Source organism: Paenibacillus apis (assembly GCF_018333295.1).
Taxonomy (GTDB): domain Bacteria; phylum Bacillota; class Bacilli; order Paenibacillales; family Paenibacillaceae; genus Fontibacillus; species Fontibacillus antibioticophila.
In genome coordinates, this window is the sequence record NZ_BORS01000005.1 from 57,672 (window position 1) to 288,357 (window position 230,686).

The window sequence follows — 230,686 nt, forward strand, 5'->3', positions numbered from 1 at the left end:
ATTCCACTCTCACCGCCTGTTCTCCCCGGGAGGCCGGGAAGATTTCCAGCACATCGCCGCGCACGCGGAACGTGCCGCGCACAAAATTGATGTCATTCCGCTGATACTGGATATCCACCAGCCGAGCCAGGATCTCGTTGCGCGGCTTTTCCATTCCGACACGCAGCGACAGCACCAAGTTCCGGTACTCCATCGGAGAACCGAGACCGTAAATACAGGATACACTCGCAACAATGATCACGTCGCGCCGTTCGAACAGCGAGCTGGTCGCAGAGTGTCTCAGTTTATCAATCTCTTCGTTGATGCTGGAGTCTTTTTCAATGTAAGTATCTGAGGATGGAATATAGGCTTCCGGCTGGTAGTAGTCATAGTAGCTGACAAAGTAATCAACGGAGTTATTGGGGAAGAATTCCTTGAACTCACTGGCAAGCTGTGCGGCCAGCGTCTTGTTATGGGCAATGACCAGTGTAGGTCTTCCAAGCTTCGCTATGGTATGAGCAATCGTGAACGTCTTGCCGGTGCCTGTAGCTCCCAGAAGGGTCTGGTGCTTTTTTCCCATTTTTACCCCTTCCACTAATTGGTCTACAGCCCGCGGCTGGTCGCCCTGTGGCGAAAAATCGGAGATTAGCTCGAATTTATTATTACTGAAGACAATTTCACTCATTGTCCAACATCACCCTTATCGTCTAAAATGGAAAAGTGAATTTCTATGTTATGGTTTCTCTATCTATATTAACCCTATTTCATTAGTTTCAACGGAATACTAGACAAGCTGTCTATCTTTGTAAAATAAAAATAAGAATAAGTGTTCCCATTGATTATACCTTCTTTGCATCCGGGATGCAACCAAAGTCAACGAATGGAGCTGTGTGTGAACGAATGGATATATCCACAATTATTGGTATTATTATCGGCTTGGCCGCGCTGATCGGCGGCTTTATCTGGGAGGGCGGAGAGCTCGGCGGGTTGATGCAGTGGGCCGCTGCCTTAATCGTGTTCGGCGGCACCTTTGCCGCAGTCATGATCAGTTTCCCCTTAGCGAAGCTGAAGACGATTCCCAAGGCTCTTTCGTTAGCCTTCACCAAGGGATCGCAGGATATGGAGGAGCTTATTTCAGATTTGGAAGGGATGTCCGTGATTTCCCGGCGGCAGGGCGTTCTTGCGTTGGAAAAAAAATCGGAGGAGCATGCCGATCCTTTTCTGCGCGAGGGCATTCAGCTTGTCGTGGATGGTACGGAGCCGGCCATCGTGCGGCAGGTGCTCGATCTGGAGATTGAGGCGGTTCATCTTAAATATGAGAGCTATGCCAAAATTTTCGATTCTGCCGGCGGCTATGCCCCTACTATGGGCATCATCGGTACGGTTATGGGATTAATCCACGTCCTGGGCAGTCTGACGGAGCCGACTTCGCTCGGGCCCTCCATCGCGCTTGCTTTTACGGCTACCTTATACGGCGTCGCCAGTGCAAACCTGATTTTCCTGCCGATTGCATCGAAGATTCGCGCCCGCGGCGAGGATGAGACATCACGGATGGAACTGATGCTGGAAGGTATGATTTCGCTGCAAAACGGAGATCACCCGATGCTGGTCCGCCGCAAGCTGGAGTCCTTTTTGACAGATCGGGAGCGGAAGCCGCAGCTGTCGGCCTCATCCGAGGAGTCAGAGCTGTGATGCGCGGCAGAGACAGAGATATCCGGTCAGGTACAGGACGCCGTCGTTCTGCAGGACCGAAAGATACCAAAGACCGCTGGATGATTACCTATGCCGACTTGATCACGCTGCTGTTGATCTTTTTCGTGGTCATGTATGCGATGAGCCGGATTGATGTCGAGAAATATGAAGTGGTTACCCAATCTCTTCAACATACCTTCAAGAACGGTAATTCTCTGCTGGATAAAGGCACCGGTGTTCTGGGCAGTGAGGATCAATACGATTACAATCATCCGCCGGACAGACAAGGCGCCGAGAATGGACAGGGACCGGAAAGTACAGGCGGCGAGGGCAGCGGCAATACCTCTCCCCCCTCCACTCAGCAGCCGTTGACCGAGCGGGAGCTGGCGTTTCGCGAGCAGGAACAGGAATTAGCGACATTAATGGGACGGATTGAATCCTATATTAAAGATAATCAACTGGACGATCAGATCAAGGTAACCGATCTTCCGAAAGGAATTTCGATCACATTAAGCGACCGATTTCTGTTCGACACTGGCAGAGCCGATCTGAAATCCGGATCCGAGGTGACTCTTGCGCAGCTCGCCAGCCTGTTTAAAGAGCTCGATACCGTCATCAGCATCGAGGGACACACCGATAACCAGCCTATCGGCCGGGCCTCCTCCTTTGAGGATAACTGGGAGCTGTCCGGCGCCCGGGCACTGTCCGTGCTTCGTTTCTTCCTGGAGAAAGAGCAGCTTGACCCGGAAGTCTTTCAGTATGCCGGTTATGCCGATACCCGGCCCGCCGCCGACAACGCTACTTCAGTCGGGAGGCAAAAGAACCGCCGCGTAGAAATTACCGTATTGCGGCAGCTGCAGCAATAGACAAAAAAGCACCGTTCGCCTTTTTTCACTAAGGCGTGAACGGTGCTTTTTGTAATCCCCCATCAGACAAGCAACTTTTACACCTAAGGGCCCCAATTTTTTTCCTTCGTTTATCTCTTCCTTCTTACACAATCAGTATGCTTTCCAAAAATTCATCTGAAATCCTATAACTTTTAGGCCTTTGGCTAATCAGGATCACATATCCCTCTTCCTCCAAGTTACTCATCATCTGATTTACTTTATATCTTGACTGTTTGGATATTTCCATCAACATGTTCACAGGAAAATCGGCTTCATTTACAAATACATTAAAGCTTGTCATAATACGCAATAAACTGCTTTCTTCACGGCGCCCATCCCATTTATTTGTCTCAAAAAAATCATTTATGCGTTGAAATTTGGATAGATTCAAGTCTAAATCCTCAATGATCCCCTCTTGACCTGATGAAAGTAAAGCCAGCATATCCATCAAATAAAATGTTAATTCCCCTTTATTCAAGGGCGAAGGAATTTCTTCCAGCGCTTTATAATACTTTGATCTGTTCTTATTAATAGCATAAGAAAAAGTGATTGCAGAATATCTATCTAAGTATCTCGATAAGTAACTGCACACGAGTAAACGCCCTGTTCTTCCATTCCCATCATAAAATGGGTGTATATACTCATAATAATAGTGGGCAGCCATAAAGCGGTATAATTCCGGATGTTGCTCATCATTCAGAAACTTTATTAATGTATTTAACATTTCAATAATTTTATTTTCAGAGATAACGCCTATGTGAGTGGTATGGCTGCCATCATTTACTTCTACGTAGCCCTTTCTAAAAAATTTACCATCAGGTTCATCTTCAGGGGAAATTTCATTAGATACCAAATCATCATAAAGCTTTCTAAAATCTTCAACATTAGTGAAGGGCTTTATTTGATCAATGAATAAATAGGTTTTCATTAATCCTATAAACCGTTTATGTTTACTTTCAGACTTCATTAATCCGTTCAATACTTCTTGCAGCTCCCTTTTAGTACTGCGAATTCCTTCAATTTCATTATTGCTTTGCGCTTCATTAATAATCAATTTTCGAAAATAGGGCTCAACGACAAACTTGGGGAGTCTGCTGATTAAAGCGGATATTTTGGAACTATTCATTAGTACTCTATTATTTAAGGTCATTAATTCATGGATATTTACATAAAACAATGAATAGGTTTCTTTAGTGGTTTGACCTTTTCGAAACCCTTTTATGGTGAATGGGGTCAAATAGCTGCCATAACTATTTTTTCGATGATTAATTTCCTGCGTATAGTCGATCTCGCCCACTTTATAAAAAATCTTCGATAATTTTTCATATCCCATCTAATTCCACCCTCCTTGTTTTAAATTATTGCCGTTTTTTCAAATTATATAACTTGAATTATGTTAATTCAATTAAAAAATTTGATATCCTTCCTGAATGTTTTACCCTTCGGGCGGTATTTCCCCCCACAATGGACTCTCACCACATAGTTGGTCGCCATGCGTGGCACACTGCAATAGGCCCCGCCTGTCTACAACGACAAGCGGGGCCCATTATTTTTCTTATTTGATTGCTTAGTCAATCATCCCGCTCTTCTTCAGCATGCGCTGGATAAGTGCGGCAGCTTCCCCTCTGGTTAATACTTGCTTCGGCATCATCATGCCATCCGGCGAGCCTTCCAGAATGCCAAGACTGACAAGCTCTTCGGCTGAAGTCCGTGCCCAGTCCGGCAAGCTGTCCAGATCCTTGAACAGCAAGCCCGAAGCCGTTGACGAGCTTGTTTGTGCCGTGCTCTGGAATTCTTCTTCCGCTATAGACCGAGCAATAATAACAATCGCCTCCTGACGGCTGATTGCTTGACGGGGGCGGAAGTCTCCAACTGCATCTCCCTGGATTAATCCATGCTCTACCGCCAGTGCAAGCGGATCATGGAACCAATCCGTGACGCTGACATCCTTGAAGACCGCGGCCGGAACAGACGAATCGTACAGACCTAGCGCTCTTGCCATCAAAGCTGCAAACGCTGCCCGCTCCATAGGCGCCTCCGGAGAAAACTGCCCCTCCGCTGTTCCCGTGATAATCAGCCTCGAGGCCAAATCATTCACCGCTTCGCCGGACCAATGGGAGACCGCATCCGCAAATGCTGCCGGCTTCGATATCAGGGCAAACGAGCCATTATGCATGCTCTTCAGCACCGCATGGCGAGTGCCGTCTTCCAGAGTCTCGTGCCGAGTCGGCACCGAGATGACGGTCCCATCCTCCCCAATAAAGACGCCGGTCGTTACATTATCAGCTTGCTCCGGAGGAACAGGCAGGCTGCGCTGCACATACCGTCCCCACTTCTCTATCGGATGAATGTGTTCTCCGACCTGTATGGCCGCTTTAAATTGAACGGGAGATAGCAGCGTTACAAAATGCTGCGCTGCCTCCGCCCGGGCAAGCTGCTCCTGCATTTTGCTCGCGCTGCCGCCCAATGTAAAGGTAACTATGGCCTGACCGGCAGATTCTTTATCCGCCTCAGCCCCATAGCGCTCAAAAGCTTCGGCTAGCTCCCCTGCTGCGAGACGGAAGCCGCCAAGGGACGAACGCAGCTCCAGGGAGCCTTCCCTTTCAGCAAACAATTCCACGGCTTGAGCGTCCATACTCAATTCAATAAGCTCAGCCTGCTGCCCAAGAATGAGGAACAGGCTCGAATCACTCCCGGGCATTTCCATTGCGGCTTTTAATTTTGCGGAATCGAGCCTGAGCGATACAACTTGCTTAGCTCCATCGTTACGAAGTACGGCATGAACGATGCTGTCCTGAGGCTGGTGGTTTAAAAGCACCTGGAGATCAAGCTGCTTCGAAGGCGGCTGTGATCCATTGACCCCGGACGACTGTCCTGATCTCCCGGGCTCGCTGCCTCCGCCCGTACCGCCTTCGCCAGGGTTATCCGGACCTTCTCCCGGATTGCCTGGCCCTTCACCTGGTCCACCCGGACCTTCTCCCGGATTGCCCGGCCCTTCTCCCGGGTTGCCCGGTCCTTCACCTGGTTCACCCGGCCCTTCTCCCGGGTTGCCCCCAGGCACGCTGTCCCGAGTCAAGACGATCCGATACTCCTGTTCCTGTCCATCCGGCGTCTTCACGGCAACCAACAGATAGGCCGCTCCTTCTCCCACAGTCAACTCTTCGCTGGGGTCTCCAAACACCAGCGGCACCGGCCCCTGCAGGAGCTGTCCGGTCTCCCCGTAGACGCTTGCCGTCACACTGGCTGCTGTGTCGTAGACGTCCGCCGTGACTGAAAGCCGATCCGTAGCTTCAGCAAGTCTAAGGTTGTAAGTGTATTGGTAGCGGCCGAAGCCGGGATTCAATGCCAAATCGCTCTCTTGCGCCGACTGTACGGATAGTTGCCGCAGGGTCGGATCGTGCAGCGGAGCCAGCGGTCTTGTCTTCACGCTCAGCATCGGATAAGCGCTCTTGTTCCCTGCACTGTCCCTGACAATGACACTGAAATAGTAGGTTTGGTCCGGGACAAACAGCTGCATCGCCGCACTCGTCTGATTTTTTTCATAGGATCCCAGAGCCATCCCGTTTTGTTCTATTTGCTCAACCGTGCTTAAGTTATCCCTGCCCGATAAATACAGCCTGTACTCCAGTTCGTCCGGATCATCAAGATTGTCGGAAGCAGCAGCCCATTGCAGCTCTATGGAATCCGTTGTGACCTCGACAGCCTCGATCAGGCCTCCCGGCACCGGGGCTGTAGTATCCAGAATAGCCTTGCTTAACACGGGAACCATGCTTGTACTCCAGCTTCCGTTACCAAGCTGACCATAACCGTTGTATCCCCAGCCCCAGACGCGCATATCCTCCGTCAGCGCCACGCTGTGAAAGCCGCCGGCTGAGATGTCGATCACAGGCGTCAAATCCTGAATCCGGGCAGGAACTCTATCACTGGAGGTGCCCGAACGTCCGAGCTGGCCGTTGTTCCCCAAGCCCCAACTCCATACGGCACCGTCCGCATCCAAAGCAAGGCTATGGTAGCCACCTCCGACAATATTCACAATATTTTCCAAATTCAAAACCCTCACCGGCAGGTTTCGGTTAGATATCGTTCCATCCCCTAATTGGCCCTGACTGTTGGAGCCCCAGGCCCATACCGTGCCATCCCGCTTGACTGCCAGGGAGTGCGAACCGCCCGCGGCAATCCTGATAACATCGCTAAGACCCGCAACCTGCACCGGCAGGAGCTTGTTTGTGAACGTTCCATCGCCGAGCTCTCCATTCTCGTTGTTCCCCCAAGCCCAGACGGTTCCGTCCTCCTTCAGAGCAAAACTGGAATAGCCGCCGGCGGCAATCGCCGTAACCCCGTCTAACCCGTTAACCTGGACAGGCTCACTTCTCTGGAGCTTTGTTCCGTCCCCCAGCTCGCCGCTGGTATTCGTACCCCACGTCCACACCTTGCCGTCCTCGGCAAGGGCCATGCTATGGTATCCCACCCCGCCCGATATAGCCGTAATTCGAATACCTTCCAAGGCTGTGACCTTTATCGGAACGTTCGTATTGACCAAGGACCCGATCCCGAGCTGCCCGTTCTCGTTCATCCCCCACGTCCAGACCGTTCCGTCGGCCCGAAGCGCCATGGAGCTGCGTACGCCGGAATCGATCTCGATAATCTGATCCAGATCTCTGACCAAGACAGGAGTACTTCGATTACCACTCATCCCGTTGCCCAATTGTCCTTTGTCATTCGCTCCCCAGCTATATACTTGACCTCCGCTGGTCAGAGCTAATGTATGATAGTAGCCGACTACGAGCTTGGGAAGCATTGCCGAGGCCGCAAACACCCTAGGCGAGTTGCCCATCCATTGCAAGTGTACGATAAGCAAGCCTATGCACAGTACGATTTTTCCAATACGCTGTCTCATATTATCCTCCTGAAAATGATCTATCAGAAAGAGGCTAACAAAATAAATGAAGCGAAAGAATTGACATTCGTTAACTTTCCTTAAAATTCTTCGTATAATCTATTCTATAGTCTACTTTATTTGATGAATCTACCTTTTTCGACACTGTCAGCAATGTAATTAATCAGATTTACTTGGATAGAAATCAAAATGAGCGAGGTAAGTCTATGCGCCGAACGTCTAGTCCTTTGTTAAAAACTAAATTGTTCGTTCCCGAATCGAAGGACCGGCTGGTTCAGCGGGAGCGCCTGCTCCATTCGATCTCTAAGGGCTTCCAGCTGGGAAAACGCTTAATCGCTGTCGTGGCTCCGGCGGGCTACGGCAAGTCCACCCTGCTCGCCCAATGGGCCAACCATGCCGGAATGCCTTGCGCCTGGCTATCGGTTGATGCACGGGACAATGATCCTGCACGCTTCTGGAGATACTTTACCGCTTCAATCGCCTCTGCCCTGCCCGAGCAGCATCGCCTTCGGCTTGAAGCCAATTGCCAGTTGCAGGACGGGGTCTCCATCTATACTTTTTTGGACGCCCTCATTAGCGGACTGCCCGAAGAAACGGATCATAAGCATGCTTTTGCGCTTCTACTCGACGATCTTCACGAAATCACCACCCCCTCTATTCTTGAGGGATTGTCTTATCTGTTCGACTATATGCCTGATTCGATGCACGTGCTTCTGTCCTCCCGCTCGGAGCTCATGATCCCCGGTATAAAGCGGCTGGCAAATGGAGAAGCCATGGTGGTCGGCATGGGCCAGCTCCAATTCACAGCGAGCGAGACCGAGAGCCTGTTTCGCATGGTTAACGGGGAGCCGCAGACAGAATGGACGTCCGCCCAGCTGGATGAGCTTCAGCGGAAGACGGAGGGATGGATTACCGGACTGCAGCTTCTCTCCTTATCGCGTCCCTTTGGCAACGACAGTCTCATGCATCTGGCCTCCGACGGAGAGTCATTTATTTCCGATTATTTGTTCCAAGAGGTTTTACATCTGCTTTCTTCCGATTTGCATGATTTCCTTCTTCGGACCTCCGTGCTGTCTAGAATGGACGCGCTGGCCTGCAATGCGTTGACCGGACGGACCGACGGCGGGCAGCAGCTGGATGAGCTTCAGCGATTGAATCTGTTCCTGATCCCGCTTGATGGAACGCGGACCTGGTTCCGTTATCACCACCTATTCGCACAGTTTCTGCAAGGCCAGCTTCGACGCAGGGATGAGAAAGCGTATGCTGCAATGCACCGGGCAGCCGGGCTGCATTTTTCTGAAATCGGTGCTATGGAGGATGCTATTGACCACTTGTTTGAAGCCGGTGAGATTATGCTCGCCATCCAGGCCCTGGAGCGACACCTGCCTGCAGCGCTCAGACAAGGGGATCTATCTACACTGTTGAATTGGTTTCGCAGAATTCCCGAGGCCTGCTCCTTGACACTTGAACTGTCCCTGCTTCACGCCTTCCTGCTTGTGCTGGCCGGTGATCTGGAGCGCTCCGGACGGGTATTGGAGCAGCTGGAGGAGGAAATAGACAGACTGAGCCCTTCCAGCCGGCAGGACCAGCTTCGAAGCAGCTTATTGTTCGTCCGTTCGAATTTGGTCTTTTTAAATGGGGACTTTGCAGGGTGGCTGGCCTCGAGCGAAAAGGTACGAGATCATCTCGCTCCGGACAACCCGGTCTATTACCAATTCGACTATAACCGCCAAGAGCCTTATGTCCGGCGCACCTCGCTGGGCATGAAAGGAAAGCTGTCCGAGGACACTGAAAAAGTCGGAAAATTGTTCATCGAGGTATTGGAAGGCCACGGCTGGAAAAACTCCCTGCTCCACCTGTATGTAAAGCAGTGCCTCGCCGAAGGCTATTACGAGTGGAACCGCCTGGTCGATTGCCGCGAGCTGTTGATGCAGCTGCGCAACTCGGACAGGCTGCGGGAGACGCCAGGTCTGCTTATTCCGGTTCTTCTCACGGAAGCGCGGCTGCATGCTGCCGAAGGCAAGTCCGCCTTGGCTTATCATACCCTGGACGAAGCGGCTGAGGCCGCCGCGGCCTGCATTCCTGACGGGGGACGCTGGGGTTGCTATGTACGAGCCGTACGGAGCAATCTGTACTTACGGGACGGTCGATTGGGCGAGGCGAAAAAGGAACTGGCCCCATTGCATATCGGTTCCGGAAGCAAGCCGGTATACAGCCGGGAGACCGAGTTTCTCGCGTTGGTTCGGCTGCTTGGGAGGCAGCACAAGGAAGCTGAGGCTCTGCCGATGCTCGAGCTGCTCAAGCTGCAAGCGGAGCGGGAACAGCAGATCGCCAGCCGGGTAGAGATTACCTGTCTCCAGGCATTGCTGGAAGCTCAGCGGGGCCAGCGCTTGCTTGCCTTCAGCCTGATCGAGGAAGCGCTCGTTCTGGGTAAAGACAACGACTACCGCAGAACCTTTGTGGACGAAGGAGCCGATATGCAGTTGCTGCTGAAGGCTTACCTTTCTGATCGGTACAATGTGCGCGCTTCTGCTTCTGGCTCCGATCAGGGACTAGAGCAATTGAGCCCTCTCCTTGATTATGTGGAGAAGCTGATTCATGCCTTTCCTGGCACACCGGACATCCCTGCACTTCAGAGGAACCTCCCCGTGCTCGACCTTCTCGAACCCTTGAGCAGCAAAGAGCTTCTCCTCCTGGAGCAGCTCCGGCTCGGAGCGACCAACAAGCAAATGGCCGCAGCGCTTGGATTGACCGAAGGCACCATCCGCGTGTACTTGTCCCGCTTGTACGAGAAGCTGGGCGTATCCACCCGCACCCAGGCGCTGGTTAAAACCCAGAGCCTGCCGTTGTCGGGGATGTAAGTAGAGGGATTGGCTGGATAGAGACTGAAAGGAAGCGGATGGGGAACCGGACTGGGAACCGGACAGGGAACCGGACAGGGAACCGGACAGGGAGCTGGATAGAGAGCTAGATGGGAAGCTGGTAGTGGGGAGCTGGTAGTGGGGAGTGGGTGGTGGGGAACTGGTAATGAGGAGCTTGGTGGGAGGAAGCGGGTTTTAGAGAGCTGGCTTTAGCTGTTAGAGGCACTTGTGGAGCAATTTTAGTTGCGTTTGGGTCTAGATTCCTCGCATAAACTCCCGGCCGGTAATTTTAATGCCTTTTGGCATTAAATTCGTCGCATGAACTCCCAAGCCAGGAATTTTAATGCCTTTTGTCACTAAATTCGTCGCATGAACTCCCACACAAGCAATTTTAATGCTTTTTGTCACTAAATTCGTCGCATGAGCTCCCAAGCCAGGAATTTTAATGCCTTTTGGCACTAAAATCGTCGTGAGAGTATATGAGAGTACAAGGTGTAATTTTATCGGCGAAATGAAGTCAGTGAGTAGGAAATCAGCGCTTTTAGCAGTTATGCCGTCATATGTGCTGGCGAATGAACGCAGAGTGAGCCAGTAAAAGAGCCAGCAAAGAAGCAGCCCCTGAGATCCATATGGAGATCTCAGGGGCTGCGCTAATGCCGCAGCGCGGGTCAACGCGCTGCGTCGCTCGCCTCCGCCGGGGACGACCCGGCAGCGGCAGAGGCGGTTGCACCGCCGTGGCGCACGCCCTGCGCACCGCGGCGCGGGGAAAGCAGCTGCAGCAGCGACAGCGGCTGCAGCTTCACAGCTACCGGCGCCTGCTCGTCCGGCGCCAGGATCACGCCGAGCTGATGATGATCGCCGGCGTATATGGCGCGCTGGAGGAACTTACTCTCGCCTGAGAGATTGCGTACCTCCAGCTTGCAGAATGCAGGCTGCATGCGCAGTGCCGCATGCAGCTCTTCCTTCGTGGGAACGGGCACGCCGTTCACACGCATAACCGTCTCGCCGGCGGCAATGCCGAGCTCGGCCGCCGGACTGCCAGGCAGCACCGCCAGCACCTTGAGCCCGCCCTGCGGGTGCACGAACAAGGGGCTCCTCTGCTGCTCCTCGAAGCGGCTGAGCACGATCAGCCCTTCATGCAGCAGAATCGCGGTCAGTGCTGCCACAAGCAGGACTGGCGTCCACCAGTGCGACGCCAGCGCAAAGGCGATGACGACCGTACCGTAGGCGAGCAGGCGCCCGGAAGTGATCCGGGCTTTCTGCTGCGGCAGCAGGCCGGTCGTCACCTCGGAGAAGCCGATGATCGCCGGCAGCGCGATGAGCGCAAAGCCGCCTTGCCAGGCTTCTCCGCCGAACAGCGGCGTCCAGGGAAGGATACCGCCGCTTGTCTGAGCCGGGATAAGCAGCAGCAGCGGCACCGGCCACAAGCTCTGCATCTGGTATCCGCCGACAAGCTTGCCCCGCTTGCCCTCAAAAAAGAGAGGGCCTGCAAAAGAAGCAGCCTGACTCCGTACCAGCAGCCCTTCAGCCAGATGCAGCAGCCCTACCAGTACGAGCAGCGCCGGGATATTCAACTCGCGCACCACCCGGATTGCCGTTCCAATCCAGCCTTCGCCGGCGTAGCCCGGGAACAAATTCAGGACAAACTGCACGATTCCCAATAAGCCCACGGAATAAGCCAGGCAAAAATAGCGGACACGAATCAGCAGCAGCAGAATCGTGACGATCCAGAGACACAGCACGCCCTCCAGTGTGAGCGTCATTCCCACAAAGGCTGAAATCAAAGAAATACAGGCGCCTGCCGCCAATCCTCCCAGCACGGTCCTCCAGGTTTGACTCACCCAATTGTGCAGTCTTGCATGGAACAATCGGCGCTCAAGCAATACCTGTCTGCGGTAAATCAACATAATAACAAGGATTGAGATATAGTAAAACGGCTGCAGCAAGAGCTGCAAGCCCGTATTCAGCACCTTCCACAATGCTTCCAGTAACAGATCCAAAAGAATTCACACTCCGATCTCCGGGGCTCCGGGCATGTTAAATTCTAACACAAGTTCAACTTGAATTGAGTCATAGACAGAAAAAAAGAAGGCTCTTTGGCCTTCTTATTTCTTCGACACCGCTGCACCGATCTCCTTCCGGATAACCTCGATTGCCCGGTTCATTTGAAGATCGTTCTTCGGATCACGGATGTGCTCGATCAACTGGCGCTCCAGAGCTGCGGCTGTCTTTTCATCAATAATCCCCGTGGCCTCCAGCTTCTGATCGCCCTGGAATTTCTTCACCGCTGCTTCGGTCGCCCGATTAAAGTAACCGTCGCTGCGGCCCGGCTCATAGCCGAGTCCCTTCAACATCACCTGAGCGCTCTTGATATCCTCACCGAGCATATCATACTTATACGTATTCTCCTTATTGATCGGAGCTACCGTGAAATAATCCGGCTGCGATACCGCGACATTCGGTTCGATCCCCTTCTTATGGATCCACTCGCCGCTTGGCGTCAGCCATTTGGCAATCGTCACCTTGAGCAGGCTGCCGTCGCCAAATTCCTTCGTGAAGCTCGTCTGCACGGTTCCCTTACCATAAGTGGCGTCTCCAACCAGCGTTGCACCAGCCGATTCCTTAAGGGCCCCTGCAAGAATTTCGGAAGCACTGGCGCTCCCTTTATTCGTCACGACGGCGATCGGATAGGCTTTGCCTGCACCCGAGGAAAATGTCTTCTGACGTTGCTTGTTCTTATCCTCTACCTGGACAATGACCTTGCCCTTAGGTACGAACAGCTCCGTCATCTCCTCCACGATCTGCAGCACACCGCCCGGGTTATTCCGGACATCGATCACAAGACCCTTCATCCCTTGCTTTTCCAGGGCGTCCAGCTCTGTCTTGAAGCGCTCCGCCGTATTCATGGAGAACTCCGTAATTTCAATCACGCCTACTCCATCTGATTTCATCTCGGCATAGACGGTCTCTAATGCGATATCGTCCCGGATAATGGAATACTCCATCGTCGCGGATGCTCCCGCCCGCTTGACCTTGATCTTTGCTTCGGTTCCCTTCGGACCCCGAATCTTGGCAACGGCCTCATTCAGGCTGAGCCCTTCAAACGACTCTCCGTTCACCGATAACAAGATATCCTTCGGCTGAATCCCGGCCTTCTCTGCTGGAGAACCCTTGATCGGCGAGACGACAACAACATTGCCGTTCTCCATCGACACTTCTGCGCCAATTCCGCTGAAGGAGCCTTCGATCTGTTCCGAAAACTGCTGAGCCGTCTCCGGCCCCATATAGGAGGAGAACGGGTCTCCAACTGCACTCATCATTCCGTCGATAGCTCCGTCAACCAGCTTCTGCCTGTCGACACCTTCGACATAATTATTTTCGACAAGCTTGAGCGCCGTTTCAATTTTTTTAATATCGTCTTTATTGGTGCTTGTCCCGGGGCTGTCGGCAAATAAGCCGCTCTGAAGCGTGCTTGTCCCGGCAAAGCTCCATTGCCCGGTAAGGGTTAATGTAAGCAGGCTGCTGACGATCATCGCACCTACTACAACTATGGCTACTGTTCGTTTCTTATACATTATTTCACCGCCTATGTTAGTCTCCTAAGTATATGTCCAGTTTTCCCACATTATAAGAGGTTGTTCAAAAAAACATCTTTTGATCACGAAGTATTTCAAGTGGTTGATTCGACATCGAATCTTGCGCTCACCCTCGAAGTCCGGTACTCTTGTAGGTTTTGCCTACACTCCGTTCCTCCTTCTTCAGGTTCTCGCAACCTTCTCGGTGCTGAAAAGCTGACTTTTTGAACACGCACTTATATGCCCGACCCTAAAAAAGCAATCACGAGCAAAAAACGGACAAGCCGTCTCTGCAAGACGTTTATCCGTTTCCATCGACTAATCTATTTTATTACAAATACGGCATCGGGTCTACTGGCGTCCCGTTAATCCGAACCTCAAAGTGGCAATGCGGTCCTGTTGAGTTGCCGGTGCTTCCGACCTCGGCGATCTTCTCGCCCTTCTTGACCTGCTGCCCCTTCTCGACCTTGATCCCCCCGTTGCGGATGTGGCCGTATAGAGTCCATACATTATCGCCATGATCGATGATGACTGTATTGCCGTAGCCGCTCCACCATTCGGCAACGATAACGACACCGCCAGCCGCCGCGTGAATGTCCGTTCCCTGCGGTGCGGCAAAGTCAACTCCGGTATGTTTCTTTTTCACACCCGTGATCGGATGAATTCTTGTTCCATAGCCGGAAGACAGGCGTGCTCCATCTACAGGAAGACCCATGGAACCGCCATTTCCTTTAAAGCCGGAGGAGGACTTTTTATAGGTATAGACTTGAGCTGCCTTCAGCTTGTTCTTTTCCTTCTCCAATGCAGCGCGCTTGGTGGCGAGCTCAATGAGCAGCGCTTCCTGCTCCTCACTGATATCGTCGGATTCCTCAATCTCTGCATGATACTTCGCAATCAGTTCCTGCTTTTCCTGTTCCTTCTCTTCCAAAATGCTCTTCCGGTTCTCCGCATCCGCATAGAGCGCCTTGACCTTCGCATAGTCTGCTTCCAGTTGCACCTGCTGCTCATCCAGCAGCTCCTTGTCATGCTTGTGTTCGTCCAGCAAAATATGATCCTGGTTAGCGATCGCCTGCAGCGAATCCGCACGCTCCAGGAAATCCGAGAAGCTGGTCGACGACAGCAGTACATCCAGATAGGAGACGGTTCCATCGGTATACATCAGTCTCACACGGGAATCCAGCAGTTCGGAGCGCTCCGCAATCCGCGCCTTGGTCTCCTCCAGTTGAACCGCAGTATCTCTCAGGCTATGCTCGGTATTTTCAATATCTACAGAAATTTGGGCAAGCTCATTGCTGACCGCGTCCATTTGTGCCAAAACCTGCTTCAAGTATTCCTGGTTTTTATTCACATAATGCTCGGCATTTTGCTTTTTCTCAGCAGCAGCTTCCTGCTGCTTCTCGGCTTCCTTGGCCTGTTGCTGGAGCTGCTTAAGCTCCTTATCGATCTCACTGATCGTCTTCGACTTGGCCAAGCCCTCTGTAGGCTGGATGACAGCAGCGACTAAAGCGACAACGGCAACAACAGTAATCCATTTTCTCAAGTTCGTTTCCCCGTCCTTTTGTTCATCTTCTATAATCTGACCTGAATCTGACCTGCCCGGCAGCCAGAGGCTATACCTTCAGGAACTTTCGAATCGACATGGTGCTTCCCCATATTCCGATCAAAATCCCTAATCCAATCAACAGTCCGGCCAGCTTCAGATCCACTTCCTGCAATGGAACCAGCGTGAAGGCCAGCGTAATATCAGATTGCATCGTCGTAACCAACTGACCATAGCCAACAAACAATAGCGCTACCGTGACGACGGAGCCAGCAATCCCGATAAGTGCGCCTTCCACGAAGAACGGCCACCTTATGAACATATTCGTTGCGCCAACCAGCTTCATAATGCCAATTTCGCGGCGGCGGGCAAGAATCGTGACACGAATCGTATTGGAAATCAGGAACATCGCCATCAGCGTAAGTCCTGCAACAAAAGCAAATCCGATATTGCGCACCATATTGGTGATCTTGAACAGCTTCTCTGTCGTTCCCTGTCCGTAACGAACCTTATAAATCGGCAGCTCGTCCGCATATTTCTCATTCAGGGCTTCAATTTTACCTGCCACATAGGGCACGGTAGTCGGTTCAATCACTTCTACTTGAAACGTATCGGGAATCGGATTGGTTGTCTCGTCGTACCCTTCCAGCAAATCCTTGCCTTCTTCCCCGAGCTTTTCCCTGAAATCCTTCAGACCCTGTGACTTGGGAATCAGTGTCACCTTGCTGACTTCCGCCATCGCTGCAATGTCGCTGTTCACCTTCTGAAGCAATGCTTCATCCACATTCCCAGCCAGGAAAGCCTTGATCTGAACCTGACTGTCCGCCTCATCCGCGAAGGAGTTAACGTTCAGCACCAGGAGAATGAATACACCCAGCATGAATAAGGACACTACAATTGACGTAATAGAGGCCAGGGACATCCAACCGTTACGGATTACGCTCTTCGCACCTTCACGGATGTGTCTGAAAAAGGTGCTAAAACTCATATCCGTATTCCCCTCTCTGCTGGTCTCGCACGATGTTGCCATGCTCAATGGCGATAACGCGTTTGCGCATCGTATTCACAATATCCCGGTTATGCGTCGCCATCACAATGGTCGTCCCCCGGAAATTGATCTCATCCAGCAGTTGCATAATTCCCCAGGATGTCTCGGGGTCAAGGTTCCCTGTAGGCTCATCCGCCACAATGACGGAAGGGTTGTTAACGATCGCTCTGGCAATCGCAACACGTTGCTGCTCTCCTCCGGACAGCTGAGACGGGTCCCGGTTCGCCTTGTTTTTCAGCCCAACGAGCTCCAGCACCTCCATCGTCCGCTTCTTGATGACCTTTTTCGGCGCCTCGATCACCTCAAGGGCAAAGGCGACATTTTCAAAGGCGCTAAGCTTGGGCAATAATCGGAAATCCTGAAAAACCACGCCGATATTTCGGCGGACATACGGAATTTTTCGGGCCTTCAGCTTCCCTATATTAAATCCGTTAACAGAAATTTGGCCTTTGGTGGGCACCTCTTCACGGTAAATCAGCTTCATAAAGGTCGACTTCCCAGCTCCCGAGGGACCGACAAGATATACGAATTCATTGCGGTCGATTTTGACAGAGACTCCCTTCAGGGCATGCGTCCCGTTCGGGTAAGTCTTCCAGATATCCTGCATTTCTATCACTAGATCACGTCCTAAACCTTGATTCCTTACACTTGGCTGTCTGCTTTAACATTCGACATGTTCGCGTCAATTCCTTTTCAAGACGAGTTATTTCTTCGATAGGCGGGGCTTTTCTGCCGCAAACGAGCGCTTTCCTCGAGTGCCGAGTCTTTTCTGCCGCAAACGATTCCTTTCACCAGTCCGATTTATATTGTAACAAATATGTTACCAGTTGAGTACCAGTAGTTTTCCAGAATTGCTATTTTAATATATTTGGAGCGCACATCAGCAGTTATTTCGTTAAATCCTGTATTGATACGTCAACTTTTCATATGATAAGGTAGTCTCATCGCATTTCTCCGACAGAGTACGACTGAATAGGATAATCCTGACAAGCTCGTGACAAGAACATGACCGGCTCCCGCCAAGTGTCTCTGCGGAATATAGAGAGGAATTCATGCCAAATGTCATCTCATGATCCATCATCACAAAGAAACGCCGGTGTACTGACGATAGTAGCCGTGCTATTAACCGCCGCTGTACTTCGTTCTCCATTAACAGGTGTGGGGACGCTGATTACAGAAATTCAAGCCGACACGGCTTTATCCCATACTCTGGCTGGCCTGTTGACGACGCTGCCGCTCGTTGCCTTCGCCGTATTTGCACTAGTGGCGCCGGGCCTGTCCAGCCGCTATGGCATTGAAAGAACGCTGCTCTATTCCACAGTCCTGCTAGGGGCCGGCCTTATCGTCCGCTCGCTGCCATCTATTCAGCTCCTGTTCGCAGGAACCGCCTTAATTGGCGTGGGGATCGCTGTGGCTAATGTACTGATTCCTGCCATGATCAAGCAAAGCTTTCCGCTGCGCATCGGCTTGATGACTGCTTTGTATACCTCATCCATGAATCTCTGGTCAGCAATCGCTTCGGGCATCAGTCTCCCCCTCTCCCGAAGCGGACTGGGATGGCGCGGTTCGTTGGCCTTCTGGGGGCTGTTCGCCGTTGCGACCGTGCTTGTCTGGATCCCGCTCACACGCCGGGTGCCTATGCAAGACTTGCAAACAAAGGGTATGAAACAGCCTGCAGCCGCTGGAGGCGTGCCCACTGCGAGCATCTCCGCTCAAACGGACGGCTCCGGGCTCACTCCATCGCCTAGTCCTGCAATATGGCGCTCACCGAAGGCATGGACGATCACTTTATTTATGGGATTTCAGTCGATTATGTTCTATGTAGGCGTATCCTGGCTTCCGGAAATCCTGCATGAAAAAGGAATGAGCATGGATAGTGCGGGATGGATGCTCTCCCTGATGCAAATCCTGAGCATGGTTGGGTCGTTTTTCATGCCTTTCATCGCAACGCGAGCAGAAAGCCAAAGCTTCCTTACCGCTTTGTCCGGCGCCTTTTTCCTGTTCGGGTTCGGCGGAATCTGGCTGGCTTCCGAAGCATGGTCGATCTTGTTCATTTCTCTGATCGGACTTGGCTGCGGTGCAACCTTCAGCCTGGTTATTCTCTTCTTCAGCCTTCGTACTCACTCAGCCAAGCAGGCCTCTCAATTATCAGCCATGGCTCAGTCTCTGGGCTACTTGCTGGCCGCTGTCGGTCCGACCCTGTTTGGATTCATTCACGACCAGAGCGGCGGCTGGAGTATTCCGCTTGCTACGATTACAGCCCTGTCCGTGATCACGATTCTTCTGGGCTTTATCGCCGGCAAAAAAGGCCGGATTTCCGAGCTTTAATTGCTCAAAATGCAACTATTACGATAAAGTGTGAGCCGATTGGGAGATTAACTGTATTTCCTGCAACTATTACCCTTCATTTAGTGGAGAATGACATCAACATATCAATGTAAATGCCTTTCATACAACTAGATCTACATTTGCAGCCCTTGGTTAGAGCTTTAATTGCAGTTTCTACAACTAAGCAATTAAAGAATTAATCAACATAGATTTTTTGGACGCCCCATGCAAAAATCCCCGGTTCCCTTCGTGAAAGAGGGACCGGGGATTCTTGTTCTACTTGCGCTACTTGTTCTTCTCTTTTTACTTGCTCTTCTCGGCATATTCCTGCGCCCATTGGGCGGTTGCGGCAAGGCGCTCCTCCGCCCGTCCAATCGCGGCGCTTACTTGCGCTGTGGCTGTGCCGCCGTACACATTGCGGGCATTCACCACGGTCTCCGGCTGCAGCACCTCATAGATGCTCTCGTCAAAGAGCGGCGAGAATTGCTTGAATTCCTCCAGCGTGAGATCCAGCAGGAACTTGTTCTGCTGAATGCAGTACAGCACCGTCTTCCCGATGACCTCATGAGCCTGGCGGAACGGAAGGCCTTTGCCGGCAAGGAAGTCGGCGATGTCGGTCGCATTGGAGAAGTCCTTGTTGACCGCCTCGCGCATCTGTCCGCTGTTCACCTTCATGGTGGCAATCATAGGAGCAAACAGTTGCAGCGCGCCGCGCAGCGTCTCCACCGTATCGAACATGCCTTCCTTGTCCTCTTGCATATCCTTGTTGTACGCCAGCGGCAGCGACTTCAGCACGGTCAACAGCCCCATCAGGTTGCCGTATACGCGCCCCGTCTTCCCGCGCACCAGCTCCGGTACGTCCGGATTCTTCTTCTGCGGCATAATGCTGCTGCCTGTGCAGAAGGCATCATCCAGCTCCACGAACCGGAATTCCGTGCTGCTCCACAGAACGAGTTCCTCGCTCAGACGGGAGAGGTGCATCATCAGGATCGAAGCGTCCGCCAGGAACTCCAGGATGAAGTCGCGGTCGCTGACGGCATCGAGACTATTTTCATATACGGCGTCAAAATGCAGCTGCTCCGCCACAAAATGGCGGTCGATCGGGAAGGTCGTGCCTGCCAGCGCCCCTGCTCCGAGCGGCAGCACATTGATCCGCTTATAGCTGTCCTGCAGACGTTCGATATCCCGCTGGAACATCGAGACATAAGCCATCAGATGATGGGCGAACAGAATCGGCTGGGCCCGTTGCAAATGAGTATATCCGGGTACGATGGTCTCCAGATTGTCTTTGGCTTGTCCGATCAAGGATTCCTGCAAATCATGGAGCAGGCCGACGAATTCCACCACCCGCTTGCGCAGGTACAGGTGCATATCCGTAGCCACCTGGTCGTTGCGGCTGCGTCCGGTATGCAGCTTGCCGCCAACCGAGCCTACCTCATCAATCAGGTTCTTCTCGACATTCATGTGAATGTCTTCATCGGAAACCGAATACTCCAGCTCTCCCCGGCGGATTTTGCCGAGCACCGCATGCAGTCCTTCCTTGATCTTCTCCACATCTTCTTCCGGTAAAATCCCGCATTTGCCCAGCATGGTCACATGTGCCAGACTCCCCTGCACATCCTCCTCGGCCAAGGCTTTATCAAATCCGATCGAGGCCGTATACTGCTCCACCAACCGGTTCGTCTGCTTCGTAAAACGTCCGCCCCACAGCTTGCTCACCTGACTCACTCCTTAGTCAATATTCTGTTGATCTACAACAAACAGCCACCCATCCGCATAACCTAAATAGCCCACATTTCCCATGGTTACGTCGTCCCTCTCGACTCGGGCGCTTAACCGATCGCAAGCGCTACACTATTCACACCTTACACTATTCACAAGCGCTGCACTATTCACGACCGCTACTCCAATCGCGGGTGCTAGGCCTGCAGTGAAAAAAGTTACCTTAAATACGCGCAAAATGGTGAAAAGGCGGATATAGTGAATTTTTTTCGCTTAAAGTTCGCTGGATCGGCTCTTAAACCAGTTTTCGGTTATCTAAGGTCATTTTTTTCACTAAAGTTACAATATAGGGTCGGGCGAGATTTCTAAGGTAAATAATTTCACTAAATCAGGCCCATATCATATATTATATCAACTTAAAACGCCCGCCGTCGCGGCAGGCGCATCAAGTTGATACAGCGTAACGCACGCCCTGTTCAGCAGCCTTGTCATTGGCTATATAAGTTCAACTAATGATTGTCCACTGGAGGCAACGTGTAAAGTGTTCTTACAATCACTGTTGTTCGCGGATTTCTTGGATTGAACTAGGCCATAAAGGATGAACTCCGCTCTCAAAGGCGAACGCTGACGCTTCTACAGAACACTTTACACTTATGCCTTTTCTGTGCACTCTTTAGTTGAACTTATATAAACCAGCCATGCAATTGAACGTATGCAACTGAACGGCATCACGCAGCTACTGTCAATTCCTGCGGCCTTGTTCCTGCTCCACACCTGCGCTAACCTTCAAGCGCAAGGCATTCAGGCGGATAAAGCCTGTAGCATCGCCTTGGTCATAGGCCTGGGTCGGATCAGCCTCCATCGTAGCGATCTCCGGATTGTACAGGCTGACCGGGCTTTTCACGCCTGCGGCAATAACGTTGCCCTTGTACAGCTTCAGACGTACTGTGCCGGATACATTGCGCTGGCTTTCGGTTACCAGTGCTTGCAGCGCAAGGCGCTCCGGAGCAAACCAGAAACCATTGTACACCAGGTTGCTGTAACGGCTGATCAGGCTGTCACGCAGACTCATGACCTCGCGGTCCATGGTCAGAGATTCCATTTTCCGGTGAGCGGTGAACAGAATGGTGCCCCCCGGCGTCTCATATACGCCCCGGCTCTTCATGCCGACAAAGCGGTTTTCCACCATATCTACACGTCCGATGCCATGCTTACCGCCCAGCTCATTCAGCTTCTCCATCACACTCAGCGGATCCAGCGATTCACCGTTCAATGCGACGCAGTTGCCTTGTTCAAATTCAAGCTCGATCACCTCCGGCTGGTCCGGCGCATCCTCAGGCGATACGCTGAGCAGGTACATCTCTTTATTCTCCGGTGCCGAGGCGTCAAACCACGGATCCTCCAGCATGCCGCTCTCATAGCTGATATGCAGCAGGTTGCGGTCCATCGAATAAGGCTTCGCTGCCGATGCTGTAACCGGAATGCCATTCGCTTCGGCGTAGGCGATCATTTCAGCACGTCCCGGGAAACGGTCACGGAACTCGCTAAGCCGCCATGGCGCAATCACTTCGATATCCGGCGCAATCGCTGCAGCGTTCAGCTCAAAGCGAACCTGATCATTGCCTTTGCCTGTCGCACCGTGGGCAATTGCTGTTGCCCCTTCCGCGCGTGCGATTTCTACCATCCGCTTGGCGATCAACGGACGGGCAATACTCGTACCGAGCAAATATTGTCCTTCATACAAAGCCCCGGATTGGAACATCGGGTAAATAAAATCCTTGGCGAACTCCTCGCGCAGATCATCGATATAGACCTTCGATGCCCCCGTTGCAAGCGCCTTTTCCTCGAGGCCGTCCAGTTCCTCCTTCTGCCCGATATCCGCCGTAAAGGCGATAATCTCGGCATCATACGTCTCCTTGAGCCATTTTAGAATGACCGATGTATCCAGACCGCCGGAATAGGCCAGTACAATTTTTTCTTTTGCCATAACGATATATTCCTCCTGTAAAAAGATTACCTGCTACAAGCACCGTCTTCTTGTCCCTTCAGGACATGAATGCCAGGGTGTCATGCATCATGCTAGGACATCAATGCAACCATAAGCGCCTTTTGCGCATGCAGCCGGTTCTCGGCCTGGTCAAAAATAATCGAATGCGGCCCGTCAATGACGCCTTCGCTGACTTCCTCGCCGCGGTGGGCCGGAAGACAATGCATGAACACATAGTCCGGCTTGGCATGCGAAGCCAGCTCTTCATCCACCTGATACGAGGCAAATGCCAATTCCCGCGCCTTCTGCTCCTCTTCAAAGCCCATGCTGGCCCAAACGTCGGAGTAGATCGCATCCGCATGCTGGACTGCAGCCTTCGGATCGCGCACGACTTCGATTACCGCGCCCGTCTCCCTGGCAATTGCCTGAGCTGCAGCAACAACCTGAGCATCCGGCTCATAGCCCTCCGGACTGGCAATACTGACATGCACGCCGAGCTTGGCTCCTCCGATCATAAGGGAATGCGCCATATTGTTGCCGTCTCCCACATAAGCCAGCTTCAGACCGGCCAGTTTGCCTTTATGCTCCAGAAGGGTCTGATAGTCTGCCAGCACCTGGCACGGATGCGCCAGATCGCTCAAGCCGTTAATCACGGGGATGCTCGCATAGCGGGCCAAATCCACCACCTTGTCATGCCCGAATGTCCGGATCATAATTCCGTCCAGGTAGCGGGACATAACCCCAGCCGTATCGGCGATCGTCTCGCCGCGGCCGAGCTGGATATCATTCTTGCTCAGAAAGAGCGCATGGCCGCCAAGCTGGAACATGCCGACCTCGAAGGATACCCGGGTACGGGTCGAGGATTTTTCAAATATTAATCCGATCGTCTTGCCCTTTAGCGGCTGATAGACTTCCCCGGCCTTTTGCTTGGCCTTGATATCGATAGCCAAATCCAGCAAATAACGAATTTCTTCTGACGTATAATCATCCAGCTCCAGCAGATCGCGTCCGCTCAAGCTGTTCTTCAATGGTTTATTTTCGGTCAGGCTCATTGGTTCTCCTCCTTTTCCGCCAATGCTGCGGCAGTATGGGTGTTAATCAGCGCGGCAAGGGTATCCACCGCCTGATCGATCTCTTCCTTGGATACCTTCAGGTTCGGCAGCAAGCGAATCACATTCGGGCCGGCGGTAACGAACAACAGCTTGTTCTTCTGCCCCGCCGTCACCAGTTCAGCCACCGGCGCCGCGCATTCGATGCCGATCAGCAGGCCGAGCCCGCGGATTTCCTTCACGAACGGTTGATCCGCAAACGCCTCGCGCAAACGCTGCTGCAAATACTCTCCCATTTCCTTGACCCGTTCCGGAATTTGCTCCTCCAGCATCGTCTCGATCGTTGCCGCAATGGCTGCCGCCGAGACAGGATTGCCGCCAAAGGTAGAGGCATGCGTTCCGGCCGTAAAGGCTTCGCGGAGATAGTCCTTGGCAAGCAGGGCTCCGGCAGGAAGACCGCTGGCAATTCCCTTGGCCGAGGTGAAGATGTCGGGCTCAATGCCGTATTGCTGATGCGCAAACCAGCTGCCAGTCCGGCCCATGCCGGTCTGTACTTCATCAATGATCAGCAGCAGGCCTTCCTGCTTGCACAGGGCCGCAACTTGCTGGACAAATTCCTTGTCCACCGGATATACGCCGCCTTCGGCCAGCACCATTTCCAGCATGACGGCAGCAGTATGCGGACCGATGGCCGCTTTGAGCGCCTCCAGATCATGCAGGGGCACAGTAACGAATCCGGCAGGAAGCGGGAGAAAGCCGTCCTTGACCTTCTGTTGTCCGGTTGCCGTCAGGGTCGCCAAAGTACGTCCATGGAACGACTGCTCAAAGGTAATCACTTCATAACGCTCTTCACCTTTGACCTTCTGGTGATAACGGCGAGCCAGCTTGATCGCCGCCTCATTGGCTTCAGCACCGCTGTTGCAAAAGAACACCGCGTCCGCGCCGGTCACTTGGGTCAGCAGACGAGCGGCCTGCTCCTGCTGAGGAATGCCGAACAGATTGGATACATGCCAGAGGGTATCGAGCTGTGCCTTTACTTTTTCTTTGACTTTTTCAGGAGCATGCCCCAGGTTGGTTACGGCCAGACCGCTCATAAAATCCAGATACCTGTTGCCTTGGTCATCCCATAGCCAGCTTCCATGTCCTCTTACCAGATTCACCGGATAGCGGGCATAGGTCTGCAGCAGGGCGCTGCCTCCTGCCTCCGCCGCCGCATGGGCCGCCTGATCCTTTACCTTGCCTGCCGGCGCTGTCCCGTTTGCAATGGAGTCCGTGCTTGCTGTGCTGTCCTGTAATTTGCTATGTGCCAACCTGCTCATCTCCTTTTTTTGAAAATCACTTTACATCCGGACAATGCGGGTTCCTACAGAATCCCCGTTCAGCACCTTGCCGAGAATGCCAGGTACGCTGCCGTCCACAATAATCACTTCATTTACCTTGCCGCTGATGCAAGCGATCGCCGCGCGCACCTTCGGAATCATCCCGCCGTAGATTTCTCCGGTCTGAATCATATCCTCGATTTCCTGTACGGTGACGGAAGGAAGCACTCTCTTCTCGCCATGGACCATCTTCATGATGCCCGGCACGTCCGTTACTACGATCATTTGCCGCACGCCCAGCATGGAAGCCACGGCTCCAGCCGCTGTATCCGCATTAATATTGTAACGCTGTCCTTCCTTGCTGACACCTACCGGTGCAATGACCGGTAAAAAGCCCAGCTTCACAATGCCCTCGATCAGTTCCTGATTCACACCGGTGACTTCGCCGACCAGACCCACCTCAGCCGCATTGGCAACCGGCCTAGCCTGAATCAGAAGTCCATCGGCCCCGGACAAGCCCACGGCCTTGCCCCCTGCCCCGGTGATCCGGCGCACGATCGATTTATTGATGCTGCCAGCCAGGACCATCTCCACAACATCCAGCACTTCCTCTGACGTATAGCGAAGGCCGTTCACAAAATGTGTCTCAATGCCCAGCTTGCCTAATGTCTCCGAGATTGCCGGTCCGCCGCCGTGCACGATTACCGGCTGAGAGCCGCTCTCCTGAAGGTCCGCCAAATCCTTGAAAAAAGACTCCGGCAGCTCCTGAAGCGTGCTTCCTCCGCATTTCATTACAAATGTACGCCCTGCCGACAGGCTCAGGCCGGCAGCCGATAATTGGCCGCCCTCCAGTACGATTCTCATTGATTTGACGCTCCTCTCTTTGGAAGTCGGGGTGATAAGCTGCCCTAATACCAATACCTATATCGTTGAACTAAAGATTGTACACTGGAGGCAACGTGTGAAGTGTGCTTACGATCGCTGTTGTTCGCGGATTTCTCTAATTGAACTAAGTTATTATAAGGTAGAAATCCACTCACAAAGGCGAACGCTTACGCTTCTTCAGCACACTTCACACTTATGCCCTTTCTGTGTATTTTTCTAGTTCAAACTATATAGATGAAGTAGGGAGAGATTTGTACTATTTTTCGTACAAATCGTTCTCCAAACCCACTCGAATCGGGCATGTTGTACGAAAAACCATATAAAAAGCAAACCCCAGCACCCGTCAATCGAAAAGTTATACGGTTTTTCATATAAAATACCCGTCATTGCCTTGAAATGCCCGTTTTTTGTACGAAACATCGTATAAAACTGGCCCGTCGTCCCTGAGCACGCACCAACAAATATTATCAGGGGCATACCGCGCTAGAATGACCCATTTAAGTGCGGTATGCCGCATTAATTCGTACGTAGTCATAAGTAAGGTCGCAGCCCCACGCGGTGGCTGTGCCGCTCCCGTGATGCAGGTCGACATGGATGTGAACCGTGTCGCCCTGCAGATAGACGAGGGCTTCGTCCTCGTCGAACGGCACCGGGCGTGAACCCTCCAGCACGACGATATCGCCGAGGCGGATATCGACCGTATCCGGGTTCACGGGCTCGCCCGCGCGGCCCACCGCCGCGATGATCCGGCCCCAGTTGGCGTCGGCCCCGAACATGGCCGACTTGACCAGGCTGGAGCCGATCACGGTCTTCGCGATAGCGCGGGCCGAGAGGTCGGTGACGGCGCCCTGCACCGTCACCTCCACCAGGCGCGTGGCGCCTTCACCGTCGCGGGCGATCGCCTGCGCGAGATGCTGGCACACGTGCCGGAAGGCGGCAGCGAAGGCCGCCCAATCGGGATGGCCGGGCTGAAGCGGGCGGTTGCCCGCCAGGCCGCTGGCCATCGCGACGAGCATATCGTTGGTGCTCGTATCTCCATCGACCGTGATCATGTTGAAGGTCACGTCGGTCACTTCACCGAGCAGCTGGCGCAGCGCCTGCGGCTCAACCTCGGCATCCGTCGTCATAAAGGCGAGCATCGTCGCCATATTCGGATGAATCATCCCCGAGCCCTTCGCTGCGCCGGCAATCACCACCTCACGCCCATCCACCGTGAGGGAGACGCAGATCTCCTTCTTCACGAGATCTGTCGTGAGGATCGCCTGGCTGAACTGCTCCGCACCGTTGCCGTCAGCGGAGATTGCCGCCGGCAGGGCGGCAATCCCGCTGTGCACGCGGTCCATCGGCAGAAGCTCGCCGATGACGCCGGTAGAAGCGACGGCCACGTCCTGCTCCGCCAGGCCGAACGCGGCCGCAGTAGCTGCGCGCATGGCGTAGGCATCGGCCTCGCCCTGCTGGCCGGTGCAGGCGTTGGCGTTGCCGCTGTTAACGACCACGGCCCGCAGCCGCCCGTCTGACGCGATACTCTCTCGCGTCACTTTCAGCGGGGCAGCCTGGAACACATTGGTCGTGTACACTCCCGCCGCCACCGCCGGCACTTCGCACAGAATGACGCCCAGGTCATTCCGGCCTGATTTTTTCAGACCGCAGTGCAGTCCGCCTGCCTGGAATCCTTTGGGAACAGTAACCCCGCCCTCTTGCAATATATGAAATACAGCAGCTTCTCCAACTCCCATGACGAGCCGCGCCCCCTTCGCAAATTCATTCTTTTATGGATACACCGGACTCAGCTTGAGCCCGCAATCTTCCTCCCAGCCCATGGCAAGATTCAAATTCTGAATCGCTTGCCCGGCCGCGCCCTTGACGATGTTATCAATGACAGAGATGATGGTGACTCTTCCCGTCCTCGCATCAACAGCAAAGCCGATATCGCAATAGTTGGAACCGAACACCTCTTTGGTTGCCGGCCAGCTCCCCGCCTCACGAATCCGGACAAAAGGACGTCCTTCATAACGCTTGCGGTATAAGCCGATCAAATCCGCTTCAGTGTAGTTCCCTTTCAGTGTCGCATACATCGTACTCATAATCCCGCGTGTCATCGGGGTCAGGTGGGTGGTAAAAGTTACGGTTACATTCTCACCTGCCGCTTCCGACAGAGCCTGTTCTATTTCAGGAATATGCTGATGACGGTTCATTTTATAAACCTTCAGGTTTTCATTAATTTCGGCATAATGGGTCATCAGGCTTGTTCCTCTGCCTGCGCCCGATACCCCGGACTTGGCATCGATGATGATAGACGCCGGGTCAATCCAGCCAGCCTCGACTGCTGGAATTAACCCTAGTAACGTAGCCGTAGGATAGCAGCCGGGATTGGAGATCAACTCTGCTCCCTGCACCTGTTCCCCAGTAATCTCGGCAAGTCCATACACGGCTTGAGCAAGCAAGTCTGCCCGAGGCGCCTCATGCTTATACCAGCTTTCATAGATTTGCCCGTCCTTGATCCGAAAATCTCCGGAAAGGTCTATGACCTTAAGACCGGCATTCAGCAACTCAGGAACAAGCTTGCCGCTAACTCCGGACGGCGTCGCTGTGAATACCACATCCGCCTTCTCCGCAATCAGCTCGGGATCCACGCCATCCAGGTTTTGCACGATAATCTCCGTCAGGTGCGGAAAGCCTTCACTAATCGGAACGCCGCTGCTGGACGATGAAATGACCGAGGTGATCTCAACCAGGGGATGGCCTAATAAAAAACGAATCAGTTCCACGCCGCCGTACCCCGTGGAACCGACAATGGCAACCTTCACTTTTTCTCCGCTCACGATTTAACTCTCCTTTGCTGTATAACACCTATAATCAAATAATCAAAGTCGTTTATCCGAATAGTAATTACGAATTATTATACATTCTTATTAATATATATACAATGCTGTTTCAGAAATATGTTTACTTCATTTGTTATGTATTTCAGAAATGAATGGAAGCATTTGGATTGACTGACTTTCCGATTACAATTATGCTTGGACTGATTGGATTTACAAATGATGGAGGAGGAATGAAATTTAATGATTTGCTTGAAGTGTGGTCACGTTTTTGAAAATGAACAAGGCTCCATTACGGAATGCCCGGTATGCGGTGCGGCTCTGGCTCCTTCCTGGAATGAGAAGACGGGAGAAGCTAGCGCCCGAATCGAATCTGCAGCAACCGGAGAATCTTCATCGGAGATCGGAACTGAGTCTGGCCACTCAGGTGCCCCTGCTCCAGGAGGAAAGGCTTCCGGCGATCTCACATGGAAGCAGGTCAAAGAGAGTCAGGCCTTTCAACAAGGCGCTGAAATCAGCAAGCAGTACGGCGGATTTTTCCTGAATGCGCTGCTTCATCCGTTAGCTTCTTCCAAAAAAATTGATAGGGCGCATTTTTTGAATGGAATCATCACTATGGTAATCATCGCTATACTCCTTCCGCTTGTCCTATATATACCAAGCCTGCGCTCTGCTTTTCCTGATGCGTTCGGTGCCGGTTATCTCCGCCCCTTCATTCTGGTTGTGCTCGCCTTTGCGGTTGCCGTCTTTGCGACCTATGGATTAATGCGGCTTGGAAAGGTTTCAGCGGATCCTCGTAATATCACGGCCAAGCTCGGCACATTGCTGGTACCCTCGACAGCCGCGCTGTTGATCAGTGTTATTTTTCAAATCATCGGCCTTGGGATTGGACTTAGCGGGCTGTTCCTATTCATTACGGTTCTTTCATTCTTCGTAGCCATCACCCTGCTGATTCATCAAGAAATGAGTCAAAGCACTTCTGCCTTGGATCCGCTCTATAGTTCCCTGATTGTCAACGTGCTCTTCGGATATATTCTGTATAGAATTGTTCTTGTAAGTATCAGTTATATGCTCGGCGGATTTTTTAGTCTATAAAATCTAGATAGGCTATCCAATTGCCTTCTAAAAAATTGGACGAGAAAAGGGACCGTCCCCCAATTGTGAGAAAGGGGCGGTCCCGTTTTTCCGTCCAACAGTATCGTTGTCATAATCTAACTACTCGAGGTTGACAAACATTAGCTGGTTTTTTGCTCATTCGCCGCACGAGCTCCTGCACCAGTAATTTTAATGCTTTTTGTCACTAAAATCGTCGCATGAGCACCTACATCAGAAATTTTAATGCCTTACTGCACTATAATCCCCGCAAGAGAGCCCACACTAGTAATTTTAATGCCTTTTGGCACTAAAATCGTCACGCGGGCACTTATACCAGCAATTTTAATGCCTTTTGTCACTATAATCGTCGCATGGGCACCTATACCAGCAATTTTAATGCCTTTTGTCATTAAAATAACCCCACAAGCTCACACGCCAGCCATTTTAATGCCATCCGGCACTTATTTTACTGCACAAGCTCCAACACACATATTTCGCGTGGCGGCAGCTCGTTTTGCTCATTATGATGCACATAAGTACTTATTTCCGCAAAGCATAGCGAAAACCTAACTCCGTTTGAAGCCTTCGCCCAGGACCTCGTGCGCATTCGTAATGATCACGAAGGCTGTTGGCTCCAGCGTCTGTACGAGCGTCTTGAGCCGGGTAACTTCGCTCTGGCCAACCACCACCATCAGGACGGTCCGGTCATCGCCAGTATAACCGCCTTGCGCATTCAGCTTGGTTAATCCCCGATCCAGTTCGCTGAGAACCGCCTTTGAGATGGCCTCGGTATTATCCGCAATAATATAAGCGACTTTCGTATAGCCAAAGCCCAGCTCGATCAGATCGATCAATTTACCGGTGATATATAAGCCGATCAGGGCGTACAGCGCCTTTTCCGGAGATAGAATAAAGCCGGCCAGCCCAATGACCAGGCCATCCATCAGCACTACGCAGACCGAAAGGCTCAGTCCGCTGTACTTCTGAATGATCTGTGCAAGCGTGGATAATCCGCCCGTTGATCCGCGTCCCCGAAAGACGATGCCAAGACCGATCCCTACACCGATCCCGCCATAAAGCGAGGCCAGCAAGGCGTCTGTGGTCGGCACCGGTAAGCTCCGGGTCAGAAAGACAAATAGCGGGAGCACGATGGTTCCCAGCAATGAGCGGATCGCATAATCCCGCCCTAGCAGCAGAAACCCTGCAAAGAATAAAGGAATATTAAGCCCCCATTGGATATAAGCCGGTTCAATCCCGAACTGCGACTGTGTAATGACTGAAATCCCCGATACGCCGCCTGAAGCGATTTCGTTCGGAACCAGAAACAGATTGAATGCCAGCGCCGTAATCAGGGAGCCGATGACTATCATGAATGTATCGATCGTGTGGCGGACAGGGCCGGTGACAGGGATTGCCTGGCTCCATCTGCGTTTGCGAGGTGTAGAAGACACCACGGTTCCTCCTAACTAATCAGAAAGGTGCGCCCGGCAAAGATAACTCGCCTGGCGCACTGTGTCTTGGAATATTATTGGGGGTCGCTCTTGATCTGACTTCGTAGATAGCCGTCGATAAAGGCATCCAGATCGCCGTCCATCACAGCACCGACATTGCCCGTCTCTACAGAGGTCCGATGATCCTTAACCATGCTGTAAGGGTGGAAGACATAGGAGCGGATCTGGCTGCCCCATGCAATGTCCGATTGCTCTCCGCGAATCTCGTCCAGTTCCTTCTGCTGTTCTTCGAGCTTCCGTTCATACAGCTTGGAGCGAAGCATCGTCATCGCACGCTCTCTATTCTTGATCTGGGAGCGTTCGTTCTGGCAGGTCACGACAATTCCGGTTGGAATATGCGTAATCCGCACCGCAGAGTCCGTCGTATTAATATGCTGTCCGCCTGCGCCGCTCGCCCGATACGTATCAATCTTGAGATCCTCAGTACGCACATCGATATCTACATCATCGGTAATCTCCGGAACTACGTCACAGGATACGAAAGAGGTATGTCTCCGGCCAGAGGAATCAAACGGAGAAATACGGACCAGACGGTGAACGCCCTTTTCTGCCTTCAAATAGCCGTAAGCATTAAAGCCCTTGATCGACAGGGTTACACTCTTGATCCCCGCTTCATCCCCTGGCAAGTAGTCGAGCGTCTCTACCTTGAACCCGCGCTTCTCTGCCCAGCGGGTATACATCCGAAGCAACATCTGGCCCCAGTCTTGAGACTCGGTGCCGCCTGCACCAGGGTGAAGCTCGAGAATCGCATTCATTTTATCATAGGGCTGATTCAGCAGAAGCGTTAACTCAAAGTCCTCCAGCTTTTTTACCAGTGCGGATACGGAAGCGCCGATTTCCGCAGCCAGAGCCTCGTCGCCTTCCTCTTCCGCAAGCTCGGCCATCATTTCCGCATCATCATATTCCTGCTGCAGAGCGCCGTATTGGTCCACTGATGACTTGACGGCATTCATCTCTGCAATGATCCCTTGCGCCTTGTCATTATCATCCCAAAAGTCCGGCGCAGCCATTTTCTCTTCAAAGTTCGCAATCAGTTCCTGTTTGTAATCTAAGTCAAAGAGACCCCCTAAGGTTTGATAATTTCTTGGCAATCTCTCGCATGTCTTGCTTAACATTCGGATCCAGCATGCTGTATTCCACCTTTCCAGTTTACATTACAAGTTTGAGAAATCAATTCGTGTTTATTGTGCAGCATTTGTGCGTCTACCACCGATATCCCGGCCCTACGATATATAAGTTGAACTAAAGATTATTCACTAGAGGCAACGTGTGAAGTGTTCTTACGATCGCTGTTGTTCGCGGATTTCTTTGACTGAACTAAGCCCATCATTGAGTAGAAATCTGCTCTCAAAGGCGAATGCTAACCGAGCATATGCTCCCGAAGCAGCTTTCTTGCAGAAAGCTTTCACTTCAGCACACTCCACACTTATGCCTGTTCTGTGTAACTTTCTAGTTCAACATTATATAGTTCTGCAGGTTATAGATAGTTGGACTATTTACAGCTAAACGGGGTCTTACCGGGCCAAGCTATAAGTTTAGTTGTAAAAACAGCACTTCAATCACACAAATTCAAGCCAGTTAATCTTAATTCAGTGATTATAAGTGTACTCTTTGCAACTAGAATAGATGTGCGCCATCTATTTCATAAGTTAAGTGCTGTTTCTGCAATTATTCTCTTGCAGTCGCAACCTTACTCGCACTCCAGGAGGCTTCAGCACTTTTCAAGCGACCATCAAGCCGCTGCATTCCACAGAAAAACGGGGTGCCATCCAAACGGACGGCCCCCGCTGTTATTACGGAGCTTGAGAACAGGAGTCCCCGCCGCTCTTGCTTATGCGTTCTGACCGTGGCAGTGTTTGTACTTCTTACCGCTGCCGCAAGGGCACAGGTCGTTACGGCCAATCTGCTCCCCGCGTTGAACCGGGCGTTTCTCGGCTGGTTCTCCACTGGTCGAGATTTTATCCTCGTCAACAACCGCTTGACGCTCCTGATTGCTCTCCACTTGAGCCTTCATGATGTACATGGAGATCTCTTCCTGGATATTCGCAACCATTTCGTTGAACATCTCGTAGCCTTCGAACTGATATTCGCGCAGTGGATCTGTACCGCCATAAGAGCGAAGGTGAATCCCTTGACGCAATTGATCCATTGCATCAATGTGATCCATCCACTTGCTATCTACAGAACGGAGAGCAATAACCTTCTCGAACTCGCGAACCATTTCGGAGCCAAGAGCCTCTTCACGCGCATTATACTTCGCCATCACCTTTTCGAAGATGAACTCCGTAATTTCAGGCGCTTCTTTGTTCCACAGATCTTCCTTCGTAATCGCTCCTGCATCGAGCATCTTGCTGTTCACATACTCGGCGATATCCTCCAGCCCCCACTCCTCCGGGAGCTCCTCGCTGGTATGGGCTTCCACAATACGCTCAATCGTAGCCTTGAGCATATCCACAACAATCTGCTTAATGTTCTCGGACTCAAGAAGCTCACGGCGCTGCTTGTAAATGATCTCCCGTTGCTGATTCATTACATCATCATACTGCAGGACGACTTTACGGATATCGAAGTTATTCCCTTCCACCCGCTTTTGGGCAGATTCAACGGCACGCGTAATCATCTTGCTCTCAATCGGCTGGTCCTCTTCAAAGCCAAGACGATCCATCATATTCAAGACATTATCCGCACCAAAGCGCTTCATCAATTCATCGCCAAGGGACAGATAGAATTGAGTCGATCCAGGGTCACCCTGACGGCCAGCGCGGCCGCGGAGCTGGTTATCGATCCGGCGGGATTCATGGCGCTCAGTACCAATAATATGCAAGCCTCCGACTTCGGAGACACCTTCGCCGAGCAAAATGTCCGTACCGCGGCCTGCCATGTTCGTGGCAATCGTCACGGCGCCAGGCTCACCTGCACGGGAAATAATCTCAGCCTCTTCGGCATGATATTTGGCATTCAGGACTTTATGCTGTACGCCTTTGCGTTTCAGCATTTCAGATACCCGCTCGGAATTCTCGATAGATACCGTACCAACCAGTATAGGCTGGTTCTTTTTATGACGCTCCACAATCTCGTTGACAACGGCCTTGAACTTGCCGTCTTCACTCTTGTAGACCACATCCGGCATATCCTGGCGCTGGTTCGGACGGTTCGTCGGTACTTGCAGCACTTCCAAACCATAGATTTTCTTGAATTCTTCCTCTTCCGTCTTGGCCGTACCGGTCATTCCCGCGAGCTTGCGGTACATCCGGAAATAGTTCTGGAACGTAATCGTTGCCAGGGTCATGCTCTCATTCTGTACCTCGATGCCTTCCTTCGCTTCAATTGCTTGGTGAAGACCATCGCTGTAGCGCCGGCCCTGCATGATCCGACCAGTAAATTCGTCAACAATCAGTACTTCGTCTTCAGTCACCACATAGTCGACGTCACGACGCATAATCACGTTTGCCTTGAGGGCCTGTACAACGTGATGGTTCAGTGTAATATGTTTAGGATCGTAAAGGTTGTCGATACCGAAAGCCTTCTCTGCTTTGGCTACGCCATTTTCCGTCAGTGCAACTGCCTTAACCTTAATATCAACAGTATAATCCTCTTCCGCTTCCAGGCGCTTCACAAACCGGTCCGCTGCATAATACAGCTCGGTCGATTTCTGAGCTTGTCCGGAAATAATAAGCGGTGTCCGCGCTTCATCAATGAGAATGGAGTCCACTTCGTCAATAATACAGAAATAGAGCGGGCGTTGTACCATTTGTTCTTTGTACAGCACCATGTTGTCCCGAAGGTAATCGAATCCAAATTCGTTATTCGTTCCATAGGTAATATCACAAGCATATGCTTCCTGTTTCTCAGCATGTTCCATGCCGTTCAGGTTCACACCGACGGTCATGCCCAGGAAGTTATATATCTGGCCCATCTGCTCGCTATCCCGTTGAGCTAAATAATCGTTTACTGTAACTACGTGCACGCCTTTTCCAAGCAGCGCATTCAAATAAACCGGCAGGGTCCCAACCAGGGTTTTACCTTCACCGGTTTTCATCTCTGCGATCCGGCCCTCATGCAATGCCATCCCGCCGACCAACTGCACATCAAAGTGACGCATGCCGAGCGTTCTCTTGGAAGCCTCCCTAACGGTTGCAAATGCCTCCGGAAGCAGCTCCTCCAGCGTCTCTCCCTTTTCGATGCGTTCCCGAAACTCTACAGTCTTGGCCTGCAATTGCTCGTCCGACAGGGCCTCGAATTCAGGTTCCAGTTTATTAATATGGTCTACCGTCTTCATCAGACGTTTGACATCACGTTCGTTAACGTCGCCAAAGATCTTTTTCACTAATCCTAGCATGGTTTACCCCTTTCACGCAGAAACAGATGATTTGCCTAAATTGTAACAGTTTGTAACGAATGCCGCAACACAGACGCTTACAGCCGCGGCCAAAATATTCCACCATCTATACGAATAAAGAGCCCCATCCGCATGCGGATAAAGGCTCGTTCCTTGTGCTTCAATTGTAACAATTACCACTCATAATCCAACATTCATGAGATTAACGATTGCGTCGGATCACACTGCGGCTCTCAGGCTTTCTCGATCAAGCCGTATTTACCGTCATTGCGCTTATAGACTACGTTAACTTCCTGGTTGTCGATGTTGGTAAAAACAAAGAAGTTGTGACCGACCATATTCATCTGCAGGATTGCCTCTTCTACATCCATAGGCTTCAGATTGAACCGTTTGGTTCGGACCAATTCAAGCTCCTCATCGCCCTCGTCCAGCGTGGCAACATGACCATTGCCTGCCGTGCTCTCAACGAACAACGACTTCAAGCTGCCTTCTTGGCGGAATTTGCGGTTCACCTTCGTCTTATGCTTACGGATCTGACGCTCCAGCTTGTCCACGACGGCATCCATCGATGCATACATGTCATCACTGCGGTCTTCAGCCCTGAGCATAACGCCGGTCAGAGGAATCGTTACCTCTACCACGTGCAAGCCTCGTACGACACTCAAGGTAACAGTACCATCCGAGGTAAGGGGTGCATCAAAGTACTTGTCAAGCCGGCTGAGCTTCTTGTCCACGTAATCTCTCAAGGCCTCAGTCACTTCAATTTGCTGTCCACGAATACTATAATTCATAGGGCACTCCTCCTTTGCTTTGCACCTTCATTATATCACAACTGTTAACGCAAAGTAAAAATCATCAGCAGGATGTAAAGGGAGGCTGCAATGACTCTGGAGTAGCGCCATCTATCCTATATAAGTTGAACTAATAAATTTTACGTTCTTGGCAACGTGTGAAGTGTTCTTACGATCGCTGTTGTTCGCGGATTTCTCAGATTGAACTAAGCCATCATAAGGTGGAAATCCTCTCACAAAGGCGAACGCTTACGCTTCTACAGCACACCTCACTCTTATGCCCTTTCTACGTAGCTTATTTAGTTCAACTTATATAATAGCCAGGCTTTCCTCGCAGCTTTCTGCTTCGCCAACGAATCAACAATATTGTGAATAACCCTCCACAAATTGCTCCAAACGTATCAAGCAGAACATCTTGCACCAGAGCCGTTCGCCCCGGAGTCAGACTCTGATGCAGCTCATCTGAGCAAGCATATAGAAATGACAACAGAACGGAGTAAAAGAAGAGAGCGCGCAGCTTTTTTCCTGAGAAGCTCCTCTTTTTATCAGCAGGCGCGCTTCCCATCAAGGCAAAGATAAACAGGGCAGCCAATAGCGCATAGCAGAAAAAATGAGCAGCCTTGCGGATGAAAAATTCTATAAAGCTCGCTCCGCCCACACTCTCCACACTGATCTCATGCCCGCCGTAACTAAAGCTAAGCTCGCCGAAAAAGTCAGCGATTGATCGCTCTGAGGTGCTTTTTTCAATATTCGGTACCAGCGTCTGTTCTTGGTAAGACTGCGAAGAAGAAAGGAAAAGGAGCGACATCAGTGTGACCGCCGGCAGCCAGCGAAGCCAAGAATACATATTGCGCAGAAAAATCACCTCATTTGGAAAAGGAGCATAAAACGAGAAAACCCCGGGTTTCCCCGGGGATCTGCTAGCGAATCTTCAATTGTTAACCATCAACCCGTTATATGTAGGTCGGCTGTGCCGGATGATTACAGTTTGATTACGTTAGCTGCTTGCGGTCCGCGAGCGCCTTCAACGATTTCGAACTCAACGGATTGTCCTTCTTCCAAAGTCTTGAAGCCTTCGGACTGGATCGCGGAGAAGTGTACGAAAACGTCGCCGCCTTCTTCAGTTTCGATGAAGCCATAACCCTTCTCAGCATTGAACCATTTTACTTTACCTTGCATGCACTAACATTCCCTTCATTATCAAATAAGAGTGTGATCCTGTAACCAAGCCTCACATTTCTGACTATACCATTCAAGCTTCTCCAGTGTCAATTACCAAGGATTAGGTTTTACTGGAAGAAAAATGTAGAGTCTTGTCGTTTGGGACGACATAAGCATTCTATGCGCAGGTATTTTACAGGATACTTTATTTATTTACCCAGCTTAACTCAAGTTGAAACAGGGAGGTTCGTGCTTACCTTCTTCGATCCATAAGAACACTATCCGAAGCGTAAACCACATCATAGGCATTACGCTGTGCCTTGGCTTGGCCGCGTTGCTGCAGCCAGTTAGCCGCCTCTGTCTTTTGAGCTTCCATACTACGCCGCAGTTTGTCCTCATTCATCTGAATAGATGCGAGTCGGTTTCTATGTTCAGGCGCTAATGGACTTGCTTCTGCCCGTTGAATCAACATATCTACGAGTTGTTGCCTATGATCCATAAAATCCAGCCACTGTTCTGAGGAAGCCTCATCCCTATTCAGAATCATTTGCTTATCCAGTTCCTCTAGCCGGGTTAGCAGTTCATCCATTTGAATTCACTTGCTCCTGACCTGAGATTACGACCTTCGAGGCTTGAATCCAGCTTTCTCTCAGATCAACGAGATAATCTACCGCTTCTGTTGCTTTCGCTGCATCCTTCCGAATGTTGGCTTCAATAAGCAAGTAATTAATATATTCGTATAGCTTATCTAGTTGTGCAGATATCTCATAGCTATGATTCAAGGTTGCTCTCAACTCACTCACAATCGCTTGCGCCTTGCCAATAAGCTCATTTTTCTTCTGAATATCTTCCGCATTAATCGCTTCTACTGCTCCACGTATAAACCGAATTGCACCATCATAGAGCATAATTAGCAACTGAGCCGGCGTAGATGTCTGTACAGAAGACTGCTTGTATTTCTCATAAGGGGATGTGATCATGATTGTTCACTCCTTGTTACTATTCTCATTGTGATAAAAGATTCGTGATGCTGGCAGATTGAGAGTTCAGCTTGTTGATTGCCGTTTCCATAGCCGTAAATTTATTGTAGTAATTTGTCTCTAATGTTACCATCTTTTTGGTTAATTCACTGATGCGCGTATTTAGAGTTCTAAGTTCCTTCCCCATTGTACTTTCTTCATTAAGTGCTTGGGTAATATCACTGCTATATTTAGATGTGCCTGATTTATCCGAGATTTTCCCCAATGTAGTTAAGGTTGAATCATAAAGTTTATCAAATATTCCTGGAGTGCTTCCATCAGCAGAACCTATGAAAAGCTCCATGATCTTATCAGGATCTTCTGATATAGCTTTCTGCAGTTTTTCCTCATCTAAGTAAAGCTTGCCGTTTTCAGTGTAAGTCCCTGTTGTAATTCCGATATCGGGTAAAGAAATGGATCGGTTATCAAGCTTGACAGAAGAACTAATGAGGATGTTGCGCATATCCATGAGTCCTTCACTAATAATTGTATCTCCACGCAATAGCCCGCTTTGCGCCTTTTCTGTCCAAAGCTTGATGTCGTCCTCATTCATTTCCTTCTTTTGCTCTGATGTTAGTGGAGTATAATCTGAATATCTTTTTTCGCTAATTTTGGAATTCAGGCTTTTGATTAGTGAATTATATTCCTCAATGAATGATTTAATCGTCTCAATGGCTTTCTTACCATCTGCCTTGGTTGTAATATTGGAAGTAGCGTTTTCTGCACTCTTTTGCAGCAGAGTGATTTCAACGCCGTTAATAACCGTCATATTCCCAAAAAACTTAACTTTCGTACCATTAATCGTAACATCTGCTTCTTCTTCGGCAACACTTTTCAAACCATAGTTCAGACTGCCGCTCATTGTAACATTACTACCGAATGTTTTCGATTTAATTACAATCTGCCTTGACACTTCATCAAATGTTGCTGTGACATTGGCCTCCTTATCACCATTAAGCTTATCAAGAACATTCTTAATCGTATCAGTGCCAGAGAATGTATAGGATTTCCCTGAAATATTAAGCGTATAGTTGCCAGTAGCCGTGGTTTGATCCGCAGTGGTGCCATCTTCTTGTGTTGCACTCACCGAAAGTCCGCCTAATGTGGAAGAAATAGTTGTCCCCTCTGCGAAGCTTGCTGATTTGAGCATAGCAGGTGAAGCAAGACGATTCACCTTTACATTCATTTGTGTCAAGTTAGCTGTATTTGTTGCTCTAACACTTATTGCCTCTTTGTCACCTGTAACCTCTGAGGAATACATGCTCATAGATGCTGCTTTCCGATATTCACTTAGCTTATTCTGACGAAAATCAACAAGGCTGCTATTGACTTGCTTGTAGTTATCCCGGCGCCACTCTAAGATTTGCTTATTTTGACTCAATTTATCCAGAGGGGCACGTTGTGTTAACATATACTGCTTAACAATACTATCAATATCCATCCCTGTTGCTAAACCAGATACTCTCATTCCTTAATCCTCCTTATAAACGCTCATCAATGATGAGACCTGCAAATTCCATCATCTTCGCTACAATTTCCAATGTTTTTTCCGGTGGAATTTCACGGATCAGATCCCCGGTGTCCTTATTCAAAACCTTAATCATAATTGCATTTGTTTTCTCGTGCACACTGATTTCTACTGTCGTCTCCGGGCCTTGCAGCGCCTTCACTGCCTTATCAATGGAACGGATCAGTTCCTCTTCTCCCAAAGAAACAGAACGTCCTTGCAGTTCCGCATTTTGCAGCTCTCGTCCATTTCTAAGCGGTAATGTATCTTGTATAGCAGTCTTAGGTGGTTGAGGATAACTCCCTGAACTCATACCTTGAGTTCCTGAAAATGAAATTTGCAGATTCATCATTACACCTTCTCTCAAATGATCCTACTATTTGTTATATCGGATGATGGGGTGAATTGGTTTAGCAAAACACAAAAAAAGAGATTCCGAAAACTCGGAATCTCTGTAAGGCAAATACAAATGGATCTTAACGAAGCAATTGCAGTACGCCTTGTGGTTGTTGGTTTGCTTGTGCCAACATTGCTTGAGCAGCTTGAGTAAGAATGTTGTTCTTTGTGAAGGACATCATTTCTTTCGCCATATCCACATCACGGATACGGGATTCAGCAGCTGTCAGGTTCTCGGAAGTAGCACCCAGGTTGTTGATGGTGTGTTCCAAACGGTTTTGGTTCGCACCCAACTTAGAGCGTTCTTCGGAAACTGCGTTCAAAGCGTTGTTGATTGTAGTGATTGCCGCATCTGCTGATTTTTGAGTAGAGATATTAACCCCTAGCTCATCACTTTCAACACCTGCATCAATAGCACCCGCTGTAGCATCCATAGCCGCTGCAGCATCTGTACCATCCACACCATCAGCAAATTTCACATCAATACCAGCAGCTTGTAATGCTTTGAGAACATCATCTTTAGTAGCAGCATTTTCAAACACTGCTGGATCTGCTGCTGTTGGTTTATTTGCAAGAGTTACAGTCACATTTCCATCATCGTCAATTGCTGCAGTTGTTTTTGCAACAGCTGCAGTTGTATCAACTGCCTCAATAACAACAGCAAAGCCAGCGCTTGATCTGTTTGTAACTACGAAGTCACCCGCAGTAGTTTCCGATTTGTATCCGTTAACGCCCAATTCCTTATTGCTCATATCCCCAATGGACAATCTAATGCTTTGACCGGAGTTAGCACCGATATGGAATACTTTATCGTTAAAGTCGCCATTCAGCACCTTTTGGTTATTGAACTCCGTGTCTGTAGAAATACGCTTGATTTCTTTGGACAATTCGTCAACTTCGGATTGAAGCTTTTGACGGTCAACGCCTTCGTTGGTATCGGAAGAAGCTTGAACTGCCAGCTCACGCATACGTTGAAGAATGCTGTGTGTTTCAGTCAATGCGCCTTCAGCGGTTTGAATCAAGGAAATACCGTCTTGAGCGTTCTTTTGAGCCATGTCCAAGCCGCGGATTTGTCCACGCATTTTCTCGGAAATAGCCAAGCCGGCAGCATCGTCACCAGCACGGTTGATGCGAAGACCGGAAGACAATTTCTCCAGGTTCTTGGAAGATGCGCCAGTGTTAGCGCCCAGTTGACGGTGAGTATTCAGTGCAGCAATATTGTGGTTGATAATCATTGTAAATTTCCTCCCTGAAATTAAATTATTCCACATCCTTGTGGTTGTTTGCCGTGACAAACTTGCTGTAACTCTTTGTCACGGCACGTTAACGATTAGATACCATTTCTTAACGAAGCAATTGCAGTACGCCTTGTGGCTGTTGGTTAGCTTGTGCCAACATCGCTTGAGCAGCTTGAGTCAAAATGTTGTTCTTCGTGAAGGACATCATTTCTTTCGCCATATCGACATCGCGGATACGGGATTCAGCAGCTGTCAGGTTCTCGGAAGTAGCCCCCAGGTTATTAATGGTGTGTTCCAAACGGTTTTGGTTCGCACCCAGCTTAGAGCGTTCTTCGGAAACTTTGTTCAGTGCATTGTTGATTGTAGTGATTGCAGCATCAGCCGTTACTTGAGAAGAGATGTTAACACCTACTTCATCACTTGCTGCGCTTGCAGCTGCAAAAGTAATAGTTCCTGCTGCTGCTGCAGCTTCACCAGAAGTTCCAGTTGCAAATTTCACGTCCAGACCGGCAGATTTCAAAGCATCTAACAAATCAGAGTTCTTAGCTGTAGTTGCCGTACCATCTTCAGAAGCTAAGGTGACAATAATCGCATTAGGATTAGATGCATCAACTGTAGTTTTTTCAGTATTTGCAGCTCCCATGTTTACAGTCACAGTAATATCTGCGCTAGTTCTGTTGACTCCTTCAAAGCCTCCAGAAGTTGTCTTGTTATAAAATCCATTAACACCAAGTTCAGTATTACTCATATCCCCAATGGACAATCTAATGCTTTGACCGGAGTTAGCACCGATATGGAATACTTTATCGTTAAAGTCCCCATTCAGCACCTTTTGGTTATTGAACTCCGTGTCTGTAGAAATACGCTTGATTTCTTTGGACAATTCGTCAACTTCGGATTGAAGCTTTTGACGGTCAACGCCTTCGTTGGTATCGGAAGAAGCTTGAACTGCCAGCTCACGCATGCGTTGAAGAATGCTGTGCGTTTCAGTCAACGCGCCTTCAGCGGTTTGAATCAAGGAAATACCGTCTTGAGCGTTCTTCTGAGCCATATCCAAACCGCGAATTTGTCCACGCATTTTCTCGGAAATCGCCAAGCCGGCAGCATCGTCACCAGCACGGTTGATACGAAGACCGGAAGACAATTTCTCAAGGTTCTTGGAAGATGCGCCAGTATTAGCGCCCAGTTGACGGTGAGTATTCAGTGCAGCAATGTTGTGGTTGATAATCATTGTAAATTTCCTCCCTGAAATTAAATTATTCCACATCCTTGTGGTTGTTTGCCGTGACAAGTTGCTGTAACTCTTGTCACGGCACGTTAACGATTAGATACCATTTCTTAACGAAGCAATTGCAGTACGCCTTGTGGCTGTTGGTTAGCTTGTGCCAACATCGCTTGGGCAGCTTGAGTCAAAATGTTGTTCTTCGTGAAGGACATCATTTCTTTCGCCATATCCACATCACGGATACGGGATTCAGCAGCTGTCAGGTTCTCGGAAGTAGCACCCAGGTTGTTGATGGTGTGTTCCAAACGGTTTTGGTTCGCACCCAACTTAGAGCGTTCTTCGGAAACTGCGTTCAAAGCATTGTTGATTGTAGTGATTGCCTTGTCAGCAGAAGATTGAGTTGCTATACGAAGACCTGCAGCATCATCAGTAACTGTTGGATCTGCATCGTTAATTGTAATATTTCCTGCTGTTGCTGTAATCGCCTCTGCCGTAGTGTTATCAGCATCTTTGGTAATAGTAATATCTGCACCAGCTTTAGAAACTGCTTTTTGCAAAGCGCTCAATATTTCATCTTTAGTAGTATTGACAACACCATCAGCACCTGCATCTTGTCTCAACTTCAACGTAAACGTTTTAGTATCTTTATCATAAGTAGCCGTTGTTTCTTCAACACCAGTATGAGTTGTACCCGTTGCAGCTGCATCTGTTTCAATAGTGAACTCTGCTGTTTCGTAGCTACTAAAACTTAATCCATAGTGAGTAGTAGCATCTTCATCTGCTCCTTTGGATACTTCAGCTTTGTAACCATTAACACCAAGTTCAGTATTACTCATATCCCCAATGGACAATCTAATGCTTTGACCGGAGTTAGCACCGATATGGAATACTTTGTCGTTAAAGTCGCCATTCAGCACCTTTTGGTTATTGAACTCCGTGTCTGTAGAAATACGCTTGATTTCTTTGGACAATTCGTCAACTTCGGATTGAAGCTTTTGACGGTCAACGCCTTCGTTGGTATCGGAAGAAGCTTGAACTGCCAATTCACGCATACGTTGAAGAATGCTGTGTGTTTCAGTCAATGCGCCTTCAGCGGTTTGAATCAAGGAAATACCGTCTTGAGCGTTCTTCTGAGCCATATCCAAACCGCGGATTTGTCCACGCATTTTCTCGGAAATAGCCAAGCCGGCAGCATCGTCACCAGCGCGGTTGATGCGAAGACCGGAAGACAATTTCTCCAGGTTCTTGGAAGATGCGCCAGTATTAGCGCCCAGTTGACGGTGAGTATTCAGTGCAGCAATGTTGTGGTTGATAATCATTGAAAATTTCCTCCTTGAAATAAATTTATTCCACATCCTTGTGGTCCCGCTTGCTTTCGTTAAGGTCGGCCGCCCCTCCGAAATAGCGTCTTATACATATATCGACATGAATAATTCGGAAATTTAGAGCAAATGGACTATTTCCCCTAAAAAACAATCAAGATTCAGAGGACTGACTAAATCTCTCCATCAGCTTCGCAATATCCGCCTGTCCATGTGCGATAGATTGTCTGTTCAACTCCTGGATCGACAAATAAATTTCTTTGCGGAACACTTCGACTTGTCTAGGGGCTTTAATGCCTATGCGAACATTGTCCCCCTCAATACCCAGGATGGTTATCTCGATGTTATCCTGAATAACGATAGACTCACCTTTTCTGCGAGATAGTACAAGCATATTATTCGGCCCCCTTCTCCGGCGCAGAACTCCCCCACAACAAATGACGCGAGGTGTAGGGACTGTCATGCAGAATGACTTGTCTGGCTACGTTGCTTGCTGTATTGAAGACCAGCGGCGCAAGCAAATTCAGGGTGGATTGCTGCATCTCACCCTGCAGGGTGACAATATTGCGAATCTGAATCTCTGTACCCAGTTCTAGTTCTTCAATCACCGAGACGGGCAATTCAAATTCATAATCTTTATAGAACACAAAAGGATCGGTAATCAGAAGTGATATCTCACGCTGGACTAAAGACTGCAAGTATGAAAAAGGGGTGCCTTCTATGTCAATAATCGCGAACCGGTCGTGTTCTTCGAATCCGGGAATTCCTTTTGGAAAACTATAAATTTGCGAATCCGCTATACCTATTCTTCCAAATTGCGCTGTTTCAATTTCCATCGTAATCAACTCCATCGCTTGAACTTGTATTGAAATAGAAATAGCTATAGCCGGACTGCAAACCGCTATAGCTATCTTTCACACATGTGATAATCTATTATACCACTACATCCAGTTCAGGAGGGATGATCTCTACTGAGGCATACTGCTTCACTTGAACATCAAGCTTCCCTGGATGGTAATTAATATCCGGTATATAAGCCTGCGCACTAATCTGTGGCGGATTCGCCTGAGCCTGTATGACGGGGTTATTGCGCTGTACATGTATATCCACATTATCATAGGAGGCAGGCGCACGATATTCAACGAAGGGATCCCGCTTCCAATCTCCTCCATATACCTCTGCAATAGAACCGCCGGGCTGATGGAACTGTGCCAGTTGATTGCCTTGCTCTACCCTTTTTGCCAGACCTTGCAGGAACAGGCTGGGCAGGTTGGAATAAATCTGCTGATTCATCTCCAACGGATGACCGCCTGTATAGGCGCGCCACGCTTCGTGCTGATCGATCTCCATTGCAGGTCTGGGTTGTTCTATATGCAGGTCGGCTCTTCGGGTTTCAATACTAAAGTCAGGTCGCTGTTGGTGTATTGATAGCGAAGCGTTCGTAGATTCAATGGACAACAGCGCAGGTTGCTGGCGAATTTGAAGTTGAGGGATCATAGAACCTTCACCGCCTACCTCAGGAAATCAGCTAATGAGTTAGAGATTATTTTGGCTCCGGTAGATAAGGAGGCATTATAGATGCTTTCTTGAATCTTTGCATTTAAAATAGCCTTCTCATAGTCTACATCCTCAACACTTGCCTGCATATCGTTCAGGTTAACTTCAAGATCAGTTAGCCTGCTTTGCATCAGCTCGACTCGATTCGTTTTTGCTCCCACTTGCGATCCGGCAGTTAACACCTTGTCCAGTCTCGTATTGATGAGATCTAACTGATCAGAAATAGTATCAAAGTCACTTGCTTCAAGCGCCACACTGAGTCTATCCAGCATCGTAAAGATATGATCGCCGTCCGCATCAGCGGGACTACCGAAGATATCATTACCAGTAACATTCACGCTTAATTGAATGTTGTCTCCAATAAAATAATTAATCTCGCTTGCATCTGTTGCCAGATCTCCTGCAGCGGAGGTATCGGATAAATTATCTGCTCCTTTAGGAAAGTCGTATGGCTTCTTGTCATAGGTCTGACCATTAAAAATATATTTCCCATTTATTTTACTGTTTCCGATATCCAGCAATTGCTCCTTGAGCTGCTTGATCTCCGTATTGATGCTATCCAGTGCAGAGTCTGGATTCGTTGAGTTAGATGCCTGAACGGTTAATTCCTTCACGCGGTGCAGTATGCTCCCTACTTGATCAATTGCTGTGTCCGTAGCCTCAAGCCAGGATTGGGCGCTATCCACGTTCTTCTGATACTGCTCATTCGAGGACAGCTCCGCCCGATAGCGCATAGAGTACGTAATGCCGACAGGGTCATCCGAAGGCTTGTTAATTTTGCGGCCTGTAGCTAGCTGGGTCTGTAATTTATTTAAATTCACGCCATTGCGATTCAAGTTAAGCAGCATTTGATTATTCAGCATATTGGAGGTTACACGAATCATCTATTTCACTCTCCTTATCTACCTACTATACCAGTAGAGTTAATTAATTTATCCAGCAACTGATCGAAGGTGGTCATGAAACGCGCAGCAGATGTATAGGCATGCTGGAATTTCATCATGTTAGAGAGTTCTTCATCCAGAGAGACCCCGCTAATGGACTGACGGTGTGACTCAACCTGTGTCACTAATATGTCTGAGTTCTCGGCCTGCCGCTGAGCTTCTTCCGCCTTGACACCGAGTATTCCCACCATCGCTGCATACTGCGAATTTACTGTCGATTGTGTTCCATCAGCAGCTGTGAACTTGGCTTCATTCAAGCTAGACATAAGCAATGCCAAGGTGTTATTTCCCTTAACTACCGCGCCAGTCCCCGCTCCCTCCGTACGAAGTGAGGTCGCAAGCAGATTAGAATTGCTAAGAATAGCCGGGTTAATCCTCAAACTGCCTGCATCTGTTCCCACAAAGAACGGCAAACCGCGATCCGTGGTTCCATTCAAAGTAAAACCAAGCTGATGCAGGCCATTAAATCCATTCACATCAATTGTGGTCGCGCTCTTCAAAACGCTATTAGCCGGCAGAGGGCTTCCGGCCGTAACAAGCTGATCTGCACCATTAACGGTTACAGTTGTATCCTGTTTTACGACAGTGCCTTCTGGCAGCATAGAGCCTGCAGGAATAGGTATATTCTCAATCCGGCCATTCATAATTGTATTTACCAGATTGTTCAATTGAGCCTTGCTGTCCACAACATAACTGTCACGGGAATAGATAATGCCATAAGCTTCACCGCCCTGCAAAGTCCCTGCCGCATAGCCTTGCATCAGGAAGGACGCGGAAGGATCCCCAGCCGGCGCTTGTTGCACCTGCACCGCATTTCCCTGCAGAAGCGGGGTAGTGCCCATCATAATGTTGTAACCTGTCTCTTCTTCAGTAACTGTAATATTCACAATTTTGGACAGCTTGTCTGTGAGCAGATCGCGTTGATCCCGGAGATCGTTAGCATCGTCACCAAGTCCCTCCAGCCTTGCAATGGAAGCGTTCAGGTCTGCAATAGAGCTTAAATAGCCGATCGCTTCCTGATCCTTCATTCCTATGCTTGTTGTCAAATCAGCTGACAGATTATCCAACTGTCGATTCATATAATTAATAGCATCTGTCATCGCCACACCGGTCTCCAGCACGATCTTGCGGGCCGTCGAATTCTCCGGATCCTTGCTTAGATCAGACCATGCCTGCCAGAACTTGTCCAGCACGGCCCTGAGTCCGGAATCAGAGGGCTCATTCATAATACCTTCCAGCTTGGACAGATTCTCCGCCTGAATAGTCCATCTGCCGTTGCTGCTGTTTTCCCCACGGAACTGCCCGTCCAAAAAAACATTGCGAATCCGTGTAATCGAGTCAAATTCAACCCCTGTCCCCAGCTGACCAGGAGAAATCGAGCGATTCACGCCGTAGGCCTCCATCGACAAAGAAGCCTTCATATTCACAACCTGTCGTGAGTAGCCCTGTGTATTGGCATTTGCCACGTTATGACCTGTTGTATTTAACGCCGCGGTTTGAGTAAGTATACTGCGTTTTGCCGTTTCAATCGAATGAAATGTAGATGCCATAATTCCCCTCCTCCATGTTAAGCCCGTGCATCGAAAAATCCCGTTTTTTGTTGCGTTGCATTTTTTGATGCGGGATTCTGGTATGTTGCTTCCTGCTCCCCGTTGTTCCCTAGCAAATTTAATGAGTAATCCACGAAGGCCAATGATTGCTCTATTAACTGTTGGTTCAAATCATTAATGCGCTTTAACTCTTCCAACGTCCATGACAACCCGGATTGAGCTTGCTTCAGCGCTACCTTCTCTTCTGGATCGAACACAAGTCTTGTCAGTTCCGTTAGGTTCAGATTAAGCAGCGATTTAATGCCTTTTTCCTGAAGAAAAACCTGGCACGCTGCAAGTCGTTGCTCATCCAATGCAGAGATCTTCTTCACTAACCGGGATTCCTGATTCATGATTCCGATCAGTGTATCAATGTCGTTGGCCACAATTGCGGTACGTTTTGCTTCTCCTAATGTCAACATGTTCTGATGAGCTTCGTTAAGCTCATTAAGCGAGTCAATTAATTGCCAGATCGCCATTGCAGCCTCCTAATTATCTGTAGATGACTTGAAGTAAGGCAGAAGCTTGTCAACGAGCTTGCTGGTCTCCACCTGATAAGTACCCGTAGATACCAATGTCTTCAGTTCCTCAATCCGCGAACTTCGTTCGGCTCCTTGAACTCCTTCTTGTGCCTTCAACAGCTCCATCGCTTCGCTCGAAATGGACACCTCATCCTTTCGGCGAGTCTTGTTTTCCATATCTTTGCGCTGCGACTCAATATGGCGTTGATAACTATTTATGGCTCCCAGCCGTCCGGTCTCATTAATTTTCATGGGGTTCACCCTTTCTTCCAAAATAAAAACGCCGATAATCTTTACTAAGTTTATCGGCGTGTAATGAATCATATTTAATAGCGAAGCATTGGATGTTCATGAATATTATGCCAAGATAGCTCGTTTTTTAGCGTGAAGGCCCACGGAATTTGTCGACAACTCCGTATGCTCCTCCACCCCGGTTGTCATTCGAGCCCCTGGAAGACTCCTCTTCTTTTGCAACTGCAGATAAATCACGCGCTAATCTTGACCGGCAGGAGTCGCACATATTGCCCTCCCGAATCAGAACCCCGCAAACCTCGCAAGGATACATCATATTCGGATTGTTGGCAATTGAAATACGGCCCTCTCGGATAAACTTGGTAATCTGCTTGATCGAAACCCCCGTCGCTTCTGAAACCTCCTGAATCGTCGCCGTCTTCTCCGCGCGCAAATATTCCAGGCAAAGCTCATATTCCCGCTCTATATCCTTTGAACATGCAGGGCAAATATCTCTGAAGTTTTTGGCAAACAGCTTTCCACAGCGTGGACAATTTCCCAAATTCATATCCATACGATGCTCGTCCTTTCAATTACATCTATTGCTGATAGATTACATGATTTATACATTTTCGTCCATGCCTATTATTTCTTAAACCTCTCTCAGGAGCGGGCCCATGTTAGACTATAGATTTCAGTCTTAACATCTGTTGTCATGAACAACTCCTGCAAAGCGTGTGCGCAAGCATCCACGGTGCTCCCTGTAGTGTATACATCGTCAATAAGCAGTATCTTTAACTCTTTTTTGCGAAGGACATTCACCCTTAACGATTTTACCTGCTCCTCAGCGTCATCTGATGGAATGAAAATACCGTACAGGTCCTGTATCCGCTGTTTGCGGCTTTTACTGCTCTGCTTGTCCGTGTGCCGGGAACGCTGAAGCAGTTCAAGCAGAGGAACCCGCCCAACCCTGGCAGCTTCGACGGCCAGAAGCCTTGCTTGATTAAACCCCCGTTCCAACATCCGTTCACTGCTTATAGGCACATACGTCACGATATCAAAGAATGACGTTTTTTTTCGGCTGCAGCTCAACCTTAATTCACACTCCAGCCGTTTCATGCCGTCACCTACCATTCGAGCGAGGATCCCTCCAAGCGCTTCATCTCCTCTGAATTTAAAACGAGCTAACCAGTCCCGCATCAGCGGAGTATAGGAGACAACACTGCGATTGAGCACAAAATGTCTGGGCTCCAGCGTCTCCCGCGTGCAATCCGGGCAGCCTGCAGCTCTTCCGCAAATGCTGCATTTAATGTGACGGATCCAGGGAATTGAACTATAACAAGCACTGCAAATCTCCGGGTATCCCTTGGCACTGTCAGAAATGATCTTGCCGCAGGCAAGACAAGGATATGCGGGCGGAGCCAATAATTTATGTAACGGGATTAGAGCAGATTCGAGGGCCGAACCCCAATCTATATAAGTATAAGGTACTCGCGAATATTCATGGATCGAGACTTGTTGATCCAGATGGTCCTCAGATTCCTTCTGTCCAGGGGCAGATTCAGTCATAAGCGGTTCGCTCTGTTTTGAAGCGTCGTAGCTGGAAGGGTGCTGATACGTATACAGATTGGAAAATTTATGGAGACCGCCGTTTTTAAAAAGAGCTTGTCTATAATTATTCGATGGGTGCACGTTCTTATTTGAAGCATTCGACATATGACTACGCCCCCTCCCGAATCAGATATCCTTGCTTAAGGGCAATTTTGTTCATGGTGCGAATCTGGCGAATCGCCCCGCGCTGTGATTGGGTCCACTCCGGAGAAGCGAAGAGCACCTTTCCCTCGGGGTCCCCCTGGGAACGGCCCGCCCGGCCGGCCATCTGGACCAGTGAGGCTTCATCGAACAGTTCACTATGTGCATCTAATATGTATACGTCACTTTTAGGTATGGTGACTCCTCTTTCCAGTATCGTAGTTGTTACCAATAGACGAATCCTGGAAGCACGAAATTCCTCCACCTTGCTGCCTCTCTCCGCATCTTGCGAGGAGGTGCCGCCGATCGGATAATCCGGAAAACAACTCTGCAGCAGCAGCACTAAAGGAGCAATATGCCGGATTCTGGACACAAAGCAAAACACCTGGGCTCCACGTTCCAGCGAGCTCCGCATTTTTCCTGCCAAAGCAGAAGGGATTGCCTGCTTAGTCAGGCAATGATTAACCGGCCGCATAGAGATGCGCCCTGGAACCGGGAGCGGGTAGCGATGATAACGAACAGGCACTCTGGCGTAAGGCAAATGTCCGGATCGGGCTTCCCGCTGTAGCCCGGCAGGTGGAGTTGCCGAGAGATAAATAAAGCTCCCTTCCAGCTTGCAGCTTGCCTCTGCCGCATAAGCCAGCATAGGGTCGTTATGATACGGAAAAGCGTCCAGCTCATCAATAACAACCAAATCAAAGGCCTGATGAAACCGCATAAGCTGATGAGTCGTGGCCAGATAGAGCTTGCCTTCCCCCCAGCGGTTCGGACTTCCTCCGTATAACACCACCGGCTGCGTCTCCGGGAAAGCCTTGGCCATTCTCGGAGCCAATTCCAGTACTACATCCCGTCGGGGTGTTGCTACTAGAGCCTTTCCTCCGCGAGCCAGTGTATATTGAAGCAGAGGGAAAATCATCTCCGTCTTGCCTGCTCCGGTAACGGCCCACAGCAGAAAGCGCCGCTGGTGCTGTGCCAGGGAATGCAGCGCGGCGGACGCCGCAACGCGCTGCGCCGGGCTTAGCCCCCATCGGTCCAGCATGGACCCGGTGGGGCTTCCCGCCGCCGCGGGCCCTTCGGGCGCCCGCGGCGACCAGGCGCTGCTGCCGCGCAGCAGCAGCGCACAAGAGCGGCTGCGCCCCATTGCGAGGCAGGCCTCGCAGTAGGCGCAGCCGCTAAGGCCGCACGACCCGCAGGGCGTGCGGCGATTCACCCCGCTGCCGCAACGCCGGCAGCGGAGGCCCTTGCCCCGCCGGAGCAGGCGGCGGGGCCGGCCGTGGGCGTCGCCAGCTTGCGCGACGCCCGGGCCGAGCAGCACGCGCCCTTGCAGGTATGCGTGCTGCAGCGCGGAGCGCCATGCCGGTGCCAGATCCGGCATGCGCTCCGCAAGAAGCTGCTGGAGCTCGCCTTCCAGCAGCGACCGACCGGTCAGCGCGTCTGCCAGGCGCGACGCCTGCTCCTCCAGCGCTGCCCAATGATTTCTGCCTGCCCCTCCCCTTTCCTTCTTGTCTTCCTCCCTCCGCGCTTTGCTGGCCTCTATTTCTTGAATATGTATCATCTTTTCTAACAACGTGCTACTTGCTTCCCTATGACCTAACCTTTGCTCCATAGCAAGCTCGGCATGCAATTCCTTAACTATGTATTCCTTCCACTGTTTAAATGCCCATCTGTCATACATTACGGACGGCTTAAAGCGATCGCGAAGCCGCACAGCCCATCCTAAGGGCATCGACTCTGACAACAGAATAATCCGGTTAGTCAGCCCTCCCCTATACCCTTTGTTATTACCCGAACCCTTCCTCCTGCCGATTGAGCTGTATTGCTGCATGTGCCCCTTCTCTGTCCACCACAGGACGTCAACTCCCAAGTCCAGACTAATTTCCATCTCCCATCCCGCCTTGATTCTGACCACATACAAGCTGACTCTCATAAATTCCCTCCTCAGTTTGTTTACTAGTCTAGCTACTAGAATAAGAAAGCTCTATTCTGCCTGACTCCTGTTTCTCAGCATTCTAGCTAATGTTTTTCCGGCTTATGTCCTAATCCTGTCCTCCCAACACCTACATTCGCTTATTATCTTTTCTACCACCTTTCAACTATATTCTAGTTCTTAAGTCATTATAATCCATAATATACCACAATATTACATGACATATATATCAAAATGGGATTTTTTAATTTAATTTATTGGGCTATACAGGAAAGTTTCAGAATAGACACAAAAAGGCACACTCTCAGCATTGAACTGCTCAAGAGTGTGCTTCACGTCCTGCATGTAGCTATTTTAATTATTTCGTTATATTCGGGAATGGACATAAGGGATTTTAGCCGCCTCCTGCGGCACGCGCAGATCAACGTGCACTCTGTTCTCCCTGTCCGCAGATTCTGGACTCTTGTTGAGTACTTTGTCAGCCGTATCAGACATATCGATGACATTTAAGCGAATTCCCGACTCATGATAAAGCCGCCTAAGAATCGCAAGTGTGTCATCCTCCGAGGCCTGATCCAACACCGTAACACGGATACATTCTCCACGAATTCTCGCATACCAGGATAGTGCCCGGATATACCATTCCAATTGAAGCTCGTGATTACGAGTCACCAGGATATAATGCGTTTCCAAGACATCCTTTTGTGTCCTCCGAAGAAAACGTCTATGCAAAAGATGTACCAACAATGCGGCAAGTCCATAACCGACCACAATCCAGCTCATGTAGGTGAACATGGACACCCCTCCTTTAAAAGGGCTGTTCAGAGATTACTGCAGTGCAGCACACTAAACAAATCCTCTATAGCGACAATATATGCCGCAGTCGGCAGGTCGGTTCATGGTCAAGAGCTTCAGAATCTGTATGTATACCATCGAGCATTCAATCAGCTCAACTTTTACATAAATTCAATCTATTCCATACAATCCTACAGGGTTACCCAGCCAAATTTAATGGCATTGATTACCGCTTGCGTACGATCGTCCACATCCATCTTCTGTAAAATACTGCTAACATGGTTCTTCACAGTCTTCTCACTGATAAACAAATGCTCGCCAATCATTTTGTTACTGCGCCCCTCGGCCATCAATCGTAATACCTCGGCTTCCCGGCGAGTAAGCGGATTGTCTTCGCTCGGTACGAATTTGACGCCAGCCTCACGGATTCTATTATCCTCGGCAATCGCACCCGTTTCGCTTAAATACTCCATTCGGCGAAGCTGCTGAATCAATTTACCTGTTACCTTCGGATGAATAAAGGCGTTGCCCTCTGCCACCGTGCGAATCGCATTAATTAATGATTCGGCCTCCATATCCTTGAGCAAATAACCTGTTGCACCTTTTCTAAGGGTCTCAAATACATAGCTCTCGTCATCATGAATCGATAAGATGATCACCTTAATGTCGGGATGCAGCTCGCGAAGCTCAGCGGTAGCATCCACCCCGTTCAATAATGGCATGTTGATATCCATTAATACAATCTCAGGGGGCTGCACTTGGCAGAACTCAAGCACCTGGGTGCCGTCTCCACATTCACCTACGACCTCAATATCCTCCTCCATATTCAAAATCCGTTTCAGACCTTCTCTGAACAGCTGATGGTCATCCGCTAGAAGAACCCTGATTTTGTACTTGCCTTCAGTAATAAGGTTGTCCATTCCGGTTACTCCCTTCTTTTTTCTGTCTTTGTCGGAATGTGAATAATGATCTTGGTCCCTTCGTTCGCTGTTGATTCGATATCCATTCTACCCTCAAGCAGCTCTACCCGTTCCCTCATTCCGATAAGCCCAAAGTGCGTGTGTCCCTTGTTCCGCTCCTCCAGTTGATCCACTTTGAAGCCAAGACCGTTGTCTTGTATGACAATGCGAAGCATCTCGCCCTGATAGTTGATATCCACACCGACAAACGTGGGAAATGCGTGCTTTGCGGCATTGTTTAGGGCCTCCTGAACCAGCCTGAAAATAGCCGCCTCCATCGGAGAGGACATGCGATGCTCTTTGCCTCGGGTCTCAAAGGTCGTACGAATTTTAGTCTTTTCCTCAAAGTCATGGACATACTTTCGGAGTGTCGGAATTAATCCGAGGTCATCCAGCGCCATCGGACGCAAATTAAAGATCACCTTACGCATTTCTTCCAGACTTGAGCGTACTTGGCTCTTTAAGTCTATTATTTCGTCTTGCACCAGCTTGAAATCCTGCTTGGAGATCATTCTTTCGACAATTTCCGTCCTAAGAACTAGATTTGCCAGCAGTTGGGCAGGACCATCGTGAATCTCTCTCGAGATCCGTTTACGTTCTTCCTCTTGCGCCAGAATAATCTTCAATCCAATCATTTGGCGGTTTTTGGCCGACTCAAGAATCCGACTGACCTGACCAAGCTCTCCAGATAAGTACTCCAGAACTACTGCCATTTGCGAGCTCACCGTTTCCGCACGTTCAACGGACTTCTCGACATTTTTTGCCCGCTTCTGCAATTCATCCCGTCTGGCTTTAAGATACATTTCCTTCTCCCGATAGATCATCAGATCCAATTGAAGCTGGGTTGCTCTCTCATAGGCTTGCTTGATGTCCTCTTCCTTATAGCGCACAAAATCCCGGCTGACTTCTGTCAGCCGGATCCGGGACCTTCTAAAATTTATCTCAAGTTGATCAACCTTCTCAACCGTCTCAGCGGTTTCCTTGATCACCTGCTGCAGCTCATTATTGAGCGTATTCAGCTCGCTTCTGGCTGCCTCCAGAATTTCAAGGATCTGCAGCTTGCTGTTTTCCATGACGCCAACAGCATTTTTAATGACGCGGTCAATTGCATCAGCTTGGTACTCTGCCACTTCATCCTTCTCCATTCCCATGCTTAAGTGTCCGTGCACTAAGAACTATCATATCATGATTGCAGTGTGATAGACTTGGTTTTCTGTTCCCAATTTACGGTAATACCAAGCTGCTCGGAAACCATGCGCAATGGGACTAAAGTCCTTCCATTTGTGATTAACGGTGTTACTGTTCCTTGTTTGGCAGCGCCATTCAGCAAAAATTCCTTCTTGCCTACAGTCAGCTCCAATACTGTTAATCCCCGTGTGACCGTGATTTTCTTCGAAGCGGCTGTCCAGGTTGCCTGTCCGCCAAAAGCATCTACTACATATCGAATCGGCACATAGGTGACTCCATCCTTAATGAGAGGAACAGCATCCATCGTTACTTTTTTCCCGTCAACCGTCATCGTCTTCGATCCGGCCACCATTACAGCCGTTGCGCTTGGCAGTCCAGTATCTCCGCCCGTGACGGGTGCAGTAAAGCGAATGTTATCAAAGGATATGCTGCCCGTAAGAGCCCGTTCATCCTGGCCATCCTCCAGATTCACAACGTACAAGCGCTTCAGCTTGACCGGGTGCTTCAATGCGCTTGCTGTTAAATCAGCCGTTAGCGTTCTCCAGCCTGTGAAGTCAAGCGGACGAATCAAGTCGGCATAAACCGCCTTTCCATCGGCGTCCTCAAACTCTGCCCGCAGCCAGTTCAGGCTGGCATCGCCTAGCACATCTACCGACATAGAGGTCGCTCCCTCCGGTATCGTTCTGCCTGTCGTACCGTTCAGTTGGGCATAAGCAAACTTGTTGCCGGTACCTAAGGTAAGATCATAATCCAGTTGAAGGACCTTCGATTTTTCACGTTCCCCAGTACCTTGAACAACCGATACTTTACCTGTCGCCTCTGCCGGCAATCCGGTAAAGCTAACAGGGTAACTAATATTTTCAAAGGTCTCCCATACTTGTTCTGCAGATACCGAGAACACGATCGGCGTTCCGCTAAAGCCGTCATAGCTTGGCGTCGCATAGGCCACCTTGGCTCCATTATTAATGGACTGTATCGTCAAGACACCATTTTGCACTGCGGCTTTCATGCCGCTGAATGTCCATTTCAGCGACTCATCCGGAATATTGACCGTACTTCCGCTCTTCAGCTTCGCTGTAACCGGTACGGAGACGCTTGTTCCCGCTTCTAACGGTGCATAAGTAGTAACAGGAGTGAGTGTGTCAAGGTCTGTTCCTCCAAGCACAGTCACATCCATACTGCTTGTTGCGGACCCGCTGGCAGCTGTAATTTTAGCCGTTCCTGCCTTCACTCCCTTGAAGCCGTCCCCCGTCCAGCTTACATTGCTGTTGCTGGCGCTCCAGGTCGCTTGGATGCCTGAAGTATCAATCGGGTTGTAGTAATTATCGTAGCCTTTCAACGTATAAGGAACCGTCTGCCCAATAAGCAGTGTCTTGCTGCCGCTTACCTTCAGCCCCTGCAAGGTCCCGACAGGCGCAGTGGAATAAACCCCCAACCCATTCACAACGGCGCGCTGTCCTGCGGAGCCATTCGAGGTGGTGAAGGTCAATTGTGCGGTATTCTCCGCCAGAGGACGGGTAACCAATGTCGTTGATCCGCCGCCATCGAGGTTCATTCCTTTCCAAACGCCGATGGATGTCATGAATTTCTGCAATTCAGCCAACGTTAAGCCACTGCTTGCAGAATTTTTCTCTGCCGTAATAAGATAAACCTTCGTTCCATCCTTTGAGTAGCCCACAGCCGTACGAGCTACTGCACTGCTCCCGCTGATCGAGTTCGTTGAGCGGGTGAAGGAAGAGGCAGCGCCTTGGTCCACCAGCAAGGTATGTCCTCCGATAACCATCTTCAGATCTGAAGGGTTATATTCAATTCCACTGCTCCGAGAGACAAGTCGGTAATTCGTATCTACCCGCTGTCCGATCTGCATATGGGATGCAATGAAGTCCGCTGCCAACCCATGGGCGCGCAAAATATACCCATCCGCCGGCACTGTGCCAGGAATGGCAGATTTATAGCTTATTTGCTGAATGACTCCGCCCTGAACCAATACCTCCGTTGGGGTCGTTCCGCTTGCCTTCGGTCTTTCCTCGGATTTCCAGTCACTAGTATAAATAAACATGTTATTAACGTGGCTGTATCCATTATCCGGCTCTGTTCGATAGGACTCCTGATTCATCCCGGTTAGCGGGAATACTGAGCCATCTTCAGTAATCACAGATCCATTAAAGCTGAATTGATCAATCATCGGCGTATTATCGCTCTTCACCGCAAAGGCAAACATCCCTGTCAATTGTGCGGGACTCGTGACAAGCACTCCTTGGGAGACTGCTGCTCCCATCGCAACACCTTGCCCGCTGGTTGCAAAGAAGTCGCCATTGATACCGGCAACTGCCCCTGTCTCTTGGGCCATCCCCTCTACGGACTGCCGAGTAGTCACCTGGCCATTTTTGCCGGTCATTACGTCTAATTGGACATAAGGATTGCTCAGATCCACCTCGACCACATCAGCCAGTACCTTGACCGATTTGCCGGAGCGGGTTGTTGTGTATTGATATTTAACCAGCTTCGCACCAGAAGTAATCATCTCGCTGCTGAGCTGTACGGTCTGACTATCCGCCGCATACGCTGTCGATGTTGTTCCTGTGAAAGACTCCAGCACTGAGAAAGGCTGAATCCAGATCATTCCTGCCAAAGACACCAGCACCAGCTTCTTACCGTGCACCGCCGCCAAACGCGCTATTTTCTTCGTCATCTTACCGTCGTGCTTCTTGTGTGCTACCATTTTTGTGCGCTACTCTCCCATCATATGCAGTCTATCTCAGAGAACTCTCAGTTCAGTTCCCCGGAATCTAGTATACAATTAATAGACTACAATAGAACGGAAAAGTTACGAAAAAAAGCAAATTTCATGGAAAATGGTAGGGGATTGGGTAAAGTAAAATCGCAGAGGGCGGCAGCATGTCTATCATATTGATGTTGATATTCCATATTGATGTATGCAGTACAGCTATTTCTGCATGTTAATGCGGCCGAGTTGCTTATAATTGCTAAATGTACACTTATATCCATCATATTCATTCCTGCAGTCCTTATATTAGACAGATAGTTGTACTCGCTACAACTAATACTCCAATCTATTCCCCAAAGCTGCGTTTTAGTTGTATTGGCTGCAATTATCCAATTGAGCAATTAGAAGTTTCCCTTCCCCCTTATCTATCACCATTGCTCTCCCCTTTTGCCCGGGATTAGCTCGTAATAACGGATTCTTTTTCCTTCCCCTGTAATCACTGGGCGTAGCCAGCCTTTTCCACAAAGAGAGCGCACGATTCTTAGCACAGTTCGATAGTTCATCTGCATATGAATCGCTGCCTGCTTGGGTGAGAACGGTCGGGATGTCTTCATGGCAAGACGAATAATCTCATTCTCTGCGAGTTGATCCCAACTGACAGGCTGTTCGCTTGCCCGGTATCGCTGTAATAGGGAGTCCAGTAAATTCCTGCACAGTTCCGGCCTACGCTCCACATCATCGTAAGCAAAGGAGGCTACCCGGTAGCCCAATGTCTGTAAATAAAGCTCCCGGTTTAATTCCTTCGAATAACCTTGACGGTCCATTTCATGAACATGTGCCCCGAACCCTTTGATCTCAATGAGCAACCTGAGCTGTCCACCTAAAAATGCAAAATCTCCGTAATATGGACGCCCGCGCCAATCTATGATTTCATACTCTGGATGAAGCTGGTCAAAGTTATTGTATAGCGGCCACCAGACATTGCGAAGAAACATGGTCTCTGCATGCCTGTTCCCCCTTAGCAAGCGTCCCCTTCTCTCTCCAGTTCGTCGTGCCGCATGCAGCTTCATAAATGCCTCATGAGCAATATCAAACTTATCGGTCTTACTCACATCAATACACTCCTATCTGAACTAATTAATGCAAAAAAGCCCTGACCCTCTGATGATTCATCAGAATGCCAGGACGTACCTCGTCACTGTATAAATAACACATAATTTACTATCCAGAATATATCAAATCTTTCAGATTTCGTCAAATTCCTCTACATACATCAAAAAACTATATAGAGCGTCTCTACTATACGAAGTGCACTAAACTACCCAGCGCACATCTACTATCAACGTGCACTAGCCTACATAGAGCCATATCAAGTATACAACGTGCACTAAACTACCCAGACTACAAACAAATAGCTACTTCTAGCTGCACTTCTACACTTATCCCGCCAGTAAGGTCTATCGCTTCGAGGATTAATTGCTTTTTCTGCAACTAGAGCTACTGACTAGGAGTGGAAAATGGGATTTTCTCCGATTTACGTGTACATTTTACAACTAGAGCTTACTGTTCGGGAGGTCTACGTCGGAATAGTTGTATTCCCTACAATTATCCCGCAACTCCTCTCTTATAACCAGCCAACACCAGCTAGAATTCGACTCTTTAGAAGCGTGCTGAACATTAGAGAGCCTGAGTCCAGTATGGGCCTATACTCGTTATTAAACCCGGATCATTGATTCAGTTGGACCTTATAGGGTTAACATCTGGGTTTAAAGGTGATCTCTACCATATCACTAGGATTGCTGACATAGTCATGGATATCTGAATCACGAATAACGTTTCGGCCCACACACACCAGCCCTCAGGCTACTTATTCACCACTCTTTTAGCTCAGGCCCGGCTCTTGCCCTTGCCTTTCTCCCTCTTCCTACTGTGTCAGCTTATCCAATACCCGCTTCAGCATAACCGCTGCTTCTGCACGGCTGGCATTTCCGGCAGGCTGGAACTGGAACCCGGTGCCGACATTCACGCCTTGAATAATCCCTTCATTCACAGCCTTTGCAACCGTGTCCTTGGATTGGATCTTCGCCGCATCCTTGAACCGGGACAGCGTTGTTGACGCACCGTCGCCTGTGTTCATCTTATAGCCCGTATACTCCATCGCACGGACCATCATCAGAGCCATCTGCTCGCGAGTAATATTATTGTTCGGCTTGAACGTCCCATCCGTATTACCGTTGATAATACCCGCTGCCGTAGCCGCGCGTATATATTCGGCTGACGGATCCGATGAGGAGACGTCCGGGAAGCTAAGCGTTCCTGACGAACCAGCGTTGTCAGCGCTAAGTCCCAAGCCCTTCGCAATGAACGTCGCAAATTCAGCTCGGGTGATGTTCCGATTCGGCTCGAATTTATAGCTTGTTCCGCCGCCTGTTGATTCAATAACCATTTTACCCGCAAGGTCAAGGATGTCATCCTTCGCCCAATGGCGAGACGTGTCCTCGAAATATCCGTATCCAAGCGCAGGCCCTACAATCGAGTTCCCGCTCACTGTGCCGGAGAATACACTGCCTGTTCCACTGCTCTTCATCCCCGACAGAATATAATTTACCTTGCGATTAGCGGTATTGTATTTAAGCAGCATTCCACTGACAGAGGAGGATTGTCCGGCCTCCCGAATGTAGATTTTCCCCTTATGACTGGTATCGTGTAATAAACCGCCGCTCGTGCTCGCTCCAACAAATACCTCCAAAGGATCGTTCACGGCACTGACCGTAGCTGTCCCGCTTGAAGGAAGTGATGGCACACTATCACGCGGTATATTTTCCAGCCGCACAAGCAAGTATACTCCATCCAGCGTACTGTTTCCCGTAATGCTTGATATTCCCGAGAAGGAGATGTCCTTAATCTGCTGCACATACATATTATCACCAAACTTCACGCCAATGGACGCGGTTTTCCCGCTGGTAAAGGCATCCTTCAACGGGCCGAGCGGTATGGCTACCGATCCGGCCTTCTCCGTATTAGGAACCTCAAACACCATGATCTTATCCCCTGATGCAGAACTGGAACTATTCGTCAGAAAATCAAGGGCTCCCTTTACCTGATCCGTAGCCAGGGTGTATCTATTCACCGACTTTCCGTAACGCGAGTTGTCGGCGGTCTTCGTAGCAGCACTCTGATCCAGCACATAGCTTCCGTTAATGCCAAAGGTTGTTCCATTCATTAATGTCAGATACGAAGGCTGAGTAGTAGCAGTTCCCGTGCTCGTTCCAGTTGAGGCTCCTGATGTCAGATTCGTTACCGCCAGCCCGCTAAAGCTCTTCATCGCATTGCCCGAAGTATCATATAGCAACACAGAACCCGTCATATACGAAACCTCAACCGCTTGTGAAGCTGCAACCGCACTGGCGAGCTTGAGGGTTACTGTGTCCCCGCTCACACTCACAGACTGGATGGATCGAGGATCCTTGTTCACCGATACATAGAACTGGCTTGCAGGGAACGTCGAAACCGAGCGCAGCGGGGAGCTATACGTAATTGTGAGTGTATCCCCACGGACAACTGCAGATCGAATTCCCTCTATAACTACCGCATAATTGATCGGCTGAAGATCAATGTATCCCGCGAGGTTGCCATTCAGATCCGCAATCCCTCCCGGCCCGGATACATAGGAAATCGTCACATTTTGATCCTTTGTAAAAGAAGAAGCCAATGTCAGAAGCACCCGATCCCCTGAAATTTCCACCTTCGTTACATAGATTGGGGCGTTGTTGACCAGCACCGAGAACTGGCTTTTCATCGGAACACTGGTAGTGCGAAGCGCCTCGTCATAGGTCAAAATAATGCTCGTGCCAGAGCCCTCCACACTTGTGAGCTTCGGCGGAACTGTATCATACGAATTGCGGACATAGTAATCGGCAAATCCTGCAATATTTTGGCCTCTCAGATCCTGAAGCGGATAAGAGCCGGGGGAATAAGAAACTCTGACTACTTCCCCATTGCCAACAGAACTGGACAGATACAATGTAACTGTTGAGCCGCTCTGGGAAATTCGATCAATTCCTTTAGAGTAGCCGTCAGCCGTTATTGTAAACTGTTCATAAGCGTAGGTAGACACACTTTTCATAGAGTCGCTGAAATACAATGTTAGTATACTTCCGGAGACATAGCCGTCCTTCGGCTTCGGCATGACCGAATCGATACCGTTCGTCACGTCCTTGCTTGAAATACCGCCAGCCAAGTTGCCAGCCAGATCCCGAATGGGACGCAGGCTGCCCTGGCTATAGCTAACCCGAATGTTCTGACCGACAGCTACTCCAGTCTCCAGAACCACGTATGCACTATTTCCCGAAATATAGGCGTTGCTGAGTTTTCTCGTCTCTCCATTCACCGTCACAGTGAAGCTGGATGTCAGCAGAGTAACCGTAGAATCCAGTGACTCATCATAGGTCAGACGAATCGTTCTGTTCCCTTCCATTGTGGCCGTTTGCAGCACAGGAGGCGTCTTGTCTATAGACACGGTCTGGAAGGCCCAACTGGAGGCTCCGTTCAAGGCCGTGTTGAGCGTGCCCGTTGCAGTATCCTTCACTGCACCAGCCGCAATATCAATGTAATAGGTGGAGCCTTCCTGCAAAGCACTGGAGGGAACGATGTTTAATCTAGCTCCCGAGGCAGTGATGCTTGCCGGAATCGCCGTAGTCGTTCCTTGCTTGCGCAGCGTCACTTTACTGGCATCCTCCAACGTAATAGGTTTGCTGAACGTTGCATAGATGCTGCTTGTCAGACTAATTCCTGAGCTATTATTAGCTGGAAATACGGAAGAAATACGAAATGTGCCAGAAGCTGAGCTGCTTCCCGTTGTGAAAGTCCAATTACGAGCCTCCGTCGAATTTCCATCCGTATCCTTGAATGCCCCCACAGGAATATCCACGCTGTATGCTGTGGAATAGCTTAGAGCAGGCAGGGTGATCGTAATATTTGAAGTTCCTCCGCCCTTTACATCCGCCGAAGTAACTGATATATCGCGCACCTTCGTGCCATTAGCATTCAAGGACAGAGTGATTACTCCACGATCTGGATAGACCGGACGAGAAAAGTTCAATTTCAGAGTCTCTTTAATCCCAACTCCTGTAGCACGATCAGCTGGCTGTGTTGAACTCCAGGCTACGGCGTTCCCTCTCACATTGACGAACCATTCCTGGGCACTGGAGATCCCTGCAAAGGCCTGACCATCACTATCTACAAATGCCCCTTGATCAACCAATACATAGTAGCGCTCCCCTCTAGCCAAGCCAGTCACTGTCCAGGAGGCTGTTCTGTCTGCGATCATGGCTGCCGTAGCAGCGGCACTGAACACAGTTGCATTTGTAGAAGCGCTCTTAACAGTCACACTGCCTGTTCCCGCCAATACGGGCTTATCAAACGTGAGACTGAACGTAGTGGACGTCCCAGCCAGGTCTACTATAGCACCCGCTGCCGGCAAGAAGGGATTCTCCTCAGCTTTCACTGGCGGCCGGCTGTTTGGATCGCTTAAGCTTGTGAATGAGAATTCGAAGGCAGCACTTAGAAGCGATGGGTCTGCAGCATCAACAAATGCCCCCTCACTACCGATCACATGGTACACTTGACCTTCTGTCAAACGCTTTCCCGCTGGAATATCAATTTCCATACTTAAAGTAGTAAATACCGGTGAAGGCGTCACACCAACTTCATGGAACAAGGTTCCACCTTCAACAATCTGTATGGTTCCATTTCCCGGTTTAACCGGTCGATTAAAATTCAGTACGATCTTATCCGTATCTAGCGATACTCCCTTAGCCCCGTTCGCCGGAACCATACTCTCGATCAACTCGAACGGGTCTCCTGGAGCCGCACTCGCCCCTCCTACACCAACTAGTAGATTCAGCAACAAGCATACCGCCAACAGCAGCGATACCTTTCCTCTTGAGCTCTTCATCCATGTCATTTTGTTCATTTCATCTGGCTCCTCTCACAGGCTTTCAGAATCTGTTAGCATAATCAGTTCTATGTATTTCAGCATAAATAGCCGTTAAGCACATACCTACTTTTATTAACGGCATAATCGGGGTGGTTTTTTAGTGTTTTTCCTGAATCATCCAATTTTAACCTTATCAGGTTCACATTGTTCAGAAAAATACGGGGTTAAAAAATGAGCCACATATTTCAATTACTTTCATTTCGCAAAAAAGCAGACCCCTCTGCCAAGGCAGCGAGTCTGCTTGTTATCAATTATTGCTGTGGCGTCGTGTTTAAGCACGACTTGTCATTCATCAAATACAACACACGCTTCATTTCCTTGCTTACAGTCCAGCCTGCTCTTTCAGCACCCCAGCCTTGTCCACACGCTCCCAAGGAAGATCGAGATCTGTACGGCCAAAGTGACCATAGGCAGCGGTCTGGCGGTAAATTGGACGGCGCAGATCAAGCATGCGAATAATACCGGCAGGACGAAGATCGAAGTTCTCACGAACCAGCTCAACCAGCTTCTCCTCTGGAACCTTTCCTGTTCCATACGTGTCGACATTGATCGATACCGGATTAGCCACACCGATTGCATAAGCTAACTGGATCTCTACCTTATCAGCAAGGCCAGCTGCAACGAGGTTTTTCGCTACATAGCGAGCCGCATAAGCTGCAGAACGGTCCACCTTTGTCGGATCCTTACCCGAAAAGGCGCCCCCGCCGTGACGGGCATATCCACCATATGTATCAACAATGATTTTCCGTCCGGTCAGCCCAGCGTCCCCTTGAGGGCCCCCAATGACAAAACGCCCTGTCGGATTTATGAAATACTTGGTTTCAGCATCCAATAGCTCAGCAGGAACGATCGGCAGGATGACCTGCTCCTTGATGTCCCTCTGGATCTGCTCCAGGGTGATCTCCTCGGCATGCTGTGTCGATACCACAATCGTATCCACCCGCTTCGGTTTGCCATCCACATACTCAATCGTGACCTGAGTTTTCCCATCCGGACGAAGATAGTCCAGCGTTCCATCCTTACGAACCTCCGACAATCGACGAGCAATACGATGTGACAGTGAAATCGGAAGCGGCATCAGCTCCTCCGTCTCATTTGTGGCAAATCCGAACATCAAGCCCTGGTCGCCTGCACCAATATTCTCCGTCTCCTGATTCATCTTCTCCGGATCCCGGTTCTCAAGCGCTGCATTTACTCCCTGAGCAATGTCTGCGGATTGTTCATTCAATGAGGTCAATACCGCGCATGTATTATAGTCAAACCCGTACTTGGCACGGGTATATCCGATCTCCTTCACAGTCTTACGAACAATGGCTGGAATATCTACATACTCTGACTTTGTACTGATTTCCCCAATGACAAGCACCAAGCCCGTGGCTACGGATACTTCACATGCAACACGTGCATAAGGATCATTCTCTAGAAAAGCGTCGAGCACCGCATCGGAAATCTGGTCGCAGATCTTGTCCGGGTGTCCCTCTGTAACAGACTCGGATGTAAATAAATGTCGTCCTTGAATGGACATGAAATTCAACCTCCCCTATACCTAATATGGCGGCAAACGACAATTCCATACAATACAATAATTAGGATATACTTTAGCCGTCCATGAAAAAGGCTAATCAAAAAATGAACCTTCTCCTTGTCGGAAAAGGTTGCATCTACAGTCCTTAACTGTCATATTAACTTATTTGCAAGATGATGTCAAAAATTAGTGCAATAAAAAGTCTTGCTGTGCCTTGGCTACAAGCCTTTTTGTAATCTCTCCGCCAACGGATCCATTCTCTCTGGATGTCAGATGTCCCCAACTGCCTCCATAGCTACTGCTTGCTCCCATGGCTCCAAGCTCTCCTGCAAACTCAGTGTCGGTTGAGCCGCTAATAGCCCCTCCGCCTACAGGAAGTCCAAATTCCGCTGCAATCTCATATTTCCACTGCTTCAGAACCTCACGGCATTCCGGTATGACCTTACTTTTATTCCTTGCCACGGCATTTCCACCTCCATTTATTCTTTCAGGTGTAGTATGCCTGACTAGTAATTGAAATAAGCTGATGAATGTTTGCTACTGGAGGTAAAATGTGTATTCTAACGTATCGAGTACGATCCGCGTACCATTACAGTCAAGCTATATTTATTCCCTTCCAATACCTGAATGCCCCGGCCTTCACGCGGAAAAGAAAGCAGATGGTTATTCGCCACTGTTCCACCATTTTTGATATCAACGCCATCGGTCAGATCCGCTACCCCGTTTGAATCTGAACTATAAATTACAGCCTTGCCTGCTCTGACCACAAACTCTGCTCCAGCTCCGGCAATCAAAGTCTCGCCCGGCTTCACAGTAACAATCTCAACTGCCTCAGCCGAGCCGCTTGTGCTTCCTTCCGTAGATGGTGTTGATGGTGTAGAAGGCGTGGTCGATACTCCGCCGCCTTTCAGCGCTTGTTGGATCGCTTGATCCACATAGCTCTTCGTAACAACTGGATCATCGCTGCTCCCTGGCTGAGAAGCCACACTAGCCCCCTCTGCCGTCAAATTCAACAGCGAGCCTGCCCAAAGGCTTCCGCCGATCACTACAGCGGCCGCTGTATATTTCCATATTGTTTTCATTCATGATCCTCCTCAATAAAATCCTTAAACGTTGATGAATAATAATATTGTAATGTAGGAAAGAATAAGTAGAAATCCCCCCAAAGGAGGGATTTCTACCAATGTGTTAATTATAAAGGTCTGTGTTTACATAAGGGACTGCTTGTGTTGCAATCTTTGTCTTAACTCCTTGATGAGAGTCATAGATTGAGAATTGGAAGGCTCCTGATCTGGATGTAGCGAAGATCAGATCATTGACTACGAATGAGAAATTCAAGTTAGATCCGACTAACATATCCTTTTCAATTTCAACTTCCTTCTCAAATCTTGCACCGCTTGAATCTACGACTTCCAGTACGAACTTATGCTGGAATTCTCCTATTTCAAAGGCCAAGTCACGCTTCAAGTCATACTTCATCTTCACTTCAAGTCCTGACGAGTTCGTGCGTCCTTCTATTTCTCTTACATCTAGCGTGTATGGGAATAATTCTACACCCTTTAACGTGCTCTTAATATCACGGCTTTCCAGGTTTAGTTCCATTGCATTTGCATTTACGTAGCCTGTAGGCTTGCCTTCTGCATCCGTAAATTTGTTTTCCGTAATGCTCTCTCCCACTACAAGATTCCAATTAGAGACAACCGTTCCTTTTGGTACCTTGGCCGAGAATGATACAACGCTAGCCGCCTTTGGACCCACCGTGGTCTTCACTTGGCTTACATCTGCTTTGTAATAATGTCCTTCATCCGTTTGGAAATATCCGGATAACTGAGACAGCTTGTTCTGTTTGTCCTCCAAATTTCTCATAACCAATTCAGTATAGATGATATCATTGGTGCTACCTTTATAAAGGTATGTTTTCCGAGTCATAAGATCTGCCTTTTTACCTGCAGTATCCAAATTATTGTAAGTACCATCAGCTACAACCTTGAAATCCGTTGTTTTTCCATAATTCGAGAACATAATCCAATTACTTGTTTTATCCGTTCCCGTTTTCTGTAGCAGCTGAACTTGCAATTGAGAGAATTTAACACTTTCCGGAACAGTTGCAACTACATACACACTGGCCTTTTCCCCTGGACCCAAGATTTGAGTAGTGTTCGTATTGACCAATTGAACCGAACTATTTAAAGAGGTAAGATCCATCTTGTATGTTCCAACGAATTCAGGAAGCTTGGCCGCTTTGACTCCCTTGTTCGTGATTGTAATTTTGGTTGAAAGCAGATTTCCATCATCCCATGGAAGTTTCTGTATGCTATCAAGTGTTACGCCATAGGTACCGTCATTATTCTTAACCGTTTTCTCTTCCCCTACTGCATATTGCATTTCTGTATACTCCGGAAGTTTATATGCAGCTATAGGATAAGAATTAGTCTCAACTGCTGGTTGCTCTGGAGACGTGGAGTCAGACTCAGTTGGTGCCTTTAGAATTAATTCCATCTCTTCAACATTAGAGACAACCGGAATTGACCCATCAACAGAAATAATTTGTTCGCTGCCTGGTTGAAGTGTCATTCCTTCTAGTCCGCTTGCAGATAGAGGGTACGACTTATTACCTATTTGAATATCAAATGCATAAGCCGGGACTGTTACAACTTTATCTCCCTTATTTCTAAGCGCAAATTGTATAGAAAGCGCACTTTCCCCAAAGCTCTGATTTCTGGAAATACTCTCAATGCTCGTAGCGATACTACTATTGTTAATATTCAGAATTTTTTCTTTAGCAACTTCTGTTGAAGAATTCTTGTTGCTCTTAATTCCTAAATTCATAGATGCTAAACCAACATCGCTCTTAAGACTCTCTTCATTCTGAACTATCATGAGGAGCATATTATTCAGATTAACTATTCTAGGAACTTTTGCAATCAAATTGAGCGTTTTACTTTCTTGAGGCAAAATTTGAACTTTAGAGCTCAGGGAATCAGGATTCAATGCAAAGGGTGTACCGCTTGCCGTTTGAACAATAAACTTCAAATTGGAGCTATCAAGGGTTTTGAACCCGGCATTTTGCATATATAATGATACATTCACATAATTCTCATCACCAAGGCCTAATACACTAACAGAGGTTACCTTTGCATTAACCGTGTTTTCATTAATTGTGAGCTTTTGAGTTGTATTTGCAGGAGCTGCTATCGAGTAACTGGAAGGAACATTAATGCTGCCTAAATGCTGCTCGTATCCTGGCAAACTAAAGTTCCACTTTATTACAATAAAATTCAAATCACTGTATTTTAAGCCTTTTGCTATTTTTGTTGTGTAGGTCACGCTAAGCGAAGAACCTGGCACTACTTTCTTTTTGTCTTTGTCTGTCCCTATAGCCTGTACACTATAAATCGTACCCGATTTAGTCTTAACCTTTGTCCAATAATCAACTAAATTTAAAGCCTTTTTGTCGTTGTTTTGATAAGTCAAGGTATAGGTCAGGACATTCTCGTTCTCCTGGGCTAAAATATTTACGTTGCTTAATTTCACTGTGCTATTGTTAGTAATCTTAACAGCACTTAAATTACTCAGCGTCTTTACTGCAGATTGATTCTGAGTTTTCGTATTCGTTGCATTTGTCTTCGCAGCAGCATCCACTATGTAGCTTCCACTTTGAGCAACCAAAGCAGCAACAGTCAAAGATGCAACAACCAGTTTAGCTTTACTCAAGGTCAAACCTCCTATTAATAAAAGTCGTATATATTATATACGCACAAACTTAAAAAAAGTTTAAAAAAAGATTATGAACTGAGGATGAACTTAGTAAGAAGCATTAGAAAACACTTTATTTCCATCATTAGCGTGAGTTTTTTAATAAGCTTCGTCGTCTTTACTTTATAGTTGTTGGTTTAACGCAGATTATAGGGGGGGTATCCATCCACTCGAGTTTATCTTATAAGGCATGATACTTTTTCGAGGTGACCGGCATATAGCGAGGCATAAAGTCCGTTCAAGAATTTTTTTTCGAAAGTCATATATCATTATGACTTGCCATTAACCACCTTCTCCCATTCTTATACCATAGTAGTTCGAGCACTCCCACTCATCATGAACGTACTAGGTATTTGTAGATATAATCTAAACTACACAACCGCTATGTGGTTATTTTTTGTATCGCTTGCTTCGCAAGCTCTTAAACTGCTAAAAAAAAGAAGCCCCGAAGGGCCTCTTTTCAAGGAAATTAGTTGATGTAATCGTAAAGCTCGTTGACTTCAAATTTCGACAAGGTTTTGCGAGCATTTGAAATGTCGGTAATTGCCTTACTGTAATCAGCAGTGTACTTGAACAATACTTGATCAGTAAGAGCAATTGTGTTGTTGTTATCTGCATGCAGAGCAAATACTACTTTCAATTGATTTGCACCCAGCGTGCTGTCATCAGCAGCAGAGTAAACATTACTAATCGTTGCAGCTTTATCTTTTACTTTTACTTCAAACAGACCTTCCAAACCATAAGCATAGTTACCAGCATTCGATACATCGATGGCTTCAGTGAAAGTCAAAGTAGCTTCATACACAGCAGTTGTAGCTGATGGCTTAATTACAAGACCATTCTCGATAAGTTCAGGTGCAACATCATCTACAACGTTGATGTTTGGTGTTTGAGGAACATTATTCGCAGGATCAGCTACAACCAATTTAACTGCGTTTCCATAAACATCCTGTGTAGTGTGTCTTACAGTAGTTACTTTAAGACCTTTAGTTTCAGCATCAGCCGGAAGCTCTCTGCCGGATCCCTCAAATTTCAGGTACAATGTTTTGTAATCCGAACTAACTGTGTAACTCGTCGGAGTGTAAGTTCCTACTCTGAAGTCAGTGTAGTCAATGTAGTTCAGTTTACCGTCAAATTCCAGTTTCACTTCTTTAGTACTTGTAGCAGTTGCCTTGCTCAAAGCAATAGCCTGATCCTTGACCACTGTTTCCAAAACATAACCGCCGGTCGTAGATACAAAGTAGTTACCGTCAGCGTTTGCTACATAGTTTGCTCTGATTGTCGAGCCCGTTCCAACTGATTTTTTCGTAAAGATACGAACTGTATCAGAAGAAATAATCGTTACATCACCAGACTCTGCAGCTAATCTTTCTTCAGAAGTACCATTAACCAAGAAATACTTAGCATAATCAGATGCATCGCCAACACCCGAAGTTGCTACAGGTTTATTAAACTCAATGTAAACATAACGGCCATCGCTATAAGGCTCAACCCATGCGCGACTAATTGCCCCTACTTGAGCCTTAGCTGCATCAAGATCGATAGTGTAAGGCAGCATGGAGTTAGGTACATAAGCCGTATCCTGCAAACCAGAAATGGTGAGTGTGTACGACTTGTTGTCCAAGTCATTACCCAAGTTGATAGTTACAGTATTGTTCTTAACATCAAAACTTGGTTTTTCAATTGGATTACCTTTAGCATCAGTTCCAGCTTTATCAGCAACCTTACCCTCGGAATCCTTCAACACATAGTTAGTACGGTCTTCAACAGTCGAAGTTTTGAGAGCTTCGCTAAATTTAACTTTTGCAATGTAGTTGCCGTTCTCGTTTTTAAGCTCGTAGCTCAACACTTCTGGGCGAACTGTATCAAGGGTAGGGTTAACCTTAACTTCACGATCAGCACTGTTATCGCTGTAATCGCGAACGCCTTTCAGATAAATCGTGTTTTCGCTGTAGTTCAGAGCTTTTTTATCATCAGTGAATTTAACAGTTACTTTGTTATCGTTAATTTCGATGATACCAGTATTTCCGCTAACATTGGCATAAGCGCTGTTAACAGCTTTAATTGGCTCATTGAACTCAACAGTAACTTCTCTCAAATCTTTGGAAGTTGCGCCAACAACTTCAGGTGCAGCTGTATCAACTGTAGCTGTGAAATCATAATCTACAGGGACTATTTTCAGACCAGAAGCATCGGCAACATTACTTACAGAAATCTTATGATCTCCTTCAGTAAGGTTAGTAGACAAGATTACAGTATCTGGATAGCTATATACGATAGAAGCTCCGATAGCCTTACCATCGATTTTATAGTTAGCAGATTTAACAGCTTCAGCACGCTGTACCGGTTCGCTGAATTTGATTTTTACAGCTTTCGTTCCAAGACCAACTACTTCTTTCACAGTTGGAGTTGTAACGTCAACAGGAGTGAATTTCACTTTTTGAGTGAAAGTCTTTGTGCTGTCAGTGTTCTTAACATTGTTGATTGAAAGTTCAAATTCTTTTTGATTTGTCAAAGAATGAGCTTCATCGAACAACAATGTAACAGAAGTGTTATCTTCAGAGACAGTTGCGCTCTTGAAGGTTCTGTCAGCAACGCTGTAGTTGCTTTCCAGTCCAGCAGATACAGGATCCACAGTTCCATCAAAAGTAACAACGATTTGCTTCAGGTTGTCAGCTTTAACGGATTGAACTGTTTGAGCCACAGTAGTAACATAAGTTACTTTGTGAGTGTACTCACGGTCTTGGTAAGTGAATTTAACTTCAGTTTCTTTGTTAGCTTCGAGAGCTGTTTCCAAAGCAACCTTCACTACTTCACTGTCGGACATCGTGAACTCAACATTCTTAGGATCCACTACTTTGTAAGAAGCTACAGTAGGAACTTGGTTAGCTTCGTAGATTGCATAAGCTGCAACGATCGCTTGGGAGCGAGTAGCGTTAGCTTGGTAGTTGATGCCTTCAGGCAAGAAGCCTTCCTTCACTGCTGCTGCAACATAACCTTTAGCCCATTCGCTAGCACTGTTGTTAGCTTCGGCAGGAACATCCAGTTTCAGAGCAGCTACCAGAACCTTAGCAAGTTCTTGTACAGTCACATTGCCGCTAGGATCAAACAGTTGCTTAGCTTCGTCCTTACCATTCAGGATACCTGCTTGGGTAGCAGCTTCAATGAAAGGAGCAGCCCAATGATTAACTGTGTAGTTCTTATCTTTGTAAGTAGCTACGCCAGTAATTGGTTCCAAACCAATAGATTTAACGATGATCTTAGCAAGTTCTGCACGAGTCAGAGTCTTCTCAAGAGCAGAAGAGCCGTCTGGCATACCATCCATGATGTTCGCTTGCTTCAGAACATCAAATTTTTGTTGCGGGGTCAAATTAGCATCTGCACCGAATGCTACGGAAGCAAACATGGAGAATGCCATTGCTGTAGACAAAGCTACGGATAAAATTTTCTTCATAACCTTTTTTTCTCCTCCTTGATTATCAATCACATGAGAATTTCTTTTAATTGAATAGCTCGTGTTACTCATTAGCCATTGCACCCCCTTTCCAGAGCCTGAGCAATTTTCCTATAAATTAGGTCTGCGGGCAAGCCGCAGAAACTTGTAAACACTTCCCATGCTTGATAGAACGTAGAAATAGACTAGTTTCCTAATCCTACCTAAACATTATACAATGAGTCGCTAGTGCCGTAAAGCTAATTTTTCTAATAGATAGACAAGTTTCCCCATGAGGAACATCTTGGAATGTCTAATTCCGGCACTCACTTCATTGATTCTGTTCACGTTCTATATCTTAAACGCAGGTGATTCCAAAAAGTTGCGGCGTTTTTAAAAAAAATTGCAAGATTGTTACCTTTGGCAAGGTTAGCCGCTTTTTCATCTTTTTGCATCTTATACCGCCTGACGGAAATTAGTATAACATCCCTGAAAATTACAGTCACTAAGTAACATTTTCCATAACCAATACCCATAATTTATGAAAGTAAAACGAAAATAAGACGTCCAAATTTGGACGCCTTACCGAAATTATATGGAAAAGAACTCTTCCTCCATTTTATCTCACTCTCATCGCAAGCTGGATAATCCTGGCGCGCATCTGCGGATCGCTCTCCAGCTTGGCATACATATCGTCAATTGCCTGTTTATTGTCCTTATAAGTCTTCTCATGCTTCATCGTGTTGTGGGACCATTCAATTAACTCATCTTCCGCTGCACGCAAATCGTTAAATGCATCATGGAAACCGGTCTCAATGACTAAGCCTTCCATTACCTCCTGAGTGACTTCCTGAAGCTTGGCGGTTTCTTCGATCCGCTTCTCCAACACCTTGGATTTATCCTCGAACTTTCTCTTCGCCTTCGTATAGCCTAGTTGCGGTTTAGATAAAATCGGTTTCATCTGTATCATTTCACCCTTTGCGAAAATGTCTATCACTTTGCTATTGTATCCTAAAGTCAGGAAAAATACAAAAAGATGTAATTGGAAACACAGGAATCCCCCTGCCGCTAGTCTATCGCGGACAAGGGGATACACTGTTTCTACCTATTTTAATGCAAGTTCCAACAACCTATATTAATTGAAGTTCTTAGGGAAGATGTCCGTGCTCTCCTTGAACAGCTCCACAGCAATCTTGCCTGCTTCTGCGCGGGTCATGTAGCCCTTCGGATTGAAGCTGTACGTTGCTTTCTTCTGTCCTGGAAGTGTAGTCGCCGCACCATTCATAATCTTCGCCTTGGACACAGCCTGGATCGCAGGTCTAGCATAGTAATCCATGCTTCCAGAGTCCGTAAAGGACTTGGCCAATGCCGAATTCAGCTTGTCGTCATTCAGAGCGAGCTTGAGCTTGAGCGCTCTGGAGATCATAACAGCTGCCTGTTCGCGCGTAATCGGCGTATACGGTGCGAACTCGCCTTCATTCGTACCCGCTACAATACCAGCCCGTGCTGCTGTCTCAATGTACTTGTAGCTCCAGGTCTCTGTAGCTGCGCCCGGCCCCACATCTGTAAAGGTGGATTTGGAATGATTCCCATCGGTCGGATAATTCAACGGAATATTCAAGCCCTTCACCAGCAGAGTTGCAAATTCCCCGCGCGTAATCCGGTCATCTGTACCGAAGCTGTCTCCGCGCAGATTCTTCATAATCCCCTTGGAATAGAGCGCATTAAGAATATTTCTTGCCCAGCCATGGTTTGTAATGTCACTATAGCCCCTCTTGAGCTTCATAACCATGTAATAACCAAAATCATCAAACGGCACTGTAATTTTATGCCCCTTGGTATCTACCTCACCACCAATATTTTCCCAAATACCGGTATCCGTGAGACGGAAGACCGTAATCGTTGTTCCAGCTTCATCTACCACACTGCTGTTATAGGACAGCGTCAACTCTCCGCGCTGTGATGGAACAATTTTTCTGGAAGCAGGAAATCTGGTGAAGTAGCCCTCAAGAGAATATGGAGCAAGTCCGTTTGTAGCCCCAATGTCGCCGCTCTCACCCAAGCCTCCGTGAATCCAATACACATCAGAGACAGGTGTGAAATTCGCTCTACTCTCAGGACTGGAAAACTTAGCTCTCACATCAATCGGAATCTGAATAGGATCATAGCCGCTCTCTATATTGTTATTTTGTCCACCAATGTAGTTGCCATAATCATCGCGCTTGCCTACCACACCATTTTCGGGATCGGCAATACCGAACAGAATCTTGTTATCCGGATAATATTCAATTGCGCTCGTACCAGGAAACGCAGTCTGTAAAATAGTTCCCTTAGGGAAACTAAGTTCGATCTTTTTGTTGAATACACTATATTTCGTAGCGGCCTTCACCGCCATGAATTGACTATCCACATTTACTGCTGAGGTATAGTAAACTTCGATGGTATCCTTGAAGCTTGTATCTGCACGAACAATCTCTATTTTTACCTTCGTACTCTTATCTGCTTTGAGTCCAGTGTAGTCATAGATATAACGATCAGCGAGTCCCGCCTCTTGACGCAGTTCTGCTTCCTCGCCATCAATCAGAACTTTTGTCGCTCCCTCTGCCTCAATATCAAAACGAACAAAGTTCTTGTTTACAATATATTGTCCATCTACATTCGGCTGCGGGGCGAGCAGACGGTATGGTTCAACTACACGTACCAACTCAATCTTCTTGTTGGTTCTGGAGCCTGAATCATTGATTAACTCCAGATTAAACACATAGCTTCCCGGCACTTCAAGATCCACATCATGCACGCGGAATACAAAATCCTTCTCACTGCCTACAAGCGTGTAGGAATAAGACTTGGAGCCGCCGCCAAAATCGTAGGTGAAGGAACCCGTCCTCTCGGTTACAGGAGTTCCCAAGGTTTCATCCAACAGAGTTGTCGAGCCAAAGTACAATTTGACCCGTGTTGCTCCACTGCCTCGCCCAAGCAAGTGAGCTGTCTTATTATTTGTTGTATAATTTCCGGCCTCTGCACTATAGGTAAAGCTTGGAGATAGAAGGAACAAGGTATTCATGACTGTATCAAGCGCTTCCTGCGCTCCTGTATTAACATTATCAAGCGCATCCTGCATTTGAATCTGAGTTGGCAAGGGAGCTGCAGTACCTGATACTGCTGCCGGCTGTAAATTGCTGATTGTCGCTCCATTCTTGTCTACAATATAGACCAGCATTTCTCCCGTTACTGTACGGGCATTGCCATTACCATCCATAGAGGTTCCATAAAAGATAATCCGGTTTTCACCATAAAAGAGAGGTCCTTGTGGCCCAATCTTTACTTTCAGTACAAAGGAGTTGTCAGTAGGATAACTAACTTCTCCAACCTTTGTTGTCTCCCCTGGTGCTGAAGCTAACCCGTTCACAGAATAGGAGGCGTTGGTCGAAGCCTTGAAATTTTCAAAGCCCAAATAGCTTCCTTCAACTATAAGCTCAAGTGTGTCAGGTTTTTTAGAATCCACTTCAATCGTCTGACCATAGATCAGATTCGTAAAAGAGATTTTAGTCATTGTTATATAAGAAACAGTTGCTCTCGCCTCTTCACCACTGGTATACCAGAAAGCAAGCTGCTGCTGGCCGGAAGAAAAGTCGGAGATCTTGTAGATTTGCCAATTCGAGCCGCTAGCTACGGGGGTAGTGCTTATATTCAAGGTTTTAGAGCCCTTTGGCAAATACGTGGCGTTCACATTCCCGGTAAGGGCCGCACTGCCTTCAAGGTATACATAGAAAGTCCCTGAATTTACTGTTGCCCCGTTAAGATTTACCTTGGTCAAGTCCTTAGTAGCATCGAAGCCGGCTTTCATGGATTCTGTCTCATAGGCAGGCAGGTAATACATATTTTTAATCGTTGCCTGACCGGGCAAATAACGGAAGGATACCGGAACGGTCGCACTGAATCTTGGCACAGTCGCCGCAGGATCACCATAGGTCACTCGAAGCGAAATCGTGTTGGTTTCACTACCTACAGCCGGAATACCGTCGACCTTAAAGGTGACCGCAAGATATTCCGGGCTTCCGCTGGCATTGGGGATGATTACATCCTGTCCTGTTTCATTCGAATAGGAGCCATCAGCATTGACTGCTTTCATTTTCAGAACCCTCAGGCTAGAGGTCACATCCACATAGTCCGGATCACTAGCACCCTTGTAGGCTACCTTACCATTTGCAGAAAAGGAACCTTCATTAGGCGTGTCAGCATCCTTCTGATAGGGAATAATAACCTGACCAATAATACTGACTCCAGCACCTGCACTTTCTGTAATAACAGGCGTCTTGCCGTAAGCATCATAAGCTGTAGATGTAGAAGCGACATATAGGCCAGTCATTTTCTGTGTATCACTAATACGGAAGATCGTACGATTCATCGTAATGGTATCTGAACCATTAGTAATTACAATCTGTAAATCATTAACCCCTTCGGCCAATGACAATCCGGAGGCATAGAATTTGCCGCTATACTCATCCCGCGGTACGGTGTTCGGAGATTTTCCGTTCACAGATACCGTTACTGTATTTGTGTTCTGAACGATCCCCTCCAGAGACACCATGGCTTCCTTGGTTACCACAGGCGTTCCTTCATTTAGATACTTGGCCAAGGAACCGCCCTCATACATTTTCAGTTCCTCAAGATAAGGAATTTTGTCATAGAGCACGTAGAAGGATTCCGATTGTGTAACTCCCCCTTGTGTACCCGAGAACGTAATCCGGTTGAATCCAGAAAACAAGGTAACATCCCGCACCGAAAAGTTATTTCCTGAAGTGGTCATTGTATTGGAATACACATTATTGGTATCAGGAACCCAATCAATCTGATTGGCTACGGAACTAGGTACTGAATTTAATCGTTCTACTGTAACCAACATATTATTGGAAGACAGCCCTGCTCTGAATGAGCCTTCGATCGTAAGAGTCCCCGTTGTAACCTTATAGGCATTCTCACGACTCAACTGGTTACCAGTGTATTCCATAGTCAGACTGAAGGTATCCCGCAGACCTGGCGTCGATGGGATAAAGTAGCTTGGCAAAGCATCCGCCGCACTTGCCTTCGGAGCAGACAGGCCTACCGGCAGCAACGAAATGACAAGCGACAACAAAGTGAGCCAAAGAAACGGCTTCTTGAAACGCTGCATAATTATTTCTCTCCTTTTACCTTAGATTGTTGTAGTTCCCGTTAAGTGGAAACCGTCCAAAAGGTCGTATAGAGTAATTATCGGACAAGAAAGGAAAGAATTTTAGGAGATTATCAAAATCACTTCTGAAATTATCAAGCGGATAGCCAAAAAGCCCCTGACACCGCTAAAGCAGCGGAGCAGGGGCTAGGAATAAAACTAATATATTTATTTAATTACTTTGCCAGTCTGATACTGCGGATTTCGGATTCCTGCTCCAGCGAGCGGGCGGAAAGCTTCTCTACAATAATCTCCAGGCGCTCCTGCTTGGTCTTGACGGACGCTACCTCGCCATGCAGCTTGTGAACATCCATACTCAGAGCATCAAGCTTGGCGTCAGTCTCCTCCTGACGATCCCGAATTGCACGGACAATCTCATTTGTCTCCTGCAATTGGGTACTCATAAGATTCTGTGTCTCCTTAAGTTCCAGAATATCAGACTTCATTGACTGCATGTCTGATTTCATGGCCTGCTGCTCCGACTTCAGGGAACCTATGTCCGATTTCATCGACTGTATATCGGATTTCATCGACTGTATGTCCGATTTCATCGACTGCTGCTCGGACTCGATATGGTCCAGCTTATGCAAAATCTGGTGGAGTAATTGTTCACTCATTCGAATAACTCCCTTCCAAGTAGAACTGATATGAAGTATTATAACCGAAATTGGGGATGGGCGCGAGATAGTGCTTCTGGTGCTTCTGGTTACATTTTATGTCGCTAATTAACAAATCAGAGTCGATTCGGATATAGTGAAAATAGTTACCTTAGATTTGAGCAAGTAGGTGTAAACGTGGATATAGTGAAATTTTTTCGCTTAAAAGCGATTCATCCTGAGTATTATCTAGTTTCTGGCGATCTAAGGTCATTTTTTTCATTAAAGTAGGGACGGCGAGTTAAACGTGAATTTTAAGGGAAGAAATTTCACTAGAGCATAGCTGGGGAAACACAAATAATGTACAACTATAGTATACAAGTTCGGCGATGCAAAAAAAGGCGCGAAAGTCCGGCATGATCCAATTAATTCATAAAATCCCCCGCCGCCGCGTAAGAAGGCGGGACGAGGGAGGGGTATCGGGTATAGATTATAATTCCAATTACTTCGAGCCGCGTTCCGCGCCGGCCTTCATGCGCAGGCGCGCGAAGAAATCGAGCAGCGGCCGCTTGGTCTTGCCGATCAAGCCGATGACCTCGGCGCCGATCTGCAGGAAGAAGACCATGACGCAGATCACGACGAAGGTAACCCAGTTGGCGTTATACATGGCTGCCGATGATTGAATGACGGCCAGAATGCCGAAGAAAGCAGCAATAGCATAAATGATCAGTACGGTCTGCCGATGGCTGAAGCCCAGCTCGCGCAGGCAGTGATGCAGATGTCCCTTATCCGGCGAGAAGATCGGTTTCTTCTGCATCCAGCGGCGCACGATCGCGAACATCGTGTCCGAGAGCGGTACTCCGATCAGGATGAGCGGTGTCAGGAAGGACACGATCGCAACCTGTTTGAATCCGAGCAATGACAAAAGCGCCAGGCTAAACCCAAGGAACAAGGCGCCGGAATCACCCATAAAGATTTTGGCCGGATGAAAATTAAAGTACAGAAAGCCGATAATACTGCCCAGCAACAGCAGGCTGATCAGTGCAACAATTACATTACCCATCAAGAATGCCATAACGGCAATGGTGCCGATCGCAATCGCGGATACCCCCGCAGCCAAGCCATCCAATCCGTCAATTAGGTTGATGGCATTCGTAACCCCGACGATCCAGAGGATCGTGAACGGGATGGCAATCCAGCTCTCAACCGAGGCATAGGTGTGAAACGGAATATTGGCGAATTCCAGCTTAATATCGAAGCCGAAGACAACCACACAAGCGGTGGCGATCTGAACCACAAACTTCAGCTTGGCCGGAAGATCGAAGCGATCGTCCAGGGCGCCAAGGAGAATCGTAATGGTTCCCCCCACGAGAAAGGCCTTGATGAAGTTCAGTTCTCTGGAAGTCAGATCAATCGGTAAAAATGGAATCACCAGAAAGAAGGTAACCATAAAAGCCATAAATATCGCTAATCCGCCGAGTCTCGGCATAATTCTTGTATGCACTTTACGGGCGTTCGGCACATCGACCGCGCCAACCTTATGAGCAAATCGCTTGACCAACGGTGTCAGTCCCAAAGCAAGTCCCAGTGAGACTATAAACCCGATGGTATAAATCATCCACATGCGTAGTTCAACCCCCATTTATTCTGCCGGAATGAATTATACTCCGTTTCAGGAGAAACACCAACCTTCGTATTTGAGCAATATTAGGCCGTTTTGCAGCAAAAACCATTAAATTAGCTGCTTTTCTTCAGGTTTTCTCCCTCACGCAGTACCCGCACGGCGAATTTCGGCAGCGCAGCCATTCTCGGCAGGCGTGATGGTTCGGAAAGCAGACGGTATAGCCACTCAAGCCGAAGCTTTTGGAAGGCCTTTGGCGCTCGCTTGGTCTTGCCGGAGATCACATCGAAGCTTCCTCCAACGCCCATCATCAACGGCACACCCAGAGAGTGCTTGTGTTTGTGAATCCACGGCTCCTGTGTATCAGCCCCGCGGGCCACGAATAGCAGATGCGGAGAGACAGCTCTGATGCCATCGATGACTTCCTGATCCTGATCCGGTCCAAAATATCCATCACGAGCTCCCACAATTGCAGTGCCCGGATATTGCTCCGTTAACCGCAGAGCCGTCTCCTGAATCACTTCCTTCGTGGAACCCAGCAAGTAGACCTTCCAGCCCTGCCGTTGACCCTCCTTCATTAATTCGTGAAGAAGCTCAATCCCGGGAACCCGTTCTTCAATCGGCTCACCGGCTTTTTTTGCCGCCCAGACCACACCTGCGCCATCCGGAACGATCAACTCGGCCTCCTGCATAATGACGTTATAAGCCGGATCCTCCAGCGCAGCCATCACCATAATCGGGTTAGCCGTGATGATCTGGTGCGGCTTGCCGCTCTCCACCGCTTCACGCAAATGGTTGACTGTATCGCGCATCCCCCACTTGCTGACTGGGATTCCGAAAATAGATACTGTCGGAACTCCGCTTCCGTGTGTATTCTCGATCATCTTCATCCTGCCTCCTACTCTCTGCTCCGCACAAACTCAACGATCCGCTTAGCCGGCTCGCGCGCTTCCCGCTTCAGTTCATGGATGCGGGAGGCCTGGGTCGAGCGCCAGGCCTCGCCTTCGCCGAGCAGACGCTCTGCCTGTGAGGCGACGATCCGCGGGTCAAGCTCTGCGGAGCTGCCAACCGGTACGCTGGCAAGGCGGCTCAGAAAATGATCGATCTTCGGATCATATGAGATGCCGAGCAGCGGCACCTCCTGGGATGCCGCGTAAATGAGGCTGTGCAGCCTCATGCCGATCAGCAGGCGGCATCGGCTCACTTCCCGGAGCATCTCGTACGGATGCTCCGTCTCCGCCGCCGTACTCACGGCGCATCCGAATTCTGCCACATTCCCCATCTGCTCGATCACGAAGCGCGACGCTTCGTCATCGCCCGGGACGTGGAATGGCAGAAACCGGATGTGCACCGCACAGCGGCGGCACAGCGAAGCGAGGCCCTCGGCCAGCTTCGCCAGCTCGGAACGGTCCGCATTCCAGAAGCGGACCGAGACGCCCACCACCGGCAGCTCCTCACTGCCGGTGGCTGCGCCTGCAGCCTCGCCCTCCGGAAGGGCGAGGCCCATGACCGGATCCGGGACGACTTGAATGCCGTCCCGGGCCACCCCCATGCTGTGAAGCAAAGCGGCCGACTCCGAGTCGCGAACCGAAATATACTCACAGCGGCGGAACACAGAGGCAATGAACGGGCGGAACAGCTTGCGGTTTACCGGCCCGATGCCCTGAGCATAGATGAAAGTCGGCTTCCCCATCCATTGGGCCAGCTTGAGGATTCCGAGATAGTACGGAATCGAGCCGAGCCCGGTTGCGTCCTGCAGCAAACTTCCTCCTCCGCTGATCAGGCCGTCGCTGTTCTTAATAGCGTTCCTAACCTCGGCCAGTTTCATCCGATGGACTGCCTTGACGCCATACGTACGGCTCGTACATTCCGGGTCGATGGACAGAACTACCGGCTTGATCACAATGCCGGCTGCCCTCCCTTCCTCCTCCAAGGCGGACAGAATGGATTGCAGCACAGCCTCGTCCCCGCTGTTGCGGAAGCCGTAGTATCCCGACACAACTATTGTCTTAACAGTTTCGGAGACCATCGATCCCAGCACCTTTCGATAATATGCCATACCACAATCGCGATCAGCCCGACAATAAGACCAAGACCTAGACCTAGCACACCGCGGATCAGCGAGAGCACGGCAGGAGTATGAATGTGTGCGAACGTATCAACCATGGACAATTGTCCCATAACCGCAATAATCATGGCGTACATCGCCCAGCGGTAACGGAAAGCGGCGAATATGCCAACCAGGAACAACGGATGCGCCAGCAAAAATTCCTTATTCCGCGGACGGACGCCAAATGTATTTTCCAGGAATGAACGGAAAGCCGCTTCTCCCGGCAGCAAGGTTCCGGCATTGCCGGTTCTTGACAAGTAGTACAAAGCCACCACACCGAGCACTGCCCCTACAACGACCCATAAGAGTGTGATCGGCATCTTCAGCCAATTGCGAAGCTCCTGCCAAATAGAAGTTCCTTGATAGAGGAACACATATATTGCTATCAGCAGGATCGGTGCCAGGTGCAGCAGACTTACACCGCGGAACTGATTAAGCACCAGACTGTACGTGATGTTGTTAAGCAAAGCGATTACAAAAGGCACAGCTGCGAGCGAAATCAACGAGGTCTTGATATACAGCACCAAGGTATGCGTCAATCTGCGCCCAGCGGAAATCTCAGGAAGCGACTGGCGAAGGTCCTTCACTTTGCGAATGGCCAGCAATGTTGCCACGGTAGGTGCGCTAATCGCCACGCCCAATGCAAGCGCCTGCTCCATCAGCGTGGAGTTCAATACATAAAGCCCTGCGGAGCCGACCAATCCCAACACGAAAGCAATCAGCGTAAGCGGCAAAATAAAGTAAGACACCAGCAGTGCGCACATAGCCACGCCGCCAAGTACAACTATCGCCTTCAACGCTTTTTGCCAAGAAGCATCATGAATTACAAACGCCTTGGCTTGTCCGATTTCAAAACCATTGTTCTGAATCCGCTGAATAGCCCCTTCCGAGCCTGTCAGCGAATCCATCAAATTGTTGATTGGACTTGTGATGGATGCTTTAGCGGCGTCCCTATTCGGTGAAGCATTCAGATAGATCATCCGGATATTCCGGTCCTTCGTTGCCAGCACGAAACGATCCGCAAGCACCTTAGGATCCTGCGATGCTTCCGTATCCTGCAACGAATGAAGCCGTACAACATTATAATCCAATAGATAGGCGAGCTGATTCAAGCCTTTCTGCGGAGACTTCAGGTTTTCGATCGCTGCAATTCCGATCCCGTGCTTATTCAACAGATCGGCAAAGCCCTGGAGGCTGTTCAACTTTGCATTTTCCTTGTATCCCTTAACGGCTTCCCCATCAAAAAGGATTCTTTTCACGCCGTTTTCGGCATAAAAAGCGAGCATCTCATCCATTTCTTCCTGATCATAAGGAATATTATCCGACAACCGCGGGAGAATATTGAAGCCTTTCTCTCGCAGCATAGCAAAGGCGAACGGATCAAGCGCCATCGGCTTCATCACAGATTCATCCATACTCATTCCAAGCATCAAGCCTGAATATTCGCCAAAATTCCACGGCGCAACCGATACATCCAGCTTGCGGAAGCTCTCTTCAATCATCGGGCGCAGCTGTGCTGCATTCTCTTCGTTCGTAAATGCGACGTAAGTGTAATTTTTATCCGGTGTAACTAAGGTCTGAGACATTTTTGCAGCATCTGCAGCATTAAATACCATAATTCGACGTGCCTTGGAAAGCTCATCAAGCGTACTCTCGAACATCGCCATCGTGTTAACGCCGGCTTCCTTCAGCCGGTCCAGCTGTTCGTCGAGATAGGCCTGCGGATTGCCTTGATAGGCAGACACATCCAGCAGTCCACGATAATTAAATACAACCTCCACCTGATTAGCGGAAGACTCCGTCTGTACGCGCTGTACAATCACCGGTACAGAAGCTACTATTGCAATGATTACCAGTACCCACAACCACTTGCGGGAAGCTTCATTCCATCGCTGCAAACTTCGAATCACTTAGGTACCTCCTCATAAGTAGAAAAAATTGCAGTCACACATTTCTCTTGCTTCCATATAGAATGACCCCGATCATAACGGGAAAATATCGCGTTACTTCATTTGTGTGAACTGCTCCTGCTGACTCCCCCGCATCTATAAATACCGCCACATTTTACCATTATCAATCAGTTTGATCGAATAGTTCGTATTTTCCCCCGTTATTCGCATAAATTCCCGACTACGGGATTTCCCCAAGGGCGTCGGTATTTAATTGACTTGGGTGCAACTATTTCTTAGTGTTCTGCAGAAAATATGAATATAGATGTATATATACATTTAAGTTGATCCGTTCTGAAATTAAAGTGAGAATTGAAGCGATATAGCTGTATATTTGCAAATATATCGCTCATCCTCATAGAAATCTGGCCCCCGCCTGTCCGGTCAGGGTATCTACGCCAGGGCAGTACAGCCGCGCCAGGCTTGGTGAACCCCGTGTTCAACCACTTTCACTTTAAATGCTAAGCGTCGACACGAGCGAGCACGTCGTCCTGCAAGGCAACCATACGAGCTGCCGCATCTTCATTGCTGGTGCCGCGAACCGCAAAATAGAACTTGATCTTCGGCTCCGTACCGGATGGACGCAGGCAGAACCACGAGCCATCCTCAAGCAGGAACTTAAGTACATTTTCCTTCGGCAATCCGTCCAGTCCCTCTGAATAGTCGAGCAATTCCGACACGCCCACCCCTGCAACCTGCTGCGGGGGATTGCTGCGGAAGTCGTTCATGAGGGCGCCGATCTTGGCGAGGCCGTCCTTGCCCTTCAATGTGCGGGATGCAAGCGATTCGCGGTAATAGCCAAACTGGCTGTACAGCTCTTCCAGCACATCCAGCAAGGTCTTGCCTTGACGCTTATAGAAGGCAGCCGCTTCAGAAATAAGCATCGCCGCCACGACAGCATCCTTATCCCGGGCATAATTGCCAGCCAGGTATCCGTAGCTTTCCTCATATCCGAACAGATAAGTATACTCGCCGGATGCTTCGAATTCGTTCATCTTTTCCCCGATATATTTGAAGCCGGTCAATGTATTGAATACCGTTGCCCCGTAGTGACGGGCAATCACCGCACCAAGCTCGCTCGTTACGATCGTCTTGACGACAGCACCGTTCTTCGGAAGCTTGCCTTGCTCCTGGAGCTGGCTCAAATAGTAGTGCACCAGCAGAGAGCCCGATTGATTCCCGGTCAGAATCTCATACTCGCCCTCATGATTGCGCACAACCGCGCCCATGCGGTCCGCATCCGGGTCCGTTCCGATCAGAATGTCGGCACCCACCTGTTTGCCAAGCTCAATCGCCATCGTAAAGGCTTCGCGTTCTTCCGGATTCGGCGACTTCACTGTCGAGAAATTACCGTCAGGCTGCTCTTGTTCCTTAACGATATGTACCTGAGTGAAGCCGTTCTTCGCCAGAGCTTGCCGAACCGGCAAATTGCCTGTACCATGGAGCGCCGTAAATACGATCACAACATCTTTCGCCGCACCAGACAGCATCAGGTCACGGTTTGCGCTGGTTGCAGCGACGGTCTCTACGAACGCTTCATCCTCAGCCTCGCCCAGCCATACAAGCAAGCCGGCCGCTTCCGCCGTTGCCTGATCGATCCGCTTTACCTCGGACAAGGAGATTTCCTGAATGTTATTGATAACGCGCTCTGCTTCATGCGGCACCAATTGTCCGCCGGAAGCGTTGTACACCTTATAGCCGTTATACTCCGGAGGGTTATGGCTCGCCGTAACGACGATACCTCCTGTTGCCTTAAGACTGCGTACCGAATAAGACAGCTGCGGTGTAGGACGAAGCGACGGGAATAGCTTCGCAACAATCCCGTTGGCAGCCAGTACAAGCGCGGCCTCCAGCGAGAATTCAGGTGAGAAATGGCGGCAATCATGAGCGATAACAACCGATGGCTTGCCTTCCTTCCCTGCATGCTCTTCTAAAATATACTTGGCAAAGCCCTGGGTAGCGCGGGCCACGGTATAGCGGTTCATCCGGTTGCTGCCTGCTCCAATGACGCCGCGAAGCCCTCCGGTTCCAAACTCCAGATCCCGGTAGAAGCGATCCTCCAGTTCAGCCGGATTGCTCTCCAGCTCGCGGAGCTCTTGCTTCGTCTGCTCATCAATGGCCGGGTCGTTCAGCCAGCTTGCTGCCTTGTCTTTATAGTTCTCTTTCATCTCTGTCATAATACCTCATACATCCTCTCCGCAGTTGTAATGATGTCACTTTACATCTCAGGATAGCGCAAACATAATTTCGCCCTCTGCGACAATTTTATCATCGACCTTAGCCACTGCCCGGCCTTTGCCGATGGAGCCCTTCAGACGAATAATCTCCACCTCGAGACGTAAAGTATCGCCAGGAACGACTTGACCACGAAAACGGAATCCATCCAAGCCCGCCAAGAAGCCAATCTTCCCTTTGTTCTCCTCCAAATGCAAAATCGCGACGGCACCCACCTGTGCCAACGCCTCGGTAATCAACACGCCAGGCATCACCGGATAATCGGGAAAGTGTCCCGTAAAGAACGGCTCGTTAATCGTTACATTTTTAATTCCAACAGCCCGCTTGCCTTCTTCCAGTTCCTCGATCCGGTCAACAAGAAGAAATGGATAGCGGTGCGGAATGATTTCCTGAATCTGCTTGGTATTCAGCATTGATTTATTGCTCCTTTCCATTATGGTCTAGCGCTTGTAACAACTCACATTCAATAATCTTCACTTTAATTTCGTATAAAAGGACGGCTCTGCGGTCACACTGAAACTATCCTTCGCGTCTGCAGAAGCGGAGGTTAAGATAAGGGGCTGATCCGGAGGTGGAAGAATTCTGCCGCCGGGTCCGGCCCTTTGATTTTTTTCAGGTGTGCAGTCCCCCATCATTATACAATTTAAGCCTATAAAAAGAAAACTCCCGAATCTCGGGAGTTTAGTCCTGCATATGGTATTGTTGCAGCGCGCGGCGCTTATTCTAACGGATCGAGGGGCGAATCCTACTTTAGTGAAAAAAGTTACCTTAAAATCTTGGTTCGACGGGCAAACCTAATTTTAGTGAAAAAACTTACATTAAATCTCCGGTAATTTGCCAAAACCGCATTCTTAGCACATTTAAGCGAAAAAAATTCACTATTTGCGCATTCCCATCGTCTTCCCTGAATTTAAGGCTGTTTTTTTCACTGCAGCACGCTTGATGTATCCCACGTATGTGCCTCAGCATTCTATATATGCCTTAGTACCTCGATACGACTTGGCGCTTGGTGCTTGGCACTTGGTGCTTCGCTCTTGACACTTGTTGCTTGGCGCTTGGTGCTTATTGCTTGGTACTACACATAATGCTTTGTACACTATAACCTCGTTAGCTATATAAACGTTTCCTTATATTGCAATATTGCAGCTAAGGCGCAAATACCAGATCATATACATGCCGCCATGTCTCCCACTTGAGCATATCGCCTGGATCCTGCTTGCCCAGCACTACATATCCGGCATATGTTCCACCCACCAGCGCTAACGCCAGGAACAGCAGAATCAACACCACCTTGAGCAGCGTCCACCATCCCGACCGTTTGCGCTTGGGAGCCGGTTCGTTATTCTCCTCGGTCTGTTCGTTCATGGTTCCCCACCTATCCGCGCAAGTTATTCGCCAGTCCCGACATTGTCTCACTGGACGTCAGAGCACGAGCTGCAAGCTGATAGGCACGCTGCACCTGCAGCATCTCCGCCATTTCATCGACCATATTTACGTTAGAGGCTTCCAGTGCCCCCTGTCTGATCTGAGCCTGCTGGTTCGCCGGAAGTGTAGCCGTATCCGCCAGAACGCCCTCTTCAGTTGCACCCGCAACCAGTGTGAATAGATTGCCGTCCACCGATGTCAGCGCCTCCTGGCGGATCGGAGTGAGCAGTTGAACTCGCCCAGCTGCCGTGGACTCACCGTTCAATATCGTAAAGATGTTGCCTTGCTTATCCACCTTCAACTCTGCACCGGCAGGAACAGCAATTCGCTCATTCTCAGCGTTCAGCACGTAATGCCCTTGACCGTTTACAAGAAGCATACTCTCAGCATCGTCAGGATCGGGCTGCAAATGAAAATCCCCAGCACGAGTATAGGCTGCCACGATGTCTTCACCTTCGCTCGGAATTTCCACCTTGAACAGTGCATTGCCTTCAACTGCAAAGTCTGTAGGATTACCCGTCTCCTTGATGGAGCCTTGGGTAAAGTTATTGGAAATTCCGGTTACTCTGGAGCCGAAGCCCAGCTCAAATCCGTTCGGTGTAGCCCGTCCGGGCAGCTGCATGGTAGAGGTCTGCGACTTGACCCGCATCAGCGTATCCTCGAAAGTGGCCTCCTTGCGTTTGTACCCGACTGTATCCATATTTGCAATGTTCTCGCCGAGCAGATCGAGACGCTTCTGAATGCCGCTCATCGATACCATGGCGCTAATCATCGAATTGTTCATATTGTCACACCTCCCGGTGGAATTATATTAGACACGGCCGATTTCATTAACAGCCTTTTCAAGACTCTTGTCATAGTACTGAATTAACTTCTGATTGGACTCATAGGCCCGCTGTGCCGCCATCAGATCAACCATGGCCTGGGCGGTATCCACATTCGAGGACTCCAGATACCCTTGACGAACCGATGCATTATCCTCCGCTTCAAGTGCGCGAATATTAGCAGCCTGCACATTATCAACCCGGAATACGCCATGGCCTTCCCGCACCAATTGATGCGGATTGTTCACAACAACTACTCCAAGCGTAGCTACTATAACAGGCTCTCCCTCTTCATCCAAGGAAGTAAGGTTGCCAAGACCATCGCTTTGAACTTGATCAATTGTAACTCCCGGCTGAAGCACAATCGGATTGCCATCAGAGCCAAGAACAGCTTGTCCCTGATTCGTAAGCAGACCACCGGCTGCGTTCACTCTAAAGCCGCCATCCCGGGTATACCGGGTCTCGCCATTAGCATCCTGCACTGTAAAAAACACTTCCGGCCGATAAATAACCTCTCCGTCCTCTGTCACATACTTCCCCGATGCGTCGAACGGGATCGGTTGATCGGTTGCCGGATCAATCAGGCCAAGACTGGATACAAGTCCGAAGTCCGAAGAATTGTTCGTCTCCTTCAAGTCTCCCTGCATAAAAGAGGACATGCTCTCTTCAGCGAATACACCGGTCGTCAGTCTGCCAATCGTCTTCTGACCGCCCGTCTCCTTATCACCCATCAGCGAAATCAGGACATCCGGAAAAGAATGCGTCACTGAATTCACCTGTTTATAACCGGCCGTATTGATATTGGCAATGTTCTGCGTTACGGTATCGTGACGGCGCTGCTGGGTAATCATGCCCGATGCCGCTGTATAGAGCCCTCTTAGCATAGTCTAGCCTCCAAACGTTCTCTTGATAATTTCCTCTATTATATATCGGTCAATCAGAACTTTTTCTTAATGATCCGGTCGAGGTTGTCCAGCATAATACCGGTTCCCTTTACTACGCAGTGCATCGGATCCTCGGCGATCAGCACCGGAACGCGCAGCTCTTCAACAAGCAGCTCGTCCAGTCCATTGAGGAGTGCGCCCCCGCCCGTCAAGATTACCCCGCGGTCAATAATATCCGCAGAGAGCTCAGGCGGCGTGCGTTCCAGCACCGATTTAGCTGCTGCCACGATAGAGGATACCGGATCAAACAAAGCTTCCTGAATCTCGGTCGAAGAGATCGTGATTGTTAACGGAAGGCCAGAGACCATGTCCCGTCCGCGAATATCCATCTCTGCTCTGCGTCCTGAAGGATGCACCGTACCGATATTGATCTTGATATCCTCTGCGGTACGCTCCCCGATCAAGAGCTTGTACTTCGATTTAATATATCTAATAATGGAGCTATCGAACTTGTCCCCGGCAATTTTGATGGACGAAGCCGTGACGATGTCTCCCATCGAGAGCACCGCCACATCCGTCGTTCCTCCGCCGATGTCGATAACCATGTTTCCGCTAGGTTCATATATGTCCATACCTGCGCCTATTGCAGCCGCTTTCGGTTCTTCTTCCATATAAACTTCCTTCGCCCCGCTATGCTCGGCCGCTTCACGAATTGCTTTCTGCTCTACGGAGGTAATGTTCGTTGGTGCGCAGATTAAAATACGCGGATGACTATACCAGCTTCTACCACCGACCCGGTCGATAAAATATCTGAGCATCGTCTCCGTAATTTCAAAGTCAGCTATAACGCCGTCTCTTAATGGGCGAATCGCAATGATGTTACCTGGTGTGCGTCCAACCATCTTGCGGGCTTCTTCACCGACCGCAAGCACTCGCTTGGCATCGCTGTCGATCGCAACTACTGACGGTTCGTCGAGGACGACCCCTTTTCCCTTGACATGAATCAGCACATTCGCTGTGCCTAAGTCAATACCAATATCCTTGCTCATCATTCCGTGCTCCCCCAAAACGTATTTTAAGAACCGTAAATGGTCAATGTGTATAAATAACCCGTTTGCCAATATTCGACGAACTTGGCGGAAATCCTGCAAAAAATGAGGATTTGGGGTAGAAATTCACAATGTATTACCATATTTTAAAATACCATACTTTGGGGGAGGTGTTCAATTACATTCCTCAAGCCTAAACTAACTTATTACCCATTATCTTGCAGAACTAACCACTTCCCGTTTGGAGTGCCCTTTTTTCTTATATTTAATCTTCGTTGCTTCGCCTCCCCGCAAATGTCTGATCGACTTATGGTATTCGAGAATGTGCTTGACCTGGTCTGCGAGTTCCGGATTAATCTCCGGCAGCCGCTCGGTTAAATCCTTGTGCACCGTGCTTTTTGATACGCCAAATTCCTTGGCTATAGTCCGAACCGTATGCCGAGTCTCCACAATGCAGCGGCCAATCTTAATCGTCCGTTCCTTGATGTAATCGTGCACGCTCCCGCCTCCCTACTCGAGATAGTTTGGTACATTATATGAGGGGCGTCCTTATATATTCTTTGTTTCCAAGCCTGACAAGCCCGGGCGAGGCCAAATAATTTTGAAAAGGGCATTTATCGGGGGAGGGACAGGCTCTCTGCAAGCACAAAAAAAAGCGGAGAGACAAAGGCTCTCCGCTTGCGGATCAACGTCCGGTATTATTGATTCTTTGGCAGCACACTGCTTGGGTTAATCAACTCATCATTTTCGTACACCGCGAAATGAACATGGTTGCCGAGCTCCTGCTCGATTTCATTTCTGCCTGCTGTACCGATGACAGCTCCCTGCTTCACATCATCGTCCTGCTTCACCGTCACATCCGCGAGACTTTCGTATACCGTCTTCAGGTTATTGGCATGGGTAATCTCCACTACCAGACCATAGAGCGGCACTTCCTCAACCCGGGTTACTTTGCCGCCCATAGCAGCGGTAACTTCAAAGGACTCATTGTCGCTTCGTGCCAGATCGATCCCTGTATTCGCAATAAAGGTATCATTGTACTGGACGAGCGCTGCTTCATGGTCCTCCGCACTGCCTTCACTGTCATAGAACGGCTTCACTACCGATACGTCAGCCATACTGGCTACCGGCCAAGCCAAATCCTCGGCAACAGCAACCGTTTGGGCAGCCGGATCTTCACCAAGACCCTCGTTAGCGTTGTCTTCGGCCATCAAATCCTGCGTACCGACGACTCCGTCCTCACTTACACTGGCAGGTGTGGAATCCAGCGGCTTTTGGCTGGCATCTTGATAGACCCACACTAAGGTTAGTATAATTGCCGCTGCTGCCATGTACGCTGCTGGGTAGACCCATCTCTTGGACAATAGTTTTTTCCATGCGGATACCTGAACTACCGGTTCTCCCATTGCAATTTTAGGAGATTCCTCATGGGGCTTCTTTTTGTTGTTTTGTTCATTCATTAGCTCATCACCTCAGTAATCAGTGTTACCGCGGCTTTCGCTTTTATACTTCGCTATCTTATTTTTTTTCATAGACATGAAAGACTACTCAATCTTAGCTGCTATAGGCGAACGCTTACGAGCTTATGCTCCCGAAGCAGCTTCTTGCAGAAAGCTTTAACTACAGCACACTTCACACTTATACCCTTTCTACGTAGTTTATATAGTTCAACTTTTATAATCTATTCAAGCAGTGCGTCTGCCTGCTGAAATGCGATTCCCGTATAGTAGTGTCTGAGAATTTGTGTTGTGGTGTACCCTTGCTTGGCCATGCCGTTCGCTCCCCACTGGCTCATCCCCACTCCGTGCCCATAGCCGTAAGTCGTTATCCGGGCGTCAGCCCCATCCAGCTTGATCGTGAACTGACTGGACCGCAAGCCGAGCTTCTCCCGAAACTCTCTGCCGGAATAGCTTTGCTCTCCTACTTTAATTTCCTTCACTCGCCCTCCGGTAGTATGAGACAGGATGGTTAGTTGCGCTGCAGATGCCTTTCCTGCGGAGGAGGCTTTCAATGCCCCTGGGCCCGCCTGTGCAGTTGCCGCCTTGGCCGGCGGAGCTTGGCCGAGCTTCCGATATATTTCATCTACGGACACGGTAAACGTCTCTTGATTATTTGAGTTCACCTGTGCATCCCATGGACTTGGCACACTGCGCAGATAAGGGATCTTTAAGGACCAATATTCCTCCGAGTTCTCGGTGTAGCCTCCGCTTGCCGAGAAGAAGGCTGCCGTAATCGGCTTTCCCTGATAAGTCATGACAATTCCCCGTGTCTCGGATACGGCCCGTTTCAGCTTCGCCAGCGCCGAAGACTTTCCTTGCTTCTCCCATTTCTCAAGCGTCTTGGTAGACAGATAGACCTGATGGTCGACGCTATCCAGCACATCGGCCTTGCCGCCCGGCACGCCGCTCGTATCTTGGGCGGCAAGCCTGCGGACGATGAAGGTGCGGGCCGCGATCGCCTGGGCCTTGAGCGCGGCCAGTTCAAAGTCGGCCGGCATCTCGGCCGCCAGCACGCCGGTGACGTACTGCTCCAGCGGCAGCGTCTCGATCTGCCCGGTGCGCTTGAGGTACACGCGCACCGTGGGCTCCGTTGCCGCCGCCGTACCGGCAGCGGCGGCAAGGCCCGAGGCGTCCGGCGATCCGCCGGTAGCGGACGCCTCGGGCTGCTGCGCCAATGCGGCCCCTGCTGCGGAGCCGGGCCGCATTGGCTCCTGGACCGCCGCCGCCGAGCCCTTGGCGGACGGCGGCGGGGTTTCGCCTGCGCGGCCTGCCAGCAGCGCAGGCAACAGCAGCGCCAGCGCCGCGAGCGCTGCAAGCCCGGCCAGCAGGGCGGCCGGGCCGCTCGGGCCGCGGCGGCGCGCGGCCACCGGCACGCGGGCGGTGCCCCCGCGGCCCCTTTGCGCAGGTTCAGGTCTCCACTGCCCTCCCTGTCCCTGCTGGTAATCTCGCCTCTCCTCAAAGGTTTGATTTCCTCTTAATGAAAAATTCCCTGCAGCTGTCCGTCCTTGTTCCTGCTGGCTTGATGCCGCCTGTTCTCGTCCGCCCATCTGCCCGGTTTCTTGGGCATATTCATTCACCGCCCCAATTTTTACGGTAATTCTCGGGTCATTACGGCTTTGCGAGTAGGTTTCGCCTGCATGCTTCATGTCTGGATTCCCTCCATCCCCATTCGTGCTGCGGCCAGATTGACCTTGCGAACGAAACGGTCTTACCCTATTGTTTCGATGCGTTATATCTAATGCGCACTATACTTATAGATATGAGTTTTGCCCATCTGATAGAACCCGCAGGAAGTATTGGATTAAGAGAATCTCCAGACTCTACAAGTCTGTCACATTTCCAGCCAAGCAGCGTACATACCTTCCCTGGCCTGAACATACGATTTAAGAGTCATCATAGTGCTGCATTGCGAATTATGAGTCATTGAGAATTTAGTGAAGAAAATGATATTGCATTTAGGAAAAGCAGCCTAAATATGGATTTAGTGAATTTTTTGCGCTTAGAATTGGCTAAAAAGGGGATTTAACTAGTTACTGGAGATCTAAGGTAAATTTATTCACTAAAAGTGGATTTGAGTGGTAATCGGTAACTGTAAGGGAAGTATTTTCACTAAAAATCGAATTGTAGTCACTCGGGTAATTAGACCAATTGATCATCACACTTCTCTATAGCTACCAGTCGGGAGAAATCCGCCACGCACAAGGTTTTGAAAAACAAAAATAGGACCTCCCGTCAGATCAAATCTTCGGGATAGCCCTTGTGTATTCATTAGCTTGCGATCTTATTAGTATAGGATGATAAAAATTGTACTCAGTTAAGCCCAAGTTGGCTGGATTTTAAGCACCGGGATTTCATCCTGACGCTTTACCGGAGCTTTAGCCGCTTCCGTAGCCGGTTCCTTCTCCTCGCTGATGCGCCAGATATCTGCACCAAGCCCGGAGAGCTTCTCCGCCAAGTGAACATATCCACGGTCAATATGATGTGTCCCGCTTACTTCCGTTGTTCCGTTAGCGGCAAGGCCGGCAATAATCAACGCTGCGCCTGCGCGCAAATCGGTAGCGCATACCTTGGCTCCGCTCAGCTTGGATCCGCCTGTAACAATGGCACTGCGGCCTTCCACCTTGATCCCTGCATTCATCAGCCGGAACTGATCGACATGCATAAAGCGGTTCTCAAATACCGTCTCCGTAACAACACTGGTGCCTTCCGACGCCAGAAGCAACGCCATCATTTGGGATTGCATATCGGTTGGGAAGCCCGGATAAGGAAGGGTCTTAACGTCCACCGCTTTCAGCGGCTTGTCGGCGATAACCCGAACACCATTCTCCTGTACCTCAACGTGTACGCCCATCTCTTCCAGCTTGGCAATGACCGGACCCAAATGATCCGCAATCGCGCCTTCTACAAATACATTTCCTTTGGTCATAGCCGCAGCAATCATAAATGTTCCTGCTTCAATCCGGTCCGGAATGACCGTATGCTCCACTCCATGGAGCTTATCTACGCCTTCAATCCGAATGATGCCCGTACCGGCTCCGCGGACGACGGCGCCCATTCCGTTCAAATAATTGGCTAAATCGACAATTTCCGGCTCTTTCGCCGCATTTTCGATGACAGTCGTGCCTTCCGCCAGGGATGCCGCCATCATGATATTCTCGGTTGCGCCTACACTGGCTACATCCAGATAAATCTTCGCTCCGCGCAGACGTCCCTGTGACCGCGCTTCGATAAAACCTTGCCCCAATGTAATCTCTGCACCCATTGCTTCAAAGCCCTTGAGATGCTGATCGATTGGTCTTGTACCAATAGCACAGCCTCCAGGCAGCGAAATCCGTGTATACCCCATCCGGGTTAACAAGGGGCCCATGACAAGAAACGACGCCCGCATTTTCCGTACCCATTCATACGGCGCTTCGCATGAGGAGATTGTCTGTGCATTGACCGTAATCACTTCCCGATCATATGTAACATCCGCCCCCAGCGATTCTAATACTTTATTAATGGTCATTACATCATCCAGGGGAGGAGCATCACGAATAATACTAACGCCTTCTTCTCCCAGCAAGGAAGCTGCAATAATTGGCAGCACTGAATTTTTTGCTCCGCTCACTTTTACGTTCCCGGCCAAAACATTGCCACCGCGGACGATAAATTTGCTCATCTTGGTTCCCTCCGCGCGTTCATTTTCACCATTTCCCCTTAAACTCCATCATAACATCGGTCATTTGAGGCGCACAAGGCTCTACACCTGTCTAGAAACAACAATTTCCGAGGAAATATTCGTTGCTTCGAGCCCAGGATTTGTTCATCGTACTAATGTTCCTTTAACACCATTGTTGACACAATGCTTTGATGTTATTCGACATTTCCCTCGTCCGTGCTAGTGGTCTACACCACCTTTAACCAATCAGCCATCCATTAAAACAGATATCGCAGCATCTGCGTGTATCCAAGGTAATCAAGTACAAAGGAGGCCACAAAGCGACCCAGCGCTACCGCCAGCAATAATTGAAGCAGCTTTCCTTGCGGTCCCTTGGGATGACGGATTACCAGATCCAGCTTCAGGCCCTGAAGCGACCACCAGGCGATTGCTACACATACCAGCGATACGAGTATAGCCGTAAGACCGCTCACCCCAACAGACGCAGGAACAGTATCGACCGGACTCACATGACTTTCCTCCCTGTCACGTTATATTTATGCCGCAGATACCCAAACGGTTAATATAACGCATTTAAAATATATCGGAATTATTGCAGGTAAAATATAGACCTTATATATCATACTTGGCAACGTGATAATAATCCAGTGTTTCTTTCGCTTGCAAAGGCTTCCAATTTCAATTATTGTCTATCTTGATGCTTTGGAACTACTCGCAAAGGTAGTAACGTGGAAAAAAATCACTTCTAAAGATACAGATAAATCATTCTTAATATGTTCGTTATGAAGCCGGGTAATTCCTGCCTGCGAAAATACAAAAAGCCGGACACCGATGAAGGCGTCCGGCTTTGAAGGATTCCGCCGACTCAAAGGTATGGTTGCCGCACTATTCCTTTGAACGGCTTGATACGTTGATCCGTGTAATGGCTCTTTGCAGCGAAAGCTCTGCACGGCGATGATCAATACGGTCACGCGCCCCTGCATGGAGTCTGCGTTCAGCGCGTTCACGCGCAGCAAGAGCTCGATCAATGTCGATTTCCTGCGGCATTTCAGCGCTTTCTGCAAGCACGATCACCTTATTGCCCTGAACCTCGACAAATCCGCCATGAACAGCCACCGGCAAGATTTTCCCTTCCATCCGGATCGTGATCGGCGCAACCTGCAAAGGCGTTACAAATGGAATATGTCCCGGCAGGATGCCGAGCTCCCCCTCGATGCCGCGTACGCTCAGGCTGCTCACCTGCTCGGAGAACACGACATGCTCAGGCGTAACTATTTCCAATAAAAAGGTGCTCACCTTCATCCCTCCTGTTCGTGGGACGTTCATTACTGAAGCATCCGTCTACTTACAGCGATTTCGCCTTTTCAACAGCTTCTTCAATGGTGCCTACGAAGAGGAAGGCCGCTTCCGGAAGGTTGTCATGCTTGCCGTCCAGAATTTCCTTGAAGCTGCGAACCGTTTCAGAAATCGGTACATATTTACCCTTGATTCCAGTGAACTGTTCCGCAACGTTGAACGGTTGCGAGAGGAAGCGTTCAATCTTCCGGGCACGGGCCACGAGAATCTTGTCGTCCTCAGACAATTCATCCATACCGAGAATCGCGATAATATCCTGGAGCTCTTTATAGCGGGCCAGTAGTTGCTTAACCCCTTGAGCTACATTGTAATGCTCCTCGCCCACAATTTCCGGCGTCAAAATCCGGGAACTGGATGCCAACGGATCCACCGCAGGGAAAATCCCCTTCTCGGAAATTTTACGCTCCAGGTTTGTGGTTGCATCCAAGTGAGCAAATGTGGTTGCAGGCGCCGGGTCAGTATAGTCATCCGCAGGCACATAGATGGCTTGAATGGAAGTAACCGAACCCTTTTTCGTCGAGGTGATCCGTTCCTGCAATTGACCCATTTCCGTTGCCAGTGTAGGCTGATAACCTACCGCGGAAGGCATCCGGCCGAGCAAAGCGGAAACTTCGGAACCCGCTTGAGTAAAGCGGAAAATGTTGTCGATAAACAGAAGCACATCACGGCCTTCTTGATCGCGGAAATATTCCGCCATCGTCAGACCCGTCAGCGCAACGCGAAGACGCGCACCCGGAGGCTCGTTCATCTGTCCGAACACCATCGCCGTCTTGGCAATAACGCCCGATTCAGTCATTTCCATGTACAAGTCGTTCCCCTCACGGGTACGCTCGCCTACCCCGGCAAATACGGAGATACCGCCGTGTTCTTGGGCAATGTTATGAATCAATTCCTGAATGGTTACGGTTTTACCTACGCCGGCACCGCCGAAGAGACCGATTTTACCGCCCTTGGCATAAGGAGCGAGCAGGTCAATAACCTTAATCCCGGTTTCAAGAATTTCAGCTTGTGTCGACAAATCCTCGAATTTAGGAGGCTCACGGTGAATCGGATTACGGATCGCGCCTTCCACTTGTCCCTTATTGTCGATTGCTTCACCAAGCACGTTAAATACCCGGCTCAGTGTAACTTCACCTACAGGAACAGAAATTGGAGCACCAAGATCCTCCGCCTCAGTCCCGCGTACAAGTCCGTCTGTAGAGGACATAGCAATACAGCGGACGAGGTTATCGCCAAGATGATTGGACGCTTCCAAAATCAGGTCGCCCGAATCATCCTGCGCGTTCTGCTTCACAATTCTAATGGCGTTGAAAATTTCCGGCAATTGACCACGGTCAAATTCCACGTCAACAACCGGACCCATTACGCTAACAACGCGTCCCTTGTTCATCTAATGTTCCCTCCTAATAGTTTTGCGGACATTTCAATCATGCAGGTACATTAGCGAATCGAACTTCGCCTGTCCTGCACCTCCGCAAACTTTCATCCTCAGCTCTGTGCGTTTGCACCTGCGACAATTTCCGTGATTTCTTGGGTAATAGCCGCTTGACGCGCCCGGTTAAATGTCAGAGTGAGTTGATTGATCATTTCCGATGCATTTTTCGTTGCGCTGCCCATTGCGGTCATTTTCGCGCCAAGCTCACTTGCTTTACCTTCCAGCAAAGCACTAAAGATCAAAGTCTCGGCATATTTCGGCAGCAGCATCTCTAATACGCGTTCCGGTGATGGTTCGTATTCGTATTCTGCTGTCGCACCCTCAGACTCTACTTTGTCAAAAGGAAGCAGGCGGTCAACCGTCGGTTTTTGTGAAATAGCGTTAATGAATTTGCTGTAGCAAATGAACACCTCGTCATATTCCCCGATCTCAAATCCCTGTACAGCGCTATACGCTAAAGACTTAATATCGGAAAATTTCGGAGAGTCTGATAGGTCGGTAACAGAATGCACAACCGGTTGATTGCGCCGGCTCAAATAGTCCCGGCCCTTGCGCCCGATCACGAACAGACCGTATTCCTCGGTAGAAGCATGCTTCGCCTTGAGTGTATCCATGACTGCACGGAGCAAGTTGGCATTGTATCCGCCGACCAATCCGCCATCGGATGTAATGACGATATAAGCCGTGCGTTTCACCGGACGCGATACCAGCATCGGATGGGAAATCTCCTCGCTCCCAGACGCGATGCTCGACACTACTTCCTTCAGCTTCTCCTTGTAAGGACGGGAGGCCTGCGCCTTCTCTTGCGCCTTTCTCAGTTTGGCTGAAGCAACCATCTCCATCGCTTTCGTGATCTGCCGGGTGTTTTGGACACTCTTGATTTGGCGTTTTATTTCGCGGATCCCTTTTGCCATAATTTCACCACCTCAAAACTTTGGCGGAGCCAAAGTTACTTCGAAAGCATAAACCTAAGTTTTGGCGAAGCCAAAACTACTTCGTAAGCATAAGCTTAACTTTGGCGGAGCCAAAGTTACTTCGAAAGCATTACTTGGTTTTAAACATCTATCTTCGATCTGACAGCAGCACGATTCGACTGATTTCGGAAAGCCTCAGCCCCATTCGTTTATTAGCCAAAACCAAAATAAGTGTACAAACATCAACTAAAAAGCGACATATGCGCAATAATACTGATTTAGGTGTAGAGATCGCACTTAAACCCTTCAAAAAACACCCTTTGACGTCTTTCGCAAAGGAATAAGTGCATAACAGTCAACTAACCATCGACCTTCACGCTCTAAACTCAATTTAGTTGTAGAAATAGCACTTAGAGCAGTCTATGCTACTGAACGGGCCGCAATAGCGAATTCGAGGGTTCAGGTCCGTTGCGTATTCCGCAACATTCCTAATCCTCATGTTGTCAGACCATCTGCTTATAACCGGCCTCCGGCACAAGAGCCAGAGCCGGTTAAGCCTGTATTATACAGAGGCTGCAAAGCCTTTTTTGAATTTCTCAATAACTTCCTTCAGCAACGCTTCGTTATCCGCAGTCAGATCCTTGGTGTCACGGATCGATTGGAGAACTTCGGCATGTTGACTCTTCACGAAGGAGAGGAACTCGGCTTCAAAACGACGCACGTCTTTCAGCGCGATATCATCAAGATAGCCCTTAACTGCCGTGTACAAGCTCACAACCTGCTCTTCGACAGCCAGCGGCTGGTTCACGCCTTGCTTCAGGATTTCCATCATCCGGGAACCGCGAGTCAGACGAGCTTGCGTCGACTTATCGAGGTCGGAACCGAATTGAGAGAACGCTTGAAGCTCGCGGTATTGAGCAAGATCCAGACGGAGGGTACCGGCAACCTTCTTCATGGCCTTAATCTGCGCGGAGCCGCCTACCCGAGATACGGAAATACCAACGTTGACCGCCGGACGTTGACCGGAATAGAACAGATCGGACTCCAGGAAGATCTGTCCGTCCGTAATCGAGATTACGTTCGTTGGGATATAAGCCGAGACGTCCGAAGCCTGGGTTTCGATAAATGGAAGCGCGGTGATTGAGCCGCCACCCAATTCATCACTAAGCTTCGCTGCACGTTCCAGCAAACGGGAATGCAGATAGAATACGTCGCCTGGATATGCTTCGCGGCCCGGAGGACGACGGAGGAGCAGGGACAATTCCCGATATGCCGCAGCTTGCTTGGTCAAGTCATCATAAATGATGAGGACATGCTCGCCTTTATACATGAAATACTCGGCCATAGCTACGCCGGCGTATGGAGCGATGTACAAGAGCGGCGAAGGCTCCGATGCGGCAGCCGTAACGACAATCGTGTAATCAAGCGCGCCATGACGACGCAATGTCTCTACTACATTAACAACGGTAGATTGCTTTTGTCCGATCGCGACATAAATACATTTTACGCCATTGCCTTTTTGGTTGATGATCGTATCGATTGCAATCGCAGTTTTACCGGTTTGACGGTCGCCGATAATGAGCTCGCGTTGGCCGCGGCCGATCGGAACCATCGAGTCAATCGCTTTGATCCCGGTCTGCATCGGCTCATGTACCGATTTACGTTCGATAACGCCAGGAGCGTTATTCTCTACAGGACGGAATTCAGTTGTTGCAATTGGGCCTTTCCCATCCACAGGCTGACCCAATGGATTGACAACGCGGCCGAGCAGGGCTTCACCTACAGGAACCTGCATGATTTGCCCCGTGCGTTTCACTTGGTCTCCTTCACGGATTCCGCTGTATGGACCCAGGATAACGACGCCCACATTGCTCTCTTCCAGGTTCAGCGCAAGGCCAAACACGCCATTATCAAACTCAAGAAGCTCGTTTGCCATGGCGTTTTCAAGTCCGTGGACACGGGCAATCCCGTCACCAACGTGGATAACGGTGCCGACTTCGGCCACTTCAATTTCGGATTTATACTGTTCGATCTGACTTTTAATCAGTGTACTGATCTCTTCAGGTTTGATACTCAAGTGTTTCACCCCTATCTACAGTGCTTGTCTTCGAAAAGACTTTTCAAGCCGTTCAAGCTTGCCGGACAAACTTCCATCGTACAGCGTATCGCCAATTCTCACCTTGATGCCGCCAAGCAGATTTTTATCGACATTGTTCTGAATCCGAACCTTCTTGTGAATCAATTGTCCAAATTCGGCAGCAAATGTCGCCTGCTCCTGCTCACTAAGCGGATAAACACTTGTTACAAGCGCATCCACCCGTCCCAGCTTCTCTCCGGCAATCTTGGTATAGCTGTACAATAGCTCAGGTAAAATCGCAATTCTGCCACGGTCAATAAGCAATTTGGCGAGCGAAATGACTGTCTCGGACAGTTTACCCTCCAGCCCGCTGCGAATGACATCCCATTTGGCTGCCGAAGAAATATTCGGACTAAGGATGAACTGCTCAATTTCGTGATCTTCGTGCAAGGTTTGCACAAGAGCCTGAAGCTCCTGCTCCACTTCGACCGTACGTTGATCCTGTTCGGCGATTTCATATAGCGCCTTCGCGTATCTTCCGGCAACTACTGTCTCCCGACTCATGATCTGCTACCTACTTCTTTGAGATATTGATCAACGAGCTTCTCTTGATCGGCAGGATTATTCTCAACCTCACGTTCGATCAGCTTGGAAGCAATATTGACGGAGAAGGCTCCAATCTCACCGCGAAGAGCGTCAACCGCCTTGGTTCTTTCGCTCTCAATATCCCGGATAGCTTCTTCCTTCATCCTTGTAGCATCTGCTTTGGCCTGATCCAGCAGATCAAGCGCCTGCTTGCTGCTGCTTTGCTTGGCCTGTTCGATAATCTCGAAGGCATCTTGACGGGCCTGCTTCAGAGCTTCCTTCTGCTCTTCCACATACACTGTAGCCTGTTCTCTGGTCTGCTTCGCTTCCTCCAATTGGCCGCGCACCAGCTCACGGCGCTTCTCCATCACTGCAAACAGCTTGCCGAAAGCGAACTTGTTCAGCAGCCAATATAAAAGTGCGAATGCAATAATCGTAATGACAATATTCTCCCAATGGATTACCACCGATGTCACTCCTTTCCGTTAGCTGCGACATGCATTTTCATCATCATGCAAAAAATTAAAAAACGAAGGCGCGGATGGCATCGGCCCTCCCCGCCAAACCGTAATCTTTATTAGGAAAACATGATCAAGAATGCAATAACTGTTGCCGCGAGCGGAACAACTTCGACGATACCTACGCCGACAAACATCGTTGTTTGAAGCTTGCTTGCTGCTTCCGGCTGACGTGCGATGGATTCAACCGTACTCTTTACAATCATACCGTTACCAATTGCCGCGCCAAGCGCACCCAAACCTACTGCCAAAGCTGCTGCCATAAATGTCATTCTAATTTCCTCCTTAGATATGTTCTTCATTATTTTTGATATAATAGACCTCTTGAAGCTTTAACCATACAATGGCCGCTTCTTGAGTGTTATCAATGACTCTCGCCTTCTTCGTGAATCGTCATCTGTCCAATGTAGACCATAGTCAGAATCGTAAAGATGTATGCCTGCAGCGCACCGACAAAGACGCTGAAGCCTTGCCATGCGGCCATAAATGGAATCCCTACAAGTCCCAGCTTCAAAATAACCGTAATAAGCACTTCACCGGCAAAGATGTTGGCGTATAACCGGATTGCCAGAGCGACCGGCTTCGCCAGGTTCTCAATGAGGTTCAGCGGAAGCAGCAACGGAAACGGCTCAACATAGTGCTTGAGGTAATGCTTCCGGTTGTTCTTCAACCCTAGATAATTCATCAAGAAAAACACAATTAATGCCAGTCCGGCTGTTACAGAAACGTCAGCGGTTGGAGATTTCCACCACAGAAGCTCTGCGTGTTCTCCATTCGCAAGATCCTTGGTCGCTTCAATCACATGCCCGAAGATCATCTCAGGCTTGTGAGCTTCCGTAATAAATCCCATTGGCAGACCGAGCAGATTGGATATAAAAATGAACAAAATCAACGTTAGACCGAGGGATACGTAAGGTTTCCCTTTCTTCAAATCCATCGTACTCCCGATGATACCTTGAACGAATTCCACAACCCATTCCATAAAATTCTGAAGTTTGCCTGGATTTTCTACAGATAGTCTTCTTGTTGCCAGTATGCAAAGCAGAAACACAAGGGTTCCACTCACAAGCAACATTAAAACTGCAGAGAGATCCAGATTGAATCCGCCAAGATTAATAATGGGCGCGTCATGCATGTGTCAATATTCACCCCTTTCCTCTCTTCAGCTATCAAGACTTGTTACGGAGTCCGATTACTATCCCTGCCGGCAAAGTTAGTAAAGGCGGTATAAACAATCCTATAATTGTAGATACAATTGAGAAATGCTCGAAGCGCACCGCAAACATCACCGCTGCCAATACCAGGCACATTCTAGTAAGAAATCCGAAACTATATCGCTTCTGCTGCTGGCTGACGACAAGATTCACCAATCCTCGCACCTTTGCAGACAGGAAACGGACATACACCAAACCAAAAACAAGACCCAAGATCAGACCGCCAAAAATCAGCCTATATGCCGGGAGAAAGGCCCACCCAATCAGCGTAGCCGATAATATCAGCAATGTAGCACGGGTTACGGCCGTGACGATGGAATTCAAATCATCCATTACGGTCCCCCATCAACTTGTAAATTAGAACAATAATATTAACCACGCCAAGAATTAATCCGGCGCTTGTCCCGACAGCGATCCAAGCCGCAGACGCCTCAAAGTGCGACACCATCCATTTTGAGACCCAAAAACCCGACATAATGTAAATTACCAGAAGTATACCGGCCCCGCTTATATAAGAGGCAATGACCCAAGGTTGAACTTCCTTATCAGATTTTCTCATTCCATGCAATCCCAACTTATTTTACTGAATGTGACGACTTTTTGTCAATGAAGGTTCATGTTGGAAATGTCCTTGCAATAACCTAAAGAAAGCGCTAAACCGTACAGTATAACTGTATGCTATGCGGGCTTGAAACACAATTTATTGTTCCTATTAATTTGTGAACTTTCTGTGAAAACTTTCCGGACGCTCGTTTATAATCCCGAAATAGTGAAGAAGCGCATTGACAATTCTTTCGGAAGCCTTTCCATCACCGTACGGGTTAGCGGCCCGACTCATAGAATTATACAACTCATTGTCTTCAAGCAACGCCTTAGTCCGCTCATAAACCATCTCCTCATCTGTGCCCACGAGCTCCAGTGTTCCCGCTTCGATCCCCTCCGGCCGTTCCGTTGTGTCACGAAGCACTAGCACAGGAACGCCAAAAGACGGCGCTTCTTCTTGTAAACCGCCGGAATCCGTAAGAATGAGGTGAGTATGCGGATAGAAATTATGCAAATCCACCACATCTAAAGGTTCAATCAATTTAATACGGGGATGACCGCCCAAGGTTTCATAAGCCGGCTCTCTGACAGCAGGGCTTAGATGAACAGGATAGCAGATAGCCACGTCCTCAAATTCATCCGCAATCCGCTTAACGGCACGGAAAATATTCATATGCGGCTCTCCCTGCGACTCCCGCCGGTGTGCAGTCATGAGAATAAGTCGCTTTCCCGCGGCCCATTCTAACACAGAATTGCTATAATTCGGCTTTACAGTATATTGAAACACATCTGTAACTGTATTGCCTGTGATAAAAATACTTGACTCTTGCTTATTCTCTTTTCTCAAATTCCCTGCAGACCAGTCTGTCGGTGCAAAATGGATATCCGCAAGAATCCCGGTCAATTGACGATTCATCTCTTCGGGATAAGGCGACAGTTTATTCCAGGTCCGCAAGCCCGCCTCTACATGGCCGACCTTGATTTGCTGCAGGAAGGCAGCATAGCTTGCCAGAAATGTAGTCAATGTATCTCCGTGCACAAGCACAATATCCGGCTTGGCCTCACGCAGTACCTTTTCCAAGCCTTCAAGCACCCGCAGGGTAATCTCGTTCAAGGTCTGATTCGGCTTCATGACATCCAGATCATAGTCCGGCACCAGCTTGAACACTTCAAGCACCTGATCCAGCATCTCGCGGTGCTGCGCAGTAACGCATACCACAGATTCAATATGCTCCGGATGCTTCTGCAGCTCTAGAATCAGCGGAGCCATCTTAATCGCTTCAGGGCGAACACCGAAGATCGTCATCACCTTAATCTTGGACAACATGGTCCCCTCCTTTAGTCAGCTTATCTGTCTGTTACTTGGTTCCATACAAACGGTCGCCCGCATCACCAAGACCAGGAATGATATATCCGTGTTCATTCAAATGATCATCCAGTGCCGCAACATAAATATCCACGTCCGGATGAACGTCGTGTACGGCCTTTACTCCCTCGGGAGCAGCAATCAGATTCATCATCTTGATCTGGGTGCAGCCGCGGTTCTTTAATGCCGTAATTGCAGCGATCGCAGATCCCCCTGTTGCCAGCATTGGATCGATCACGATCAATTCACGTTCCTGCACATCGGTCGGAAGCTTTATGTAGTATTCCACCGGCTGAAGCGTCTCCGGATCGCGGAACAATCCAACATGTCCAACCTTTGCCGCAGGAAGCAGCTTAAGGACGCCGTCAAGCATCCCCAATCCCGCCCGCAGAATCGGGATCAGACCCAGCATTCGCCCGGAAATGACCTTCGATTCGGCTTCAGCAACCGGTGTCTGCACCGTAATGGATTCAAGCGGAATTTCCCTTGTAATCTCATATGCCATCAAAGTTGCTACTTCATCCACTAGCTCACGAAAGTCCTTCGTGTTGGTTCGCATGTCACGAATAAAAGTCAGTTTGTGTTGAATCAAGGGGTGATCACATATCACCAATTTTCCCATGTTTTGTCCCTCCGGTTTTATTGCTCAGTCTTCACTTGCGGCGGCATTCCCATCCATATTCCTAAAAGCCGCCCAAATCTCGTTTATTATATCATTGTCTATATTCGATTTCCATGAACGCGGTAAGGCGAAACGTTCCATTTATAGGAACGGCGAAAATCGCCCAGAAAAAAGACGCCGCCTATGCAAGCCGCGTCTGACCGCTTATCTCAGCAATTCAAATTTGTTCATCGATGGAAGCCGGTTCATCATCCGCCCGACAGCATCCGTCAAATATTGGACGGCCTCCATTTTGACCGCTTCGTGAAAACTAAGCCTAATGCACGACAACGGAATATGCTGCTTGTTTCCTCTTACCTCAATGGAAAATAGCCCAAACGATGCAATTCCTGCGCGATCATGCGGTAACCGCGGGCATTGGGATGAACGCCGTCCAGGAAGAGCAGCTCCCGTTCGTTGCCCGCAAACGACGGATAAATATCCGCGACCCGGTAATTCCCTCCTCCGAGCCCGGAAAGAAACGAATTGTACTGACGAGCGTACACTCCCACTTCCCTTACACTCGGAAAAGGATTGTAAACCCCCACCATGCGAATAATGAATGGACGGCGCTGACCCGATTTGATCCGATACATTTCATACACGATTTGCCGCACATTTCCCTTCGTACGATTCAGCGCCTGTGCAATCCCGGAAGCCCCGGCGCCGGACCTGCCGGTCAGGGCCTTGGCGTACGGGCGCAAATCATTCGCGCCTATGGACACGGTTATTATGTCGGCCCGGTTGATCGCCGTCCGGAAAAACTGGTTATTTCGAACCATTGGCAGCAATTTATCGCTGGTTAGCCCATTGACCCCCAAATTCTCATAATTGACCGAGGTCCGCAGACGTTCTTCGGCCATCTGACGGTAAAGGGGGGCAAATCCGCCGCTCAGCCAGGCCCCTGCCCCTTTCGTCAAAGAGTCCCCGATCGCCGTATAATAGTAGCCCATCGCATCACCTCCTCCGCTCCTGCCTCTTCCTTTGAGCGCATGCATCCTGCCATGAGGAATATGCCGATTTCCGTATCACAATATCTTATGCAATAAACGATTGATAGGACAGGGGGAAATTGCGGAATCTTCATCGTGATGGGCAACAAAAAAACCGCCCGCAGATTTTTTGCGGACGGTAATTTTGGGGTTACGCTTATTCGTAGCTCAGCTCGGGATAGATCGGGAACTTATCGGTCAGCTCCGCAACCTGTCCGCGCGCTTTGGCCAATACGGCTTCATCCTTAGGATTCTTCAGCACGAGCGCGATGATCCGGCCAATCGCCTTCATCGCTTCCTCATCCATGCCTCGCGATGTCACCGCCGGTGTGCCGATCCGGATACCGCTCGTTACAAACGGGCTGGTCGGATCGAACGGAATCGCGTTCTTGTTCACGGTAATGCCGATGGAGTCGAGCACATGCTCGGCGTCTTTGCCCGTGATATTGAGATTGCGGGTATCAATGAGCATCAGATGATTGTCAGTTCCGCCGGAGACCAGATTCAGGCCCTCACCTAGAAGCGTCTCTGCCAGCGCCTTCGCATTCTTGACAACATTCTCTGCATAGGTTTTGAATGAAGGCTGCAATGCCTCACCCAGCGCAACCGCTTTGGAGGCGATCACATGCATCAGAGGCCCGCCTTGCGTGCCGGGGAACACAGCCTTATCAATAGCGGCTGCCCAAGGCTGACGGCACAGAATCATTCCTCCGCGAGGTCCGCGCAAGGTCTTGTGTGTGGTCGTCGTCACAAAGTGCGCATGCGGCACCGGGCTTGGGTGAAGTCCGGCCGCTACGAGTCCGGCAATATGCGCCATATCCACCATGAAGAGCGCACCAACCTCGTTGGCGATTTGTCCAAGCTTCTCGAAATCGATGATCCGAGGATAAGCACTCGCGCCTGCAACAATCAGGCGGGGACGATGCTTAAAGGCAGCCTTGCGGACTTCTTCATAATCGATCAGGGAGGAATCTTCCTGTACGCCATATGCAACAAAGTTATAGAGCAGGCCGGAAGCATTAACCGGGCTGCCATGAGTCAAATGTCCGCCATGAGCCAGATTCATCCCCAGGACGGTATCTCCCGGTTTAAGCGCAGCCAGATATACCGCCATATTCGCTTGGGCCCCGGAATGAGGCTGAACATTTGCATGCTCAGCGCCAAAGAGCTGCTTGGCCCGATCGCGGGCAATATCCTCAACGATATCCACATGCTCGCAGCCGCCATAGTATCTCTTGCCCGGATAGCCTTCAGCGTATTTGTTGGTCAGGACAGAGCCCATCGCTTCAATAACCGCTTCACTAACAATATTCTCGGAGGCGATCAGCTCAATGTTATTCCGCTGGCGCTTCAGCTCCAGATTCATTGCTTCCAGAACTGCAGGGTCTTGCTTTCTCAATTGATCCATCTTCTAAAATCCTCCTATATTATAAATAATTCAATCACACGTCCCGATATCCCCGGATTCGATCCGAGGCAATGCATATACCGCCCGTTCTCCGCCGATCAGCCTTGGTCTTGTCCAGGCAGCCGTCACTCGAGCCTGCCCCACGAGTCTTCGGGTTGGCCGATATGGAACAGCAACCCGCCGCAAATGCATGCCGATCAGCGTCTCTCCAATATCAATGCCGGCATCCGCTTCGATGGTATCGGCCAGACAAGGCTCAGAGCAGTGACGATAAGCGATCGCAGCCATGGAGCCGCCTGCTTTGGGAACCGGAACCGCTGCTACCTCCGTAAGCCGAAGTCGATCCAAGACCTTCCGCTCCACAACAAGCGCCCGATTCAGGTGCTCGCAGCATTGATAGGCTACGTCAAACCCATATTGCATTCTTACCATCTCTATCCCGCGATACAGGGATTCAGCGATATCCTCAGCACCTCCGGTTCCGATTCTTACTCCGGCTACCTCGCTGGTGCTTGCACCAATGACGAGCAGTTTGCCCGGTCCCAGCCTGGCGTGCACACACAGCTCCTCTACCACTTCAGCTATTTGCGCCGACAAGCCTTCCCGATCGATAACGTTGTTTGCTTCTCCCATATTCAGGCCTTCCTTTCAGGGTACTTCCCCTTATTATACCTGAAACACCAGACAAGACACGCTTCAATATGCAAAAAAGAGCATGACGCTGCAAGCTTGCGTCGTGCTCTTTGCCCAGGCGACCGGCCGTATGTCTCCGATGCTCCATCGTGGTTTGATCCACTTCCGTCGCCAGTCACATCGGAATCTCTCATTTGCTTTAGAATAAAGCATTATGCCTGTAAAAGCAACCTCTGAAAGAAGCAAAATTCAGGCTTGCCCGCCAAGCTTATCAGCAAGCTTGTCCAGCGCGGCAGCAATTTCCTCAGCCGTTCGATCATAGTCATCACGGGAGCCCCCGTAAGGATCGGAGATATCGTAGCTCTCAGCCATGCCGCTCCCATCGCTGACATATTCCTTCAGGGTATAGACCTTATCCAAAGATGTTGGAAAAGCGAATTGAATATGCTGCTTATGACTCTCTGTCAGCGTCAATATAAGATCGGCCCACTCTACCTGTTCCGAGTGAAGCTGAGTTGAAGCGAACTTGTCAACGATCCCCTTATCCCGCAATACCGCTTCTGCATGCCGCGACATGGAGGCACCCGTAGAGGCAGCTACACCAGCAGATCTAACTTCAATTTGAAGTCCGCGATCCGCGACCAGCTTGCGCATAATCCCTTCTGCCATCGGACTACGGCAAGTATTTCCCGTACAGACGAATAGAACTCGCACTCCTGTCACCCCCTGCGTTTACAGCTTATTGTATCAAAAGATAAACAGAAGACCAAACGCAAACAGGATCGCCCCTCCGGCGGCCTCTCCGTAATCACCGAACTGCTTGCCCATCTGTCTGCCCAGCCCAAGTCCCATTAGCGACATCAGCCCACCGAAGAAGCCAAAGGAAAGAACCGTCAGAATCAGGTTGCTGTGGAACATCCCCAAGGAGACCCCCACCGAAAAAGAATCGATGCTGACGCTGAGCGAGAACAAGAGCGATCCCCACAGAGAGCGATGATTAATAGAATGAAAGCCGCCTCCCTTCCATGAGCTGAGAATCATATGCAAGCCCAGCAATAGAAGAAGTCCTCCTGAGGCATATCGGGCCAAATCTCCAAGCAAAGCGCCTACATACTGACCGGCAAAAATACCTACCAGCGGCATTAGCACATGGAACAAGGCCACCATCGTACCGATCCGAAGAGCGTCAATCCGCCGCACTCCCTTCATACCGATGCCTACGCCCAGGGAAAAGGCATCCATCCCCAGTGCAATCGCCATGAGCACAATGGTTACGAGTTCACCCAGTTCTGATATGGCCTGCGTCATTTAGCCGCCCCCTGTCCGAAATTACACCTGTACAACCTTATGCGGACAAGACGGTATTCATGACAAGAATGCCCTTGAAATTATAACGCAGCTATATAAGTTGAACTAATAATTTTACGTACTGGGGCAACTTTTATAGTTCAACTTATATTAGGTTACTCCTCTTCACCGGGCTCGAGGATTCCGGCTTCCGTGTAATTGATATACTGCCGAAGCTTGTTGGCCGTGGCCCGCGTGATTCCGCCTTCCTCAAAGATCAGCTGCACTTCATCCCGCTCCGCCTGAATCGCCTTGATCTGCAGCTCATTTTTAAATTGGTCAAACATATCCTCGTTCGTATCATCCATATGCTGACCGCTTTTCACACCTGAACGAAGACGATCCACCATGTCCTGATATTGGGAAGCAACGATCATGACCGCCTGGCGGTTGGTGTCATTCATTTGGGACTTTACTACAGCAAGTGCCGCACTCGCCGTTCGAAGCCTGATCGAAGCAAATTTCTCCTTCTTATCCATCGGAATCTGCTCCCTCTTCTTGACCGATAATTGTCCCTTGAATAAACGTTGAAGACGGAACAAGGTAACCATTGCCTTCATCTTAAAGCCGCTGGATAATACGACCTCCATCTGACTCATGACTTCCTGGATCTGACCCGCCAGTTCTCCGGATACTTCTCCCTGCTCCAGCATCTTCTGGAGTTCTTGGCGCTCCGCCTGTATGGCGGCAAATCGAATCTTCATGATGGACTCATTGCGCGAGCGGTCAGACCAATCCTCCGTATTCTGACTCTGCTGCAGATGATACAGCTGTCGGCGGTAGTTGCTGATTACCTCTCTAGCAGCCCGGCCGTTCTCTTCATTAACGGCACCCTCGACTGCACGGATCCCCGCCTTGAGCATGCGCAGTCTGGCCTCGTGTTCGCGCTCCGCTGAATGATCAACGTCATCTCCCTGTTCGCGGGAAAGCAAGGGCAACAGAACGCTCGCCACGACCAAGGAGCAAAGAATGACACCGGCAGCCAAGAAGATAATCAGGTCTCTTTCTGGAAAGGCACTGCCGTCTTGCAATAAGAATGGGATAGAGAAGGCCGCGGCAAGCGTGACCGCACCGCGAACTCCGGATAACGAGATCAGCAGCGAGGACATCAGCTTCGGCCGCTCCAGATCCTCACCGCTGCCCATCAGCCAGGAGCCCCGCCAGAAGACAAACACCCAGATGAAGCGGAGCAGAAGCAAGCCGAGGTAGATTAGGCCAATAAATCCTAGAACCTGCAGATTGCTATATTCGGGATTGTGAAAAATCGTCTGGGTTGCACTTGGAATTTCCAAGCCCAGAATCACAAAGACCAGACCGTTTAATATGTACAGAATGACGGTCCACGTATTTTGTGACACCACGCGCAGCTCAGCCTGCACCGATTCGTTCCGGTCCCGTTCAATGGCATGCACGATCCCGCCGGCTACAACGGCCAGAATGCCTGACAAGCCAAGCTCCTCTGTGATCAAGTAAATGAGGAACGGCGTCAGAATCTGAATCAGCATATGAACGGTCACATCCTCCATCCCAAGCCGGCGAATAAACATTCTGACCCACACGATCAGGAAGGCAAGCACCGCACCGCAGAGAAGTCCTCCCAGCGCGATCCACAGAAAGCTGACGGCAGCATCTGCAAGGGAAAAGACGCCTGTGACGGTAGCAGCCACTGCAAATTTAAAGGCAACGAGCCCGGAAGCATCGTTCATCAGTGATTCGCCCTCCAGAAGGCGCAAAATCCCCTTCGGAAGATGAATCCTGCCAGCAAGTGAGCTTACAGCCACCGCATCTGTTGGAGACAGGATGGCTGCAAGCGCAAAGGCGGCAGGCAAAGGGATACTTGGGATCAGCCAGTGGATGAAATACCCGCCAGCGAACACCGTTACAAACACCAGACCAAGCGCAAGCAGAAGGATGGGAGAGCGCAGGTTCCACAGTTCTTCTCTTGGTGTTTTTTTGCCGTCATTATAGAGCAGCGGAGCAATGAACAGCAGCAGGAACAACTCCGAGTTCAGGGGCAGATGCAGACCTAGAGGCATAATTGCAGCCAGCGTCCCTAATATTATTTGAAAGAGCGGTACCGGTATCGTAGGGATAAACCGGTTCAGCACGTTGGAGACACCGATAAGCACCAGCATAAGCAGAACAAGCTCAAACATTTCCAAGACCAACACCTCCAGCCAATCATCTATATATAAGTTGAACTACTGAATTTTACGTTTGGAGGCAACGTGTGAAGTGTGCTTACGATCGCTGTTGTTCGCGGATTTCTCTAATTGAACTAAGATATTATAAGGTAGAAATCCACTTACAAAGGCGAACACTCCCGAGCTTATGCTCCCGAAGCAGCTTTCCTGCAGAAAGCTTTCACTTCAGCACACTTCACTCTTATGCCCTTTCTACGTAGATTTATAGTTCAACTTATATAATTTTAAAATAAATCAAGCTGCTGCGGAGGCAGCTCTCCCGCAGTCATGCCAAGGAGCTTCATCATCTCAAGCGCATTGGGAGCGGCGTCTCCTCCAGAATTATTGTTAAATATCATTCCTAGTTCACGCGCGCCTTTTTCCAGTAATGTGTCCAAGCGGCGTCCCCATTCATGCAATTCTTCGGAGGTATAGCAGTATAAATTCCGGGTCTCCCGCCAATCGGGCGAGCCGCTCTGCAGCCAGCCTCCTGTATTGCGGCCATGCAGACGAACCAGAGTCAGCTCAGGATGGGTGGGCTCCAGCACAACCGGAACCGATCCTTCGCCGATCTGGGGCTCGTCGCATATGATGTGAATCCAGCCTTCAAGCCGAAGGAAGGCAAGCGTCTCCTCCAGCACATTCTTCGCATACCAGCTGCGATGCCGGAATTCAACCGCAAGCGGCAAGCCCTGCATCCGGCGTTTGATCGCCCGCAGTTGGCGTACATGCTCCGCCTTACAATCGAACCAGGGCGGAAATTGAAACATCACTGCCCTTAGCCGCCCGGATTCGACCATAGGAGCAATAGAATCAAGGTAAGCACGGTACATCGCATCCGCGTCCGGGTAAGGGTTCTTGCCCCGCAGATGGCCGGTCATTCCACGATAGGCCTTCAGAATAAAGGCAAGCTGCGGCGCTTCCTCCAGCCACTTGCGGTACGTCGCCTCTCCCAGTACGGCATAAAAAGAGCTGTCTACCTCAACAAGCGGGAAGTAGTCAGCATATCTGGCCAGCTTCTCCCTGGCAGGGGTACCCGGAGGATACAGCTTCGAGTGATCCCCCCAGCCGGTCAGACCGATCATGATCATGAGGCATCCTCCTTCGGCGGTTGAATTCAGACGAAGATGATTCGGTGACCCGCCGCTTTCAGCAGGCGGTTCATCACGGCGGCGCCGAGGCCGTCCTCGGGACAAGCCTCGGCCAGCATGACCGTGACGCCGCTATCGTCGAAGCGGCGTAACGCGGCGTAGAGACGATGCGCAGCCGTCTCGAGCCGCGCCAGGCTGCCGAGCGAGAGCACGCAGTCGGCGCGGTAGAACGGGAGATGCTCGTCAAAGGCGAGCACGCCCGTGATCTCTCCCCGCGCCTTGGCCGCGTCCAGCTCGGCCTGGATCCGGTCCGCCACCTGCGGGGCGGACCCGGCCACGACACGCAGCTCGCCCTTCGGGGCGTAGTGCGTGTATTTCATGCCCGGCGAGCGGGGCGCCGCCGCCGGGCCGGGCATCCCTGCGCCGCCGCGCAGCGCAGGGTCCAGCTCTACGCCCCCTGCGGCATAGGGGGCGAGCTCCTCGACCGTGACCCCGCCAGGGCGGAGCACGGTCACGATCCCGTCGTCCCCGGCGAGGACGACGGTGGACTCGACGCCGACGCCGGTGGCTCCGCCGTCGACGATGCCGTCAATGCGGCCGCCCAGATCCTCGCGGACATGGTCCGCCAGTGTCGGGCTCGGCCGCCCGGAGCGGTTGGCGCTGGGCGCCGCCAACGGGCAGCCCGCTGCGGAGATGAGCCGCAGCGCCACCTCGTGGTCCGGCATCCGCACGGCCACGGTATCAAGCCCCGCCGTTACACGCGGCGAGACAGCTCCCTCCATGACCGGCAGCACAATCGTTAACGGCCCGGGCCAGAAGGCCTCCATTAATCGGGCGGCTGTATCGTTAATGCCCGTCACCAGCCCTTCCAGCTGATGCGTTGAGGCGATATGAACAATTAACGGATTATCCGAGGGTCTTCCCTTCGCAGCAAAGATCGCCTCCACTGCCTTGCTGTTGCGGGCATCCGCACCAAGACCATATACGGTCTCGGTTGGAAAAGCTACGGTTCCCCCTGCCGCCAGGACCTTGCCCGCTTCATTCAATCTGTGCTCTATCTCATCAAGCCGAGCTTGATTCATATAATGATCAGAACTGCCGCTCATCTCTTCAGGCAGCAGCTTCACATCCCAATAGCTTGTCTCCTTTTGCAGGGGCACAAGATTCGCGGATGGCTTGAGCTCTTCGTCCATAGGTCATCCTTCCAGACTGCTGTAATTTTTTTCAGAAATTTTTCCGAACTCGCGCTTTTATTATAGCTCATGTCGACAACGCAGAAAACCGCACAGAAGTTCAGTATCCTGTACGGTTCTTTTTCAATCCTATTCAATTCAAGGACGAGGCCCAGGCCCGGGGAGCATCTGCGCTAGGCAAACAGGCCCGTAATCCAGTTCCAGAAATTCACCAGCATATCCCAAAGGAAAAACCGGACCTCCACCTCTTCAGGATCAACTTGAACCATCGCTGTATCGGCCCCGGCATTCGCTTCAATGCTCCCTTTTGCTGCAGCAATGCCATCCTTCTCGCCAGACTTGGCACTTGCGGACTTCTGCAAAGCATCTCCGCTGCCCGCATCCACGAAGCAAAGAGGAGGAAACAATACGCACCACCAGTTCTTGCCTGCTCCGGCGCCAAGAGTAACCCGCACCGCTTCATAGTCTCCGGCCGGATACACGGCCCCTCCATAGATTTTCGTCGGAAACGGCACCTCGCCCAGCTCAACCTCGTAGCTGTAGCTTTTGCCGCTTGCCTTGAGCGTCTCTCCTACACGCCGCTCAATGTCGGACAGCCTGCCCTGAACCATAGCCCGAGCGTCCTCCAGGCTTTCCGGCTGAGCCAGCTCGGCTACCCACCCGTTCATTTGCTCCACAACCGCGTCTCGGACCAGCCGTTTTACTGCTTGATCGCCCAGACTATCGGAATTAGCCAGGATTCGCAGACGTATGGATTCTTGCGGGATCAAGCCTTCCGCAGCTGCCGTATCCGCCTTCTGTCCTTCCCAGGACATCAGCAAAATCAACATACTAAAACATATAAGTGCAATCGACTTCCGACGGTTCTCTCTCATTTGACTTCACACTCCAACCGAATCTCTGATGTCTACCATTCTGTCCGGTTAGGAGAGTTTTAAACCTGGCAAATCTATTAATCTATATAAATTGAACTATTGAATTTTACGTTTTGAGGGCAACGTGTGAAGTATGTTTACGATCGCTGTTGTTCGCAGCTTTCTCTAATTGAACTAAGTTATTATAAGGTGGAAATCCACTCACCAGTCTGTCTATTCCTCAGTAATGATGGATCGCTTCGGCTTATAGCGGGCGACCGCTTCTGATGTCTCATCGGCTTCATCCTGCCCGTACATCCGGATACTCATCGCGATTCCGACGCATGCCATATTAATTAGCAGCGAGGTTCCTCCATAACTAATGAAGGGCAGCGTAATGCCAGTCAGCGGCATCAGCCCGATAAACATGCCGATATTTTCAAAAATTTGATACAGGAACATGGCGACGATCCCGACGATGATATAAGGTCCGCTCCTGTCCTTGCATTCCAGCGAAACCAGAATGAGCCGGTGTATCAATACGAAATATAGCAGCAGCAGGACCGAGCTGCCTATAAATCCGAACTCTTCGGCAATCACGACAAAGATGGAGTCGGAATAGGTAAGAGGAACGCGCTCTGACTGGACAGTCTCTCCTTTCAGATAGCCCTCTCCCGTCATACCGCCCGAAGCTATCGCGAGCTTGGCATTCCGCGTATGATAAATCGCTTTATCCGTTGCTTTTTCCGGCACAAGCCAGGGATCGATCCGCTCAATCCAGTGCGCGCGTCCAATGTCCTCGAAGAACGTATATACTTCGTCGTGATACACCTTGTAGGCGGTAATGCCGCCAAATGCCGCTCCCGCGAACAGGGCCAGAGCGATAAAGGCCTGAATATATTTAATGTTTCCAATCCAGAGCATGCCCGCCAGAATGACCAGATAGCTAAGCGCATTTCCAAGGTCATTTTGCGCCATTACGAGCAGGAACGGAATGAACGTCAGCACCATAATCGGCAGGACATCCTTCCAGAATCCCAGCTTCGGCTTGCGCTTCTTAAGCAGCATGAAGGCGAGAAACAGAATTAACAGCAGTTTGAAAAACTCCGCAGGCTGAAAGCTCACCCCTCCGGGAAGGGTTAACCACCCCGTTGCGCTGTAATATTCATTCCCGATGAACAGCACGACGACTAGCAGCCCAAGCCCAAACAGATAGATGAACGGGGCATACTTCACAAGCAGCTTGAAGTCAATCATGGCCATCCCGAAAAAGGTGGCAAACCCAAGCGCATAATAGACGAGCATCCGTAAATGGTACCCCCCGTACTTCGTATTCACGGTCGCGCTATAGAGCACTACGATACTGATTGCCATGAGAAGCAGCAGGATGATGATGATGGTGACATCGATTCGTTTCAGTCTCTTCAGCATGCCGTCCCTCACTTTCCGGGCCTTGCGCCCTTTCCTTCATTAAGTATACTTTAAAACCCGATAAACTGCGAAACCAGCTTACACTAAAAAGACCCATTTGCCCGCCTTCGTTCATAATCACAATCCTCACTCAATGGTCAGTTGCATTTCCTCACCTAACGGGCGGTTTATTCGAACGCCCCCCCTGTTGGCTGCTTCATCTCATTTAAGTCTATCGCGGCCGGTCGCTGGATAATCTTGATGATTAATTGCAGTAAGCGCAACTAAAACCTCGACATTTTCAAATTTCACAGGTTTAAGTGTACAACTTACAGTTAAAAATCGGTTCCTGTATCAGGATGACAGAGTTTTGCCAATCTAACTGTACTCAATACAACTATGTCTAAATTCGAAGCCAAAATTCAGAATTTAAGCGTACCTTTTACAATTGAATCGGTACCATAGGTTGAATATAAGCTAGAGCAATGATCCTGTTAGTTCAACCTTTGTTCTCTCACCCGCATAGCAGGTGTTTTTTTGTTTCGCACTCTTCGCGAGCTAAAAATTGGCTAAAGCTGCAAAAAAGTCCGCTTCTGCAATCTGCAAGCGGACCCGTTCTCTCGATCAATGCAATTAGCCGTAAACTACCAGGATTGCGCGATTACTGTCCGGCTGTTGGGCGGTTATTGCGCAGCTAGTGCACCGTTATTGCGTAGCTATTGCGCGGTTATTGCACGGTTATTGCACGGTTACTGCGCAGCTATTGCACGGTTATTGCGTAGCTATTGCGCGGTTGTTCCGCAGCTATTGCACCGTTCTCACGCCCAGCACATGCCGCTCAATACCGGCCAAGTCGGGGATCGTCAAAATCCGATCCCAGTGCCCTGCCCGGCGGAGCAGCTCCGCGACCTCGCCGGCCTGGCCCAGGCCCAGCTCGAAGCCGATCAGGCGCGGCGGGGCGGGCAGCAGCGGCAGCTGCGCGAGCATGATCCGGTACGGGGCCAGCCCGTCCGGACCGCCGTCGAGCGCGCCGCGCGGCTCGTAGTCCCGCACCTCCGGCTGCAGGTGCGGAATTGTCTCCGCCGGAATGTACGGCGGATTGCTGACCACGATGTCCAGCGGCATGTCCGCAAAGGGTTCAAGCAGGTTCCCCTGCTTGAACTCCACGGCCAGCCCCAGCCGCTGGACATTGGCGCCCGCTACTGCGAGCGCGCCCGGCGAGATATCGCTCGCCGTGATGCGCCATGACGGGCGCAGACTGGCCAGGGCAGCGGCAATCGCGCCGCTGCCAGTGCCGATGTCGGCAACAAGCGGGCCGGAGCCCGCAGGCAGGTTGCCGCCGGCAGGCCACAGGCGATCGGCTTCGCGCACGACCGCCTCCACGAGCAGCTCCGTCTCCGGGCGCGGAATCAGGACGTCCGGCGTGACCCGGAAGGTCAAGCCGTAGAATTCCTGTTCCCCGATGATATACTGCGCCGGCTCGCCCGCCGCTTTGCGGCGGATTGCTTCCTCCCATGCTTCCTTCCGGTCGGCGGGAAAAGGGTCGCGCAGGGCCAGCAAATAAGCGGCCCCGTTATTCAGCTCCAGCACATGCCTCAGCAGCAGCTCAGCATTCGATTCCGGCTCAGCCACGCCATGAGACGCTAAAAAAGAAGAAGCCTCTTTACGGGCTTCTATAATCGTCATCCCTTCGGATAACCGAAACTTGTGTTTGTTCATGTCCAAGGGTTATTCTCCCTTTTCCATAATGTCAGCCTGCTCGGCAATCGTTAACGCGGATACGATTTCCTCGATCTCCCCGTTCATCACCTGGTCCAGCTTATGAATCGTCAGTCCGATCCGGTGATCCGTCACCCGGCTTTGCGGGAAGTTGTACGTCCGGATCCGCTCACTGCGGTCACCGGTGCCAACCTTGCTTTTCCGTTCTCCGGCATATTTCGCTTCTTCCTCTTGACGCATCATATCGGAGATCCGGGCACGCAGCACCTGCAGCGCCTTCTCCTTATTGGAGTTCTGCGACTTGCCGTCCTGACAGGTCGCAACGATACCCGTCGGAATATGCGTTACGCGCACAGCCGATTTCGTCGTGTTGACGGACTGACCGCCCGCACCACTGGAACAGAACGTATCGACACGAATATCCTTGTCAAGAATTTCGATATCGACTTCTTCCGCTTCAGGCATGACGGCTACGGTTGAGGTCGATGTGTGAATCCGGCCGCCGGATTCCGTGGAAGGAATACGCTGCACCCGGTGAGCACCGCTTTCGAATTTCATTTTACTATAAGCCCCGCGGCCGTTAATCATGAAAATAATTTCCTTGAAACCGCCGAGATCGCTCTCGTTCACGTCCATGATATCAACCTTCCAGCCCTGGGTATCTGCATAACGGGAATACATCCGGTACAGATCAGCAGCAAACAAGGCCGCTTCATCTCCCCCAGCCGCACCGCGGATCTCCACAATAACATTCTTATCGTCATTCGGATCCTTCGGCAGCAGCAGCACCCGAATGGTCTCCTCGAGCACTTGTTGACGCGCTGTCAGTTCCTCGATTTCCATCTTCACCATTTCACGCATTTCATCATCCAGCTTCTCGGCCTGCATCACCTTGGCGGCGTCCAGTTCCTCGATGACCTGCTTATATTCAGTGTACGCCTCATAAGCCGGCTGTAAATCCGATTGTTCTTTTGAATAATCCCGCAGCTTTTTCGTATCACTAGCCACGTCGGGATCGCAGAGCAGCTCGCTCAGCTTCTCATAACGGTCAGCCAGCGATTGTAGTCGGTCCAACAAGGGAAGTCACCTCTCTTCACATTCGCAATAATCATTCTATCCGATAAACTCACAATGACATGATCTAAGTATACTTTAAAATAATTAATACCAGGGTAAACGACTTTTTATTATAGCATAAATTGCAGGAGATGAACAACTCTTTTTCAGTACATTTTGAGCACCAACCATGTCCCTCAGGGAAATTTAACCAGTGCTACACCCGCTCTTTTCATGTAAAATATTCTCACACTATCGAACCGGATATTTGGGCTGAAGCGAGGAGGGCTCATCCATGGACATGTTGGACCTGAAAGTATTTATTGCTGTAGCGGAAACGGAGAGCATGAGCAAAGCGGCTCACTATGTCGCTCTGACACAGCCCGCTGTCAGTATTCGCATCGCAGGTCTTGAGACCGAGCTGGATGCTTCCTTGTTTCACCGCACACGCTCCGGCGCTTTCCTGACAGAAGCCGGACGCAGATTTTACTTTTACGCCCAATATGCTTTAAGCGCCTTGGAAGCCGGGCAAGAATCCCTCCGCACCCTGTCGGCTCAGCACACGGAGAAGAAGCTGCGCATCGGAATCGTAGAATCGCTTACCCACGTCATGCTCCCCTCCGTCATCCACTCCATGAAGGATCAGTCCTCCCTCATGGAGTGGAAGATCAGCACCGGCCAGTCTCTGGATCTGGCCCTCCGCACCGCTTCCGGGGAACTCGATATTTCCTTCATCAACCAGGCCTTCTCACCGCTCCCCCAGCTTCACAGCATCAAGCTGTTTGAAGAGCCTCTTGCCTTCATCGGGCCGAAGCAACCGGAATTCCCGCGTTACCGCAGCCTCTTTACCTATCTGAAGGAGGTTCCCTTTATTTTGCTCAAAAGACATATGCCTTTGAGAGAACTGCTAGAACACCAGTTGTTTGCCCCCCTGCGCATGCATCCCCAAAAACTGATCGAGGTGGACACCTCGCACGTCATTCGCCAAATGGTCGAGCAAGGAACAGGCTGCTCCTTTTTGCCCGTATCCTCTTTATGGCCCTCCGGCCGCGACGCCGCTATCGAGACAATTTCCCTTCCCGAAGTTCACCTGCAGCAAAGCTTTTATTGTGTATATTCGCAGTCTGCATCCGACCAAATCCTGAATCTGCTCCCCAAGCTGCAGGCCGGTATCATCGCTCAGGTAGACCAATTCCGCAATAGCCGCGATCAATAATCCCTTCCCCTTTACTCTCCCAATTAAGTTTCGCGTCATTTAAATGTTATATTATCTGACATAAACACTTCTTATCGCTCCTACCGTGTGATATATATTACTATGAATTTAACACAAAGGAGGTGGCGATGAAGATGAACCCTTACAAGATGGAGCTTGAGAACATCAGCAAGACCTATCCGTCAGCCGACGGCACCCTGGTTCAAGCGCTAGGTCCGATCGACATGCGGATTCCCAACCACCGCTTTGTCAGCATTGTCGGTCCCAGCGGCTGCGGGAAGTCCACGTTGTTTAACATCATCTCCGGGCTGCTCGACAATACGGAAGGAGCCATTTATGTCAATGGTAACCGTGTCGATGGATTAACCGGCATCACCGGTTATATGCTGCAGAAGGATTTGTTGCTTCCCTGGAGGACGATTCTGGACAACGTGATTCTGGGCTTGGAAATTCAAGGAACCTCCAAACGGGAGGCGAAAGCCAAGGCGCTGCCCCTGCTGCACAAATATGGTCTTAAGGGGTTTGAGTATCATTACCCCGCCCAGCTCTCCGGTGGTATGAGACAGAGGGCGGCACTGCTTCGCACCATTCTGTATGACCGGGACGTTATTTTGCTGGATGAGCCCTTCGGCGCTCTGGATGCCCAGACCCGTGCCATGATGCAAGAGTGGCTGCTCGACCTTTGGGACGACTTTCAAAAAACAATTCTCTTCGTCACCCATGACATGGAAGAGGCGATCTACCTCTCTGACGAGGTATACATTATGACCTCCCGTCCAGGCACGATCAAGCGGCATCTGTTGATCGATCTGCCCCGGCCGCGGAAACCGCAGATCATCACCTCACCGGAATTTACCCAATTGAAGGAAGAAGCGCTGCGTACGCTTTCCGAAGAAACCCTCAAGGCATATCAGCAGGAAGCTGCCGGTTAATGCCAAAACCGAAAGGAGTGAGCAATGATGCCAAGTGAAGGAGATGTCATAGAACGCAAGGGAAGCCTGAGCGAGTTAAGAAATGCCCCTGCACCCCGCACAAGAACCAACGCCTTGAAGTACGAAATGTCCGCCCCCAAGCCCTGGCTGGTCAATATTGGCCGTCTCTCGTTATTCGTCGCGGTCCTGCTGCTGTGGGAGCTTGGAGCCAGTATCGGATTGGTCAACTCCTTCTTCTGGAGCCAGCCGTCGGAGATCGCAAGCACCTGGTGGGTTGGGGTACAGACGGGAGCCGTCTGGCAGGATACCTTCTATACCTTTCGCTCCACCGTGTACGGATTTCTGCTAGGAACGGCAGGCGGCACGCTATTGGGATTATCCTTCTGGTGGTCCAAATATTACGCCCGTATCTTCGAACCGTTCATCATTATGTTTGAAGCCATGCCCAAGCTGGCCCTCGCCCCCATCATCGTATTGGTGTTCGGGATCGGGATGGGCTCCAAGGTAGCCATGGGCTTCGCCATCACTGTCGTCATTACTACCCTGACCACTTACAACGGGGTGCGAAGCGTCGACAAAGATCTGGTTCGCATGGTCTATTCACTGGGCGCTTCCAGACTGCAAGTATTCAGAAAGGTCATCGTTCCAACGGCCATTCCGGCGATGATCTCCGCCCTGCGTATTAATATCGGCTTGGCACTCACAGGAGCTATCGTCGGGGAATATATCGGGTCCGAGCAAGGTCTGGGCCGAATGATCTTCTATGCGGGACAAACCTACGAGATCAGCCTCATCTGGGCCAATATCTTTAATCTGTCCATCCTGTCCATGCTGCTGTACATTCTGGTTGGCAAGCTGGAAGGTTATCTGCTCAAAGGCTTTACCCACAAATAAATAAAAAGAGAACATGGGATACGGAGGGGGAACTATCATGAATCAACGCTCGTTACTTGCTCGTCACGCCTGGCTGCTTGCCATCGCGCTGATCATCACGCTCATTGCCGGTTGCGGCAGCAATGCTGCACAGAGTCCGGCACCTGCTCCGGCAGATGCTTCTGCCTCAGGCACTGAGGCCGGCAATGAAGGCAGCTCAACTCCAATTAAGGAATTGACCATTGCCGAGCCCGTTCATAGCACCGGTTATTTACCGCTATACATCGCCATTCGCAAAAATCTGTTTGAAGGACTGAGTGTTAAGGCTGTAACCCTTTCAGGCGGAAGTGCGCATACCAATGCCGTTTTAACCGACCAGGCTTTCGGCTTCATCGGCGGCCCTGAGCATAATGCCTTTGCCAAAGCTAAGGGAGCCGAGCTGCGGGCCGTCGTCAACATCGTGAACCGGGGCAACGTTTACCTGGTAGCAAGGTCCGATCTGGATCCCGGCACGGATATCGCCGCCTTCATGAAGGGCAAGACCGTAGCAGTATCCCAATACGGGGGAACACCCAACTCGATTATCCGTTACTTAGCCGGAGAGTGGGGACTTGAACTGAACAAGGATCTGATGCTGAAGGAAGTCGATAATGGAGCCATACCTGCTGTATTGCAGCAGAACCAGGGAGATGTGGCTGTAGTGACCGAACCGCTGCTCACGCAAGGGATCGAGGAAGGCATATGGGGTGAGCCGTTCTACAATGTACCGAAGGAGCTTGGCCCGTATGCTTACTCCACCATCAACATCAAGCTGGACAGCATCACGAACGATCCCGACACTGTTGAGAAGTTTGTGGAGGGCATCCATAAGGGACTGGAGTTCATCCGCGACAACAAGGAAGAAAGCATGGAGATTGCCAAGCTGGAATTCCCTACGATGTCCCAGGAGCTGCTGGAAGCCACTATCAACCGCTCCTACGAGGATGAAATGTGGGAGTATTCCGGTCAAATCACTGAAGAGTCTGTCGCTACAGGACTATCGGTTGTCCGGGCTGCCGGCCTGCTCAAGGATGAGAGCATCGGCTATAGCGACATTGTAGACACCCAATTTGTAAAATAATTAAATAACCAAGGAGGCTGAATCAATTATGAAAGTATGGGACCGCTTTTTAACGGATCGCGATAAGCAAGTATTCGGCAGTGCCGGTTATGACGCCAAGGCCGGCTTCGGGCAACGCCCGGCCCTGCTGGTGATTGACGTCAGCTATGGATTCTGCGGACATGAGAGAGAGCCGATTCTGGATTCGGTCAAACACTGGCGCAATAGCTGCGGCGAAGCTGCCTGGGATGCCATTCCTTACATTCAGAAGCTCCTGCATGCCGCCAGGGAGCAACGCATTCCGATTTTCTACACCACCGGTGTTGACCGCCGTCCCGACGGATTCGATGCCGGCGGCTGGCGGCGGAAGAATACCCGCTCCTCCGAAGGCGAGACTATTTCGGGATACGGCAGCAATGAAATCGTACGTGAAATTGCGCCTCAGCCGGAAGATATTGTTATCGAGAAGCTGAAGCCCTCGCCTTTCCACGGCACACCGCTGGTGGGGTATCTGACCGATCTCGGTATCGATACCTTGCTCATTTGCGGCACGACAACCGGCGGATGCGTCCGGGCCGGAGTCATCGATGCCTTCTCCTATAACTACTATGTCGGCGTCGTTGAAGAGTGCACCTTTGACCGCGGGGAAGCCTCGCATGCCATCAACCTCTTCGACATGAACGCCAAGTATGCCGACGTTGTCAGCACGGAGGAAGCCGTGAATTATATGAAGCAAACGGCGAAGGGACTGCACGACAGCAAAATTGCTTTCCCTGCCTCCCCTTCCAATACCGCTGTGCTGTAAACACAAACCCCAATGAATAAAGCAAAGGCGGAGCCCCGAGCCCCTGGGAACTCCGCCTTTGCCTTTCTATAAAGTCAATCTACCAAAGGGGGGCGCTTACATGCCGCTGCCAAAGTCATCTACTCCCGCTGCACATCACAATTTCATCTGGGTATCCATATCCTGCGGCCTATATTGGTTCGCCTTCTCGCTGACCAGGCCCATCATCACCTTATATGCCGCCTCTCTGGGCTTGAAGGACATTGCCATCGGCATCGTGCTCGCGGTCTATGCCCTGTTGCCCATGCTCGCCGCCATTCCCGGCGGATTCATTGCTGACCGCTTCGGCCGGTCCACCGTCTTGCGAGTCGGCTCGCTCATGATGCTCGGCAGCGGCCTGCTCTACTTGATATCCAGCGGTCCCTGGACGCTGGCTCTGGCTCAATTGCTGGCCGGTCTGGGCCAGATGGCTGTCTGGCTGGCCGTACAGGTATTAATTACGGAAGGTCCGGTACAGGGCAATGAAGGGCGCTTCGCCACCTTTTCTCTGTACATGGCAATTGGGCAGATGCTCGCACCCATTCTCTCCGGCTACTTGGCAGACCACTACGGCTATAAAGTCGTGTTTGCCGGATACATCCTAAGCAGCGTCCTGCTTATTTTTACATCCTGGCAATGCCGGGATGAGGTCCCCCCGACCCCGGGCTCCGGGGAGGGGAAAGCCGCTTTGTCCATGCCGCTGGGGCACAGTGCCGGAATAATACGCCACTGGTTCGGCAAATGCCTCGGACTGCTCCGAAACCGCAGCTTTGCAGTCATTTTGTTAACGACCTTCATCTCCCTGTTCATCGTCGATGTGCGTACGGCCTATCTGCCGCTGCACCTGGAGTCTCTGGGCATCTCCAACACCAAGGTCGGCTTGCTCGTATCCATCGGCGCAGCATCCGCCTTGTTTGTCCGCCCTCTCTACCCCCGGCTCATGGCGAGACTGAGCTTTAGCTGGATGCTGATCCTGACCTATGCTGTCTCATTGCTGCTGTTGTTCGCCACTCCGCTGCTCACCAGCTTCTATAGCATAGCCGCGCTTGTATTCATTACCGGGCTGGCTCTGGGCATCAACCAGCCGCTAACCCTGTCGATGATCGCTCATTCCACCGCACCGGAGGAGCGCGGCCTCGGCATCGGTCTACGCCTGATGTCCAATCGGGCTGCTCAACTCATGGATCCCCTGCTGTTTGGTCTCTTCACCGCCTTTGTGAGCTTGCGTGCCTCATTCCTGCTAATCGGCGTCTTGCTGCTCGTCTGCTGCGCGTTCACGGTCCAGCTCCAGCTCTCCGCAGACCGAGCGCCGCATTCGCATGTGCCTTACCGCGACAAAAAACCGCGGGCTTCAACCTGATGCTGAAGCCCGCGGCTATCCGCCTATCCTATTTGCATTCCCGCAAACCGGCTAAAAATTGTTATCCGTACCTGTCCGGTGGGATGCGATTTGTGCCACCAACGATTGTTCCAACTGCTGGTTCCAGCTGCGAACCATACCGGGCAGCATGCAGGCATCGACAATAACCCAAATTGTCAGTCCTAAACCTGCTAAGAGTAATGGAACCAGAAAAATCAACGAATAAAAGGTGTCCGGAGAGGCCTCTGACTCAAGTCCGGAAGAAATGCCAAAGGCGAGGTAGAAGACAAAAGTCAGTACGAATAGCACTAACTGAATGACCCCGGAGGCAATTCGCTTCAAGTAGAAGCGATGAACTCCCAAATGCCCGGCCAGAAGCATTAAGTAGGCAAGAGCCAGTGATTTCTCCCGCTTATTCATTTCCGAATTCAGAATCAGCATCTCGGTAGTCGTTAAATCATGTTTTGAGAACTGCATTAGATCGGATACTCCGCAGATCTGCCGCGGTCATGGAAAATGCGGTCCATTGTACGGTGCTCAACCATGGTATTGTGTTCCTTGACCCATGTGTGCACGAGGAAGGCATCAACAATCCACCAAATCGCCGTTACAATCATGCCAATCATCGTAAGCGAGAGGATGAGCTGTGCAACTGCCGAACCGGTACGCCCCATATAGAAGCGATGACCACCAAACATGCCCAGAAAGTACCACAAAATATACGCTACTACCATGTTTTTGCCTTGGTTCTTTACCTCGGATTCAAGCAGCAGCAGTTCGCGTGTATCCAGTTGGGCCTTACGTGCCATCGTTTGATCCATGTACAAAATATAACTCCTCCTTCAAGAATGTTAAAAATCTTTCTCATCAATTATACCTATAGAAATATGCATCCTCAATACAAATAATTACATTCGTCCAATTTTGTGCCGAGTGAAAAAAAGCCTTGCGTACAGCGCTAAACGCTCTCCACAGAAGGCTTGTTTCTTAGCGGTTCAGGTTTGCAACGAACTACACGTTAAACCGGAAATGCATAACATCTCCATCCTGTACGACGTACTCTTTTCCCTCAAGACGGAGTTGACCGCGTTCCCGGGCGACGTTCATGGAGCCTGCCGCCACCAGATCATCATAGGATACCACTTCCGCACGAATAAATCCGCGCTCGAAGTCCGAGTGAATCACACCTGCCGCCGCCGGTGCCTTGGTTCCTTTCCGAATTGTCCAGGCACGAACCTCCTGTACGCCCGCTGTAAAGTACGTATAAAGACCCAGCAGACGATAAGCAGCTTGGATCAAGCGATCCAGACCGGAGGCCGATAACCCCAGCTCTTCCAGGAACATCTCCTTATCCTCGCCCTCCAGCTCGGCAATCTCAGCTTCAACCTTGGCGCTGATCGGTACAACCTCGGCCTGCTCCGCCGCCGCAAATTCCCGTACTTGCTGTACGTAAGGATTGTTGTCCGCATCTGTTACGCCGTCCTCAGCCACATTGGCCGCATACAGTACCGGCTTCAAGGTCAGCAAATGCAGATCGCGCACGATCAGCTTCTCCTCATCGGACAGCTCGATACTCCGTGCAGGCTGATCGTTGTAGAGCGCTTCTTTCACCCGCTCCAGCACTTCAACTTCCTGGGCATACTGCTTGTTGCCGCCCTTCATATTCTTGCGCGACCGTTCGATCCGCTTCTCCACGCTATCCAAATCCGCCAGAATCAGCTCCAGATTAATCGTCTGGATGTCGCTGATCGGATTGATTTTCCCATCGACATGAGTAATGTTCTCATCCTCGAAGCAGCGCACAACATGCACAATAGCATCCACTTCACGGATATGAGCCAAAAATTTATTCCCCAGTCCTTCGCCCTTGCTCGCACCGCGTACGAGGCCGGCAATATCAACAAATTCAAATGCGGTTGGAACGGTCCGGTTCGGAACAACCAGCTCTGTCAGCTTGGTCAGACGCTCATCCGGCACCTCAACAACACCGACATTCGGATCAATCGTACAGAACGGATAGTTTGCGGATTCTGCACCCGCTTGGGTAATCGCGTTAAATAACGTGGATTTTCCGACATTCGGAAGGCCCACGATCCCAGCCTTTAAAGCCATATCTATGACAACTCCTCAATATTTGATGTGCATAACTTCCCAAAGTACATACTACCTATCATGTGAAAAGATTTCAAGGAAGAGGGTCATTCTAATTTCTTCTTCATTGTGATATCGGTTGCGACATACCCGGATTTCAGGTAAAGCTGATGCGCTCTTTCATTATGGGCGAACACATGAAGCCCGATGCTGGCAGCCCCTTGCTTGCGCGCTTCCTCATCCAGCGCCTGCATGGTTGCCTTCCCATAGCCCTTCCCCTGATATTCCTCGAAAATAATGATTTCATAAATGAATGCCTCACGACCGCCGCCTACCGCGCGGTAATGCACCCACAGCTCTCCGAGCTGTGCTCCGGTTTGTTCCTCTCGGACCGAGAACAGCGAGTGGTCCTTCGTGTTTAGCCCTTCCGGCAACAAGGAGAGCACCGCCTGCTCCGACAACTTCTGCGCCTCTTCTTCCGCCCAGGTTCCCGCTGTCACCTTCTCCTTCGCGTAATCTGCCACCAACCTCGTCAGGAATACCCGGTACTCCTCTTCTTTCATCGCTTGCAGCGTGACTTTTCCAGTCATGTCCAGCACATCCTCTTGAACTTTTATCTATATTTGTATCAGCTTATATTTATATCAGCTTATATTTACGTAAAGGGGCGCTACAATCCTGTGAGCAATCCTGCTAGCATCCTGTGAGCAATCCTGCGAGCATCCTGTGAGCAATCCTGCTAGCATCCTGTGAGCAATCCTGCGAGCATCCTGTGAGCAATCCTGCGAGCACCCTGTGAGCACCTTCCACCTAGTCGGAGTAACCTCGTAATGCTTAGCCGAAGTACCTCGTAACCGCCTCCAGCAACGGGGACTATGAAGCCAAAACACCACAACCCATAGACACCAGTAATTTGATAGACACCAGTAATTTTAATGCCTTTTGTCACTATAATCGCCGCACTTGCGCCTACACCAGCAATTTTAATGCCTTTTGTCACTATAATCGCCACACTTGCGCCCACAACAGCAATTTTAATGCCTTTTGTCACTATATTCGCCACACTTGCGCCTACACCAGCAATTTTAATGCCTTTTGTCACTATAATCGCCACACTTGCGCTCACAACAGGAATTTTAATGCCTTTTGTCACTATATTCGCCACACTTGCGCCTACACCAGCAATTTTAATGCCTTTTGTCACTATATTCGCCACACTTGCGCCCACACCAGTAATTTTAATGCCTTTTGTCACTATAATCGCCACACTTGCGCTCATACCAGTAATTTTAATGCCTTTTGTCACTATAATCGACACACTTGCGCTCATACCAGGAATTTTAATGCCTTTTGTCACTTATTTTCTCAAAATGACTGACTAGGGCTGTAGCCAGCGTACAGCAATTCCCTGGCTTACGCGGGGGCCGTACGCCGAAGAAGCAGCCGCCGGGCAAGCCCGTCCGAGAGCTAGCTCTCGATCCGGACAAGCCGCGGCGTATCTCTCAGCGCCGATACATTGCCGGCGCCGATCCCGAACATGGCGGTGCGAAGCTCCAGCTCCACGCGCGCCAGCAGCGCGTCGAGCTGTTCCTCGGACTGCACCGCCGGTCCGAGCAGCGCACGGCCGAACCCGGCCAGATCCGCCCCAAGCGCAAGCGCCTTGGCGGCATCCACGCCGGTGTTCAGGCCACCGCTGCCGATAACGGCGACGCCCCGCACCGCCGCCCTCACTTCGCGGATGCACTCCGCGGTCGGGATTCCCCAGCCCGCAAAGGCATCCGCTGCCGCACGCCGCACAGGGTCGGCGCTGCGGAGCTTCTCGACCTGGCTCCAGGAGGTTCCTCCGGCACCAGCCACATCAATAAAGGCTACGCCGGACTCCCGAAGCCGACGTGCCGTCTGCCCGTCAATGCCCCAGCCGACCTCCTTGACCCCGACAGGCACGTCCAGTTGGCGGCACAGCTTGCCAATGCTGGACAGCAGGCCGCTGAAGCGGGTGTCTCCTTCAGGCTGGAACACTTCCTGCAGGCCGTTCAGATGCAGCACCAGCATGTCCGCTCCGGCAATCGTAACCGCCCGCTTGCATTCATCCACTCCATAGCCGTAATTAAGCTGAACCGCGCCTAAATTGGCAATGATCGGGATGCTCGGCGCGTGGCGGCGGACCTGGAACGTCTGCGCCAGCTCCTCTTTTTCTACAGCCGCCCGCACAGAGCCTACGCCCATCGTCCAGCCCCGGCGTTCAGCCGCTTCCGCCAGACGCTCATTGATGCGCCAGGCCAATTCACTTCCTCCGGTCATCGAGCTGATAAGCAGAGGGGTCCGCAGCCCTGCCCCCAGAAACTCTGTCTGCAGGCTGATCTCATCAAAATCCAGCTCCGGCAGCGCATTGTGGCGGAAGCGGTATTTTTCAAATCCAGTGGTTATCCCGGCCCCGCTTACTTGCTCCTCCAGACATAACCGGATATGCTCGGTCTTGCGTCCCGACGTATCACTCATCCTCTGACTCCTCCCTTATCTCGCCTTACCAGCCGTTATAACAGCGGCGATAACAATCTTGCCGCCGATTCCATGAAGCGGAGCACGACCTTTTTCTTCATGAACTCGGTGAGTACAATCCGCTTGGTGGACAGCAGGTCGCGCTCAAAATCTCTGACCACCTTCCGCACACTATCGGTTTGGACGAGCAGCAGATTGACCTCAAAGTTTAAATGGAAGCTCCTCATATCCATATTAGCGGTTCCGACCGTCGCTACCTCCCCGTCCGCGATCAGCAGCTTGGAGTGAAGGAAGCCCTTTTCATATTCGTAAATCTTGACGCCCGCCTCAAGCAAAGCTGGGAAATAAGAGTGAGAAGCCAGGAATGGCAGCCGCTTATCCGGTTTGGCCGGGAAGAGAATCCGCACGTCAATCCCCGATAACGCCGCAACCCGCAGTGCCGTTAAAATATCATCATCCGGTATAAAATAGGGCGTTGCCAGCCAGATTGATTTTTTGGCCGTGGTGATCATTGCAAAAAAGACACTCTTCAGCACCTTATCTTCATTATCCGGTCCGCTGGCTATAACCTGCACCGCACCGCTGCAACCTTGCTCCAGCTGCGGCGACAAGTATTCCAGATCCATTATTTTCTCGCCCGTGACATATTGCCAGTCCTGCAGGAAAATCACCTGCATCGAGCGGACAGCCTCACCTTTAACAAGAATATGCGTGTCACGCCAAAAGCCGTATGTCTTGTTTCGGCTCAGGTACTCATCGCCTACGTTCAGGCCGCCGATAAAGCCAGTATTGCCATCGATCACAACAATTTTCCGGTGATTACGGTAGTTTACACGGCTGGACAATGCAAGAAAATGCACCTCGCCATATACGCCCACCTTCACACCGGCAGCACGAAGCTCATTGATAAAGGATTTCGGGAGTCCCAGGCTCCCCACGGCATCATACATGAACCGGACCTCGACGCCCGCCTTGGCCCGCTCAATCAGAGTCTTCTGAATTTCCCTGCCGATCTCGTCTGCGCGATAAATATAATATTCCATGTGAATGTGATGTCTGGCCTTCTTCAGCTCTTTTAGCAAAGTAGAGAAGGTTTCTTCCCCATTCGTCAGCACCCGGGTACGGGTTGCCATGGAAAACGGCGTTCTCGCCAGCCGTTGGGACATTTGCAGCAGGCGCTGCTGGCCAGGCGAGAACTGCGATAAATCGCGCGGCAGCAGATTGCCGTTGTGATCGATCCGCTCGAAGCTCTTGCGATCCTCTTCGGCCTTCTTGTCGAATTTACGGCGTTTGAAATAATTTTGACCCAGCAGGAAATACAGCACCAGCCCGACAACCGGCAGCAGCGCAAGAACCAGCATCCAGGCCATCGTGCTGGAAGGATTGCGGTTCTCCATAAAAATAGCCAGTCCGATCGTAATAACCGTCAATGTCTGGAAAATACTAATCAAGGTCCCGCCGAAGCTGCCCAGGAGGCCAAATCCAAAATAGTAAAATGCAACTAGGATGGCTGCAATAAATATAACTTGAATTCCGCGTCTCATCTTGTATGTACTCCTTCTGTTATCCTAAACTATGCCTCTATTCTACATGATTCATCGACTTCTTCCTAATATTTGTTTCAGAGATAGTTTTATAATATAATCTTTTTTGACTTGGAAGTCAGTTCAAGAACTCACTGGTCAGAAAAGGAGGGGGGCAGGGATTGTCCTTAAAATCTGCTGATAAAAAAACACTGATTTTGCGAAGCGCTATGCAGCTCTTTTCCACGAAAGGACCTTCGGCCACTTCCATGCAGGAAATCGCCGAGATGTGCGGGATGTCCAAGGGCAGCCTGTATCTGCATTTCAAGTCCAAGGATGAACTGGAGCAAAGCTTGTTCAACTATTGCTTCCAGATGCTGCAAGAGCATTTGGTGCAGGTTGAGCTGGAGCAGCATCTAGGGCCGAAGGAGCGCTTGATCCGGCAAACTGAGGTTTTGCTTAATCTGGTACAGGAGCTGCGTGAGTTTCTTGTGATGCAGTTTCAGGATTGGATCAAATACGGCAAGCTCTATCGGGAGCCCGATTCATTCAAGGAAAACAACATTACCCTTCTGCACTTTACCCAAAAAGCGCTTGTATCGGCTTTCGGCGAACGGATTATTCCCTACTCTGCCGATCTTGTTATGATCGCCCAGGGCATTCTCGGCGTATTGATCCGCCTGCTCTTCGAGCCTCGCATGGCGGGCAGCCATCGGAGAATGGCGGTTTACCTCGTTGACTTGCTTGACGCCATGGTGGAACGGCTGCTTGAACAGGGCCCGGAGCCGTTGATTTCGGAAGCCGAGCTGCAGCGGTGGAGCACAGAGGGGAGCTGCATAAAGCCAGCGGAGCGCCACCCCCTGCTAGTCATCAAGGAGATGAAGGAAGCGCTGGGCGGAAAGGGTGTAAAGCTGACCTCCACACAACGTGAGGACATGTTGGATACTCTGCAGGTGCTGGAGAGCGAAATTCTGGAGCCTGTGCCTCGCAAAGTCGTAATCCGGGGGATGCTGCTCAATGTACTTGAATTCCCGGTGCTTGAGAAGCAAACCGAGGAACTTGAGCGGCTTTTGAAGCCTTATATCAAGTAAAAGCGGTTGTTCAAGAGAAAAATGTAAAAACAAACCGTTATATGTTTATTAAAGAAGGGAGCAGAAACCACACTGATGAAAAGTCTAATTCAATTTTCCATCCGCAATAAATTTGCTGTATGGCTCCTGACGATCATCGTCACCGTTGTCGGCTTGTACAGCGGACTGACGATGAAGCAGGAGACGATTCCGAATATTAATGTGCCTTATTTGAGTGTTGTTGCGGTTTATCCAGGTGCTGCACCGGAAGGCGTAGTCCAGGATGTCACCAAGCCGCTGGAGACCAGGCTCCATAATGTGGACGGAATCAAGACGATTACCTCCACCTCGATGGAAAATGCCGCGTCCCTGTTTCTTGAGTTCGATTATGGCACTAATCTGGATAATGCGACAGCGGCAGTTCGGGAGGCGCTCAATGATGTCAGCCTGCCGGACGATGTGCAAAAGCCGCAAATTACCCGGTTCAGCCTGAGTTCTATGCCGGTGATTTCCCTGAGCATCTCGGACAAGGAATCCGGGGATCTCGAGAATTTGACTCGAATCGTTCAGAGCAATATTCAGCCTGCCCTTGAGGACCTGAATGGCGTAGCCTCCGTGCAGGTGTCGGGACAATATGTCAAGGAAGTACAGCTTCAGTTCGATGAGGCTAAAATGACCCAGTTGGGCCTAACGGAAGATACTGTGAAGGGAATCGTGCAAGCTTCGGCCTTGCGCGTGCCGCTAGGCTTATATGAGCTCGACAGCTCTCAAAAAGCCGTTGTTGTCGATGGAAACATCACCACAGTGGAGGAACTTAAAAACCTTGCGATTCCTGTCATCCCTTCGACAGCATCCGGAGCCGCTGGCAATGCAGCCGGTGTCGGAGCCGGCGCAGGTAACGGTCCAGGCGCAGGAGCCGACATTAGCGCAGGGGCAGGCGGCGGTGCCGCCGCAGACCAAGGAACCGGAACGCCCTCCGCTGCCGATATGACCGGAATGCCTGCCGGAATTTCCATAAGCATCCCTACGGTTAAACTGAGCGATATTGCCTCCATCGAGGTTGTCGGTGAGGCGCAGTCCATCTCGCGTACCAATGGACTGGAATCGATCGGGATCCAAATCGTCAAGGATAATGACGCCAACACGGTAGACGTAGCTAACCTGGTCAAGGATGCAGCAAAGGACCTTGGCAAGCAGTACAGCCATCTGGAATTCACGGTGATGCTGGATCAAGGCAAGCCGATCACGGATTCCGTAAATACGATGCTGATGAAGGCCGTATTTGGAGCGCTGTTTGCCGTCATTATTATTCTGCTGTTCCTGCGGAATATCCGCTCGACGATCATTTCGATCATTTCGATTCCATTGTCGCTGCTTATTGCCGTTGTGTTGCTCCATCAAATGGACATCACACTGAATATGATGACGCTTGGTGCCATGACCGTGGCCATCGGCCGGGTCGTCGACGACTCGATCGTCGTCATCGAGAACATTTACCGCCGCATGTCTCTCACCGGAGAGAAGCTGAAGGGCGGCAAGCTCATTGTCGCGGCAACACGCGAGATGTTCGTGCCGATCATGTCCTCGACGATTGTTACCATTGCAGTCTTCCTGCCGTTAGCCTTTGTTAGCGGAATGGTTGGCGAACTGTTTATGCCGTTTGCGTTAACGATGGTGTTCTCACTGCTAGCCTCGCTGGTCGTGGCGGTCACTCTTGTTCCTGCATTGGCTCATACCCTGTTCCGGAAGGGGCTTAAGAAGACTCATAATCACGATAGCAACCCGAAAGGAATGGCGCGCGGATATCAACGTCTCCTTAAATGGACACTGAATCACAAGCTGATCACCTTCGGCGCAGCGGTCGTCCTGCTCGTCGGCAGCCTGTTCCTGTATCCGCTCGTCGGCGTCAGCTTCCTGCCGGAGCAAGAAGACAAGTATGTGATGATCACTTATTCTCCGGCACCCGGCGACCGGCTTGAGGATGTCCAAGAGAAGCTGGAGCGCGCCGAGAAGTACATTCTCGCCCAGGATCATCTGGAGAAGATGCAATATTCGATCGGCGGCAGCAATCCACTTGGCATCGGCTCCTCCAACTCCGGGCTGTTCTATGCGGAATATGCCAACGATACTCCTAACTTCAGCCAGGTGAAGGAGGATCTGCTTCTTGGCTTGCAGCAAGAGGTTCCGGACGGTGAGTGGGGAGATATGTCCGCGCTGATGACCGGCGGCCTTGGCGGCGGTTCGTTGAGTCTGAACGTGTATGGCGACAGTCTCGAACAGATCAAGCCGGTGGCGGATCAGATTCTGGGCTGGATTCAGGAGGATACCAAGACCTTTGAAAAGGGAGAGACCAGTCTCTCCGAAGCCTATGAGCAATATACGCTTGTTGCGGATCAGCAAAAGCTCAGCTCTCTGGGCTTGACGCCAGGACAGCTCGCCATGAAGCTGGCCCCGGTCAGCCAGCGTCCGGTATTGACCGAGATTCAGATCGACGGGAAGGATTATAAAGTCTACATTGAGACCGAAGAGAATACCTTCTCCAGCATCACTGAAATTGAAAACCAAACTCTGACCTCACCGCTTGGCATGGAAATTCCGCTGAAGGAAGTGGCTACAGTTGAAGAAGGCCAATCTCCGGATTCGATCATGCGCGTGAACGGCAAAATGTCCGTAGAGGTCAGTGCAAATATTCTCAGTTCCAATGTGCAGAAGGCCTCCAGCGGCTTGCAGGACAAGATTAACGATATGGAACTGCCGGACGGGGTAACCGTCGAATTCGGCGGCGTAACCGAGCAAATCAACGATACGTTCGGTCAGCTTGGGCTCGCCATGGCTGCGGCTATAGCCATCGTCTATTTTGTCCTTGTCGTAACGTTCGGGGGCGGGCTTGCTCCGTTCACGATCCTGTTCTCACTGCCATTCATCGTAATTGGTGCAATGGTCGGTCTGGTACTGGGCAAGGAAACCTTGAACGTATCCGCATTAATGGGTGTGCTGATGCTGATTGGTATTGTTGTTACTAACGCCATTGTCCTGATTGACCGCGTTATCCATAAGGAACGCGAAGGCCTGTCGACTCGCGAGGCCTTGCTTGAAGCAGGCGCAACGCGGCTGCGTCCGATTCTGATGACAGCCCTGGCTACAATCGGCGCGCTGATTCCGCTCGTGATGGGCTGGGAGAACAGCGCAGGCATCATCTCTCGCGGTCTCGGAATTACCGTTATCGGAGGTCTCGTCAGCTCGACACTGCTTACCCTGGTCATTGTGCCTGTCGTCTACGAATTCCTGATGAAATTCCGTCGCGGCACCACCGTGGACGATCTCGATTAATTTGAAACTTGTTCATACTAACTTGATCATTATTCATGCTAATTTGATCATTATTCATGCTAATTTGATCATTATTCATGCTAAAGAGGGTAGGAAGTTTTCAGACTTCTTACCCTCTTTTTTCGGAATGATCTTTTTTAGAATGATGCTTGCCTCTCCTTATCAGACTCCTCTTTGGGGGCAACCGATTCTCTGATTAGCCGTCTGCTGCTCGCTGTCGAATACTTTAAACTCTCCAACGGACATTTTAGACTCTTAGCCGACTTGTTCTCATGATTCGAAGGGTTAACGGACATTTCGGGCACTTAGGACGCTCAAACGGCTCCGCTTCACTCATTCCTACTCTCTTAGCAGCCAAAATGTCCGTTACAATTCTGGCTCCTCCAAAGGCGGACTGTAAGGAGACATAATGTTCGTTAGACCAAGGACTTCCTTCCCTTAAATCAAATGTACCGCATTGCTTATATTGGTAACCAGAGTTGATCCTTGCTATATCAAATGTACAAAGAAACCGTCTCCTTTGGGTTTAGGGTTGGGTGGTAGCTCCATTTTCCCAGAGAGCGGTTTCTTTTTGTTTGACGAAATGAAAGAGGGTGCCCCTCAGTTCATCTTAGGATCACTTTTGGGACACCCTTCTCTTCAAGTGCTTTACTTAGTTGGAGGTTAGATTGTTATCCCTCCGTCATTCTTTCCCGCCATCTATGCAATTGCTCCAAATCCATCGCCAGGAACTCATTTAACAGCTCTACCAGCCCCAAGTATAGAGGACTCGAGGTAGAAGCTCTAAGATCGGCCGAAAAGGCGGGCACCCATTTCAGCAAATGGTTCTCAAGGAAATTAATCTGCGCATTTATTTGCCGTTTGAAGCTGTCCTGCAGATGAATCTTGGTCAGCATTTTTTCACTCATGACCGCCATAAATTCCAGCTCCATCGCGATGCTATCATCCCGTTCGCCGGAAATTTTATTGAAGACGACACCCCGGTCCATGTACATATCCCGGACTTCCGTCAGACAGAAAAAGCCGTTCACCCCTTCAGTTCTCGCACGGTACAAGCTCTCGCAAGTCTGCACCTTGGCATCATGGCCTGCAAATAACCGTTTGAATTCCTCGGTCTCTTCTGCGCATACCTGACGAAGGGAATCCTCCGGAATACGCTCGAGATACTCCTGCAATCTCTTACCGCCCTGACATACAGGAATAATCTGCTTATGCTCAAGGCGTCTCCGCCATTGAGCGATTTGTGACATGCGGGGAGGCCGTCCCAAAAAATCAACCAGCAATTGGTATATCCAGCCTCTAACCTCCATCCAGCGGGCTTGCTCTTCCGGAACATTCACAGACTCCCTGGATAGCATTGTCATAAAGGTCAACTCCCTGAAAGTTATATGTTCTATATAAGTTGAACTAAAGATTGTACACTAGAGGCAACGTGTGAAGTATTCTTACGATCGCTGTTGTTCACGGATTTCTTTGACTGAACTAAGCCATCATAGAGTAGAAATCCGCTCACAAAGGCGAACGCTAACGCTTCTTCAGAACACTTCACACTTATGCCCTTTATGTGTATTTTTCTAGTTCAACTTATATATAGGCAGTTCAAAAAGTCATCTTTTGATCACGAAGCAATACATGGAGCAAAATCGACATCGCATCTTGAAGTCAGCCCCCACTTTTTGAACCTTTCACTTTTTGAACTTTCACTAATAGTTATTCCCTACTAAAAAAAAGATGACCTCCAAGATATGTCGGAAATCATCCACTTAAGAACTACCGACACATGATTAAGGGGAATCACGTATCCTTGTCTTTATTATAACTCTTTTTGAAAGCGCTTTATGTGATGTTTTTGACAGAATACAGAATTTGTCACAGACTGGATAAAATCATGCGTGAGCTTGTTCACAATTCACCTTCTTGCCTCAAATAATGGAAAAACAAAAAGAAGTTGGTTTGTATCCCCTTTCATCAGTGTGATACAGTGAGAGCGTAGTTCTTCTTATCGTCCAGGATGATGTTCAGTGAATTCGATCTGAAGAGAAAGGAATGGCGCATTTGCAAGATGATACGCGTTATTTATCCAACTCTTACTTGCCTTTAGGCGTTTTGAATTTTTTTGTGTATGGCACATTAGTCATTTTCGCCGCATTTTTCCAGCTATATCTAAAGGAAATCGGCATGAACATGCTCGAAATCGGAAGCCTGATGGCGATCGGCCCACTGGTCTCCTTGTTCGCCCACCCGCTGTGGAGATATTTCAGCGACCGGTTACGCAATGTCAGGCTCATTCTGCTTGCTATGTTAATCGGGCTACTGATTATCGGTCATCTTGTGTTCAGAGCTAACACGTTCTCGATGCTCTATTTTACAATGCTGCTGCTCTTCTTCTTTCAGAGCCCGCTGCTTGCTCAGACCAACAGCCTGACACTGGGAATGATCGAAAATACGGATCGCCGGTACGGAGCGTTTCGATTATGGGGATCGCTGGGGTGGAGCTTTATCGCGCTGACAGCCGGCCCTATTATTGATGCGGTCGGGCAGAACGGCACCTCGGTCTTATTCAGCCTGATGCTCCTGCTCTCTGTCGGCTCGGCTCTGCTGCTTCCCAGATCCCGGATGACGACGAATACGCCCTGGATTACGGGACGGGAAATCCGGCTTACCCTGCAGAATAAATACTTTCTTGCCTTTGTCGGTTTTGGGGTCTTGGTGTCGATTCCTAATGCAATCAACGGAATTTTCATGCCGCTGTTTATGAATGATCTGGGGGGCTCCAAGCTGGAGGTCGGCGGAGCGATCTTCCTGTCCACTCTCTTCGAGGTCGTAGTTTTCGTTCTTCTGCGGCGTTATGTCAAAACGAAAATTACGTATCTCATGGGCTGTCTTACGATAGTCAGTCTATTATTCGCCATTCGCTGGGACCTTATGGGCGAAGCTACCCATCCGGTTCAAATCATATTCATTCAGGTATTGCATGCCGTTACCTTTGGAGGCTTCTTCTACGTCGGAACTAGATTGACCGGCCTATTCCTGCCGAAGCCGCTGCGTTCTGCAGGCCAGGCGGTTTATACCTTTGCCCTTAGCGGCTCGGCTGGTGTCATTGCGGGGCTCTTGGGCGGCTGGCTCTTCCAGAACTTTGGCCCGGTTGCTATGTATAAGCTCGGTGTGATCATAACCCTGCTCGGAACGATTGGCTTCGCGTTTATGTGGCAGATCCTGAGAGTGAACGGGTACACGCCGGCTATGGCGCACACCCCGCCTGACGAGCTTTAAGACCCTGACGCTAAAAAAAACTCCAAGCACCGCCTGCGGGCGAGCCTGGAGTTTTTTAGCGCTTATTTAGGCAATTGAAATGAGCTTTTGAGCGACACGATCAAATTAAAGACCGGATGCCCGGGCTTCGAATACTTCGGATCGACGTTGAAGTATCCATGGCGGAAGAACTGGAATTTATCCTGCGGTGCCGCGTCCTTCATTCCGGGTTCTACATAGCCTTGTACCACGGTCAACGAATTCGGGTTAACCCGCTCGAGGAAAGGCTTCTCTTCCTCGCCCTCTTCCTCCGGCTCATTGTCGAGAATCAGAGGTTCATACAGCCGGAACTCTGCCGGAACCGCTTGGGAAGCTTCCACCCAATGAATCGTCCCCTTCACCTTGCGTCCAGTAAAACCGCTGCCGCTCTTGGTCTCCGGATCATAGGTGCAATGAAGCTCGATTACCTTGCCGGTTTCATCTTTGATTACGTCATTGCATTTGATGAAATAAGCGTGCTTGAGGCGAACCTCATTCCCCGGAAACAGGCGGAAATATTTGCTTGGCGGATCCTCCATGAAGTCTTCACGCTCAATGTAAATTTCACGGGAGAATGGAATTTGGCGGCTGCCCATCTCTTCGTTTTCACTATTATTTTCAGCTTCCAGAAGCTCAGTTTGTCCCTCCGGGTAATTTGTGATTACTACCTTGAGCGGATCAACCACCGCCATTGTACGCGGCGCCTTCAGCTTTAAGTCTTCCCGAATGAAATGCTCCAGCATTCTTATATCAATGTGCCCGAATGCCTTGGAGATCCCCGTCTCATAGATAAATGCCTTGATCGCTTCCGGCGTAAAGCCGCGACGGCGAAGACCCGAAATGGTTGGCAGGCGAGGGTCGTCCCAGCCGTCTACCAAGCCCTCGTCAACCAGTTGCTTTAGCTTACGCTTACTGGTAACGGCTCCTTCCAGATTCAGCCGGCCAAATTCATATTGGTGGGGCTCGCAAGGCATCTCGGTCTCCGCGATCACCCAATCATAGAATGGGCGTTGATCCTCGAACTCTGTCGAACAGAGGGAGTGGGTTACCCCTTCAATGGCGTCCTCGAGCGGGTGAGCATACGCGTACATCGGGTAGATGCACCATTTGTCGCCTGTATTGTGATGGGCTGCATGAACGATACGGTAAATGACCGGGTCACGGAGGTTGATGTTCGGCGAGGCCATATCGATCTTCGCCCGAAGCACTCTCTCCCCATCCTTGAATTCACCGGCCCGCATCCGGTTAAACAGCTCCAGATTCTCCTCGACACTTCGGTCGCGGAAGGGACTGTTCTGTCCTGGCTCTGTCAACGTACCGCGGGTTTCCCGGATTTGATCCGCGCTAAGGTCGTCTACATAAGCCTTGCCCTTACGGATCAGGACCAGCGCACGCTCATACATTTCTTCGAAATAGTCAGAGGCATAATACAGCTCTTCCCATTCAAAGCCCAGCCACTTAACATCCTCTTGGATAGATTTAACGTATTCGACATCTTCTTTGACCGGATTCGTGTCATCAAAACGCAGATGCGTCCGCCCGCCGAACTCGTCTGCCAGCGAAAAGTTAATCCAGATCGCTTTGGCATGACCGATGTGCAAATAGCCGTTAGGCTCCGGAGGGAATCGGGTAACGACCTTGTTTACCTTCCCGCTCTTTAAGTCCTCGGTAATTATATTTTTAATGAAGTTAGGAGGAGTGAAGCTATTGTTCTCCACGTTGATCTTTCCTTTCCTTGTAAGGAGTCCCTGTTTATATGAACGTTCATTTTCTTCTTTTTAATATAACGGTATCTTTAGCTTTGTTCAACCGGACTCCACATGAGAATATCATCTACATATTGCCCGTCCAGATAAAATTCCTCAACGAGTCTGCCCTGCTCTTGAAAGCCGCATTTCCGGTAAAAGGCTACCGCATCCGGATTGCTGGAGAGCACCCGGAGACTCAGCTTGCGAACTCCCCTTGCTGCAGCCAACTCCTTCACGGCCTCCATCAGCTTCTGGCCAATTCCCATCCGCTGACAACCTGGATGAACGGCAATATTAATTTCAAGCACATGCTTGTTGCTCTCAAGCGGGGTCGGGTGGTCAAATCCCAGATATCCGCAGATTTTGTCATCCATACCTGCAACGAGCTGACTTCCAGGGGGGCATTTCCGCAAGAACTCCTCCCGGTTATTCCACTGGACGACGGATGGCGTGTTATTCCTTTGCCACACGAGATGGTCCAGCTCCATCAACTCTGACGCATCCTTCATCTGCGACAGACGAACCCATACTGAATTCGCCATTCCATCACCCCCCTTCCATAGTCTTACTTCAGATTATACCTGAACCGGTCAAGCTTTTAGAGGTTGTTCAAAAAGTCATCTTTTAATCACTGCCAAGAGACAACCTCGCTTCACGGTTCACTCTTGCATGCACCAGGAAGAAGGAGACCGACAATACAGCGGTGCCCATCGCCAGCCATGCTACCGGAATAAGGCCGTTCCAGTCGAACAGCATACCCATCGCGTAAGGGCCGACAACCCTGCCCGCGACGCCCATCCCGCCGACTACGCCCAAATAGAACGGTGCCGCCTTACCGGAACGATCCGAGATAAATGCCGGTATTGCTGGAGAGATCAGCATTTCGCCAAAGGTCGTAAGGATCATCGCCAGCACCATGCCCGGATAATTATGCAAGGTCAGGATCGTGACATAGCCGAGAAAATAGAAAATTGCGCTGGCCGTCAGCTGCGATTCCGAGGAACCGGCAAAGGTCCGCTTGATCCACAGGACGAACGGCTGACCGACGAAGATCAACAGTCCGTTGAGCGTCCATAAGATACTGTAATTCCACTCCGGCATTCCTTGACTAATCGTATAAGGGGATACCCCGTTATTCCAGATACAGTTGCCAAACCACAGGAAGAAGGAGCCCATTCCGATAAAAAGATAGATCGACACATTGCCTAACAACAGCTTTGCTCCGAGCCCTTCTGGCGCCTGCTTGCGCTTCTGCAAATGCAAAGGCCCCTCGTCTTTTTGAACCCTGTTCAAATAAATCCAGAAAAAAACAGCAAATGCCGCTGAGGTCGTTCCGTTCAAAATAAAGCTCATATGATAAGAAATCTGCGCCAAAAATCCGCTCAGCGCCGTTCCAAGCGCCACGCCGATATTATTGGCAACATAAATAACGTTGAATAGCTCAGCGCGTCTCTCGGCAAACCGGAAGCCAATAAAGGCCTGAATTGCGGGCATAGACATCGCATTAAAGAAGCCCACCATCCCCATCAGGGCAATGAACAAATGCCAATTGCTGCTTCCCACCGGAAGCAATACCAGAAATACCGCATTCAGCAGAGTTCCCCCGACAATCAGCTTCTTGACGCCCAGCTTATGATACAGCGATCCCCCCAGTACTTGTCCGGCAATCCCGCCCAATGACATAACCAATAACACCAGCCCGGCATCTGTTACCGTTCGGCCCAGAATCTTGAACACATACATCGTGACCAACGGCCACATCAAGGATCCGCCCATAGAGCTGATCAGACTGGCGACTAGAAATATTTTGACTTCACGCGGATATGACTGCAGCCATTTCAAATTATGTTCCCCCTCTATCCGGCAGCTTATCAAAACTATATAAGTTGAACTAAAGATTGTACACTGGAGGCAACGTGTGAAGTGTGCTTACGATCGCTGTTGTTCACGGATTTCTTTGACTAAACTAAGCCATCATAGCGTAGAAATCCGTTCACAAAGGCGAGCGCTAACGAGCTTATGCTCCCGAAGCAGCTTTCTTGCAGAAAGCTTTCACTACAGCACACTTCACACTTATGCCCTTTGTGTGTATTTTTCTAGTTCAACTTATATATGTGAAATCTCTAAAAAAGAGGCCCATTCGGCCCCTTAACCTGTCGCTTGCTCTTAACAGCGAATCAAAAGCTATTTTAACCCGGATTATCCTAGTATCGCTCATAAGCGCAGTACTGCGCAAGTACATTTATTGCCGCTTTAAACTGAACACTAGTGAAGCTGATTCCTCTATTTATTCTGCTCACTCTTCTCGTAGTCTGAACAAGGGAAGTTACGACAGCCTGGTCTGATAAAGCAAATAAATACGGTGCCGGCGGCTACTGCCGCGGCACCGTATATTCTGGTCATTCGACCGTCAAACGTCCGACTAACCCTTCCACGCTATTAGGACCTACTATAATATCGAAGGCTCCGGGTTCAACGACCGGCTGCAAATCAAGCCCAATCAACTCAAGCTGCTCACGGTTAATCAGGAAGGCAACCTCCCGGGTTTCACCAGGCTCCATCTCAATCTTTTCGAAGCGCTTAAGCGCCTTTTCCGGACGCGTAACGGAAGCAGCCAGATCGGATACATATAATTGTACGATTTCCGCTCCTGCTACTGTTCCCGTGTTAGTAACCTGAACTGTTATCACGGCTTCCCCTGTCGTGTCAATAACAGCGGGCTCCACCTTTAAATTCCGGTATTCAAAGGTGGTGTAACTCAGGCCGTAACCAAATGGATAGCGCGGGGAGAGATCGGTCTCCAAATAGCGCTTGCCCCGGGTGCGCCGGGAGTGGTAGTAGATCGGAAGCTGGCCCACTTCCTTTGGAATGCTGACCGGCAGCTTACCTGAAGGATTTACATCCCCAAATAAAATATCGGCAATGGCATGTCCGCCTTCCTGACCCGGATACCATGCTTCCAGGATGGCATCGGCATGCTCATCGATCCAAGGCTCTGTAATCGGCCGCCCGTTGATATAGACCACGATGAGCGGTTTACCAAGCCGGCGCAGTTCCTGAACCAGCTCCAGCTGCACTCCCGTCAAATGAAGGGTCGTACGGTCGATGCCCTCGCCGCACTCCATATCGTTCCAGCTATTATCCGTTACATTGGATGCTCCTGTCCGCAGATCAATAGCCCCTTCTCCAAAATCGCGTGCGCTTGACCCTCCGACTACAACGACTATAGCATCCGCCTTGATCGCCTGCTCCATTGCCAGCGGGAAGCCATCGCGATCCTCGCCCCTCACTCGGCAGCCGGGCGCATACAGTATTTCCGTCTGCTCCGCTGAAAGCTTCTCACGCAGTCCGTCCAGCACAGTTACAATCTGCTCTCTGCGCTGCGGCGACGTATAATCGCCCAATTGATGGTAGGGGGCGTGGGCATTCGGGCCGATCACGGCCAGCTTGCTGATCTTGCGCGTTAAAGGCAACGTAGCCCGCTCATTCTTCAACAGCACGATGCCTTCAGTAGCCACACGGCGGGCCAGTTGCCTGTGCTCGGGTTGCCCGATCACGGCCTTGGCGTGCTTGGCATCGACATAAGGCCGTTCAAACAGGCCCAATCTGAATTTCATTTCCAGCACGCGGCCGACGGCCAGATCCAGGTCCGCCTCATCCATCCAGCCTTGCTCTATAGCCAAATCTGCGTATTTGCCAAGCATTTCGCCGGACATTTCCATCTCCACCCCGGCTTTGAGCGAAGCCGCAACCGCTTCTTCTCCTGTTGCCGCCGTGTTATGCCCATTGACCAGCATGTTGATGGCGCCGCAATCGGTAATGACAAAGCCATCAAAGCCCCATTGCTCGCGAAGCACATCATGCAGCAAATAGCGGTTGGATGTACAAGGGATACCGTCAATTTCATTATAGGCAGGCATTACAGAACCGGCCCCCGCCTCCACAGCCTTACGGAAAGGGTACAGATCGACCTCGTGCAGCTCGCGCAAGCCAATATGGGCCGGCGCGCCGTTACGCCCGCCTTCGGAACTGCCGTACGCCGTGTAGTGCTTCAGAGTGGCCATGACACTGCTCTCGGATGCAAGATCGTCGCCCTGAAGTCCTTCCACAGCGGCCACACCCATTTCGGCCACAAGCACAGGGTCCTCGCCAAAGTTCTCCTCTGTCCGTCCCCAGCGCGGGTCACGCACAACATCGAGCACCGGGGAATAGGTGGTGGCCCCGCCCTGTGCCCGGGTCTCAACAGCAACGGCTCGGCACATCTCCTTGAACAAGGCGGGATTCCATGTACTGCCGATCGTTAGCGGAACCGGGAATACAGTCGCGCCAATGGCCATATGCCCATGGGAGCATTCCTCGCCGAACAGAATCGGAATGCCGAGCCGGGTCTGCTCGATCGCATATCGCTGAATCGTATTCACGGCCTCTGCGCCTTGCTCCGGTGACAACCCCGTTTCCAGCGTGACGCCTGTCCAGGGATCGGCCCGCAATGCTCCGTATAATGAGCCTACGCCGCCTGCCTTTAACTGCTCCTTGAAAGCCTCCGTCACCTCTACGGTTCCGTCCTCCAGCTTGCGGTAGCATTTCCAGCCAAAAGGCTGAACGAGTTGTCCGATCTTCTCGGTCCTGGTCATTTTTGACAACAAATCCTGCACGCGTTCCTTCGGAGGAAGCGAGGCGTTGCGATAGCTCATTCGTCAACATCTCCTTTAGTCTATATAAGTCGAACTTATGTTTAATGCTAAGAAGCAGACGAGAAAATGTTCTTACGATCACTGTTGCTCACGGATTTCTTTTATTTAATAAATTCTTATAAGGTAGAAATCCATTCACAAAGGCGAACGCTCCGCTTCTTCAGAATCATTTTTCTCGCTTGCTTGTTATGCCTTTTCCTTAATTCAGCTTATCTAGATAAACTCGCTCGATATGAACCTGATCCGGCCGGTACACAGCCAGTAGTTTCCCTTGTTTGTCTGCGGCGAACATGATGGTCCGTTCGCGCTCTACGGTAAACCGGTAAGCTGCCTGTGTCTGAGGATTTCGAACCGCGATCTCGGCATCCGCTCCGAACTCCGAGACAAAAATATAAAGATCGGCTTGCTCAAAGGTTAGCTTGCGTCCATAAATCCCCGCCAGTTCTCCCCCCTTGAGCCATTCCAGTTCACTTGCCACACCACTCTCGGCCAAAGCGTGCCGGTAAGCGGCAATGATTGGCTCATCCCGCTCGTTCAGCTCCAGCGGCAGCGGATTCCAGATCAGCTTGCCGGCGCCCAGGCTTACTACGACTGGCGACAGTGCACTTCCCGGCTTACTATCATACTTGGCTGGACGCTCCACGACCAGCGTATTAATCTTGCGCTCTCCAAAGGCTACCTGGTACTGTCTTCCATCCAGTTCAAGCGTCTCTTCCCGCAATACATTGCCTTGGTGCAGCTCACCCAGCTCCTCTCGCAAGCGATCCGGGGTCGCTCCCCAGTGCGCATCAAGACGAATCGGTCCGTTCCACAGCACGGTAGCGCCTTGCTCCGCCAGCGCAACGATTTCAGCAAAAGCCCTATCGTCAAAGTTATGCGCGCTTGGCACGATGATCAGCCTAGCCGGGTGCTCGCGCAATTCGTGCAAATGATATTCCCCAATGCCCCGCGGATGCACATTCATCACATGTGCAAGCGTGCGGATTGCCTTGGTCGTTGCTCCATAGGCCAGCGGCTGATTGGAGAAGTCATTAGAGTACGGATAGACGACAGCGATTTCCTCCAATTCCCGCTCATTGAACAAATGTCCGATCTGGCCGATAAAGCTTCCAAAATCATAAGAAACATCTGCTTCCGGCTTCTGCGTTCCATCGGCGCGCAAAGCCCCTATGTTGGATTCGTTAGCATTATTCATGTAGTAATTGATATTCCAAATCCATTGAACAGCACCGGCTCCGCCGGTTGAGAAGGCATAAGCATATTTACGCTCAAGAATGTTGCGCAGCTCGGCTTCCGTCCGTTTAGCGCGTCCATCCGGATGCTGTATATGCATAATGCCGGTTTCCTGAACAAGGTTGGGCTTGCCCGGAGTTTTAGTGAACAGTCCATCCCAGGCCAGATGATCGTTCTGCCACCAAGAGTGAACCGTCGTATAGTCAACTTCCCGGGCGTAGAACGACGGAGAAGGCCGCTGTGAGCATATGCCCTCATCCTGTCCGACGGTTGCCAGATGCTCTGGATTAATGCGCCGTAACGTACCGATCAGCTCGGAAGCCCAACGGTTGTGCATATCCATTGTAAATAGTGTGAAGTCCAGCCAACGGGCCCATTTTTTGGGCTGCAACACACTGCGGAATACCTTGTCATCCGGGTCCGGCGCTTGAGCAGAGGCAAAGTCGGGCAATTGCTCAGGCGTCATATTCCAGCGCTCTTGCAAGGCTGCAAGATCACCGTCATAACGCTGACTCAGCCACTCTGACCAGGCTTGCTGCTCATACGTGTCACGTGCGGTAACCGGACCTTCGAAGATACGGGCCGGATCGAACAGACTCGGCTCGTTGATCAGATCCCAGTGCACATTGGTCGTCCCCTGTTGACGTGACACAATGGCTGCGATAAAACGCTTCTGTGCTTCAACCGAACGAGGGTCCAGATACGGATTAACGCCTTCCCAGCTTTCGGGGGCGAAAGAGAAAAAGGTAAACGTCACTTCCAGCCCGAACCGTTTGGCCGTTAAAATAAAGGCATCGATCGAGCGCAGCGCGTCTTCAACGGCGTGACCGTCGGCAAACATAATCTGACGGTATCCCGTCCAGATGCCTGTCCGGATCAGGTTGATTCCTGCCCGGCTCATTTCAGCCATGTCCCGTTCCCATCGCTCCACATTGGGCAATTGAAGAAACTTCCGCGAGACGTCAGAGGTCATATAGGTCATACCTACAATCGGTACGGGCTTGCCGCCGCGTTCGAAGTAATCCCGGCCCGCCTTTAGCGGCTCTCCACTTTGCAGCAGCTCCCAGTCCATGCCCCAAAAGGCTTGGGTCAGCACCCGGCGCTCTCCCTTGGCAGACAAGGCAGAAGCTCTGACCCGGTACAATCCCGGCTCAGCGGCCAGCTTCACTGGAAGGCGAACGGGCTGCAAATCAGGAACCGCTCTCCCTGCTTCAAATTCCAGGCTGGCTGTCCAAACAGGCTCATCTACCCCGTCCTTGCGAACCTCCACTTCAAAGCGCCAACGGTTCTCCGCTCCGGCCTCCGTGCGGGACAGGGCTTGCAATTGCAAGGTAAGCAGAGGTTGCTCGCCCGGCTCATAGCAAGCGTAGTTAGGCTTGAGCCAGATTTCCGTTACTCCGTAACCCGCAAATGACGCCAGTTCCTGCAGCAAGTCCGCTCCTTCAGCGCAGCCAACAATCTTAGGAATCTCCTGATTCACGAACACCCAGCGTCCGCCGGCATAAATACCTTTGTTCTGCTCCAAAAGCACAACGGATGCGGCACGCTCGCGCCCTACGGCGTCCGCACCAATCAGCAACGGCGTAATCACCGAGTCCATCGGTCCGCATGATCCCATCTCAGCGGGAATATCGCTTGTTTTGCTCGGATGCAAAGTGAGTCCCCAGGTAGGCTCGATACCAAACCAGCTTTCTTTACCGCTTAGAACGGGGAACTCCGCTCCGGCTTTTTGGGTTCGAACGAGCGAGACATCAACAGGCAAGGCATCATGAATATCCAGCACTTGATGGTAGCCTACCTGCTCCCGTTCTATTCGCCACTCCCCTGTGTCCGTCTGTACCGCTGGCCGGCGAAATGGAGCCCCGCCCGTATGCAGCAGACCGCCACCGGACTGGAGATGAGCGCGTACCGCCGTCCAGGACTCCTTGGGGAAATATGGACCATGCAGCCAGACAAGGGTGTCCCACTTCTTCGCCTGCAGCCTGGACACCAGCCCATCGGCATCAACCACCTCGGCCCATGCGGACACAGCAGTCAGAAATGAGGTGTCCGGCCTCCTGCCGTCAAAAGGAAAGGATTGATCGTAAAATAGCAACATGTTCAATGTGGACCCGCCTTCCGGTTTATAACTTTAATCATTTTTCTCGCTTGCTTGTTATGCCTATTCTTCAGCTCAACTTATATCGCTTTCACGCTGAGTATCAAATCACGAAGGGCGCAAGCCGCCTGTTCTACTTGAGACAGCTCGATCCATTCGTCCTGCGTATGCGCTTCCGAAATATGGCCGGGGCCGAACACCACGGACGGCACAGCTACTCTGACCAGCTTGCTGGCATCGCTGCAATAGGCTGCGCCCTGGACGCTCGCTTGCGGCTCATACGTCTGCGTCGCCGCCAATAAATAGCGCACGATCGGCTCATTCCGATCCGTCTCCATCGCATAATCGATCACAAACGGCTCACTGACGGTTAACTCCAAGCCTTCGGCGCTTGCCAGCTCTTCCAGTTGGTGCTTCATTTCCTCGTAGACCACAAGCGGCTCTTCCCCGGGAACTGTACGCCGATCGACCGTGATCCGGCAATCCGCAGGCACCGTATTAGGCGCGATGCCACCCTGGATGCCGGTTACACAGACCGTCGGCGGCCCCGTCAAGGGATGGGCGCGCTGCGGATAACGCGACTCATGCAGCTCACTCAGAAATGTCAGCACCTTGTTCATCTGATTGATCGCGTTAACCCCTTGCGCCGGATTAGAGCTATGACAGGCCACGCCGTAGACATCCACGTAAAAGCGGCAGCACCCTTTATGCGCCGAAATGACAGCGAGACCCGTCGGCTCGCCCACCACGGCACCCATATAATCAGCAGCGTTCGGCTTAATCCGCTCGGCGAGAGCGGACACCCCGATATAGGTCGTCTCCTCATCCACAACCGCGGCCAGTTCAGCCGTGACTTCCGGACGGATGCCGGCCAGCGCCAGAGCTTCGATTGCGGCAAGCATGGCGGCCAGGGAAGCCTTGGTATCGCAGGCTCCCCGTCCGTACAATCTGCCGCCTTCTATCCTGCCATCAAAGGGCGGGACGGTCATCCCGATGGTCTGAACCGTATCCATATGGGCCTCCAGCAGCAGCTTGCGCTGACTGCGCCCGGGCAGTGTGCCCAGCACATTGAAGCGCCCTCCGGCCACTACCTGACGTTCAGCAGGTAAATTCAGGCGATACAGGAATTCCTCTACGTAACGCCCCAGTTCAGCTTCTCCAGTCCCGCCGGGAAACGCCGGATTCACACTCGGAATACGAACTAACTGCTGCAAAATTTCCGCTACACGACTACCGTTAATATCAGGTACGATCCGCCCGTCGTAACCTCTACCCGGGCTGCTCATCTCTCCCCATCTACTTCTACAATTAATTCAATCTCAACCGGTGTATCAAAGGGCAGCTCATTCGCTGATAATGCTGAACGCGCATGCTTGCCAGCAGCATCGCCAAACGCTTCCACCAGCAAGTCTGAAGCTCCGTTAATCACGAACGGTTGCTCCACAAAACCGGGAGCGGAGTTGACGAACGCCAGCATTTTGACTACCTGCTTGACGCGGTCCAAATCTCCCAACTCGGCCTTCAGCACCGTCAGCAGGTTGATCGCCACTTGACGGGCCGCTTCATAACCCTGCTGTACCGTGAGTTGAGCGCCTACCTTACCCGTATACATCAAGACGCCGTTTACACGGCAGTCATTGCCGGAGGTATAGACGAGACTCCCTGTCTGCTTGGCTGGCACATAATTAGCTACGGCGGGCGGAACCTCGCCCAATACGATCCCTGCCGCCGCCAGTCGCTCTTCTACCATGCTCATAACTGCTTCCTCCTCAAAATAAAGGCTTGGTTGATGTCACCGCTCACGTCCATCGACATATACGGATGCGCCGCGGCGCTCCCGGGCCCAGGCTGCTACGCGCTCCGGATCCCCTTCCCACAGCCGAACCTCTCCCCATTCATTCGTGGCTGGCTTGCCGTCACAGGTGATACGAATGACCGGGAACAAGCGCGTTGGCGCTTCCCGTGGCAATCCGTTAATAATAAGGGTGTCGCCATCCTGCTCGAACGGCAACGACTGCCCTGTTGTCAGCAATTCCACGTCAAGCACACGGCTTGTCAGATCCGCCAGTCTAAGCTCAGGACGTCCATCCCAGAAGCGGATAATCAGGTACAGCTTGTTGTCCTTCATCGTCTGGCGCCCACGGGTAATAAATTCCGTCAGCGAACCGCCATCTGTGCCATAAATGGCCTCACCATGAACGTCCAGCCAGCGGCCGATTTCAAGCGCACGCTCAACAAATTCCGGAGGGAACTGTCCATCGGCGGTCGGGCCCACATTCAGCAGCAGATTGCCTCCGTGTTTTCCTCCTTTTTCTGCGCATTCACACAGCATATCAAGCAGAACATCCGTATTGCGCCAGCGTTCGCCGATGACGTGACTCCACAAACGCCAAGTTGTCACTTGGCAGGACTCCCACAGCCGGGTCGCTTCCGAAGCGATAGCATGTTCAGGCGTACCGAAGTCTCCAAGCGTATCCGAATCGCCTGCACCAATGCCTCCATCCGCTCGATAGCCGTCGATTTTATTGGAATAACCGAGTCGATTGTTAATCAGAATATTGGGCTGAAGCTTACGCATTTCCTCCAACAGCTCTACGCTTTGCAGGTCATCCGCATTGCGCGGCCAGACCCCATCAAAAAAGAAATGATCGATTTGCCCATAGTTGGTGAGTAGCTCCTTGACCTGGTTGTGTAAATACGTCCTGACTATCTCCCAGCCCTCGGGGTCCTTCTGCGGACCGTCGAAGTAAGCAGGCAGACGCCAATCGATCCAGGAATAATACAAGCCGATGCGTAATCCCGCCTTGCGGAAAGCCTCGGTATATTCCTTCACAAAGTCGCGGCCTGCAGCTTGCTTGGCGCTGCTATAATCCGTAAAGGCGCTATCCCACAGACAGAACCCGTCATGATGGCGAGTGGTGAGGCAGGCGTATTTAAATCCCGCTTTCTTAGCGGTATATGCCCACAACTCAGGATCAAAGTGCCGAGGGTTCCAGGCACAAGCCTGCTCCGCGTATTCCTCGTGATTCAAATGCTCACGAAACAGCACCTGCTCGCCCCGTCCCCATTGCGCATAAGGACCCCAATGAATGAACAAACCGTAGCGACTTTCTGTGAACCATTTCCACTTATCAGGTACAACAAAACCTTCTCTCACTCTGTCTCAATCCTTTCTTCCTTTGCATATTTGATTGTCTGGAGAAGACACATCTGCCGGATCATTATCCTTTAACAGAACCGATCAAAAGGCCTTTGATGAAGTAGCGCTGCAAGAAAGGATAGAACAGCACGACCGGGCCGATGGTCAGAATAGCCGTGGCCATTTTGACCGATTCCTGCGGCATCGTGCCGGTGCCGGACAGTACGCCGCTGCTCTGCATCTGCTGAATCATATTAATCTCGGAATTCAACTTGAACAGCAGATATTGAAGCGGATACAATTGCTGATTGTCTACAAGCATGATGGCGTTAAACCAATTGTTCCAGTAGCCTATGCCATAGAATAGCGTAATTGTCGCCAATACAGGCATGCACAGCGGAAAGAATATACGAAACGCAATGTAAAAATCGGTTGCTCCATCTATTTTGGCTGCCTCGGTAAGAGACACCGGGATTTGAGACATGTAGTTTCTTACTAGAAAAAGGTTGAACGGGTTAAAAATCAAAGAGGGTATGATGAGAGCGAAAATCGTATTTTTCAGTCCTAATTGCAGATTGATCAGATACCAGGGCACCAGACCGGTATTGAAGACCATAGTAATGAAGAAAAATATAGCCAGATGGTTACGATATTTGGCGTGCTTGGCAGAAAGGGTATACCCCGCCATGCCCGTCATCAGGACTGCTGCGGTTGTGCCCACTATAGTAATGAAAATAGAGATCATATAGCTGCGGTAGAGCGGTGTGTTGCCGAACAGCAGCAGCTTATAGGCGTCGAAGGACAGCTTGTCAGGAATTAACTGATAACCGAATTGCTTGATGCTGGCTTCGTCCGTAAAGGATACCATCAGCACCAGCAGCATCGGCAGGATGCAAAGGATGGAGAATAAGGCAATAAAGGTATAGTTGACGAGATCGAACAATTTAGGTTTTTTCATATCGGTACGCCCCTCTCCTTTCGTCGATTAGAATAAAGCATGGTCCGGGTTGATTTTGCGTACTATTTTGTTGCTGCCCCATACGAGGATAAAGCCGACTACGGATTGATAGAGACCGACAGCCATGGCTTGAGCAGGGTTGCCGATGGTGCGCAGGGAACGGAACACATAAGTGTCAATGACATCGACCGCCGGATAGAGCACTCCGTTGTCCTTAATAATCGCGTAGATCATATCGAAGCTGCCATACATGATCTTGCCAAGCGCAAGCAAAGAGAGAATGATGATGGTCGGCATCATTAGCGGTATTGTAATTCGCCAGATCAGTTGCCAACGACTGGCCCCGTCGATACGGCCCGCCTCATAATACGTGTCATCAATGCCGACAATTGCCGCCAAATAAATTACCAGATTCATGCCGACATCCTTCCAGACGGCAGCGCTTACTAAAATCGTAGTCCAATATTTTGGAGTCGAATACCAGTTGATAGGATCAAGACCTACCCAGCCAATTATCTTGTTAATGACGCCATAATCCGTTGAAAAGAGGCTGTAGATAACGTAGCTGACGATAACCCATGACAGAAAATGCGGAAACAAAATTGTAGATTGTGTAACTCGGGAAAACAGCTTGCTGCGCAATTCATTAAAGAGAATGGCGAGCGCCATCGCAACAACCGTACCGACCACAATAAATAAAAAGTTGAGCTTAAGCGTGTTGAAGGTTACCTCCCAGGCTCTGGGCGACCGGAAGAAAAACTCGAAGTTCTCAAGCCCGATCCACTTGGAGTTAAACAGCCCAGTCTTGAAGTTGAACTTCTGGAAAGCGATTAACATATACGGCAGAGTAAAGTAGCCAAAAATAAGGGTGTAGATGGCAGCAGGTATGACAAGCAAGTAAGCGGAGCCATTTTGCCTTATTTCATGAAGAAAGCCTCTATTTCTTTTAGTGTGCATAATAAATGATTCACGTCCTTTCCCTCGGTTGTAGTTGCTGATCTGACTCAAGTGTAAAAGGGGCTTAACCGCCGGTAAACTTTGAATAGTGGATGATATCGGGTTTGAACGGGGTAGATTCAACTTCAAAATTGGGCGCCGGCTTCAAGTTTGAGCAATGCCCTGAATTGAAGAAGGAGTTGGATATTGGCGAAAACCCTTGATTTATCAGGCTTTTTTCTGCCAAAGCCTCGTTAATTGGGTAATTTTGGATGATTAGACTAGCTATTGAACTATTTCAATAAGGACTTAAAATAAGAGATAACAATAATTAAAGCGCTTACTTCTGGCCGGCGTTATGTTTAAAGCGGAATTAAGGGGGAGATGGCAGTTGATTAGACAAAGACTGATACGCTATTCTGTATACCGCAACATGTTTCTAAGCTTCGTGCTGTTGACGGCAGGAATTATCGCCCTGGTGACCGTAGTATTATTTGCCCTGTTTTCCTGGAGCACCGCCCGGGAGGTCGGTAATATATCCGAATCCATGCTCAAGCAGAACAGCGCGGTATCGAGCGTGATCAAAGATGAAGTGTATAATATCGGAAACTCGCTGCTGGCTGACCAGCAAGTGATCTCGGCTCTATTCGATAGCAATAATGATCAATTAAAACGCTACAATGCGATGTTCGCCCTGCGGCGGATGCAATCGACCTATCCTTATATACAATCCATCGGACTGTATAACGGCTTGACGGATTCATATATGAATACAACGGGCATTTCTTATGATCAGGAACGGCCGCTGCTACGGCAAATCGTGCAAAAAAACAGCTCGTATTTCAACTTATTCCCTAGAAAAGTGACCGTGCCCGGCTCCTCAACAGACCGGCAGGTATTGACGTTCGTTCTTCTTCCCAGCTATTATTCACTGATACCGGAGCAAGGGGCGATCCTGATCAATATTGATTCGGAGTATATTCAATCCCTGATTGGCGGATACAAGAATGGAGCCGCCGATGAACTGTTCGTGGTCAATGCGAAAGGCCAGGTATTGACGCATTCCGAGTCAGAGCGCTTCCTGACGGATATGTCCGAAGACGCCAACATTCAGCACATTCTGAAAACGGAGCAGGAAAGCGGTTATTTTACGGACGGCAAGCATCAGCTTGTTACTTTTGTGAAATCGCCCGATTTGGACTGGATGTTCGTCAGCGTCAGCGATTATAAAAATTTATTGTTTAATATGAATTTGCTCAAATGGTCCGCATTAGGTCTGGCCATCCTCATATTTGCTCTTAGCCTTGGCGTCTCTCTGTGGCTCACAAATCATGCTTACAATCCGCTTCGCCATTTGCTCGATAAGATGCTGCCCGCCGGCAAGACGAAACTCGGCACGATGCGGCTTAACGAATTTGCGTTGCTGGATGACAGCTATTCGCAATTAAAGGAACGTTTATCTGCCATGGAGTCAGCAGCCAGCAGGGGACAACAGGCGGAGCTGGTGCAGATGCTCAAGGGAGGAAACCCGCTTCAATATGAACGGTTCAAGCAGCAGTTTCCGGCAAAGCGGTATTCGGTGATGGTCATTCTAGTGGACAAGCTCAGCGCCTTCCGCAATAACCGGGATGCCGAAGCCAGATCCTTCGTCTATGCCGCGATCTATAAAATGGCCGAAGAGATCCTGGGACACAATGAAGCCCGGATGGCTATCGCTGAGGAAGGTATGATCGCAGGCGTAATCAAGGCTTCAGATGGACCTAATCCGACGCAGCCGGGCAGTGCATTTATGGAATTGCAAAGCCGGATTTACGAGCAACTGGGGGTGTCCGTCACCATCGGGATCGGTTCTTCGGCTCACGAATATGACGAGCTGTGCGCCTCCTTCGAGAAAGCCTGCACCTGTGTGCAGCAGCGCTTCCTGCATGGGGCAGGTCAAATCTACTTTTATGGACTGGACGAGGATGTATCCACGGAGAGCAAGGAATATCCGCATAAATTTGAAACCAGCATCATTGAGGCGATTAAATCGCAGCAGCGTTTCCGTCTGAATCGTGAGATTGAACAGTGGCTTCTTGGCATCAGGGATTGCGAGTATCATGAGGCGTTATTTTACATGAATCAGCTGGTTGGAAGCTTGTATCGGCAATTTCATGCAAGAACACTGCGTGATCATACCGTATCGGCCTCCTTCTCTCAGTTCATTCACCACATCGATGTCTATGAGACGCTGGAGGAAATCGGTGATTCCCTGAAGGAATTAGCCCATCGCCTGTGCGACGAAATGGAAGAGGCCAGCAACACGCGCTACAAGAAAATCGTGACGGATATCAGAATGTTTGTGGAAAAGCATTATATGCGTCCTGACCTCTCCTTAGAGATGGTTGCCAGTGAAGTCAGCTTATCCCGAAGCTATGTCGGCAAATTGTTCAAAGCCCATTGTCAGATTTCCTTTAACGATTATTTGAATGAGGTCAGGCTGACCAAAGCGAGGGAGCTGCTGGTATCTAGCGATATGCCGGTACAGCTTGTCAGCGAGCAGGTTGGAGTATATAACACGACTTACTTTTACACCTTGTTCAAGAAGCATTACAAAATGTCTCCGGCTCAATTTCGTCAACAAGAAAACGTGGGCACCGGTGCGGTTCAATAACTAAATATTGGATTTCAAAATTGGGCAATCCCCAAATTGAAATCGCTTTCCCGTTTATAAAAAGAAGAACTCCTTATTATTGAAGTATACGCGTCGCTTTCCCCTCCTTTATATTAGGCACTAGCAACACTCAAACCACATACACGGAAGGGGATGCTACACAATGAAGCACTGGAAACGATGGCTTGCACCAATTCTGATTCTCATGTTGATTCTCGCAGGTTGCTCGGGAGGGAATAAGAACGCGCAAGGAAACAGCGAGGGAGAGGAGAGCGGAACAACCGCCCAGAAACTTCCGGTTCGTTATTTACTTCCCGGCAATGAGCCTCAGGGCTTGAGTGAGGTCGTAGATGCAATTAATGCGAAGCTGGAAGCGGACGGGCTCAACCTGGTTTACCAGCCGACCTATATCGCTTGGGATGCCTGGGACCAGAAAACAAACCTGATGATGTCCACAGGTGAGGAGTTCGAATTGATTGCCATCATGCACGATACCAAAGGACCTAACGTTCTGGCCGGAAATGGAGGCATCATTCCGATTAATGACTTGCTGGATGAGTACGGTCCAGTGCTGAAGGAGAAGCTGCCCGACTGGGCTTGGGAGTCTGTGAAGACCGACGGCAAAATTGTAACCGTTCCCAACTTCTGGATTGACGTGGCCATGAATGAAGGCATGATTACGTTCCGGGTGGATATGCTGGAGGAATATGGCCTGCAGCCGCCAACTACAACAGATGAGCTGTTAAATGTAGCTGAAGTGTTCCAGAAGAATTGGCCGCAGGATAACAAAGATGTATACATCAAGGTGCTGACGGAGCCGGCTAACCACCTGCATACAACATATGACACTTATCCGTTCACCGTAATCGATACGCTGATTTATGTCGATCAGGAAGGCAACGTCAAGCCTTGGCTGGAAACCGAAGAATTCAAGAAGGACATTCAGTTTATGAATGAGGCCTACAAGCGCGGACTGATCATGAAAGATGTATTGACGGCTCCGGCCGAAGTGATCAATCAGGAAGAGCTGGCAGGACGTTATCTGTTCCGTCCGGGCGATGTAGGCATTAACGATGCCGTACGAGAAACGTTCCCCGGAGCGCGCAACGACGCCTTCTATATGAACGACAGCCTCAAATTCAGAGCGAACGCACTTCGTAATTCCAATGGTGTATCGGCTACATCCCCTCACCCGGAAGCAGGTATTCAGTTCTTGAACTGGGTGTTCAGCGATCAAGCAAACTTTGACCTGGTTCAAAGCGGCATCGAGGGCGTGCATTGGAAAAACACCGGAGATCATAAGAAAGACATCCTGGCCACAACAGACAATGGCGCACCTGTATATGAGCTGGCCAACTGGCTGCTTGGGCATGTAGAGTTCAATCGATATCCGAGCAATATTGAAGATGGCCGTTTGCAGCGCCGTACTACCATTGCAGAGGATGCGATCAACAGTGTCACCATCGGCTTCAATTTTGATCCCTCAAATGTGGCAAGCGCTTATGCCAACAGCATAGCCGAATTAAAAACCAGTATCTATCCGCTGATGTATGGCGTGGTCGATTATGAAACCTTCTTCCCTACCGCTCTGCAAAATATGAAGGCAGCGGGGATGGATTATGTGGTAGAAGAGTATAACAAGCAATTCCAGGAATGGCGCAGTAAGCAATAGCCGGGCATGACAGAGGGGCTGTTCAGAGGTAGATTATTGTCTCGAGACAAAATCAGAACCACCCGCATAGCGGGTGGTTTGCTCTTGGGGTATAACACCCTGTTGCCAAACTGCGCCTAAAGACGCTAGCCTGAACTCAAAACCGTTCAGGCTCATTCGTTATTGTCACTTTCACTTCCTAGTTAAACCGGTTTCCCTCTTGTTCCTTTTCTCGCTGAATGGAGCTTCATGTGATTTGCGCCTGTTTGGCTACTTCAGCTCATTTGAGCCTATTGTGGCTGATTGCTGGATCACCTTGTCGATGAATTGTAGAAAGTGCAATTAAAGTCTCGCCATTTCTAAATTTCACAGGCTTAAGTGTACCACCTACAGCTAAATGCCTGTTTTTTTCGGAGTAATTGAGTTTTTTGCGAATCGAATTGCACTCTATACAGCTATGTTTAAATGCAGAGCCCAAGTTCAGAAATTAGGTGTACCTTTTACACTTAAACCGCCACCTTAGGTTCCATATAAACCGGAGCAATGATCTTGTTGGTTCAACCTTTGTTCCTCCACCCGCATAGCGAGTTTTCTGTTTCGCACGCTTCGCGTGCTTAACTGGCTAAAAATAGATTGTTCTTCCGTGCTCATCCGGCACCCCGGACTTCCGGTAGAAGTATGTGTTGATAACATCACGCCAGTGCTTGGCATGCTCGGCCTGCTCCGCGAACCGGTCTGCGGCGGCCTTATGACGGACGGCGTCCACGCGGCCTTGGAGTGAGGCCCAGCTTTCCCGCAAACCATCCGCCGATTCCGCCCCGCTGAAATGCGTGTCGTAAATATGCTGAATTACGGTTTTGCCGGAATGCAGCACATGTCCGTAGGGAACATGATGGAAGAAAAGAAGCAGCTCGTCCGGGCAATCTTCCAACGACTCATACATCTCACGGTTCGGGCTGAAATATTGTCCGGCGTACCCGGTGCCCGTCGCCATCGTCCGGTCTACGCCGATGCCTTCACGGTCTGCGAAATGGTAGGTTCCCCAGCGGGAATACTCATAGCCGTCCACGTCGGGACCGTAATGATAATGCGGGACAACCATCCAGCCCACCCCTAATGGTGCTGTATAGCTCTCGTAAATCGGCCAGGAAGCCATCAGCATGTCCGTCACTTTGTCGATGACCTCCCGATCGCTTCCAAACGTAAGCTTCGCCCACTCCTGCGCAATGCCCTCGGCTGAAAGGCCCGGATTCCAGATCAGACGCCCGTAGCCGTACAAATTCGCTTGTGCCAACGGGTGGCCGGTCCAGCATTCATCCTCCCCAATATTGGACACTGCGGCCGCACCGCTGTATTTCATGCCGAACAGCGAGCCGGATACGATCCGATTCACTTGGCCCTTGCCTTCCTCGGCCGCATGCGTATCGAAATCCAGCACCTGCTTCCATTGTGGAACCAGATAGCATAAATGCCTTTGCTGCCCGGTGTATTCCTGCGCAATTTGGAACTCAATAACCTGGTTAGTAGCTCTCATCGCTCCGAACAGCGGCGATACCGGTTCCCGCACCTGAAAATCCATCGGCCCGTTCTTGATCTGCAGCAGCACATTATCCTTGAATTTGCCGTCCAGTGGCTTGAAATGGTCATAAGCAGCCCGTGCCCGGTCCGTGGATCTGTCCCGCCAGTCCTGCATGCAATTGTAAACGAAGCAGCGCCAGACTACGAGCCCGCCATACGGTTCAAGCGAATCCGCCAGCATATTGGCCCCGTCGGCATGATCCCGTCCATAGGCGAACGGACCGGGCCGGTGCTCCGAATCCGCCTTCACAACAAAGCCGCCGAAGTCGGGGATGTGCCGGTAAATCCGCTCGCTCGTCTCTTTCCACCATTCCCGGACACCCGCATCAAGCGGATCCGCGGTATCAAGTCCTCCCACCGCAATCGGGGCGGCGAAATTGATACTGAGGAACAACGCGATTCCATAATCCCGGAATACTTCCGCCACCCGGGTCACTTCAGGGAGACCTTCCTCGGTAATAAACCCGGTTTCCACCTCATGAACGTTCACATTGTTGATCGAGATCGCATTGATCCCCACCGAGGCAAGGAGCCGCGCATAATCGCGAACGCGATCCAAATCTTTGGAAATCTCCCCGTCCTTATAAAAAATAGATCTTCCCGAATATCCCCGCTCAATCGTGCCGTCCGCATTGTCCCATTGATTGATCATTCGCAGTTGATTGACCGGATGCTCCTCTATCGCCCATTGTGCCGGCTTGAAGCCGAGGGAGATTCCTCTAAGCAGGTGGAAAATACCGTAGATGACTCCTGCTTTCGAGGCCGCAATGAGCTCAAGCCGTTCTTCTTTCGCAGATAACACGTATTTGAGTGAATAGGCATCCCGCCTGGTTTCCCATTTCCGCCGGTCAGCGCCGTAACCATTCTCTTCTGAATGAAGACAAATCCATAGATAAGGCCCTTCGCCGTTCGTAGGGATTTGGTCCATAAACTCAGGAGTTACGCCCAGCATCGTATCCGCGCCTGCCGAAAGCTCCCGAACGGCGGCCGGAGGAATCCTCGATACTCCCCCTTCAACCACGACCCGTTCCAGCATCCCCTTGTACAGATTGCGAAGCTCAGATGAATCGGGTTCACTGTACTGCAGCCATGCTTTATACAATGTGCTTTCCGTTCGCCCGGTAATAATTTGCTCCGATGAATTCATATCTCCGCCCCCTTTAGCCATTTCGGGCCTCGAACCAGTCAAACCGAGCCGCTCCGGAAGCAGGCTTGCCGTTCCCGCTGGCATATAACCCGATCACCACGCCGGTAAAGCACATCTTGTTCACGAAGTCTTCAGGTGACAGCGCCCGTGCGGATCCCTCGCCGAGCAGAACCCACTCCTGCCCGTCCAGAGAGTACAGCAGCGAATAATCGGTAACACTCGCCCGGATTTTAAAGAACACCCGGTCTGCCTCAACCGGATCCTCTGCGACTATTCTTGATACACCTCTCTCCGTCAGTCTGACGCCAACGAGCTTCTTGCCGTCCACTTGCCTCAAGAAGATTTCATAATGGGCGTCTTCATCTCTTCTGGCGCAAAGCCCGGCCTCTTCGCCGTCGCCGATGTTGCCGTATTCAAGCAGCGTGCTCCATTCCGACTGCATGTGCTGCTGCCGTCTCCCGGCAAAAGCAACCTGGCCGACATCGTTCAGCCCGGCGGACTGTCCATGCAAGGTCAGCCAGCCGCCCCGCTCCTTCAAAGACCAGCTGTCCTTCGCCGGGTTGCGGAGAAAGGTCCAGCCCTGCGGAAGCTCCGGTCCTTCGAAATCATCCTTGCCTTCAAAAACAGCCGTTCGAGCGGACATCGTCTCCTCCTGTTCCCCCGGCAGCCGAGGCACGCTCATTTCCAGATTTACGGTGCCTTCATTGTTGTCGATCATCGGCCATCCCTCATCATTCCAGGTTACGGGAGCGAGAAACGTCTCCCTGCCAAGTACGCTGTATCCGGAATCGACGAGCCGGACACCTAGAAATGCAGCCCACCAGTCCCCGTTTGAATCTACGACCAGATCCGCGTGGCCCAAATACTGAATCGGATGCTCTATCCCCCGATGTGTCAGAATCGGATACGGATACAGCTCGAACGGCCCGTAGGGATTCGTGCTCCTGCCAATGATTTCCCGATGGTCCTTCGCGGTACCGCCCGAGGCCGTCATCATGTAGTACATGCCTTTTATTTTGTACAAGTGGGGACCTTCCGTCCAAGGACCTCCGTCCCCCCTCCATATAACTACCGGCTCCGATAGCGCTTTCCCCGTAGCAATGTCGATCTCGTACTGGATCGCATGGGAGTCGTAATCCGCACCCTGCTGGGCGGTCACGTAAACCTTGCCGTCATCGTCGAAGAACAGGGACGGGTCAATCCCGCCGTACGGCACCATGATCGGATCTGACCAGGGGCCGGCAGGATTCGAGGACGTTACGTAAAAATTGCCGATCCCGCGCACATCGGTCGTAATCATATAGAATGTGCCTTCATGGTATCTCAGGGTAGGCGCATAGATGCCGTCCGAGCTGCGGCGGCTGCGAAGATCCAATTGGCTGTCCCGGTCCAGGACATGGCCGATTTGCTTCCAATGCGCCAGATCCCGGCTATGAAAGATCGGCACGGCGGGGAAATACTCAAACGAACTGCAGATCATATAAAAGTCATCCCCGGCCCGAGCGATGCTCGGATCGGGGTAAAATCCCGGCAGAACCGGGTTTGAATAGTTTATCGAATTTTTCTCCATGCTTTACTCCTTTACGCTGCCAACGTTAAGACCGACGACGAAGTATTTCTGCATGAATGGGTATACCAGCAGGATCGGCACGGACGCAACGACCGTCACCGCAGCCCGGATCGAGATCGGCGTTACCATGGACTGAGCAGCCTCCTGCGTTATTCCCGCCCCTGCAGCAACCGCAGGGTTGTTGTTGGCATTCATACTGGACGATATCAGCTTCATCAGCTCATATTGCATCGTACTCAGTTCTTGTCTCGAGGAGGTGTAGATGAATGCATCGAACCATGTGTTCCAGGCACCTACGGCAACGAACAAGGCAATTGTAGCCAATACCGGCTTACAAAGCGGGAAGATAATTCGCACAAAGATTTTAAAATCCCCCGCCCCGTCGATCTTTGCCGATTCAACAAGGCTTTCCGGAATCGTTCCAATATAAGTGCGAATAACAATCATATTAAACGCGCTGATCATCGATGGAATGACATATACCCAAAACGTATTAATCAGGTGCAGTTCCTTCATCAGAAAGTATCCCGGGATCAAACCGGCATTAAAGTACATCGTCAGAATAAAGACCAGAGTAATCGGTTTGCGGAACACATATTCCCGGCGGCTCAGTGTATAAGCCAGCATCGTGGTGAGTCCCAGGTTCAGCAAGGTTGAAAGTACAGTTCTTGCCACCGAGACCCAGAATGCATCATAAATATATCCCGAGGCGAATACCGCTTTGTAGTTCTGCCAAGTAAATTCTCTCGGCCAGAGGTAAATACCGCCGCGGATCGTATCGTTCCCCGCATTGAAGGACACAACGATCGTATTCAGAAACGGATATAACGTGACTATAACTAGACAAAGCATGAATAGGGCGTTGAAGGTATTAAACAGGATCGGCTCCACACTTCTCTTTCCGACAGGTCTAGTCACTGCGGCAGCGGATGCTGGCCCAGGGCTGACGGTTTGGTTTGCCATAACTATAACAGCCTCTCTTCCCCTAGCCGTTTGGCGACTCCGTTTGCAATCAGCAGCAACGTTACGCTAACGACCGTTTTAAATATACCGGCAGCAGTAGCTAATGAATAGTTTCCTTGAGCGAGCCCGTATTTCAGTACGAAGATGTCGATCGTCTGCGACCAGTCAACAATAAGGCCGTTGCCAAGCAAATATTGGATTTCAAAGCCTGCCTCCAGAATGTGGCCGACCTGCATAATCAACAGAATCACAATTGTAGATTTAATGCCCGGCAAAGTGACATGGAACATTTTCCGGTAGCGGCTTGCTCCGTCAATATCTGCGGCTTCATAAAGCGCGGGGTCGATCGACGCCATCGCTGCCAAATATATAATCGTATTCCAGCCGACTTCCTTCCAAACATGCGACGCTCCGACGATTCCCCAGAAGTACTTGCCTTCGCTGAGCCACTGGATCGGCTCATTGATCAGATGCAGCTTCATCAGGAGATCATTGATGATCCCGTCCGACGCCAAGCTTGTCGCCACAATCCCGGTTACAATAATCCAGGACAGAAAATGCGGAAGATAGGAAATCGTCTGTACGGTTCTTTTCCAAAATACTTTTTTAATTTCGTTCAGTAATAATGCCAGTATAATGGCTGTTGTAAAGCCGAGAATCAGATTGATGACACTCATGGCCAGCGTATTTCGCAGCACCTGCAGGAAGCTGTCGTCTTTAAAAAGGAACTCGAAGTGCTTAAACCCTACCCATTTCTGCTCGCTAAAATCTCTAGCGGGCTTGTAGTCCTGAAAAGCCATGGTCCAGCCCCAAATAGGTACATAGGCGAACAATATGATATACGCCAGTAATGGTACGGACATGTATATCAACTGACTCTGATCTTTGATCAGGGACCAGGTAATCTTCTTTACTTTCCTTGGCTTCCGGACGGCTCGATCTTCTTTCAAGGTCTGATCCATAGTTTTTTCTCCCCAAAACCTGTTATTTTCGAAAGAATGGAAGGCAGATGAACGCCCTCCATTCTCCGTTTAAGTCAAAGCCTTATTTCACTGTCCAGGTATCTCTTCTCCATTGCAGCACTTCATTGATCCGGTCCTCGTAAGCCTTGATGTTGAGTTTGTGAATTTCGCTAACGTATTCATTCCACACGCTTTCGAATTCATCCGGCTTTGCGAGAATAGCCTTCGGCAAGTACTTCGTAGACAATTCGTTTTGCTTCGTGTTGACGATTTTCGCTTCGGAGCTATCTACCAGGTCGACAGACCATGCAGGGTAAGCCACTTCGTTCTCAGGCGCTTCACTGAAGAAATCGACATAGCTGTTAAAGCCATATTGCGCGAGGAAGTTCTTGTCGTATTCTTCTAAACCAGCTTGATATTCTTCCGGCTGCGCGGCGGCATCCGTGGAATTCCCGTCCGAGAATTTGCCTTGCATTTTTGGAGCTCTGCCATAGAAGGCATCGGCTTTGTTAGCCAGCTTCCAGGTTCCGTCGGTAAAGGCATCGCGTTGTTCTTGCGTTTTCATGAAACGGCCTTCTTCATTGACAATGTAATCTTCGCCTTCAATACCCCAGGTAAAGATTTTTTGCCAATCCTCCTGAATCAACGTATCCAACAGTTTAAGGATTCTTATAGCTTGTTCTTCGGATGCGTTGACTGTAATTCCGAACCCGTTGTCCAGGTTAAGCGCCGGGCGATCCTTATAATGGTCTCTTATGCTCTCATCATAAACAAGCGGAAGACCAACATATTGTCTTTCGAATCTCTTCTGAGTCGTCAGCGCGTCCTCTGCACTCTGGAAGTTCCAGTGCTGGTCAAACATCCCTAGAACCGCGCCGCTGGAAATTTTGGCCATATACTGGTCATAGTTTTGGGTAAATGTTTCCTTATCGACGACGCCTGCCGCATTCATCTCGTTCAGCTTCTGGTAGTAGCGCTTCGCATAGTCTTTATCCGCGAAAATTTCAGCTACACCGTCTTTAACCACTACGCCGCCGTCATTCGGATGACCGATCAAATGCTGCGGTGCATTGAACAGCCCCCAGTTTCTCCAGTCATAGTTCAGAATTTCAAAGCCGATCGTCGGGGTTCCGTCAATATCCGGATGCTTTTCCTTGTATTCCTTAATCAAGTCAAAGTATTGATCCAGCGTTTTCACTCGAGGATATCCGGCTTCCGCCAAAACGTCCTTCTGGATCCAGAAGGCAGGTCCGGAATACCAGGTCGAATCAGGGTCAGCATTATAAACGCCATAATTAGGAAGGGTATAGATATGGTTGTCGTTAGGATCCTTCATCATGTTCCAGTACTTCTCATAATGCTTCTTCAGGTTCGGAGCATGCTCCTCAATCAAGTCTTCGAGCGGAATAAAGGCGCCTGCGGCCTTTAATTTCTGATTGTCCGTCATCATGTCCGGATAATCGCCGCCTGCGATCATAACGCCGAGCTTTTGATCAATATCGCCTGCAAGGAACTCAAATTTGAAGGAAGCTCCCGTCTTTTCCTTGATCAACTTGTAGATCTTGTTGTCAGGTGTCGGTTGTTGGCCGGCTTCACCGATAAATACCGATATTTCAAACGGCTCCACCCCGTTTTCGGAATTTTCTCCGGATACCTGTTCGTTATTTCCGCTTTTGGCGGCTTCCTTATTGTTGCCGCCGCAGGCTGACAAAACCAGACCGAGCGAGAGCAGCAGCATCAGGCTCAACCGGAATACCGATCGTTTCTTGCCCCCCATTTAAAGCACCTCCATAATGTTTTAGCCATTCAGGCTGTAAGCCCTTTCAATGACTCATCTTAATTGTAAAAGCGCTGCCAAAAGCGAACTATAACACAATTAAAGCATTACCCTTAAAAACTTTAGTTCCTGCCTTTATATTCACCCGGAGACATCCCCATCCGTTTTTCGAATTGCTTCAGGAATTGGCTGTAGTTCACATAGCCTACTTGCTCCGCAATTTCGCTGTTTCTAAGCTTGTTTTCCAGGAGCAGCCGGGAGGCCTCCTCGATCCGGAGGTTATGCACCCATTCATTGAATCCGACTCCGTTTTTCTTCATGAGCAATTGTCCCAAGTAAACCGGATGCAGATAAAAATGTTTGGCCAGCTTTTTGATTGTCAGCCTTTCCCGATAATGCTCCCGTATGTACTCGTTGATCTCCTGTACAATCCCCTGCGATTTAAGTTCCTGCTCCTCGCTGAGCAAATCGATGCATTCTTCACCGAGGCTCAGCAGCAGGGCCAGAAGCTCATTCAGGCCCAGGGCCGAATCAGCCAACGCGGAAAAGTCCCATTTGGCCAGTGCATCTGACGCTTTCTTGCCTAGGGAATCCTCCATGTGTTCTTTCATTTTGTACATTAGATGATAAATCGCCTTCTTGACTATTTCCGGTGCGAGCAGGAGTTCACGAAACAGCTCCGCCTCCGCTGTGACCGTCTCGCGATAACCGGCTGCATTCAGAAGAGTTAACGCCTCCATCGCGTTATCCACCAACCGGGTCGGGTCGTAGTGGTATTGAAAATGCCTGTCTTCAATTGAAGCATAAGAAATAACCCCGGTGTATTCGGGGTCATAAAATTTGAACTTCAACGCTTCTTCTGCGGTCTTATAGCAGTTTGCAAGGTGCAAGAGCGACTCCTCCGGGGCGCCGATGGCCGCAGCTGCCCGTTGTCCGGTGTACCGCGCGGCAAGCTTGGCAAGCACCTGGCATACACCGTCCGCCTGCCCTTGATCCGGTGAATATCCGAACACGATGCCTAAGCGGTTCATTGCCAGGTCAATCAGAAACATCGCCTGCTCCTGTGAAATCAAAGCCGCCGCGGCTCCCCTAAGCTCAGCATACATGGTCGGCTCAGTTTGAATCAGACAGATGTTCCATGCCTCCCGGCCAGCGGACAGCGTAATCAGATTATCCGGATATTCCCTTTCCGAACCGGGGCTATCCTCAAGTAGCTGTCTGATCAAGAAGACCTGTTCCTCCACGAGGGCCATCTCGCTCCATTGTCTTTCTTCCTCCTCATGCAGCAGTTCACTGTAAATCTTTCGTAGCTCGCCAGCGGCTTCTTCCGGCTCGACCGGTTTTAGCAAATAATGAGTGATTCCGTAACGCATCGCTTTCCTTGCATACTCAAACTCACTGTATCCGCTAATGATCGCGAAGCTGATGTTCTTGTTTCCGCTCTTCCGCCATTCTTCAATCATCTCAAGGCCGCTCATCAGCGGCATATTCACATCGGTAACGACCAGATCCGGCGAAAGCTCAGCCATCGCTTTTAGCCCCTCAGCGCCGTTGGTGCAGGTACCGCACACTTCAAAGCCAAGCTTCTCCCAGTCGATCCACAGCTGCATGCCTTCCAAAGCGCCAGGCTCGTCATCGATCAAAAGCACTTTAAATCTCACATCCGTCACTCTCCTTGCGGATAATCCTGATGGTCCAGCAGCCTGATCGGAATCTCGAAGGACACTGTCGTTCCTTGATTAGGTTTGCTGTCGATATTGAACCGGACGAGATCGTTATAATACAGTTCGAGTCTACGGTATACATTGCGGATACCGATACTGTTGCCGGATGTACTCTCACTGCGCATGGATATGAGCATCTCCCGGTGCTTTTCCGGCTCGATGCCTTTGCCGTTGTCCTTCACGGATACGCAGAGGCGGTCGTCCGATACGGAGGCTGCGATCTTGACGACACCCTCCCCCTCTACCGCCTGGATGCCATGTTTGCATGCATTTTCCACCAGCGGCTGGATGCTCATCTTCGGAATTTTATAATGGAGCGCCTCCGGGGCAATATCCAGCTCGTATTCGAACTTGTCCCGGAATCTGAATTTCTCAATTTTGAGATACATTTCGATAAATAAAATTTCCTCCTCCAGAGGCACGATGTCCTCTTTCCAGCCAAGCAGTCTCCGAAGCAGCTTGGACAAGCTTTTGATAATATCGGTCACGTCGGAATAATTATTTTTGGTACAGACGACTAAAATGGCATTCAAGGTGTTGAACAGAAAATGCGGATTCATCTGGCTCTGTAAAAAGTTCAATTCCGCCCTTACCCGCTCCATCTCCAAATCCTTCTTCTGAATCTCAAGCTTGTATACATTGTTGATTAAGGAGTTGATCCGGGCCGTCATGATATTGAAGTTCTGGATCAAACCGCCGATTTCATCGTTTCCTTCTTCGATCCGAATCAGGTCGAATTTCTCGTTGGTCACCTTTTGCATATGACGGGACAGCCGTTTCACCCGGTAATTGTAGGATCTGAGCATGATATAAATGAATATAAGCGAAAACAGTGTAATAACGGCTGCGATGAATCCCACATAAAGCTGCATATCGAGCATGGCGCTGGATAACCGGTTCCCCTGCGTCACGCCAATCAGCTTCCAGCCCTTTACGTAGCTGGCCGTTCCGATAGAGATGACACGAACGTCCTTGTTCTTCACTTTCTCGGAAAGCTCAAAGACCGGGTAGGCATCGGTAACCCCCCGCTGGTAGCCGCTGTCCGCGGACATAATAATTTCATTACGCTCATTGACCAGGTACAGGTTTAAATAATCCTGCTCCCGTACGATGACATCGTAAATTTTGCTCAGGTCGATATCGATCCGAAGCAGCTTGTCATATGTATTGTAAGTGTCGAAGTAATCCATGCTCTCAATCACGCTGAGATAAGGTCCTGTCACAGTGGCGCTATTGGCCACGGTCGCCCGGTAGGCCGCTACCAGCACGGGGAGCGTCGATTGCTGCCGCAGCCGGTACCAGTCGCTATTCTTCACTTTGTCATCAAGCAGCTGATAGCTCCCGCCGGATACGATGGTATCATTATCCGTAAAAATGCTGATTCTCTGAATATGATTGTTGACCGGTATATAACCGGTGACCCGATGACGCAGCTGGTCGTCAAATATTTCGTAAAATTCGATCGGACTTTCGTAAGTTCTGTCCAGCGTTTCATAGAGCATCTTGTCCGTGTTGAGCGCATGGCTGATCGCCACCCCGCCGTCGATAAAATCGTGAATATCCTTTCTGGCCCGTTCGAGCGAGATTTCAAGGTTTTGTTCCTCCCGCTCCTTGATAATTCCGGTCATCTCGCCCAGAAATACGATATTAATCACCACAATAGGCAGCAATACGCCGATTACGTAGATCAGTATAAATTTATAATTCAGCGGAATATCGTTAATGAGTGTCCGAAATCTAATGCGCTTTCTCATGATTTATGCACCATCCTGCCTGCAAGTGCGTGTTCAATAAGCCGTCCTCTTGGATTCCTGTTTGTAGACAGAGGGCAGCATCCCCGTCTTGCATTTGAATTTGCTGATAAAATAGTCCGTATTGGGGTATCCCACCTGAAGCGCGATTTCGGAAATTTTCATCTGAGTTCGTTTCAACAGCCGTTTGGCTTCCTCGATTCTTTTTTCGTTCAGGTAATCGTTGAACGGTTTCCCGGTCTCTTTTTTAAACAGCTGACCCAGATAAGTTGAATTCATATGAAATTTTTTAGCCAGATCCTGCAATTGCAGCCTGCCGCGGTATTCCCGATCCACGTATTGAATGACATGGAAGATCGTATTATACTCGTTCTTTTCCTCCAGTCCCGCAAGGACGCGAGCCGCCTCCAGGCAAAGCTCAAGGACGTATTTTCTCAAGGACGAATAGGTCTTGAAGCTCCCGATATTACCATATTCATCCTGAACCTTCTTCATGAATGCATCAGGTTCCCCGTTCATTTCCCCGATCCGTCTGCAAAGATTCAATTCGAGATCGGCCACATGGGCCATGGCATGCCTCAGATCGGGCAGCCCTTCTGTCATGGAAGCCAGCGCGTCCTCTACAGCGGAGTGGATTTCATCAGTTTGGCCCGCCGTCACGAGCTCGAGAAGCTGCTTGAATTTCTCCCTGGCATGATTGCCGGTATTTCCGTGCTGCCGCAAATCCCTGTAATTGTGCACACCGTCTCTTTCCTGACAACGCTTGCATTTATTGACCTCAAGCGCCTGCATATACAGCTCGCGAACCGAACCGATACCTTGGAGAGCGTTGCTTACCGTTACGGTTATCGGCCCGTTCGACTCATTCTTAAGTTCATTGTAAAGCCCTGCGGCGAGCTCCTGTACCCGGCAGTATGGGAATTTATCATCAGGCAGAATGACGCCAATCCTGCCTGCGCTATCCTCAAATATACGCTCCGGTGTTTCCGCAAAATACTTCCGCGCCTGATAGCGCAAATTGGAAGTGTCTCCTGAAGCCTCGATCAGAATGCAGCGCAGCAGGCCATCCTCCGGCAGAAGAAGGGCATGTGCCGTCTGATGCATCAGTTGCGCACTGTCTTCTCCTTGAAGCAGGCGGTTCAACAAATTGTTCACCAGCAAGAAATGCATGCGGCTTTGGCTTTGCTCCGTTTCAAACTCCTCCATAATTCTCCTGCGCAAGCGGACCAGCACCGCCTCAATTTCCTCCTCGTCGATCGGTTTGAGTAAATATTCCGCTACCCGTTGATGCATCGCAGTTAGCGCATAATTAAAATTATCGTATCCGCTTAATATGATAAACTTCGGAGGACTGGCCATTACCCTGTTCGATTGCTCAATCAGCTCCAACCCATTAATCACCGGCATATTGATATCCGTCAGAACCAGCTCCGGTCCAAGCTCCTGAATCATCCTGAACGCATCAGGACCATTGGAGGCCTCCCCGCACACTTGAAATCCGTGATCTCTCCAATTCACCATCGTTCGGAGCCCCTCGATTACCCAAGGCTCGTCATCCACCAATAGCACATTCATCATCGCTATATCGCTCCCCTGAAGTTGAACTGGTTTGCTTGCTTTGAAAGCGCCCTCATTAATTATGCTAACATACCCGCGTCATTTGAGAACAGGAAAACCTTGTTACCCTCAACCTAAATGAGAACCCGTACATTCGCTATATTGAAAATTAAGATTTTATCGTGATAATTTTAGTTCTTATCTGCATGTCAGATATGTATGTCTTTACACAGAAGGAAATAGCCCGCATCGGTAGAATGAGTATCCAACGAGATCCTTACGAAAGGCGGAGAATCATGATTTTATCCAGTATTCTGAGTGACGGCATGGTCTTGCAGCGAAACGAAAAGGTCGGCATCTGGGGTAAAGCCGGGGCAGGTCAAGCCATACAGATTGGTTTTAACGGAAAAAAATACGATACGTTTGCCGATCCCGCCGGGGACTGGCGAATTGATTTGGACGAGACGGAGCCGGGCGGTCCGTTTGAGATGATTATCTCGGCTGGCGGCGAGGCAAGCGTCATCCGGAATATTCTCGTCGGAGACGTGTGGGTGCTCGGCGGCCAGTCCAATATGGAGCTGCCAGTCCGCCGGACCCTGGATTTGCTGGCCGATGAGGTGAAGGATGTTCATCTCCCCTGGATTCGCCAGTTCTCGATGCCGATAAGCTACAATTTCCATGCTCCGCAGAGCGACCTGCCGGGAGGCGGGTGGATTGCCGCTACCTCGGAGGATGTGCTGAACTTTAGCGCCGCCGGTTTCTTTTTTGCCAAAGAAATCTATGAAAGACACCAGGTCCCTGTCGGCTTGATTCTCACCGCGGTAGGGGGAACGCCGATCGAGGCATGGATCAGCGAAGGATCCCTTCGGCGCATCGGCGGATATGAGGACATCTTGGAGCAATGCAAAGACGATCAATATGTAATTGCTGCCAAGGCGGCGGACGAAGAGCGGAGTAACGCCTGGCATGCCCATCTGAATAACACCGACCTTGGTTTAAAGGAAGGCTGGTACAACGAGTCATGGGACACCGCGGATTGGCAAGATTTCGAGCTTCCGGGCTCATGGGCAGACGCCGGGCTTGAGCACGTTCGGGGCAGTGTCTGGTTCCGCAAGGAGATCGAACTCCCCGAGTCCATGACCGAAGGCGATGCCCGGTTAAAGCTGGGCACGGTCGTCGATGCGGATGACACTTACATAAACGGTGTTTGCATCGACAATACCGGCTACAGGTATCCGCCAAGACGCTACTCGATCCCCGCCGGACTATTAAAGCCTGGAAATAATACAATTACCGTGCGCGTCATCAGCACCCATAACACGGGGGCGTTTGTGAAAGATATGCCTTATCGACTGCTGGCCTGCGGACAGGAAATGGACCTTACCGGCGTTTGGAAATACCGGGTCGGGGCCATTACCGGGGTTATGCAGCAGCAGACATTCTTTCACTATAAACCCGCCGGGGTGTATAATGGCATGATCTCGCCCTTGCGGCATTATCGGATCAAGGGGGCGTTATGGTACCAGGGCGAGGCCAATACGGACCACCCTGCCGGATACAGCAAGTTGTTCGAGGCGTTAGTTGCGGATTGGCGCGGTCAATGGGGAATCGGGGAGTTCCCGTTCATCTTTACGCAGCTCGCCAATTTGGGCGAAGAGGACGACTCGCAGTCCAATTGGGCCGAGCTTCGCGAGGAACAGCGCAAAGGGCTGCAGATTCCGGGCACGGCGATGGCCGTTACGATCGATATCGGCGAATACAACGATCTGCACCCGCAGGACAAGAAAACCGTCGGCCAGCGTTTAGCACTAGGCGCCCACAAATTGGCTTATGGTAAGGACGGCCTGGTCCATAGCGGCCCGATGTTCAAAGAGATGGAGCTGACCGGGGATGGCGCGCGCCTACGGTTCGATCATACCGGAAGCGGGCTGGTCGCCAAGGGCGGCGGAGAGCTTAAGGGGTTCGCGGTCTGCGGCCCCGACGGTGTGTTTGTTCCAGCGCGAGCCGTGATTTCCGGCGATACCGTCCTTGTCACGCATGACTTTATTAAGCAGCCTGTCCAGGTTCGGTACGCCTGGGCCAACAATCCTGCTCAAGCGAATCTGTACAACCGGGAGGGCCTCCCTGCCTCGCCGTTCAGCACAGGTTAACTCGTTGAATCCAGTTCCTAAAGTTCTAAAATAAGCAAGGCAACTCCTTTAAATGCGAACCTTTGAAACCGCTTCATCAGATAGGATAATAAAACGGAAGATGGATAAATTGATTTGAAAAAAGCGGGCCTAGGGAGGATTTGAAGCCGATGAAGAGTCATGCTGGAGCATTTTTTACAGGGGAATATAGAAACGTACTAGCGGAATTCGGGTATGAGAAAGCGGCGATTCGCGAGCGTCTGGAGGCGGCCTGGCGGGAATTATTCGAGGGCGGAGAGGATACCCGAATCTATCATGAGTCCGGCGGCGATATGGGATATATGCTCGATACCGGCAACCTGGATGTCCGGACCGAAGGGATGTCCTACGGCATGATGATGGCCGTGCAAATGGACCGGCAGGAGGTGTTCGATCGGCTGTGGAAATGGACGATGGCGCACATGCACATGACCGAAGGAGCAAATGCCGGATATTTCGCCTGGTCGTGCTCCCCGGACGGTTCACGGCTGTCGGACGGGCCTGCTCCGGACGGGGAGGAGTATTTTGCGATGGCGTTATTCTTCGCATCCCATCGGTGGGGCGACCGGGAAGCGCCGTTCAATTACGGAACACAGGCGCGCGATCTGCTGCGGACCTGCCTTCACAAAGGGGAGGACGGACTCGGCGACCCAATGTGGAATCCGCACAACAAACTGATCAAATTCGTGCCAAATTGTGAGTTTTCGGACCCGTCCTATCATTTGCCGCATTTTTACGAATTGTTTGCGTTGTGGGCTTATCCCGAGGATCGGCCGTTCTGGAAGGCAGCGGCCTCGGCCAGCCGTGAATATTTGAGGACCGCCTGCCACCCCGAAACCGGACTGGCTCCAGAATACGCCTACTATGACGGTACGCCGAATAATGAGCGCGGGTACGGGCACTTCTTCAGTGACTCCTACCGGGTAGCCGCCAATTTGGGGCTGGATTGGGAATGGTTCGCGGCGGATCAGTGGGCATGCGAGGCGGCAGGCCGGATTCAGGCGTTCTTCGCCGACAAGCGGCCGGAGGATTACCGCCGATACTCGATCGAAGGCAAACCGTTTGAAGAAAAAGCGCTGCATCCCGTCGGACTGCTGGCGACCAATGCGATGGCCTCGCTGGCGGCGGATGGAGAGCCTGCCCGGGCGAGTGTGGACCTGTTCTGGAATACGCCGCTGCGGATGGGTGACCGGCGCTATTACGACAACTGCCTATACTTCTTCGCACTCCTGGCTCTAAGCGGAAATTACCGGATTTGGAAGCCTTGATTTCAACAGGATATTAATAAAGAAAGGGCAGACCCGGTTTTATTCGAACCGTCTGCCCTCTTTATGTCCCTTGGGAATACTTACCATCGGCTTACTACTACCCGGCCTGACGCTCAGACACCAGCTCCTGAGCTGGAGCAGCCGCTTCTTTCTTGCCATCCTTCAGATAGGCGAGCCAATAAGCTCCTGCTACAAACAGGGCACCCCCGGTCAGATTGCCCAACCATACCGGTACGAAGTTAATCAGGTATTCTCCCCAGGAGTAGTACCCCTCGAAGATCGCTGCCGGAATCAAGAACATGTTGGCGACCACGTGCTGGAAGCCGATTGCAACGAAGGCCATTGTCGGGAACCAGATGCCGAGAATTTTACCGCTCATATTGTCGGCTCCATAAGAGAGCCATACTGCCAGAGCTACCAGCCAGTTACAGCCAATGCCCGAGACGAATGCTTGCACGAAGCTGTCGTCCAGCTTGTGTCCAGCCATATCCACCAGCTTCTCCAGGTATACGCCGCTTCCGGTCAGACCCACAACATGCCCGAAGAAGTAAGCGACGAACAGAGCGCCGAGAAAGTTAGTAATCGTAATTAACAGGAGGTTCTTGATCATCTCGCCTGTGGAAATCCTGCCCGCGATCCGCGCCAGCGGCACAGCCATCATATTGCCCGTCAGCAGCTCGCCGCCGGCAAGCAATACAAGGATCAGACCAATCGGGAACACCGCTGCTCCGATAAAGCTGGAAATACCGCCCCATTCAGCCGGTGCTCCTGCAATGACGCGAATATCCAGCAGGAAGCCCATCGCAATAAACGCCCCGCCCAAAAATCCGAGAATCAACACAGTCAACAGTGGATTATGCGCCTTCTTGACACCCATCTCTACCGTGACTTTCGCGATTTGATCCGGTTTATTATAAGCCATGATTTCAATCTCCTTTGTGACTTGTTCTATTCGGCTGCTTTAAAATCCGCTTTATATTGTACCGTGCGAAGCGCCTCAAATAAGTAACATTAGTCACGATACCTTCCCAGAAGTGAAAAACTTCACAGAATTGAGATCGGGAAATCGCGGAAAAATTCAGACCCGTCCTGTCTCGTAGGCGGATTGCGGAACTTCAGGCAGCGCTCCAAGCCCTGCACTGTTCAGAAAATTCCATGGCTTGTTATAATGCGGCTGGAAGAAGAAGTCCACGAAAGCCAGCTCTTCCATCTTCATGCCATTCTGGATGCAGACCGAGAGTGTGTTCACCGATTGAGTCAGATCAACCTTGGACATCATTTGTGCGCCGAGGATCCGCCGGGTTGATTGTTCATAGACCACTTTCAGCATCACAGTCTCATGCGTAGGCATAAACTCTGGCCGGTAATGATCGTTAACGATCACAGCTTCCGCCTCAATCCCTGCCTCCTTGGCTGAGGTCTCCGTCATCCCGGTTGCGGCAATGTGATCCTCGTAGATCTTAATTCCCGAGGTGCCCTGCGTGCCCATATACTTCACCGTAGGAGCCAATAAATTCCGGGCAACCAGCGTCCCCATCCGAACCGCATTTGTAGCCAGCGGAATGTAAGCATGGGTTTGGGTCGGATTATAGAATACCGCACAGCTGTCGCCCGCCGCGTAGACATCACTCTTGCTTGTACGCATATACTCGTCTACGATAATTGCGCCATTATCGAGCATATCCACTTGTCCGCGAAGAAGCTCCGTATTAGGACGGAAACCGATGCACAGGATGACCAAGTCCGCCGAGTATTCTCCCCGGTCTGTCACAACCTTGCTCACCTTGCCATTTTCGCCTGTGAATTTTGTAACTTTCTGACCTAAAGCAAGCTGAATATTGCGGCTCCGCAGAGAAGCTTCGATCTGATCCGTATACTCCGCGTCAAGATACTTGCTTAGAATGCGAGGCTCCGCATCAATCAGCGTTACATTTTTGCCGTTCAATTGGAAAGCCTCCACCAGCTCGACCCCGATGTAGCCTGCGCCGACGACCACGATGTTCTTGGCCTGCTTGGACTTTTCAATAATCGTGTTGGAATGGTTAAAGTTTTTGGAGAGCAAAATATTGTCCAGCCCGATCCCTTCAAACTTCGGTACAATCGGCCAGGAGCCTGTCGTCATGACCAGTTTGTCAAAGGTATCCTCCAGCTCTTCGCCTGTCTCCAGATTACGTGCCCGCAGTTGCTTGGCATCCGTATCAATCTTTGTTACCTCGTGAAGCATTTTGGTTGTCACACCCAGCTCTGCGAGCTGTTCAGGAGATGAATAGAACAAGCCCTGGGCGTCACTTACCATCCCTCCGACATACAGGGCTATGCCGCAGGATAGAAACGAAATATTATCATTCTTCTCGTACACCGTAATCTCTGCCTCAGGATAGCATTTCGCGATATTGACAATAGCCGCCGTTCCTGCGTGAGTACATCCAATGACTGCAATTTTCATATTTAAATCCTCCTCTGGGTGTGTTAGGACTGACAAACGAATTGTGAATTTCTTCACCTGTAGTTATATTATAGTGTGACATTTTTCACATCGCAACCCTTTTAAGCTCATTTCGCAAATTATTCACAATTTTAAATAAAATTTTTATCAAATTACTCCGCACGTATGCCTTTTTCCGCAGCATCTTTAATTCAGCCTACGTAGTATAGTGCCCATAAATTTAAAATTGAAAAAGGTGTCCCCAACCATGATGATGGTTTTTGGGACACCCTATTATAACTACAAGTATTTCAGCATATTGCGGAGTACTACCGCGTAGCCGTTAGGAAGCATATGTATTCCATCCGTGCCGAATTCTGCTTTCAGGTTCCCGTCCTCATCACTCAGGCCCTCGTTCACATCAATGTAAGTGAATCCGAATTTGCCTGCCAGCCGTTCTATCGCCTCATTCGCTTCCCGGATCGCCGCATTCGTTCTGCGTTCAAAGATATCGCCCATCGATTCCTTAGGTACATGCGGGAATTCCGCTACCCCGTTGACCGGATAATAGGACATCACGTAAACCTGGCAATTCGGCAGACGCTTGGCAATCCGGCTGAGAATTTCATCGTAATTGGAGATCAAACCCTCCAGCGTATATTCCGGCGCACTGATATCATTCGTCCCGATATTAATAAAGAGCTTTGAAGGCTCCAGCTCAAAAATACAAGTCTCCATCGATGCCAGCAGCTCTGACGTGACATAACCTGCGATCCCCCGGTTGTAAATGCAATAACGCTGATCCAGGATCTGCTGAAATTCGTTAATCGGGAAAAATTCCATCAGCGAGGAGCCTGCAAAAACCGTCTCTCCTTTACGGGCTAATGCATTCAGATATTGGTATTTGCGCAGCTTCTCCTTCTTCTCATCCCATATTTCTATCGTGTTCACATCTTCAGCCATACTTGTCCGCTCCTCCTCAGTTCGGTATCTGTCCTCTCCATCATTTCATACCTCGTAAGCGGATTCAACCCCGAACTGAAGCAAGGCTACAGGAGAGCCTGCGCCTTAACAATTTCCTCATATTTAGCTGCCCGCTCCGTCTTGGACAGCTTGGGACACCCGTAGCAATAGCCATGTCCGGTATCCGTCCGATAGGCCAGGCAGCAGGTAGGCTTCATGCGAGTCTTTTGCCCGGGACGATAGGGATCCTCCAGCCATACCGCCTTCAGGTCGAATGGATTGCGGGATAAGCCGAACCAGGAAGCAGACAGCTCCTTCGCCAGGAAACCCTTTTGCTCCGCCATTCTCTCCTGCAGGACAGGCTCTCCGGTCATTTTCCCCAAGTAATCCAGATAGAATTCCACACCGAGCGGCATTTGCCCCCACAGCTGCCGTACCGGCACCCCCGAAACCTCGGCTGCCGTCTCCATTACTGGGCGGAGCGTCGTCTCCAGCCAGTGTCCGGCGGTCTCCTGACGCCAAGCTTCACCACGTACTGCCGGCCATCCATGAACATCCAGACAACCGAGCACAAAGAAGATACACGGATATTGGTTCGCCATTCGGATCTCCAGCGTCAGGTTCTGAAGCGACACATCCGGACTCCCCTCACAAGCCGTCATAAAATACAAATGGGCCGTCAGCATCGTCCGCCAGCTCGAGGCAAAATAAGCAGCCGCAACCTGAAGGTCACGGCCTTTAATTATCGGCATATATTCGTTCAAAAAGGTCTGCATGCCCTCCGGGGCGGCCAGCCGCGATGCCGGCATCGCAAGCAAGGCATCCGGATCTTTTTCCGTCACGACATACAGCGCCTGATTCAGCAAGCCATAATCTATGTTCATCTGAAGCCTCTCCTTACTCCGGTGTTCAACCTGTTGTGAGCCTTACAGATTCGAGGCTACCTTTATGGTGCCGTCCTTTTGCTTCTGGCCGCGCACTTTCCCTTCGGTAGCCGCCCGATAGAGCTCATAAGGCAGACAGAGCGGAACACCGCTGCGGGGATCCGTAACAATATCAGCTTCAATCCCGAACACCTCACGGAGCACCTCCGAGGTTACGACCTCTTCCGGCTTGCCCTGTGCAACAGCTTTCCCCTGCTTGATTGCAATCATATGATGAGCATAACGCGCGGCATGGTTCAAGTCATGCACGACCATAACAATCGTCCGGCCCGACTCCGCATTCAGCTCTTCCAAGAGCTGGAGCACTTCAAGCTGGTGAGCCATATCCAGAAAGGTTGTCGGTTCATCCAGGAATAAAATATCGGTCTCTTGCGCCAAAGCCATCGCGATCCAGGCCCGCTGGCGCTGTCCTCCTGACAGATGCTCAAGCGCCCGGTCACTGAACTCCTGCATCCGGGTAGCTTCAATCGCCCAGTCGATCACCTTGCGATCCTCGGCCTTCAGACCTCCAAAGCCCTTTTGGTGCGGAAAGCGGCCATAAGAGATTAACTCATATACCGTCAAGCCTTCCGGCGCGGTCGGATTCTGCGGCAAAATAGCCAGCTGCTTCGCCACTTCGCGCGTAGATTGCTTGTGAATCGATCTCCCATCCAGCAGTACGTTTCCGTTCTTCGGCTGCAGTATACGGGCCATCGTCTTCAAAATAGTCGATTTCCCTGAACCGTTAGCCCCTACAAGTGCTGTGATCATACCCGGCGGTATCGAAATATTCAAGTCTTGAACAATTAGACGATCCTCATATGCGATATCCAGATGCGAAGTATTCAATGATGCCATGTTGATCTTCCTTTCCATATATGACTTGAAGAAGGGGCCTGAATCAACAAGCTAGCGTCATCCCGCCGAATCTTCACTTAATCTTCATCATAACTTTTCCTAAAGTTAAAGATACTGATAATCATTATCACTTGTCAACCCTTTATTCATCTCATATGTATGAGAAAACAGAAGAAAACATGATCATATGTCCCTGTTTATCCGTCTTCAAAAGAAAATGCCCCCTGTCTACAATCGAATCTCGGCACAGTGTGCTGCCATGATTCTTATTGTAGCGAGGGGGACGGTGAAGTACAGTATAGTTTTGCAACCCGCTTGCGTGCACTATTTTGACTCTTCAGACTTCGCGGCTAACGGAATTTCCTGGTTCAGATCAGTTAGGTCAGCTTAGGTCAGCTTAGATCAGCTTATATCGTTCCAAGAGCTCGCCGATGATCGTCCCGGATGCCTTTTTGAGCAATTGCTTCTCAACCAGCTTCGCAATGAACGGCAATTTGAGATCGGTCAGCTTCTTCCCGTCCAGCATTTTGGCCGTCGAATCGAGCAGCACCCGGACATCGTAGCAGGAAGCGAATACTTCCGGTACGCCGCGGTCCACGTCCAGCAGCGTGTAGACGGCTTCCATCGCCGTTCTCACCGAATACTCGGTCGTAAACACCGTGTCGCGGACGGTATCGGCGAACTGGCCGATAAAGGCGAAGTTGACGCTGCCCTCCGGTACGACCTTTGGACGGTCTCCTTCTGTTCTCGGCATGAAGAAAGCGGTAATGTAAGGCATCATGCAAGGAATGCAATGTGCGCCGGTGGTCGCCAATTCGAGAATTTCCGCCTCGGGAACCCCCATATGGTAGAGCCATTCCTCGACGATCTCCCTCCCGGTGCATTCCTTCATCGGCTTCTTGACGAAATCGCCCGGAGCGTCCGTATACAGGCCGTATATCCAGACGACCAGCTGGTCCTTCGGCTGCTCCTTGAAATGAGGCTGCCGATTGATCGTATAGCTCATCAGCCAGCTGGAATCCTTGACGGTAATAATGCCCCCGGTGACAACCCTGCCGGAAAACGGATCGCGCTTGCTCATCTTTTCGATATAGCGGGGAATCCGGTGATCCAGGGTAGTTACTGTGGCCGATTCCCAATTGGTGGCCGGAATGTTCGTGCAGAATTTCTCCGGGCGGCCGAACGAAGGGTCCTGTGCTGCGATGTTCTTCCACAATTGCCAGCAGCCGCCCTCGCCAGGCTGAGTGTTCATGACCGGCGCATGATCGTCGTCGCCGAGCGTAGAGTTCTCCGTGCAGCTTCCATTGGTGACGAACACCAGATCATCCTCGATCAGATCAATTGTCTCTTCCTTGCCGTTATGGATGCAGATCAGCTGTTTAGCTGTTTTTTTGCCGTCCCGGATATCGAACATAACGTTCGTGACCCGGGTGTCGTACTGGAAGTGAACGCCGTGAGCCTCCAGGAACTTCACCATCGGCAGAATGAGCGATTCGTACTGGTTATATTTCGTGAATTTTAGCGCCGAAAAGTCCGGCAGTCCGCCGATATGATGAATGAAGCGCTGCAGATACAGCTTCATTTCCAGCGCGCTGTGCCATTTCTCGAATGCAAACATCGTTTGCCAGTAGAGCCAAAAATTCGAGGCGTAAAATTCCTCGTCGAACACATCGTCGATCGTTACGTCGTAGAGATCCTCATCCCGGGTCATGAACAATTTCACGATTTGCATGGACGCTTTTTCAGAAAGTGTGAATTTGCCGTCCGTATGCGCATCCTCCCCCCGGTTGACGGAAGCGCGCATGAGCGAATAGTTGGGATCGTGCTTGTTGAGCCGATAGAACTCATCCAGGACCGACAAGCCCTCCGTCTCGATCGACGGAATGGAGCGGAACAGGTCCCACAGGCATTCGAAGTGATTCTCCATCTCGCGGCCGCCCCGGATAATAAAGCCCTTCTGCGCATCCTTGATCCCGTCGCAGGCGCCTCCTGGCAGACTCATTTCTTCGAGGATATGGATATGCTCTCCCTTCATCTGTCCATCCCGAACCAGAAAACAGGCCGCGGCCAGTGAAGCCAGTCCGCTGCCTACCAGGTACGCGGATTTTCTCTCCACATTTTTCGGCTTTTCCGGGCGGGCAAAGGCTTCGTAATTTCCATTCGAATAGTACATTAGGATACCTCCTCATTTTGGATAACCCCAGCATATTCCTTTTGGGAGGCACACTTAATAGACAATACAGCCCTCATGTCAAAAGCTTCGACACAACGGCTGAATTGTCTATATAAGTTCAACTAATGATCATGCACTGGAGGCAACGTGTAAAGTGTTCTTACGATCACTGTTGTTCGCGAATTTCTTGGATTGAACTAGCCATGTAAAGGAAGAAATCCGCTCTCAAAGGCGAACGCTGACGCTTCTTCAGAACTCTTTACACTTATGCCTTTTCTGTGCACTCTTTAGTTGAACTTATATAGATTCTGGACAAGCCTGATATCTATATTTTTTTATAATCCATGCTGTACTTATCCAGCGCCCGGGCAATGTCTCCCTGAACCAACACGCCTAACCGGTTGATGATTTTGACGGGATCCTCCTTCATGCCTTGACGAATCCAATCCAGCATCAATCCGGCGAACGCAAACTTGTAAAAATCGGCGATGAACTTTTTATCCTCGTCCCGAACACCCATCCCGGCTGCTTGTTCCTCCACCACGCCGATCAGCAGATCGTAAGTGACTCTGTATAAATAGCGCTCCAGCTGGTCGCGGCTCACCGAATGGTACACATTCGATACGAAGGAACGGTTAGCAAGGACGTATTGAAATATTTCCAGGAAGCCCTGCTGCCAGGTGGCATATGTTTTTTTGTCATCGATGGTGACCAATGCTTCCGTAAGGAAAATCCAGTCGATCAAATCGTAAATGTCCTGAAAATGATAATAGAATGTCTGACGGTTCACTTCGCAGTCCTCAACGATGTCTATGATCGTGACCTTATCCAGCGGCTTCTCCCTGAGGAGCTTCTTCAAGGACGCCGCCAGCGCCTTCTTGGTTATCTGGGCCATGGAACCACCTCCTGCAACTAGGGTTACGGATGGGGGCAACAACGATGCGATGGTTGCTTCGCTTGCCTTCTTCATCATAACAGCCCGGAAGATCGGGTCACAAGTATTGCACGGCGTCAAAAGCAAACAAAAGCAGCCCTCCTCGATTAAAGGAAAGACTGCTTGTGCTTTATTCAGGGTACCCGTTATCTCAATCTCGAGCCCCGTACACCTTTGCATTTTGCAACAGGCTCCGGACCGGCCCATCCTTTTTACGGACTCGCCGTTACCGGCACCGCATTATAATACTCTTCCAATGTAATTCCGCGCTCCGCAATATCGGAGGAAATCTCCGTTCCAACATAACGCAGATGCCATGGCTCGTATTTATAGCCGGTAATATCCTCCTTGCCCTCCGGGTAACGGATAATGAATCCGTACTCCGTGGCATGCTTCGCCAGCCACTCCGCTTCCTTGGTGTCCCCGAAGCAGTCCTCAGCCGCGCATTTCCCGTCACTGCCGGATACATCAATCGCCAGTCCGGTCTCATGCTCGCTGTGTCCCGGCACCGCGCTATAAGTCTTTGCCTTCTCCAGGCCATCCTTTTTCACATAGCGGTTAAAAAGCGAGGTCTGCGTGCTGTGCGAGCGATAAGCCGATACTCCCGCCAGGTAAATACCGTCTTCTTCGGCTCCGGCAAACAGCTTCTCGAGCGCCGCCGCGGCTTCACTCCGCATCATGCGCTTCTCGATCTTCTCGGAGAACGTAAAGCGGACATCCGGATAGACCAGATCGGACGGTTCATAATCCTCCGGCAAGGCGTACTCCTTGTTGACTAGCACCGTAACACTGTGGGCATCAGAGAAATCCACCTGATTGGACGCATCAGGCTGGTCCTCTTCCTGGACAGGCTCTTGACCTGTGCTGTTCTCTTCGCCAGTCGAGTTACCCTCATTAGGATTTACAGGCTCGTCAGAGGATCCATCCTCATCCTCCCCCTTGTTATCCGTTGCGGCCGTATTCTGGTCTCCGGACTCCTCTTGAGCTGGCGGGGAAGGCAATACGCCCTGCGTATCCTTCGCACAAGCTGTAACCATCACCATCACCAGCATCAACACTCCAAGCACTAGTCCCCGGCCATATCTTCTTCGCAATGCACTCATTCCCATTATCCTCCCATGCTGTTCGGCATCCAGGTCACTGACTCAGCCTGTTACTCTGTCTATCCTACTAGACGCATGATCCCCTTGATAAGTTATAAGCTTCCGGAAAAAAACTTCGCCTCTCTTCTCCCGGCTGCTCAACGCCCGCCGCGGCGGCCTTTGCCACCCTGCTGCTGATTGCGCCCTTGTCCGCGCCGTCCCCGGCCGGTGTCGGCGCTTCGGCCTCCGGCTGCGCCGCCGCTCTTGCGCTGCCCGCGCTCATTCCGGCCCCGCTCTTGACCGCTGCCCGTGCCCTTGGCATTGCCCCGGCCGCGCCGGGCCGATTCGCCGCCGGCCTTGGCCCCGGTTGCCGCAGGGCGGCCCCCGCCTTGGCCCGGCGCGCTCACCGCGCCGTTCTCGAAGCGCCGGCGCTCCAGGCGAATCCCGATGCCGCGCTCAATGCTGCGCAGCGCCTCCACATCCTTAGGGGACGCAAAGGTAATAGCGATCCCCTTCTCCCCCGCCCGGCCAGTCCGGCCGATGCGGTGAATGTAACTATCGACATCCTGCGGAATGTCGTAGTTGAACACATGCGTGACGCCCTCCACATCAATGCCGCGAGCGGCTACATCCGTAGCCACCAGCAGCTCAAGCTTGGCGTCACGGAATGCGCGCATGACCTGCTCGCGCTTCGACTGCGACAGGTCGCCGTGCAGCTCGTCCGAAGCGAAGCCCGCAGCCTGCAGCGCCTCGTTCAAGGTGCTGGCCCGGCGCTTCGTCCGGCAGAAGATCACCGCCAGATAAGGCCGGTGCTCGCGGATCATTGCCTTGAGCGCGTCCTGCTTCGAACGGTCCGTGCAATCCACAACAATTTGCTTAATGCTATCCAGGGTAACCCGTGAATTTTCAGCAATTTTGATATCGCGCGGCTGGGACATGTAGTTCTTCGCCAGCCGCTTCACATTATCCGGCATCGTCGCCGAGAACAGCATCGTCTGCCGACCCCGCGGCACCTGGGCGAGAATATCCTGCACCTCGGCCAGAAAGCCCATATGGAGCATCTGATCCGCCTCGTCCAGTACCAGAAAGCGCACCGCACCCAGCTTCAGCGAACCGCGGCGCAGATGGTCCAGCAGCCGGCCCGGCGTACCGATGACGATCTGTGTGCCGTTATGCAGCTTGCGAAGCTGGCGCTCCACATCCTGTCCGCCATATGCTGCGAGCACGGACAGTCCTTCCCGGGCGGCAGCCAGCTTACGCGCTTCCGCTGTAATCTGAATCGCCAGCTCCCGCGTAGGCGTAATAATCAGCGCCTGGGCATCCGGCTTGGCCGGCGAAATCTTCTCCAGAATCGGCAGCAGAAAAGCCAGCGTCTTGCCGGTCCCGGTCTGGGCCTGGACGATGACGTCCTCGCCTGCGACGGCTACCGGAATGGCCTGCTCCTGTACCGGGGTTGGACTCACGATTCCCTGCCCCTGCAATATGTTAACCACGGCCTGGGACACACCCATGCTCTTAAACGTTATCGTCAAAATACATTCACCTCATTAGTTATTAAGCCGCTTTGCTCTCCCCGCGACTTCTCAAGCACTATTGTAACAGAGTCTGCAGTACAATTCCTATTCTCACACCAAGGGCCGGTGTGCTCCGGTAACCCCGGCACACCGGCCCTGAAATGGCCTGTATTTATCAGGATTCAACTAACGCTTGCGCTTCGCCCGCATAATAACGCGCAAGCTCCACCATCATGCTGCCCATACGTTCTTCCCGCGGAGCTACGATGCGGGGAACTCCCGCTTCATGCAGCCCGTGGGCCGTAACCTTGCCCACCGCTACAGCTACGACAGGGCCGCGGAACGCCTCCAGCAGCTCCTCGCGCTTCCCTTGTGACGCGGCATGCTCCAGCAGAAAGCGGACCTGCGGAGCACTCGTGAACGTCACCGCATCGGCCCGTCCGCCAAGCAAATCGGAGAGCAGCAGCTCCAATTGCTCCTCTGGAGGAGCAATATGCCGATACGGCAGCAGCTGTCTCAAATGAGCGCCCTGCTCCTCAAGCCAGGAGGACAGTCTCGGGGCCGTATCTCCATACAATTGGAGAATGACCTCCTTGCCCTCCAGCACGCAGCCCCCCGCCTGAAAGCTGCGGATCAGTCCCTCGGAGCTGCCGTCATCATCTCGCACCCGGGCGGACAAGCCGTTCTTCTTCAGAACGTTAACCGTCTTATAGCCTCGGGCAGCAATATCGCTATTCTCCAACACCTTGAGCCAGGCCGCCGCTTGTCCCGATTGCTCCGCCAGATCAAGCAGCGCATTCAGGCCGACTCCGGTGGTGAAGACCGCCCAGTCGGGCGGATGCTCCATCCAGTCCGCCAGCCCCTGCCGCAGCTCCTGATCATCGAGCAGCACGGTTCCCTGGGCCGGTCTCAGCAGCGGAATCCCGCCCATATTTTCGACGAGCTTACTCAATTCCTCCGCCCGCCGCGGTCCGGTGATTGCAATTCTTTTCCCCTCTAATCTTCGCGCCATGCTGTTCTCCTCCTGGCCTGAATATCGGTACGGAGGCTTCCCTCCACCTTCATGACATCATTAATTGGAATGTTAGTCCGCGAGACGGTAGCCTACTCCGCGAACGGTCACGATATATAGTGAATTTACAGCGCGATCTCCCAGCTTCTTGCGCAGGCTCTTGATGTGGACATCGACGATATTGCTGCCGCCCATAAAGGTCGTCCCCCAGACTTCCGTCAGCAAATCCTCCCGGGACAGCACCGCCCCCTCCCGCTCAATCAGCTTGGTAAGCAGCTCATATTCGGTCTTCGTCAGCTCAAGGATTTTGCCATCCTTATAGACGCTCATCTTCTTGCGGTCAATCCACAGATCCTTGTATATCGCCGTGGCTGAACCGCTAAGCAAACGGGAGGAATCGCTCCGCTGGGGCGTTGTTTGCATAAGCCGGCGCGCCCGGTAGGTCACCTCTCCGGAGCGTGACGGCCATACCAGCAGCTCCTGATTCGGCATCTCCTTGCTGAATTGAAGCAGCAGGCCCTCGCTGACAAGCAGCATGGAAGGCACCTCTCCCGCTTCCTGAAGCAGCGCCTGCACCTTGGAGATTTCTTCCCGGCTCCGGACCGGAGTCAGGTCGAAGATAAGCAAGTCGGCGGATTGGGCATTGCGAATCCCCTGGTCCCAATGGTGGAACACCAGTACATCGAAGCAATCCTCGGAAAGATCCCGAACCAGCTCGTGAATCCCGCTTGGATATGGACTGACAAGAATGACCCGTTGGGTCACCGGGCACATCATAATCTCTCCGTCTGCCGGCGTCTCAAATGCAGGCTCCTGTGGACGGCGAATCGGCGTTATATTACCATTCTGCAGAACAGCTCGCTTCATGATCTTTTCTGCTGGCATTCTCCACACACCCCCCCGAATACGACATGTGCATGGTGCACCTCATAGCCGGTCTCGCCGGCGACCGCCAAGCTCCAGTCTGCAGGAACCTGGGTCATGACCTCATCCACTCGTCCACACACTTCACACAAAATATGCTGGTGCTCATCCAGCTTGGCATCATAGCGGCTTGCCGCTTCGCCCAGCTTGAGCTCCCGGATCATCTCTTTATCCACGAGGTAGCGCAAAGAATTGTACACCGTTCCGTATGCAAAGTTATATCCCTTTTCCACCAGCCGGTTCATGACCTCCGCAGCCGTGGGATGATCATGAGCCTGGCGTACGACATCATAAACAGCTTGACGCTGGGTTGTAAGATTCAAGGCTTTCATCTATGCAATCAGTCCTTTTTGTAGTTTGAACTATTTAGAATTAGTATAAGTCTTAATTCATTATCCGTCAATTTTATCGGATTCCATTCCGCTTCGTTTCCAAACCTCCATCGGTGGTAATAATGTACAGCAGAATCCAAAAAGGAGGAACTCTCATGAACAGCAGCTCATTCACTTCTACAGGTCTGCCCCGGTACCCTGAATCCTTATGGAGAAAAACCGCTTCACTCCCTGATTTTCCCGTTCTGAAAGACGACCTGACCACCGACGTTTTGATTGCAGGAGCGGGAATCACCGGGATCACTTCCGCTTATGCCCTGATCCGGGCAGGCTACAAAGTCGCCGTCATTGATGCCGGAAGGATCCTGGACGGAACGACAGGCTTCACAACCGCTAAAATCACTTCCCAGCACGGCCTGATCTACCGTCACTTGGTCGATCATTTCGGGAAAGAAGCTGCCCGGCAATACTATAATGCCAATGAAGAAGCCAAGCGTTATATCGTTGATATCGCACAGGAGCACCAGATCGACTGCCAGCTTCACAAGGAGGATGCCTACCTGTACGCCGACTCGGAGCAGCAGCTCGCCGATCTGAAGAAGGAATGGGAGGCCTATGAGCAGCTTGGCATTCCGGCGGAGTGGACCGATACCCTGCCGCTTCCGATCCACGTGCTGGGCGCCATAAAGATGCCGAACCAAGCCCGTTTCCATCCCTTGCTCTATTTAAAGCATATGGTGGAATATATTTCTTCGCACGGAGGGGCTTTCTACGAGCAGACTACAATGGCCGATAAGGCCAAGGAGCTGGAAGACGGCAGCCTGCTGCTGCATACCGAGAACGGCTTCAAGATAACCTGCCGCTATGCGGTATCCGCCTCCCACTTCCCGTTCTATGACGGCGGAGGGCTGTATTTCACCAGACTTCACGCCGAGCGGTCCTATGTGGTAGCCTTGGAGCCCGAGACAAGCTTCCCGGGCGGAATGTATATCAACTGCGGCGATCCGAAACGGTCGCTTCGCGCGGCAGAGTGGGACGGCAAGGAACTGATCCTCGTCGGCGGCGAAAATCATAAAACAGGCGATAGCGACTGTACAATCAAGCACTACGAGACTCTGGAGCAATTCGGAGGCTCGACCTTCGGGGCGAAGAGCATTCCTTACCGGTGGTCGACTCAGGATCTGATCACGATCGACCAGGTCCCTTATATCGGTCCCGTCACCTCCAAGCACCCCCGAGTCTTCGTTGCTACGGGCTACGCTAAATGGGGAATGACTTCTGGCACGCTGGCCGCTCTGCTGATCACCGACCTGATTCAGGGTAAGGATAACAAGCTTGCCGATTTATTCTCCCCTTCCCGCTTCAAGGTGAACCCGGGACTTAAAAATCTCGTCGTGCAGAATGCGGATGTCGCCAAGGAGCTTATTTCAGGGAAGGTTGAAATGGTGCACCGAAAGCTGGAGGATCTGATGCCGGATCAAGGCGCGGTCGTCAAGCATCTAGGCAAACGGGCGGGCGCATACCGGGATCCGGAAGGCGTCATCCACCTCGTTGACACCACCTGCACCCATTTGGGCTGCGAATGCGCCTGGAATCAGGCGGAGCGCTCCTGGGACTGCCCTTGCCACGGCTCCCGCTTCGATTACAAGGGACATGTTCTGGAAGGCCCGGCAACCGAAGACCTTTCCCGTCTTACACCGCAATACGGAACAAGGGAATAGCATAACTGCAAGCCAACACAAGGCAGTAATCCGCTCACAAAAAGGACCCGAGCCGGGAGGCTCGCGTCCTTTTTGTTCTTTTCAGGCTCATTAGGCTAGGCTATATGGATTAGCAACGTGACGTTATGGAGCAGTGCAGCTGTTTGCAGCAGTTGTATGTTTTTTCGTACATATCAGCCTATTCGCTCCCGGCAAACCGGGCATTTAGATGGTTTTTCGTATAAAATCTGTTGTTTTGCCCGATACCTGACGGTATTTAGGTGGTTTTTCGTACAAAGCCAAGAAATCGCGGCCATAACGTTAAGTGTTTATACGATTTTCCATATAAAATCAGACTACGAATTCCTTCCGCTCCAGCTTGGGTCTGGCTCTTTAATGAACAGTATGACCAGGGAACCCCCCGATTTTACAAATAGAGAACTTACTTTCGTTCAGGATAACTTATCTAGAACCTCAAAAAGACTGTGATAGTTAGCTAACAGGAGTGTATCCTCAACTTTTACACCTGACTTGAAAAATAGGATGTCGCCTGTGCCTTGGTTCACCTGATTTTTAAGTTCAAGGATTTGTTTCAAGTGTTTGGCTGTTCCAATACTTCCAGAGATAAAATCGACATCCTTAGGAAAAACTCTCCTGAGACTGTTCTCAAAATAAGGGAAGTGGGTGCAACCAAGCACCACCGTTCCGTACTGATTCAGGTCAAAAAGGGATAATTCTTTTTCCAGATAGGGGACTATTTTCTCTTCATCAAATACAAAGTTTTCAGCGAACTGAACAAGCCCGGGAAGCGGCAAACTGTCTACACTCTCCCCCTGGCCTATGCGCTGAACCAAATCATTATACTTCTTCTCCTTTAAGGTCAAATTTGTAGCTAATACTAAAACCTTCTTCTGTTTTCCCGCCCATCTCTCAATGGCCGGCTTTACGGCAGGCTCGATACCGATAACGGGAAAGTCATAGCGCGTTCGCAGTTCCTCAATAACGATACTGGTGGCTGTATTGCAGGCAATAACTAAAGCCTTAACCTTTTGGGCAGCTATAAAATCTACGGCATCAAGAATGTATTCTCTAACTTCATCCTTCGTTTTTTCTCCATAGGGAACATGCAAAGTGTCTGCGTAAAAAAGATAATCCTCATGGGGCAAAAATCTCAATGCTTGATGAAGAACAGTTAGTCCACCTATGCCAGAGTCAAAAAATCCTATTCTCATAATTCCACTCTTCTCATGAATAATTGAAAATGATCGTACTGCTTTTAAGTGCATTCCGCTTCTTTTATAATTATACTGCTCATAAGCTTAATTAACTATCGGTACTTCATAGCTCCTTCTTGCGTTCATAAAGAGGAGCTATTTTTGTTTTACCACTATCTTGCATTATTCAGTACCCAGTGATATCATCTTCTTAAACCACTACTGAACATTAATCAGTACAATACGCGAATGCCTTCGCTATAAGGTTTGAACTATAGCATCATCACTAGTTCAGCTTATATGGACCATGATAGCTGTGCTCGTACATTAACTAGAATTCTGGATTGAGGTGATTGCAGCTTGGATATTAGCGTTCAATTCAAAAAAGGCGCTCTGGAGCTATGCGTGCTGGTTCTGATTCATGAACAGGACCGTTATGGCTACGAGCTGGCCCAATCGGTCTCCGAGCATATCGAGGTTGCCGAGGGTGCGCTCTATCCGCTCTTGCGCAGGCTCGTTAACGAAGGCTATTGCACGACTTATTTGCAGGAGTCGTCTGAGGGACCTCCCCGGAAGTATTACAAGCTGACCGCCTCCGGAGAGACACATATGAAAGTGCTGGTTAGAGAATGGCGGCTGTTTACGGCCGGTGTATCGAAACTTATAGAGAAAGGAAGCCGAATATGAATAAAGAACAATTTCTAATGGAGCTTCAAGGGCATTTATCGGTTCTGCCGCCTGAAGAATACCATGAATTAATGGAGGATTATGAGGCCCATTTTGCCTTTGGATTGCAAAACGGCAAGACGGAGCAGGAGATTGCCCGGGAGCTTGGAGATCCGTATGAGCTTGCGCAAGAGGCCTTAAGAGAACGCAATACCGAGAATGAGCATGTATATTGGTCCAACCCTGCCGCTGATTATTCATTTTCTCAGCCTTCATCACAGGCAACTCCCTTATCCGGCCTGCCTGCGGCCAAACCGCGCAGAAGTGCAACGCAAACACTTGCGGTATCGGGCCTGTTTCTGCTGAACCTTGTCGCCGTTCCTCTGATCTTCTCATTCTGGGCAGTTGTCGTATGCATCGCAATCGCCGCAGCCGTCAGCATCCTCTCCCCTGTGCTGGTGGGTCTGGATTATGCCTTCGGAAACGGATTTTTTCCGGCCAAGGCCTATGCATCATTATTCATGGTGGGTATCGGGATTCTTCTGGGGCTTGGATGTAAACCTTTGTTCAAAGGGATGCTCTCCTTATCCCTAAGCTATAAGAACTGGCATAAACGCATCGTCAGAGGAGGACAACAAAATGAATCCTAAAAAATGGTCTCGGCTCTCCATCCTATTTATCCTCATCGGAATTGCCGGCATGGCGTACGAAGGCTTTCGCTTTACCGACAAGCTTCCATACTTTGAAAAACAGTGGCAGCTGGATTCCATCCAGGAGCTTCGCATCAAGAGCGGTTCAAATGTGAATATGAAGTTCATTCCGAGTCAGGACGGCAGCAATTATATCGAGGTCTCAGGGAATATGAAGCAGAAACTGATCGACAGGCTGGAAGCCTCCGAGGTTAGCGGACCGAAGGTTTCTCTGGATCTGACGAATCCGGAATCCTGGAGCTTCTTCACCGTGGACTTCCAAACGACGGATCAAGCCATTACTGTCGCTCTATCTGATACAGAGCTTATAGAACGCGTGCAGGTAGAACTGAGCCATAGCAATGGTACCTTCAACGGATTACAGGCGAATCGGATCGAGCTGACGACCCTGTCCGGCAACCTGAAGCTGGATTCAGCTTCTGCCGAACAGCTTGACATGGAGACCGCCTCGGGCAATATCACCCTCTCGGGCCTTACCGGTTCAGCAAGGTTAAAGGTAGTCTCAGGTAATATCAAGGCGGACTCGGTTCAGGGAGATCTTCAAGCGGAAGGCTTCTCCGGGAATATCACGATCCGGGATCTTCAAGGCTCCAGTGTAATCAAAAATACTTCGGGGAATGTCAAACTGGAGGATCAACGCTCTGATCAGCTTGATATTAAGGTGACCTCCGGAAATGTTACGCTATCCCAGGATCAAGCCTTTAAGGGCATCTATGATCTGAAGGCCGGTTCCGGCACGGTCAAGGCACCGGATTCGCCCATGGAGACGAGGGACGTGATCAAGATTCGGACAAACTCGGGAAATATCCGCATCGATTGACAGCGGCAAGCCGGGGATCCTCCTGAACAGAAGAACAGGTCAGGCAATATGCTGCCGGGCCTGTTCCTCTGCGATGACTTCACGGTACGCGCTCAACGAGTGCCCCGCTACAACCTCCAGCATCTCCATGGAGGCCGCCGGCAGCAATTGCCTTGCGTAATTCCAGGCGTTCTCCTCGATTTGCAAGGCAAGGCGGCTGCGGTCCAGCCGAGATTCACAGGCATCCATCGAATCACTGAGCTCGGACAGCTGAGGGTCCTGTGCATGTCCCAGTTCATGGGCGAGCACAATTCGTAGAAGCTGCTTACAGAGCGATAACGACGCCGAGCCAAACATAATACGGCACTGCTTGCGAATTTCATAGAGATACAGGGTTACGCTATGGTCGGAAATACTGTATTTCCCCCCTACATTCCTGCCGCCGGGGAAGCGGTGCTTCAACCGCACCCGGGCCTGGCTTCCGGATTGTTTCAAGAGCTGCTTCACGATCATTCTGGCATTTAAGATATACAAATTAAAACTCCTTGCTGTACGGAAATGAAGTCTAATCTTGCTTTGGACATAAGCCCGGCCATGACGGCCAACGCATCTTAGAATGATTATAGAGAACTGCGCTCTGAAAAAAAACAAGCAAGCCGCCTTCATTTTTTATTCTGCTTGCATAATAAGAGCTCTCGTCATATAATCTCCATATCTTGTTATTTCGAAAAGGAGGTGGGGAAAGTGGATCGCAATTTAGTATGGAATCGAGTCAGCCAGTTGCCTATGGCATTATCTGGCATTGTTCATGTTCAGACCTTCAACGGGATCAGTCTGTCCATTTTTACAAACTCGATATCCAAATCCAATTGCGAAAACCCGCTCCTCCCCTGCCTCACGGACTGATTTAGTCGCTGTGCGCGCTAGAAGGCTGCAGGAATTTCCTGCAGCCTTTTTTGTTGTCCCGGCAGGTTTTCCGGAGCGGTTGAAAGGAGAATCTCCATGATGATTCAAGGTCAAAGCATTCAAAAATATTACGGTGCCGAGCTGGTACTGCAAGAGGTCACATTCGAGGTCAAGGAAGGCGAGCGGGTAGGACTGGTCGGCCGAAACGGCACCGGCAAGACGACGCTGCTGCGCCTGCTGACAGGAGAGGAAGCGCCTGACCAAGGGCAGATCATGGTCCGAAGGGACGCCGTGATTGCCTCGCTGGCGCAAATTCCGGATTACGGACTGGAGGAAACCGTCCTTGGCGTACTCCGTTCCCCCTATAAACGGCAATTAGAGGCACTGCAGGAAATGCGCCGCCTGGAGGCCGAGATGGGCAACCTGAACGGAGCGGGCGGTGAGGAGCAGCAGTTGAACAGTCTGCTCCAGCAATACGGACGGCTGCAGGAGGTGTTTGAGCAAGGCGGCGGCTACGGCATGGATTCCGAGATCGACCGGGTTGCCGCCGGGATCGGGATTCCCCGCTCCTATTTCGACCGCCCCTTCTCTTCCCTCTCCGGCGGTGAGAAGACCAAGGTCGGTCTGGCAGTGATTCTCCTTCAGCGGCCTGACTTGCTGCTGCTGGACGAACCAACGAATCACCTCGACATGACGGCTATCGAGTGGCTGGAAGAGTTCTTAAGGGACTACGCAGGGACCGTGATTGTCGTCTCTCATGACCGTTACTTTCTTGATGCGGTTGTACGGAAGATTATCGAGCTGGAGGACGGAGAGGCGTTCACCTATCACTGCAGCTACAGCCGGTACAAGGAGGAGAAGGAAGCCCGCCTGCTCCAGCAATTTGCCGATTATCAAGAACAGCAGAAGAAAATCAAAAAAATGCAGGAGACAATCAAGCAATTGATCGAATGGGGCAACCGTTCCAACCCGCCGAATCCGGGGTTCCATCGCCGGGCTGCTTCCATGCAGAAGGCGCTGGACCGCATGGTGAAGCTGAAGCGCCCGATTCTGGAGCGCAAACGGATGGAGCTTCAACTGGACCCTTCGGATCGTTCAGGCAAGGATGCGATCATCCTGCGGGACCTTAGCCACTCTGTTGCCGACAGACAGCTGTACCAAGGGATCAGCCGGACGCTCCGCTACGGCGAGCGAGCCGTGCTGATCGGCGGCAATGGAACAGGCAAGAGCACCTTGATGAAAAGTGTTCTCGGCCAGATCCAGCCCGATGCGGGCGAGGCCAAGCTCGGGGCTCGGGTCGAGCCGGGCTACCTGGCTCAGGAATCGGCGCCGGCCGAGGAGAACGGAAGTGTCCTGGACTATTTCCGCAGAGAGCTCGGCATGGAGACCGGGGAAGCGCGAGGCCAGCTGGCCCGCTTCCTCTTCTATGGCAGCGACGTGTTCAAGAAGGTGCGGAGCCTGTCCGGCGGCGAGTGGACCCGCCTGCGGCTGGCGATGCTGATGTACCGCAAGCCGAATCTGCTGCTGCTCGACGAGCCGACGAACCATCTGGATATCGAATCCAGAGAGGCGCTGGAGGAGACGCTGGAGGAGTATCCCGGCACCCTGCTGGCGATTTCGCATGATCGCTACTTCATCAATAAGGTGGCCGGCCAGGTCTGGTCGCTGGAGGACGGGTCGATGACCGTCACGCCGGGCGACTATGATGATTACCGGGCGGAGCGGGCCCGCAGGGGAACCGCCGCGGCTGAAGCGGCGGAGACGGGCGGGAGCGCCCGGGCACAGCAAAGCCCCGGCGGAGGCACGCAGAGTCGTGCCGCCGGGGCGAAGGATGCCTTGCCGCCGCACAGCGGTGCGGGTGCGCGCGGCAAGGCCGCGAATCCAGCCGCGGTGCAGCGGCTGGAGCGCGAGATTGCCGCCGCCGAAGCGGAGCTGGCGGCGGTGGATGCGGCGATGCTCGAGCCGCAGAACGCTCGCGATGCCGGGCGGCTGAGCGAGCTGCTGGCCGAGCGGGAGAGCAGCTCGGGGCGGCTGGACCAGCTGCTGGAGCAGTATTTTTCGCTGCTTGAGGAAGAAGAAAAATAAGTTCTTGATTTCCTATGTGTTGCGTTGTGGCCGCAAATGGGTACTAAATAAGAGTTTGGTGCCCGTTGGATAGAAATGGATAGGACATGTTATACTGGAATATACAGGAAAAGGGATATAGAGAAAATACAAGGAGTTGAGACCTGTTGTTTCCAACTGCAGGAACCAGCCGCAGCCACAAGCGGCTTCTCGCAGGCTTGATCGCCTTAGTTGGTGTTCTGTCCTGCATTATTGTACTTGTGTATCACGATTATTTTCTGCTTGGAGATCCCGTTCAGCCGAACAACGATGATGTGAAGTATATCCAGAGCGCCCGCTTGCTGATCAATGAGGGTGTTCTGGCCTATAACACGAAGGAGCGCCCGTCGGCGTTCATTATGCCGGGCATGCCCGTCCTGCTGGGCGGCTTCATGACCGTGTTCGGTCAGGAGCAAGGCGGTGTCATTGCCTTCCGTCTGTATCAATGCCTGCTTCAGGCCTTTTCGATTTATCTGATCTATTTTATTGGACGCAAAATGTTTTCGCCAAGGGCCGGCTTGGTTGCAGCCATGATCAGCGCCTTCTACATGCCGGATTACTTCGCCTCGGGAGTGATTCTCTCTGAAGGCACGTTTCGAGCCCTGCTGATGATGATGGTTTGCGTCACCTTAATTGCACGGGAGAAGAACCGAACCTGGCTCTATGTCATCATCGGTGTATTGACGGCGGCGGCCGCCTACTTTAAGCCCCATGCCTCTCTTTACCCTGCTGTTTTTCTAGTAATCTGGTATGCAGACAAGCTGCCTTGGCGGCAAGCCGTCAAGTATTTGTCTGTGATGGCAGGCGTGTATGTCCTGCTGTTATGCCCATGGTGGATTCGTAACTGGCTCACCTTCCATGAATGGATTACGTTCACGAACTCCGGCGGGAGCCCGTTCCTGCTCGGAACCCGGATCGATGGACAGCTTCCGCCTCCCGGATTCTTTGAGGAGTATCCCCAGTATTCGCCAGAGACCCTGTTCCAAGGAGCAGATCATGCCGCTGTGCAGAAGGGCCTGGACGTTCTCTCTTACGGACTGCGTCATGAGCCGCTGAAGTATATCTATTGGCTCACGTTGGGAAGATGGGCTGAGCTGTATTTCCACCCCTTCTATTCCCGGCCGATCTGGCCGATAACCCGTCCGATTATGGATGTCCTTCAAATCTTGCTGATGCTGGGTAATATGGCGGGAGTTGCTTGGGCCATGTTCAAGCGAGGCTTCCATCGGCTGCTTCCGCTCTGGCTTGCGCTGGGCTATTTCACCGTTATTTATTTGCCGTTTGTGGCCTTTGGCCGCTATGGCTATCCCAATATGGCCCTATTGATCCTGTTCGGAGCCGGGTTGATCGATGGAATGCTGGCATACCGTCAAACTCCGTCTCTCAAGACCGGCGGAAGGAGGACTTCTTCATCATGAAAATCCTGATTATCATTCCGGCATATAATGAGGAAGGCAGCATCTCCTCGGTCATTGCAGATATTCGTCAGCATGTGCCGGATGCGGATATTCTCGTCGTTAATGACGGCTCGCGCGACAGAACCGAGCAGCTTGCCGAAGCCGCGGGAGCCCGTGTGCTCACACTACCGTATAACGTGGGAATTGGCGGCGGCATGCAGACAGGTTATATCTATGCCCAGCGGATGGAATATGATATCGCCATCCAAATGGATGCCGACGGGCAGCATCCTGCCAAGGAGCTGCCGAAGCTGATTGCCAAAGTCGGAGCTTATGATCTTGTGATCGGGTCACGGTATGCGGAGACGACTTCTTACCGCTCCTCGCGGATGCGGCGGCTGGGCATGCTTTTCTTCTCGGGGCTTGTTACACTCGTCACGGGCCAGCGGTTCACGGATACGACAAGCGGATTCCGTGCAGCAGGACGCAAAGCGATTGACCTGTATGCGCGCTACTATCCTATAGATTACCCGGAGGTAGAATCCATCGTCTATCTGAAGCGAAGCGGCTGCCGGATCGCCGAGGTATCCACAGAGATGCATCGGCGGAAGGCGGGGCGTTCCTCGATTACCCCTTGGAAATCGGTCTATTATATGGTAAAAGTTACTTTAGCGGTATTAATGAGCGCTATGCGTTACAGCAGATCGGCGGTATCCCGGCCATGAGCATCTATGCCTTTTCAATTATACTGGCCTTTTCGTTCCTCGTGCTCGTTCTGGAGCTGGTTCGCAGGCAGAAGCTGAGAGAACAGTATTCCTTGCTGTGGATTCTGTTCAGTGTGGTCCTTGTCATTGTATCGCTTAATGTATCGTTCATCGAATGGATTGCGGACCGGTTCGGCGTGAAATACGCTCCCGCTATTCTGTTTCTGTTCGGACTGCTGTTCTGCTTCATGATTATTCTTCATCTAACCATCGTCGTAACCAAGCTGACCGCCCAAGTGCTGCGTCTGACTCAGGAGCTGACGATCCTCAAGGAGCGCGATTCGCTGCATGGACAGAATGATTAGCTATCTTCTTTTGTTAGGAAATATTGTGCTTCTGGTTACCGGACAAGTATTATTCAAAGTCGGCCTCGCCCGCATCGGCGGCCTGAATTGGGGAAAGCTTGTTACTTCGCCGGCCGTCCTTGGCGGAATTATGCTCTATGCCGTGGCCACCGTTCTTTGGTTCGCCGTGCTTACCCGGCTGCCGTTAAGCGTCGCCTATCCTATGCAGGCCTTTGCTTATGTGCTCGCCATGATCCCTGCCTATTTTCTCTTTCATGAGTCTATAACCGCTTCGAAGGCCGCGGGGGTAGCAGTCATCCTGTTCGGTGTCTACCTGCTTGCAAGATCCTAAAGTCGCACAGCTTATGCCTATGTTGAAAATATAGTTAAAATATTGGAAGGCGAGTTAGAGGGGGCAACGTGTGAAGTATGCTTACGATCGCTGTTGTTCGCGGATTTCTTTAATTGGACTAAGTTCTAATAAGGGAGAAATCCGCTCACAAAGGCGAACGCTGACGCTTCCTGCCACGGGTCACACTCCAGTGAAATTCCTTACCTTAAAATCCGCATTTCTATCATTTCCACTGAATTCAAGCTAACTTTTTTCACTGCTATCTCCATTCTTCGGGCACGGGAGCAAAATGCGAGTCAACGGCTGGCAGACTGCTATCTGTGAGTTGCTTCCACATGTTATGCCTTTCGTACAGGAGGACCTTCCGATAACTGCAGACGCACGTCAGGTCACATACCTTGTTCAAGTGAAAATCGCGGGTTATCCTCCAAACCTTTCTCTTTGTTCAAGAAAAAAGGTACAACCCCCTCAAAGTAATGAGGAATTGTACCTTCCTGATCAAATATAGACTTTTTTCGGGCCCCGGCCAGAGGCACAAGGCTCTTAAATGAGTTGCTATTAACCAGCCTCCTGATCGAAGCCGCCTTTGGAAAATTGGCTATTGTAAAGATCGGCATAGAAGCCGCCTTTAGCCAGAAGCTCCTCATGATTGCCTTGCTCAATTACGGAACCATGATTCATCACCAGGATCAAATCGGCATCCTTAATCGTGGACAGGCGGTGAGCGATAACAAAGCTCGTTCTGCCCTTCATTAATTCGTTCATGGCCTTCTGGATGTAGAACTCGGTCCGGGTATCGACACTGCTGGTCGCTTCATCCAGAATAAGCACCGCCGGATCAGCCAGAATCGCGCGGGCAATGGTCAGGAGCTGCTTCTGCCCTTGCGAAATATTCGAGGCTTCTTCATTCAGAATCGTGTCATATCCTCCCGGAAGTGTACGGATAAAATGATCCGCATGCGCTGTCTTGGCTGCGCGGATGACTTCCGCCTCTGTCGCCCCTTCGCGTCCATATGCAATATTATCACGAATGGTGCCGTTGAAGAGCCATGTATCCTGGAGCACCATGCCGAACAGCGAACGCAGCTCCCCGCGTTTCATTTCCGTAATATTCACACCATCAATCGTAATTGCACCGTCATTCAATTCGTAGAAACGCATCAGCAGATTGATCAGGGTTGTCTTCCCGGCACCCGTCGGACCCACAATAGCCACCGTCTGCCCCGGGCTGACTTCAATATTCATATCCGAGATCAGCGGCTGCTTGCCCTCATAACCAAATTTCACGTGCTCGAAAGCTACGCGGCCCTGCGGTTCAGGCAGCGAGACAGGCTTGTCAGCCTCCCGCACTTCTTCCTCTTCATCCAGAATTTCAAACACGCGTTCTGCCGAAGCCACCGTAGATTGAATAATGTTGGCGATATTCGCCGTCTGGGTAATCGGCTGCGTAAATTGCCTTGCATACTGGATGAAGGCTTGCACGTCCCCGATTGTAATCGACTGCTTCGTAACCAATATCCCGCCTACAACTGCAACGAACACATAGCCGATATTTCCGATGAAGCCCATGATCGGCATGATCATCCCCGAGATAAATTGCGCCTTCCAGCCTGCTTCATACAGCCGGCCGTTAATCTCATCAAATTGCTCCAGCGATTTCTTCTCTCGTCCGAACACTTTAATGACCTTGTGGCCGGTATACATTTCTTCAACATGACCATTCAATTTCCCCAGCTCCGCCTGCTGGCGAACGAACTGCTTCTGCGAGCGCTTGGCGAAGGCGCTGATCGCCACAATGCTGACCGGCAGGGTAAGTACCGCAATCAATGTCAAGAGCGGGCTAATAGTCAGCATCATAACCAGAACACCGATCAACGTCAGGATCGAAGTGATCAATTGAGTCAGGCTCTGCTGCAAGGTGGAGCTGATGTTGTCCACATCGTTCGTCACCCGGCTCAGGGTCTCCCCATGCGTTCTGGCATCGTAGTATTTCAACGGCAGCCGGGACAGCTTATCATTGACCTCGCGCCGCAGGTCATAGACGGTCTTCTGCGCTACTCCAGCCATCAGGAACTGCTGGAAGTAGCTGAACAATGCGCTTAATACATAAAAGGCCAGCAGAATCAGAATGATGTGCCATATATACTCGAAATCAATCGTAGCATCAGGTACTCCCTGAAATTTTGCCATAATGCCTTCAAACAGCTTGGTGGTTGCCTTCCCCATAATTTTCGGGCTGACAATACTGAAAATAGTACTGATAATGGCCATGACAAGCACAGCAATCAATTGTACCTTGTGCGGCCGCAAATAACGGATCAACCGCTTCAGAGTACCTTTGAAATCCTTCGCCTTCTCTACCGGCATCCCCATTCCCGGTCCTCCATGGGGACCGCCCAATCTTGGACCGCGGCCTCGCTGTGCGGATGGCTGGTGTCTGTGTCTATTATCCTGACTCATGCAATCTCCTCCTCCGACAGCTGGGAATATACAATCTCACGGTAGACTTCACAGGATTCCATCAGCTCGGCATGCGTACCGATACCGGCAACCCGGCTCTCGTTCAGTACGATAATCCGGTCGGCATCCAGCACGGTGCTTACCCGCTGGGCCACGATAATCACTGTCGATTCTCGAGTTTCGTTCTTCAAGGCCGCTCGCAGCTTCGCATCCGTCTTGAAATCCAGTGCGGAGAAGCTGTCGTCAAAGATGTACACCTCCGCCCCGCGCACAAGCGCTCTGGCGATGGATAGACGCTGCTTCTGGCCCCCCGATACATTCGATCCGCCCTGGGCAATGATGGATTCATAGCCTTGCTCCATCTCGGTAATAAACTCCGACGCTTGAGCGACCTCTGCTGCGTGGCGAATCTCCTCGTCGCTGGCATCTTCTTTTCCGTAACGAATGTTCTCTGCAATCGTGCCGGTAAACAGCACCGCCTTCTGCGGGACAAAGCCGATCTTTGAGCGCAGCTCCTCCTGGGAGAGTTCTCTGACATCTACCCCGTCAACCATCACTCTTCCGCTGCCCGCATCATAGAAGCGCGGGATCAGACTGATTAAGGTTGACTTCCCGGATCCGGTTCCCCCAATGATCGCTGTAACCTCTCCCGGCTTGGCGCTGAAGGAGATGTTCTGAATGGCGGGCTGCTCGGCTCCCGGATAGCTGAAGGTGACATCATCGAATTCGACGTATCCTTTCAATGCTCCAGCAGAAGCTCTTGAAGCCGCATCCTTAATCACCGGCTCCATATCCAGCACCTCTCTGATCCGAACTGCAGAGGCCTGAGCGCGTGGAATCATGACGAACATCATGGATACCATAATTAATGAGAACAGAATTTGCATGGCATACTGCAAGAAGGCCATAAGATCGCCGACCGCCATGTGTCCCGAATCAATTCTTAATCCTCCGAACCAGATGATTGCAATCGAGGAAACATTCATAACCAGCATCATTAACGGCATCATGAGGGCCATAATCTTGTTCACCCGGATCGCTGTGTCCGTCAAATCCTGGTTCGCTTGATCGAACCGCTTTTGCTCATGTCCCATGCGGTTAAAGGCGCGAATGACCCGAATCCCTGTCAGCTCCTCACGGAGCACCAGGTTCAGACGGTCAATCTTCTTCTGGATCGCCTTGAACAGCGGCAAGCCTTTTCTCGCAATCAGAAAAATCGCCAGCGCCAGCACCGGCATAATGACAATCAGAGTCAGCGACAGCGTGGCATCCTTTGAGACAGCCATAATGATTCCGCCAATGCACATCATCGGCGCCATGATCATCATGCGAAGCATCATGATCAGCACTTGCTGAACCTGGGTAATATCGTTCGTCGTACGGGTGATCAACGAAGCCGTCCCGACCTTGTCGAATTCCTCCAGCGAAAAGTTGGATACATGTCCGAATACCTTTCCGCGGAGCGTTCTACCGAAGCCGGAGGCCGCCTTTGCGGAGAAAAGACTTGAGCCGACAGAGCAAATCATTCCGCCCAGTGCGACAAGCAGCATGACGCCGCCCACCTTCCAGATATATTCCGTATCTCCCATTACCACCCCGGTGTCCACAATATCAGACATCAATGTCGGCAAATACAGCTCCGTCAAGGTCTGGAAAAATACCAGAACTAATACAGCTGCTACAAGCCAGCGGTATGGCTTCAAATGTTGAAACAGCTTCATCATTCCTATCAGCTCCACTTTCTCGATAAAATCTCTGGTCGTATCTATATAAGTTGAACTGCTGAATTTTACGTTCTGGGGGCAACGTGTGAAGTGTTCTTACGATCGCTGTTGTTCGCGGATTTCTCTGATTGAATTAAGTTATTATACGGTAGAAATCCACTCGCAAAGGCGAACGCTTACGCTTTTTCAGAACACTTCACACTTATGCCCTTTCTACGTAGCTTTTAAAGTTCAACTTATATAGCGTTACTCTTTCTCTGGTTTCACATGCTTCCGTTCCATAAATTGATAGACCATCTCAAGCGTATCAATAAATTCCTTACTCCGCTCTTCACCCAGGAAATCTTTCAGTTCCTGAAAGCGCCGGAGCCGTGATTCCCTTGCTTTTTTGGTGAACCTGCTTCCTTCCTCCGTCAGCCTGACACGCACTACACGCCGGTCCTCCTGATCATTGTAACGATGAACAAGTCCCTGTGCCTCCAGACTCTTGATCAACGGAGTGACGGTCGGAGAACTGATCTGCAGGAAGCTGCTGATCTCTGATACCGTAACTCCTTCCGGCTGTTCAGCGCATCCTGACTGGACAGCGAACAGTATTCTGATCTCACTTGGCTTGAGGCCCCCCGTCTCGAAGTTACGCCAATCGGCTCTCCCGAATCTTCTGAGTATCTCCATCAGACGGCGGGTCTGGAGATCCTTGATCCTGTCCACCTGATCACCTTCTTTTCTTATTTGTTTAAGATATTTAATAGTTAGGTTGCCTATTTATTAGCAGACCTAATTATAGGAGCCCAATTGATGATTGTCAAGCGAATACTCGGAGGATTGCCATCTGATATAAAAAAGAAATAAGACAGGGAGCCTTGCTGTGCCGATGAAGATCGTCACTTTAGCACTGCTCCCTGTCTTATTATGGTGTGCCGAATCCGGCCTTCCTCTTCAGCGATAATTCATCCAGCGTTTTAAATTCATAGCCCTGGCGCCTGGCTTCATCAATGATGGATGACAGGGCCTCCGCATTATCTCTGGATACAGAGTGCAGCAGCAGCACCGCTCCCGGGTGAAGCTGGGCAATGACCTTCTGATAAGCGTATGAGGCGCCCTTCTGATCATTGACGTCCCAATCCTTGTAAGCTAGCGACCAGAATACGTTCGTATAGCCCAGCTCTTTCGTAACCCTGAGCACATGCTCGCTGAAGATGCCGCGAGGCGGGCGTAAGTACCGCATTTGATCCGTCCCTGTCAGCGAGGAGGCCGCCGTTTTGACCCGGTCCAGCTCCTCTTTGATCTTCCCGTCATCGAGGGTGGTCATATCCGGATGACTCCAGGAGTGGTTGCCGACGATATGCCCCTCTGCTGCCATACGCTTCACCAGCTCGGGCTGGTCTTTTACATAGTGTCCTGTCACAAAAAAGGCTGCGGGAACCTTCTTCGCCTTTAGTACATCCAGAATCGGCGCTGTATATCCATTTTCATAGCCGTTATCAAAAGTAAGAAACAGCTCCTTACGGCTTGTATCCCCCGTAAAGACAGCATCATAGCGATCAACAATCGTCTTGAAGCCTTCTTCATTAATCGAGGGAAGCTGACCGTTCACACTTCGCTTGAAGCCGAAATGATAGGGCTGGTTCTCGGAGGCAGAAGCAGGCTGCTCCGCCCCGGTGGGACTAGCGGACAATGCAGACAGGCAAGAGGCGGCTCCTGCAGCCGGCTGAATGAGCAGTGTACAGCTCAATACGGCCGATATCAAGGCGAACCTTTCCAGCATGAGGGAATCTCTCCTTCATTGTAGATGTGCAAAGCTCCGCCTTAATTTCTTCATTTTGCGTTCGGAATATACACGATTCAAGAGTTTCCTTTGTCTTTGGCCAGGAGACTGTGCTTATATCCATAGAAGAAGTATACGCACAAGCCAATTGCCATCCAGATCAGAAATGCAATCCATGTGATCCGCGGAAGGCTGATCAGCAAGTATCCGCAGGTCAAGGCGGCAATAATCGGAATAAGGGGTACGAGCGGTACTCTGAAGGATCGTTCCAGGTCAGCCCGCGTCTTGCGCAGGATGATAATTCCCACCGATACAGAGATAAAGGCAAATAAAGTCCCGATACTAACCAGATCCGCGAGCCTGCCCAGCGGAATCAAGCCGGCGAAGAGAGCCACAATCGCCCCCGTCACCCAGGTGCTGAATTCCGGTGCGCCCGATTTGGGGTTGACCTTGGATAATCTTTCAGGCAGCAAGCCATCCCGGCCGATCGCAAAGAACAGACGAGTCTGTCCAAATAAGAGAACGAACAAAACCGTCGTTATGCCGACAATGGCCCCAAGGGAAATGAACCCCGCAACCCAGTCCTGATGAATATACTGCAGGGCGAAGGCAACCGGATTTTTAACATTAAGGAGATGATACGGCACCATGCCTGTCAATACAGCGGTAACCAAAATATAGAGCAAGGAGCATATCGCCAGTGACCACAGGATGCCCTTGGGTAAATCCTTTTGCGGATTCCGCACTTCCTCGGCAGCGGTTGCAACCACGTCGAAGCCGATATAGGACAGGAAGGCAGTTGCAGCGCCGGTCACGATCCCGCTAAAACCAAACGGCATAAACGGGGTCCAATTGGACGGCTTCACATAAAAGACACCCACGATAATGAAGAGGAGGATGACGACAACTTTAACAACAACCATGATCGCATTTAACCGTGTCGATTCTTTGGCCCCTCTGGATACCACGAAGGTGAGCAGCAGGACGATTAACACAGCCGGCAGATCAAAATACGTGCCTTCGGCAGGATTAAATGCGCTGCTGACCGCCCTGGGCAGGTCCAGTCCAAGCCCGGACAGCAAGCCCTGAAAGTACCCGGACCAGCCACTTGCTACCATGGATGCGGCAAAGCCATATTCCAGAATCAGATCCCATCCCAGCACCCAGGCAAAAATCTCTCCAAATGTAGCGTAGCTGTAGGTATATGCACTTCCGGATACCGGAACCATGGAGGCAAATTCCGCATAGCAAAGCGCACAAAAAGCACATACAATGCCCGCAAGCAGAAAGGACAGGATCAGGCCGGGCCCTGCATGATTCGCAGCCGCAACCCCCGTCAACACGAAGATCCCCGTTCCGACTACACAGCCTACCCCCAGCATCGTCAAATCAAAGACGCCAAGCTCCTTTTTCATGCCCTTCGCACTGCTTGCCGCCTTCTCCTGCAGCATCTCGGTGATCGATTTTCTTCTAAACACACTCATCTTGAGCTTATCCCCTAATTCTATGATTGTATTTTCTTTCACAAGTTGTAATTATAATAAAACAAACAAGGGGTGCATAGGTCCAGGATGGGATAAATATGAACATTTAACGGATTTATGCTGCTAAGCTTCTCCCCTGTAATCGGTTGAAGTGACAAGCATCTCTCTAGCAAACTGAATCCACTCTCTTGTGGCAAATGACAAATAACGATCCTCTCTCCATACTATACCCAGTTTCCAGGGAATTACCGGATCCAGGGGAACGATCCGAACCCGCTCATCGTCGATCTCCCGGCAGATCGTCTCCGGCAGCAGTGTAATTCCAAGTCCTACTGCGACCATTTCACTAATCAAGTCCCATTGCGAGCTCTCATAGACAATGCGGGGCTGAAACCCTATCTGGGTGCAGGTTGCAATAATCCGGTCGTGCAGGGTAAAGTCCTTCCTGAACAGGACAAAATCATCCTCTGCCAGCTCCTTCAGATGAACCTGATCCCGGCCGGATAAATGATGCTCCGGCGGAAGCACCAGATGGAGCCTTTCTTCCACGAAGGGAAAGCTGGCCAAGCCCTCCTGCGAGGTGGGCAGCACCGCAACCCCCGCATCGAGCGCGCCCTCCACGACATTGGACTCCACCTTCTTCGCCCCATCCTCAAATAGCTGAATCGTAATCTTCGGATAGCGCTCATGGAATTTGCCAATCACGCTTGGGAAGAAGCTGGCTCCCACCATGGGAGGCAGACCGATTCGCAAATGGCCTCGCTTCATATTTCGGAGATCATCCAGCTCTGCGGCCATATTTTGATATTCAGCCACAATTTGCTGCGCCTTGGAGACAATAAGCTGGCCGGCATCGGTCAGGACAATCTTTTTGCCGATCCGCTCAAACAGCACCACCCCCAGCTCATCCTCCAGTCCTTTCACCGTCTTGCTAATGGTCGGCTGAGTAATAAACAGCGCTTCTGCGGCCCGGGTGAAGCTTCTGTGTCTGGCAACCTCAATGAGGTACTGCATTTGCTTAATATCCATACCGTTCCTCCACCAATCCATATGTATAGACAAATGGAATGATTATCATTCGTTTTATTCATTTTACTCATGAAAATTAATGCTGTAAAATCTCCACTATCAAATGCAATATAAGTTGAACTAATGAATTTTACGTTCCTGGCAACGTGTGAAGTGTTCTTACGATCGCTGTTGTTCGCGGATTTCCCTGATTGAACTAAGCATCATAAGGCGGAATTCCACTCACAAAGGCGAACGCTTCCGCTTTATGCTTCCGAAGTAGCTTTCTTGCAGAAAGCTTTTAACACTTCACACTTATGCCCTTTCTACGTAGCTTATTTAGATCAACTTATATAGCGGGAAGGAAGCTTAAGATGAATATCATTCGCATCGCTGCAAAGATCGTTCTGCAGGTTATGGTCCTCATTCTGTTCACTCTGGCGATGAATGCGCTGGCCCAATGGCTTCACCTTCCGATTCCCGGCACGATACTCGGCATCATTGTATTATTCCTTCTGCTCAAGCTGAACATCGTCAAGCTCGACTGGATCGAAGCCGGCGCAAGCTGGCTGCTTGCCGAGCTGCTGCTGTTCTTCATTCCGGCCGCGGTCGGAATTATGGAATATATCCCGATGCTCCAAAATAACGGCATCCAGATTCTGATTGTTGTCTTATCGAGCACCGTGATTGTCATGGTCAGCTCCGGACTGATTGCCACGCGAATCAGTAGAAGAAAGGAGCGGAAGACAACATGATCCCTGGACTGATCTGTCTCGCAATAACTCTTGTCGTCTATGTTCTCTCCAAGCATCTGTACCGGATTCATCCAAGGGTCTATCTGTCTCCACTCCTGATCACACCGCTTACCCTTGTGATTGGATTGATCTGGACCCAGATCCCTTATGAGACCTATCACTCCGGGGGCAAGTGGCTGAGCTTTCTGCTGCAGCCGGCGACCATTGCGTTCGCGGTCCCCTTGTATAAATATTTTGATGTATTGAAAAAGCATATGGTTGAGATCCTGGCCAGCGTATTAACCGGCTCGGTCGTTGCTATGCTCTCCTCAGCCGTCCTCGCCAAGTGGATGCATCTGGATAGTGAGCTGATTACGAGTCTGATTCCTCGCTCAGTAACCACGCCTATTGCCATGAATATCTCCGAGATGATCGGCGGCGTGCCGAATATTACTGCCGTCTTCGTCATTATGACCGGACTGCTCGGAGTCACCCTCGGCCCGCTCGTTGCAAAGCTGTTTCGAATCGAGAGCGAAATCGCCCGGGGGGTCTTGTTTGGAACAAGCGCCCACGGCACAGGCACCTCCAAAGCCTTCGAGTTCAGCTCGTTGACAGGCACCATCTCCAGTATTTCCATGATCGTAGCAGGCTTGTTTACCCTGGTAGCCGCTCCTGTCATCATCTTGTTGTTATTCCATTGATGGGCATTGAGCTCCGAACATGTGTTTCCTCCTAATTTTATATATTTATTTTTCTCTTGGCCTGCCTGACGGCAGGCCTTCTTTTTGGATATTTCTTTGTTATCGTACAGGTTTCGACATTGTAGTATAAGCCAAATTACGGTATGATTTTAGTATTTGGTTAAAAACTTCTATTTTGCAAAGGGGTACACAGGACGTGCTGTTTAACTCGTATGAATTCATATTTGCCTTCTGGCCCGTTACCTTTATTGTCTATTTTCTGCTCAATCGCTTTTGTCCGCCCTTATTCGGCAAGCTTTGGCTTGCTCTGGCCTCTCTGTTCTTCTACTCCTGGTGGAGCATTAAATCGCTGCCGCTCATGCTCGCTTCGATTGCATTCAACTATATTATGGGAAGAAGCATCAGCCACGCCAAGAAGCAGGGATCACGCAAGCTGCTCCTAACGCTTGCGATTGTCGGCGATCTGCTGCTGCTGGGTTATTACAAATATGCAGACTTCCTGATCACGAACGTCAATGCATTAACGGACGCCCATATTAGTCTGCTGCATCTGGCGCTTCCGCTCGGAATCAGCTTCTTTACCTTTACCCAGATTGCTTATCTGGTCGATGCTTATCGAGGGAAGGCAAAGGAATATGACGTCGTTAACTATGTTCTGTTCGTTACCTTTTATCCGCATTTGATTGCCGGCCCGATTCTTCATCACCGGGAGATGATGCCGCAATTCGACCGCAAGCGCGGAAAAAGAATTCTTCCGGGCAATGTGGCACGGGGCTTGTTCATCTTCTGTATCGGTCTGTTCAAAAAGGTTGTCATTGCCGATACACTTGCACCGATTGCGACACAAGGCTTCGATACCGGCAATTACCTGACCTTCCTTGGCGGCTGGGTCACTTCGCTGTCTTATACGCTCCAGCTCTACTTCGACTTTAGCGGCTATTCGGATATGGCGATCGGGATTGCCCTGCTCTTTAATATCAAGCTGCCGATTAACTTTAATTCGCCTTACAAGGCTGTGAGCATCAAGGATTTCTGGGCCCGCTGGCATATGACTCTCAGCCGGTTTCTGAGAGATTATATTTACATTCCGATGGGCGGAAACCGAAAGGGGGTCTTCCGGACCTACTTTAATCTGGTTGCCACCTTTGTCATCGGCGGCATTTGGCACGGGGCCGGATGGACATTCATCCTGTGGGGGCTTCTTCACGGGGCAGCTCAGGTCATTCAGCGTCTATGGCAGAAGACCGGCGTAAAGCTTCCGCGCTGGTGCGCCTGGTTCATCACCTTCATGTTCATCAACTTTACTTGGGTGTTCTTCCGTGCTCTCACCTTTGACGATGCTATCAAGGTGCTCAAGGGCATGGTGAATTTCCGGGATCTCGGTCTGACCCTATCGCTAGACCTGGCAGGTAACGTTCTGCTGATTGCAGCAGCCTTGCTTATAGCAGTGTTCGCACGCAACTCCATGCAGATGGCCCGCAGGTTCAAACCGACCTGGAAGCACGCTGTATATATCGCATTCCTGTTTGTATTTTCGGTGCTTTACTTCAACCAAGTCAGCGAGTTTTTATACTTTACCTTCTAGGAAAAGGAGATTATCTTCTTGAAGAACATTCGGTTTATCCTCTCGTTCCTGGCCTTCGTTCTGGTCTTTGCCGGTGTAGTGGGCGGCTTCATGATCACTGTCGATCCGCTTCAGTTCTATCACAAGGCAGCCTATGAGCCGCTATATTCAAGAGAGCAGCGTTATCAGAATCCCGGACTGGCCAAGAACTACGAATACGACACCATCATTCTGGGCAGCTCCATGACGGAGAACTTCATTCCCTCCAAGGTAGAGGAAGCGCTTGGCGGAAAAGTGCTGAAATTGTCCATCGAGGGCTCTACCTCCATTGAGCAGCGGATGATTGCAGATCTTGCCTTTGGCACCGGCCAAGTCAAGACGGTGCTATGGGGATTTGACTATTTCACTGTGCGTGATAATAATGTCCGGGACGCCGAGAGCTTCCCGTTCTATCTGTATGATGACAATGTATTAAACGACTATAAGTATATTTTCAATGTATCCAATATCAAGCATGCTTTCGGCGCCCTTCTGCTGCCGAAGGACAAGCACCCCCAGTACCGGAATCTTGACCGGCTCAATAACTGGGATTCCTACGCCACCTACGGATCGAAGAAGGTGCTGGCCAAGTGGATAGAAGCCTGGAACTATGAGCAGACCTCCGGCGAGAGCGAGCCGGATTACGAACTGGCTAAGCAGCGCTTTGACGAAAATGTTCTCAGTCTGATCAAGGCGCACCCCGAGGTTGAATTCAAGATTTATTATCCGCCTTATTCGGTAATTCGCCAGCAGGTCTGGTATAGGCTCAACCCGCAGCGCTTCTATAATCAATTGGAAATAAAGAAGTATATGCTGGAGAAATTGGGGTCTATGGAAAATGTGACGCTCTTTGATTTTCAGAGTGATGAGAGTGTGACTTATAATTTGGAGAACTTCAAGGATCTGTCCCACCATACCGGTGCCATCAACCAATGGATCATCGAGCAAATCGCAGCTGGAAGCCACCAGCTTACGGCTGAAAATGTGGATGAGCTGGGCAGCAAGCTGGAGCACCAGGCAAAGACGCTTGTGATCAACGAGAATGGTCCGATATTCTCACTCACACTTACGGTAGAAGGCCAGGAGGCTTCCTTCGTTCAGATTCCTACAACCTCGAAGGATCAGGTGCGGGTTGCCGTCAAGGACTTCGCAGAAGGCACAGATACGGCATTCGCTTATGACAACGACACCAAGCAGGCAACGCTTCAGCGGGGCAGCAACACACTCATTCTGACCGCTGACAGTCCAATCGCTACCTTGAACGGCGAAGCAGTCAACCTCGATGCTCCTGCTGTTATCGTACAAGGCCGTCTTGCCGGTCCGTTAATGCAGATCGTGAAGCTGCTGGGCGGGAATATTGCAGTTACCGAAAGCGAAGACACCTATTTTGTCAATTATGATATCCAGTGGTAAATATACGGAAGAAGGTGTCCTGGTCATCTATGATGGCTTCAGGACACCTTCTATTTTTATTATATATTGTTGATTTGCACCGGCTTTCCTGTTCTGGCTGACTCCAAGGCCGCCCAGGTGACACGCTGTGTCTTCAGTGCATCGCCATAGTCGGAGCGAATCCCTGAGGTATCGCCTGTACGCAGCGCATGAATGAAGGCCTCGTTTTCCGCTCTGTAAGGATTGTCCTCAATTCGGAAGGTGCTCTTCTCCCCGGATAGGGACACTTCCAGAAGGTCCGGGCTCCAGGACAGGATTCCCTGATCCGTATAGAGGCTGAGCCCCACCTCTCCAACACCCGCAGGCAGAACACAGGTATTGGAGATATTCGCCACAGCTCCGCTCTTCAGCTTCAACGTAACCGTACCTACATCCGCTACACTGACTCCTTCATACTGCTCATGCACTACCCGGTTCGCATAAGAGGCGTAAACCTCTTCAACTTCTCCGGCAGTATATCTGAGCAAGTCCACAATGTGTGTTGTTTGCTCAATGAACTGACCGCCCGAGCCGCTTTGCTCTCTCCACCAGGCCACTTGCGGCATATCTCCCATCCAGCATCCAAGAACCATGCCGACCGTTTTTCCTTCAAGCAGCTCCTTCAGCTTTATCGTCTGTGCCTTATAACGGAAATGATACCCCACAGAGTGAATCAACGGCTTGGAGCTTGCCTGAAGTCTGGAATAAATATCGAGCGGGATGTCCAGTTCTGCCCCGAGCGGCTTCTCTACGAGGAAGGGAATGCCGCGATCAATCAACTCGGCTTCGATTGTCCCGTGCGCATGAGGAGGGATACACAGATATACCGCATCCAGCTTGGTGCCATCCAGCATATCCGCCAGATTATCATACCCTTTCGAGCCCTCGTATCTGGAAGCAAGGGATTCCGCTTTGGGCAGGCTTGTCCCGCATACAGCAGCCACCTTCACCCCATCCAATGCAGCTAATATATCCCCATGAACCTTGCTAAACCATCCTGTACCGACAATTCCAATCTGCAGCTCCATAAATTCATCTCCTTTGGTCATAATTAGCATACTAATACCTCTAGCCTATCCTCTCTTCCCAGGAATCTCAAGTCAGGAATTAACTGTAGTCTATAAAGTTACAGTTAGATTATATACTACCTTGTAATACGCTCATTGCTTCTCACCGAGCAGCAACCAGATGATGTTGGAGACTTATCTTCACATTATCCAGTTTTTTATTTGGAATAACCTTACATCCCTTGTAAAGTTGATCTCAAAAGATCATTAACTTGATCTCAATAAGGCTTTGTTTATACTTTACATAGACATTACAATGGAGGTAATAAATTTCGTGAAATCATATACAACCGGAGCCTGAGAACCGGTGTGATTTACGGCTAAGTGAAAGGTGGAGAACGTTCATGTCGATTACAGCGAGTACAACCCAAGAGCTTGAAGCAGCACAAGCATATGTGAATGAGGTTTATGAGGCAGTGAAGAAACGGAATCCCGGTGAAAGCGAATTTCATCAAGCGATAAAAGAGATCCTCGACTCTCTTGTTCCTGTGTTTGCTCAGAATCCGAAGTACAAGGAGCATGCGATTCTGGAACGCATCGTTGAGCCGGAAAGACTGATTACGTTCCGCGTGCCATGGGTCGACGACCAAGGTAAGGTTCAAGTCAACCGCGGCTTCCGGGTCCAGTTCAGCAGTGCTATCGGACCTTATAAGGGAGGACTTCGCTTCCATCCGTCCGTTAACGCCAGCATCATTAAATTTCTCGGGTTTGAGCAAATTTTCAAAAACTCCTTGACCGGTCTGCCTATCGGCGGCGGCAAGGGAGGTTCCGACTTCGATCCTAAGGGCAAATCCGATCTGGAGGTCATGAGATTCACTCAAAGCTTCATGACAGAGCTGTCCAAATATATCGGTCCGGACATCGACGTACCGGCCGGCGACATCGGTGTTGGCGCCCGTGAAATTGGCTATATGTTCGGACAATACAAGCGGATCCGCGGCGGCAACGAAGCCGGCGTATTGACCGGCAAAGGCCTGCTGTATGGCGGAAGCCTTGCCCGGACCGAAGCTACCGGTTACGGTCTTGTGTATTTTGCCAATGAAATGCTCGCTTCCAAGGGTGACAGCTTCGAAGGCAAACGGGTCGTTGTATCGGGCTCGGGAAATGTCTCCATCTATGCCATTGAGAAGGCTCAACAGCTTGGCGCGATCGTCATTGCCTGCAGTGACTCCAACGGTTATATCTATGACAAGAACGGCATTCAACTGGATACCGTGAAGCGCTTGAAAGAAGTGGAACGCAAACGGATCAAGGAATATGTAAATATCCATCCTACTGCGGAGTACTTTGAAGGGTGCGATCAAATCTGGAGTATCCCATGCGATATCGCACTTCCTTGCGCTACGCAAAATGAAATCAACGCTGAATCCGCACGCAAGCTGGTTGAAGGCGGCGTGAAATATGTTGCTGAGGGCGCAAACATGCCTTCGACGCTTGAGGCTATTGAGATTTATCTTCAAAACGACGTTTACTTCGGACCTGCCAAGGCTGCCAATGCAGGCGGCGTAGCTGTATCCGCGCTTGAAATGTCCCAGAACAGCGCACGTCTCGCCTGGAGCTTTGAAGAAGTGGACGAGAAGCTGAAGCAAATTATGAAGAACATTTATAACAACAGTGTTCAGGCTGCCGAGCAATACGGCCACCCGGGCAATCTCGTTGTCGGCTCCAATATCGCCGGTTTCTTGAAGGTTGCCGACATTATGGTCGCTCAAGGCGTTATCTAGAGTTGCATAGTTGACCAATTAATTATTCATGCGAGGGGCAACGTATGAAATGTTCTTTCGATCGCTGTTGTTCGCGGACTTCTCTGATTGGACGAAGCCAAAGAGGTGTAGAAATCCACTCACAAAGGCGAACGCTCTCCGCTTCTACAGAACACTTCATACTTATGCCCTTAACCATGCTCTGCTTTAGATCAACTTATGTTTAAAGTAAGGCAGCCCCTGCCGAAAGACCCGCATCAAGAAGCGGGTTTCGGCAGGGGCTGCTTTTTTATTGCTTATTCAATTAGTACGCAAGTGAATCCAAGGCTTTAATATGGCTCAGGTAGCGGATGTTGCTCGCTTCCTTCATGAGGCTGGCAGGCATGCCGCGCAGCTGGCTATTGCTTGCTCCGACCGTAGCTACTGCATCCTTGCGGCCCAGGCTGGCCAAGGTGCCTGAATTAACCGGATGGAACGTTTCCATATGTCCGCCTTTCAGAAGCGCTGACAGGTTATAGCCGATTAACTCGCCCATTTGCCAAGCAATCTGGGCTGTTGGAGGGTATGGCCGTCCGTCCGGGGCGAAGACAACTGCGCTGTCTCCGGCGACAAATACGTCGCTGTGCGAGGTAGACTGCAAATACTCATTGACCGTTGCCCGGCCGCGGTTCACCTCCAGACCGCATTCACTGATGAGCGGATTGCCCTGAACGCCGCCTGTCCAGACGAAGGTATTGGCCGCGATTTTCTGCCCATCCTTTAACTCGATCGTGTTCCCCTCCACATTGGTGACTGGCAAACCAGTCAGGAAGGTTACCCCGCGGCTTTCCAGGCTGGAGGTAGCCCGCTCGATCAGGTTGTCAGGAAGCACCGGCAGAATCTTAGGGCCAGCTTCAACCAGCAACAGACGGATTTCTGAAGGATTGATTCCGTACTTTTGCGTCATTTCCGGCAGCTTATCGGCAATTTCACCGACCAACTCAACACCTGTCAGACCGCCGCCGCCGATCAGAATCGTGCCATCGGCAGGATTTTTAGACTTGGCATATTCAGCAAGCTTGGCTTCCACATGCCGGTGAATACGCTCCGCATCCGCCGCAGATTTCAGCACCATGCTGTATTGTTCCAGTCCCGGAATTCCGAAATAGGCTGTCACACTGCCCAAGCCAACGACCAGCGCATCGTACGACAAAAGTGTACCGTCATTCAGCTTAACTTCCTTGTTCTCTACAGAAAATCTCTCCACCTTGGCCACTCTCAGGTCGATATCCTTCCCCTTAAACAGCTTCTCCAGCGGCAGAGCAACCGCACGCTCTTTCACACTGCCTGCTGCAAGCCGATGCAGCTCGGTAATAATCTGATGAGTGGGAAATTGGTTCACCACCGTGACCCTGGCTTCCTGCTTGCTCAAATATTTGCGAACGCTAAGCGCGCTCAATACACCGCCGTAACCGGCGCCAAGAATTAAAATATGCTTAGACATCTGGAAGACTCCTTTCTCGCAATCGATGTATTATTGTCCGCGCTTCTCGCCGGATACTTGAAGATAAGCCTGAACAAAACGGAACAGTCGCTGTGCTTCCGGATCCTTCAGCAGCTTGAGCAACCCGAACACGCCGATCGTCTCCTGACTGGCCTCTGCACGATCCTTTGCCTCGATAACATTAGCGGCAATAGCCTTCGCGGATTCCTTCACCGGCCCGCCGATCTCTGCTATCGCTCCGACCATATCGCTTTTAAAGGTCGCGTCATTAGCAAGTGTCTTGACGAAGTCATAAGACTGGGCCAAGGTGCTCATCATCTCCGTCAATTTCGGCAATTGCTCGATCAGCGTCGTAAGCGAGTTCTGGATTTCTGGTTTGAGCAGTTGCTCCAGGAGCGCCTGCGGTGTAGCCTGGGCTGCAGAATCTGCAGCGCTTACAGTGTCCAACGTCTCTTGAGCCGAGTTCACATCCGTAATCATCTCTGACATGTTCATTCTCCTTTTGTAAGTTAGTGAAATTTTGTACATTCCTAAACATGAACAACCCAGTTAACATTGTAGCACAATTAATATAAAAATAGTCACCAAACGTTTGGTTTGGTGACTATTTTCGTGATATTCATCATATTCAATATTTCCGCCCAAATGTTGTTTGTTGTCGGATTTAGCTTAAGCATCGTTCAGTCTACTGGCGTCCATTCTGCACCTATCTGCTGCAAGAAGTCAAAGAACAACCGCTCGGTTGGCGGAAGCTCCCGGTTGACCGGCACAATGACCCCGACATCCCTCTTCACCTGAGGTCCTGCAATCGGAACTGCGACAATGGAGGAGGGAATATGCTCACCTAAGGCGATCTCCGGCAGCAACGTGAGGCCTAACCCTGCGGAGACAAGACCCTTGATGGCATCAAGATCATCCCCCTCAAAGGTTACTCTCGGCTTGAACCCCACCTTTGCACAAGCCTCGACGACAAGGTCTCTAAGAATAAACCCTTCCGGAAAAAGTACAAACAGATCCTCTTTCAAGTCATTCAGAAGCACAGACTTGCTTTGGGCCAACTTGTGGCTCGCCGGCAGAAGCGCCACGAAATTCTCCTCGAACAGGATGGTGCTGCGGACCTGCTGTTCATTGGTCGGCACAGGCCCCATCACAGCCAAATTCAGTTCACCGCCAATAACCCATTCTACCAATTCCTTGTAGGAGCCATGCTGAAGATGGAAGTGAACCGCCGGATACCGCTCCCGAAACAGCGTAACCACGCGAGGAATAAGCTGGGAGGCAAGACTGCTCGGGAAACCGATTCGAACTATCCCGCGCTCAGGATCAAGATATTCGCTGATCTCCTGCTTTGAATGCTCAATCACGCTCATCAACTGCTCCATATGCTTCAGAAACAATCGACCAATCGGCGTCAGCTTGACCTTGCGTCCTTCGTGCACGAACAGATCCACTCCAAGCTCCGCTTCCAGCTTGAAAATTTGCCGGCTCACCGCTGACTGCGACACATGCAGTGCATAAGACGCCTCCGTCACATGCTCCAGCTTCGCAACCTCAATAAAATACTGGATTTGCCTCAGTTCCACGGTCCCACCTCCGAGTCCTTCTTCATTCAAACCCTGACAACCCGCGTCAAGTTCAAGATATTAAACCCCATTATAGCGGGTATAGGGGAAGAAGGGAAGCAGGCAAGCTGATGGGTGAAACGAAGCTAATGCGGAAGACCATTACAGAACTTCTGGACTTTATCCGCCAGCTTTGCTGGTAGATCTTAAAAAATCAGAACCCCTCAGGCTCACCCGCATAGCAGTGGTTTTCTGTTTCGCACGTTTCACGTGCTCAACGGGCTAAAGCTTCAATATAAAAAAGCTGTTGTGGGGACAGCTTTTTTATGTGTTATGTGTTATTGCATATTCACAGCGCTTTTTCTTCCATATTTCAGCAGCCTCTGGTCGTTTATCATTATTCAAATATTTCATTTGCTCGCGACCCATGAATATCCAAGGATGGGTTTCGTGAAGCTCTTGAAGCAGGATTTTAGTTGACCTTTCGTCACCCGTAATCGTCTTAAGCTCTTTATTTCTACGGTCGTAAAGCGGTTCTCCGGTCACCCCGTAATAACTCACCATATACTGAGAACGCACTCTCGAATAGCCTTCCTTTGTCTTCTCATTCACGTCGCCAACTCCGTCATAAAGCATAGCGCCTTTTTCAGTGTTTTTCGCATTTTGTGCAAGGAAGATTCCACCGGCCCAAAGTACGCGGTTCAAATTCACCACTGTTGTGCCCAAAGCGCCGCGTTCTATGACGAAATTTTCGGTGATGCTGTATGACTTGTCATCGTTGGCTACATTATATTGAACCATTTCTTCATCAAGCTTTTCATAAGTCATGTCTTGAATCATCAAATCCATGTAAAGCTCCTGCTCGATCAGCAATAAATCCGGCTTAATCTTCTTGCTTCTAATAAGTGCAGTTACTGCCACTAAAAGTCCCATAAAAATGAGCACTCCGCTGAGTATTTCAACCCCGATAATGACCATAGCTATACCTATGACTATCAATATTGCGCCAAAAATTATCATTGTATTATTCGTTTTATTTTCTTTTTTCCTATTTTCAAAAATACGCTGTGCTTCGCTTGTAATAAACCTGCTTCTACCCGATACATAGTCTTCAGCACTGCGGTTTATGTCATCTTTAGCATGGTTATTTTCGAGAGAAAGGCTTTGTGCTTCACAAGACTTTTTCCACCTGCTATAACTGATCCAGACAATAGCAATTGCGACGCACATTAAGATAAACCCTAAAAAGATGACGTAATATGTCATAAAAGGCTCGGAATCCAGACGATCAGCAACAAAAGCATAATCCAAGGCAACTATTCTGGTAAGCTGTTGCTCGTGCGGATATTTGTAGTCTTCAAGGTATGAGGATGCCGCTTGCTCTATTTGAGTTTTAGATAGGGCATCAACATTTACACCCTTAAGCTTCATTGCTTCTCTGAGCAATTCGTCAGATAATACCAAACCCTCCTCAGGGATCGGCATAACATCAAAAATGACAGATTCTATTGAAGATTTATTTCCAGCATGATGGAATGAGCCGGTAATTTCAATTGGTTCTGGCTTTTCTGAAATTTTTCCGCTGGTGTATTCCTCATAAGCCTTTGCAAATTCACCCAGCTTTTCTTTTGTAGGGATATTATACGCATCAATTTGAAAAAGTCTGTCACTATCTGGAAGTCTGAACAGGTAACTTAACGCCTCGGATTTGGTGGTAGTCTCTATACCATAGCGGTTGGTTGAAGTTGTATAGTTCACCTTCCTATCATATGGGCCATACAGATTGTCAATCTCTACAGAGGTGTAGGTTGCCATTAACTCTAAATTATTGTCTTCTGTGAACAGCCTCTTCTCAAGCTCTTGATACGGGGTTGGCCCGCTTAACAATGAAAGTGCTTGTGAACCCCCGCTTGCCAGACAAATGATTGCGATTACCGCAAAAGCTATGGTCATAATAACCGTTTGTTTTAACCTAGGTATCATAGAATTCTCTCTTTCATCGAAATTAAATTCATCGGTTAAAAGCTTTCACCATAAATCGTTCCGATCAGCCAAATAAATAAGAACATATAATTCCAAACACTAATGGCGGGTAGTATTTCAAGGAGCACTCGCCGGTAAGATTTCTGCTTTCTCCTATTGTTGTTCGCAGGCGCTTTATAAGGTCGAACCATATCCAAAATATGCAGGTCAGTTCGATTTAGCTTGTTGATTGTAATAATACCCCATAAAACCCAAGCGGTCTCCAGGCCAAGAAACAATAGTGGGACAAGCGGTGACACATTAAAGAAATCAGACATTAAATGGTCTATGTCTGTTATGTCATCGTGTGTAAAGAGGTATATTAACAGCGGAACTCCGACTAAAATCATCGGGGCAACCGTCGCTGCCCCACTTAAAAATAGCTTTTTTAACGTATTTTCCCACAATTTATATGTTTGCTCGACTGCATCGTCATCGTTGTTACAGATTTGTGTTTCTTTAATATTCATTCAGTTCTCCTGATTGTATTGCATCGAACATATTATTTGTCAGTCTAAATAATTGCAGGTAAATCCTTCAATCTTTCCGTCTTTTACAGATACCAGAATTCTGTATTTATCTTCATTTTGGAGCTCAAAATTATCGCCAGACGGTTTTATCCCTGGAAACTTTTCTTCTACATTTTCGACTGTTACTTCCGAAGCAGGAACGCCTTCAATCAGTACATTAAATCCTTCAATATCAGCAACATCGACAGAAATGCTTTCGATATCAGCGACAGTGGCTGACTTTACGCCTGTGTAGCCTGTAAGTGTTAGATGGGCAATCAACACATCGTTTTTAAAAAGATAGTTTCCATAATACGAGGTGTTTGCGGCAAGCCTCATAGAAGAATCGAGCTCAAAGTATTGGGCTTCATCGCCATCCCCCTCTCTTACAGCAACCTGAAAGCCGCTATTTGTCAGGTCTTTTACAGTTGACTTTCTTGGAGAAATTTCAACTCCGTCAATAGTTACTACATAAGCACCTTTTTTCTTTGATAGATCCGGTTTGCTTGCACAGCCGCTGAATACTGACGCAAAAATTACCATAGCCATGATTAAAAATACCAGATGAAATCGACGATTTCCTGTGTTTCCCTTTTTCATTAATTTTCTCCTTCTCTCCACTTTTTTTATTATTCTGACAAATAACTCGCACGGAGCATAGTAAATAGATCACTCAGGTCAATGTGGACGGAATAAGAAGAAACCCCCATCTACCATTGCGCCATTGTCCATACGGAGATTTTATTGCTCACAATACCCCACCGGGTATGAGAACCGAGCCGTTTTGTGGAAGGCTGTTGTGAGAAGCGAGAAAGCGAAAAGACACGGCTCGCCAGAGAAATTGAAATTGCCCTGCCGGTTGAATTATCGGCAGGGCTGGGCGAACAGAATGAATAATCTCGTTTTTCGAAAAATATTATTTCATCTCTGATAAATGAGGTTCTTATATCACAGGTTGATCCAGCTCATATAAATTGCGGTATCTCGACTCACGCGCCATCAGTTCGGCATGTGTTCCCCGCATCAGAATTCTCCCATGCTCCATGAAGATAACCTCATCCATCTGCTCGGCAAAGGCCAGATGGTGCGTGACCCAGACGAGCGTCTTGCCTGCGGTCGCATCGAAGATCGTCGACAGCAGCTCACGCTCGGTTCTCGGGTCGAGCCCGACGGTCGGCTCGTCCAGCACCAGCACCGGCGTATTCTGCAGCAGAACGCGCGCCAGGGCGACGCGCTGCCGCTCTCCGCCGGAGAAGCGCTGCCCGGTCTCCCGCATCGGCGTATCCAGCCCCTGCGGGAGACCCGCGATCAGCTCCGCAAGCTGTGCCTGCTCCGCTGCGCGCGCAATCTCCGTCATCTCCGCATCGTTCCGTCCCAGCCGAATATTGTTCGCCACCGTCGTGTCGAACAAATGCGGGGACTGGTTCAGCACGGAGATGACCCGGGGCATTCCGGCGTCGCCATAGGCCGCAGCCGGAATGCCATTGATGGTGACCTTGCCCCCGGAGGGGGTTAAGGCACCCTGGATCAGCTTCAGCAGCGTCGACTTGCCAGCTCCGCTGCGCCCGATGATCATCACCCGTTTGCCTTGGGGGATGTCCAGGGATACGCCGTCGACGGAATAGGCCCCGTCTCCTTCCAGGCCCATGCCCGCATCGTAGGCGAAGCGCACCTCCGCCAATCTCAGATGGGCGCTTTGCGAAGCGCTCCGAATCTCCTCCTCGCTAATCCCGGCAGAAATGGAGGAAGCTGCTTCTTCGGCGGCTGCTCCATTCGGGCTTGTGCCGGAGATCCGTTCCAATCGCGCCAGCGATACCTGATATTCCGGCAGCCGCTGCACAGCCTCCGATACGGGCAGAAAGGCATCGGACAACGGAAAGACGACGAGCACAAAGGCCGCGATCATCACTCGATCCAATTCACCGGCGGCGACCTCTCCGCCTGTCCAATAAATCATGGAGATGACCGCAAGCGCAATGACCATTTGACCGATCAGGGCACGGGCGCGGCTCCATGCCTTAAGCTTCCGCTCCTTACGGGTAACCGCTGCCTCATCCTGCTCGTATTCGCTCAGAAAGTCGGCAGGACGGCCGCTAATCACCCAATCGCCAATCCCCATCACGGCATCGGTAAGCTTGCTGTACAGGCCGTTGCGCTCCTCCTTCACTGCCTTATCCAGACTCCGGGTGAGCTTAAGTGAAATATAGGGCAGGACCGCCACAAGAATAAAGATATAGGCGGCCATCAGCAGCGCAAACGGAAGATCAAACAATCCGAGCAAGATAATCGCGGCCGCATAAAGCACAATGGCGACCAGGCTTGGGAATACCGTGCGGATATAGACGTTCTGCAATTGCTCAATATCATCTGCCAACGCGCCCAGAATATCTCCGGTCCGGTATCGGGAGCGGATGAGCAATGCCTGCGGCTCCAGCATCCGGTACAGACGGACCCTCATCTTGGATAAAATGCGGAGAACGGTATCGTGTCCGACCAGCCGTTCCACATAATGAATAACCGAACGGCCAATCCCGAAGGTGCGGACTCCTACAATCGGAACATAGACGAGCAAAATATTATAAGGCATGGTTGCCGACTTGGAAATCAGGAACCCGGAGGTAAACATCAGCATGGATGCTGCCAGCAGGGTAAGCACGCCAAGAATGAGATACAGCGCGAAGCGGCCGGTATAAATTTTAAAATAAGGTGCGATCCACGGATCCCGTCTCATCGGCTGTCCTCCTTCTGCCAGCTGGCCAATGCATAATATGCTCCACGGGCCGCAATCAATTCTTCATGCGTCCCCATTTCAACGATCCGCCCTTGATCCATGACCACGATCACATCCATGTTCTGCATCCAATGAAGCCGGTGGGTCGCCATGATGACCAGCTTGTCCTCAAACAGCGGCAGCATCGTCTCCTTCAGCTCATATTCTGTCTCGATATCAAGATGGGCGGTAGGTTCGTCGAGTACAATGATCGACCGGTCGCTTAGCAGCGCCCGGGCCAACGCGACCCGCTGCTCCTGCCCGCCGCTGAGCGGGCGTCCACCGCCGCCGATCATTTCATCCAGCCCGTTCGGCAGTCCGGAGACAAGCCCTCCCAACCCAGCTGCCTCTGCAGCGCTGCGTACGTCATCCAGGGAGGCAGACGGCTTATTGAAGCGGATATTATCCGCAAGCGACCCGCTGAATATATACGGCTTCTGCGGGATATAGGTGATTTGCTCCCGCCAAGACGCAGCGGAAAGATCGCCTAGCGAGCTTCCATTCAACTCGATACTGCCGGATGTCGGACGCAGGAATCCGCCAAGCACATCGGCCAGCGTGGATTTACCCGCCCCACTTTCGCCAATAATGCCGACCTTGGTTAATCCTTTCAGCGTCAAGTCTACCGCATCCAGTGAAGCCCGGCCTTCCTGTTCATACTGAACACCCACACCCCGCAGCTGCAAGGCACTCTTTTCTGTCCATGTCCAAGAGACGTTCGCTGGAATCGGAGCTGCCTTTGCAGCCTCTTCCTCTGCTGCGGAGATGATCTTCTCCATGGATTCTCCGGCTTCCTTCCCATCCAGTGTGGCATGATAGTCTGCACCAACCATACGTACCGGCAAGAAAAATTCTGGGGCCAGGATCAGTACGGTCAAGGCCGGGAGCAATTCAATGTCTCCCTTGATCAGAGGCAGTCCAAGACTGACGGCCACCGAGGCCACCGACAGCATGGTGAAGAAGTCCAGTGCGAAGGAAGACAGGAACGCTACTCTCAATGTCTTCATTGTTGCCGACCGGTAAGAATCACTGACCTTCTCGATGGACAAAATATGCTGCTTGCTCCGGCCGAGAAACTTCAAGGTCTCCAGACCGCGCAGGGAATCTACAAAATGATTAGAGAGCTGCTTGTAGGTTTTTAATTGTCGCAGCGTATGGCGCTGCGCGGTCATTCCAATCAGAATCATAAAGACAATGATGATCGGAAACGTCAGCAAGAGAATGACCGCGGAATTCTTGTTCAGCATGAACACATAGATCCACACCAGGGCCGGCGTGATGCCGGTCGCCAGCATCCGGGGCAGGAACAGCTCCAGATAAGTACGGAACTTCGTGACGCCCTCCAGAACAAGCGTAACCAGATTGCCCGTCCCTTCTTTACCCGCATAGCGCGGGCCTAATTCGAACAGCCGGGACAGCATCTGCTTCCGAAGAGACAGGCCCGTGCGCTCTGCGAACCGAGCCGCTGTTCTCTGCATGAGCAGACCGCTGCATTGGCGCAGCCCAAAAGCAAGCAGGAACAGACCGACTCCGCCGGCCTGTTCCTGCAGCTTGCCGCCGGCAAACAGGGCGGAGATCACCTCCGCCAGCCATTTTGCCTGCATAAGTATGGCTATCGTCTGAATCAAGGTCAGTCCGGCCAGAATTCCCATCACCGGGATGATCCCCTTGTATTTCATTAATCCACGACCCATTAGTACTCCAAATGCTCCTTTTCGTGAACCCGTTTATGGAAGACAAAGTAACTCCAAATCTGGTAGCCCAAAACGAACGGCAGCAAGGTCAGTGCCACAATGGTCATCACCTTCAGGGAATAGCTCCCGGATGCCGCATTATGAATTGTCAGCGAGAAGGCTTCATTAATGGAGCTCACCATAACCCGCGGGAACAGTCCCACGAAGACGCCGGAGATCGCCAAGGCGATTAATCCGCCGGTCATGCCGAACGCCCAGCCATCGCGCTTCACTTGCATGAATCTGCCTGCAAGCAGGAAGCATATAACCCCTATTACCGCCATGATGCCAAGAATCAAACCGCGTACTTTGAAAATATCCGTCTGGAAGTAAGTCATTACCGCGAACAGGACAAACAATGCCGCAAGTGGAATCAGGAGCTTATGCGCAAGCTTCCGCGCCCGTTCCTGCAGACTGCCTGTAGTGCGCAGTGTAGCGAACAGCAAGCCGTGTACGAGGCAGAGCACAACCACTGTAATCCCGCCAACCAAGGTGTACAGATTAACCATATCGAACAGGCCGGCCTTCAATTCCATCTCGCCGTCAATCGGAAGTCCCTTGAGCAGACCGGAGAAGACGACACCGAGCAGGAAGGGAGGAATAATGCTGCCGATGAAAATAGCAATGTCCCATGTGCCCTTCCATTTTTGATGCAATACCTTGCCGCGGAATTCAAAGGCAACCCCGCGTCCGATCAGCACAAGCAGCAATACGACCAACGGAGTATAGTAGCCGCTGAACATCGTGGCGTACCAGTTCGGGAACGCCGCGAACATCGCGCCGCCTGCCGTCAGCAGCCACACCTCATTCGCATCCCAGAAAGGTCCGATGGAATTGATCAGGACACGCTTTTCCGTATCATTTTTTGCCAGAAACTTCGTACTCATGCCAATCCCGAAATCGAACCCTTCCAGAAAGAAAAATCCGATAAACAATACGGCTACCAGTACAAACCAGAGCTCATTAAGAGATAGCATGGTATCCCTCCTTCGCATATGGATCGCTGCCATGGTCATCATGATCTACGTCAACGGCATTCGGCCCCTTTTTGATAACCTTCAGGAACAGGAACACCATGACGATGCCCAGAGCCGTGTAAATGGTAGAAAATGAAATCAGCGAGAACAAGATCTGTCCGGGGGTAACGCTAGGCGAAATACTGTCCTTCGTCTGCATCAAGCCGAATACCGTCCATGGTTGACGCCCGATTTCAGTCATAATCCAGCCTGCCGTATTGGCGATAAACGGAAGCGATATGCTCCACAGCATCGCACGGTAGAACCAGGTGTTCGAACGATCCAGCTTCTTCCGCCATGCCAGATAGCAGCCGTACAGGGTAAGCAGGATCATCAGACTTCCCGCGGCAACCATGATCCGGAAGCTCCAGAACGTCGTTTTGACCGGAGGAATATAATCACCGGGACCGTAGGTCTGCTCATATTCCTTCTGAAGCTCAAGCATCCCTTTGATTTCGCCATTGAATTTACTATAGGACAAGAAGCTCAGCAGATAAGGGACCTTTATTTCAAAGCTATTACTCTGATCCTCCGTATCAATATGGGCATAAACCGTCCAAGGAGCAGGGTCGCCGCTCTCACCCCACAAGCCTTCGGAGGCAGCCATCTTCATCGGCTGTGTCTCAACCAGATACTGCGCCTGACTATGGCCGGCCAGTGCCGTACCTAAAGAGGACACGAGGCCCATAATTACCGCAATAATGAACGATTTTTTAAAGAACTCCACGTCTTGCTTGCGAAGCATCTTGTAGGCGCTGATCCCCGTGATCATAAAGGCCCCGGTCGCAAATGCGGCGAATATCGTATGGGGAAATTCCACCAAAAGCTGTCCATTTGTGATCAAGGCGAAGAAGTCATTCATTTCCGCCCGCCCGTTATTAATCGTAAAGCCCACCGGACGCTGCATGAACGAGTTAGCAGCCAGGATCCAGAACGCCGACATCGTCGTTCCAAGAGCTACCAGCCAAATGCACAGCAAGTGTACTTTCTTCGATAAGCGGTCCCATCCAAAAATCCACAGGCCGATAAAGGTAGATTCCATAAAGAAGGCAAACAGGGCCTCTATTGCGAGCGGCGCACCGAACACATCACCCACAAACCGCGAATAATCCGACCAGTTCATCCCGAACTGGAACTCCTGGATAATTCCTGTGACAACCCCTACGGCAAAGTTGATCAAAAACAGCTTGCCCCAGAATTTGGTCATCTTCTTGTATTCTTCTTTACCCTTTACCACATACAGCGTCTCCATAATTGCGATCAACACAACGAGACCGATACTCAGCGGGACAAAAAAGTAGTGGAAAATCGTTGTCGCTGCAAATTGAAGCCGCGCCAGAATCAACGGATCCATCATTTACTCCCTCTTTCTTCTCTCGATATTAATTCTTAACTAATGTGAATTCTATCACGGCAAAATGAAAATGAACGGCTTAAAAGTAATAATTTTGTGACAAGAATCACATGATAAATGTCACATTCGTGAACATCTGAGAGAATTCCTTGATCTGCCGCGGTTTTCTCACTGCGCGCCATCTTTGAAAGATTTGTGACCATAAGTAGATGTTCAAAAAGCCGGCTTTACAGACCTTTCCTCAAAGACGACTTTTTGAACAATTCCATAAATTCACTTCCTGCCTTGCCGTTCATCCGCCATGTGCCGAAGAGTCAGCCAGGGATGTCTCCACAGCATCCGCATACCGGCAAAGCGCATCACCTCGCGAATGCGCTGCTGATAATCAGGAGCATAACAATGTACTTCACAATTTCGGCAGGAGGACTTGTCCTCCCCAAACCGGCAGTACGTCAGGCGGTTCAAGGCATAATCGGCCAGCTTCCGGCATTCTGGGCATAGCTCGTTGTCCATGCCCGCTGACGGATGCTTGATTTTGCAATACATGGATATCATGTGCCTCACGGTCGTCTTCTCCCGCCGGATTCTGGGACCATCGATTCGTTCGTTCCGTCCGCTGGACCGGCCAGACGCCCGCTGTTCTGTCATATTCATGTTTGACCTCCGTCCGCTTATCCTGTCAGCTTCGGACTGCCGAATCCCCGCAGCCACAAGAACCAGTTGGCTGCAAGCAATAGCGCAATATAAATCAATACACCAAAGCTAAACTGAGCGGCGATATAATGGAGCAGGCTAAATACCGCAAGCATCAGCATCAGACCTATCATCTTTAAGCTTAAACCCGTTTGCGCCGCTTCAAACCTTTCCGAAAACGGATAAGTACTCTTGTTGTCCACAACTGCAAAACAGATCACAGCGTAGGCAAGAAGTCCAAGGCCCGCCGCAAGCAGATCAGGAATGATTTCTGCGCCGAACAGCACCATAAAGCCGACGGCCTCAAGCGCATAGACCGGCAACAATAACCGTACGACCGCAGCGGTCAGCGTTCCCCGCTGAATCGGAATGGAACTGCTGACCGGTGCCGTGCGATAAATCCATGAGGCTTTATAGTTGCTTGAATACCGCAGCATCCAGACGAGACTCGGCATTAACAGGGCACAGCCATAGATGAAGAGATGGAGCTGGGTCCCCCGCAGGCTTGCCCATCCGTCCTGCATTCCCATCGTAAACAATAGGATCGGGGGAAAGATCAGCGAAAAGCCGAGATTTGGGTATACCTTCAGCTTGAATTCCCGTTCGCGGGCCATCATCCTCCAGGCAAAGTGAAAGAAAGCCCGCTCTTGCCCTTCCGGACATAGCACCCGTGCGAGTCTGTTTACCCATCTTCCCGCCCCTTCTCTTTGACTGGCGCCCGGGCCGGCCAGCTTCTGCAAATTCTTCTCCATGGATGGCATCATCAAGAGATAGATAACCCCCGCAATGACAGGAACCAGCACAGCAAGGCCTGAAGCAACTGCGATCTCGGTACGGTAGTCCCCTTGAAGCAGCATCTCGTAAGGAGCTCCGAACCAAATCGGCGGAATCAGGAAATGCCACCACTTAAATTGAATTACCGCCTGCAGATCTATAAAATCAAATACCCGGATTAATAGCTGATACCCAAGGGCGATACCGATCGTAAGTCCAATCTGCACGTAGTTGATCAGATCCTTCAAGCGCTCGCCGTCAAGCAAACGGAGCACAAGCAGATACAGCATCGCTGTCAGCGCAATGATCAACAGATCCATCAGCACAAGCTCCACTGCAAAGATCAGAAAGAAGCCCCACCCGTGACGGAACAGTCCAACACCAAGCGGAATGACGGCCAGCGCGCCCGTTAGAAAAAACAAATAGTAGAAAATATGCAGCGCCTTCGCCATCGCGATTGTTCTACGGTTCACCGGCTTGGTCTGTAGAATGCTTCGGTCCCGGACATCCAGCAGCACCGAAGAAAAATCCGAGATGAGCGAGGTCATAATCATAAACATTAAAATCCCGAACACAAAGCTCATTTGAAAAATATAATTGTCACCGTTCAGAACAAATAAGCAGGTAAATCCTCCAAAAATCAAATAGAGCC

General features: G+C 50.5%; 185 protein-coding genes and 1 riboswitch (2 of these 186 only partly in view). Of the genes, 33 read left to right on the plus strand and 152 right to left on the minus strand.

Going from position 1 to position 230,686, the window contains the following annotated elements:
- Window positions 1-664, minus strand: partial view of an excinuclease ABC subunit UvrB gene (gene uvrB, locus KI362_RS08745; protein WP_301626502.1) — the beginning only. It extends 1,334 nt beyond the left edge of the window; the window shows 664 of its 1,998 coding nt (coding positions 1-664); it begins with the start codon at window positions 662-664; the stop codon falls past the left edge of the window.
- A gap of 215 nt (window positions 665-879) precedes the next feature.
- On the opposite strand from uvrB, the gene KI362_RS08750 reads away from it, so the two are divergent.
- A complete protein-coding gene (locus KI362_RS08750; protein ID WP_301626503.1) occupies window positions 880-1,671 on the plus strand; it encodes a flagellar motor protein in 792 nt (263 codons plus the stop codon).
- Complete coding sequence (locus KI362_RS08755) at window positions 1,671-2,537, plus strand: OmpA/MotB family protein (protein WP_301626815.1); 867 nt, start codon at window positions 1,671-1,673, stop codon at window positions 2,535-2,537. Before KI362_RS08750 ends, KI362_RS08755 begins: the two co-directional genes overlap by 1 nt.
- Window positions 2,538-2,661: 124 nt before the next feature.
- On the opposite strand, the gene KI362_RS08760 is transcribed toward KI362_RS08755, so the two are convergent.
- Together KI362_RS08760 and KI362_RS08765 are read right to left on the minus strand one after the other, a co-directional pair.
- Window positions 2,662-3,891 carry a Fic family protein gene (locus KI362_RS08760; protein WP_301626505.1) on the minus strand — a complete coding sequence of 410 codons (1,230 nt, stop codon included), beginning with the start codon at window positions 3,889-3,891 and terminating at the stop codon, window positions 2,662-2,664.
- Window positions 3,892-4,125: 234 nt separating this feature from the next.
- Window positions 4,126-7,455, minus strand: a complete 3,330-nt coding sequence (locus tag KI362_RS08765; protein ID WP_301626507.1) for an RCC1 domain-containing protein — start codon at window positions 7,453-7,455, stop codon at window positions 4,126-4,128.
- Window positions 7,456-7,682: 227 nt separating this feature from the next.
- Here KI362_RS08765 and KI362_RS08770 point away from each other — a divergent pair, with 227 nt between their 5' ends.
- Window positions 7,683-10,316, plus strand: a complete 2,634-nt coding sequence (locus KI362_RS08770) for a LuxR C-terminal-related transcriptional regulator (protein ID WP_301626509.1) — start codon at window positions 7,683-7,685, stop codon at window positions 10,314-10,316.
- Between the two features lie 255 nt (window positions 10,317-10,571).
- Here the strand turns inward: KI362_RS08770 and KI362_RS08775 are convergent, their stop codons facing one another.
- The 6 genes from KI362_RS08775 to ftsE all read right to left on the minus strand — a co-directional run bounded on the left by KI362_RS08775 (window position 10,572) and on the right by ftsE (window position 17,095).
- Window positions 10,572-10,988, minus strand: coding sequence for a hypothetical protein (locus tag KI362_RS08775; RefSeq protein ID WP_301626511.1), 417 nt, complete (start codon window positions 10,986-10,988; stop codon window positions 10,572-10,574).
- Window positions 10,985-12,316: a PDZ domain-containing protein gene (locus KI362_RS08780; protein WP_301626513.1), complete on the minus strand. Its 1,332-nt coding sequence runs from the start codon at window positions 12,314-12,316 to the stop codon at window positions 10,985-10,987. The genes KI362_RS08775 and KI362_RS08780 overlap by 4 nt, the downstream gene beginning before the upstream one ends.
- A 105-nt stretch (window positions 12,317-12,421) precedes the next feature.
- Window positions 12,422-13,891 (minus strand): S41 family peptidase, encoded by a 1,470-nt coding sequence (locus KI362_RS08785; protein WP_301626515.1) that lies wholly within the window; start codon window positions 13,889-13,891, stop codon window positions 12,422-12,424.
- A 331-nt stretch (window positions 13,892-14,222) separates the two neighbouring features.
- Window positions 14,223-15,431, minus strand: coding sequence for a murein hydrolase activator EnvC family protein (locus KI362_RS08790; RefSeq protein WP_301626517.1), 1,209 nt, complete (start codon window positions 15,429-15,431; stop codon window positions 14,223-14,225).
- Between the two features lie 70 nt (window positions 15,432-15,501).
- On the minus strand, window positions 15,502-16,419 hold the full coding sequence (gene ftsX / locus KI362_RS08795; protein ID WP_301626519.1) for a permease-like cell division protein FtsX: 918 nt from the start codon (window positions 16,417-16,419) through the stop codon (window positions 15,502-15,504).
- The gene (gene ftsE / locus KI362_RS08800; RefSeq protein ID WP_044480984.1) at window positions 16,409-17,095 is read right to left on the minus strand and encodes a cell division ATP-binding protein FtsE; all 687 of its coding nucleotides are present in this window, start codon (window positions 17,093-17,095) and stop codon (window positions 16,409-16,411) included. The genes ftsX and ftsE overlap by 11 nt, the downstream gene beginning before the upstream one ends.
- A gap of 443 nt (window positions 17,096-17,538) precedes the next feature.
- On the opposite strand from ftsE, the gene KI362_RS08805 reads away from it, so the two are divergent.
- Window positions 17,539-18,807, plus strand: a complete 1,269-nt coding sequence (locus KI362_RS08805; protein WP_301626523.1) for a CynX/NimT family MFS transporter — start codon at window positions 17,539-17,541, stop codon at window positions 18,805-18,807.
- A 303-nt stretch (window positions 18,808-19,110) separates the two neighbouring features.
- Here the strand turns inward: KI362_RS08805 and argH are convergent, their stop codons facing one another.
- The 7 genes from argH to argC form a co-directional block, all read right to left on the minus strand.
- Complete coding sequence (argH, locus tag KI362_RS08810) at window positions 19,111-20,526, minus strand: argininosuccinate lyase (protein ID WP_301626524.1); 1,416 nt, start codon at window positions 20,524-20,526, stop codon at window positions 19,111-19,113.
- Between the two features lie 745 nt (window positions 20,527-21,271).
- Entirely contained in the window at window positions 21,272-22,516 is a 1,245-nt protein-coding gene (locus KI362_RS08815; RefSeq protein WP_301626525.1) for an argininosuccinate synthase, read from the minus strand.
- Between the two features lie 92 nt (window positions 22,517-22,608).
- The gene (argF, locus tag KI362_RS08820) at window positions 22,609-23,568 is read right to left on the minus strand and encodes an ornithine carbamoyltransferase (RefSeq protein WP_374705639.1); all 960 of its coding nucleotides are present in this window, start codon (window positions 23,566-23,568) and stop codon (window positions 22,609-22,611) included.
- Entirely contained in the window at window positions 23,565-24,884 is a 1,320-nt protein-coding gene (locus KI362_RS08825) for an acetylornithine transaminase (RefSeq protein ID WP_374705640.1), read from the minus strand. The genes argF and KI362_RS08825 overlap by 4 nt, the downstream gene beginning before the upstream one ends.
- 21 nt (window positions 24,885-24,905) lie before the next feature.
- Entirely contained in the window at window positions 24,906-25,748 is an 843-nt protein-coding gene (gene argB / locus KI362_RS08830; RefSeq protein ID WP_301626527.1) for an acetylglutamate kinase, read from the minus strand.
- 518 nt (window positions 25,749-26,266) lie between these two features.
- Window positions 26,267-27,505 carry a bifunctional glutamate N-acetyltransferase/amino-acid acetyltransferase ArgJ gene (gene argJ, locus KI362_RS08835; protein WP_301626528.1) on the minus strand — a complete coding sequence of 413 codons (1,239 nt, stop codon included), beginning with the start codon at window positions 27,503-27,505 and terminating at the stop codon, window positions 26,267-26,269.
- Window positions 27,506-27,538: 33 nt separating this feature from the next.
- Window positions 27,539-28,591, minus strand: coding sequence for an N-acetyl-gamma-glutamyl-phosphate reductase (gene argC / locus KI362_RS08840; protein ID WP_301626530.1), 1,053 nt, complete (start codon window positions 28,589-28,591; stop codon window positions 27,539-27,541).
- A gap of 243 nt (window positions 28,592-28,834) precedes the next feature.
- Between argC and KI362_RS08845 the strand changes: the two genes are divergently transcribed.
- Window positions 28,835-29,686 carry a zinc ribbon domain-containing protein gene (locus KI362_RS08845; protein WP_301626532.1) on the plus strand — a complete coding sequence of 284 codons (852 nt, stop codon included), beginning with the start codon at window positions 28,835-28,837 and terminating at the stop codon, window positions 29,684-29,686.
- A gap of 248 nt (window positions 29,687-29,934) precedes the next feature.
- Here the strand turns inward: KI362_RS08845 and KI362_RS08850 are convergent, their stop codons facing one another.
- The 77 genes from KI362_RS08850 to prfA all read right to left on the minus strand — a co-directional run bounded on the left by KI362_RS08850 (window position 29,935) and on the right by prfA (window position 120,739).
- Window positions 29,935-30,096 (minus strand): hypothetical protein, encoded by a 162-nt coding sequence (locus KI362_RS08850; protein ID WP_301626534.1) that lies wholly within the window; start codon window positions 30,094-30,096, stop codon window positions 29,935-29,937.
- Between the two features lie 156 nt (window positions 30,097-30,252).
- A complete protein-coding gene (locus KI362_RS08855) occupies window positions 30,253-31,137 on the minus strand; it encodes a YitT family protein (RefSeq protein WP_301626536.1) in 885 nt (294 codons plus the stop codon).
- A 74-nt stretch (window positions 31,138-31,211) separates the two neighbouring features.
- A protein-coding gene (prfB, locus tag KI362_RS08860) for a peptide chain release factor 2 (protein ID WP_212937665.1) occupies window positions 31,212-32,325 on the minus strand; the annotation gives its coding sequence in 2 pieces (ribosomal slippage) (window positions 31,212-32,252 and window positions 32,254-32,325; 1,113 coding nt in all).
- A 703-nt stretch (window positions 32,326-33,028) separates the two neighbouring features.
- A complete protein-coding gene (secA, locus tag KI362_RS08865; protein ID WP_044480998.1) occupies window positions 33,029-35,536 on the minus strand; it encodes a preprotein translocase subunit SecA in 2,508 nt (835 codons plus the stop codon).
- 233 nt (window positions 35,537-35,769) lie between these two features.
- Window positions 35,770-36,327, minus strand: coding sequence for a ribosome hibernation-promoting factor, HPF/YfiA family (hpf, locus tag KI362_RS08870; RefSeq protein WP_044481000.1), 558 nt, complete (start codon window positions 36,325-36,327; stop codon window positions 35,770-35,772).
- A 304-nt stretch (window positions 36,328-36,631) separates the two neighbouring features.
- A complete protein-coding gene (locus KI362_RS08875; RefSeq protein WP_301626542.1) occupies window positions 36,632-37,174 on the minus strand; it encodes a VanZ family protein in 543 nt (180 codons plus the stop codon).
- A 134-nt stretch (window positions 37,175-37,308) separates the two neighbouring features.
- On the minus strand, window positions 37,309-37,506 hold the full coding sequence (locus KI362_RS08880) for a cold-shock protein (protein ID WP_007132290.1): 198 nt from the start codon (window positions 37,504-37,506) through the stop codon (window positions 37,309-37,311).
- A 235-nt stretch (window positions 37,507-37,741) separates the two neighbouring features.
- Window positions 37,742-38,077, minus strand: a complete 336-nt coding sequence (locus KI362_RS08885; RefSeq protein ID WP_301626550.1) for a hypothetical protein — start codon at window positions 38,075-38,077, stop codon at window positions 37,742-37,744.
- Window positions 38,070-38,468 carry a flagellar export chaperone FliS gene (gene fliS / locus KI362_RS08890; RefSeq protein WP_044481004.1) on the minus strand — a complete coding sequence of 133 codons (399 nt, stop codon included), beginning with the start codon at window positions 38,466-38,468 and terminating at the stop codon, window positions 38,070-38,072. Before fliS ends, KI362_RS08885 begins: the two co-directional genes overlap by 8 nt.
- A gap of 25 nt (window positions 38,469-38,493) precedes the next feature.
- Window positions 38,494-39,975 carry a flagellar filament capping protein FliD gene (fliD, locus tag KI362_RS08895; protein WP_301626553.1) on the minus strand — a complete coding sequence of 494 codons (1,482 nt, stop codon included), beginning with the start codon at window positions 39,973-39,975 and terminating at the stop codon, window positions 38,494-38,496.
- A gap of 13 nt (window positions 39,976-39,988) precedes the next feature.
- Window positions 39,989-40,363, minus strand: a complete 375-nt coding sequence (locus KI362_RS08900; RefSeq protein ID WP_301626555.1) for a flagellar protein FlaG — start codon at window positions 40,361-40,363, stop codon at window positions 39,989-39,991.
- Between the two features lie 127 nt (window positions 40,364-40,490).
- Complete coding sequence (locus tag KI362_RS08905; RefSeq protein ID WP_301626557.1) at window positions 40,491-41,645, minus strand: flagellin N-terminal helical domain-containing protein; 1,155 nt, start codon at window positions 41,643-41,645, stop codon at window positions 40,491-40,493.
- 109 nt (window positions 41,646-41,754) lie between these two features.
- A complete protein-coding gene (locus tag KI362_RS08910) occupies window positions 41,755-42,879 on the minus strand; it encodes a flagellin N-terminal helical domain-containing protein (protein WP_301626559.1) in 1,125 nt (374 codons plus the stop codon).
- 107 nt (window positions 42,880-42,986) lie between these two features.
- Window positions 42,987-44,192 (minus strand): flagellin N-terminal helical domain-containing protein, encoded by a 1,206-nt coding sequence (locus KI362_RS08915; RefSeq protein ID WP_301626561.1) that lies wholly within the window; start codon window positions 44,190-44,192, stop codon window positions 42,987-42,989.
- 157 nt (window positions 44,193-44,349) lie between these two features.
- Window positions 44,350-44,589: a carbon storage regulator CsrA gene (gene csrA / locus KI362_RS08920; protein ID WP_301626563.1), complete on the minus strand. Its 240-nt coding sequence runs from the start codon at window positions 44,587-44,589 to the stop codon at window positions 44,350-44,352.
- Between the two features lies 1 nt (window position 44,590).
- A complete protein-coding gene (gene fliW / locus KI362_RS08925) occupies window positions 44,591-45,031 on the minus strand; it encodes a flagellar assembly protein FliW (protein ID WP_044481012.1) in 441 nt (146 codons plus the stop codon).
- 97 nt (window positions 45,032-45,128) lie between these two features.
- Window positions 45,129-45,692 (minus strand): DUF6470 family protein, encoded by a 564-nt coding sequence (locus KI362_RS08930; RefSeq protein WP_044481013.1) that lies wholly within the window; start codon window positions 45,690-45,692, stop codon window positions 45,129-45,131.
- A gap of 14 nt (window positions 45,693-45,706) precedes the next feature.
- Entirely contained in the window at window positions 45,707-46,636 is a 930-nt protein-coding gene (gene flgL / locus KI362_RS08935; RefSeq protein ID WP_044481015.1) for a flagellar hook-associated protein FlgL, read from the minus strand.
- A 14-nt stretch (window positions 46,637-46,650) separates the two neighbouring features.
- The gene (gene flgK, locus KI362_RS08940) at window positions 46,651-48,246 is read right to left on the minus strand and encodes a flagellar hook-associated protein FlgK (RefSeq protein ID WP_301626569.1); all 1,596 of its coding nucleotides are present in this window, start codon (window positions 48,244-48,246) and stop codon (window positions 46,651-46,653) included.
- Between the two features lie 17 nt (window positions 48,247-48,263).
- On the minus strand, window positions 48,264-48,764 hold the full coding sequence (locus tag KI362_RS08945) for a flagellar protein FlgN (RefSeq protein ID WP_301626571.1): 501 nt from the start codon (window positions 48,762-48,764) through the stop codon (window positions 48,264-48,266).
- 9 nt (window positions 48,765-48,773) lie between these two features.
- Window positions 48,774-49,058: a flagellar biosynthesis anti-sigma factor FlgM gene (gene flgM / locus KI362_RS08950; protein ID WP_212937680.1), complete on the minus strand. Its 285-nt coding sequence runs from the start codon at window positions 49,056-49,058 to the stop codon at window positions 48,774-48,776.
- A 127-nt stretch (window positions 49,059-49,185) separates the two neighbouring features.
- Entirely contained in the window at window positions 49,186-49,605 is a 420-nt protein-coding gene (locus tag KI362_RS08955) for a TIGR03826 family flagellar region protein (protein WP_044481609.1), read from the minus strand.
- 95 nt (window positions 49,606-49,700) lie between these two features.
- Window positions 49,701-50,753: a ComF family protein gene (locus tag KI362_RS08960; RefSeq protein ID WP_301626573.1), complete on the minus strand. Its 1,053-nt coding sequence runs from the start codon at window positions 50,751-50,753 to the stop codon at window positions 49,701-49,703.
- 4 nt (window positions 50,754-50,757) lie between these two features.
- Complete coding sequence (locus KI362_RS08965; RefSeq protein ID WP_301626576.1) at window positions 50,758-52,716, minus strand: DEAD/DEAH box helicase; 1,959 nt, start codon at window positions 52,714-52,716, stop codon at window positions 50,758-50,760.
- 366 nt (window positions 52,717-53,082) lie between these two features.
- Entirely contained in the window at window positions 53,083-53,511 is a 429-nt protein-coding gene (locus KI362_RS08970) for a hypothetical protein (protein ID WP_044481021.1), read from the minus strand.
- 191 nt (window positions 53,512-53,702) lie between these two features.
- Window positions 53,703-54,431 (minus strand): response regulator transcription factor, encoded by a 729-nt coding sequence (locus KI362_RS08975; RefSeq protein ID WP_301626579.1) that lies wholly within the window; start codon window positions 54,429-54,431, stop codon window positions 53,703-53,705.
- Between the two features lie 5 nt (window positions 54,432-54,436).
- Window positions 54,437-55,600 carry a sensor histidine kinase gene (locus tag KI362_RS08980; protein ID WP_262362685.1) on the minus strand — a complete coding sequence of 388 codons (1,164 nt, stop codon included), beginning with the start codon at window positions 55,598-55,600 and terminating at the stop codon, window positions 54,437-54,439.
- A gap of 53 nt (window positions 55,601-55,653) precedes the next feature.
- Entirely contained in the window at window positions 55,654-58,350 is a 2,697-nt protein-coding gene (locus KI362_RS08985) for a stalk domain-containing protein (RefSeq protein WP_301626582.1), read from the minus strand.
- Window positions 58,351-58,814: 464 nt separating this feature from the next.
- Entirely contained in the window at window positions 58,815-59,498 is a 684-nt protein-coding gene (locus tag KI362_RS08990) for a hypothetical protein (RefSeq protein ID WP_301626583.1), read from the minus strand.
- Window positions 59,499-60,310: 812 nt separating this feature from the next.
- Window positions 60,311-64,360: an Ig-like domain-containing protein gene (locus KI362_RS08995; RefSeq protein WP_301626585.1), complete on the minus strand. Its 4,050-nt coding sequence runs from the start codon at window positions 64,358-64,360 to the stop codon at window positions 60,311-60,313.
- A 346-nt stretch (window positions 64,361-64,706) separates the two neighbouring features.
- On the minus strand, window positions 64,707-65,909 hold the full coding sequence (gene metK / locus KI362_RS09000) for a methionine adenosyltransferase (protein ID WP_044481027.1): 1,203 nt from the start codon (window positions 65,907-65,909) through the stop codon (window positions 64,707-64,709).
- A gap of 186 nt (window positions 65,910-66,095) precedes the next feature.
- On the minus strand, window positions 66,096-66,371 hold the full coding sequence (locus KI362_RS09005) for an alpha/beta-type small acid-soluble spore protein (RefSeq protein WP_301626588.1): 276 nt from the start codon (window positions 66,369-66,371) through the stop codon (window positions 66,096-66,098).
- 98 nt (window positions 66,372-66,469) lie between these two features.
- On the minus strand, window positions 66,470-66,991 hold the full coding sequence (locus KI362_RS09010; protein ID WP_301626590.1) for a hypothetical protein: 522 nt from the start codon (window positions 66,989-66,991) through the stop codon (window positions 66,470-66,472).
- A 106-nt stretch (window positions 66,992-67,097) separates the two neighbouring features.
- Window positions 67,098-69,623 carry a hypothetical protein gene (locus KI362_RS09015; RefSeq protein ID WP_301626592.1) on the minus strand — a complete coding sequence of 842 codons (2,526 nt, stop codon included), beginning with the start codon at window positions 69,621-69,623 and terminating at the stop codon, window positions 67,098-67,100.
- 511 nt (window positions 69,624-70,134) lie between these two features.
- Complete coding sequence (locus KI362_RS09020) at window positions 70,135-73,191, minus strand: Ig-like domain-containing protein (RefSeq protein ID WP_301626594.1); 3,057 nt, start codon at window positions 73,189-73,191, stop codon at window positions 70,135-70,137.
- A gap of 526 nt (window positions 73,192-73,717) precedes the next feature.
- The gene (locus KI362_RS09025) at window positions 73,718-74,059 is read right to left on the minus strand and encodes a hypothetical protein (RefSeq protein ID WP_044481615.1); all 342 of its coding nucleotides are present in this window, start codon (window positions 74,057-74,059) and stop codon (window positions 73,718-73,720) included.
- Between the two features lie 174 nt (window positions 74,060-74,233).
- On the minus strand, window positions 74,234-78,271 hold the full coding sequence (locus KI362_RS09030; RefSeq protein ID WP_301626598.1) for an S-layer homology domain-containing protein: 4,038 nt from the start codon (window positions 78,269-78,271) through the stop codon (window positions 74,234-74,236).
- Between the two features lie 215 nt (window positions 78,272-78,486).
- Entirely contained in the window at window positions 78,487-78,927 is a 441-nt protein-coding gene (locus KI362_RS09035) for a hypothetical protein (RefSeq protein ID WP_233500790.1), read from the minus strand.
- A gap of 481 nt (window positions 78,928-79,408) precedes the next feature.
- The gene (locus tag KI362_RS09040; protein WP_044481034.1) at window positions 79,409-80,530 is read right to left on the minus strand and encodes a glycosyltransferase family 4 protein; all 1,122 of its coding nucleotides are present in this window, start codon (window positions 80,528-80,530) and stop codon (window positions 79,409-79,411) included.
- Window positions 80,531-80,643: 113 nt separating this feature from the next.
- A complete protein-coding gene (locus KI362_RS09045; protein ID WP_301626602.1) occupies window positions 80,644-81,411 on the minus strand; it encodes a WecB/TagA/CpsF family glycosyltransferase in 768 nt (255 codons plus the stop codon).
- 14 nt (window positions 81,412-81,425) lie between these two features.
- Window positions 81,426-82,556: a polysaccharide pyruvyl transferase CsaB gene (gene csaB / locus KI362_RS09050; RefSeq protein ID WP_301626820.1), complete on the minus strand. Its 1,131-nt coding sequence runs from the start codon at window positions 82,554-82,556 to the stop codon at window positions 81,426-81,428.
- Complete coding sequence (locus tag KI362_RS09055; protein WP_301626604.1) at window positions 82,529-84,547, minus strand: DUF5693 family protein; 2,019 nt, start codon at window positions 84,545-84,547, stop codon at window positions 82,529-82,531. The genes csaB and KI362_RS09055 overlap by 28 nt, the downstream gene beginning before the upstream one ends.
- Before the next feature lie 500 nt (window positions 84,548-85,047).
- Window positions 85,048-86,763, minus strand: a complete 1,716-nt coding sequence (locus KI362_RS09060) for a phospho-sugar mutase (RefSeq protein ID WP_301626605.1) — start codon at window positions 86,761-86,763, stop codon at window positions 85,048-85,050.
- Window positions 86,764-86,811: 48 nt separating this feature from the next.
- The gene (gene fabZ, locus KI362_RS09065) at window positions 86,812-87,234 is read right to left on the minus strand and encodes a 3-hydroxyacyl-ACP dehydratase FabZ (RefSeq protein ID WP_044481042.1); all 423 of its coding nucleotides are present in this window, start codon (window positions 87,232-87,234) and stop codon (window positions 86,812-86,814) included.
- Window positions 87,235-87,967: 733 nt separating this feature from the next.
- Window positions 87,968-88,186 carry a DNA-directed RNA polymerase subunit beta gene (locus KI362_RS09070; RefSeq protein WP_044481043.1) on the minus strand — a complete coding sequence of 73 codons (219 nt, stop codon included), beginning with the start codon at window positions 88,184-88,186 and terminating at the stop codon, window positions 87,968-87,970.
- A gap of 10 nt (window positions 88,187-88,196) precedes the next feature.
- A complete protein-coding gene (locus KI362_RS09075) occupies window positions 88,197-89,030 on the minus strand; it encodes a flagellar hook-basal body protein (protein WP_301626610.1) in 834 nt (277 codons plus the stop codon).
- Window positions 89,031-89,057: 27 nt separating this feature from the next.
- The gene (locus tag KI362_RS09080) at window positions 89,058-89,954 is read right to left on the minus strand and encodes a flagellar hook-basal body protein (RefSeq protein WP_301626611.1); all 897 of its coding nucleotides are present in this window, start codon (window positions 89,952-89,954) and stop codon (window positions 89,058-89,060) included.
- Between the two features lie 53 nt (window positions 89,955-90,007).
- On the minus strand, window positions 90,008-91,006 hold the full coding sequence (locus KI362_RS09085) for a rod shape-determining protein (protein WP_044481048.1): 999 nt from the start codon (window positions 91,004-91,006) through the stop codon (window positions 90,008-90,010).
- A 210-nt stretch (window positions 91,007-91,216) separates the two neighbouring features.
- Entirely contained in the window at window positions 91,217-91,501 is a 285-nt protein-coding gene (gene spoIIID / locus KI362_RS09090) for a sporulation transcriptional regulator SpoIIID (RefSeq protein WP_044481050.1), read from the minus strand.
- A gap of 200 nt (window positions 91,502-91,701) precedes the next feature.
- Window positions 91,702-92,463: a M23 family metallopeptidase gene (locus KI362_RS09095; RefSeq protein ID WP_301626615.1), complete on the minus strand. Its 762-nt coding sequence runs from the start codon at window positions 92,461-92,463 to the stop codon at window positions 91,702-91,704.
- A gap of 221 nt (window positions 92,464-92,684) precedes the next feature.
- On the minus strand, window positions 92,685-94,148 hold the full coding sequence (spoIID, locus tag KI362_RS09100) for a stage II sporulation protein D (RefSeq protein ID WP_301626617.1): 1,464 nt from the start codon (window positions 94,146-94,148) through the stop codon (window positions 92,685-92,687).
- A gap of 668 nt (window positions 94,149-94,816) precedes the next feature.
- Entirely contained in the window at window positions 94,817-96,163 is a 1,347-nt protein-coding gene (gene murA / locus KI362_RS09105; protein ID WP_301626619.1) for a UDP-N-acetylglucosamine 1-carboxyvinyltransferase, read from the minus strand.
- A 257-nt stretch (window positions 96,164-96,420) separates the two neighbouring features.
- Entirely contained in the window at window positions 96,421-96,672 is a 252-nt protein-coding gene (locus KI362_RS09110; protein ID WP_044481054.1) for a DUF1146 family protein, read from the minus strand.
- A 376-nt stretch (window positions 96,673-97,048) separates the two neighbouring features.
- Window positions 97,049-97,459, minus strand: coding sequence for a F0F1 ATP synthase subunit epsilon (locus tag KI362_RS09115; protein ID WP_044481055.1), 411 nt, complete (start codon window positions 97,457-97,459; stop codon window positions 97,049-97,051).
- 49 nt (window positions 97,460-97,508) lie between these two features.
- A complete protein-coding gene (gene atpD / locus KI362_RS09120) occupies window positions 97,509-98,909 on the minus strand; it encodes a F0F1 ATP synthase subunit beta (protein ID WP_044481056.1) in 1,401 nt (466 codons plus the stop codon).
- Between the two features lie 98 nt (window positions 98,910-99,007).
- A complete protein-coding gene (gene atpG / locus KI362_RS09125; protein WP_044481057.1) occupies window positions 99,008-99,868 on the minus strand; it encodes an ATP synthase F1 subunit gamma in 861 nt (286 codons plus the stop codon).
- A 562-nt stretch (window positions 99,869-100,430) separates the two neighbouring features.
- Complete coding sequence (gene atpA / locus KI362_RS09130) at window positions 100,431-101,945, minus strand: F0F1 ATP synthase subunit alpha (RefSeq protein WP_301626630.1); 1,515 nt, start codon at window positions 101,943-101,945, stop codon at window positions 100,431-100,433.
- Between the two features lie 15 nt (window positions 101,946-101,960).
- Window positions 101,961-102,509 carry a F0F1 ATP synthase subunit delta gene (locus KI362_RS09135; protein ID WP_301626631.1) on the minus strand — a complete coding sequence of 183 codons (549 nt, stop codon included), beginning with the start codon at window positions 102,507-102,509 and terminating at the stop codon, window positions 101,961-101,963.
- Window positions 102,506-102,997, minus strand: coding sequence for a F0F1 ATP synthase subunit B (gene atpF / locus KI362_RS09140; protein ID WP_044481061.1), 492 nt, complete (start codon window positions 102,995-102,997; stop codon window positions 102,506-102,508). The genes KI362_RS09135 and atpF overlap by 4 nt, the downstream gene beginning before the upstream one ends.
- A gap of 110 nt (window positions 102,998-103,107) precedes the next feature.
- Window positions 103,108-103,320: a F0F1 ATP synthase subunit C gene (gene atpE / locus KI362_RS09145; RefSeq protein ID WP_044481062.1), complete on the minus strand. Its 213-nt coding sequence runs from the start codon at window positions 103,318-103,320 to the stop codon at window positions 103,108-103,110.
- Window positions 103,321-103,412: 92 nt separating this feature from the next.
- Complete coding sequence (atpB, locus tag KI362_RS09150; protein WP_301626633.1) at window positions 103,413-104,183, minus strand: F0F1 ATP synthase subunit A; 771 nt, start codon at window positions 104,181-104,183, stop codon at window positions 103,413-103,415.
- Window positions 104,184-104,217: 34 nt separating this feature from the next.
- A complete protein-coding gene (locus KI362_RS09155) occupies window positions 104,218-104,595 on the minus strand; it encodes an ATP synthase subunit I (protein ID WP_044481064.1) in 378 nt (125 codons plus the stop codon).
- Window positions 104,588-104,821, minus strand: coding sequence for a hypothetical protein (locus KI362_RS09160; protein WP_044481065.1), 234 nt, complete (start codon window positions 104,819-104,821; stop codon window positions 104,588-104,590). The genes KI362_RS09155 and KI362_RS09160 overlap by 8 nt, the downstream gene beginning before the upstream one ends.
- Before the next feature lie 153 nt (window positions 104,822-104,974).
- Complete coding sequence (wecB, locus tag KI362_RS09165; RefSeq protein WP_044481620.1) at window positions 104,975-106,129, minus strand: non-hydrolyzing UDP-N-acetylglucosamine 2-epimerase; 1,155 nt, start codon at window positions 106,127-106,129, stop codon at window positions 104,975-104,977.
- A 34-nt stretch (window positions 106,130-106,163) separates the two neighbouring features.
- On the minus strand, window positions 106,164-106,793 hold the full coding sequence (gene upp, locus KI362_RS09170; RefSeq protein ID WP_044481066.1) for a uracil phosphoribosyltransferase: 630 nt from the start codon (window positions 106,791-106,793) through the stop codon (window positions 106,164-106,166).
- Between the two features lie 353 nt (window positions 106,794-107,146).
- Window positions 107,147-107,785 (minus strand): GDSL-type esterase/lipase family protein, encoded by a 639-nt coding sequence (locus tag KI362_RS09175; RefSeq protein WP_301626638.1) that lies wholly within the window; start codon window positions 107,783-107,785, stop codon window positions 107,147-107,149.
- Between the two features lie 196 nt (window positions 107,786-107,981).
- A complete protein-coding gene (glyA, locus tag KI362_RS09180; RefSeq protein ID WP_044481069.1) occupies window positions 107,982-109,232 on the minus strand; it encodes a serine hydroxymethyltransferase in 1,251 nt (416 codons plus the stop codon).
- Window positions 109,233-109,262: 30 nt separating this feature from the next.
- A complete protein-coding gene (locus tag KI362_RS09185; RefSeq protein WP_301626641.1) occupies window positions 109,263-109,865 on the minus strand; it encodes a TIGR01440 family protein in 603 nt (200 codons plus the stop codon).
- Window positions 109,866-109,970: 105 nt separating this feature from the next.
- Window positions 109,971-110,054: riboswitch (ZMP/ZTP riboswitch) on the minus strand.
- A gap of 60 nt (window positions 110,055-110,114) precedes the next feature.
- The gene (locus tag KI362_RS09190; RefSeq protein ID WP_301626643.1) at window positions 110,115-110,579 is read right to left on the minus strand and encodes a low molecular weight protein arginine phosphatase; all 465 of its coding nucleotides are present in this window, start codon (window positions 110,577-110,579) and stop codon (window positions 110,115-110,117) included.
- Window positions 110,580-110,612: 33 nt separating this feature from the next.
- On the minus strand, window positions 110,613-111,173 hold the full coding sequence (locus KI362_RS09195; RefSeq protein ID WP_044481071.1) for a manganese efflux pump MntP: 561 nt from the start codon (window positions 111,171-111,173) through the stop codon (window positions 110,613-110,615).
- A gap of 155 nt (window positions 111,174-111,328) precedes the next feature.
- Window positions 111,329-113,374 carry a Na+/H+ antiporter gene (locus KI362_RS09200; protein ID WP_301626646.1) on the minus strand — a complete coding sequence of 682 codons (2,046 nt, stop codon included), beginning with the start codon at window positions 113,372-113,374 and terminating at the stop codon, window positions 111,329-111,331.
- A gap of 266 nt (window positions 113,375-113,640) precedes the next feature.
- The gene (locus KI362_RS09205; RefSeq protein ID WP_301626648.1) at window positions 113,641-114,486 is read right to left on the minus strand and encodes a DUF72 domain-containing protein; all 846 of its coding nucleotides are present in this window, start codon (window positions 114,484-114,486) and stop codon (window positions 113,641-113,643) included.
- Window positions 114,487-114,512: 26 nt separating this feature from the next.
- Window positions 114,513-115,592, minus strand: a complete 1,080-nt coding sequence (locus KI362_RS09210; RefSeq protein ID WP_374705646.1) for an L-threonylcarbamoyladenylate synthase — start codon at window positions 115,590-115,592, stop codon at window positions 114,513-114,515.
- 260 nt (window positions 115,593-115,852) lie between these two features.
- Window positions 115,853-116,509 (minus strand): stage II sporulation protein R, encoded by a 657-nt coding sequence (gene spoIIR / locus KI362_RS09215; protein WP_374705641.1) that lies wholly within the window; start codon window positions 116,507-116,509, stop codon window positions 115,853-115,855.
- A 258-nt stretch (window positions 116,510-116,767) separates the two neighbouring features.
- Complete coding sequence (locus KI362_RS09220) at window positions 116,768-117,964, minus strand: FtsW/RodA/SpoVE family cell cycle protein (protein ID WP_044481077.1); 1,197 nt, start codon at window positions 117,962-117,964, stop codon at window positions 116,768-116,770.
- 783 nt (window positions 117,965-118,747) lie between these two features.
- Window positions 118,748-119,662 carry a peptide chain release factor N(5)-glutamine methyltransferase gene (gene prmC / locus KI362_RS09225; RefSeq protein ID WP_301626651.1) on the minus strand — a complete coding sequence of 305 codons (915 nt, stop codon included), beginning with the start codon at window positions 119,660-119,662 and terminating at the stop codon, window positions 118,748-118,750.
- A gap of 9 nt (window positions 119,663-119,671) precedes the next feature.
- Window positions 119,672-120,739, minus strand: coding sequence for a peptide chain release factor 1 (gene prfA / locus KI362_RS09230; protein ID WP_301626654.1), 1,068 nt, complete (start codon window positions 120,737-120,739; stop codon window positions 119,672-119,674).
- 274 nt (window positions 120,740-121,013) lie between these two features.
- On the opposite strand from prfA, the gene KI362_RS09235 reads away from it, so the two are divergent.
- The 6 genes from KI362_RS09235 to KI362_RS09260 all read left to right on the plus strand — a co-directional run bounded on the left by KI362_RS09235 (window position 121,014) and on the right by KI362_RS09260 (window position 127,021).
- Window positions 121,014-121,934 carry a LysR family transcriptional regulator gene (locus KI362_RS09235; protein ID WP_301626655.1) on the plus strand — a complete coding sequence of 307 codons (921 nt, stop codon included), beginning with the start codon at window positions 121,014-121,016 and terminating at the stop codon, window positions 121,932-121,934.
- A 134-nt stretch (window positions 121,935-122,068) separates the two neighbouring features.
- Window positions 122,069-122,866, plus strand: a complete 798-nt coding sequence (locus tag KI362_RS09240) for an ABC transporter ATP-binding protein (protein ID WP_044481081.1) — start codon at window positions 122,069-122,071, stop codon at window positions 122,864-122,866.
- A gap of 27 nt (window positions 122,867-122,893) precedes the next feature.
- On the plus strand, window positions 122,894-123,760 hold the full coding sequence (locus tag KI362_RS09245; RefSeq protein WP_301626657.1) for an ABC transporter permease: 867 nt from the start codon (window positions 122,894-122,896) through the stop codon (window positions 123,758-123,760).
- A 37-nt stretch (window positions 123,761-123,797) separates the two neighbouring features.
- Complete coding sequence (locus KI362_RS09250; protein ID WP_301626658.1) at window positions 123,798-124,859, plus strand: ABC transporter substrate-binding protein; 1,062 nt, start codon at window positions 123,798-123,800, stop codon at window positions 124,857-124,859.
- Between the two features lie 28 nt (window positions 124,860-124,887).
- Entirely contained in the window at window positions 124,888-125,643 is a 756-nt protein-coding gene (locus KI362_RS09255) for an isochorismatase family protein (RefSeq protein ID WP_044481085.1), read from the plus strand.
- 100 nt (window positions 125,644-125,743) lie between these two features.
- Window positions 125,744-127,021 carry an MFS transporter gene (locus KI362_RS09260; RefSeq protein WP_301626661.1) on the plus strand — a complete coding sequence of 426 codons (1,278 nt, stop codon included), beginning with the start codon at window positions 125,744-125,746 and terminating at the stop codon, window positions 127,019-127,021.
- Window positions 127,022-127,072: 51 nt separating this feature from the next.
- Here the strand turns inward: KI362_RS09260 and KI362_RS09265 are convergent, their stop codons facing one another.
- The 7 genes from KI362_RS09265 to cls all read right to left on the minus strand — a co-directional run bounded on the left by KI362_RS09265 (window position 127,073) and on the right by cls (window position 133,155).
- Entirely contained in the window at window positions 127,073-127,498 is a 426-nt protein-coding gene (locus tag KI362_RS09265) for a TM2 domain-containing protein (RefSeq protein ID WP_301626663.1), read from the minus strand.
- Window positions 127,498-127,842, minus strand: coding sequence for a TM2 domain-containing protein (locus KI362_RS09270; protein ID WP_044481624.1), 345 nt, complete (start codon window positions 127,840-127,842; stop codon window positions 127,498-127,500). Before KI362_RS09270 ends, KI362_RS09265 begins: the two co-directional genes overlap by 1 nt.
- Before the next feature lie 190 nt (window positions 127,843-128,032).
- Window positions 128,033-129,133, minus strand: a complete 1,101-nt coding sequence (ychF, locus tag KI362_RS09275; RefSeq protein ID WP_301626665.1) for a redox-regulated ATPase YchF — start codon at window positions 129,131-129,133, stop codon at window positions 128,033-128,035.
- Window positions 129,134-129,219: 86 nt separating this feature from the next.
- The gene (locus KI362_RS09280; RefSeq protein ID WP_301626667.1) at window positions 129,220-129,702 is read right to left on the minus strand and encodes a GNAT family N-acetyltransferase; all 483 of its coding nucleotides are present in this window, start codon (window positions 129,700-129,702) and stop codon (window positions 129,220-129,222) included.
- 149 nt (window positions 129,703-129,851) lie between these two features.
- The gene (locus KI362_RS09285; protein ID WP_301626669.1) at window positions 129,852-130,442 is read right to left on the minus strand and encodes a hypothetical protein; all 591 of its coding nucleotides are present in this window, start codon (window positions 130,440-130,442) and stop codon (window positions 129,852-129,854) included.
- Window positions 130,443-130,579: 137 nt separating this feature from the next.
- Window positions 130,580-131,611, minus strand: coding sequence for a type 2 isopentenyl-diphosphate Delta-isomerase (fni, locus tag KI362_RS09290; protein ID WP_301626671.1), 1,032 nt, complete (start codon window positions 131,609-131,611; stop codon window positions 130,580-130,582).
- A 35-nt stretch (window positions 131,612-131,646) separates the two neighbouring features.
- Entirely contained in the window at window positions 131,647-133,155 is a 1,509-nt protein-coding gene (gene cls, locus KI362_RS09295; RefSeq protein WP_301626673.1) for a cardiolipin synthase, read from the minus strand.
- Between the two features lie 161 nt (window positions 133,156-133,316).
- On the opposite strand from cls, the gene KI362_RS09300 reads away from it, so the two are divergent.
- Together KI362_RS09300 and KI362_RS09305 are read left to right on the plus strand one after the other, a co-directional pair.
- Window positions 133,317-134,225, plus strand: a complete 909-nt coding sequence (locus KI362_RS09300) for a TetR/AcrR family transcriptional regulator (RefSeq protein ID WP_301626675.1) — start codon at window positions 133,317-133,319, stop codon at window positions 134,223-134,225.
- 75 nt (window positions 134,226-134,300) lie between these two features.
- Entirely contained in the window at window positions 134,301-137,534 is a 3,234-nt protein-coding gene (locus KI362_RS09305) for an efflux RND transporter permease subunit (RefSeq protein ID WP_301626677.1), read from the plus strand.
- Between the two features lie 671 nt (window positions 137,535-138,205).
- Here KI362_RS09305 and KI362_RS09310 read toward each other — a convergent pair.
- Window positions 138,206-138,898 carry a TorD/DmsD family molecular chaperone gene (locus KI362_RS09310; RefSeq protein ID WP_301626679.1) on the minus strand — a complete coding sequence of 231 codons (693 nt, stop codon included), beginning with the start codon at window positions 138,896-138,898 and terminating at the stop codon, window positions 138,206-138,208.
- A gap of 682 nt (window positions 138,899-139,580) precedes the next feature.
- Between KI362_RS09310 and KI362_RS09315 the strand changes: the two genes are divergently transcribed.
- The gene (locus KI362_RS09315; RefSeq protein ID WP_301626680.1) at window positions 139,581-140,807 is read left to right on the plus strand and encodes an MFS transporter; all 1,227 of its coding nucleotides are present in this window, start codon (window positions 139,581-139,583) and stop codon (window positions 140,805-140,807) included.
- Between the two features lie 62 nt (window positions 140,808-140,869).
- Here KI362_RS09315 and KI362_RS09320 read toward each other — a convergent pair whose 3' ends face one another.
- The 10 genes from KI362_RS09320 to KI362_RS09365 all read right to left on the minus strand — a co-directional run bounded on the left by KI362_RS09320 (window position 140,870) and on the right by KI362_RS09365 (window position 155,652).
- Window positions 140,870-142,543 (minus strand): glutamine--tRNA ligase/YqeY domain fusion protein, encoded by a 1,674-nt coding sequence (locus KI362_RS09320; RefSeq protein WP_374705642.1) that lies wholly within the window; start codon window positions 142,541-142,543, stop codon window positions 140,870-140,872.
- 77 nt (window positions 142,544-142,620) lie between these two features.
- Complete coding sequence (locus KI362_RS09325) at window positions 142,621-143,115, minus strand: GNAT family N-acetyltransferase (RefSeq protein ID WP_044481103.1); 495 nt, start codon at window positions 143,113-143,115, stop codon at window positions 142,621-142,623.
- Between the two features lie 82 nt (window positions 143,116-143,197).
- A complete protein-coding gene (locus KI362_RS09330; RefSeq protein ID WP_301626683.1) occupies window positions 143,198-144,415 on the minus strand; it encodes an MFS transporter in 1,218 nt (405 codons plus the stop codon).
- A 557-nt stretch (window positions 144,416-144,972) separates the two neighbouring features.
- A complete protein-coding gene (locus KI362_RS09335) occupies window positions 144,973-147,267 on the minus strand; it encodes a glycoside hydrolase family 3 N-terminal domain-containing protein (protein ID WP_301626685.1) in 2,295 nt (764 codons plus the stop codon).
- Between the two features lie 199 nt (window positions 147,268-147,466).
- Complete coding sequence (locus KI362_RS09340; RefSeq protein WP_301626828.1) at window positions 147,467-150,598, minus strand: beta-galactosidase; 3,132 nt, start codon at window positions 150,596-150,598, stop codon at window positions 147,467-147,469.
- 80 nt (window positions 150,599-150,678) lie between these two features.
- On the minus strand, window positions 150,679-151,884 hold the full coding sequence (locus KI362_RS09345; RefSeq protein WP_301626687.1) for a M20 family metallopeptidase: 1,206 nt from the start codon (window positions 151,882-151,884) through the stop codon (window positions 150,679-150,681).
- Window positions 151,881-152,354: a RidA family protein gene (locus KI362_RS09350; protein ID WP_301626689.1), complete on the minus strand. Its 474-nt coding sequence runs from the start codon at window positions 152,352-152,354 to the stop codon at window positions 151,881-151,883. Before KI362_RS09350 ends, KI362_RS09345 begins: the two co-directional genes overlap by 4 nt.
- A 36-nt stretch (window positions 152,355-152,390) precedes the next feature.
- The gene (locus tag KI362_RS09355) at window positions 152,391-153,755 is read right to left on the minus strand and encodes an alpha-L-fucosidase (protein ID WP_301626691.1); all 1,365 of its coding nucleotides are present in this window, start codon (window positions 153,753-153,755) and stop codon (window positions 152,391-152,393) included.
- A gap of 64 nt (window positions 153,756-153,819) precedes the next feature.
- Window positions 153,820-154,695: a carbohydrate ABC transporter permease gene (locus tag KI362_RS09360; RefSeq protein ID WP_301626693.1), complete on the minus strand. Its 876-nt coding sequence runs from the start codon at window positions 154,693-154,695 to the stop codon at window positions 153,820-153,822.
- 27 nt (window positions 154,696-154,722) lie between these two features.
- On the minus strand, window positions 154,723-155,652 hold the full coding sequence (locus KI362_RS09365) for an ABC transporter permease (RefSeq protein ID WP_301626695.1): 930 nt from the start codon (window positions 155,650-155,652) through the stop codon (window positions 154,723-154,725).
- A 370-nt stretch (window positions 155,653-156,022) separates the two neighbouring features.
- Here KI362_RS09365 and KI362_RS09370 point away from each other — a divergent pair, with 370 nt between their 5' ends.
- Both KI362_RS09370 and KI362_RS09375 read left to right on the plus strand, forming a co-directional pair.
- Window positions 156,023-158,284 carry an AraC family transcriptional regulator gene (locus KI362_RS09370; RefSeq protein ID WP_301626697.1) on the plus strand — a complete coding sequence of 754 codons (2,262 nt, stop codon included), beginning with the start codon at window positions 156,023-156,025 and terminating at the stop codon, window positions 158,282-158,284.
- A gap of 163 nt (window positions 158,285-158,447) precedes the next feature.
- Entirely contained in the window at window positions 158,448-159,956 is a 1,509-nt protein-coding gene (locus tag KI362_RS09375) for an extracellular solute-binding protein (protein ID WP_301626700.1), read from the plus strand.
- A gap of 601 nt (window positions 159,957-160,557) precedes the next feature.
- Here the strand turns inward: KI362_RS09375 and KI362_RS09380 are convergent.
- The 8 genes from KI362_RS09380 to KI362_RS09415 form a co-directional block, all read right to left on the minus strand.
- Window positions 160,558-162,660 (minus strand): alpha-glucuronidase family glycosyl hydrolase, encoded by a 2,103-nt coding sequence (locus KI362_RS09380; RefSeq protein WP_374705647.1) that lies wholly within the window; start codon window positions 162,658-162,660, stop codon window positions 160,558-160,560.
- Window positions 162,661-162,673: 13 nt separating this feature from the next.
- Window positions 162,674-164,230 carry a glycoside hydrolase family 43 protein gene (locus tag KI362_RS09385; protein WP_301626704.1) on the minus strand — a complete coding sequence of 519 codons (1,557 nt, stop codon included), beginning with the start codon at window positions 164,228-164,230 and terminating at the stop codon, window positions 162,674-162,676.
- A 3-nt stretch (window positions 164,231-164,233) separates the two neighbouring features.
- Complete coding sequence (locus KI362_RS09390) at window positions 164,234-165,193, minus strand: carbohydrate ABC transporter permease (RefSeq protein ID WP_081671800.1); 960 nt, start codon at window positions 165,191-165,193, stop codon at window positions 164,234-164,236.
- Between the two features lie 2 nt (window positions 165,194-165,195).
- The gene (locus KI362_RS09395) at window positions 165,196-166,155 is read right to left on the minus strand and encodes an ABC transporter permease (protein ID WP_044481122.1); all 960 of its coding nucleotides are present in this window, start codon (window positions 166,153-166,155) and stop codon (window positions 165,196-165,198) included.
- Window positions 166,156-166,237: 82 nt separating this feature from the next.
- Complete coding sequence (locus KI362_RS09400; protein WP_301626708.1) at window positions 166,238-167,932, minus strand: sugar ABC transporter substrate-binding protein; 1,695 nt, start codon at window positions 167,930-167,932, stop codon at window positions 166,238-166,240.
- 122 nt (window positions 167,933-168,054) lie between these two features.
- Window positions 168,055-169,593, minus strand: a complete 1,539-nt coding sequence (locus KI362_RS09405) for a response regulator (RefSeq protein WP_301626709.1) — start codon at window positions 169,591-169,593, stop codon at window positions 168,055-168,057.
- 5 nt (window positions 169,594-169,598) lie between these two features.
- Complete coding sequence (locus tag KI362_RS09410; protein ID WP_301626711.1) at window positions 169,599-171,410, minus strand: sensor histidine kinase; 1,812 nt, start codon at window positions 171,408-171,410, stop codon at window positions 169,599-169,601.
- 33 nt (window positions 171,411-171,443) lie between these two features.
- Window positions 171,444-172,985, minus strand: coding sequence for a helix-turn-helix domain-containing protein (locus KI362_RS09415; RefSeq protein WP_301626714.1), 1,542 nt, complete (start codon window positions 172,983-172,985; stop codon window positions 171,444-171,446).
- A 275-nt stretch (window positions 172,986-173,260) separates the two neighbouring features.
- Here KI362_RS09415 and KI362_RS09420 point away from each other — a divergent pair, with 275 nt between their 5' ends.
- Entirely contained in the window at window positions 173,261-175,114 is a 1,854-nt protein-coding gene (locus KI362_RS09420) for a sialate O-acetylesterase (protein ID WP_301626716.1), read from the plus strand.
- A gap of 149 nt (window positions 175,115-175,263) precedes the next feature.
- Complete coding sequence (locus KI362_RS09425; RefSeq protein WP_301626718.1) at window positions 175,264-176,400, plus strand: glycosyl hydrolase family 8; 1,137 nt, start codon at window positions 175,264-175,266, stop codon at window positions 176,398-176,400.
- Window positions 176,401-176,497: 97 nt separating this feature from the next.
- Here KI362_RS09425 and KI362_RS09430 read toward each other — a convergent pair whose 3' ends face one another.
- The 12 genes from KI362_RS09430 to KI362_RS09485 form a co-directional block, all read right to left on the minus strand.
- Entirely contained in the window at window positions 176,498-177,322 is an 825-nt protein-coding gene (locus KI362_RS09430) for a formate/nitrite transporter family protein (RefSeq protein ID WP_044481131.1), read from the minus strand.
- 156 nt (window positions 177,323-177,478) lie between these two features.
- Window positions 177,479-178,846 carry an FAD-dependent oxidoreductase gene (locus tag KI362_RS09435; protein ID WP_301626719.1) on the minus strand — a complete coding sequence of 456 codons (1,368 nt, stop codon included), beginning with the start codon at window positions 178,844-178,846 and terminating at the stop codon, window positions 177,479-177,481.
- 279 nt (window positions 178,847-179,125) lie between these two features.
- Window positions 179,126-179,788 carry an SGNH/GDSL hydrolase family protein gene (locus KI362_RS09440; protein WP_301626721.1) on the minus strand — a complete coding sequence of 221 codons (663 nt, stop codon included), beginning with the start codon at window positions 179,786-179,788 and terminating at the stop codon, window positions 179,126-179,128.
- A gap of 86 nt (window positions 179,789-179,874) precedes the next feature.
- A complete protein-coding gene (locus tag KI362_RS09445; RefSeq protein ID WP_301626723.1) occupies window positions 179,875-180,672 on the minus strand; it encodes a (2Fe-2S)-binding protein in 798 nt (265 codons plus the stop codon).
- 42 nt (window positions 180,673-180,714) lie between these two features.
- Window positions 180,715-181,569 carry an ABC transporter ATP-binding protein gene (locus KI362_RS09450; RefSeq protein ID WP_044481137.1) on the minus strand — a complete coding sequence of 285 codons (855 nt, stop codon included), beginning with the start codon at window positions 181,567-181,569 and terminating at the stop codon, window positions 180,715-180,717.
- Window positions 181,570-181,966: 397 nt separating this feature from the next.
- Window positions 181,967-183,742, minus strand: coding sequence for an oleate hydratase (locus KI362_RS09455; protein WP_301626725.1), 1,776 nt, complete (start codon window positions 183,740-183,742; stop codon window positions 181,967-181,969).
- 325 nt (window positions 183,743-184,067) lie between these two features.
- Window positions 184,068-184,637 (minus strand): TetR/AcrR family transcriptional regulator, encoded by a 570-nt coding sequence (locus KI362_RS09460; RefSeq protein WP_301626727.1) that lies wholly within the window; start codon window positions 184,635-184,637, stop codon window positions 184,068-184,070.
- Between the two features lie 251 nt (window positions 184,638-184,888).
- On the minus strand, window positions 184,889-185,779 hold the full coding sequence (locus KI362_RS09465) for a M15 family metallopeptidase (RefSeq protein ID WP_301626729.1): 891 nt from the start codon (window positions 185,777-185,779) through the stop codon (window positions 184,889-184,891).
- A gap of 137 nt (window positions 185,780-185,916) precedes the next feature.
- A complete protein-coding gene (locus tag KI362_RS09470; RefSeq protein WP_301626830.1) occupies window positions 185,917-187,269 on the minus strand; it encodes a DEAD/DEAH box helicase in 1,353 nt (450 codons plus the stop codon).
- 178 nt (window positions 187,270-187,447) lie between these two features.
- Window positions 187,448-188,284 carry a uroporphyrinogen-III synthase gene (locus tag KI362_RS09475; protein ID WP_301626731.1) on the minus strand — a complete coding sequence of 279 codons (837 nt, stop codon included), beginning with the start codon at window positions 188,282-188,284 and terminating at the stop codon, window positions 187,448-187,450.
- A gap of 72 nt (window positions 188,285-188,356) precedes the next feature.
- The gene (locus KI362_RS09480; RefSeq protein WP_301626733.1) at window positions 188,357-189,169 is read right to left on the minus strand and encodes a winged helix-turn-helix domain-containing protein; all 813 of its coding nucleotides are present in this window, start codon (window positions 189,167-189,169) and stop codon (window positions 188,357-188,359) included.
- Complete coding sequence (locus KI362_RS09485; RefSeq protein WP_212937769.1) at window positions 189,148-189,540, minus strand: Fur family transcriptional regulator; 393 nt, start codon at window positions 189,538-189,540, stop codon at window positions 189,148-189,150. The genes KI362_RS09480 and KI362_RS09485 overlap by 22 nt, the downstream gene beginning before the upstream one ends.
- Window positions 189,541-189,695: 155 nt before the next feature.
- On the opposite strand from KI362_RS09485, the gene KI362_RS09490 reads away from it, so the two are divergent.
- Window positions 189,696-191,261: an FAD-dependent oxidoreductase gene (locus KI362_RS09490; protein WP_301626737.1), complete on the plus strand. Its 1,566-nt coding sequence runs from the start codon at window positions 189,696-189,698 to the stop codon at window positions 191,259-191,261.
- A 431-nt stretch (window positions 191,262-191,692) separates the two neighbouring features.
- On the opposite strand, the gene murI is transcribed toward KI362_RS09490, so the two are convergent.
- The gene (murI, locus tag KI362_RS09495) at window positions 191,693-192,472 is read right to left on the minus strand and encodes a glutamate racemase (protein ID WP_301626739.1); all 780 of its coding nucleotides are present in this window, start codon (window positions 192,470-192,472) and stop codon (window positions 191,693-191,695) included.
- A gap of 342 nt (window positions 192,473-192,814) precedes the next feature.
- Here murI and KI362_RS09500 point away from each other — a divergent pair, with 342 nt between their 5' ends.
- Genes KI362_RS09500 through KI362_RS09510 form a run of 3 tightly spaced genes read left to right on the plus strand, consistent with a single transcriptional unit; the run spans window position 192,815 to window position 194,650 of the window.
- Window positions 192,815-193,141, plus strand: coding sequence for a PadR family transcriptional regulator (locus KI362_RS09500; protein WP_044481155.1), 327 nt, complete (start codon window positions 192,815-192,817; stop codon window positions 193,139-193,141).
- A complete protein-coding gene (locus tag KI362_RS09505) occupies window positions 193,138-193,770 on the plus strand; it encodes a DUF1700 domain-containing protein (RefSeq protein ID WP_301626741.1) in 633 nt (210 codons plus the stop codon). The genes KI362_RS09500 and KI362_RS09505 overlap by 4 nt, the downstream gene beginning before the upstream one ends.
- Window positions 193,760-194,650 carry a DUF4097 family beta strand repeat-containing protein gene (locus KI362_RS09510; protein WP_301626743.1) on the plus strand — a complete coding sequence of 297 codons (891 nt, stop codon included), beginning with the start codon at window positions 193,760-193,762 and terminating at the stop codon, window positions 194,648-194,650. The genes KI362_RS09505 and KI362_RS09510 overlap by 11 nt, the downstream gene beginning before the upstream one ends.
- A gap of 39 nt (window positions 194,651-194,689) precedes the next feature.
- Here KI362_RS09510 and KI362_RS09515 read toward each other — a convergent pair whose 3' ends face one another.
- A complete protein-coding gene (locus KI362_RS09515) occupies window positions 194,690-195,163 on the minus strand; it encodes a hypothetical protein (protein ID WP_301626745.1) in 474 nt (157 codons plus the stop codon).
- 210 nt (window positions 195,164-195,373) lie between these two features.
- Here KI362_RS09515 and KI362_RS09520 point away from each other — a divergent pair, with 210 nt between their 5' ends.
- The 6 genes from KI362_RS09520 (at window position 195,374) to KI362_RS09545 (ending at window position 200,435) form a co-directional block, all read left to right on the plus strand.
- Window positions 195,374-195,535 (plus strand): RAxF-45 family protein, encoded by a 162-nt coding sequence (locus KI362_RS09520; RefSeq protein ID WP_216477226.1) that lies wholly within the window; start codon window positions 195,374-195,376, stop codon window positions 195,533-195,535.
- A gap of 96 nt (window positions 195,536-195,631) precedes the next feature.
- Window positions 195,632-197,620 carry a ribosomal protection-like ABC-F family protein gene (abc-f, locus tag KI362_RS09525; RefSeq protein WP_301626747.1) on the plus strand — a complete coding sequence of 663 codons (1,989 nt, stop codon included), beginning with the start codon at window positions 195,632-195,634 and terminating at the stop codon, window positions 197,618-197,620.
- Window positions 197,621-197,766: 146 nt separating this feature from the next.
- A complete protein-coding gene (locus KI362_RS09530; RefSeq protein WP_301626749.1) occupies window positions 197,767-199,056 on the plus strand; it encodes an ArnT family glycosyltransferase in 1,290 nt (429 codons plus the stop codon).
- Entirely contained in the window at window positions 199,053-199,760 is a 708-nt protein-coding gene (locus KI362_RS09535) for a glycosyltransferase family 2 protein (protein ID WP_044481162.1), read from the plus strand. The genes KI362_RS09530 and KI362_RS09535 overlap by 4 nt, the downstream gene beginning before the upstream one ends.
- Window positions 199,757-200,104, plus strand: coding sequence for a DUF2304 domain-containing protein (locus tag KI362_RS09540; RefSeq protein WP_044481164.1), 348 nt, complete (start codon window positions 199,757-199,759; stop codon window positions 200,102-200,104). The genes KI362_RS09535 and KI362_RS09540 overlap by 4 nt, the downstream gene beginning before the upstream one ends.
- The gene (locus tag KI362_RS09545; protein ID WP_301626752.1) at window positions 200,088-200,435 is read left to right on the plus strand and encodes an EamA family transporter; all 348 of its coding nucleotides are present in this window, start codon (window positions 200,088-200,090) and stop codon (window positions 200,433-200,435) included. The genes KI362_RS09540 and KI362_RS09545 overlap by 17 nt, the downstream gene beginning before the upstream one ends.
- A 558-nt stretch (window positions 200,436-200,993) precedes the next feature.
- Here KI362_RS09545 and KI362_RS09550 read toward each other — a convergent pair.
- From KI362_RS09550 to cidR, 6 genes are all read right to left on the minus strand, one after another.
- Entirely contained in the window at window positions 200,994-202,895 is a 1,902-nt protein-coding gene (locus KI362_RS09550; protein WP_301626753.1) for an ABC transporter ATP-binding protein, read from the minus strand.
- Entirely contained in the window at window positions 202,892-204,619 is a 1,728-nt protein-coding gene (locus tag KI362_RS09555) for an ABC transporter ATP-binding protein (protein ID WP_301626754.1), read from the minus strand. The genes KI362_RS09550 and KI362_RS09555 overlap by 4 nt, the downstream gene beginning before the upstream one ends.
- A gap of 246 nt (window positions 204,620-204,865) precedes the next feature.
- Window positions 204,866-205,330, minus strand: coding sequence for a MarR family winged helix-turn-helix transcriptional regulator (locus tag KI362_RS09560; protein ID WP_301626755.1), 465 nt, complete (start codon window positions 205,328-205,330; stop codon window positions 204,866-204,868).
- 199 nt (window positions 205,331-205,529) lie between these two features.
- On the minus strand, window positions 205,530-206,387 hold the full coding sequence (gene pdaA / locus KI362_RS09565; protein ID WP_301626757.1) for a delta-lactam-biosynthetic de-N-acetylase: 858 nt from the start codon (window positions 206,385-206,387) through the stop codon (window positions 205,530-205,532).
- 77 nt (window positions 206,388-206,464) lie between these two features.
- On the minus strand, window positions 206,465-207,871 hold the full coding sequence (locus tag KI362_RS09570; protein WP_301626759.1) for an amino acid permease: 1,407 nt from the start codon (window positions 207,869-207,871) through the stop codon (window positions 206,465-206,467).
- Window positions 207,872-207,994: 123 nt separating this feature from the next.
- Window positions 207,995-208,900 (minus strand): cidABC operon transcriptional activator CidR, encoded by a 906-nt coding sequence (cidR, locus tag KI362_RS09575; protein ID WP_301626760.1) that lies wholly within the window; start codon window positions 208,898-208,900, stop codon window positions 207,995-207,997.
- 353 nt (window positions 208,901-209,253) lie between these two features.
- Between cidR and KI362_RS09580 the strand changes: the two genes are divergently transcribed.
- The 4 genes from KI362_RS09580 to KI362_RS09595 all read left to right on the plus strand — a co-directional run bounded on the left by KI362_RS09580 (window position 209,254) and on the right by KI362_RS09595 (window position 213,330).
- Window positions 209,254-209,634, plus strand: coding sequence for a CidA/LrgA family protein (locus tag KI362_RS09580; RefSeq protein ID WP_301626761.1), 381 nt, complete (start codon window positions 209,254-209,256; stop codon window positions 209,632-209,634).
- Window positions 209,631-210,314: a CidB/LrgB family autolysis modulator gene (locus KI362_RS09585; RefSeq protein WP_081671803.1), complete on the plus strand. Its 684-nt coding sequence runs from the start codon at window positions 209,631-209,633 to the stop codon at window positions 210,312-210,314. The genes KI362_RS09580 and KI362_RS09585 overlap by 4 nt, the downstream gene beginning before the upstream one ends.
- A gap of 175 nt (window positions 210,315-210,489) precedes the next feature.
- On the plus strand, window positions 210,490-211,899 hold the full coding sequence (locus tag KI362_RS09590) for an MBOAT family O-acyltransferase (protein WP_374705643.1): 1,410 nt from the start codon (window positions 210,490-210,492) through the stop codon (window positions 211,897-211,899).
- Between the two features lie 18 nt (window positions 211,900-211,917).
- Window positions 211,918-213,330, plus strand: coding sequence for a copper amine oxidase N-terminal domain-containing protein (locus KI362_RS09595; protein ID WP_301626765.1), 1,413 nt, complete (start codon window positions 211,918-211,920; stop codon window positions 213,328-213,330).
- A 59-nt stretch (window positions 213,331-213,389) separates the two neighbouring features.
- Here KI362_RS09595 and KI362_RS09600 read toward each other — a convergent pair whose 3' ends face one another.
- Entirely contained in the window at window positions 213,390-214,376 is a 987-nt protein-coding gene (locus KI362_RS09600) for a Gfo/Idh/MocA family protein (RefSeq protein WP_301626833.1), read from the minus strand.
- 383 nt (window positions 214,377-214,759) lie between these two features.
- Here KI362_RS09600 and gdhA point away from each other — a divergent pair, with 383 nt between their 5' ends.
- A complete protein-coding gene (gene gdhA, locus KI362_RS09605; protein WP_301626767.1) occupies window positions 214,760-216,139 on the plus strand; it encodes an NADP-specific glutamate dehydrogenase in 1,380 nt (459 codons plus the stop codon).
- Between the two features lie 283 nt (window positions 216,140-216,422).
- Here the strand turns inward: gdhA and KI362_RS09610 are convergent, their stop codons facing one another.
- The 12 genes from KI362_RS09610 to KI362_RS09665 form a co-directional block, all read right to left on the minus strand.
- The gene (locus KI362_RS09610; protein ID WP_301626769.1) at window positions 216,423-217,601 is read right to left on the minus strand and encodes an NAD(P)/FAD-dependent oxidoreductase; all 1,179 of its coding nucleotides are present in this window, start codon (window positions 217,599-217,601) and stop codon (window positions 216,423-216,425) included.
- 30 nt (window positions 217,602-217,631) lie between these two features.
- Complete coding sequence (locus tag KI362_RS09615; RefSeq protein WP_301626771.1) at window positions 217,632-218,090, minus strand: DUF1641 domain-containing protein; 459 nt, start codon at window positions 218,088-218,090, stop codon at window positions 217,632-217,634.
- A 191-nt stretch (window positions 218,091-218,281) separates the two neighbouring features.
- Complete coding sequence (locus KI362_RS09620; RefSeq protein ID WP_301626773.1) at window positions 218,282-219,184, minus strand: LysR family transcriptional regulator; 903 nt, start codon at window positions 219,182-219,184, stop codon at window positions 218,282-218,284.
- Window positions 219,185-219,487: 303 nt separating this feature from the next.
- Window positions 219,488-221,146: a hypothetical protein gene (locus KI362_RS09625; protein ID WP_301626775.1), complete on the minus strand. Its 1,659-nt coding sequence runs from the start codon at window positions 221,144-221,146 to the stop codon at window positions 219,488-219,490.
- A 35-nt stretch (window positions 221,147-221,181) separates the two neighbouring features.
- The gene (locus KI362_RS09630) at window positions 221,182-221,655 is read right to left on the minus strand and encodes a hypothetical protein (protein ID WP_301626777.1); all 474 of its coding nucleotides are present in this window, start codon (window positions 221,653-221,655) and stop codon (window positions 221,182-221,184) included.
- A gap of 39 nt (window positions 221,656-221,694) precedes the next feature.
- Window positions 221,695-222,294 (minus strand): hypothetical protein, encoded by a 600-nt coding sequence (locus KI362_RS09635; protein ID WP_301626779.1) that lies wholly within the window; start codon window positions 222,292-222,294, stop codon window positions 221,695-221,697.
- Window positions 222,295-222,637: 343 nt separating this feature from the next.
- Window positions 222,638-224,425, minus strand: coding sequence for a thiol reductant ABC exporter subunit CydC (gene cydC, locus KI362_RS09640; RefSeq protein ID WP_301626781.1), 1,788 nt, complete (start codon window positions 224,423-224,425; stop codon window positions 222,638-222,640).
- A complete protein-coding gene (gene cydD / locus KI362_RS09645) occupies window positions 224,422-226,158 on the minus strand; it encodes a thiol reductant ABC exporter subunit CydD (RefSeq protein WP_301626783.1) in 1,737 nt (578 codons plus the stop codon). The genes cydC and cydD overlap by 4 nt, the downstream gene beginning before the upstream one ends.
- Window positions 226,158-227,174 (minus strand): cytochrome d ubiquinol oxidase subunit II, encoded by a 1,017-nt coding sequence (gene cydB / locus KI362_RS09650; RefSeq protein WP_301626785.1) that lies wholly within the window; start codon window positions 227,172-227,174, stop codon window positions 226,158-226,160. Before cydB ends, cydD begins: the two co-directional genes overlap by 1 nt.
- A complete protein-coding gene (locus tag KI362_RS09655; RefSeq protein ID WP_301626835.1) occupies window positions 227,161-228,567 on the minus strand; it encodes a cytochrome ubiquinol oxidase subunit I in 1,407 nt (468 codons plus the stop codon). Before KI362_RS09655 ends, cydB begins: the two co-directional genes overlap by 14 nt.
- Before the next feature lie 273 nt (window positions 228,568-228,840).
- Window positions 228,841-229,221 (minus strand): nitrous oxide-stimulated promoter family protein, encoded by a 381-nt coding sequence (locus KI362_RS09660; RefSeq protein ID WP_301626787.1) that lies wholly within the window; start codon window positions 229,219-229,221, stop codon window positions 228,841-228,843.
- 17 nt (window positions 229,222-229,238) lie between these two features.
- Window positions 229,239-230,686: the 3' portion of a hypothetical protein gene (locus tag KI362_RS09665; protein WP_301626789.1), read on the minus strand. Its footprint extends 217 nt past the window's final position; the window shows 1,448 of its 1,665 coding nt (coding positions 218-1,665); its start codon lies off the right edge, out of view; it ends in the stop codon at window positions 229,239-229,241.

Coding starts and splice junctions, on each gene's coding strand:
- KI362_RS09305 (WP_301626677.1), top strand. CDS start 134,301: ATGAAAAGTCTAATTCAATTTTCCATCCGCAATAAATTTGCTGTATGG.
- KI362_RS09030 (WP_301626598.1), bottom strand. CDS start 78,271: ATGCAGCGTTTCAAGAAGCCGTTTCTTTGGCTCACTTTGTTGTCGCTT.
- pdaA (WP_301626757.1), bottom strand. CDS start 206,387: ATGCTGGAAAGGTTCGCCTTGATATCGGCCGTATTGAGCTGTACACTG.
- hpf (WP_044481000.1), bottom strand. CDS start 36,327: ATGAATTATAGTATTCGTGGACAGCAAATTGAAGTGACTGAGGCCTTG.
- KI362_RS09420 (WP_301626716.1), top strand. CDS start 173,261: ATGATTTTATCCAGTATTCTGAGTGACGGCATGGTCTTGCAGCGAAAC.
- KI362_RS09490 (WP_301626737.1), top strand. CDS start 189,696: ATGAACAGCAGCTCATTCACTTCTACAGGTCTGCCCCGGTACCCTGAA.
- KI362_RS09585 (WP_081671803.1), top strand. CDS start 209,631: ATGATCCCTGGACTGATCTGTCTCGCAATAACTCTTGTCGTCTATGTT.
- KI362_RS09445 (WP_301626723.1), bottom strand. CDS start 180,672: ATGAACATAGATTATGGCTTGCTGAATCAGGCGCTGTATGTCGTGACG.
- KI362_RS08765 (WP_301626507.1), bottom strand. CDS start 7,455: ATGAGACAGCGTATTGGAAAAATCGTACTGTGCATAGGCTTGCTTATC.
- cidR (WP_301626760.1), bottom strand. CDS start 208,900: ATGGATATTAAGCAAATGCAGTACCTCATTGAGGTTGCCAGACACAGA.
- ftsX (WP_301626519.1), bottom strand. CDS start 16,419: ATGAGTTTTAGCACCTTTTTCAGACACATCCGTGAAGGTGCGAAGAGC.
- KI362_RS09080 (WP_301626611.1), bottom strand. CDS start 89,954: ATGCTAAGAGGGCTCTATACAGCGGCATCGGGCATGATTACCCAGCAG.
- gdhA (WP_301626767.1), top strand. CDS start 214,760: ATGTCGATTACAGCGAGTACAACCCAAGAGCTTGAAGCAGCACAAGCA.
- KI362_RS09350 (WP_301626689.1), bottom strand. CDS start 152,354: ATGAGCATGGTAGAAGAGCGACTGGCGGCGGCAGGGATCGTATTGGGC.
- KI362_RS09550 (WP_301626753.1), bottom strand. CDS start 202,895: ATGAGTCAGGATAATAGACACAGACACCAGCCATCCGCACAGCGAGGC.
- csaB (WP_301626820.1), bottom strand. CDS start 82,556: ATGGTCTCCGAAACTGTTAAGACAATAGTTGTGTCGGGATACTACGGC.
- KI362_RS09510 (WP_301626743.1), top strand. CDS start 193,760: ATGAATCCTAAAAAATGGTCTCGGCTCTCCATCCTATTTATCCTCATC.
- KI362_RS09455 (WP_301626725.1), bottom strand. CDS start 183,742: ATGTACTATTCGAATGGAAATTACGAAGCCTTTGCCCGCCCGGAAAAG.
- KI362_RS08930 (WP_044481013.1), bottom strand. CDS start 45,692: ATGATCCCTCAACTTCAAATTCGCCAGCAACCTGCGCTGTTGTCCATT.
- KI362_RS09615 (WP_301626771.1), bottom strand. CDS start 218,090: ATGTCAGAGATGATTACGGATGTGAACTCGGCTCAAGAGACGTTGGAC.
- KI362_RS09415 (WP_301626714.1), bottom strand. CDS start 172,985: ATGATGAATGTGCTATTGGTGGATGACGAGCCTTGGGTAATCGAGGGG.
- cls (WP_301626673.1), bottom strand. CDS start 133,155: ATGAGACGCGGAATTCAAGTTATATTTATTGCAGCCATCCTAGTTGCA.
- KI362_RS09475 (WP_301626731.1), bottom strand. CDS start 188,284: ATGGCGCGAAGATTAGAGGGGAAAAGAATTGCAATCACCGGACCGCGG.
- KI362_RS09465 (WP_301626729.1), bottom strand. CDS start 185,779: ATGAGTGCATTGCGAAGAAGATATGGCCGGGGACTAGTGCTTGGAGTG.
- KI362_RS09060 (WP_301626605.1), bottom strand. CDS start 86,763: ATGACAGAGATGAAAGAGAACTATAAAGACAAGGCAGCAAGCTGGCTG.
- KI362_RS09555 (WP_301626754.1), bottom strand. CDS start 204,619: ATGATGAAGCTGTTTCAACATTTGAAGCCATACCGCTGGCTTGTAGCA.
- atpG (WP_044481057.1), bottom strand. CDS start 99,868: ATGGCAAAAGGGATCCGCGAAATAAAACGCCAAATCAAGAGTGTCCAA.
- KI362_RS09385 (WP_301626704.1), bottom strand. CDS start 164,230: ATGGAGAAAAATTCGATAAACTATTCAAACCCGGTTCTGCCGGGATTT.
- KI362_RS09135 (WP_301626631.1), bottom strand. CDS start 102,509: ATGAGTCGGGAGACAGTAGTTGCCGGAAGATACGCGAAGGCGCTATAT.
- KI362_RS09345 (WP_301626687.1), bottom strand. CDS start 151,884: ATGAGCAGCCCGGGTAGAGGTTACGACGGGCGGATCGTACCTGATATT.
- cydB (WP_301626785.1), bottom strand. CDS start 227,174: ATGCTATCTCTTAATGAGCTCTGGTTTGTACTGGTAGCCGTATTGTTT.
- KI362_RS09335 (WP_301626685.1), bottom strand. CDS start 147,267: ATGAGCTATCGCAACGCCTCGCTTCCTCCGAAGGAACGCGTGCAGGAT.
- fni (WP_301626671.1), bottom strand. CDS start 131,611: ATGAGTGATACGTCGGGACGCAAGACCGAGCATATCCGGTTATGTCTG.
- KI362_RS09045 (WP_301626602.1), bottom strand. CDS start 81,411: ATGATCGAGAATACACACGGAAGCGGAGTTCCGACAGTATCTATTTTC.
- KI362_RS09260 (WP_301626661.1), top strand. CDS start 125,744: ATGCCGCTGCCAAAGTCATCTACTCCCGCTGCACATCACAATTTCATC.
- KI362_RS09580 (WP_301626761.1), top strand. CDS start 209,254: ATGAATATCATTCGCATCGCTGCAAAGATCGTTCTGCAGGTTATGGTC.
- KI362_RS09210 (WP_374705646.1), bottom strand. CDS start 115,592: ATGAGCGGCAGTTCTGATCATTATATGAATCAAGCTCGGCTTGATGAG.
- KI362_RS09240 (WP_044481081.1), top strand. CDS start 122,069: ATGAACCCTTACAAGATGGAGCTTGAGAACATCAGCAAGACCTATCCG.
- KI362_RS09660 (WP_301626787.1), bottom strand. CDS start 229,221: ATGAATATGACAGAACAGCGGGCGTCTGGCCGGTCCAGCGGACGGAAC.
- KI362_RS08850 (WP_301626534.1), bottom strand. CDS start 30,096: ATGACAAAAGGCATTAAAATTGCTGGTATAGGTGCCCATGCGACGATT.
- cydC (WP_301626781.1), bottom strand. CDS start 224,425: ATGAGACGGGATCCGTGGATCGCACCTTATTTTAAAATTTATACCGGC.
- KI362_RS09205 (WP_301626648.1), bottom strand. CDS start 114,486: ATGATCATGATCGGTCTGACCGGCTGGGGGGATCACTCGAAGCTGTAT.
- flgM (WP_212937680.1), bottom strand. CDS start 49,058: ATGAAAATTAATGAGACCGGACGGCTGGGAGCCATAAATAGTTATCAA.
- secA (WP_044480998.1), bottom strand. CDS start 35,536: ATGCTAGGATTAGTGAAAAAGATCTTTGGCGACGTTAACGAACGTGAT.
- ychF (WP_301626665.1), bottom strand. CDS start 129,133: ATGGCTTTAAAGGCTGGGATCGTGGGCCTTCCGAATGTCGGAAAATCC.
- prmC (WP_301626651.1), bottom strand. CDS start 119,662: ATGAACAAACACAAGTTTCGGTTATCCGAAGGGATGACGATTATAGAA.
- KI362_RS09380 (WP_374705647.1), bottom strand. CDS start 162,660: ATGAATTCATCGGAGCAAATTATTACCGGGCGAACGGAAAGCACATTG.
- KI362_RS09485 (WP_212937769.1), bottom strand. CDS start 189,540: ATGAAAGCCTTGAATCTTACAACCCAGCGTCAAGCTGTTTATGATGTC.
- fabZ (WP_044481042.1), bottom strand. CDS start 87,234: ATGCTGAATACCAAGCAGATTCAGGAAATCATTCCGCACCGCTATCCA.
- KI362_RS09600 (WP_301626833.1), bottom strand. CDS start 214,376: ATGGAGCTGCAGATTGGAATTGTCGGTACAGGATGGTTTAGCAAGGTT.
- KI362_RS09010 (WP_301626590.1), bottom strand. CDS start 66,991: ATGAAAACAATATGGAAATATACAGCGGCCGCTGTAGTGATCGGCGGA.
- KI362_RS09655 (WP_301626835.1), bottom strand. CDS start 228,567: ATGGATCCGTTGATTCTGGCGCGGCTTCAATTTGCAGCGACAACGATT.
- KI362_RS08750 (WP_301626503.1), top strand. CDS start 880: ATGGATATATCCACAATTATTGGTATTATTATCGGCTTGGCCGCGCTG.
- KI362_RS08985 (WP_301626582.1), bottom strand. CDS start 58,350: ATGACGAAGAAAATAGCGCGTTTGGCGGCGGTGCACGGTAAGAAGCTG.
- KI362_RS09635 (WP_301626779.1), bottom strand. CDS start 222,294: ATGAAAAAGGGAAACACAGGAAATCGTCGATTTCATCTGGTATTTTTA.
- atpD (WP_044481056.1), bottom strand. CDS start 98,909: ATGAACAAGGGACGCGTTGTTAGCGTAATGGGTCCGGTTGTTGACGTG.
- cydD (WP_301626783.1), bottom strand. CDS start 226,158: ATGGGTCGTGGATTAATGAAATACAAGGGGATCATCCCGGTGATGGGA.
- argB (WP_301626527.1), bottom strand. CDS start 25,748: ATGAGAATCGTACTGGAGGGCGGCCAATTATCGGCTGCCGGCCTGAGC.
- KI362_RS09025 (WP_044481615.1), bottom strand. CDS start 74,059: ATGAAACCGATTTTATCTAAACCGCAACTAGGCTATACGAAGGCGAAG.
- KI362_RS09470 (WP_301626830.1), bottom strand. CDS start 187,269: ATGGGTGTGTCCCAGGCCGTGGTTAACATATTGCAGGGGCAGGGAATC.
- KI362_RS09235 (WP_301626655.1), top strand. CDS start 121,014: ATGGACATGTTGGACCTGAAAGTATTTATTGCTGTAGCGGAAACGGAG.
- KI362_RS09035 (WP_233500790.1), bottom strand. CDS start 78,927: ATGAGTGAACAATTACTCCACCAGATTTTGCATAAGCTGGACCATATC.
- argJ (WP_301626528.1), bottom strand. CDS start 27,505: ATGGGAGTTGGAGAAGCTGCTGTATTTCATATATTGCAAGAGGGCGGG.
- KI362_RS08825 (WP_374705640.1), bottom strand. CDS start 24,884: ATGAGCAGGTTGGCACATAGCAAATTACAGGACAGCACAGCAAGCACG.
- KI362_RS08970 (WP_044481021.1), bottom strand. CDS start 53,511: ATGTTCACCTACATGAGCTGGATTGTGGTCGGTTATGGACTTGCCGCA.
- KI362_RS09220 (WP_044481077.1), bottom strand. CDS start 117,964: ATGCTGAAGAGACTGAAACGAATCGATGTCACCATCATCATCATCCTG.
- KI362_RS09155 (WP_044481064.1), bottom strand. CDS start 104,595: ATGGATGATTTGAATTCCATCGTCACGGCCGTAACCCGTGCTACATTG.
- upp (WP_044481066.1), bottom strand. CDS start 106,793: ATGGGAAAATTGGTGATATGTGATCACCCCTTGATTCAACACAAACTG.
- KI362_RS09315 (WP_301626680.1), top strand. CDS start 139,581: ATGGCGCATTTGCAAGATGATACGCGTTATTTATCCAACTCTTACTTG.
- atpE (WP_044481062.1), bottom strand. CDS start 103,320: ATGACATTTATGGCAGCAGCTTTGGCAGTAGGTTTGGGTGCGCTTGGC.
- KI362_RS08805 (WP_301626523.1), top strand. CDS start 17,539: ATGTCATCTCATGATCCATCATCACAAAGAAACGCCGGTGTACTGACG.
- KI362_RS08875 (WP_301626542.1), bottom strand. CDS start 37,174: ATGTATTCTTGGCTTCGCTGGCTGCCGGCGGTCACACTGATGTCGCTC.
- atpB (WP_301626633.1), bottom strand. CDS start 104,183: ATGCATGACGCGCCCATTATTAATCTTGGCGGATTCAATCTGGATCTC.
- KI362_RS09310 (WP_301626679.1), bottom strand. CDS start 138,898: ATGACAATGCTATCCAGGGAGTCTGTGAATGTTCCGGAAGAGCAAGCC.
- abc-f (WP_301626747.1), top strand. CDS start 195,632: ATGATGATTCAAGGTCAAAGCATTCAAAAATATTACGGTGCCGAGCTG.
- KI362_RS09255 (WP_044481085.1), top strand. CDS start 124,888: ATGAAAGTATGGGACCGCTTTTTAACGGATCGCGATAAGCAAGTATTC.
- KI362_RS09195 (WP_044481071.1), bottom strand. CDS start 111,173: ATGACGCAGGCCATATCAGAACTGGGTGAACTCGTAACCATTGTGCTC.
- flgK (WP_301626569.1), bottom strand. CDS start 48,246: ATGGCATCTACATTTCATTCGATTGAAACGGCAAAACGCAGTATACTT.
- KI362_RS09435 (WP_301626719.1), bottom strand. CDS start 178,846: ATGAAAATTGCAGTCATTGGATGTACTCACGCAGGAACGGCGGCTATT.
- argF (WP_374705639.1), bottom strand. CDS start 23,568: ATGAGCCTGACCGAAAATAAACCATTGAAGAACAGCTTGAGCGGACGC.
- KI362_RS09085 (WP_044481048.1), bottom strand. CDS start 91,006: ATGATGAGCAAGGATATTGGTATTGACTTAGGCACAGCGAATGTGCTG.
- KI362_RS09430 (WP_044481131.1), bottom strand. CDS start 177,322: ATGGCTTATAATAAACCGGATCAAATCGCGAAAGTCACGGTAGAGATG.
- metK (WP_044481027.1), bottom strand. CDS start 65,909: ATGTCCATTCAAGGACGACATTTATTTACATCCGAGTCTGTTACAGAG.
- fliD (WP_301626553.1), bottom strand. CDS start 39,975: ATGAGAGTATCTGGTTTAGCAACAGGGATGGATATTGATAGTATTGTT.
- KI362_RS08945 (WP_301626571.1), bottom strand. CDS start 48,764: ATGGCGATCTGGCAATTAATTGACTCGCTTAATGAGCTTAACGAAGCT.
- KI362_RS08755 (WP_301626815.1), top strand. CDS start 1,671: ATGCGCGGCAGAGACAGAGATATCCGGTCAGGTACAGGACGCCGTCGT.
- KI362_RS09340 (WP_301626828.1), bottom strand. CDS start 150,598: ATGTTGCTATTTTACGATCAATCCTTTCCTTTTGACGGCAGGAGGCCG.
- KI362_RS09400 (WP_301626708.1), bottom strand. CDS start 167,932: ATGGGGGGCAAGAAACGATCGGTATTCCGGTTGAGCCTGATGCTGCTG.
- flgL (WP_044481015.1), bottom strand. CDS start 46,636: ATGATTCGTGTAACCTCCAATATGCTGAATAATCAAATGCTGCTTAAC.
- KI362_RS08915 (WP_301626561.1), bottom strand. CDS start 44,192: ATGATTATCAACCACAACATTGCTGCACTGAATACTCACCGTCAACTG.
- spoIIR (WP_374705641.1), bottom strand. CDS start 116,509: ATGTTGATTTTGCTGATGTCCTGGGAAGGACAGAAGGCGGATACGGCA.
- KI362_RS09040 (WP_044481034.1), bottom strand. CDS start 80,530: ATGTGGATGATTTATACCATCGGGTTTATAGTCTCACTGGGACTTGCT.
- KI362_RS09265 (WP_301626663.1), bottom strand. CDS start 127,498: ATGCAGTTCTCAAAACATGATTTAACGACTACCGAGATGCTGATTCTG.
- csrA (WP_301626563.1), bottom strand. CDS start 44,589: ATGCTTGTACTATCTCGCAGAAAAGGTGAGTCTATCGTTATTCAGGAT.
- KI362_RS08965 (WP_301626576.1), bottom strand. CDS start 52,716: ATGAGAGTCAGCTTGTATGTGGTCAGAATCAAGGCGGGATGGGAGATG.
- KI362_RS09325 (WP_044481103.1), bottom strand. CDS start 143,115: ATGGCGAATTCAGTATGGGTTCGTCTGTCGCAGATGAAGGATGCGTCA.
- glyA (WP_044481069.1), bottom strand. CDS start 109,232: ATGGATCAATTGAGAAAGCAAGACCCTGCAGTTCTGGAAGCAATGAAT.
- KI362_RS09625 (WP_301626775.1), bottom strand. CDS start 221,146: ATGATACCTAGGTTAAAACAAACGGTTATTATGACCATAGCTTTTGCG.
- fliS (WP_044481004.1), bottom strand. CDS start 38,468: ATGATCACATCCCCTTATGAGAAATACAAGCAGTCTTCTGTACAGACA.
- KI362_RS09460 (WP_301626727.1), bottom strand. CDS start 184,637: ATGGCCCAGATAACCAAGAAGGCGCTGGCGGCGTCCTTGAAGAAGCTC.
- KI362_RS08955 (WP_044481609.1), bottom strand. CDS start 49,605: ATGAATTTGGGAAATTGTCCACGCTGTGGAAAGCTGTTTGCCAAAAAC.
- KI362_RS08885 (WP_301626550.1), bottom strand. CDS start 38,077: ATGGATGAACTGCTAACCCGGCTAGAGGAACTGGATAAGCAAATGATT.
- KI362_RS09285 (WP_301626669.1), bottom strand. CDS start 130,442: ATGAGCGCAAGTGTGTCGATTATAGTGACAAAAGGCATTAAAATTACT.
- KI362_RS09630 (WP_301626777.1), bottom strand. CDS start 221,655: ATGAATATTAAAGAAACACAAATCTGTAACAACGATGACGATGCAGTC.
- KI362_RS09070 (WP_044481043.1), bottom strand. CDS start 88,186: ATGAACGAACAGACCGAGGAGAATAACGAACCGGCTCCCAAGCGCAAA.
- KI362_RS09185 (WP_301626641.1), bottom strand. CDS start 109,865: ATGGGAGAAGCAAACAACGTTATCGATCGGGAAGGCTTGTCGGCGCAA.
- KI362_RS09440 (WP_301626721.1), bottom strand. CDS start 179,788: ATGGCTGAAGATGTGAACACGATAGAAATATGGGATGAGAAGAAGGAG.
- KI362_RS08975 (WP_301626579.1), bottom strand. CDS start 54,431: ATGGACAACCTTATTACTGAAGGCAAGTACAAAATCAGGGTTCTTCTA.
- KI362_RS09365 (WP_301626695.1), bottom strand. CDS start 155,652: ATGCACACTAAAAGAAATAGAGGCTTTCTTCATGAAATAAGGCAAAAT.
- KI362_RS08880 (WP_007132290.1), bottom strand. CDS start 37,506: ATGCAAGGTAAAGTAAAATGGTTCAATGCTGAGAAGGGTTATGGCTTC.
- KI362_RS08845 (WP_301626532.1), top strand. CDS start 28,835: ATGATTTGCTTGAAGTGTGGTCACGTTTTTGAAAATGAACAAGGCTCC.
- KI362_RS09410 (WP_301626711.1), bottom strand. CDS start 171,410: ATGAGAAAGCGCATTAGATTTCGGACACTCATTAACGATATTCCGCTG.
- KI362_RS09540 (WP_044481164.1), top strand. CDS start 199,757: ATGAGCATCTATGCCTTTTCAATTATACTGGCCTTTTCGTTCCTCGTG.
- KI362_RS09390 (WP_081671800.1), bottom strand. CDS start 165,193: ATGGCAAACCAAACCGTCAGCCCTGGGCCAGCATCCGCTGCCGCAGTG.
- murA (WP_301626619.1), bottom strand. CDS start 96,163: ATGAGCAAATTTATCGTCCGCGGTGGCAATGTTTTGGCCGGGAACGTA.
- KI362_RS09375 (WP_301626700.1), top strand. CDS start 158,448: ATGAAGCACTGGAAACGATGGCTTGCACCAATTCTGATTCTCATGTTG.
- spoIID (WP_301626617.1), bottom strand. CDS start 94,148: ATGAAGCATGCAGGCGAAACCTACTCGCAAAGCCGTAATGACCCGAGA.
- KI362_RS09505 (WP_301626741.1), top strand. CDS start 193,138: ATGAATAAAGAACAATTTCTAATGGAGCTTCAAGGGCATTTATCGGTT.
- KI362_RS08815 (WP_301626525.1), bottom strand. CDS start 22,516: ATGGCAAAAGAAAAAATTGTACTGGCCTATTCCGGCGGTCTGGATACA.
- KI362_RS09160 (WP_044481065.1), bottom strand. CDS start 104,821: ATGAGAAAATCTGATAAGGAAGTTCAACCTTGGGTCATTGCCTCTTAT.
- KI362_RS09270 (WP_044481624.1), bottom strand. CDS start 127,842: ATGGATCAAACGATGGCACGTAAGGCCCAACTGGATACACGCGAACTG.
- KI362_RS09360 (WP_301626693.1), bottom strand. CDS start 154,695: ATGAAAAAACCTAAATTGTTCGATCTCGTCAACTATACCTTTATTGCC.
- KI362_RS09535 (WP_044481162.1), top strand. CDS start 199,053: ATGAAAATCCTGATTATCATTCCGGCATATAATGAGGAAGGCAGCATC.
- KI362_RS08785 (WP_301626515.1), bottom strand. CDS start 13,891: ATGTATAAGAAACGAACAGTAGCCATAGTTGTAGTAGGTGCGATGATC.
- KI362_RS09095 (WP_301626615.1), bottom strand. CDS start 92,463: ATGAATGAACAAAACAACAAAAAGAAGCCCCATGAGGAATCTCCTAAA.
- KI362_RS09450 (WP_044481137.1), bottom strand. CDS start 181,569: ATGGCATCATTGAATACTTCGCATCTGGATATCGCATATGAGGATCGT.
- KI362_RS08900 (WP_301626555.1), bottom strand. CDS start 40,363: ATGAATCTGCAAATTTCATTTTCAGGAACTCAAGGTATGAGTTCAGGG.
- murI (WP_301626739.1), bottom strand. CDS start 192,472: ATGAGAATAGGATTTTTTGACTCTGGCATAGGTGGACTAACTGTTCTT.
- KI362_RS08760 (WP_301626505.1), bottom strand. CDS start 3,891: ATGGGATATGAAAAATTATCGAAGATTTTTTATAAAGTGGGCGAGATC.
- KI362_RS09175 (WP_301626638.1), bottom strand. CDS start 107,785: ATGGGCTACTATTATACGGCGATCGGGGACTCTTTGACGAAAGGGGCA.
- KI362_RS09020 (WP_301626594.1), bottom strand. CDS start 73,191: ATGAGTAACACGAGCTATTCAATTAAAAGAAATTCTCATGTGATTGAT.
- KI362_RS09610 (WP_301626769.1), bottom strand. CDS start 217,601: ATGTCTAAGCATATTTTAATTCTTGGCGCCGGTTACGGCGGTGTATTG.
- KI362_RS09570 (WP_301626759.1), bottom strand. CDS start 207,871: ATGAGTGTGTTTAGAAGAAAATCGATCACCGAGATGCTGCAGGAGAAG.
- KI362_RS09245 (WP_301626657.1), top strand. CDS start 122,894: ATGCCAAGTGAAGGAGATGTCATAGAACGCAAGGGAAGCCTGAGCGAG.
- KI362_RS08905 (WP_301626557.1), bottom strand. CDS start 41,645: ATGATTATCAACCACAATATTGCTGCACTGAATACTCACCGTCAACTG.
- KI362_RS09075 (WP_301626610.1), bottom strand. CDS start 89,030: ATGAACAATTCGATGATTAGCGCCATGGTATCGATGAGCGGCATTCAG.
- KI362_RS09250 (WP_301626658.1), top strand. CDS start 123,798: ATGAATCAACGCTCGTTACTTGCTCGTCACGCCTGGCTGCTTGCCATC.
- KI362_RS08995 (WP_301626585.1), bottom strand. CDS start 64,360: ATGAACAAAATGACATGGATGAAGAGCTCAAGAGGAAAGGTATCGCTG.
- KI362_RS09280 (WP_301626667.1), bottom strand. CDS start 129,702: ATGACTGGAAAAGTCACGCTGCAAGCGATGAAAGAAGAGGAGTACCGG.
- KI362_RS09480 (WP_301626733.1), bottom strand. CDS start 189,169: ATGCCAGCAGAAAAGATCATGAAGCGAGCTGTTCTGCAGAATGGTAAT.
- KI362_RS08960 (WP_301626573.1), bottom strand. CDS start 50,753: ATGTCGAATGCTTCAAATAAGAACGTGCACCCATCGAATAATTATAGA.
- KI362_RS09545 (WP_301626752.1), top strand. CDS start 200,088: ATGGACAGAATGATTAGCTATCTTCTTTTGTTAGGAAATATTGTGCTT.
- fliW (WP_044481012.1), bottom strand. CDS start 45,031: ATGGAAATTGAAACAGCGCAATTTGGAAGAATAGGTATAGCGGATTCG.
- KI362_RS09425 (WP_301626718.1), top strand. CDS start 175,264: ATGAAGAGTCATGCTGGAGCATTTTTTACAGGGGAATATAGAAACGTA.
- KI362_RS08910 (WP_301626559.1), bottom strand. CDS start 42,879: ATGATTATCAACCACAACATTGCTGCACTGAATACTCACCGTCAACTG.
- KI362_RS09395 (WP_044481122.1), bottom strand. CDS start 166,155: ATGGATCAGACCTTGAAAGAAGATCGAGCCGTCCGGAAGCCAAGGAAA.